Here is a 230131-nt window from a genome sequence, read left to right as displayed (position 1 = left end):
TTGGACCGATGGCGGTTTCATGCTGGCCCTGGAACGATTTGGTTATGATATTACAGCTGCAGAAGATGCAGTGCGCGCTTTCCAGCGCCGTTTTCGTCCGAAAAATGTCGATGGTGTCATTGATGGCGAATGCCGAACATTGCTATTGTCTTTAATGCTCGACAGAGAGCGTGGAATCACTAAATAGAGCGCACCAGAGGGTCGGCCAGTCGCCTGCCTTCGCTAAAGCTATGGCAGGCAGGCTCCGCAATTATTTGCATTACGGGCTCGCCCGCCGAAGCCTTGGCGAAGGTGGGAGGAAAGTCCGGGCTCCACGATTTAAAGGTGCCGGATAACGTCCGGCGGGCAGGGGAGAGATCGCCTGTTCAGGGACAGTGCAACAGAAAGTAGGTCGCGCCGGCTTTGGCCTAATGCTTCGGCAGCGTGACGTTGAAAGGGTGCGGTAAGAGCGCACCGCGGATCTGGCAACAGATCTGGCACGGTAAACCCCACCTGGAGCAAAACCAAATAGGGGCGGCATATGGCTATTTCGGCCTGCAGCCCGGGTTGGTTGCTAGAGCGGCGCAGCAATGCACCGTCGAGATGAATGACTGGCTATTCCTTGAAAGAGGATGGACAGAACCCGGCTTACAGACCCTCTGGTATTCTCGGCCTAAACGCCATTTTGATGGAAATTGAACGTTGGTATTAGTTTTGAAGCAGTAAAACCTGCTTGAAACTAATGACCGCTTTATCCCGAAAGCGGACATTAGCTTTGGCGACGTTGAGCGGCGACAATGGGTGATGAGCGGACCAGAAGTGCGGACTTCCGTTGCTATTACTCAAGTTGCAGGGATCAGAATTATCTGTAGTGTCAGCTGATATGGAAACGGAACTGCACGGTTTTAGCTACAGCGTATACACTTGGATTGTTCGCTTTGCGCTTTTTGAAAAGGGAGCGGAATACAGTGCTGTCGAGGTTAATCCTTTTTCCGAGACAGGCCATCCCGCTCATCCATTTGGGAAGGTTCCGCTTCTGGTTCACAATGGATTTCGTGTTTACGAGACGAGTGCTATTACGCGTTTCATAGATTCTGCATTTTCTGGACCGCAGCTCCAACCCGTGGATACGCAAGAGCGCGCTCGATCTGATCAAATTATCAGCGTTGTTGATAACTATGCGTATTGGCCTTTGGTCAGGCGCGTTTCCAGTCAAGGCTATTTGAACAAGGCATTGGGATCAGGGGTTGATCAGTCAGAGTTAGAGGCGGGTTTGAATGCAGCTCCAAAGGTTCTCTCCGCACTAAACGACTTGGTCTCAGATCAAGGGCTTCTCAAAACGGGCTTGCTTTCTCTGTCGGATATTCATTTGGGACCTATGATATCCTACTTTCAGATGGCTCCCGAAGGCGCAAAATTGCTCCAATCTTATCCTCAACTATTTCGGTGGTGGAATGCCATATCCGTTCAGCAAGGACTCGAGCAATCCAAACCCAAACTACCTCGTTTGGGTTGAAATTCAATGTCCGCTTTTGCGCCCAAAGCGGACATCAAAAAATTACCGCTGGCAGTGATCCCGTAGCCTTGCTAAAAGTCGCATATGCCAAAAGCAAAACGATCTGATAACTGGGGTTTTCCCCGCTGGGGCAGCTATGAAAGCTCGCGTGAAGCTGAGCAGGTGAAGATTTGTGACCGGCATGGTTGTAACGAAGCAGGCAATTGCCCTGCGCCCAAATCACCCAATAGTCCTGATCGCTGGTATTTCTGTGAAAAACACGCGGCGGAATATAATCGTGGCTGGGATTATTTCGAAGGCCTCGACAAGGAAGAGCGCGCGAAGCGTGAAGCGGATGAGCAGCGCGATGCCAATGCCTATCAGGAAGCAAAACATTACAGCTGGATGGGATCCGGCGATGGCAGCCGCTCGCGCGACGAGATGACCGCACTGGAAATATTTGATCTGACGCCTGATGTGGATTTTGAAGCTGTGAAAAAGGCCTGGCGGGCTATGGCCAAGGAATATCATCCCGATGTTAACCCGGGCGATGAAGAGGCAGCGAAAAAGTTTCAGGCAGCGCAAGCGGCTTTTGATGTGTTGAAAATTGCCGAAGAGCGGCGCGTTTGGAAACCGGTTTAAGGGTCCTCCGCTGCTCCCTTATTTTTGTTCATTTGAATTTGTAAATCTGTAGCTTCTTCGATCGTAAATGCGCCAGATATCTGGGCTGCGCGCCCATAAATATATTCATTCAATATTGGTACGCTCAACAAACGGCCTTCGAAGCAGAGAGCAAATCTTTTGCCGAGGCGGCCTTTTTGGACGGAGGCAAATTTATCATAGCCGGTTTCTGAGAAAACGATATTGAGCACCGGCTCGTTACTATAGGAACCAAAGCCGACCGCGGCAGAACTGATGTCAGAAGCGGTAAGGCGCAACTCGTAATTCTGCATGGGCTGTCCGGAACAATCATGCTCATAACCGGGTTCGACGGCTTCCACATCTTGAGCATCAGGCGTAGTAATGTGAAGCAGAGCGGCCCAAATCATGCCTGATATCGCTCTGCTGTTTCATTGATTAGTGCGATCATGTTCGGAATACCCTGGGTGCGATTGGAACTGAGCTGGTTTTTCAAATCAAACGGTGCCAGTTTTTCGGCAATATCCGTTTTCAAAACGGCATCAATCGGTTGATCCTGAACGGTTTCGAGGACCAATGCGATAATGCCCTTGGTAATCGCGGCATTGCTGTCTGCCAGAAAGTGCAGTCGCCCATCATCCTGGTTTGTCGGATAGACCCAGACCGAAGCGGAGCATCCGCGTACCAGTGTTGCGTCGGTTTTGAGGGCATCCGGCATGGGTTCCAGCTCTTTGCCCAGATCAATCAGAAGCCGGTATCGGTCATCAGCTTCCAGAAATTCATATTCTTCTACAAGATCGTCAAATTTGCTCATCCTCGCCCGCTAGCAGGGCAGGGGATTCGCGTCATCCCTTTTTAGGGGCTGGTTGTTAAAGCTCCACTCCGGCAGCAATGGCTTCCAGCTTGCGGATGCGTTCCTTGAGGTCTGCGACCTCAATTCGCGATGTTGCGCTAGGGGGATTTTCTTCGCGTTGCTGCTCCAACTCCTTGGTTTTGAGCGCAATCCAGTCGCGCCATCCTCGCAAGGCGATAAGGGAAACCGCCGTTAATCCGATCAGGGTAAATGCAGCAGTCATCAGGTAAAAACTGGGTTCTGGCATGATGCTATCCTTCTTCTCTTCCTGCTTCCTTGAGGAACCGTCTTATTGGTCCCGCAATTTCTCAATTTCATTTTCGAGTTCGCGAGCGCCGCGATCATCGGTGGCGATTTTCTCCAGAACGGCAACGCGCTCCTTGAGATATTTGACTTCTTCGCGCAGTCGTCCGGCGTCGGGGTCGACCATTGTTACAGGGTTGCCTTCTTCGTCTGATGCAATGCCATGCTTGGCCTGAATGCGGGTGCTGACCACTTTTCCAACCGTGATGACGATGATGATGGCGACAACCATTTCAAACGGGTTCATTTATTCTATTCCCTCCAATTAAATCCGGCTCAACTGTCTTTCAGCTTCGCAATTTCACTTTCAAGTTCCCGCGCGCCGCGTTCATCGGTTACTATTTTCTCCAATGTGGCTACGCGCTCTTTCAGATATTTCATGTCTTCATTCATCCTCCGGCCGTCTTCACTTTCCGGCACATTTTTGCCGAGCAGCAGGAGCTCTTTCTGCTTGTCAACCATCTTGCTTTGGTGACGAGTCCATATCCACAGGCCGCCAAGGCCGAACGGGGCAAGAGGAATTAAATAACCAAGCCAGTCCATCAGTTCAGTTCCTTTACTTCTGGCTCATCGCGCAGGCTTTCAATTTGTCCGGCGACATCAAAGCCTTTGTCCGTGACAATCCGTTCCAGAACGCGAACCCGCTGCTCCAGTTGATTATTACTGACCGCATATTGAGCGGCCTTTTCGGCAGAAATCTTGGACTGCATCTTCAATATCTTCTGCTGATGACTGGTCCAGATCGCGAATACACCCACGCCAATGCCGGCAAAGGGGATCAATATGGCAATATATTCAATCATGTTGATCTCCTCAATTCTTCGGCGCGCGCAGGGCTTCGATTTCGTTTGTCAGCCGGTGGCTGTCATCGGTGACGATGCGCTCGACATTCGCAAGACGGTCTTTCATCGATCCAACTTCAGCACGCAGTTCGGCGTTTTCGTTGGTCAACAATTTGACCCGCTCAACCGCTTCCCGGTCTGTATTAGGATGGAGCGCATTGCCCCAACTGCCTTCCAGCGGATATCCGTTCTTAATGCGCATCCAGGTCGTCACTACCCAACCGGTAACTGCGATACCCGTAATTACGGCAGCGTAGGGCAGTATTTCGAGAATGAAGGCTGCTTTATCCGGTTCCATCAACCTTTCTCCCTTAAAGCTTCGATTTCATCCGCTGTTCGCTTGGCAGGATCGGTCGCGATCCGCTCCAATACGGCGAGGCGTTCTTGCAGTCGATCAATCTTGCCGACCAATTCTTCATTCTCATTGGAAAGCAATTCAATTTTGCGTTGAGAGTCTGGATTGCCTTTGTCGGTTGTTCCACCCCATTCATCTTCGAGCGGATAGCCATGCTTGGCTCTGATCCAGTTATTTATGATCCAGCCCGCATAACAGACGGCGATGATCGCGATAACAAATCCCGGTCCACCCCAATTCATAACTAATCTCCCTTAAATCTCTCGTATGTTCTAGCGCAGCTGCTCAATCTCGTTGGAGAGCGCGCTGTTGCTACTGGTGTAATATAGTTCCATGTCGGCGAGGCGGCGATCTATCTCGCGAAAGCGGGATTTGACATCACGTGCCGTGCGGCGTGGTGACTGACGGACGCCCTGCCAGAATTCCCGTTCCTCTTTGTCGCCATATAGTTCCATTGGTTTTGCATCAGCGGATTTTGCAGCAATCCAATAGGCGACCAGGGTCCAGGGAAAGGCGAAGGTTACGGTTGCTATAACGGCTGCCAGTCTGACCCATACGACGTTGATGCCTGTATAGTCTGATATTCCGGCGCAAACACCACTCCATTTGGCCTGTTGCTTATCAAGATAGAATTTCGTGCGGGTTGAAGTCATGATTAACGCCTCTCTTTTTTCAAAAGATTGTCGAAGTTTTCGAGTGTCGGTTTAGGATCGTTGCTAGCACCGGGAAGCGCGGCTTGACGCCATTCCGGATTGTCCGCCGCCATGATCCGTTCGATCGTTTCCATGCGGTCATCCAATTTGCGAGCCATGCTGTGTAGTTCATCCAGCAACTGCTCGTCTTCATTGGTAATTGTCGCGGCCGTCTTCCATTTGGTTACATAATGGAAGATGATCCAGGGCAGGCCGATAAACAGCATGCCTACAACAAATATCGGTACGAGTATGGCTTCCATTATTTGTCACCTTTCTTCATGGCAGCCTTCATGGCTTCCAGTTCATCATCAACTTTGTCGCTGCTTTCGAGCGCGGCAATCTGGTTTTCCAACGTCTCCGGTTCACCGCCCATTGTTAGCGCATCGGCTCGGCCTTCGGCCTGGTCCACCTGACGTTCAAGATATTCAAATTTCGAAAATGCATCATGAACTTTGTCGCCATTATACATTTCGCGGATTTTGTAGCGGTTTTCCGCACTTTCGAGCCGGTTAACCAGGCTGCTCTGGCGAGAGCGCGCTTCCTGCAGTTTCTTTTGCAGCTTGGCGATGTCGCCTTCCGAAGCGCGCAAGGCATCGTCTAACACCTGTATCTCTACCGTAAGCTGTTCTGCCATATCAGCGGCCTTGCGTTTTTCGATCAATGCCGCCTTGGCGAGATCTTCACGGCCTTTGGACAGTGCCAGTTGTGCTTTTTCATTCCAGTCCTCGGTGAGCTGGTTCAGCTTATCAATATGCCGACGCATTTCCTTTTGATCCGCAATGGTGCGGGCAGCAGAAGCGCGGACTTCAACAAGGGTTTCTTCCATTTCCAGGATGATCATACGGATCAGCTTGGATGGATCCTCCGCCTTATCGAGCATGTCTGTGACATTGGCAGCGATGATATCGCGTGTTCTTGAAAAAATACCCATGGTTAAACTCCGGTAGTTGCTAGCATTGTGCCTGGAATGGTTCGAACGTTCAGGCTGGTCTTCAGTAAAATCTACGTCTTCAATCTGGAAAGGTGGCCGGGACCGAACTTCGGCAAGGGGGAATGAAGGGGTCCCGGCCATTTCGCCTGTCACGCTTTATAGCTGACAGTTGGGGAAATTGTACCATCTTCTGAGATGGTCGGGCCTTGCGCTTCAGCAGGGCCAACGGCGCTGATCAAAATCGTCAGGCTGAACAACAAGACCGAAATGACGGCAGAAACGTCGGTTCTGCTCAAATTCATTGATTTGCCTGTTTTCGTAGTTGCTGACATTTTGTCCTCCGTTTGGTCGATTTACAGTCCCTCTCGGGTTCGTAACTAACATTGCAGGAGGCGTGCCAGTTTTATAAAGCATTGAAAAACAAAGATATTATAAAATTTTACCAAAATGAACATGGTATTAATTGCTATTTATTGGGAAAATGCACTATATGTTGGTCATGGAGCGCGAAAACCAATTTATCGGAGAGTCCGGAGCATTTCTAGATGCGGTGGAAAAAGCCAGCCGCGCGGCTGCTTTGGACCGTCCCGTCCTTGTTATCGGGGAGCGCGGCACAGGTAAAGAGCTGATCGCCGAACGGCTTCACCGCCTGAGTATGCGCTGGGATGGTCCGCTGGTTACATTAAACTGTGCAGCCATGCCCGAAACGTTGATCGAGGCGGAATTATTCGGCCATGAAGCTGGTGCCTTTACCGGTGCGACCAAGAACAGAGTGGGGCGTTTTGAGGAGGCGGATGGTGGCACATTGTTCCTCGACGAACTGGGAACCCTGTCTTCCGCTGCACAGGAGCGATTGCTTCGCGCAGTAGAATATGGTGAGATTACCCGAATAGGGTCCTCACGACCACAGCGGGTTGATGTTCGGATTGTCGCGGCAACCAATGCCGATTTACCCAAGATGGCTGAGGAAGGGAGTTTTCGAGCGGATTTGCTCGATCGCTTGTCTTTCGAGGTCGTTACGCTTCCACCGCTACGATATCGTGAGGGCGATGTTCCTGTCCTGGCGGATTATTTTGGACGTCGCATGGCCGCAGAGCTGGAATGGGAGCAATGGCCTGGTTTCGGTCAGTTGGCGTCGGAAGCCCTGGCCCGTCATGAATGGCCGGGCAATGTTCGCGAACTCCGCAACGTAATTGAAAGAGCTGTTTATCAATGGGGTGACTATAACCGTCCTGTTGACCATATCGTTTTCGATCCATTTGCGTCGCCATGGAAGCCGAAAGAAATGCCCTCGCGGCAATCTGAGCCAGTTGAAGCCAGTGTTGCACCCGAGAAAAGTGATGCGGAGCCCGCCCAACTATCTGCTCCTGCTCCTGCAGCACCGGTTTATTCATCCGTCGATGATATGAAAGAAGCTGTTGAAGCTTTCGAGAAACGCATATTAGAGGCCGCCTTGGCCAAGTCCCGCTATAACCAGCGACAGACCGCAAAATCCCTCAATTTAACCTACGACCAGCTACGCCATTCGCTCAAACGTCACGATTTGCTGGGCTAGAAATTATTAGCACTAAACGCATAGGGTGCCGTTAGTGGTTCTCTTGAACGGAATGCCACAAATCTTATCTAAGTTATGCGAAATTAAGGGGTATGAGGGCATATGAGTGAGCGCGGTGAGACGGCAACTAAACGGAATCTATGGACCCGCGCAAAGGATATGGCTCTCAAGGCTCCACCTGAACGCAATCGCTATGTCGACTTTCTGAGGGCCTTTTCAATCCTCGCAGTCGTGATCGGTCACTGGCTGGTTGCTGCACCCTATATTGAAGATGGCGTGGTACAGGGTGGGCATCTGCTGGGTATATTGCCCTGGACGCAATGGTTGACCTGGGGCTTTCAGGTCATGCCGGTATTTTTCCTTGTCGGTGGTTTTTCCCATGGGTTGTCCTGGTCCGCCAATTTGCGCAACAACGGCTCTTATGCAGGATGGTTTACGGGGCGTCTGCGTCGATTGATCAACCCGGTGCTGCCGCTTTTCCTGATCTGGACAATATTTGCCCTTTTCGGCACGGCTATGGGCGTGGATCGCAAGATCGTTGAACTCGCTGCACAACTGGCTTTGATCCCGGTTTGGTTTCTCGCGGTTTATCTGATGGTAGGGGCGGTTGTGCCTTATACCTATGCCCTGTGGAGGCGCTTTGGGATGGCATCATTCTGGGGCCTGGTCGCGGGTGCGATAGCTATTGATACGGTGACCTTTGCGCTGAATATGCCCTATGTGAATTTTGTGAACTTTGCCTTTATCTGGTTGGCGGTGCACCAATTGGGATATGCATGGAGCGAAGGATATTTTGCCAAGCCGGCCAAGGCCCTTATGTGGGGCATAGGCGGCTTGATAGCGCTCGGCCTGCTGGTCGGCTTTGGCCCATATCCCGTGGCCATGATCGGCGTACCGGGTGAACCGGTCAGTAACAGTATGCCGCCAACCATTGCCTTGTTGGCGCTTGGCATCGCGCAGACCGGACTGGTTCTCGCCTTGGAACCAATGGGCCGGCGGATGCTCGACAATATCAAAATTTGGACCGGCGTTGTCTTGCTGAACGGCATGATCATGACGACTTACCTCTGGCATTTGACGGCGTTTGTATTGGTGATGGTTGCGGCCTGGTTACTCGGCGGCGTCGGTCTGGAAGTGGCACCGGGCAGCGGAGCATGGTGGTTGGCACGACCAATTTGGTTTGCACTCTATATAGCCGCGTTGCTCCCGCTGATCATGATATTTGCAAAATATGAACAAGCCGGCACAGGCGGGCAGGGCGAGAGAGCAGATCTGCCTCACTGGCGCTTGATCATTGGCCTGCTGCTGGTTTGCGCCGGCCTTGCAGCAACGGCTGCAATTAGCATTGCCAGCCCGCTTGGCGTTACCGGTGTGCGACTATGGGTGGTGGCGATGCCTTTCATTGGTGCAGCGTTTATCGGCTTTGGTCCCGCTCACAAGCTGGCAAGGCGGCTAAAATAGCCTAGAAGCGCCGCCCGATTGCTCTTGAACAGATAAAAAAAGAGGGCCGTAAAGCCCTCTTTCCGTAACTATTTATGATCGAACTAACCGCCGAGATTGGCGTTCACCATGCAATAGAGCATCGGCAAGGACAGCAACGTATTTGTGCGTGAAGCGATCAATGCGATTTTGGCCGCAGACGCCTTTGCATCCGCATCCGCTTCCACAATACCCAAAACCTTTTTCTGGTTTGGCCAGATCAGAACCCAGACATTGAAGGCCATGATCAGTGCCATCCACATGCCAATACCGATCAACAGATAGCCTTCCTGCATCATCAGAGCCTGCTGCAGATAACCAGTCAGATGGGCGACAACCAATCCGGTTATGACTGTGAACAACGCCGCCCAGCGGAAGTAGAAGAGGGCGCTCGGTGCGATGTGTTTGGACACTGCCGGTTTGGCTTCGTCAGGAATATTAGGCATTTGCGGAACCTGGACGAAGTTGAAATAATAGAGCAAGCCGATCCAGAGTACGCCGAAAAATGTGTGCAGCCAACGGAACAGCCCATTAACCTGGTCGCCCAGTGGACCTATGCCGACAATTATCAATATGGCGAGGATCAAACCCACCACCATCACCAGATTCAGATTACCAAATAACTTCGCCATTACATTCTCCCCCAAGATTGGCCTTTAACAATAGCGCAATATTATGCCTTCAAGCCATTTATGTCACGGAAAAACGCTGTTACTTGCGCATATGCTCTAATGGACAGTTGCTCACGGAGCCGTTTTTTACCATATGCGCTGTCTGAAAGTCATTCTAACTATGGAGAAAATTCTCAATGTCCTTTGAACTTCCCCCGCTTCCTTATGCCAAAACCGCTTTTGGAGATCTGATCTCGGAAGCAACGTTCAACTATCATCACGGCAAACACCACAATGCTTATGTCACAAAAACCAATGGCGCGATCGAAGGTACTGATCATGCAGGTAAGAAATTATCAGAGATCATCAAGGCTGCTGATGGCGGATTGTTCAACAATGCCGCGCAGGTATGGAACCATAGCTTCTACTGGTTGTGCCTGAGCCCTGAGAAGAAAGATATGCCAGCAGAACTGAAAAGCCGTATTGAGGCAGACTTTGGTTCAGTTGAAGAGTTTAAAGAGAAATTCAAAGCCGAAGCGGTCGGGCACTTTGCCAGCGGTTGGGCATGGCTGGTGCTGAACGGCGACAAACTGGAAATTACCTCGCTGCATGACGCGGATAGTCCAGTTGCTCACGATATGAAGCCGCTTCTTACCATCGATGTGTGGGAGCATGCCTATTATCTCGATTACCAGAATGCCCGCCCTGATTATGTGTCGGCTTTGCTCGACAATGCAATCGACTGGGACTTTGTTGCTCAGAATCTCGATGGTGAAGGAGTAAGCCGCGCCGACCAAGGCTAGGGCTTTTCACAATTGACCAACACGAACCGCGCTCCACAAATGGGGCGCGGTTTTTATTTGGACGCTGCTTCCTCGGCTTCCTCATCTTGCCCGAGATCAAGTCCGTGCCGCATCAGCATCGGGACGTTGGCAATGGCAAAGATAAACGACAATATCGTGATGCCCCATACTTTCAGGGTGAGCCACAGATCAAAGCTAAGGGTCAATCGCATAGCCTCATTGAGCAGCGCCATACCGACAAAGAAGACCGCCCAGTTGCGCGACAGTTTCAGCCAACCTTCGTCCGAAAGTCCCTCATATGCGGCTTGCAGAAGATATTTGAGCATTGCTTTCCCCCGGAGCAGCCCGACACCCAATATAACCGCAAAGCCGGTGTAGATGATTGTCGGTTTGATCTGGATGAAACGCGGGTCATTAAAGTAGATAGTCAGCGCACCAAAACCGACCACAAGAACCGCTGACAGCCAAAGCATCGGCGATATTTTGCCGATCTTCCACTTTGAAATGATAACCGCGATCAGGATGGCAACCATGAAAGCCGCCGTCCCCGCGATGATACCAAAAAATTTGTAAGCCAGAAAAAATATCAGCAACGGCGCGAAATCAAGCGCGAAGCCCAAGCCCTTATTTTCCTTTTTCGGCTCTACGTTGATGACGTCATCACTCATTCTTCAATTCCTGCTATTGCTGCCGCCAGATCATTGGCGTCAAAGGGACGCAAATCTTCCATTGTTTCTCCAACACCAATCGCATGGATCGGCATTTCAAATTGCTTTGCCGCCGCAACCAGAACGCCGCCGCGTGCAGTGCCATCCAGTTTGGTCATGATCAGACCGGTGACTTTCGCCACTTCCTTGAACACTTCAATCTGGGACAAGGCATTTTGTCCTGTAGTTGCATCCAGAACCAGCACAACATCATGCGGGGCTTCGGGATTGAGACGTCCCAACACCCGGCGGATCTTGTCTAGTTCATCCATCAACTCAGTGCGGTTTTGGAGGCGTCCGGCTGTATCGACAATCAACACGTCAATGCCGGTCGCAGTCGCCTGCTTGACGCCTTCATAGACGATGCTGGCACTGTCGCCGCCTTCTTTACCGCTGATAATCGGAACGCCAAGCCGTTCGGCCCAGACTTTCAGCTGTCCGATGGCTGCGGCGCGAAAAGTATCGCCAGCGGCCAGCATCACGCCATAATCCTGCTCCAAAAACAGATGGGCCAGCTTGGCGATGGTCGTGGTCTTGCCTGAGCCATTGACACCAATAACCAAAATTACTTGTGGGCGGGGAAAGGCATCAATCTCGAGAGGTACCGCCACCGGTTCCAATATCTCGGCAATTTCAGACTGGATTATTTCACGAACCGCATGCTCGCTGAGGCCTTTTTCAAACCGCTCATTGGAGAGTTTTTCTCGGATTGAGGCCGCAGTCGCGGGCCCTAGATCAGAGATGATCAAAGCGTCTTCGATTTCATCCAGTGTCGCGTCATCAAGCTTGGCCTTGGTAACTAGCCCGGTCAAATTCTCAGTCAGGCGGCCCGATGTCTTGCTGAAACCGCCGAACAGGCGATCCTTCCACCCCGGTTTTTCACTCATATGATTTTTCTTCCGATCAGGTTCCGGCCATCCGACGCAATGACTTCCACGGGGATGATCTGGCCTTCTGGCATGGTTTCCTCAAAACTGATATGGGCAAAATTCTCGGCATAGCCGGCCTTGCCGTTGAGCTCACATAAGACATGTTGTCGAGAGCCAACAAGATTGTCACGCCAAGCCTGCGCCTTCTCAGCCACTTTTTGTCGCAATGCTTTGGCGCGCTGTTTGATCACGGTGCCGTCCACTTGTGGCATCTTTGCTGCTGGCGTGCCTTGGCGTGGTGAGTAAGGAAATATGTGACCGTGAATGACATCGCACTGGTCGATAATATCCAGACTATTGGTAAACATCGGGTCAGTTTCTGTCGGAAAGCCGGCTATAATATCTGCACCAATCGCGATTTCAGGACGCTTGTCCTTCAAACGGGCGACCAGTTCAATCGCCTGTTCCCGGCTGTGGCGGCGTTTCATCCGCTTGAGGATCATATTGTCGCCCGACTGTAGCGATAGATGCACATGTGGCATCATCCGTTTCTCACCAGTAAGAATATCAAACAGCCGCTCGTCAATCTCAACACCATCGACGGATGACAGCCGCAACCGTTTGAGACCTGGAACATGTTTCAAAACCCGTTCAACCAGTTGGCCGAGACTTGGATTGCCCGGCAGGTCGGGACCGTAGCTGGTCACGTCAACGCCGGTCAGAACAACCTCGTTAAAACCTTTGTCGACAAGTGCCTGAACCTGCTCAACAACCTGGCCAGCGGGAACAGAACGGCTGTTGCCGCGGCCGTAAGGAATGATACAAAAAGTGCAGCGATGGTCGCAGCCATTCTGTACTTCGACAAAGGCGCGGGATCGTTCGGCAAAGGCACTGACCATATGAGGCGCGGTTTCCTTGACCTGCATAATGTCAGAGACCCGGATATCCGGTTTGTTGGTATCTAGGCCGAATTTGAAATTATCCGCATCATATTTGTCGAAATTGCCTACCACACCGGATGTTTCGGGCATGGCATCAAACATCGCCGGATCAATCTGGGCCGCACAACCGGTGACGACGACCTTTTTGTCCGGATTATCACGCTTTGCACGCCGTATTGCTTGGCGGGTTTGCCGCACGGCTTCATTGGTAACCGCGCAACTATTGACGATGATCAGCTGGTCGGCATTCACTTTGGATGCAGCAAGGCTTTGCCGTATCGCTTCGCTTTCAGCAATATTGAGGCGGCATCCCATGCCGATAATGTCAGGGCCGCTCATCCGAAATCGTTCCAGTTTGCTTCGCCAGTAAAGACATAGCTTGTCGGGCCTTGCATCATGATCGGACCACCATCTTGCCAAGACAGGACCAATGTACCGCCAGGCAGATGTACGTTGACCGGACTTTCGACCAGCCCGCGCTTGATAGCTGCCACCGCTGTTGCACAAGCGCCGGTCCCGCAAGCGCGGGTCAGACCAACGCCGCGCTCCCAGACACGCAGATGGATATCGCCAGCTTTTATATGGGCAACATTGACATTCACCCGTTCCGGAAACAGGGGGTCGACCTCAATCATCGGGCCCAGCCGATCCAGTTCCACTGTCTCGCTATTTTCGACAAAGAATATGACATGTGGATTACCGACATTAACCGCAGACGGGTCCTGCAAGTCTTCCCAACCTACCGGCATATGAATCGTATCCATCGCATAGGCGAGGGGGATGGCATTCCAGTTAAAATTTGGCTCGCCCATATCGACAATCGCACCTTCATCGGTGACATTTCCCGATATCATGCCGCCACTGGTCTCAATCGATGTCCCGTCGCCTAGCAACTTCACAACGCATCGTGTTGCATTGCCACAGGCTTCGACTTCTCCGCCATCGGCATTATAGATTTGCATGCGCACATCAGCCTTGTCGGAAGACTTGAGAATGATGAGTTGATCGCAACCAATGCCGCTATGCCGATTGGCGATCGCGGTCGCCTTGGCCGGTGGCATGGTCAAATTGTCTGACAGATCAGACGCACGCGCATCGATAATGACAAAGTCATTGCCCAATCCATGCATCTTGTGAAATCGCCCGATAGTCATGTTGGGCGATTTAGGGATGACAGGGCGGCAAGTCCAGCAATAGAATTAGGCGATTGACCTGCCCAAAGCGTAATTATCCTGCTTTAAGCTGTGGTTGAGCGACAGGGGCTTCGACCGCGTCCTCGTCCTTGGCCACACCGGCGGGCTGCGCGGGCAGCAAATTGCGCTCCCCAAGCACTTTGCGCGCCTGTTCCGTCGATAGCGGACGACCGTAATGCCAGCCTTGTCCCTTGGAACAGCCGAGATTGCGTAATTCATTTTCAATGGCCTTATCTTCGATACCTTCGGCCGTAATCGGCATGCCAAGGCTTTCACCAAGGCCAGTAATGGCCTTGACGATGGCTGCGCTTTCCGGGTTTTCGAGGATGGAGGTCACGAAACTGCGGTCAATTTTGATCCGATCAAAGGGCAGGGCGCGCAAGTGGGCGAGTGAACTATACCCGGTACCAAAGTCATCCAGCGCAATGCGGATTCCCTGGTTTTTGAGACTGCCAACAATCGATTGCGCGAGGCTGAGATTCTCAAACAACGAGCTTTCGGTAATTTCGATCTCAAGCCGATTTGGTGGAAAACCGGTCTCAACCAGCAGCTTGACGATTTTCTGCGCAAGCCATGGGTCTAGCAGCTGTACCGGTGAAATGTTCACTGAAATTGTCAGGCTAGAATCCCAATGCTTGGCATCTTCAAAGGCCTGACGCATGACGCTCATGGAGAGATCGCCGATCATGCCGGTTTCTTCGGCAATCGGGATGAATATTTCTGGAGAAACAAGCCCCTGGGTTGGTGAATCCCAACGCGCAAGCATCTCAAATCCGGTCAACTTGCCGGTCGCCAGGTCGATCTGCTGTTCATAATAAGGCACGAATTCATCATTCGGAATGCCCTTGCGCATACCCGATTCAATCGTGTTACGCGTTTGCAGTTCCTGTTCCATCGACACATCAAACCAGCAGAAACGATTGCGTCCCTGTTTCTTGGCACTGTACATCGCGATATCGGCGCGGCGCATCAGAACATCGACGCCCTCCGATTCAAAGTCAAAGCGCGACATCCCGATAGACGTCGTCACCACGAGGTGATTGCTATTTTCGACAATGGGCATGGCGATACTGTCAATCAGATCATCGGCAATTCTATCAACCATTTCCGGCTGATCCGGATCGAAAATAAAGGCGCACGCAAATTCATCACCGCCCAGCCTTGCCAACAGATTATTCGGGGGAATAACCTCTGCGATCCGTGAAGCAACTTCTTTCAGGACAATGTCACCGGCGCTATGGCCATGCACATCATTAACAGTCTTGAAATTATCCAGATCGAGCATCAAAAAGGCTGTACTCTTGTTTTTGCGCTGCGCTGTGGCAATCATGTCCGTGGTTTTTTCGGTCAGTGTCCGGCGATTGAGAAATCCAGTCAAGGGATCGGTAACGGCGAGAGAATGCGCACGTTCTTCCGCTGCCGCGCGTTCAGTCACCTCTGCAGCAAGATCACGATAACGTCGCCAGCCGAACAGAATAAGCGCGATATTGAGGAGGAATGCTGAAACCAGCATCTTGTCGCTACCGCCGCCATATCCAGAGAGCGAGTCAATCGCTTCGTTGATGACGGTCCCGCCTGTGCCGACGAACATCAGGATTGCGAAGATGACGATGACACTGGTCACGACATCGCGCCGCGCCGAGATCGCATGCTTGTTAACGGACTTCACATTCTTAATAGCCGACATATTTTGCCCCATGACGGATTTCCCACAATATTTCAGCGTGCTTATTGCCAGAATAATCCTCAATTTCTGGTTAAGACTGCTTATATTAAGGAAAGTGTGGGGTTGCAGGAGCGAGCCAGATCGACTAGGGGCATCGCAAATAGCGACACAAATTGTGTTGCGGTTTCAGTTTCGAGTTAAAAAACTCACACGTCGGTCAGCGAGGTTTCGCCCACCGGCGTTTTTTGCGTTGCCCGGTTTTGGGTTTGTTTTAGGGCTGTTTTCAGCCGGTTTGAGAGAAAGGAAGACGCCATGTTTGACAAGTTAAGCGACCGGCTTGGCGGCGTCTTTGACAAGCTGCGTGGCCGCGGTGCACTGAAAGAGGAAGACGTCCGCGCAGCGATGCGCGAAGTGCGGATTGCATTGCTTGAAGCCGATGTTGCGCTGCCCGTCGTAAAGAATTTCGTTGAAAAGGTTACCGAACAGGCTGTTGGCCAATCGGTTCTCAAGTCGATCACGCCGGGCCAGCAAGTCGTAAAAATCGTCAATGATGGTCTGACAGATATGCTGGGTGCTGAAGTCAGCGGCCTTAGCCTGGCTGTTACACCGCCGGCAATCATCATGATGGTCGGTTTGCAGGGCTCCGGTAAAACGACAACCACGGCCAAGATCGCCAAACGTTTGAAAGACAAAGAGAATAAGAAGGTCATGATGGCCTCGCTCGACGTCAATCGTCCAGCGGCACAGGAACAATTGGCGGTACTGGGCGAGCAGATTAGTGCGGCAACGCTACCAATTGTTGAAGGCCAGCAGCCGGTTGAGATTGCCAAGCGCGCATTGCAGGCGGCAAAATTACAGGGTTTCGACGTTTTAATGCTCGATACCGCGGGTCGCTTGCACGTTGACCAGCAGTTGATGGACGAGATGAAGGCGGTTGCCGATGTCTCCAAACCACAAGAAACCTTGCTGGTTGTCGATGCGCTGACCGGTCAGGATGCAGTTAATGTGGCATCCAACTTCTCAGAGCAGGTTGATCTCAGTGGTGTGATCCTCACCCGGATGGATGGTGATGCCCGCGGTGGTGCTGCGCTTTCGATGCGGGCGGTTACCGGCAAGCCGATTAAATTTGTCGGTGTTGGCGAGAAAATTGACGCGCTGGAGGAATTTCATCCAGAACGCGTTGCTGGGCGCATATTGGGCATGGGCGATGTTGTCAGTTTGGTGGAAAAAGCCGCTGCGACGGTCGACAAAGAAGAATCCGAAGCGCTGGCCGAGAAAATGGCCAAGGGTCAGTTTGACCTGAATGACTTACGTTCACAGCTCCGTCAGATGACCAAAATGGGTGGTTTGGGTGCGCTGGCTTCAATGATGCCGGGCATGAAGAAAGCCAAGGCAGCGATGGCGGGCGGAGCAATGGATGACAAGGTTCTGGTGCGCATGGATGCGATTATCGGGTCGATGACCAAGCAAGAACGCATCCGTCCGGGCTTGCTCAACGCTAAACGCAAAGTACGCGTGGCCAAGGGTTCCGGCACAACAGTGCAGGATGTGAACAAGCTCCTGAAAATGCATCAGGAAATGTCCAAGGCAATGAAAAAGATCAAGAAAATGGGCGGCATGAAGGGCCTGATGTCGATGTTTGGCGGTGGTGGCGGTGCAGCTGGTGCTGGCATGGGCGGTCAAAATGGCGGCATGTCTGGCATGCCCGGCTTGCCGGATATGTCTCCCGGTGGATTGCCCCCTGATCTCGCGAATTTATTGAATAAGAATAAATAGTTTTAGAAATACCATTTATTAGATTGTTTTAGAAAGGTTTATTATGTCAGTAGCAATGAGAATGGCCCGTGGTGGCTCCAAGAAACGTCCTTATTACAAAATCGTGATTGCGGACATCCGCGCGCCACGGGACGGCAAGTTTATCGAACGTATCGGCAGCTACAACCCGCTCCTCGCCAAAGATGACGAAAAGCGTGTTGTTCTGGACGTTGATCGCGCGAAACATTGGTTGAGCGTTGGTGCCCAGCCTTCCGATCGCGTCTCGCGTTTCCTTGATGCCGCTGGATTGATGAAGCGCGAAGCGCGGAACAACCCGAACAAAGCGAAGCCGGGCGAAAAAGCAACCGAGCGCGCTGAAGAGAAAGCTGAAAAAGCGGCCGCTGCAGAAGAAGCTGCCAAAGAAGCCGCAGCCGCACCTGCTGAAGAAGCGCCAGCAGAAGAAGCTGCAGCAGAAACGCCTGCAGAAGAGGCCCCAGCGGCAGAAGAAGCAGCTGCTGAAGCCCCTGCTGAAGAAGCGAAAGCCGAAGAAGCACCTGCTGAAGAGGCTCCTGCAGAGGAAGCTAAGGCTGAAGAAGCTACCGAAGAAAAGTCCGAGGGTTAATCCTTGGCCGAAGTTGATCCGGACACGTCCGTCCCTCTCGCCGTCATTATCGGCGCGCACGGGGTGACGGGCGAGGTCCGGCTCAAACTTTTTTGCGAGGCTCTAGACAGTCTCAAGCAGCACAAAGCCTATAATGGTGGTGCCTTGACGCTGAAATCCGTCAAACCCCATAAAATGGGTGCGATTGCACGATTTACTGAAATTACAGACCGCAACGCAGCAGAGGCTGCGCGCGGCACGGAACTATCGGTTCCCCGTTCGTCACTGCCTGCGCTTGACGACGACGAATTCTACCATATCGACATTATCGGCCTACGCTGTGTCTCCGACAATGGCGAAGAACTAGGAAAAATCTTCGCCATCTATGAATTTGGCGCTGGCGACGTCATCGAAATCGAACGCGCCAGCGGCAAGAAATTCATGGTGCCCGTTGGTGCGATTGATATGCGAAGCGATCCGGCGATTGTCCTGTCGGACTTTGTGGAAGTGTGACCGGGCCGATTGTCTTTATCGCAATCGTCGTCTTGGTTGCGGCCTTGCCAGCTATAGCCGGTTGGAAACTTAGTCAAAAACGCGATCAGTTCGTGCGCATGGCCAGTACGATACTTGCAGGACAGCTTATTCTGACGCCTGGCATGGCATTGATCGCCTTTTCCGAAGATCGTGCCGGTGATGAAAACCCTCTGCAGACGGTTATTATATACGCTGCGATGGCGCTTATGATCTCGATTATGACTTTTGTGATCCTTGAGATTCGGAAGACGCGGCAAGACAAATGACCGACAATGTCCACTTCTTTGCTTTCGAGATACCGAGCACTAGGCTGACGGTTCAGGAACTGGAGGCCAGCAAATGGAATTGATCATTGCCTTAGCGCTGCTTTTCATATTGTCGATTTTCACGGCTTCTCTCGTTCAGCGCTTCTTCTCCACCAAATCGGGCCGAAGCCAGTGGCTCTTATCAGGCGGTTTGAATGTGGTCATGATAGCAACAGTGATTGCTGCTATTATCACGTTCCGGGAAACCAGCTTTCATACCGACATGGAGAGTAGTCTGTTAGTTGGCTTGGGTCTTATTTTGGTTCCCGTTGGTTTTATCCTCGGAGCGCTTATGTCCAAAAAAATGCAGAAACGGGGAAAGTGATGGCATTTGCCGCTCAAATCCTGACCCTTTACCCGGAAATGTTCCCTGGGCCGCTTGGCACTTCGCTAGCGGGCAGGGCGCTGGAAGAGGGCAAATGGTCGTGCAATCCCATCCAGATGCGCGACTTCGCTACCGACAAGCACAAATCTGTTGATGACACACCAGCGGGCGGCGGCGCTGGCATGGTATTGCGCGCTGACGTCATGGCGTCGGCGGTTGATCACGCACTGGAACAGCAACCGGATGCACCCGTACTTGCGATGACTCCACGCGGAAAGCCGCTGAAACAGGCGCGTGTGCGGGAAATTGCTTCGGGTCCCGGCGTCACCATTCTCTGCGGCCGTTTCGAGGGATTTGACGAGCGGATTTTCGACGCGCGGCCGATTGAAGAGGTCTCGATCGGGGATTATATCCTCTCTGGCGGAGAAATGGGTGCTTTAGTGCTTTTAGACGCTTGCATTCGCCTGCTTCCCGGGGTAATGGGCGCGTCTTCTAGCGGAGATGATGAAAGTTTCGAAACCGGACTTTTGGAATATCCGCAGTTTACCCGGCCTCAGAAATGGGAAGGGCGTATCATCCCTGAAGTCTTGCGATCGGGGGATCATGCGAAAATAGCTGCTTGGCGGAAACGAAAAGCAGAGGAAGATACACGGCTAAGGCGGCCCGATTTATGGGAGCATCACAGGGATGCTCCGGATCAGTCGCCCTCTGGTGCGCGAGGACAGAAAAAGGAAGATCGGTCATGAACCTGATCCAAACACTTGAGAAAGAAGCTGTAGAAGCATTTGCAGCCTCTAAAGAAATACCGGAATTTCGCGCTGGCGACACGCTGCGCATTGGTGTTCGCGTCGTTGAAGGCGAGCGCGTTCGTACCCAGAATTTTGAAGGTGTGTGCATTGCACGGACCAGCCGCGGCATGGGCTCCAGCTTCACCGTCAGAAAGATTTCTTTCGGCGAAGGCGTTGAGCGTGTGTTCCCGCTTTACTCACCGAATATCGAATCGATCACAGTGGTCCGCCGCGGTGTCGTTCGTCGTGCGAAACTTTACTATCTGCGCGGCCGCACAGGTAAACGGGCCCGTATTGCGGAACGCCGCGTGAACCAGCCAGCCAAAGGCGCTGAAGCAAAGTAAAGAAAGCTTCATAACAAATTCAGGCAGCCGGTTCTCCTCAAAAGGAAAACCGGCTGTTTTCATATTCAGCACAGGAAAAGTTTCATGGGTTACAAAGTTGCAGTTGTTGGTGCGACCGGGAATGTCGGGCGCGAAATGCTGACCATTCTCTCTGAGCGCGAATTCCCGATTGATGAGCTCGCTGCGGTGGCGTCTTCCCGGTCACAGGGAACAGAGATTGAGATTGGCGATACCGGCAAGATGCTCAAGGTCCAGAATATCGAGCATTTCGACTTTTCCGGTTGGGATATGGCGCTTTTCGCCGCCGGGTCGGGGCCGACCAAGGAATATGCGCCCAAGGCTGCTGCCGCTGGCTGTGTGGTGATCGACAATAGCTCGCTTTACCGGATGGATCCGGATGTGCCGCTAATCGTGCCCGAAGTGAACCCGGATGCGATTGAAGGCTACAAGGCGCGTAATATCATCGCCAACCCCAATTGCTCAACCGCGCAGATGGTTGTCGCGCTCAAGCCGCTTCATGACGCCGCGAAGATCAAGCGTGTTGTTGTGTCGACCTATCAATCCGTTTCCGGCGCCGGCAAAGGCGGCATGGATGAACTGTTCGAACAGTCACGCGCGATATTTGTCGGTGATCCAAAGGAAAACCAGGTCTTTACCAAGCAGATCGCGTTTAATGTGATCCCGCATATCGACATCTTCCTCGACGATGGTTCAACCAAGGAAGAGTGGAAAATGGTCGTCGAGACCAAGAAAATCCTCGATCCCAAGATCAAGCTGACCGCAACCTGCGTGCGAGTACCGGTTTTCGTTGGCCATAGCGAAGCGATTCATATCGAGTTCGAAAATGAACTCTCAGCCAAACAGGCTCAGGAAATTCTCCGCGAGGCACCGGGCATCATGCTGGTCGATAAGCGCGAGGACGAAGGTTATACCACGCCAGTCGAATGTGTAGGCGACAGCGCTACCTATATCAGCCGCGTGCGCGAAGACCCGACCGTGGACAATGGCCTGATCATCTGGTGCGTATCCGATAACCTGCGCAAGGGCGCGGCTCTCAATGCGGTGCAGATTGCGGAGTTGCTGGGACGCAAGCATTTGCAAAAAGGGTGAATTTCCCGCAGGAAGGATGCATGACTTTGCAAGCAGACGTATATTGGTCCTTCCGATCACCCTATAGCTATCTCGCAACCCGCCGCTATGTTGCACTGACGCAGAAATATGATCTCGCGATCAATCAGCGCTTTGTCTATCCGCTGGCGATCCGCGAACCTGATTTTTTCGAGAAGAACCATCCCAATTGGCTGGCCTATACTTTTCGTGATATTTTCCGCGTGGCCCAGTTTATGGATATTCCGATGGCACCGCCCAATCCCGATCCGATTGTGCAGGATATCGCGACCCGCAAGATTGCCGAAGAACAACCGCACATCTTTCTGCTCACGCGGATGGGGCAGGCGGCGGCGCGGCGCGGCAAGGGGCTGGAATTTGCGGATGAAGTATCCCGCCTAATCTGGGGCGGCGTGCAGGGCTGGAATGAAGGCGATCATCTGGAACAGGCGGCCGCGCGGGCCGGACTTGATCTGCCCGAGTTGAAAGCCGAGGCCGAGGCGCATTCCGAAGCTCTCGATAGTGAGATTGCTGCGAACCAGAACGCACTAGAAGCCGCAGGCCATTGGGGAGTGCCGACTTTGGTGTTCGACGGCGAGCCGTTTTTCGGACAGGACAGGATCGAACTGGCAGTCTGGCGGATGGAGCAAAAGGGCTTGGCCAAGCGCTGATATTTGCGCTTTCCTACATCATCAAAAGCGCTTAGCTTGAACAGATGGAAAAACGATCCTCTGTTGCCACTCGGTTCAACGAGCGCGATATTCACTTCAACCGAGTTTTGCACCCAATTCGCGTATCTTTTGTAGAATTTTCGGGATCATAATTTGGTCGAAACGAAAGGAGAGACTCTGGGAATGGAAGGGACACTGACTGGTGGCTGTCTCTGCGGCGAGGTTCGCTACGAGCTTAAACCCGGGTTTAGAATGCGGCCCTATGCTTGCCATTGTACGGACTGCCAGCGGCGGACCGGCAGTGCTTTCAGCCTACACATGGGTATTATGGCCAAAGATTTGAGTATCGAAGGTGCATTGAATGAAGGCATATTTGTACAGCCTAGTGGAGCGATCAGTACCATAGCCGGCTGCGCGAAATGTATGAGCCGCATTTATGCCGCTAACGATAAAAGAGCGGGTCTGGCAAGTATCCGCGTCGGGACGCTCGACAACAGCAAAAATGTCAGTCCCGCAGCGCATTTTTGGGTTTCGAGCAAGCAGCCGTGGATCGCCATTCCTGAAGGCGTACCAACTCTTGAAACGCAGCCACAGTCGAGCGAAGAGTGGCTGCAATTTGTTGGTCCTGAATGAGCGATAAACTTGTCGGAGGCTGCCAATGCGGCGCTGTGCGCTATTCCATCGGTGATGTGTTACCGCCTGCTTATGCCTGCCATTGTGGCGAATGCAAGAAGCAGAGTGCAAGCGCCTTTTCGATGTCCATTCCCTTGACCTATGATGCTTTAACGGTGACGGGCTTGCCTAAGGTTTTTGAAACCACTGCGCACAGTGGAAGGCGAAAATATAACTATTTCTGCGAGGATTGTGGAACCCGGCTATGGCATAGCGGGAACAATCCGCCGACGGCCATCACGCTTAAAGTCGGCACTTTGGATGGTTCGGCGGATATCGAACCGGTCGGCCATCTCTGGGTTTCCAAAAAACAGACCGGGATCACGCTGGATCCGAAAACAGACCAGCATCAAACTCAGCCAGATGATGTAATAGCCTGGCGCAATAACTTGGGACAATGATTGTGGATGTAAAGAGCTGGGATTTCTCGTCCTTTGACGGCGTGACACTGAAGATACATGAAGCGGGAAAGGGGCGCGCTGTCATTCTGCTCCACGGGCTTTTCTCCAACGCGGAAACCAACTGGATCAAGTTCGGCCATGCTCAACACCTGGCGGACGCGGGTTTCCGGGTGATCATGCCCGACCTGCGCGCGCATGGACAAAGCGAGGCTCCGCATGAAGCTGAAGCCTATCCGCAGGATGTGCTGATCAAGGACGCATTGGCGTTGATCGATTATCTCGATCTGCCGGATTATGATCTGGGCGGTTTTTCACTCGGGGCTCGAACGACCGCGAAATTGCTCACCAGTGAAATTACGCCTGGTAAAGCGATTCTTGCAGGCATGGGGCTCGAAGGTCTGGCAGGTTGGGATCGGCGTCAGGGGTTTTTTCTGAAAGCGATTGAGCTTCGCGATACCGCGAAACGGGGTGATCCGCACTGGATAGCAATCCAGTTCATGAAAAGCCAGAAAGTCGATACGGTCGCCGCAGGGCACTTGTTAAAGGCATTCTCGGATATGCAGCCGGACGCCATAGAGACAATCACGACACCGACGCTAGTGCTTTGCGGATCAGAGGATCGCGACAATGGCGACCCTGAGGCGCTGGCTGATTTATTGCCGCATGGGCATCATGTCGCAGTACCGGGCACGCATATGAGCAGCGTAACAAAGCCGGAAATGGCGCAAGAGATGTTGCGGTTTTTGAGCACGGATCAATTAGGGAGTGAATGAACGATGCCGGGATATATAAATTGGCGCAATTTCTGGATTTTCTGGCTGGGCGGCATTGCTGTGTTCCTCGTTGTCGTGGTGACCGGTGGTCCGTTAATCACAGATACAGCCCCTGCCGGAATATTGGATCATCAAAGCGCGGCGACGGCCGAGCGGGTTGATGCCATTCAGCTGAGCTGGGCAGAGGCAGGAAAGATGGACCATGCCAAATGGTCAATGATTGGTGATCTTGTGTTCATCGGTCTTTATACCATTGGCGGGATATTGGGCGGGCGACTGGTCTGGCAGGAGGCGCAATCTCCATCCCTTAAGAAGCTGGGCCTGTTCATGGTGCTCACCTATTTTCTGTTCGGGCTGTTCGACTATGTCGAGACGCTGAGTCAGATCACACAATTATTGCAGGCCAAGGGAAGCGATACCCTTGCCAGCATCGCCGCTTTTGCACGGCCGCCCAAAATCGCGACATGGATCATCGGAACCGTCGGCATGATTGTGGCGCTGATCTGGCGACACCGCGAACGACGCGCTTGACGATTTCGTAAGAAAGTTTCAATTCATACCAAAATAAAACACAGAGGATTAGCCATGAAAACTGCCGCTTCGATCATTGCCCTGGCCGCTATTGCCGTCAGCGCGCCCGTCCATGCAAAACATCACGAAGAAGGCGGGATGAAGGACAAAGCCAATCCAACCGCCGATGATGCGAAGAAATTCGTTGAGGAAACCGAGAAAAAGATGTTTGATTTCTCGGTCGACGCGGGCCGGATTTACTGGATTAACGCAACCTATATCACTGAGGATACAGATGCCTTGGCGGCTAAGGTCGGTGCTGAGGGAACGACCATGTCGGTTCAGGCCGCGATCGATGCTGCGAAATATAACGATGTTCAGGGTCTTGATGCAGTGACCACCCGCAAACTCAACAAGCTGCGCGGCGGTATTGTGCTTCCTGCCCCAACCACCGACGGCGCTGCAACGGAACTGAACACAATCGCGACCAAGCTGAACTCCGCCTATGGTAAGGGTAAGGGGACCTTGAACGGCAAGGAAATTAACGGTTCCGATATCGAAGCCGCGATGGGCACCAATCGCAATCCGGATGAGCTATCCGAAATGTGGGCAAGCTGGCACAGCAATGTCGGCGCGCCGATGAAGGATGACTATGCCCGCATGGTTGAGATCGCCAATGAAGGAGCAAAAGAGCTCGGCTTTGCCGATGTCGGTGCGATGTGGCGCTCCGGCTATGACATGCCGGCTGATGATTTTGCCAAGTTGACCGACAAGCTGTGGAGTCAGGTGAAGCCGCTTTATGACGAACTACATTGTTATACGCGGGACAAGCTCAACGCGAAATATGGCGATGATGTTCAAGCGAAAACCGGACCAATCCGCGCAGATCTGCTTGGTAATATGTGGGCGCAGGAATGGGGTAATATCTATGAAATCGTCGCTCCAGAGGGGGCAGGTGACATTGGTTTCGATACCACGGAATTGCTTACATCTAAGGGCTATGACGCGATGAAAATGGTCAAAGCAGGTGAGGGGTTCTTCTCATCCCTTGGTTTTGATCCGCTGCCTGACACCTTCTATACAAGGTCCCAATTTACCAAGCCAGCAGACCGCGACGTGGTATGCCATGCAAGCGCTTGGGATATCGACAATGTTGAGGATATCCGGATCAAAATGTGTATCAAGGTCAATGGCGATGATTTTGTCACTATCCATCATGAACTGGGTCACAACTATTATCAACGCGCTTATAACAAGCAGAGTTATCTGCATCTCGACGGTGCCAATGACGGTTTCCATGAAGCCATTGGTGACATGATCGCGCTATCGATCACACCGGAATATCTGGTGCAGGTCGGCTTGCTGGATGCGGACAAGGTGCCGAGCGCGGATAAGGATGTGGGCCTGCTCTTGCGTCAGGCGATGGACAAGGTCGCATTCCTTCCCTTTGGATTATTGGTCGACAAATGGCGTTGGCAGGTTTTCTCCGGTGACATAAAGCCCGCAGAATATACGCAGGCATGGCATGACCTGAAACGGCGATATCAAGGCATTACGCCGCCGGTTGATCGTCCAGCAGACGCGTTCGATCCGGGCGCGAAATATCATATTCCAGGTAACACGCCTTATTCGCGCTATTTCTTGGCGCGCATCCTGCAGTTCCAATTCTACAAAGCGGCTTGCGATGCCGCCGGTTGGAAAGGACCGCTGCACCGCTGCTCTTTCTATGGCAACGAGGAAGTGGGTGCGAAGCTCAACGCAATGCTGGAACTCGGCGCATCAAAGCCTTGGCCAGACGCTTTGGAAGCCTTTACCGGCACCCGTGAAATGGATGGCTCCGCAATGATCAGCTATTTTGAACCGCTGATGGATTGGCTGAAAGAAGAGAATAAAGGCAAATCCTGCGGATGGTAGACATAAAAAACCGGCGGGAAATCTGTGCTCCCGCCGGTTTTTTCAATAATGTGAGTCGCGTTAAAGCTGGTCGAGCATGTAGTCTGCAGCACTGACTCTAAAGTCACCCGGTGCTTCGACATTCAATTCTTCAACCACGCCGTCATTGACGATCATGGAGAAGCGCTGACCACGGGTACCCAGACCAAAGCCGGAACCGTCCATCTCAAGGCCAACGGCTTTGGCAAAATCGCCATTGCCATCGGCAAGCATGGTGACGTCTTCCGATCCCGCATCCTTGTTCCAGGCGCCAAGAACGAACGCATCATTGACCGCGGTACAGGCAATTTCATCGACGCCTTTGGCTTTCAGTTCAGCGGCTTTTTCAACATAACCCGGCAGATGCTTGGCCGAACAGGTTGGCGTATAAGCACCGGGAACAGAGAATAATGCGACTTTTTTGCCTGCGAAATAATCGGAGGAGCTGACCTGCTCCGGGCCATTTTCGGTTGCTTTGACCAAGTTTACTTCTGGAATTTTGTCGCCTTTGTTGATCATATTATCGTTCCTTTTATGTTTCGGCAGAGAGTCTGCGAGTCCTATCCATTTGTGGTGACAGCATCATGAAATTGCAAGCAGTGGAATGATAATGCTCCGTTTATCGAATTTACCATGGGCAGAACATCGCAAGTGACTTATGCTGTGACTATGGAAGATGCTGTTTATTTCTCCGGCCAGTTTCTGCTGGCAACGCCGGGTATGGCTGATCCGCGATTTTCTCGATCGATCATCGCTATCTGTTCTCATGATGAACATGGTGCGCTCGGGATAAATATTGGCGAGATATCGACCGATATCAGCTTTCATGGGATATTGGAGCAGTTTGACATTGAACCCGACGAGCTCGACGATCGTAACGTCTTTGTTGGCGGACCTGTTGAGGTGCATCGCGGTTTCATTCTTCACAGCCTCGATTTCAACCTTTCAGACACTTTGCAAGTCGGCGATCGCTGGGGATTGAGTAGCTCACTCGATATTTTGGGCGCCATCGCTAAGGATCGTGGTCCAAAAAAATGGATCGCCGCGCTGGGTTATTCTGGTTGGGGAGCAGGGCAACTGGAGCATGAATTGACCCAGAATGGATGGTCGGTCACTCCGGGGGAAGCGGAATGGCTTTACGAGACCCGTGCGAAAGACAAGTGGGAAATGGCCTGGCAGTCTCAGGGAATCGATCCCAATAAGCTATCCGGGCAGTTTGGGAGCGCGTGAAAATCCGGCGCAGATGATGTTTATCCAGTGAAATTCGTTACTTGGATGCTGAATATCGCTTAACCAATGCCTTTAGAAATTCTCTAAGCCAGAAAGAACAGATTTGTAGTCCTCAATGGGAATAGGGGATTATGGGGAATGTCTAAATTAAAGAAGCTGATGCTGGTCGGCATAATCGGAAGCGTAACATTGGCAGGATCGGCGCAAGCGGCTTGCTGGGCGCCGGCAGCGGTAGATGCCGCTCATGTTCGGGATTTGCAGTCTCGTTTAATGGTTGCCGCGCTGCGTTGTGCGAAATCGGAGCATGACGTCTTGCCACATTATAATCGCTTCGTGCGCGACAAAAAGCCGCTTTTGAAACTTGGTAACGGAATATTACGCGGACATTTCGCCCAAGGACGGAACAAGAGACAGGCGATCAAGCATTATGATCGCTATGCTGTGTCCCTGGCCAATAAATATGGTGCCGGCTCCGGTGATTTGTCCGAATGCAAGGCGATGAAAGACCTGGCAAATTCAGCAGCAGATACCGACAGCAATATTACATCGCTGGTCAATATCTCGCAATTTCATGGTTTGACACCGAACCTGCCAGGCGGACGCTGTGGGATTATTATAGCATCGACCGAAAATTGATAACTAAATTACAAATATAAAGACATCTTTATATTTGCTTCCAAAGCCGCATGAAGCTAAGGAATGATGAAACTGCCGCCCGGGATTTCCGGTGCGGCAATTCGTCTTTCAAGGAGAATGATTGTGGCTACCGCAGCAGATACAGCGAACCAGGACTATGTGATCAAGGATATTTCTCTCGCCGATTTCGGACGTAAGGAAATTGAGATTGCCGAAACTGAAATGCCGGGCCTGATGGCTCTGCGTGAGGAATTTGGTGCCGAGCAACCTTTGAAAGGTGCCCGGATTACCGGTTCACTGCACATGACCATTCAAACCGCGGTGTTGATTGAAACGCTTCTGGCTCTCGGCGCGACGGTTCGTTGGGCTTCTTGCAACATCTATTCAACACAGGATCATGCGGCCGCTGCAATTGCTGCTGGCGGAACACCTGTATTTGCCATCAAAGGCGAAACCCTCGAAGAATATTGGTCTTATGTAGAGCGTATCTTCGACTGGGGACCTGAAGAAACCTGCAATCTGATTCTCGATGACGGCGGCGACGCAACCATGTTCGCACTTTGGGGCGCGCGTGTTGAAGCTGGTGAAGAGCTGTTCACGCCAGACAATGAAGAAGAAGAAGTCTTCATTGCTACACTGAAACGTTTTCTGGCTGAGCGCCCGGGTTATCTCACAAAAACAGTCGAGACCATCAAAGGCGTTTCGGAAGAAACCACCACCGGTGTTCACCGCCTCTATGATCTTGCCAAGCAGGGCAAATTGCCTTTCCCGGCGATCAACGTGAATGACAGTGTGACGAAATCGAAATTCGATAACCTTTACGGCTGTAAAGAGTCGCTCGTCGATGCCGTTCGCCGTGCCACTGACGTTATGCTGGCCGGTAAAGTCGCCTGTGTCGCCGGCTTTGGCGATGTTGGTAAAGGTTCTGCTGACTCGCTCCGCAATGGCGGTGCGCGGGTCATCGTGACCGAAGTCGATCCTATCTGTGCTCTGCAGGCTTCGATGGAAGGCTATGAAGTTGTCACCATGGAAGAAGCAACCAAACGCGCTGATATCTTTGTGACTGCAACCGGCAACAAAGACGTTATCACCGTCGACCATATGCGTGACATGAAAGACCGTGCGATTGTTTGCAATATCGGCCACTTCGACAGCGAAATTCAGATTGCTGGCCTGCAGAACATGAAATGGAACGAAATCAAGCCGCAGGTCGATGAAGTTGAATTTCCTGATGGCAAGAAGCTCATCATTCTGGCGCAAGGACGTTTGGTCAACCTGGGTTGTGCAACCGGTCACCCGAGCTTCGTGATGTCAGCCAGCTTTACGAACCAGGTCATGGCCCAGATCGAACTGTGGCTGCGCCCTGAGCAGTATAAGAATGACGTATACGTCCTGCCCAAGCATCTCGATGAGAAAGTGGCTGAGCTGCACCTCGCGAAATTGGGCGTGCAGTTGACGAAATTGTCTCAGGAACAGGCCGAGTATATCGGTGTGACACCAGAAGGCCCGTTCAAGCCTGATCACTATCGTTACTAATAGAATACCGGATGGGCCTGTTGGCTCATCCGGATTTTTCCAAGCTTAGCGGGCGGTAAAGCGGGTTTTGTTTTTGCCCGGTTTTTTGGGGAAGCTAGGCCATTTGTTCTGGGCCATGCTGCGCAGGCTTGCTGAATCGATGCCCGCTTGCTTTTCATACATCCAATAGTTCCGCATGATGATCGAAACATAGCCGCGTGTTTCGACGTAGGGAATGCTCTCCATGTATAGTAGCGGATCGCCATTATCCCGAATTTCATTGTTCCAGCGCTGAACTGAACCGGGGCCAGCATTATAGGCCGCAGCGACCTTCGGCAGTTTGCCGCCGGTGATCGAGGATTCGCTCAGATATTCGAGATAGGATTGCCCATATTCAAGATTGGTTGATGGCTTGAACAGCTGGGTTTTCTCAAATCTTTTTCCATTGGCGCGTGCGATATCGCCAGCGGTTCCGGGACGCACTTGCATCAGACCGATCGCATTAGCTGGACTTACAGCTTTGCTACGAAAGGCTGATTCCTGCAGAGTATGTGCATAGACCAAGGCAGGATCCACGCGCCACCCGCCATCGGGTTTCCATTTCGGTGCAGGAAAACGCGATTGAGCATCAGGTTTAAACCCGCGAGGCGCGTGATGCGCCAGCCACAATTGTGTCCGCGGCAAGTTCAATTCACGCGCGAGTTTCAGCAGAGCAGCATGGTCGCTGGAATTGCCGATCCGGGCCTGATGCCGCAATACTTCGTCGGCAAGACCTTCTTCACCGATTTCGACTAGAGCAATGGCTGATTTGACATTGTCATGCCGTTTCAATGCTTTCCAATCACCTTTCGCAAAACCGGCACTGGATTTTGACTTTGCAATATCCATGCCCAAGGTTTGTGCTGAAAGAAGGCCATAAAAGCTGTCACTACGCTTGGCCGCGGTTTGTAGCTTGCCTTGCGCTTTTTGCGGCTGACCACAAACAATATCAGAGCGTGCCCCCCAATAAAGGCCAGCAGCCTGCAAGTCCGAATTGGCCGCACGACGGCCCACGTTATCAAAGGCCGCGCTGGCTGTTTGGCAGTCATTTAGCCGCCACGAGGAAAGTCCTGCGACCCAATCAGCATGAACCACCCAAGGACCACTGCCTTTTTGAGCTTTTTGCGCCATGCGCTGTGCAGAACTGTCATCATTTTCGATATAATAGGACCATGCAATCCGCTGTTCGAGTTCGGTGCGGGCTTCAGATGACAAGATGTCATTTGCTTCAAAAAGAAGGGCTTCCGCTGATTGCGGGCTGTCATTCTTGATGAAGGCCAGGATACGACCGCGAATGGCATTTGCCGCGCTGTCTGACTTTATGGCATTCGGCTTTTTGCGGATCGGTAGTCCTGGAACATAAGAAAGGCTGCGACGTTGCGGCAAATCGGGAAGCAGTTGCGCGCCGCGTTTCTTTGCCAGTCGTCCGAGCTGAGCAGCTTGCGGAATATGGGGGGCTTCACCGACGAGGACAAGCAATGGCCCCAGTTCGGCGCGAGGAGAATTGGCCGCTAGAAAATATTCAGCTTTTGCAATGGATTTCAATGGCCCGTTTGGCGCATTGTCGATCAGATTTTTAGCGGTATCCCATTGGTTACCGCCCATCGCTTTAAAAAGTGCCCGGTAATGTTCTGACTGTTTGCGCTTCAATTGCGAAGGAATATCCTTTGCTACAGAAGAGCTTTTGAACAAAACCGCCCCACCATCCTGCGCTATCACAGGAGAGAGTGGAAGAGATACGAGAGCAGATGTGAGGGCAATTTTCAATGTTGCCGGAAACTGTTTTTTCACTACGCCTAAATCCTTGTCAGCAATTGCAAATCTTTCCACGCCTCCGCCTTGAATTCCGGTCTTTCGACTAAAATCCGCGGATGAAAGGTCGCGATCGCCTCTGTTTTGGATGAAATATGGTTAACAAATTGTTTATTTTTACGCGCCGCAAGCAAATTTTCGTTGAAAAACAGCTGAGAGGGCGTGTCACCAAAGAATATGATTCTCTTTGGTTGGACCAGTTCGATCTGATGAGTCATCCTTTTCGTGAGCAGATCATGATATTCGGGATCAATCCGGCCATCATAGGACCGCGCCAGCGAGATGGATGCGGAATAGGTATTTTGCGAATCGCAGCCGATTGCTTTCAACATGTTGGCCAATAATGCGGCACTTTTTTCGGAATAGAGAGAATTTTGCGCCAAACCGCTTTGCTCCGGCATTCCGACAATGGTCATTATTTCTGGCTCAATCACGCCGGCGGGTAGAACAAGACTGCTCGACCATTGGGTCTCAACCAGATTTTCCGGCATTGATAACAAGGCAAGGAACTTGTCGTGATTTTCGGGGTAATCTGTATTGAAATTCCGGCGTTCAGTGGCATTGATTGTGGGCTGCGGCTTGCTTTCCGTAGGGGCAGCCTTGTCGACTGGTATTGGTTCGCTAGGCTTCGCTGCTGGTGCCGTCTCTGCAAGAAGCGACGCTGGATTGCTGTTATAGTGCAAGTCAACACCCGCTAGGCTCCACCAGTCGCGAAGGCTTTCTATCTGCCGCGAAGACGTGTTTTCAGGATGTGCAGGTGCAGAAAAATTCATCTATGCATAGAGTCATGAGTTGACGAGTTGGTCAATTGGCGGGCAAGCATGTTTCTGTCCAAAGGGTTGCAGTTTGCGGTAGGACGAATGTAAGAAATTATTATCGAGTTGAATACAGGAAAAATGCGATGAGTGAACGAGAATCTATGCCTTATGACGTGGTCATTGTTGGTGGCGGGCCAGCAGGACTAAGCGCGGCTATCCGATTCAAACAATTGGCAGACGAAGCCGGCAAAGATCTCTCCGTGTGTATTCTGGAAAAAGGCTCGGAAATTGGCGCGCATATATTATCGGGCGCGGTTGTGGATCCCAAAGCACTTGATGAACTTTTGCCCAACTGGCGTGAAGAAGACTGTCCCATGGCGGCGGTTCCCGTCACCGACAATCAACACTGGGTGCTGACCAAGAATAAGAAATATTCAATTCCTCACATCATGACGCCGCCGTTCATGCATAATAAGGGAACCTATACCGGTTCTCTTGGAAATCTATGCCGCTGGTTGGGTGAGCGTGCCGAGAATATGGGAGTTGAAATCTTTCCAGGCTTTGCCGCTGCTGAAATTCTTTACAATGATGATGGCTCGGTCAAAGGTGTTGCAACCGGTGATATGGGCGTGGCGCGCGATGGCAGCCACAAGCCTGATTATCAGCCGGGTCTCGAACTTCATGCAAAATATACTTTCTTTGCAGAGGGTGTGCGCGGACACCTCACAAAGATACTTAAAGAGAAATTTGCGTTGGAGAAAGACAGCGAACCACAGATCTATGGTCTGGGGATCAAGGAACTTTGGGATATCGAGCCTGAAAAGCATGTCCCTGGAAGAGTCATTCATAGTCAGGGCTGGCCGCTTACTTCGGGTGCCAATGGTGGCGGATTTCTCTATCATCAGGCTGACAATCAAGTGGCGCTCGGTTTCGTCACCTGGCTTAACTATGAGAACCCTTATTTGTCGCCATTTGAAGAAATGCAGCGGTGGAAACAACATCCCGAAATCCGCAAGATTCTGGAAGGCGGCAAGCGTATTTCCTATGGCGCTCGTGCCATCAACGATGGCGGGTTCCAATCCGTGCCCAAACTGTTTTTCCCAGGCGGCGCTCTGATCGGTTGTTCCGCCGGTTTTGTGAATGTTCCGCGGATCAAGGGAACGCATACCGCCATGAAAACCGGTATGATGGCGGCTGAGGCGGCATTTGAAGCCATTGTGGCGGATCGGCAGAGCGATGAATTGGCCGCTTATGGCACCGCATATGAAAATAGCTGGGTTCGCGAAGAGCTGCGCGTGGTTCGTAACGTGCTGCCAGCAGCTGAAAAATATGGCGACTTCCTGGGGTCGATCATTGCCGGTATCAATATGTGGGCGGAAAATTTCAAAATCAAAATGCCGTTCACAATGAAGCATCATCCGGATCATACGCGCCTGAAGCGGGCAGAACATTGTGAACCCATTGAATATCCGAAACCCGATGGTGTTATCAGCTTTGATCGACTGTCTTCGGTGTTCCTGTCCAATACCAATCATGAGGAAGATCAACCGGTTCACCTGCAACTCAAAGATGCAGCCATGCCGGTGGATGTTAACTTGCCGGTATTTGCAGGCCCATCTCAGCGTTATTGTCCGGCAGGAGTTTATGAGTTTGTCGAGGATGAAGACGGCAATCCGAAATTCCAGATCAATGCGCAAAATTGCGTCCATTGCAAAACTTGTGATATCAAAGACCCGAACCAGAATATTAACTGGGTTGTCCCGGAAGGTGGTGGAGGTCCCAATTACCCCAATATGTAAGATAGGTTTCGGCGGCGTTTTGATCGCCGTTCTGGTCAGCAGTCCGGCATTTGCCAAGCGCAGTGATGGTACCAATGCGCTGAACCGGTATGTCGAAGCGAGACTGACGGAATCGTCGGATAGGCCTGCCGCTGCTGCCATTTATGCTGAATCGCTAAAGGAACAGCCCGATAATCTGCTGCTGGCCAGCAAGGCCTATGTAAAGGCCATTGAAGTTGGGGATTTTGATCTCGCGATCAAGGCCGTTCGCACACTAGATTTGCGCGGTCAGGTCGATGCTGAAATGCCTTTGTTGCTGTTCGCCGATGCGTTTGCGCGAGATGATTTCAAGGCTGCGGGACAGGCCACTGTTGAGCTGGAAGCGCTCGGGAATTTCGGTTTTTTGTCACCTCTGCTCAATGCGTGGCTCGCCACGGCGGCAGGACAAAGTCCGCTGGCCGATCTTGCAGTAGCAAAGAAAGACAGCACCGCTTCCTATTATCATCAGGAACAGCTGATATTGCATGCATTAGCGCGTGGCCATGACGCCGATGTCATGCAGTTAATTGATGCTCTGGTCGATCAGAATGAAGTGCGTATGGCGCCTATTCGGATAATCGCTGCTCGGCACTTTCTTGCTAAGAAAGACGAAGAACAGGCGCTGAAGATACTGGATCGCGAGCGTACGGGTCCTGAAGCAAAGATGGTGCGCGATATTCAAGCCGGCAATGCTCGAAAACTGGCGCAAAAGGTTGATGCGCAGGTCGGCGCAGGTTTCCTGCTGCAAAGAATGGCATCGGATTTAGGATCCCAACGCGCCTATTTTCTTGGTCTAGTCGGTGCACAAGCCGCTGCGCGTGTTTTCCCTGACAGCGATTATGGGCATCTAATCCTCGGTGAGGCCTATGGAAACAGCCAGAATAACGCTGCTGCGCGCAAGAAGCTGAAATACATCACGCGGGATAGCGTATATGCGTTGCTTGCGATCAGCAGAGAGATTGCAGGATATGTCGATGATGAAGACTATGATGCCGCCAAGATCAGATTGAACGACGTAATAGAAAAGGACCCGGAAGCACCTGAATTGCGGATATTGTCGGGACAGCTTTTGCAAGTCAGCGGAGACAATGAAGCGGCTGCTGAGTCTTTTAAACACGCTATTGCGCTAGCGGAAAAACGCAATTTTTCGAGCGATTTGCTGGCCAGTTACTGGCTTTCGCTGGGCAGCGCGCAAGAACAGGCCGGGCTTTGGCCTGCAGGTCTGGAATCCCTCGAAAAAGCGAATGAATTGCAGCCTAATTCGGCGACAATTTTGAACTATCTGGGCTATGCACAGCTGGAGCGCCGTGAAAATACCGAATTTGCGATTGAGGCGATCAGGAAGGCGCATAAGATGCGCTCGTCTTCACCGGCGATCACGGATTCGCTCGGATGGGCCTATTTTATTACGGGCGAGCATGAAAAGGCCGTTGGATATCTGGAGCGGGCGCGGGCAGGGGAACCACAGGACCCGACTATCAATGAGCATCTTGGGGATGCCTATTGGACGGTTGGCCGCAAATATGAAGCGCGCTATGCTTGGAAATCGGCAAAATTATTTGCCGATGCAGAAGACATGAAGCGGCTTGCCGAAAAAATCGATCTGGGACTGCAAGCGGACCTTGTTTCGCCCTGATGGCAGCAAAAGATTTGAAATCGGCGGATAGCGAAGTTGCCTGCGCGAAGATAAATCTTGCGCTGCATGTCCGGCGAAAACTACCCAATGGTTATCATGAGCTGGAAACGGTTTTTGCCTTTGTCGATTGCGGTGATGTCGTCTCCGTAAAGCCGGGGAAGGGGATTAGTCTTTCGATAATCGGACCCTGTGCAGAAGGTTTGAGCAATACCGATAATCTGGTGCTGGATGCGGCAAGGCTGCTGGCATCACATTCCGATCAAGCAAGTGGCGCCGATATCATCCTGGACAAGCGTCTGCCGGTCGCGTCCGGCATTGGCGGTGGTTCCGCTGATGCTGCGGCAACCCTGCGTTTGCTTAATCGCTTCTGGAATACCGAGTTATCGATATCACAATTGGCCGCCCTGTCAGAGCCGCTCGGAGCCGATGTTCCCGCATGTGTTCTCAGCGAGACCTGCGTCGGAAAAGGCATCGGACAGCATCTGCTGCCCATCGAAAACAGAGCGCTGAAAAGCCATCATGCATTGCTAATAAATCCCCGCATTCCCGTCTCGACCGCAGCGGTCTTCGCGGATTGGGATGGCATTGATCGTGGTGCGCTTCAGGGGGGGGATGTCAAGGATATGGCTTTATTCGGCCGCAACGACTTGCAAGAACCGGCAGAACGGCTTGCTCCGCTCATCGGTGATATTTTGATCGAGCTGGACCAAACTGATCCGATTGTGGCGCGAATGTCAGGATCCGGTGCGACCTGTTTCGCGCTTTATGAAACAGCAGAAGAGGCCGCCGCGGCCGAGCAAGATGTCAAGCTGGCCATGCCAGATGCTTGGACCATGATTGGGGGATTGAAATGACAGATGCTTTCGAAATTCTTGGCATTCCGCAAGACCGGGGCGTGCTGATCGTGGTTGATCATGCCTCCAATCATGTGCCGTCCGATATCGAACTTGGCATCGCTCCTGAATTGCTGGAGCAGCATATTGCCTATGATATCGGAGTAGCCAATATTGCCCGCTATATGTCCGAGTCACGCGGTTATCTTGCGATATTGGGGACTGTTTCACGCCTGGTTGTGGATCTTAATCGCTTTTCCGATGAACCCGGAGTGATCCCGCAGCAAAGTGACGGCGTGGTGTTAACCGGTAATGCCATCACTGGTATACAGAGGGACGCGCGCCTTGATCGATTTTTTCATCCCTATCATGGGAGGGTTGCGGAATTGATCCAAGATATGGATCCCGCGCTGGTACTGTTTCTGCACAGTTTCACGCCGCAATTGCGGACAAACGGGGCGGAGGAGAAAAGGCCGTGGGAGATCGGCGTATTGTATAATGAATATGAAACCGCTTCGCGTCTGGCAATCCAGCACCTTGAACAAGAGGATTTGGTGGTTGGCGATCAGCAGCCCTATTCCGGCAAAGACCTTCATGCGACGATGAAAAGTCAGGCGGAGGATATCGGTAAAGCCTATACTGAAATCGAAATCCGACAGGATCTGGTTACGGACGAAACCGGTCAGCGCCGTTTTGCCGAAATAGTGTTACGAATGTGTGAGAAAATACGAACAGGGCTTGCGTGAAGGCCACAGTTTTGGAAGGAGGATCGGCATATATAGCTCCCTCTTTTGCAGGACCAATAAATGACTCGGACGTTCGATAAATCCAACCTACCAAGCCGTCATGTCAGCGTCGGCCCCGAACGCGCACCGCAGCGCAGCTATTATTATGCCATGGGCATGACAGAGGAAGATATCGCCAAACCCTTTGTCGGTATTGCGTCGGCAGGTAATGATAGCGCGCCTTGCAATACCTTACTGGATTCCCAAGCCGATATGGCGCGAGAAGGTGTTATCGAAGCAGGCGGCACGCCTCGCCGTTTCAATACGATCACCGTGACCGATGGCATTGCCATGGGACATCAGGGAATGAAATCCTCGCTCGTGTCGCGGGAGGTGATAGCGGATTCTGTCGAAGTCAGCGTGCGCGGTCATTGTTATGATGCGGTTATTGGTTATGCGGGCTGTGACAAAAGTCTGCCCGGAATGATGATGGCAATGCTGCGCCTCAACGTGCCGTCTATCTTCGTTTACGGCGGCTCTATTCTGCCAGGTCGTTTCCACAATGAAGACGTCACGGTTGTCGATGTTTTTGAAGCGGTCGGCCAGCACAGTGCCGGAAACTGCCCGTTACAGGAATTGATTGAACTCGAAAAGGTCGCCTGTCCCGGACATGGTGCCTGTGGTGGCCAGTTTACGGCCAACACGATGGCCTGCGTCGCCGAAGCGATCGGATTGTCATTGCCCAATAGCAATATGGCGCCGGCACCCTATGAGAGCCGTGATGATATGGCGGTGGCAGCAGGACGTCAGGTTATGGACCTGATCGAACGCAATCTCCGTCCGCGTGATATCTGCACCAGAGAGGCCTTTGTGAATGCGGCCCGTATTGTCGCAGCCACAGGCGGATCAACCAATGCAGCGCTCCACCTTCCAGCCATGGCAAGCGAGGCGGGTATTGATTTTGATCTGTTTGATGTCGCAGAAGCCTTCAAATCAACGCCTTATTTGGCGGATCTGAAGCCGGGCGGCAAATATGTCGCGAGAGATATGCACAATGCTGGCGGTGTCTATATGCTGATGAAAACCATGATGGACAATGATCTGTTAAACGGTGATTGCATCACAGTAACTGGCAAAACATTGGGCGAGAATATCGACGAGATTACATGGAATAGCGACCAGAAGGTCATATATGATGTGAAGAATGCAATTACCGAAACAGGCGGTGTGGTTGGCTTGAAAGGTTCGTTGGCACCAGAAGGTGCAATCGTGAAGGTTGCCGGAATGGCACGCCTGCAATTTCGCGGCCCTGCACAGATATTCGAATGTGAAGAAGATGCCTTTAGCGCGGTTGAAAAACGCGAAATCAAGGAAGGTTCTGTGATTATTATTCGCAACGAAGGCCCGAAAGGCGGTCCGGGCATGCGAGAGATGCTCGCCACAACGGCGGCGCTCTATGGTCAGGGCATGGGCGAAAAAGTAGCCCTCATCACCGATGGCCGTTTTTCAGGTGCGACGCGGGGCTTTTGTATCGGTCATGTCGGTCCGGAAGCGGCCGATGGCGGTCCAATTGGCTTGGTAGAAGAAGGTGACATCATCAATATCGATGCGGAGGTCGGTACAATCGATCTCGAAGTTGACGAAAAAACACTGGAAGAGCGCCGTTCACAATATACTCCCCATGTGAATGATTATGGGGCAGGTGCATTATGGCGCTATGCTCAAAATGTGGGTCCGGCCTATAAGGGTGCAGTCACCCATCCCGGAGCGAAAGCAGAAAAACATGTCTACGCGGATATTTAGCAGTTTTGCAGTCATTTTGCTGGTTTCAGCATGCGGAAAACCGGACAACAGCATCCTGGCAGAGGCAGAGGATAGTGCAGTAGCGCAAGCTGCTGATGATGGCAGGATCGAATGTGCGATTAATGGCGACACTAGTTTTTCGAGTGGTTGCCAAACTGAACGTCTGTCTGGGGAAAATGGTGTGACCCTGATCGTCCGGCATCCCGATGGGGGCTTTCGTCGGTTTAATGTCCTCACCGACGGTCGCGGACTGGAAGCTGCGGATGGTTCGGAGAAAGCCAGAATCGAAATTGTCGAAGATGACAGGATTTTGGTGAGCGTGGGTTCTGACAAATATCTTATGTCTGCGCGCATGAAGACGGCAGATACGGCCGATGCCGCCAATCAAGCGGATGGACCGGCACCACAAGCTGGTAACTAGTAGTGGCCGTGCTCAATCATGGGCATATCCTGACAGCTGCACAGATGCAGGCAGCTGAGCAGCGCTTGATAGATAATGGAACATCGGTGATCGAGTTGATGCACAGGGCGGGAACCGGTGCGGCTGATTACATCTGGCGCGCGGCACCGCATTGCCCAACATTGATACTATGCGGTCCCGGGAATAATGGCGGCGATGGATATGTCATCGCCCAGGCGTTGTTGGAAAAAGAGACGGATGTTGCCATAGCAGCGAGCGGCGAACCTACGACGAATGCGGCGAAAAATGCAAAATCTCTGTGGCAGGGACAAACATTTGCCTTGGACGATGCGCGACCAGCAAAACAATTTATCGATTGCCTGTTCGGAACTGGATTGACCCGACCTGTGAGTGGCACCTTATTGGATCACCACCAACGTCTGTTCAACGAAGCCGAGCGACGGGTAGCGATTGATCTTCCCAGCGGTATTGAAACCGATACCGGGGCGATACTTAATCCGGTGTCCCGATATGACCTGACTATTGCGCTAGGAGCGTTCAAACCAGCGCACTATCTTGCACCAGCTTGTGGACTAATGGGAGGCTTGGCCGGGGTCGACATTGGCGTAGATGCCGCTTCGGCGGTCCAATTACTGGCGCGACCCACAATAGAGCCGCCCAAGACAGACGACCATAAATATACAAGAGGACTGGTTGCTGTTGTCGCTGGCAGCATGCCGGGAGCGGCCAAATTATCTGGCTTGGCCGCGCAGCGCTCAGGAGCAGGTTATGTGAAGATATTTGCGGAAACCGGTTTTTCGTCGCCCAACCATAGTATTGTTGTCGAACCTCATGAGAATGGAGCGCAGCTCCAAGGGCAATTGTCCGATGACAGGATCGCGATCATTGTGATCGGGCCCGGGCTTGGCCGTGATAGCCATGCGGAAAGGCTGCTGGATCTGGTTTTGGATATCGACAAGCCGGTTTTGCTCGATGCCGATGCTTTGATCCTTTTAGGGAAAACAGATCTCAACCGTTTGAAAGACCGATCAGCACCAGTCATTATGACCCCACATGCCGGTGAATTTGCGGCATTGTCTGAAAACGACAAAGGATCGAAAATCGACCTTACGAGAATATTGGCCAGCGAAAGCGGTGCCGTTGTTGTTCACAAAGGCAATAATAGCGTGATCGCTGATCCCGAAGGCACCGCGGCTTTGGCACCTGCATCATCAAGCTGGCTTTCCACTGCGGGAACAGGCGATGTTCTGGTGGGTATGATCGCCGCCCGCTTTGCGAACGAGAAAGATGTTTTTCTGGCAGCAAAGCAGGGGCAATGGTTACACAGCCGCGCGGCTAAACTAGCCGGACCTGCCTTTTCGCCGGAGATACTGATTGATCATATCCCGAAAGCGCTACAAGAGTGCCTATGAGCACTGAAACCGATTCCAATCTTATCTTACGTGTCGCGGCCAAAGGCGACGGTGTCACCGCTGATGGCCGCCACGTCGCCTTTTCGGCACCGTTTGATCGGCTGAACGAGGAAGGTGGCCTGATAAAAGGACCGCATCACGTCGATCCGCCTTGCCAGCATTTCAAGGAATGCGGTGGGTGTAGCCTGCAACAGCTGGATGACGAGAGTTATGCGCAGTTTGTGATTGATCGTGTCGCTTATGCGCTGGAGGGGCAGGGGCTTAGTGCAGGAATACTGCATCCGCCGCAGATATCGAAACCGCACAGTCGAATTAGAGCCAGTTTACGAGCAGCGATGATGGGTAAGAGCTTCAAGCTCGGGTTTAGCGGCGCGGGTAGTCACCGGATTGTTGACCTCAAGCAGTGCGAAATCATGCGGCCTGAGCTTTTTGCCGTGATTGGTCCATTGCGCAGTTTTTTGAAATCGGTGGCGCGGCGCAAGCATGACATGAATGTCGAGATGAGCCTGTCCGACCAGGGTGTCGATCTTTGTATCAAAAATTATGAGCCAGAAAGCCTGGAGCAACGCGAGGCACTGGCGGCCTTTGCGCAGGCCAACAATCTGGCCCGACTTTCCGTCGATAATGGTTATGGTCCCGAAACCCAGTGGGAACCGGAGCCGGTTACTGTAACATTTAACGGCATTGCGGTAGCCTTGCCGCATAACAGCTTCCTGCAACCCACTGGTGACGGTAAAGCCGCATTGGTCGCTGCTATGCTGGAAACCATCGGTGATACAAAATTGGTCGCGGATCTGTTTGCTGGTCTGGGCACGTTCACATTTGCACTTGGTGACAGTCACAAGGTCTATGCCGCTGAAGGTTCTCGTGACGCAATTGGCGCGTTGAAAATGGCGGCGAACCTGTCCGGTCGCCAGATATTCACGGAGCATCGTGATCTGTTCCGGCGTCCGCTTAGTCCGGAGGAATTGAACCGATTTGGAGCGGTGATACTAGATCCTCCCCGTGCCGGTGCCCGCGATCAGATCGCCCAGATCGCGCAATCGGATGTGCCGAAGATTTGCTACATCAGTTGCAATCCCGCAAGCTTTGCGCGCGATGCGAAGCAACTTTGTGATGCGGGGTATAAGCTGGATTCGCTTTGGCCTGTGGGTCAGTTTCTATGGTCGACGCATGTGGAGCTGGTATCCAGCTTTACCAAGGCATAGACGAGATATTCTAGTCTTCGGACCAGTTCACGCCGGCCTTTGACCGCGTATCAACCGTCAGGTCAAACACGTCCGCTCTGGAGTAATGACCGTCAACATCCAGCGCAGCCTTTGCCTCTTTACCGGCATCAAGGTCGATCTCAGCGGTCAGGATCATGTCCTGTTCGCCCGCTTCTGCCAGGACAGTCGCATCGGGCGCGACAATGATGCTTTGCCCAAATTGTAGCTGCGTATCCGGAATTTCATTGAACAGTGCTTCTGCTTCAGCATTACCGCCGGCCTGTTTCAGGCCTTCGAGCAAGTCATCCCGGTGCAGCAATGTGCCTGCCGCCAGCACATGGCATCCGCCTTCAAAGGCATAATGGCGCGAGGCAATCTGATAGGTTTCTCTTACCGTCGGCCAGGCGGCGACATGGACGTCTTCGCGCAAGTTATGCATCGCGGCGCGGGCGAGCGGCATCCAGTGCTCCCAGCAAATCAGGTTCCCCGCGCGGCCCCAGTCCGCCTGATGCACATCAATGGTCGAGCCGTCACCACGGTTCCAGATCAGGCGCTCGCCATGGGTCGGGACCAGCTTGCGATGGTTTAGCACCGGCATGTCCGGACGGAACAGCATCTGGTTATTGTAAAGGCTAGAGCGCAACCGTTCATGCACGCCGATGGAAATGCAGAGCTTCTTCGCATCGGCCAACTCTTGCAGCGGCTCCAGTCGCGGGTCATTCTCGACGATCGCCTGATCCATGAGGATACGGTGCAAGGCCTTGCTGCCCGGATGGTCCCACAACGCAGCCCCCGGTGCCTCGTCGAGCCAGATCGGATAGCCGCCCAGAAATGTCTCGCCAAAGCCAATCATCCGCGCGCCCTGGTCGCTGGCCTCACGGCTAAGACTGACCGCCTGTTCGATGCCCTTGTCGATGCACAGGGGGATCGGTGCCGCCTGGACTATTGCGACATTCAAAAGGTTGGGCATGGCATGGACCGTTTCTGGTTAGTGGAACACCGCAAGCGCTGCGTGGATGGCCAGAGCGATAATACACAGGCTGGACAATGCAAACACCAAAAAGCGGTACAAGATCTTGTTCACGGTCGTCTGGATCAGGCTGTGCACGACGCGCAAACCAACATAAGCCCATGCGATGGTCAGGTTCAGACCGTCTCCTTGTCCGACAATCGCCAACACGATACACACAGCATAGAATAGTGTCGGTTCGGTGAGCAGGTGATTATAATTATGCGCCTTCCACTGCACTTCCGGTGGCAGCAGGGCGTCCAGACCACCAGCGGTGGATTCGCGGCTCAGTTTGTCGGGATCAACCTTCGCCTTGCTCATCGCTGGTAGACGCGTGGCATACATCCACAGCCATATCAGCATCGTCCACAATATGAGCGCCACAACCGGCTGTAAGATAGGACTATTTTCCATTATTATTCCCCCAAAAAAATCAGATAAAAATCAAACAAAAGTCGTGAAAAACGCATTCATAGCCATGATCAGCAGACAGATGGTCGATGCCACGAACAGCAAAAAGCGAACATTGACGAGATTGACCGTCGCCTGCCAGATGCTGTGAGCAATCCGCAGCAAAACATAAGCCCATGCCAGCCACAGGTTGATCCCGGTTCCTGCCTCGGCGATCGCCAGGATGATGACGGTGGCGTAAAATAGAGTCGGTTGCTCCATCAAATGGGTGTAATTGTGGGACTTCCATGCGACTTTGTCGGGCATGTTGGGATCGATGTCAGGCCCGCGCCCACCGGGCTTCGCGGTTATATCCAATCCCATTTTCTTGGCCGCAGGAAGCCGCGTGCCGGCCATCCAGAACAGCATGATGATTGACCAGATGACCAGCAGGGCCGCTGGCGCCAAAATTGCAGTGCTCATGATATCCTCCCAAATATGGGCGGAACCTGCGTCACATATTGTAAATTGTCAAACGCAACTTAAACGGTCGCTATGCGCCGGGGAAAGACACCACATTTTCATGATCAGTCCGATCGAGATTATCGCCGACATAGACGCTGGACATGGGTTCATCCGCGACATCATAATCATCGATCGATCCATAACCGTTAAACTTGGTCCGCATCGCCGATCCATAAGCGCCCAGCATACCGATCTCGATATAATCGCCCGCTTTCACGTCTTCGGGCAGCACAAATGGTCCGGCCATATGATCCATATCGTCGCAGGTGGGGCCATAGAAACTATATTCGGTCAATGCCGCTTCGTTTGCTCCTTCGCCAAGCAACTGCACCGGAAAGCGCCAGCCAATATGCGCGGCATCAAACAATGTGCCATATGCACCATCGTTGATGTACAACTCGTCGCCGCGGCGTTGTTCGACCTTGACGATAAGTGAATTATATTCCGCTGCCAGCGCGCGACCCGGCTCACACCAGAGTTCCGCGGAATAGCTGATTGGCAAATCTTCAAACGTCCGGTCAATCGCGCTGAAATAGTGATTGAGCGATGGCGGGGCCATGTCGGGATAGATGGATGGAAAACCGCCCCCGACATTGACAATGTCCACGGTGACAGACGCCTCAACAATCGCAGTCCGAACGCGTTCCAGTGCATGGACATAGGCAAGCGGAGTCATTGCCTGACTGCCGACGTGGAAACATATGCCGAACTGGTCAGCAGCCTGACGCGCGCGCTGCAAGAGAATGGCGGAATCATCAACATCAATGCCAAATTTGGATGCGAGGCTGATCTGCGCAAATTCTGATGCAACTTTGATCCGCACAAAAAGCGTCAAATCTTCTGCGCCATTGGTCGCTCGCTCAATCTTATCAAGCTCTTCGATGGAATCGAGCGAGAACACTCGTACACCGTGATCATGATAGGCTTCGCGGATTACCGCTTCGGACTTGATTGGATGCATGAAGCACAAAATCGCTTCGGGCAGCGTGCTGTGAACCAGGCGCACCTCTTCAATTGACGCGACATCATAATGGGTCACGCCTTCACTGAACAACAACCGCAAAAGGGCAGGCGAGGGGTTTGCCTTAACGGCGTAAAGCGACTTGCCGGGAAATTGCTCGACAAAGTAACGCGCCGCGCGCCGCGCAGCGTGCGGGCGGTTCAGTAATACTGGAATGTCGGGGCAAAGAGCCTTCGTCAGCTCCTGCGCATCATGGAAATTGTGCAACTCAAGGGACCCCCTAGATTTTAAGATCGATTGAGCTGCCTTGCGGAATCACAAGTGCCATGGGGCAGCGGAGGCGGCTATATGGCCGCTTTGGCAATCTGTAAAGTGCCTATGGCTGATAAATATGGCACAAATGCGGAGATTTATTGCGATGCAGCAATTTATGCTGGAAATTAGCTCAGCCGATCCCGAAACTCGGTCCAGTCAAACTGCTTCACGCAACGCAATTCATCGGTTTCGCTGTTCCACAGCCAGATGGAGGGCAGCGGTACCCCATTAAAAGTGTTGGTCTTGACCATCGAATAATGGGCCTGATCGAGAAATGCGATCCTCTGACCAATATCCGCAGGCTCCGGTAGCTGATAGTCGCCGATAATATCGCCAGCGAGACAACTCGGTCCGCCCAGCCTTATTGTATTTCCGTCCTCGCGCTCGTTCAGCATGGCGGGACGATAAGGCGCTTCGATGACATCGGGCATATGACAGGTAGCGGATATGTCAGTGATACCGATTGGCATATCGTTGTCGAATACATCCAGTATCTCACCAACCAATATCCCGGCATCAAGAGCAACCGCTTCGCCCGGTTCAAGATAGATATCGCAGCCTGATTTGGCCTTGAGGTCGGAAAGGAATTGTACCAGTGCCTCACGATCATAATCATCCCGCGTGATATGATGACCGCCGCCCAGATTGATCCATTTGAGCTTGTCGAAATGGGGCGCGATTTGCGGTTCGATCTTGGCCCAAGTTTGCTCCAAGGCATCGAAATTCTGTTCACACAGATTATGAAAATGCACACCGGAAATAGCATTGAAATGACCGGGTTCTAGCTGTGAAACCGGAAAACCCAATCGGCTATGCTGCTGGCTGGGGTCATATTTTGGTGTTTCACCCAGCGCAATTTCAGGATTTAAGCGCAGACCAATGCCGCAGTCATCGAGACCTAAATCGGCTTCACTTTTCCATCTTTCAATCTGCGCCGGATTGTTGAAAGTGACATGATCGGACAGGGTAGCAATCTCGGCAAGATCATCAGCTTTATAGGCCGGGGAATAAGTGCTGATAGAACCATTAAATTGCTCTTTGGCCAGCTTCGCTTCCCAAAGTCCCGATGCACAAAAGCCGTCAAGATATTGATCTATCAACGGTGCAAGGGACCACATGGAAAACGCTTTGAGTGCAAGCAGGACTTTAGCACCGGATCGCGCCTTTATATCGGCTAATATTTCAAGGTTCCGACGAACCGCAGTTTCATCCACCACAAAGGCAGGAGAGGGGACCCGCTTCAGATCAAAATGCGCAAATGCGCCGGGATCGCCTGCTTTGGTTTCCATTTAAAACGCTAAAGGCCCGTCGAGCTCTTCCAGCGTCCATGGCAAGCCATGCTCGTTCAGCATTTCCATAAACGGATCAGGATCAAATTCTTCCATATTGAAGACACCATCACCGGCCCATTTGCCGGATAGCATCAGAGCTGAGCCGATCATCGCCGGTACGCCAGTGGTGTAGCTCACACCCTGATTGCCAGTTTCTTCAAACGCCGCTTCGTGGCTGCAGATATTTTTGACATAGAGCGTTTTCTGGACGCCGTCTTTTTCGCCCGTCGCAATCACCCCGATATTGGTATTGCCTTTGGTTGTTTCACCAAGGCTGGCCGGTTCAGGCAGGACCGCTTTCAGGAATTGCAGCGGAATGATTTCACGGCCTTCATAGATTACCGGATCAATCCGGGTCATGCCGACATTCTGCAACACTTCAAGATGGGTGAGATAGGCATCGCCAAAGGTCATCCAGAACCGGATTCGTTTGATTTCGGGAATGTGGGTTTTGAGGGATTCAATCTCCTCATGATACATCAGATACATGTTTTTCGGGCCGACAGCCTCAAAATCAAATTCCTGCTTATGTGACAGGGCAGGGGTCTCAACCCATTCGCCATTTTGCCAATGACGGGCAGGAGCGGTCACTTCGCGGATATTGATTTCGGGATTGAAGTTGGTAGCGAAATGCTGGCCATGATCACCGCCATTGCAATCCAATATGTCGACCGTGTCGATCCGATCGAAATGGTGCTTCTTGAGCCATGAAGTGAATATGGAGGTTACGCCGGGGTCAAAGCCCGACCCTAGCAACGCCATGATACCGGCATCCTTGAAACGATCCTGATAATCCCATTGCCATTTATATTCGAACTTGGCTTCATCGCGCGGTTCGTAATTGGCGGTGTCGAGATAGTCGGTCTTTGTCGCGAGGCATGCGTCCATGATCGGCAAATCCTGATAAGGCAGTGCCAGATTGACGACCAAGGCAGGCTGTACCTTTTCGATAAGCGCGGACATGGCGGGCACGTCATCAGCATCAATTTGTGCAGTTTCGATAGCCACGCCAGTGCGTTCTTTCACGGACGCGGCAATGGCTTCACATTTGGACAGCGTGCGACTGGCCAGAAATATCTCTGAAAACGGACCTGTATTTGCCGCTATCAGCTGCGCCATCTTGTGCACGGCGACCGAACTGACACCGCCTGCACCAATCACCAGAAGCTTGCTCATATTATCCACTCATTTCGCTAGAGGAATCGTTTAACCGCATATAGAAGGACGCCATGACAGAGCAATTACTTTTGGACCCGACCCGCAAACCAAGTGCAGCGGGGGTTGAACGGGCCGCTGGAAAAGTTGCCGATATTCTTCCCAAAACGCCGCTATTGCCTTTGACTGTCGACGGCAAGACTATCTGGTGCAAGGCGGAAAGCCTGCAACCTATCGGGGCCTTCAAGATACGCGGTGGCTGGCACCGTCTGACCGATCTCAGTGAAGAGCAACGCAAGTGCGGCGTGGTGGCCTTTTCCAGCGGTAATCATGCGCAGGGCGTGGCCTGGGCAGCGCATCGCCTTGGGGTCAGGGCGACCATCATCATGCCTGCCGATGCACCGCTGGCGAAGCTGGAGAATACAAAGAAGCTGGGCGCAGAGGTGATCACCTATGATCGTCTTGCTGATTCCCGGGAAGAACTGGCGGCAGAAATGGCCGGCGAAAGTGGCGCGGTTGTGGTTCCCAGCTTTGATGATCCGTGGATTATTGAAGGGCAGGGCAGCACTGGTGTCGAAATTCGGGAACAGATGATTGCGCAGGCGGGTGGGCCGCCCGATCACCTGGTGGCCTGCTGTGGCGGCGGCGGGCTGGCTTCCGGCATTTCACTAGTCAATCCCGAGGCTGATCTCACAGTGGTCGAGCCAGAGGGTTGGGATGACATGAAACGGTCACTGGAAGGCGGCAGAATCGTGCCAGTGCAGGAAAATCCGCCGCCCACAGAATGTGATGCCCTGCAGACGCTTTTGGTTTCACCGCTGACCTTTGATGTTTTGAAGGCGCGTAACGCCAATGCTGTGTTTGTGACCAAGGCGGAAGTGCATCACGCGATGCGGGTTGCGTTTAAAAAGTTGCGTCTGGTTGTCGAACCGGGTGGAGCGGTTGCTTTGGCTGCAATTTTGTCAGGTAAGGCTCCTGTAACCGACCGAACCGCGATTACAATTTCGGGGGGCAATGTCGATCCGGAACGGTTTGCCCGGATAATAGGTGCTTGAAACTTTGGTAGATTGTCATAGTCTCTGCGACGGAGAATATGCCCCAATCCAATGAAACAGATCGCGCTCGCGCACAACTATCTGCCTTGATCGGTCAGGCCGCCGGTGGTGACCGTCAGGCGTTTCAAGATATATATAATCTCACATCGGCGAAACTTTTTGGCGTTTGCCTTCGTATCTTAAATGATCGCCAAGCATCGGAAGATGCGCTGCAGGACGCTTATGTTAAAGTCTGGCGTAATGCCGGGCGGTTTGATGCACAGCGGGCCAGTCCGATAACCTGGCTGGCGACGATAGCCCGCAACACCGCGATTGACCGGAAACGATCAGGCGGTACCAGGGTTATGGTTTCGGAGGACGCCATAAAGGATATGGCGGCGGATGAGCAAAGTGCATTGGAGAGGCTGGAAAAACAGGAAGGTTCGGATATTTTGAACAAATGCCTCGATAGTCTGGAAGCACGGCAGCGTAATGTTATCCGTACGGCTTTCTTTGAAGGGCATAGTTATAACGAGTTGGCGCAGAAACTGGATACGCCTCTGGGGACGGTCAAAAGCTGGGTTCGCCGGGGATTGAAGCGCCTGAAGGATTGCATGGACGATGGTTGAAGAAACGGAGCCTCAGAAAGATGATGAAGCGCTGGCTGCTGAATTGGTGCTAGGGCTGCTCGATGGTGATGAGAAGGCCGTGGCGCTTCGGAAGCAATTGTCCGATCCGAAGTTTGCGCAATATGTTGATGATTGGAATCAACGGGTCGATCCATTGTTTCAGGAATTTAAGGACGCGGAGCCAGCGGCGTCTGTCTGGGCGAGTATAGAAGATCGTCTGGATAACGGATCGTCAGGTGGCGATGTGGTTCAGATGAAACGCTGGCGCACCGGAGCGATTGTCTCGGGCGCACTGGCCGCCTGTCTGGCGCTCGCACTCATTGTCGGTCCAGGCCCCTTTGCGCCAACTTCCGAGCCCCAATCTGTAGCGGTTGCGCAACTAACCGGCAACATTGAAGGCCTCGTTCTCGCCGTATCATACAACCCCGAAACTGCCGAAATGCGGGTCGATGTAAACGGCATGCCAGAAACCGAAACTGCCCCGGAACTGTGGGTTGTCGGCAAAGACGGCGTGCCCCGCTCCCTGGGCCAAATCGGCCGCGACGGCATCAGCGCCATGACTGTCCCCAGCGACCACCGCAAACTGATCAACTCCGCGGCCACATTGCAACTTTCAATGGAACCTCCCTCTGAAATACCCCATGCCAAACCCACCGGTGAACCAGTAGCTACCGGCAAAATAACAATTATCTGAACTTTTTTGCATCCGTTGGGAAAGTCAACCCGTAACTCCTGGCATATCCATCTTCGGATATGAATTTTTAGGAGTTACCCCCATGAAGAATATTCGTTTTTCCAAAGTCGCAATAGCATTAATCGGTTCGCTCGCATTGGTAAGCGGCGGCAGTGCTTATGCTAAGCACCACGCGGAAATGTCCTCACAGAATGTCGTTGAGAAAGCCGCCAGCACCGATGACTTTTCTACTCTGGTGGCCGCTATCACGGCCGCTGATCTGGTTACCACATTGTCAAGCGATGGCCCGTTCACCGTATTCGCGCCGCTTAACTCGGCCTTCGCAAAGCTCCCCGCAGGAACAGTTGAAACCCTCGTTAAACCGGAAAACAAAGCGACTTTAACTTCGATCTTGACCTACCATGTTGTCTCTGGCCGCTTCAAAGCCAAGGATGTCATAGGCTTGATCAAGAAAGCGCCTGATGGCGTGGCTTCCATTCCGACCGTACAGGGCGGAATTCTAAAAGCATCAATGGGTAGCGATGGTTCGCTGACTCTGACCGATGCGAAAGGCGGTATGTCAAAAGTAGTCATGGCCGATGTAAACCAATCTAATGGTGTCATCCATGCCATTGATACGGTTGTGATGCCTTAACTTCCAAATATCTCAATCCCCTATGGCCCGCAGAACTTTAGCTCTGCGGGCCATTTCTATCATGTAACCATCCTTTTCAGAGTAGCAACCTGGTCGGCTTCTGCGGCGGGTTTGTCCGTTCTGATCCTTGATATTCGCGGAAACCGCATGGCCAGGCCAGACTTGTGGCGCTTGCTTTGGTGGATGGAGTCGAAAGCGACCTCCAGTACCATTGTCTTTTCAACTTCGCGAACCGGTCCAAAGCGATTTACTGTGTTCTTACGTACGAAGCGGTCCAGCATTTTTAGTTCTTCATTGGTAAATCCGGAATAGGCTTTTCCGACGGGATAAAGCTCGCCGTCTTCCGTCCAACAGCCGAAGGTATAATCGGAATAGAAAGACGATCTTTTGCCTGATCCGCGTTGTGCATACATCATTACACAATCAGCAACCAACGGATCGCGTTTCCACTTGTACCAGAGACCTGTTTTTCGGCCTGACAAATAGGCGCTGTCTCGACGTTTGAGCATCACGCCTTCTATGGCAGCGTCACGTGTACCATCTCTCATTTTGGTCAGATGATTAAAGTCGCGCGCTTCCAAAATCGATGAAATATCAAATCGCTCAACATCCAAGAGCGGAACGAACTTTTCCAATTCTTTTCGACGATATGTCCAGCTTTGCTCTCTAAGGTCTGTGTCCCCATTGAAGAGAATATCATAAAGCCTAACGAACGCCGGATAGTCATTCAACATCTTCGCAGAGACTTTCTTGCGCCCTAATCTTTGCTGCAACGCGTTAAAACTTGCCGCCTCGCCACCTTGAAATTCACCTCTAACCAAAAGCTCCCCATCAACAACACCGGTTGATTGAAAGGCGTTTGCGATGTCGGGAAAGGCTGCCGTAATGTCATCTCCACCACGGCTGAAGAGTTTCGTTTCGTGACCGGTTCCGGCTATCTGAATGCGAATGCCATCCCATTTCCATTCGGCAGCATAGTCCGACATATCAACTATTTTATCTTCCAACGGATGCGCTAGCATGAACGGTCGGAAAAACGCGACGCCTTCCAAATCTGGTCGTTCAGCTTTTCCTTCCCCCCAAGCGAAAAGCTCAGAATAGGGCGGGGTCAGAGCATGCCAAACCTCCTCAATATCCTCTACAGCCAGATCAAACGCCTGGCCAAGAGCAGTTTTCGCCAAGCGTGCTGAAACACCTACCCGCATTCCACCAGTGGCGAATTTCAGAAGCGCGTATCGCTCATTCGTCGTCATGCGATCCATGAAATTTGAAAGCAGTTTTGGAGCATCGGATCGACTAACAGCAGTCAGCTCGTCGACAATTTGTCCAATTGAGGGCGTGTCAACGGCTTCAACATTTTTGATATCAGGCCAGATCAGCGCAATGGTTTCTGCGGTATCACCAACAAAATCCCGGCTTAACTTAAATAGTGCTTCGTCAACGCGCTCCATCGCCATGTTTCGCATAGCCGATGCTTTCACATTGGGAAAATCAAGATCACCGGTCAATGCTGCCAAGACCCACCCACGATCAGGATCAGATGCTTGTTTTAGATAGTCACTGATCAGACGTAATTTGCCATTGCGGGACCGGGTGTAAATCAGGCTATCGAGAAGATCTGAAAATGCGTGCATTGCTTAATCATCCTCCTCTTCGCGACCAACCATTTCCAATGCTCTGGCCTTCATCTGATTCAGCTCACACCAACGTACGAGCGCGTCCTCTCTTCCATGTGTCACCCAAGTTTCCGACGGAGCGACATCCTTTATCGTCTGGGTTAGCTCATCCCAATCTGCATGATCGGACATGATCAGCGGAAGTTCGACGTTGCGCTGTCGCGCTCGTTGACGAACGCGCATCCATCCAGAAGCCATTGCGGTGAGGGGATCTGGCAGCCTTCTGCTCCAGCGATCATTCAGAGCCGAAGGCGGCGCCAATATAATTGCGCCGCGCATATCATCCTTTTTGGTATCCATAACGGATCGGATATCGCCCAAATCGACACCCAATGTTTGGTAAAGATGGCACATTTTCTCCAGAGCGCCATGCAGAAAAATTGGATGCCGATAACCTGTCTTTCGTAATTCACCAATCACCCGTTGCGCTTTTCCCAAGGCATAAGCGCCAACCAGAATACAGCGATCAGGATTGGCCGTTCTCGCAGAAAGTAATTTGTCTATTTCATTTGCCGTATCGGGATGTCTGAAAACCGGCAGTCCGAAAGTCGCTTCCGTGATGAAAACATCGCAGGGCACCACTTCAAATGGAGCGCAGGTGGGATCAGCTCTGCGTTTATAATCTCCCGTAGCAACGACCCGTTCTCCAGCATATTCCATCAGTATCTGGGCGGATCCCAAAACGTGGCCTGCCGAATGGTAGCTGATTTGTACTCCACCAAGCTCAAAACCGTCACCATATGAGATGGCCTGTCCAGATGTGACGCCATAGCGCAGACCCATGATGGCCAGAGTTTCAGGTGTCGCCCAAACTGTCTCGTGACCCCCTCTCGCGTGATCAGCGTGACCATGCGTAACCAATGCTCTAGAGACTGGTCTGGAAGGGTCTATCCACGCGTCAGCTGGTTTGATGTAAATACCATGTGGATGGGGTTCTATCCATTGGGCAGCATTGGTCATACCCATCTATAGTGTCGAAATCGGAAAAAGTTCCAGGAAAACCGGACTAAGCTGCGAGCTTCAATTCCATCCGGCTCCAGATTTCAACCAGGGCCTTTGTAAGATCTGCCATCATTTCTTCAGTGTGAACCGGACCAGGGGTGAAGCGCAGTCGCTCAAGACCGCGCGGAACCGTTGGATAGTTTATCGGCTGCACATATACGCCATACTCAGCCAGTAAAATATCGCTGATTTTCTTCGCTTTGATCGGGTCACCGACCAGTAATGGCACGATATGAGTGGTTGAACCCATCACCGGGAGCCCGGCGTCGGAGAACATGTCTTTCAATGTCTGCGCGGCGGCTTGCTGGCCTTCTCTTTCAGCATTGGATTTTTTGAGGTGGCGCACACTTGCCAGTGCACCAGCGACAAGGACAGGGGACAGGCTGGTGGTAAAGATAAAACCGGGTGCATAAGACCTGATGACGTCGATGATCTTTTGATCGGCGGTAATATAACCCCCCATCACTCCAACGGCCTTAGCCAGTGTTCCTTCAATGATCGTGATACGATCCGCGGCACCATCCCGTTCAGAAATGCCGCCGCCATGAGTGCCGTACATCCCTACGGCATGCACTTCATCGCAATAGGTGAGGGCGTTATATTTGTCTGCTAGATCGCAAATATCGTGCAAAGGGGCCACATCCCCATCCATGGAGTAAATGCTCTCGAAAGCGATCAATTTAGGTGTGTCAGAATCTTCTGCGGCAAGCAATTCTTCAAGATGTTCAAGATCATTGTGCCGAAAGATGCGTTTTTCGCATCCGCTATTTTTGATACCCGCAATCATTGAAGCATGATTCAATTCATCGGAGAAAATGATGCAGCCGGGTAGTATCTTGGTAAGTGTCGATAGCGTGGCTTCATTTGAAACATAGCCGGAGGTGAAAAGCAAAGCCCCAGATTTGCCGTGCAAGTCTGCCAGTTCGTTTTCAAGTTCGACATGATAATGGGTGTTGCCGCCAATATTTCGCGTGCCACCAGAGCCTGCGCCTACGTCATGCAACGCCTCTTCCATGGCAGCGATCACATCAGGATGCTGCCCCATCGCAAGATAATCGTTGGAACACCAGACGGTTACCGGCTTTGGTCCATTATGATGGGCGAAACAGCGCGCGTTAGGAAAAGTTCCTTTATTCCGCAAAATATCGATAAAAACCCGATAGCGACCTTCGCTGTGAAGACGGTCAATCGCTTGAGAAAAAACCTTGTCGTAATCCACTTTAGACTATTCCCTGTTCCATATTCTTACCAAGCGATCCTATGAAATGGCCATTAACGACCTTTTTTCCTAATTTCCAGCGCGAACCACTCGCAATAAGCGCTACACTTACAATGCTTCCAATGTGGTCAACCCAAATGTCTTCAGCGCTGATTGATAAGAGGATAGCTGCTCGACGGTGCCTGTTGTCACAAAAACCCCGTTTTTCGGTGATTTTGGCCATATTACGTGCTGGGTAAGATCGGCAATCCGTCTCGCAATCCCATTTGACCCATCAATAAATTGAATGTCTCTAACAAAAGATTTTTGCAACTCTTCTTGCACCAATGGGAAATGCGTACAGGCCAATATCACGGTGTCAATTTGATCGCCATATTCCTGGTCAGTAAGGCCGGAAACCGCTCTGGATATGATTTTGGGGTCCGGCACCTCATCGCGTAATCTGGCTTCGGCAGCGTAGACAAGGTCTGGTGCGCCAAACCTCAGAATTTTTTTATCTGGTGCGAACTCTGCTGCCAATCGGTCAACATAGGGTTGCCGGATCGTGGCCTTCGTGCCGAGAAGGCCAATGACGCCGGTCTTCGTCATCTGGCTGGCAGGCTTTATCGCCGGCACAGTGCCGACGACCGGAATATCCAGCACGGACCGGACCACATCCAGCGCTATTGTTGATGCGGTATTGCAGGCAATTGTTACCAATTGCGGTTTATAGCGCTCGACGAGGCGCCCTAAAAGTAACGGAATGCGGGTGGAAAGCTCTTCTTCTGATTTCATTCCGTAGGGCATGCCAGCATAATCCGCAGCGTAAATAACTGGCGCGGTGGGCATCAGTTTTTGCGACTCCCGCAATATGGAGAGTCCCCCGATACCCGTATCAAAAAACAATAGTGGTGCTGTTGTTGCTTGTTCGGCTTTCATCACGTCCCTTAAGCACGGTTAACACAAGGCATCAACTGTCTCAGCTGATCCTACAACCAATTGAACTTACCTGTTTTTACAACGCAAAAGCCTTGCTCAATTGCTTTCTTACAGATAGCTCCCGGAAATCAAAGGGGATTTGATAAGATGCAATCCATGTGGATTGAACCAATTTTGGCTGTTTTCGTCGGCTATATGCTGGGAGCAATACCGTTTGGCCTGTTGTTAACACGGTTAACGGGCGGCGGGGATTTGCGGGATATCGGGTCGGGAAATATTGGTGCGACCAATGTTTTGAGAACCGGCAACAAGGCTATTGCCGCGCTGACCCTGTTACTGGATGTTGGCAAAGGGGCTGTTGCGGTGCTGGTCGCGGCGAGTGTTTTTGACGGATTGGGCGTGCTGGCGGGCATGGGTGCGTTTTTGGGCCATCTATATCCGGTCTGGCTGAAGTTCAAGGGCGGCAAAGGGGTTGCCACTCTGTTGGGTATCGTTGCCGCACTAGCTCCGGTGCTGGGTATAGTGTTTGCAGTTACCTGGCTCGGCGGCCTGCTAATCTTGAGATACTCATCGGTTAGCGGCATGCTTGCGGCGCTTTCAGTGCCTGTTACGGCAGTTATAGTTGGACTCTATTCATGGATACCAATGTTTATCGGTTTTGCATTGCTTGTAATCTGGAAACACCGCGCTAATATTGAGCGGCTGATGGCGGGCGAAGAGCCCAAAGTCGGAGCCTCCTGAATTCCCCCAACCGTTAAACGGTATACAGCATGGAAGACAAATTTGATCGGCTGAGGCTGATTCGATCCGCCAATATCGGCCCGGTAAGCTATAGGCAGCTCATCCGCCGCTTTGGCTCGGCCAGCAATGCTCTGGAGATGATACCGGAACTAGCATCGCGTGGTGGAAGCAGGGCACCGCGTCTAGCGGATAAAACCAACATCGAGGAAGAAATGCACGCGGTTGAAAAGCTCGGTGCTCGCTATCTGTTCCTCGGTGATGCGGATTATCCTTATCTGCTGGCGGAACTTAGCAACGCACCACCGGCGATAATCTACCGCGGCAATCTCTCGCTTTTCAAAAAACCCATGATTGCCATTGTTGGTGCCCGTAACGCATCGGCTGCAGCCTGCCGCTTTGCCAGGGATTTAGCCAATGGCCTGATAAGCGAAGGTATTTCAGTTGTGTCCGGTCTTGCTCGGGGCATTGATACTGCGGCCCATCAGGGCTCGGTTGCGCGGTCTGCGGTCGCCGTCATTGCGGGAGGAATCGACATTCATTATCCGCCTGAAAATGAGCAGTTGCAGCAGCAGATTGCGCGGGATGGCCTGCTGTTAGCGGAACAACCGCCCGGTACCGAACCCAAGGCCCGCCATTTTCCCTATCGTAACCGGATCATCGCGGGTGTGTCGTGCGGAACCGTTGTGGTCGAAGCAGCGCCAAAATCGGGATCCCTGATCACCGCCCGACTGGCGGCTGAGACCGGACGTCATGTCATGGCCGTTCCAGGTTCTCCGCTCGATCCGCGATCCAATGGCTGTAATGGACTGATCCGCGATGGTGCGACTCTGATACAATCGGTCGACGATGTGATCGAGTTGATCAGCCATTTTGATGATCGCGCAGCCGGAACGGATATCCCTGGTGATCGTTTGGAAACATCGGATCATGCAACAAAGCTGCAAAGGTCATCAGCAGCAGATATTAACGACAAGGAACGGCACACGCTTATCGCGCTGCTCGGCATGACACCCGTTTCCGTCGATGAGCTTGTTCGGCAATCGGAACTTTCGGCGGCATCAGTGCAAATGGCCCTGTTGGAATTGGAACTTGCTGGCCGATTGACTCGGCATGCTGGCGCGCGCGTAAGTTTGCCTAGTTGAAATCCTGCGAAATTCGGCTAAACGGCATTTTCGTCGATCAAGGGCTTGACGAACGTCTAACTTGTGCAACAGCCTCGCGCGTATACGTGAGACAAATGAAAAACGGAAAATATGCAATTAGTAATCGTTGAGTCACCCGCCAAAGCGAAAACAATCGAAAAATATCTGGGTTCGGATTTCAAGGTACTGGCTTCCTATGGCCATATCCGCGACTTGCCGCCCAAAGATGGTTCGGTTGATCCCGATGATGGTTTCTCGATGGTCTGGCAGCCTTATTCGGATAAGACGAAGCAACTGAAAGCCATTACCGACGAGTCCAAAAAGGCGACGCGCCTCGTTCTCGCGACTGACCCTGACCGGGAAGGGGAAGCGATTAGCTGGCACGTGCTCGAGGTTTTGAAGAAGAAAAAGGCGCTGCCTGAAAAAGTCGATCGTGTCACGTTTAACGCGATTACCAAAGCGGCGGTGACCGATGCGATGGCTCATCCGCGGACGCTGGATGATGACCTGATCGACGCTTATCGCGCCCGGCGCGCGCTAGACTATCTCGTTGGCTTTACATTGTCGCCGGTACTGTGGCGCAAATTGCCTGGTGCCAAATCCGCTGGCCGTGTGCAATCCGTGGCCTTGCGTCTGATTGTCGAGCGCGAGCGTGAAATTGAAGTTTTTAATCCGCAGGAATATTGGTCGATCACATCTCAGATGGAGCAGGGCGGTCAGGCTTTTGAAGCGCGGCTCACCATCCATCAGGGTAAAAAGCTCGGCAAGATGGATTTGTCGAACGAGGCAGAGGCAACGGTTGCCAAGACGGCAGTTGAGAATGGCCTGTTCACCATTGAGACGGTTGAAACCAAACCGCTGACCCGCAATCCACCACCACCATTTACAACCTCGACCTTGCAGCAGGAAGCGGCGCGTAAACTCGGTTATTCGGCCAGTCACACGATGCGGATTGCCCAGCAGCTTTATGAAGATGGCGCGATTACCTATATGCGTACCGATGGCGTGCAGATGGATGACAGCGCCATTTCTGCGGCACGCAAGGCGATTTCTGATCGCTATGACGCCAGCTATGTCCCCGACAAGCCGCGTATCTACAAATCGAAGGCGAAAAATGCGCAGGAGGCCCATGAAGCCATCCGGCCAACCAGCTTTACACGGGACACGGTGGGCAGCGGCGATCACGCCAAGTTATACAGCCTGATCCTGAAACGCGCGATGGCCAGTCAGATGGCAGCCGCACGTCTCGAACGCACGACCATCGACATGCTGGATGGCACCGGCCAAACTGGCCTACGTGCCACGGGTCAGGTCGTGAAATTCCCCGGATTTATGGCGCTTTATGAAGAAGGGCGCGACGACAGCAAGGACGAGAATGGCGGTTTATTGCCTGCCATGTCCAAAGGGGACAGCCCGGCGAAGAAATCGGTTGAAGCCAATCAACATTTTACGCAACCTCCGCCGCGTTACAGCGAAGCAAGTCTGGTCAAGAAGATGGAAGAACTCGGCATAGGCCGTCCTTCCACCTATGCATCGATCATCAAGACGTTGAAAGATCGTGCCTATGTTCGGACCGAAGGAAACCGTTTCTTTGCAGAGGAAAGTGGCCGGCTCTTAACAGGTTTTCTGGAGAGGTTTTTCCAACGTTATGTCGCTTATGAATATACCGCAGAGCTTGAGGACGAGCTCGATGAAGTCAGCGGTGGCCGTGCGGAATGGCAGAAGATTCTCGAAGCTTTCTGGCATGATTTCAAGCCGAAGACCGCGGAAGTTATGGAAAAGCTGCCATCCGAAGTTACAGCGGAACTCGACAAATTCCTTGAACCCTATCTGTTCCCGGAAAAAGAGGACGGAAGCGATCCGCGCCTGTGTCCGCGCTGCAATGAAGGCAAGCTGGCGCTGCGAGGTGGACGATTTGGGGCTTTTGTAGCTTGTTCCAACTATCCCGATTGCAAGTATACACGCCGCTTTGCCCAAGGTGGCGGTGCAAATGCCGATGAGGATGAAGGCCCTCAGGATCTGGGCGTCGATCCCGATACGGATGAGAAAATAACCAAGATGGTCGGTCGTTTCGGTCCCTATGTCCAGCGTGGCGAGGGGAAAGAAGCCAAACGGTCTTCCATTCCCAAAGATGTCCCGGCAGAAGATTTTGGCCTGGAATGGGCGCTAAAACTGCTTTCCCTGCCGCGCGAAGTTGGCATGCATCCGGAAACCGGTAAAGAGGTCAACGCACAAATTGGCCGCTATGGCCCTTATTTGAGCCATGACGGCAAATCCGCGCGGCTTGAAAACACCATGGAAGTGTTTGAAATCGGTATGAATGCAGCGGTTGCCAAGCTCGCAGACGCAGCGAAAAACGGTAAAGGCGGGCGCAGGGGCGCTGAGCCGCTGAAGATCATGGGTAAACATCCTCGCACTGAGGAAGAAATCAAGCTGATGGATGGTCGCTATGGGCCGTATGTCACAGATGGCACCACCAATGCGTCGTTGCCCAAGACAGTCGACAAAGATCAGTTAACCCTTGAAGAAGCGGCGCAGTTGATTGACGATCGTGCCGCTAAGGGGCCAGCCAAGAAACGCAAGAAAAAGGCAGCTCCTAAAAAGAAAGCAGCGGCTAAGAAGAAGCCAGCTGCGAAGAAGAAGCCGACAGCTAAAAAAACCGCGAAGGCCAAGGCGGAGTAGGGGCAGGTCTTCTTGTTGAGCGTGAATGTCCACCTTAGATGCAAGGCGGACATTTGACGCCGGTTGCTTAAGCAACCTTGGTCAAGGACTGCTCAAGCCGTTATGGGGCATAAAGTGGGCAAAGCAGAATATCGTTCCAGAACCCAATTTGCGTGTTCCCAATATGCCTTTCTGGTTCTTCCAGACAGCCAATTATCGATCATCTCTGCAGATAATTCCGGGGGGCAAATATGAAAGTTCGAACGAATGAGTTTTGATGTTCCCACTCCGGTTCGCTTTTTTTCTACTCTAATTTGATCCAATGCATCTGGATCGATTGTATATTTGTACCGTTTTATGGCACTAATTTGCTGAACAATGTTGGATTGTGAATAAAAGCAAGAGTCTGGCATAGCTGTCTTCCGATATCTGCGAGTTAAATTCTAGATCTCACGATCTGATATCGTAATCAGCAATCTATATGCCATAAACTATATATTATAATATATCAGATGTTTATATTGTGATCATATAATTAACCATTAAACGATTACTTGCAAAGTGCATTTTATTTGCAAAATGCAACATAATTTATTGCAATCTGAATTTATTCAATTCTGTTCCTTTTTTAAACTACTGAGAAAGTACACTTTTCTAATTGGCATGAGCATTGCCTCTCCAGTCACCACTATCGGTCAACGTCTTCCAATCCAAGGAGACTATGATTGATGCTGTAAGCTAAGATGGGAGTCCCAATTGGATCAGACTATTAAATTATGGTTCGGAGAGCTGCTGGGCAGCTTTGAATTGCTAGACGAAGCCGTTCTTACCATTTCCGCAAGCCACCTTGTTAAGGGCGGGGCGCTGGTAGCAATTCTACTTTATATTTGGATCGCTAAACCTGGCCAGTTTTGGATAGCCGAAAGCAAGACCCAGTTTCAAAACAGAGCTGCTATCATGGCAGCTCTTGTGGCCAGCGTTTTTGCGGAGACATTCGCCCTGATTTTGTCTCGTATCACAGATTATAGACTGCGGCCTTTCCTAGAAGAGGCATTCGACCTGCAGGTGCCCGAACGCCTGCAACTACTCAGTTCAGACATGATGAGCAGCAGCTCGTTTCCAAGCGATCACGCTATCCTATTTTTCGCGATAGTGGGCGCCATATACATGGTATCGCGGAGGCTAGGAATTTTTGCTTTTGTTTATTGCACTATTTTTATCGCTTTTCCGCGTATCTATCTTGGGTTGCATTACGCCAGCGACATATTGGTTGGGGCAGCTATTGGCTTCCTATTTGCTGTAGCGGGCATCAAATTATTCCAAAATTCTAAACCGATGCAATGGGGAATTCACTGGTCCTATTTACACCCTGCGTGGTTCTATCCGGTGTTTTTCTTGTTTTTGTATCAAGTCGCAACAATGTTGGAAGATGTGCGTGCATTTGCGCAATTGTTGAAATTTATCTGAGCATATCGGAAGCTTGAAAGAGTAACAACCACAGCAAAGTGTTTTGCCTTGCTGTCATTATTTGTCAGTAATGAGTTAGCCAAATAATGTCAGCAATCAGCCGCCAAGCTGGAGGCCCATTTTTCCTTTTTTCGATACAGAGTCGATGGACTTACACCCAGTTTTTTCGCGGCTTTAGTCAGGCTGCCCCCACAATTTTGTACTGCGCGGTCGACTAACAATCGCTCCACTTGATCGAGTGTCATATTGTCGAACTGATCAATTCCCTGATTCGCGGAAAATTGATTTGACGGGATCTCGGTATTTTGATCCTGCAAATTGATAGATTGCACTTGCGGAGAAGCAGCAGTGAATTCTGAGACAATAGTTTCATCTAGTTCTGGACCAGCAAACATCACTGCCGCACGGCGCATTAAATTTTGCAACTCACGCACATTGCCTGGCCAGGAATGCTGTTCGAATTTTTGAGCAAGTTGAACATTAAGCGGTGAAAAACTTTTGCCTTCTTCGTTCGCAAACCGATCAAGAAAGCGATTTGCCAATAGTGTAATGTCATTACCTCTTTCTCTAAGTGCTGGTAAATGAATTGGAACAACGGCCAATCGGTAATAAAGATCTTCGCGAAATCGCCCGTGCTGTACTTCGACGGAAGGGGTGCGGTTGGTTGCGCAGATGATCCGAACATCCACATTTTCTGCCTTAGTCGCACCGACGCGCTGAACCGTTCCAGTCTGTAAAAACCGCAGTAATTTCACCTGAAGCTTCAGCTCCATTTCGCATATCTCATCGAGGAACAATGTACCGCCATGGGCAGCCTGAACAGCGCCGACGCGATCCGAGATCGCTCCGGTAAATGATCCTTTTAAATGGCCAAACAGCTCGGATTCAAGAAGGTCTTCCGGAATTGCACCGCAGTTAATCGCAACAAATGGTTTCTTGGCGCGGGGTCCTGATTTGTGGATGGCATCAGCGCAAACCTCTTTGCCGGTGCCGCTCTCTCCCGTGATGAAAATTGTAGCTTTTGATTTGGCTACATTCCTAATTTGGTTGTAAATTGATTGCATAGGCTGACTGGCGCCAATGAATCCGCCTAACGCGTCATTATTGGTATTTTCGTTAGAATGTTGAGCGGCAGTGGGCTTAGCCTCTCGTTTCGTTTCGGCCGCACCCTTTGTCACAGTGACCAGACGACCTGGCGCCAGTGGTTTGACCATGAAATCGTAAGCGCCCAGTCGCATGGCATCAATTGCGCGGTTTATTGATCCATCAGCTGTTGCAACGATAATTGGTATGTCCTGAACAATATCAGGATTCTGCGCAAGCCAATCCAGCCCATTGCCATCAGGCAGTTGTAAGTCGAGCAACACGGCAGAAAATTGAGTTCCGTTTTCTTGCAACTGAGAATTGGCATCGGCCAAATTGTCGACAATGATGCTTTCAAATCCGGCTGACTCCAAATGACCAGCATAGGCCATGGAAAGCGAAGCAATATCTTCAATTATCAATATCTTATGATTGGCCATTTGATTATCCCGTAATTGTAAATGTTGCCGACTTGCCATCCTCGCTTATGCTCCACTCTAGAGCACGGCGATCATCATAATGTTCCATACACCCTTGAACGAGGCCCTGGGCGATTGCAGCCATGGGCCGATGGGATTGATAAGAAATTATGGTTTTTTCAGCGGATTCTTGCGCCGTGATCTGCGGCGGTTGGGCGTCGGGATAAAGAATGCAGACTTCGTTGTGAATGTGACTTCCAACATGGGTTAAAAGCGATTCCGCTGTGCGATAGGACTCCATGATATGCGGATATAATATAGTGAAACGGCCGTAGAGATATTTCCCATAAAGACGGCAAAGTTCAGCGGCTTCAATACCTGATTGTGCCGAGGCTTCCGCAACCATATTCAAAGCATATTCTGAAGGATAATTACCAACAGATGTAAATGCGCCATCATTGGGCAATTCTGATCCAGAAATAACTGCATCAGCAAAATCTGCCGATTTCACCTTCTCCATGAACCGGACCAGTTCGGTAAAAATTATGCCTTTCATTTTTGCTTTCCCATATTGTTTGTCTCTTCCCTCACCAAGCATCAACTATGCCAATATGCGAATGGCAGAATTTAGCGATTTTCTATCAAATATTTGCATTTTGCAATGTAGGTTATTTGCAATATGCGACAAAAGTCTTTGCAAATTGCAAAAATTTGCAAAAATTTTGATCGACCAATGAGGATTAACCTTTGTGTCTAGCGGATTTGAGCCGTTGGCACGCCCATTGCACTTTCAATCCTGAGTTTAACAATTTCAGGTGTATCATGTTCAGAAAAACGATGGTTATTGGCTTTTGCGCTGCGCTTGCAGGCGGTTGCGCCACGATGGAGCGCCCTGCCAACCTGGATACTAGCCAATATGCTCCCCAACAACAGGTCGAGCATAGCAATTCGGCGCCTCGCTGCATTAGCGGAGCTCTGCCTTCATCGTCATTGCCGCATAGACAAATAGCATCGGAAGTGCTGATCCGAAAACCAGATCTGCTTTCATCTGGTGACCGGATTCAACTCAAAATTGCTGGTGATGAAGAGAGCCTTTCAAGAATATATGTTTTGGCTGGCAATGGATCAGTTACGCTTGATGGTCGACATTCCATTAGTTTGGTTGGTCTATCGATTGTCGAAGCCGAGCAAACCATTTCTCGCACTCTTGTGGCAAACGGCCTTATCCGCGGACTTCGTGGAAGCGTTCGATTGCAGCTTCTGGAATTGGGTGGGGTTAGCGTCGCCGTTAATGGCGCGGTGTTCCAACCGGGGATGGTGCGGGTCGGCCAACGCTCGGCAGAATTAAGGGGCGTTCATCTCGACAATAACAATTCTGGAGATCGCAATATCACCCGGTCACTAACGGCCGCAATCCGAGCGGCAGGCGGCGTTCGACCGGATGCGGATCTGTCGGCTGTCTATGTCGTCAGTGGAAATAGTTGGTCCCGTGTGGATTTAACCGGTGCTATTGATGGAGATCTTATTGACGATATTTCTCTCTCTTCGAATGATCGTATTATCGTGGGATCGACAAATTGTTTTCAAAGTGAATTGGTGAAACCGTCACGAGTAACCGCGCCTGGTATTCGCGTGTTCATGTCCAATCTTTCTCGTCCGGCAGCCAGCAATGCCTCTTCCTCTATCGGAAGGGAAACAACCAGTCTTCCTTATGGAACCCGGCTGTCTCAGGCGATGGTATCAGCAAACTGTGTAGGGGGATCGGCGATGAATGCGGCCCGCAAAGTGGTATTGATGTCGCGAAACCCAATTAATGGCCAGTCGGTCGTGATCCAGCGTTCCGTGGAGAAGCTTGTTCGTCAGGACAATCGTGATCAGAGAGATCCCTATTTGATGCCAGGAGACAGTCTTGCCTGCTATGATAGTTTTGCCATGAACGTAAGGGATGTCATCAGCCTGGTTGGCGAGACAGCTTCCCCATATTTTCTCCTGAAAAATGTAGATTGATCGTGAAGCAGGATACAATGGAGAGACCCGGTCTGCCCGAGCGGTTGTGGCTGAAATTTAAGCGCCGCCGCCCGCTGCTGAGACGACAAAAACGCTATCTGCATATTGCGGCAATTTGGATCGCGGTGATCTGGCTGATCACGATGGTTTACCTTGTGTTAGCGCCGGAACAATACCGTAGCAAATTCACCCTGATCCTTCCTGGTTCAGGTGCTGGCAGCTCACTAAATGTCGAAAGCATCGGGCAAGCACAGTCGTCCGTCTCTTCTGCGTTTTCAAGCTCAACCATTAGCCCGACTGAAAACTATAAACGCCTCCTCATGACCGATATTACGTTGCGTGAAAGTGCTGAAAAATCGGGTGATCATGCCGACCGGTTCCCGGTTCCCGTTGTAAAATTGATCGACCAGACAAATTTAATCCAGGTTGAAATTGTAGGGCGAAATAGCAAAGAAGCGCACAAGCGTGCGATTGCTTTAAAGGAAAGTTTTTTAGAACAACTCGACGGACTGCGCAAAAATGAAGCAGAAACGCGAGAGCGGTCTGATGTTAGAAACCTTGTTCAATTGGAGAAGAAAGTTCGTTCAACCCAACAAGCATTGCTCGACTTTCAGGCGACAACCGGGCTCGTTTCGCTGGACCAGTTTAACACCCGCATAGCGAATATGGATTCGCTGCGTCAGCAGGAACGGGAAGCACGCCTGGCCGTGAAGCAGAAGTCTGCTGAATCGCAGAGGTTTTCATCCATTCTCGGTAAAGACGTCGACGGAGCAAACTCTGCAATGCGATTGCGATCAGATCCGGTTTTTCAGCAGCTTGCGGATCGTTTTGCGAAACTGGAAGTCTCAGCTCATGAAAAGGGTGCCACACTAGGGGAAAATCATGGTGCTCTTGTACAGGTCGTTACGGAAAGAGATCAACTAAAGGCAGCTTTGGTAAAGCGCGGCCAGTCGGTAACAGGCCTTAGCGCACGTGCAATTATGAGAAATGTTGACATTGCTGTTGCAGACGGCCGATCCAATTTGATGCAAAACATGGTGATAGCCAATTCGCAAAGTGCTGGTGCACGGGCAAGTCTAGCGGTGATCCGCAAAGACATTGCAAACCAATCTGCTAAAAGCGGCGAATTGGTAAAACAAGCGTCCGTTCTCGCGGATCTGGTTCGCGATCACCGTGTTGCGGAAGCGGTCTTTTCGTCTGCACTGGCTCGCATCGATACGAACAAACAAGATCCTTTTGCATCCTATCCGCTGGTACAAACGCTGGAGCAACCTTCGGTTCCACAAAAATCTTCCAGTCCATCATTGTTGCTTGCATTCGCTGGTGCTCTGGCGGGCACATGCATCATCCTTGTTGCTTTAGGGCTGCTATGGTTCAGACAGACCATAATCCGCAAAATAGCTCCGAACGTTTAGTCTACTTCACCATAGTAGCCACATGGCTGTTATGGTTGTTGGGTGGACTCTATATTGTCGGACCAATATTGGGGTGCGCGCTGGCATTTCAGGCAATTTATTTTTACTTTATTGCACCGGCTCTCCCTGAAACCAAGCGATTAGCGGTTCCCAATTTTTCCGTTCAATTGTGGCTGGCCTCCATGGGTTTAATGTTGGTCATTCTCGTTGTTGGCCATTTAAACTTTAGCTTGGGTATGGCTACTATGGCTAAGTCATCAATCGGATGGGCAAAAGGCTGGATGTTGATCGCCTTGTTCATTTTCGCTGGTGCAGTTTTGCCGATCAGGGCAAAAATTGTTTACCGAGCGATTTGCCGTTCAGCAAAATATACCATTTTTCTCCTTCCAATTTTTATTGCCGCCCCCCTGGTTGGGCTTCCGGAAACTTTGTGGGTGTCACCTTTGAAAATTGTAGGTGGTTCGGGATCAGAATATTTTGCCACCATCCTATATACACTTGAACCAGGGTCTGGGATACCGCGATGGCAGTTCTTCGCACCTTGGTCACCAGCAGCCGGAATGATTGGCCTGGTCTACTTTTTATGCGCACTTCAGGAAAAGGATCGTACGTGGAAAAGCTGGGGTGTAGCCGGTGCCTTGGCAATCATTCTAATGTCACAATCTCGCCTGGCTCTCGTGGGATTGCTACTCATTGGTCCAATACCATTTTTATTTAAACAAGTCACGATGCCGGCGATATGGTTTCTAGCGCTCCCAATCGTTCTGATCTTCGGTTGGTTTGCAATCGACATACTTGAGGCATTCAGTGCCGCGCAATCCGAATTTTCAAGTGCCCGTGCCGGCTCCACCCGTGTAAGAGAAACATTAGGCCGTATCGCCCTAGAAAGATGGGAAGCTGAGGCTTACTGGTTCGGACACGGAATTGTTGAACGCGGCCCACATCTTGTCGAATATATGTCGATAGGCAGTCACCATAGTTGGTACGGGCTTTTATTTGTGAAGGGCATACTGGGTTTGATCGCCTTAGCTGTGCCAATGATCACCAGCGCTACAAACTTGTTTCGCAAAGCTTTGGTATCTTCAGTAGGCTGCATCGGGTTTGCTATTGTCGCGTTGCTAACAATGTACAGCTTTGGCGAAAATTTGGAATCGCTTGCTTATCTCTATTGGCCAGCGCTGGTCCTATTGGGAAAAGCACTGCAATCACGCACCGATATAAGCGACGAGTCTACAACAGGCCCGAACGTAAGCAGGTAAGCAAGGGCTTCAAAGCTTGCCACAGCAACTGACCGACATGTAGATCGCGATGCAGGATAGTCTCTGATATAAATGAGGCATAACCGCCGAGAGAGCTCGCTTATCGCTATCGCGAAGAAAGTCACGCAATGAGGTTTCGGCCTAACTTGCTATCGTTGATATACCGATTGCTTTCCAAAACTAGGTTGAGCACAAGCAAATGTGGCCCCCGTCTTGGACGAGGGCCACTGGCTGGTCCCAACTCAAAATATTGTGATTACGTTAAGCAGCGGCCTCTAGGCATTCATTCCCCAACAGCGCTTCGAATACTTCAATCCAATCTGCAACTCGTTGTTCGGTTACTCGCAGACAGTTTTCGCGAGCCGCCACAGACATGTTCACCAACGGCAAATGTCTGATATTGCGCAGCATTCGGCCAATAGCTTCCATATCGTCAAAATCGACAGAGATACCGGCTTCTCCAATTTGTTCAGGCAATCCGCCAACATTAGAAACCAAAATTGGCCGAGCGGCACAACGCGCTTCTGTAGCTACCAAGCCATAAGCCTCAAATCGTGAAGGCACCGCAATGATATCGCACTGTTCCAAATAGTGATCAATGTCGGTTACTTTGCCATAAAAGGAAATGTTAGCGTTACCGGCGGCTAACCGTCTCAGTTCGGCTTCTTCTGGACCAAACCCACCAATCTTGAGCTTTATGTCATTCTGTGCGCCCAATTTGTTTACCGCTTCGATTAATCTGTCAAAGCCCTTTTCGCGGACAAATCGACCGTAAGCACCAATAGTGATGGGGTTATGTTGTGAAAAATGAGGCTGGGCGATATTCACGAGATTGTTCATTTCGCTCCAAGGGTAAATGACTTGCCGTTTTGAAGACTTGAGTCCAGTTGCTTCGGCGAACCACAATGCTTGCTCATTGGAAACACAAATGACTTGATCAAAAATCTTATGTGCTAGTTTTAGCATGGAACGAAAACGGGTCGGATCTGGTACTTGAAGCTGTTCCCACTCCCTCGAATAGCTGTGGTGAACCAATATCAATTGCGCAGAACTGTTCCGCGACGCCAAGGAATACAAAAAGGGCAGGGTATTCCAGCTTATCGAAAAGTGTACAACAATTGCTCCAGCATCAGGAAATTGCGGTGCAATACTCCAAACAGGGTGTGCTTCTTCGACGATCGTTTTGAACCGGTGACCGAAGGCGGGATGTTGAAACAGTTCGAGATTCTTAGTCACACCGCCAAGGGCGACGTCATCGAGCAAATGGACGATCTGCGTTTTATCTTTCATGCCAATACCTTTCCACCGGTCCATGAATGGGCAAGTTTTACAACCATATTGGATGGCAAATACCGTGCGGTTGTTGCCGCGAGGAATGTTAAAACTGACCTGATCGGTTCCTTTACTAGAGGCGCCGATGATTTTTTGGCAGAATCCTTCAATAAGCTTAGCGCAAATGCGCCATCTCCCATCTGGACAGCGCGGCGGGCCAAATATCGCAGCTGATAAGCACGTGCTTCATTCTCGATCTGTTCAACAAATTCCGGCGCGTTTTGTTTTGTCTTTGCAATCACTCGGTTCCAGCTTTCATATTGGGCGGCAATGTTGGACGACAACCCACCCGAGCCAATGCGATAATTTGTTAGCAGACCATCAATGCCCTCGAACTTGAAACCGTTGGTTAGAGCCATCCGGATCCAAAGTTCGATGTCTTCGGATTGCCTGAATGTCTCGTCAAAAAAGCAAATTCTATTGGGTTCATCACGACTGAAGAAAGCGATCTGGTGAAGCGCGGTTTTGCGAATAACCGGTGACGATCCATTCCCGACGGGATTGCGTAAAATTATATCCCTGGCACTAACCTTGGCCAACTTCGGACGCTGCATCTGTCGAAGAGGAGTTCCATCATTATCCATGAGCCGGGAACCGCTATAGCTCACGCCAACTTGCGGATTGTTATCCAAGTGAATTTTGTGGAGAGCGAGTTTCTCTGGGTGCCAGGTGTCATCGGAATCAAGCAAGGCGATATATTCGCTGCGCGCTTCTAATATTCCGGTATTTCGTGCGCCAGCCAAACCTCGATTTGATTGTGTCACAATACGAATGCGAGGATCATCGTAGGATGCACAAATTTCGATACTCTTATCTGTACCGCCATCATCAACAATGATCAGTTCGAAGTCTTCGACTGTCTGAGCGAGTACGGATTCAATGGCCGCTGGTACAAATTTTTCAACATTATGAACCGGCATAACAACTGAAATGGATGGGTAATTCATAGGACAGTCCTTTCTGACTGACTTCTAGGCAAAGAGATGGACGCGTGTTGAGCGTGGCATGAGGAATGCAGCGAAGGCTGAAACTAGGGTCAACCAACCCCGCCTTTGATCTTCTAGGAAAGATTCGCGATCGGCACGCATACCTTGGAGCGCATAAGCCAGAGCAACTTTCGCTGGTGCTCCAGCACGCAATGCTCGCCGCGACAAATAGCGACAATAAATGGCTTCGGACGATGAAATCTGATCTGCTTGCGCATATTGATCTGCCAATTGTCTCCAACCAACAAACATCGCCGGCAAATCTGCAGAGAGGCCCAATGGATTCAGCCGATAGTCGACAAGATACCGATCAATTCCGACCACCACATGGCCTTGAACAATCAAACGCGCCAACCATTCCTGGTCCTCCGCATAAGACATTTTCGCCTCGAAATTGCCAATGGTTCGAATAATGTCATTGCGAACAACCAGGTTGGACATAGTACATACCGGATTTTCTGAAATGATCTGATCAACCGATAACGCGTCTGATCTGACAGTAGAAAATGTCCTGGCATCGCGACCATTGGAAGCATGTTGATCAATGAATGCGACCTTCGCGTAACTAGCAGCAGCTTTTGAATTTTGCTGATGTAACTCGCGGTGAACCGCCAATTTGTCGTTGGCCCAAAGATCGTCGGAATCAATGAAAGCTACCAATGCTCCTCTTGCCAAACCAAGGCCAAGGTTTCGTGAGGCCGATACACCCTTGTTTTCCTGCGATACAAGTTTGATCCGCTCATCATCCGAAGCGAAAGCCAGCATCAGTGCAAGACTATCATCGGTTGATCCATCGTCGATCAAAATCAATTCCAGATCGCGTTCTGTTTGGTTCAACACCGAACTAATGGTTTTCAAGATCTGATTGGAGGCATTGTAGACCGGTAATATGACAGAGAAATGCGGACTATTCATGATAAAACTCCCGTTTTGTGAAATATTGAATTGCGGAAATGGTCAGATAGGCAGTGATCACCGTGGCGGTGCCGACTACCCAGCCTATCGCTGCCAAAAATAGATTTGAATGTGCGCCGACTAGCATCATCCCCAGCGCCGAAAGACAGATTGCTGATCCGACCCAAGCATCGAGTGAGGTCCGTTGGCTCGCGCGCAGATATGCTGACAACAGCGCGCCCAGCATCATCGGTATCGCAGCCGTCGAAAGGACTTGGATCAGAGGAATAGCATGTGTCCAATGTGCCCCAAAAATGATGGGGACATAAATCGGAGCGAACAAAAGTTGCACCAGCGTCAGGGATCCGAATATCCCAAATCCCAAAATTACTGCTAATCCAAGGGTTGCTCTTTGTCGTCCGTCCGACTTTGCCTCACATAAATGTGGATACAAAACGGTGCCGAACGCTGCAGCCAGAGCGCCAACAATACCGATGCCAGCGTTGAATGCAAAATAGTAGCTGCCCAAAGCTGAAACGCCAAGCAAGGCGCTGATAATGAGCTTATCAAGGTTGTTACGTAATGCGAGCCAGATATCGGCAATCAAAATCGCTGAACCAAATTGCAGCATCGAACTCAAGGGTGCGTACCCTTTTGCAGGATTGTATTTCCACGCGTTGGCCCGGCGCATCATGATGAGCCAGAGTGGAGCTGTGAGTAATTTGGGTAGGACAATCGCCCATGGATTGGCCCAAGCAAGGATTAATACGCAAGTTATCAAATGATCCACTATCGTTTGTGTTGCGCCAATTGCCGCTACTGTTGGCAGTTTTTTTGCACGCATAAGTCGGAAGCATTGCACCAGTCCGCCAGGCATAAACAGGTAAACCCCGGACAAGGCAGCGAGCATTTGCGCAGCAACCAAATTATCGAAAAAGCCGTACAACAGCGCTGCCGCAAAAAGCTGTATGCCAGCTACAATCGCGCACCAAACCCAAAATACGCGGTAAGCAGAATTGCAAACTTGATCGAGATATTGGGAGTCCGTGGCAATTATTTTTTGACCAACGCCAATATTGGCCAAGACGCGGATGAGTTCGAATAGGCTGAGGGTAAGCGCTGCGACACCAACCAGTTCCGGAACCAGTTGACGAGCAATGATGATAACAACAAGCAACCGGACAAAGCGATTCAATAACTCGGCAGACCCATAAGCCAATAACCCACGCAAAATCGATTGTATGGTTGAGTTCTCGTGAATTGATGCGGCAATTGACATAGTTGGTTTCCAAATGACTTGGCTACTTCAGTTCAATTGCTGTGCCAGTTTTCGAAACCCCCACGATTCCGGACATCATCGCGGTTAACGAAAAATCTACCTTGTTCCAGCTGTTGCATATTGAATTCGGTTTCTCGCATTTCGCGAAAATCGTTGCGTTTTGCGCGGGATACTAGCCACGAAAATCAAATGGTAACCTATTAAATAATTGATATATATAGATTAAGTGGTTCTGGCACAAGAAATGCGGGTTGAAATCCAAATCAAATTTGGAGCCAGTCTATGAGTCAGTATCAATCCGCAGAAAGCATCCGCCAAAATCTTGGTCGACAAATTTCTCCCCTTTTGATTGGGCGTTCACGTGCTACGGAATTAGCTACGCGACTTTATCAGAACGGAGCGCCTTCGTTATTCAATCTGCCACTTGCCAACGGACATCTGGGCAAAGTTGCATCGCATATTGTAGATGCAGCGGCTGATGGAGAGCGCAACATCATTCATTTTATTAATGCGCATTGTGTCAATCAAATCCAACGCGACGATCATTATAGCAAGATAATTGAGGAAACAGATATTTTGCTTCCGGATGGATCGGGCCTTAAGTTGGCCGCCGGTCTTTCAGGTTCTGGAAAAATAGATAATCTGAACGGTACAGATCTGTTCCCACATTTATGCGAACAGGCTGCACAGAAAAATCAAACCATTTTTCTGTTGGGTGGTGCACCTGGTATAGCATCCACTGCTGCAAAAAATATGCGGAACAAAATTTCCGGATTGCGCTTTGCGGGCACTCAAAATGGTTTCTATGCCAAGGGGACCGACGACGAAATCATCCAGAAGATCAACGCTTCAGGCGCTTCAATACTACTGGTCGGAATGGGTGTTCCACTGCAGGAAAAATGGATTGCCAAATATCGCAATCAAATCAAGGTACCTGTTATCTTGGGCGTAGGCGGCCTCTTCGACTATTATTCCGGGAAAATTGCGCGGGCGCCGCTTCTTATTCGAAAATTGGGTATGGAATGGACGTGGCGATTGGCAATGGAACCAAGCCGACTAGCCAATCGATATATAATCGGTAACACTCGGTTCATTGTTCATGCCGTTAAGCACGCTTTTGTCGCGCGAGGACATGCCGAGCGATATGCGGCAGCCTCCAAACGAACATTGGATTTGTCCATTGCTTTGCTAGCACTTGTTCTTTTGGGCCCGTTGGCTGCAGCAATCTGTCTATTTATAACCATGGAGGATCGCGGGTCTCCATTCTACCGACAAACCCGAATAGGAGCTGATGGAAAGCCGTTCAAGATATGGAAATTCCGATCCATGTACAAAAATGCTGACGAGCGAAAGGCATCATTGACTGAGCAAAATGATCGCGATTCCGTTTGCTTCAAGATGAAAGATGATCCCCGGATTACCAAAGTTGGAAAATTTATACGCCGAACGTCGCTGGATGAACTCCCGCAAATACTGAATATTCTAACCGGTCAAATGTCGGTTGTAGGCCCGCGGCCCGCGCTTCCTTGCGAGGTGCTCAGTTATGAACAGCGTGAACGCCGTCGCTTAAATGGAAAGCCAGGATTGACCTGCACATGGCAGGTCTCAGGTCGAGCCGATATTCCATTTGCACAGCAAGTAGAAATGGATTTGGAATATCTTGAGGAACAATCGATCCTGAAAGATATCAAACTTATTACCCAGACAGTTCCGGCTGTCATATCGGGAAGAGGGGCCTATTAGGTCTCGGGCCCTCCTTCAATCCCTCCGTCGATCGGCCATCTGGCTTGATCGACGGAGGGCAGATATTGTTCGTTGTTCAATATTTTCAATCGGCAAAAGCACAGCGCTGTCGCCTAATAATTCAGTTTGTCGGATTGATTCCAGTTTTTCCAAAAGAGAATAGGCACCAAAACCGTTGCAAATACCCCGAAGCGCATGGTGGGCCGCACTTACACCTTCCTGATCTTTAGCGACCCAGGAGCGTTGAAATTTATCGCACCATTTCCCGATGTCCGCACCAACCGCTTCAATCAGCAACTCCCGTCGATCTATAGGAACGGCAGTTAGTTGTTCTCGGAACTTTTCAGTGTCGATATATTCGGGATTGGATAAATCGGGAACTGAGCCATCCAGATGATCATCGGTCACCGAGCCTTTGGTTCCACATATTTGTTCCAATGCGTAGGTTAATCCGGAGATATTTATGGGCTTAGCGATCACGCCATCCATACCGGAGGCCAATATCGCTGCCCTCTCTTCATCGGCCGCAAAAGCGGTAACCCCAAAGATGGGAATCATGTTGTGCTTTTGGTTTGCGCGAACCTGTTTCGTAGCCTCCATTCCATTGGTTGGCATCCAGACGTCCATGAATATTCCATCAAAGGCTTCTGCGTCCAAAGCATCAATCACCTTTGATCCATCATTGACTACTATCGCTTCACAACCGAGATTCTCCAACAAAGAGACCAGCACGATTTGATTGGCTTCTACGTCTTCGGCAACAAGCAGTTTTGGCGCTCTATCATCGATATTGAATTCGGTGATATTCGGTTTTTGCAATCGATCCTCAGCAGTTTGCGACCCATCTCCAATGGTAACTGGCAGTTTTATCCAAAACTTACTGCCTTTACCAATCTCGCTCTCAACCCCGATTTCCCCATCCATGGCTTTTGCAATGCGCTTGCAAATGGACAAACCCAAACCGGTGCCCTCTATCAAATCACTATCAACATTGCCGCGATCAAAATCATCAAAGAGTCGCGTTTGGATGTCCTTCGAAATACCAGAGCCAGTATCCGAGACGACAAATTCGACGCTAGGTCCTGTTGGGTCGGTGAAGGTTTTGGCAGCAATATGGATATTCCCATCGCTAGAATATTTAATCGCATTACTGACAAAATTGTCGATCACCTGTCTAACTCGCGTGCGATCTGTGATTAGAAAATCGTTAGATTGCGGAGATATTTCCGTCGAAACTATCAGGCTTTTCTTGGCCGCCAATGGGCGCCAAGTTTCCGCGGCCTGCTCCACCAGTTGTGGCAAGTGAAACTCACTCAGATCCAATTCAAGTTTCCAACCGTCCGTCCGCGCAATTTCGATTATATCTGCCAAAAGGAACAGGAGCTGATCACTACTTTGGTGCGCTAGCTCGACTTTCTTTGCCTGATCGGCATCTAAATCCGAGATGCTGAGCAACTCCAATGTTGCCAATATTGCATTTAACGGCGTACGAATATCATGGCTCATCATCGCCAAAAATCGGGATTTTGACTTATCTGCAGCAACAGCATTAGCACGGGCATCATCCAGCTCCGCACTCATCATTTCCATCTCGATTACCCGCTGTTCCAATTGCTCACTTTTCTTTTTCTCATCAGTCCGGGCATTGCGGAGATCTTCACTAACTTTTTCGAGCTGTTTGGCTCGCCGTTCACTCAATTTGAGCATAAGCTGTTCTTGTCGTTCGGCTTGGCGTTCTTCGGTTATATCGCGAACTGCTCCGTAACCATAGAAGCCAGCACCCTTAGCGGATAGGTTCTGCGTGACCGCCCATCGCAACCACCGTGTCTTGCCATCGTGATCGAGAAACCGGAAATCACCGACGACCTGCTTGTCAACAAGCTCGCCCTTTTCAGCGGAAAGCAACATTTGTATCGCTTCGTCCCGATCTAGCGGGTGAACCATTTTGGCAAATTGATCGAAACTTGTGACCGTTGTTTTGGAACCGACTACGTCTGCAAAATTTTCGGACCCAGTAAACCGTTGACTTTCGTCGCCATGGAAGGTGGCGACCTTTGCTAAAGTTTGAGCACTGATGAGGGATAGAGTCTGCCGGTTAACTTGTTCAAGCAACTGCGCTTCTTTTTGCTGCAACAACTGTTGGGCGGCGGCCAGGGATCGACTCTTGGTATGAAGAAGTTGTTCCGCTTCTTCTCTCGCCGCTTCGCTTCTTGCCAGCCTACGTTCCAACAGCTTTTCGCGGTCGGATTTGGCATTCAAGGGCGATCTGTCAGATCTTCTAGCCATATCTTATAATATCAGTAATTGATTTGAAAAAGATGAACCAGAATATTCGATATAAATGATGTCTGATTTCTCGACAAAGAAGTTGCTAGGCAGTATTCTCTTAGTTTTAAATGGGGGTGTTGAATAACACAAAGTAGGTCCCATCCGTAGTCCCAGTGAAAGAAGTTCGAGAATCTCAGGCTTGAGTATTATATGCGCCAGACGAGTGTTATCTGAGTATTAGCGAATATATGTCTTCTTTGATCTTTGGAGGTTTATGCTATACGCATAAAAATCAATTTACTTGGGGGACTCACAAGATGACCAAATTTTCAGCACTGTCAAAAGGCTTCGTAAGCAAAGCAGTTGCATTGATTGTCATAGGCGCGTTTTCCTCCACAGTGGGAGCGACACAATTGAATGTCGTCAAACAAGTGGATGCGGTAAATGGAGCCAACAACTCTGCTGTACCCGAGAAAATTACAGACAAACGTCATCCGGACTATGTGCGATGTCGCTCTGAAGCCATTGTTGGCAGCCTCGCGCGGAAGCGCAAGGTTTGCATGACTAACAAGCAATGGGTCGAAGCCCGAAAAAGAGGCAACCGACTCGCCGACAATATGATCAGCGCAATTCAGGTTATGAGTGGTGGTGGCAGTTTTACCGACGGAAAGTAGGACGAGAGCTATTGCTCCCCAATGACTAGTCTGTGACTAGTCCGGTCCAACGCTGTTTTCGGAAGCATGTTTCATATTCTTGGTATAAAAATTGGCTAGCCAGTCTGTTATCTGCGGAACAGATACTCTTTTGTGAAATTTGATGCCGATCTCGGACCCCTTCTGCCAGCGGACCGTGCCTGTTATATCGCCCAGGTCCGGCACCACTAAAGTCAGCTGGTTGCCGATCTCGCAAACATGATCAGCATTTATACGAATTCCTGAAGGGGAGATATCGCAGATCTCCGCCTTTACCAATGTCGATCCGATTCTGAAAACGATTGCTTGCCGCATGTGTACGCGCGGCAGTCGGGAGAGATGATATTTGTTGTGGACCCGCAGACTGGCGAGCAGCTCATTGACGTTGATCTCATTTTTGAATTGCATGCCGACGAGGGTATCTTTGCGCCAGCGGATTGATGCCGTAAGCGCGACGTCGTCGGTGAGGGCGACCGTTGCGGTTTCATCCATTTCAAAGCTCGGATGAATCTCGATCATCACACCACTGCCGGAGATATTCTTTATGAAACCCCACCCTTCTGCAGCACCGGATGCGATTTTGGCCAGTCGGAATACGGTTAGCTGCCGCTCCTTTTTGCGTCGCTCCTGAACGATTTGAGTGTTGCTGCTATGAAAGGCCTCAACCTTAGCTGCTTGAACATTACCGACCATTTATTTCACCTTGTCCCAGAGAGGATAAAAAGAGTGGTTCATTTATTGTGCGAAGGCAGCCGCGAGCATTGCTATGATCGTGGGCGTAAAACACTTTGTTTATAACGGTCGGTTGTTCCTGATCTTAAGGGATTATCGCAACTTAGGTGCGCAGAGGGTCAGGACGCGCATGGAAGAGCGCTTAAACACATCGACGAGCGAGGGCGTTTTGGTACGCGTTTAGCGGTGTAAATACATACGCCGATAACTGCGCTTATTATGAACGCCGTCGGTTACTTGACCCAGTCTAGGCCCATATCCTGATAGAGGCTCTTGTCCTCGTCCCAGTTCGCACTGACCTTGACGTGGAGATAGAGGTGGACGGTCTTGCCTAATATCTCTGATAGTTCGGCTCGGGCCTTGGCGCCGATTTCCTTGATCTGGTGACCGCCTTTGCCAAGAATGATGGCGCGCTGGGTCGGCTTTTCGACAAGGATTTGCTGGTGGATCTCCAGTGACCCGTCAGGTCGTTCCTTATATTGTTCCATCGCAATCGCGGTTGCGTAGGGCAACTCTGCGTGGAGCTGGCGGAAAACCTGTTCGCGCGTGATTTCTGCGGCCAATAGCCGTTCGCTGGCGTCCGACACCTGATCTTCGGGAAAATGCCAGGGGCCTTCCGGCATGCCGTCGACCAGATAGGCCTTGAGTTCGTCCAGCCCGTCTCCGGTCTTTGCGCTGACAAAGAAAGTTTCCTTGAACCCGCACAGATCATTGAGTTTCATGACATGAGTCAGCAATTTGTCTTTTGCTGCAATGTCGACCTTGTTCATCACCAGGATCAGTTTTTCCGGACGGTGCTTTATACGCTCCACAATCGCAGTGACTTTAGGGCCAAGGCCTGCCCGTGAGTCCACAAGTAATATGATGATATCGGCGTCTTCCGCGCCATCCCACGCCGCAGAAACCATGGCGCGGTCCAGTCGCCGGCGCGGTTCGAAAATGCCCGGGGTATCGACGAGCAGCAGTTGCGCCTCCTCCTCAATCGCGATGCCCAGCAGCCGTGTGCGCGTTGTTTGCGGTTTGGAACTGGTAATCGCGACTTTTTGACCGACCAACGCATTGATCAGGGTTGATTTCCCCGCATTGGGCGCGCCGATCAACGCCACTACACCGCATTTTTGGGTCATGTATGTTTTTCCAGAAAGAGTTTTGCCGCCTCGGTCTCTGCGGTTTGTTTGGAGGTCGCAGAGGCTTCGACTGCGCCAACTTTGTTGACGCTGACCTTGACCGTGAAGCGCAGGTCATGATGCGGCCCAGATTTCTCGATAAGCTCGTAAACCGGCATTTTGCGGTTATGCGCTGCGGCCCATTCCTGCAGCGCGGATTTGGGGTGGCGGATATCCTTTGCCATGCCCGATATCCGGTCACCCCAATATTTGAGAACAAACTGTTTTGCCGCATCGGACCCGTGATCAAGATAGAGCGCACCAATCAACGATTCCATGACATCACCCAGCACTTTGTTGCTCTGGCGCGCACCGTCATCACGTGCCTGCTTGCCGAGCAACAGATGATCGGAAAAACCGATCTCGCTGGCTATTTCGCCACAGACTTTACCTGAGACAAGTCCGTTCAGGCGCTGCGACAACTTGCCTTCGGGTTCATTGGGAAATTGATGGTAAAGCTGTGTGGCAATGGTCACGCCCAAGACCCGATCGCCGAGAAACTCGAGCCGTTGATAATCATCATCGCCAAAACTGCCATGGGTAACGGCGCGGATGTAGAGTCTTTCATCCCGAGGGACTTTCCCGGTCAGGGTGGTGATCCAGTCCAGAAATTCCGGGTTAATCAAAATTCTCTCCAATTCGGTTCCAGCGCGCCGCAGTGAACCAGGTCCATGGCTTGATCCATTCTGCAGATCCGTCGGTCGAGAATACCGATACCAGCGCCCGTCCGACAAGGTTTTCCTGCGGAACCATTCCGATCGCTTGACCTTCAACGGCAGGGAACCGGCTATCGGCGCTGCGGTCACGATTGTCGCCCATCAGGAACATATGGCCATCCGGCACGACAAAGCTCTCGGTATTATCGCCTATGGATGCCTCATTTACGTCCAGTATTTTGTAGCTTCTCCCGTTGGGCAGGGTCTCTTCATATTGTGGATAGCGGCAAATCCGTTCGCCATCTGCATTGGTTGTTTCAAAATAGGTTTCATAGCAAGCGCTATTCGGCGACACCAGATGGACATAATCCTCAATTTTTTTGCGTTCGGCCTCGATGCCGTTGATCGAAACAACACCGTTAGTGACCTGAATAATATCGCCGGACAAACCGATAACCCGCTTGATATAATCGTCCGAACCGCTCGGCGGTGCCTTGAATACAACAACATCACCCGGTTCCGGCTTGTTGGGCAATATGCGTCCAGGGATGACCGGAACGCTGAATGGCATGCTGTATTTTGAATAGCCATAGGGCCATTTTGCGACCAGCAGATAGTCACCAACCATAAGGCGCGGTTGCATGGATTCCGATGGGATGTTGAATGGGGAGACGATAAAACTGCGCAAAATAATGACGAATATCGCCAATTTTACGAGGAATACCATGAAATCAGCGGTTTCTGAGCGTTCTGCAGTTTTATCTTTCATCGCGCCCCTTTGCTTATATTGAAGCGTGCGGTCAAGAGACAGTATTTATCGACAATCGTCGCTGATTGGGCCTTGTTCACAAGATAGACGCGAGATAGAGCTATCGTCGAAAATAGGGCATATAGATCGTTGAAATTAACAAGAAAGAACCTGCTTTGGATCACTGGACCGCGATAGAAAATCATCCCGCATCGACCCTGAAGGCGCTCTTCGATGCAGATACCAACCGTGTTACACAATGGAGCTTTGAGCAATCCGGTATCTATTTTGATTTTTCAAAAACGCACATGGACGGTACTTTACTGGATAGTTTTCAGAAGCTGGCTGCGGACCAGGGGCTATCAGAACAGATTGAAGCTCTTACCTGTGGCGCGATGGTCAATATCAGTGAGGGCCGTGCGGCAGAGCATACCGCAGAACGTGGAATTGGTGCGGAAACCAGTGTCGAAAATGCGCGTTTGCTGAAAAGACGGATGCAAGGTCTGGTCGAAGCCATCGACGCGGGTGCGCTTGGTAATATTGAGCATATCATTCATCTTGGCATTGGTGGATCCGCATTGGGCCCGAAATTGCTGCTCGAAGCGCTGAAAATCGGCGATGAGAAATATGAAACGGCAGTCATTTCAAATATCGATGGCTGTGCACTGGAGCCAGTGCTTGAGCGTTTTGATGCACATAAAACCCTGCTGGTTATAGCGTCGAAAAGCTTCACGACAGCTGAAACCTTCCTCAACGCCGGGTCGGTAACGGACTGGATGATGGAACAGGGGGTCTCTGATCCGTTTGGTAAAATTATCGCTCTGACAGCCATGCCGGAAAAGGCGGTCGAATGGGGCATTGATGAAAGTCGTATTTTGCCATTTTCAGAGACGGTAGGCGGGCGCTATTCGCTCTGGTCCTCGATCGGGTTTAGCGTTGCGCTGACACTAGGGTTTGAAGTTTTTGAGGATATGTTGGCAGGCGCGGCAGAAATGGATGCGCATTTTAAACAAGCGCCGTTTGAGCAGAATATTCCGGTCATTGCCGCATTTTGTGACCAATATTATTGTCAGGTCCGGAAATGCGAAACTCGTGCCGTATTTGCTTATGATGAGCGATTGAAATTATTGCCCGACTATCTTCAGCAACTGGAAATGGAAAGTAATGGTAAATCCGTCATGGCGGACGGCAAAACACTCGACCGCCACAGTAGCCCGATTACATGGGGCGGTGTCGGCACGGATGCGCAGCATGCTGTATTCCAATTGCTTCATCAGGGCACCCATCTGGTACCGGTAGAATTTCTGGCGGTGATTGAGCCCGGTCATTCGCTGGCCGCGGAGCATCATCAAGGGTTGTTGCTCAACTGCTTCGGGCAAGGCGCAGCACTGATGGCTGGCAAGTCATCCGATGACAGCAATCGCAATTATCCGGGCGACAGACCATCAACAACCGTCTTGCTGAATGATCTCGATGGACGGACATTGGGTGCGCTTATCGCCTTTTATGAGCATCGCACCTTTGCAAATGCCGTTCTGTTAGGCATTAATCCGTTTGACCAATTCGGTGTCGAGCTGGGCAAGGAAATGGCCAATGCGCTTTTGGCAGGGGGCGGTAACCAAATGGACAGTTCGACCGAAACACTAAAAAACCGGGCATTTCCTGCCTGAGTTATCAAGGAATATATAATGTCCGAATATGATTATGACCTGTTTGTTATTGGCGCGGGATCAGGCGGAACCCGAGCAGCGCGAGTATCAGCTTCTTACGGCGCAAAGGTTGCTGTAGCTGAAGAATATAGGGTAGGCGGTACCTGCGTCATTCGTGGCTGTGTTCCGAAAAAAATGCTGGTTTATGGCTCCCATTTTTCGGAAGATCTGGAAGATGGTAAAAACTTTGGCTGGACCTGGGAAAATGCCAAGTTCGACTGGACAAAATTACGCGATCATATTCTTTCAGATGTTGATCGCCTGAACTCGGCCTACACCCAAACGCTGAACAACCATGATGTCGAAATTATTCTGGAACGTGCCGAGATTGTCGGCCCGCATGAGGTGAAGCTTGCAAGCGGCAAGACCGTGACCGCGAAATACATATTGGTCGCAGTGGGTGCATGGCCTGATGTCGCAGAGTTTCCAGGCAGCGAGCATATGCTGACATCCAATGAAATGTTCCACCTGGAGAAACTGCCTGAGACCGTGATCATCTCGGGCGGTGGCTATATCGCCAATGAGTTTGCCGGAATATTCAACGGACTGGGTAGTGAAGTTTTCGTCGTGAACCGCTCCGATGTCATTTTGCGCGGTTATGACGAAAGTTTGCGCGACCGGTTACTGCAGATTGCGATGACCAAAGGCATAAATTACAAGTTTAACTGCACGTTTGACAAGATCGAGAAGCGGGAAGACGGCGCGCTTGATGTCTATATGGATGGCAAGCCAGCCATGCGCGCTGATGTCGTATTGGCGGCTACCGGTCGTCGGCCCAAAATCGACGGACTGGGTCTCGAAAATGCCGGCGTAGAAACCAACGAAAAAGGTGCAATTAAAGTCGATGAGTATAGCCGCACGAATGTTGAAAGCATCTACGCTGTCGGTGACGTAACTGATCGCGTCCAGTTAACACCGGTCGCCATTCGCGAAGGACAGGCTTTCGCTGAAACTGTGTTTAACGATACGCCCAAGACCGTCGATTATAGCTGCATTCCATCTGCGGTATTTTCTCAACCGCCAATTGCTTCCGTCGGTCTGACCGAGGGCGAAGCCCGTACCCAATATGGCAATGTCAAAGTCTATTCTTCTGACTTCCGGGCGATGCGTAATGCCTTCGCCGACCGGCCAGAACGCAGCCTTTATAAAATGATTGTTGAGGCGACGAGCGAGAAAATTCTTGGTTTGCACATGATCGGTCCCGATGCGCCGGAAATTCTTCAGGCGGCGGCAGTCGCGGTCAAAGCGGGCTTAACCAAGCAGGCCTTCGATGACACGGTTGCCTTGCATCCGAGTATGTCGGAGGAACTGGTATTGTTGAAATAGCTTGACGTTACGGCAAACGACCTTTTTCGAGAAACTTAACTGATCGATTAATTTTTATTGACGATTGCATAATCCTCCGTGCATTGGCTAGGGACGTTTCCATAGTCAAAATACTTATCCAATCACATTGGGGGATCCATGCAGACGATTATCGAGCAACTCGAAGCCAAGCGTGCGGAGGCTCATCTCGGCGGTGGCCAGAAGCGGATTGATTCCCAGCATGCCAAGGGCAAGCTGACCGCACGCGAACGGATCGAAGTGCTGCTTGATGAGGACTCGTTTGAAGAGATAGATACCTATGTCGAGCATAATTGCGTCGATTTCGGTATGGAAGAAACGAAAATACCGGGTGATGGCGTGGTTACTGGATCCGGCACAATCAACGGCCGTCTCGTTTTCGTCTTCAGCCAGGATTTCACGGTCTTCGGTGGCTCACTGTCTGAACGCCATGCGGAGAAAATTTGCAAGGTTCTGGAAAATGCGATGAAAGTCGGGGCCCCGGTTATCGGCATCAACGATAGCGGTGGCGCGCGTATTCAGGAAGGCGTGGCGTCTCTGGGCGGCTATGCTGATGTGTTTCAGCGCAATGTTCTGGCGAGCGGCGTCATTCCGCAACTCAGCTTGATCATGGGGCCTTGTGCGGGTGGTGCGGTCTACTCACCGGCAATGACGGACTTCATCTTCATGGTAAAAGACAGCAGCTACATGTTCGTGACCGGGCCTGATGTCGTGAAGACCGTAACCAACGAAATTGTGACTCAGGAAGAACTGGGTGGGGCCGTGACCCACACAACCAAGACCAGCGTTGCTGACGTTGCTTATGAGAATGATATCGAAGCGCTGCTCGCGGCGCGCGATTTCATCGATTACATGCCGCTCAGCAATCGAGAAGAAGTGCCAGAGCGCCCGACTGCTGACCCGTGGGACCGGCTCGAGGACAGCCTCGACACTCTAATCCCCGCCAATGCCAACCAGCCTTATGATATGCATGAGGTTATTCAAAAAATGGTCGACGAGGGCGAGTTTTTCGAGATCCAGCCAGCACATGCAGCCAATATCATATGCGGCTTTGGCCGTATCGAAGGCCAGACGGTTGGCGTGGTTGCCAATCAGCCGATGGTTCTCGCCGGCTGTCTCGACATCAACGCATCAAAGAAAGCCGGACGTTTTGTCCGCTATTGCGATGCGTTTAATATTCCGATTGTGACCTTGGTAGATGTTCCCGGCTTCCTGCCTGGCACATCGCAAGAGCATAATGGTATTATCAAGCATGGCGCAAAACTGCTCTTTGCTTATGCCGAAGCAACCGTACCGAAGATCACCATCATCACACGCAAAGCCTATGGCGGTGCCTATGACGTGATGGCATCCAAGCATTTGCGCGGCGATTTGAACTATGCCTGGCCCACTGCGGAAATCGCAGTCATGGGCGCGAAAGGGGCGGTTGAGATTATCTTCCGCGGCAAAACCGAAGAGGAAATTGCCGAGAAGACCAAGGAATATGAAGACCGCTTCGCTAACCCGTTTATCGCCGCGCAAAAAGGCTTTGTCGATGAAGTGATCATGCCGCATTCGACGCGCCGCCGCGTGGCGCTGGGGTTACGGAAGCTACGCAACAAGGAGCTGGAAAACCCTTGGAAGAAGCATGACAATATTCCGTTGTGAGGGTTTCTTAGATGCTTCGATGGATACCATGGGTGCCATTTAATATGCCAGCAAAGGCCTCGCCGCTACGGCAAGCATTTGCAAAGCATAACTACAACGACAGGCGAGAGTGGTTAAAGAGCTATGTGGAAGACAGTCTGGAAGTGAAACAAGAGGTGTTCGGCGAGTTAATCAGCGCGGGTTTTCGGCATGAACAAGTTCGCGATGGTACTGATATGTTCTATTGGAGAGGGCGACCTGCTGGACGACTATTTCAGGAAGTGATGATTGTCGCCATCAATGGAAATAACGTTGAAACAAATTGTGGCGCGATTGCGCCATAGTGATGGGGAATTAAATGCCAACTGGATTAGTAGCCCTTCTCGACGACGTTGCAGCCATTGCCAAAGTTGCTGCCGCATCTGTTGATGACATAAGTGCAGCGGCAGCGCGGGCAGGGGCCAAGTCCGCTGGCGTGGTCATTGATGACGCCGCTGTAACCCCGCAATATGTGACGGGTTTCAGTCCATCACGCGAACTTCCGATGATCTGGAAAATCGCCAAGGGGTCGATCAAGAACAAGCTGTTGTTCCTTTTACCGGCAGCGGTTCTTCTCGGTCAATTTGCTCCGTTTCTTATTCCAATCATCCTGATCCTTGGTGGCCTTTTTCTTTGTTACGAGGCGGCTGAGAAGGTGCTTGAATGGCTTCATGTTGATGAGACGACCAAGCATGACAAGCCCGCCATTATCGAAGGCCATGGCCGCGAGGATGAAATGGTTTCCGGCGCGATCCGAACGGATTTCATCCTGTCTGCCGAGATTATGGCCATTGCCCTGTCCGAAATAACCAATGAAGTCTGGTGGCAACAAGGGATCATACTGGCACTGATCGGCATCGTGATAACTGTTGGGGTCTATGGCGTTGTCGCCCTGATCGTGAAAATGGACGATGTGGGGCTACATCTCGCGACCGAAAATGACGGTTTCGTAGCTTCCTTCGGACGCGGTTTGGTGGCGTTCATGCCCAAATTGCTAGCCACCATTTCGGTCATCGGAACACTGGCCATGGCATGGGTTGGCGGTGGCTTGCTGGTGCATAATATCGCCGCCGTGGGTTGGCATGGGCCTGAGCATCTTATCGCGATAATCTCTCATCCGCTGGTCGGTCTGTTTCCGGAATCGTCACAGCTATTTGCCAGCGGGATAAGCTTTGCGATATTGTCGGGCATATTGGGTGTCGCAATCGGAGCGGTAATCGCCCCGCTGGTGCACAAACTCTTTCCGCATGGAGAGGCGCATTGAAGTGGATTTGAGTGATATTTCTACATTGGTATTTCAAGTGGTTCTTTTTCTCGGATTTGGGGCATGGGCTATGGGTTATTGCTTTCGGAAAGCGATCACAGGCCTCCGAACGGGGGAATATTCTCTGAAAGATGAGAACAACGAAGTTTATTTCGTAACTAGGCTCAACCATGCCGTTGAATTTTGGGTCTATGTGTTCTCTGGATTATTTATGGGTATGCTAGGTTTGATATCAATTTTGTTCGGAACAGCGTTCCTAGCGTCGGAGGTAATATAATGAAACTTGGTCGCCTCAACCATATTGGCGTCGTCACACCGTCCATCCCCGAAAGCATCACCCATTGGCGTGATGTCATGGGCGCAACGAAAATTCATGATCCATTTGATCTGCCAGCCCAAGGCGTGAAGGTCTGTTTTGTCGATACGCCTGCAGATGGACCGACCAATGGCACGCAGATCGAGCTGATCGAACCACTTGGTGATGACAGTCCTATCCATGGTTTCCTTGCCAAGAATCCTTTGGGCGGCCAGCATCATATCTGTTTCGAGGTCCCGGATATCTATGCCGCCAAGGCCGAATTCGAAGCTATGGGCAAGCGCGTATTGGGCGAACCACGCATCGGCGCACATGGAACACTTATCTTTTTTGTGCATCCCAAGGATATGGGCGGGATGCTAACCGAGATCATGGAAACACCAAAGGATCATTGATCCGCCGAAATTCAGAGGGACAGAATATGGAATTTGAGAATATTAGACTGGAAATTGCCGATCGGGTGGCAACAATCACACTGAACCAGCCTTCGCGGCTGAATGCATGTTCGCTGGATATGGCAGATGATATCTATCTGGCACTCGATAAGCTTGAAGATGCGCGAGCTGTGGTTATCACCGGTGAAGGGCGTGCTTTTTGTGCGGGAGCAGATTTGCAAGCCAAGGGCGGCGATAGCGCCTTGTCTGGCGGGCAGGGTTCTTATGCGGCGCTTAACAAACATTATAACCCGCTCATGCTGAAGCTCGCAAAGCTTGATATCCCTACTATCACTGCCGTCAACGGTCCGGCAGCAGGCGTTGGTTGCTCGATCGCATTGGCGAGTGACTTTGCCATTGCTGGCAAATCCGCCTATTTTTTACAGGCGTTCGTCAATATCGGCCTAGTGCCCGATGGCGGTGCAAGCTGGATGCTCACGCGCCTTGTAGGCAAAGCAAGGGCGACCGAAATGATGATGCTTGGCGAAAAAATCCCTGGCGAAAAAGCCGCAGATTGGGGATTGGTCTATAAATGTGTAGACGATGACGCTTTGATGGATGAAGCTCAGACGCTGGCCAAACGGCTTGCAGGCGGACCAACAGTGGCCTTAGGTGTCATGCGTCAAAATCTGGCCGCAGCGTTAGAAAGCGACTATTCTTCGGCCCTACTGAAAGAAGCAGAAGGCCAACGCCGCGCCGGTGACAGTAAGGATGCACGTGAAGGTGCAATTGCCTTTCTGCAGAAACGGAAAGCCGAATTTAAGGGCGAATAATGACCGATAAACCGATGATTGAAGACTGGAGCGCGCTCGCTGACAAAGAAGTCAAAGGGCGTGATCTGACGTGGGAAACGCCAGAAGGCATTGCTGTTAAGCCTCTATATACAGCAAAAGACGCGGGCGATCCTGGCCTTCCCGGCTTCGGTCCGTTTACCCGCGGCGTCAAGGCCAGCATGTATGCCGGGCGGCCATGGACCATTCGCCAATATGCGGGTTTCTCAACGGCAGAGGAATCCAACGCTTTCTATCGTCGCAATCTGGCGGCAGGCCAGAAAGGTCTGTCTGTGGCCTTCGATCTCGCCACTCATCGCGGTTATGACAGCGACCATCCGAGAGTGGTCGGTGATGTCGGTAAGGCTGGCGTTGCGATTGATAGCATCGAGGACATGAAAATCCTGTTCGATGGTATCCCGCTGGATACCATGTCGGTTTCGATGACCATGAATGGCGCGGTTATTCCGTGTCTGGCCTTTTATATCGTCGCCGCAGAAGAGCAGGGCGTCTCTCAGGACAAGCTTGCAGGCACGATCCAGAATGACATTCTCAAAGAATTCATGGTGCGTAACACCTATATCTATCCGCCTGCGCCATCGATGCGGATCATTTCGGACATCATCGCCTACACGTCCGAACATATGCCGAAGTTTAACAGCATTTCTATCAGCGGCTATCATATGCATGAAGCCGGCGCGACCGCCGTGCAGGAATTGGCTTTCACCATCGCCGATGGCCGTGAATATGCAAAACAGGCCATGGCAACTGGTCTAGACATCGATGCTTTTGCAGGCCGCCTGAGTTTCTTTTTCGGCATCGGGATGAACTTCTTCATGGAAGTCGCCAAATTGCGGGCAGCCCGGACCTTGTGGCACCGCGTGATGACGGATCTGGGTGCACAATCGGAACGCTCCAAAATGCTGCGGACTCATTGCCAGACGTCCGGAGTTTCGTTGACCGAGCAAGATCCTTACAACAACGTGATCCGGACGACCATCGAGGCCATGGCTGCAACATTGGGCGGAACGCAGTCGCTACACACCAATGCACTTGATGAAGCCATTGCGCTCCCCACCGATTTCTCTGCTCGTATCGCCCGCAACACGCAGATTGTTTTGCAGGAAGAAGCAGGCATCACCAAAGTCGTCGATCCGTTGGGCGGCAGCTATTATATCGAAGCTCTCACGGAAGAACTTGTCGAAAAGGCTTGGGAGATTATCGAACGGGTTGAAAGTGAAGGCGGCATGGCCAAAGCGGTTGCTGACGGTTGGCCCAAGGGCATGATCGAGGAAGCCGCTGCCGGAAGACAGGCGCGGGTCGATAAGGGCGATGATGTTATTGTCGGCGTGAACAAATATGTTCTGGAAGACGAAGACCAGCTTGAAACGCTCGATATCGACAATGCCAAAGTACGACAGGGCCAAATCAATCGGCTCGATAAAATGCGCAAAGAGCGGGATGAAGATGCCTGCCAAGCTGCTCTGAAAGCCATTACAGATGGCGCCAAGGCAGACGGCAACATGCTTGCTCTTGCCGTTGATGCTGCACGCAAACGCGCTTCTCTGGGCGAAATATCGGATGCCATGGAGTCCGCTTTTGGCCGCTACGCAACCAAACCGACACCGGTAAAAGGCATTTACGGCGCTGCCTATGAGGGCGATCCGCAATTTGCTCTGGTGGTCGACGGGGTGGATGCGGTGTCACAGCGCCTCGGTCGCAAGCCAAAGATACTGGTCGCGAAAATGGGGCAGGATGGCCATGATCGCGGCGCGAATGTCGTGTCCAGCGCCTTTACCGATATGGGGTTCGATGTCATTTCCGGTCCGCTTTTCCAGACACCGAGTGAAACTCGAGACCTCGCTTTGTCTGAAAATGTCGATGCTGTGGGCGCGTCTAGTCTGGCCGCAGGTCACAAGACGCTCATCCCTGAACTGGTGCAGATGCTGCGTGATTCCGGGCGCAGTGATATCAAGGTTTTTGCCGGCGGTGTTATCCCACCGCAGGACTATGAATTTCTCCGGAAATCGGGTGTTGTCGGAATCTATGGACCGGGCAGCAATATTGTGGAATGTGCCGCAGACATATTGCGCCTGCTAGGCCACAACATGCCACCCGAAACCGAGGAAGCCGCTGAATGAACGCCCCCGAGACTAAATCCCCCGAAGACGAAGATAATATAAGACAAGACTGGTCGCGCGAAGAAATTGCCGATCTGTTTAATCTTCCTTTTGATGAGTTGCTGTTTCAAGCAGCTACGGTGCACCGGCAGCATCACACACCAGGACAGGTGCAGCTTTCCACATTGCTGTCAATCAAGACAGGTGGCTGCCCGGAAGATTGCGGCTATTGTAACCAGTCTGCCCATGCTGAAAGCGGATTGAAAGCTGAGAAGCTGCTTGATGTTCGCTCGGTTCTGCAAACAGCCGCGCAAGCGAAAGATCGCGGTTCATCGCGTTTTTGCATGGGTGCAGCATGGCGCAACCCCAAAGACCGTGACATGTCGGCGATTATCGAAATGGTCAAAGGCGTACGGCAAATGGGGATGGAAACCTGCATGACGCTTGGTATGCTAACGAAGAAGCAGTCCGATATGCTCGCCGATGCTGGACTCGATTATTATAATCACAATATCGACACGTCACCCGAACATTATGAAAAGGTGATCACGACGCGGACTTTTGATGATCGGCTAGAAACGCTCGAAAATGTGCGCACCAGCGGGATTAATGTTTGCTCCGGCGGTATTGTCGGCATGGGGGAGACCCGTGAAGACCGTGTCGGCTTTGTGCACGCACTAGCGACATTACCGAAGCATCCTGAAAGTGTTCCGGTCAACGCGCTGGTTCCGGTAAAGGGTACAGTGCTTGGCGATATGCTGGCCGATACCCCGCTAGCGAAAATTGATGATATTGAATTTGTCCGCACAATAGCGGTCGCACGGATTACAATGCCTGCGTCGATGGTGCGCCTATCCGCTGGTCGGGAATCCATGTCGGAAAGTACGCAGGCGTTGTGTTTTGCAGCAGGAGCGAACAGCATCTTCACCGGTGACAAATTACTAACCACTGGCAATGCAGGCGATGACAAGGATCAGGCAATGTTCGAGAAATTGGGACTGGTGCCCATGGAAGCAGAGCAGCGAGACAATCAATTAGAGGCAGCTGAATAAATATGTTCAAAAAAATTCTGATCGCCAATCGTGGCGAAATTGCTTGCCGGGTTATCCGCACGGCCCAGAAAATGGGTATCAAGACGGTTGCTGTTTATTCTGATGCCGATGCGCGAGCGCCGCATGTGCAGATGGCGGATGAAGCTGTTCACATCGGACCTTCGCCAGCTGCAGAATCTTACCTGATCGCGGACAAGATTATCGCTGCCTGCAAGGAAACCGGTGCAGAAGCAGTGCATCCCGGCTATGGTTTTTTGTCTGAACGGACGAGTTTTCCTGAGCAATTGGCGGAGAATGACATTGCCTTCATCGGACCGCCGCCCAATGCGATTGCAGCCATGGGCGATAAAATCGAGTCCAAAAAACTTGCCGAGAAGGCAGGGGTTAGCGTTGTTCCGGGGCATATCGGTGAAATTGATGACACCGAACATGCGGTCGAGATCGCGGGCGGCATTGGCTATCCGGTGATGATGAAGGCCAGTGCTGGCGGCGGCGGCAAGGGCATGCGCCTCGCTTGGTCTGAAAAGGATGTGCGCGAGGGCTTTGAAGCGACCAAGCGTGAAGGCCTTGCAAGCTTTGGTGATGACCGTGTTTTTATCGAGAAGTTTATCGAACAACCACGCCATATCGAAATTCAGGTGCTCGGCGACAAGCATGGCAATGTTATCTATCTCGGCGAGCGCGAATGTTCTATCCAACGGCGCCATCAGAAAGTTGTCGAAGAAGCACCATCGCCCTTTGTTGATCCCGAGATGCGCAAGAAAATGGGTGAACAGGCGGTCGCCTTGTCTCAGGCAGTGGATTATCACAGTGCCGGTACGGTCGAACTCATCGTCGGCGCCGACAAGAGCTTCTACTTCCTCGAGATGAATACTCGGCTGCAGGTCGAGCATCCGGTTACCGAATATATTACAGGCCTTGATCTGGTCGAACAGATGATTCGTGTTGCCTATGGCGAGAAGCTGCCGCTAACACAGGATGATGTGACGCTGACCGGTTGGTCAGTTGAAAACCGGGTCTATGCCGAGGATCCCTATCGCAACTTCCTACCGTCCACTGGACGTCTGGTAAAATATAATCCGCCGGAAGCCGAGGAAGGCATTCGCGTCGATGACGGTGTTGCAGAGGGTGGGGAAGTGTCCATCTTCTATGACCCGATGATTGCCAAGCTGATTACTTATGGCGAGACGCGTATCGAAGCAATTGATCGCCAGATTGATGCCTTGAACCGTTTCGAGATTAACGGGCCGGGCCATAATATCGATTTTCTCTCGGCGCTGATGCAGCATGAGCGGTTTCGCGAAGGCAGTATCACTACCAATTTCATTGCCGAGGAATATCCAGACGGATTCCAGGGTGCACCGGCGACTGACGATTTGCTGCGTAGTCTGGCTGCGATTGCCGCTTTTGCAGCCACTGCTCACGCGGATCGCGCACGCCGTATCGACAATCAATTGGGCCAGCGACTGCAACCGCCATCCGAATGGGAAGTGAAAATTGGTGACAGCGTTCAGCAGGTTTCCGTGTCCGAAGAAGGTATTCTGGTCGATGAGCAGGATGTGGACCTATCTACCGCTTATACGCCGGGCGACAGCCTGATCCTTGCCAATATTGGTGAAGAACCTTTGTCGGTAAAAATTGCAAAAACGGCCAATGGCTTTGCACTCAACACGCATGGCGCAACGCACAAGGTGCAGGTTTTGCCCGCACATATCGCACAACATGCCGTGCATATGATTGAAAAGGTCCCGCCTGATCTTTCCAAATATCTACTGTGCCCGATGCCGGGACTTCTTGTGGCGCTGCACGTCAAAGTGGGCGACAAGGTCGAAGAAGGCCAGCCACTAGCGGTAGTTGAAGCGATGAAAATGGAGAATATCCTGCGCGCAGAGAAAAATGCGGTCGTGAAATCGGTTGAGGCGGAACAAGGGGATAGCCTTGCCGTCGATGCAGTGATACTCGAACTGGAATAATCAAAACACCTTGGGGAGGGCGAATATGGCCAGTGAGGCAGCCGTTGCAATGCAGCGCGAACCAACTGACAAGGAAATCAAACTTGTTATCGGCGCTTCATCCGCCGGGACCATCTTCGAATGGTATGATTTCTTTATCTACGGAACCTTGTTCTACATCATTGGCCCGACTTTTTTTCCGAGCGGCAATGAAACACTTGAAATCCTATTGGTTTGGGCAACTTTTGCAATCGGCTTCGGCTTCAGGCCCGTAGGCGCCGTCTTGTTTGGTTTTCTGGGTGATCGATTGGGGCGCAAATATACGTTTCTGGTCACAGTCACTCTCATGGGGATAGCGACTGCTGGGGTTGGTCTAATACCCAGTGCCGAAACCATCGGACTGGCCGCGCCCGCGATCGTTATTTTCCTGCGAGTTCTTCAGGGACTGGCACTTGGCGGCGAATATGGCGGTGCAGCCATTTATGTTGCCGAACATGCTCCAACGGAGAAACGGGGCTATTATACCAGCTATATTCAGGCCAGCGTCGCTGGCGGCTTCGTGTTGTCTATTGGTGTGGTACTGGCTTGCCGCTTCCTGATTCCAACAGAGGAATTCAACAATTGGGGCTGGCGTATACCGTTCCTTCTCTCAATCATCTTGCTTGGCATTTCGCTTTGGATGCGGCTGAAGTTGAATGAAAGTCCAGTTTTTCAGGCGATGAAGGCCGAGGGTAAAACATCGAAAAACCCGTTCACCGAAAGTTTTTCCTATCCCGGCAATAAGAAACGGATTTTCGTCGCGCTGTTCGGGATAACGGGCATATTGACGACGATCTGGTACACCGCTTTTTTCTCGGGCATGTCCTTTCTGCGCGGCCCCATGAATGTCGATGACCTCACGGTTGATCTCATCCTGTTTTTCGCTGGTCTGATTGCCATGTCTTTCTATCTGATGGTTGGCAAATGGTCAGATCGGGTGGGGCGTAAGAAACCAATCATCGTCGGTGCACTTTTGTCGTTGCTGCTTCTTTTCCCATCCTTCTGGGGCTTGGGGCAACTCGCTAATCCAGGACTGTCGGCGGCATCAGAAGCCACTCCGGTTCGTGTGGAAGGCACGGCTTGCAGCACCGATCCCTTTGCCGAACTATTCAGTCGTGAGCAAAGCGATTGCGGCAAGATACTGGAGACCCTGACGGCCTCCGGTGTCGCCTATACGGTGACGGATGCATCTGAGTTGAAGCTCTTTGCAGGCAGCGAGGAAATCGCAGTCGACACCGCGTGGTTCGGTGATGGAGCGGCGCGCCGGGACGGTATTCGCAGCGCACTCAGTGCATCAGGCTTTGATTTCGAGGAGCAGCAGCTCGGAGCCATGCGGATATTGGGTATTGTGGCAATATTGCTTATTCTGGGTGCACTTAGCGCCTTGACCTACGGCTCGGTCGCGGCACTGTTGTCAGAAATGTTCCCGCCAAAAATACGCTATAGTTCTATGTCGATACCTTATCATATCGGCGCGGGATATCTTGGTGGATTCCTACCCTTGATCGCGGGTTATATCGTTGCACGGACGGGAGATGTCTATTCTGGGCTCTGGTACACATGGGTGGTTGTTGCCTTTGGCGTTATCGTGGCATGGTGGGGCATACCGATTGATCCCGAAGCGGCACTCGACGAAGCGGATTAAACTGACTATCGCCCCATTATGAGCGATAACAAGATCGAAATCCCGTCAACAGTACGACTGCGTCTGGATGGCAATGCGCTAACCACCAATTGGCGGAAGCTGGACGACTTGAGCGGCTCTGCCACCGCAGGGGCCGCAATTAAGGCGAACGCCTATGGCTTGGGATCGGTCGAGGTGTTTCAGCGTCTGCAAGCAGCGGGCTCCAAGGATTTTTACGTTGCCAACTGGCAGGAGGCCCGTGAGCTGGCACCCTATGTTGATCAGAGCAGTAATACATCAGTGCTCAACGGTGTACGCGCCGAAGATATGCCTTATGCAATGACCGGATCGGCCAAGCCAGTGTTGAATAGCATGGAGCAGGTTCGCAGGTGGCGTGAAACCGGACGTCCTTGCGATGTCATGATCGACAGCGGGATGAACCGGCTTGGCATTGAAGCGGCCGATGCAAAGCAATTCGACTGGAGTGGCTTAGATATTGATATCGTGATGAGTCATCTGGCATCGGCCGATGAGGATACAGCCCAAAATTCGGACCAGCTGGATCAATTTTTGTCTTCATTGCCGCTTGTACCGGGCAAACGCGCAAGCCTGAGCAACAGTGCCGGTATTGCGCTTGGCGAGGCCTATCATTTTGACTGCACGCGACCCGGCCTATCACTATATGGCGGAAAGCAGCGTTCCGAATTGACAGATGTCATCCAGCAAGTCGTCTTTCCTGAGGCGCAAATCTTGCAGACTCGCGATCTGAAAATTGGTGACAAGGTTGGTTACAACGCAAAATATACCGCACAGCGCGACCATCCGATTGCCATATTGGCCATGGGTTATGCGGACGGTTATCTAAGGGGTTTCTCCAATAGTGGCTTGTTTTTGGATGATGGTCAGAAAGAGCTGCCTGTGCTCGGCCGTGTATCAATGGACTTGATCGCTATCGACATCACCGCAGCACCACATCTTGAAGAATCTGCATGGGTCACAGCACAATATGATTTGCCGTTAGCGTCAAGCCAGTCCGGACTATCCCAATATGAGTTAATTACCGGTCTTGGCAATCGCTATGCTCGCTATTGGGTTTGAAACTGTGCAACTGCCATATCGCAACTGCACACAATAAAAGCGGCCTAATTCCTCGCGAGTTGCATATTATTAAACTCTAAGCACGGCTTTGGTTGCGGCGATGCACAATTTTGTCTAATGCCATCATCATATTGGAATTTAAAGAAAGCATATCGCCGCAATATTTAGAAAAATAACGCGATATGGTTCGCAGGAGAAAACATGGCGAAGACGAAAAAGGGTGATCCCGATGGCCCAATCATCATAAAAAAATATGCCAATCGGCGCCTTTATAATACTCAGACATCAAACTATATCACGCTCGATTTCTTGGCAGAGATGACCAGGGAAGACGTTGATTTTGTTGTCGTCGATGCCAAGACCGGCGATGATATTACACATAATGTCCTGACTCAGATCATCGTAGACGAAGAGAGCAGTGGGCAAAATATGCTGCCTGTCAATTTCCTGCGTCAGTTGATCTCTATGTACGGTAACAGCATGCAGTCGTTGATGCCTTCTTATCTGGAAGCATCCATGGACAATTTTCGGAAGAACCAGAAACAGTTTCAAGAAGCTGTTGAAGGCGCACTAAACAAGAACCCCTTGGGGCAGATGGCTGTTAAAAACCAAAAACAGTTTCAGGAAGCCGTCGAAAATGCCTTGAAGTCGAGCCCGCTCGGCAGCGTTGTGGAAAAGGCGCTAAACCCTCTGGGGATCGGTGACAAAAGTGCCTCAAACGATGTTGAACCGGAGCCGGAAGAAGAGATGTCTGAAAAGGACATTGAGATAATGGAGCTGAAGCAACAGCTTGCCGACATTCAATCGAAAATCGACAATCTCGACGACTAAATTGCCGTCGGCAACGAACTGAAATTTTTCCGACAGGAACCGAATACGTGAAGAAAAACGCTTTATCCGTGACCAGAGAAGCTGACTTCTCAGCCTGGTACCAACAGCTTATTGCCGAAGCCGATCTCGCCGAGGAGTCTGGTGTACGGGGCTGTATGGTCATGCGGCCATGGGGCTATGGTATCTGGGAGCGGGTGCAATTTCTGATGGATCAGCGGATCAAGGCCACCGGTCATGAAAACTGCTATTTCCCGCTATTCATTCCGCTGAGTTACTTCGCCAAGGAAGCCGAACATGTTGATGGCTTCGCCAAGGAAATGGCGGTTGTCACGCATCATCGGTTGATGAAAGACGACAGCGATGGTCTTGTTGTCGATCCCGAAGCTAAGCTGGAAGAACCTTTGGTTGTCCGGCCTACGTCCGAAACAGTGATCGGCACCGCCTTCTCGCGCTGGGTGCAGAGCTGGCGTGATTTGCCGGTGATGATCAATCAGTGGGCCAACGTCGTGCGCTGGGAAATGCGCACGCGAATGTTCCTTCGTACCAGCGAGTTTCTTTGGCAAGAAGGCCATACGGCTCACGCCACACGCGATGAGGCGATGGAAGAGACACTAGATATATTGGAAATGTATCGCAGTTTTTCGGAAGATGTTCTGGCTATGCCTGTTGTGGCTGGTGAAAAACCTGAGAATGAACGTTTTCCCGGTGCAGATGCGACCTATTCTATCGAGGCAATGATGCAGGATGGAAAGGCATTGCAGGCTGGCACTTCGCATTTCCTCGGCCAAACCTTCTCCAAGGCTCAAAATATCCGTTATCAGGACAAGGAAGGGCAGTTCCAGTTCGCCTATACGACAAGTTGGGGTACTTCTACTCGACTTATCGGCGGTGTGATCATGACACATGGCGATGACGATGGCCTACGCGTTCCTCCGCTTATTGCGCCTTATCAAGTGGTGATCATTCCCATGTTGCGCGATAAGCCAGAGGATGAAGAGGTTCTCGATTTCTGCACGGCGCTTACGAAACAACTGTCCGGACTGCGGGCTTTTGATGAGAATGTCAGGGTGAAACTCGATAAAGGCGGCGCCAAGGCATCGAACAAGCGTTGGTCCTGGGTCAAAAAGGGTGCGCCTCTCATTCTGGAGATAGGTCCTCGCGATGTCGCGGAAGGCAATGTCTCTGCTCTTCGCCGCGATGCGCTTTACAAGGATAATGGTAAACTGGATTCCCAGATTCTTGCGAAAGATGCTTTTGCTGATCAGGTTCCGGCTTTGCTGGAAGAAATTCAATCCAAATTGCATGACGAAGCCAAGCAACGACTGGATTCCAATATTACGCGCGGTTTGACCGATTTTGAGGATGTTCAGAAATTCTATAAAGAGAACAAAAAATATCCGGGTTGGCTGGAAGTTCAATGGTGCCGCGCGACAGGTGAAGAACTTGATCAGATTGAAGAGAGACTGAAAAAACTGAAACTGACCTTCCGCAATGTGCCGAACGAAGCGGCTGCTGTGGATGGCAACTGTATATTCACTGGTAAACCAGCGGTTGAACGGATTCTCATCGGCAAAGCCTATTAATGGCGAAATCGTCCAAATCTCATAAGCCGAGACAGGTTCCGTCGCGCAAACAGATATTGGACTTTATTGAAAAGTCGGACCAACCCGCCGGCAAACGTGAAATTGCCAAAGCCTTTCGTTTACGCGGGTCAGACAAAATCGCCCTCAAGGCTTTACTGAAAGACATGGCAGATGAAGGCCTGATCGACAGCACGCCAGGTCGTGCCTTTCATAAAATGGGCGGTATTCCCAAGGTCACGGTACTGAAAATCGTCGAAATTGACGGCAATGAAGCGATAGGCATGCCCGAACGCTGGGAGGCCGAAGCTCCGGCTCCGCGGCTCCGCATAAAAGAACGGGGCCGCCGCGCAGCTCTGGCAGTCGGAGATCGTATTTTGGCTCGGACCGAAGAACGCGGGCAGGGGCACATCGCCTTCATGATGAAGAAGATTGCCCAAAGCAGCGACATGCTGATGGGCGTGGTTGAGAAGGACGAGCGCGACCGGTTCTGGTTGAAGCCTGTTGACCGCAAAATCCGGCGCAGTACGGCTATATCCGATTTGGGTGAAGCGGAAGTGGGAAATCTGGTTCTTGCAGAACCCATTGGTCGCGGCAGCCAGATTAAAGCGCGGGTCAAAGAGGTGTTGGGCGATCCCTTTGCACCAAAATCATTCAGCCTGATCGCCATCCATAAATATGAAATTCCGCAAGTATTTCCGACTGATGTCCTGGATGAAGCAGAACAGGCAGCCAAGCTGAAACTCAGCAACGAGGACCGGGAAGATCTCACCAATTTGTCCATTGTCGCTATTGATCCAGCAGATGCGCGTGATCATGATGATGCTATCTGGGCAGCGCCCGATGATGATGCCAACAATGCTGGCGGCTTTAATGCCATAGTGGCAATTGCCGATGTCTCCTTCTATGTTCGCAGCGGCAGCAAACTTGACCGTGAGGCCTATAAGCGCGGCAACAGTGTCTATTTCCCGGATCGGGTTGTTCCGATGCTACCGGAAGCGCTCTCCACCGATGTGTGCTCGCTCAAACAGGATGTCGATCGAGCGGCTTTGGCGTGCCATCTGAAAATCGACGCCAAGGGCAAAGTTATCTCCTCTCGATTCACGAGGGCTATTGTTCGGCTGACTGGCAATATCGCTTATGAAGATGCGCAGGCTGCGATGGATGGAAAATTGGACCATCCCATGAAGGCGAATGCCCTTGAACCACTTTGGGCGTGCTGGAAATTACTTGCAAAAGCCAGAGATGGCAGAGAGCCTCTCAACCTCGATTTGCCGGAAAAACGGGTTGTGCTTGATGATCAGGGTCGCATTGCCGAGATTGCCACACGAGAACGCCTCGATGCGCATCGCCTGGTCGAAGACTATATGATCGCGGCCAATGTCGCGGCGGCCAAAATGCTGGAATCCAAGAAATCACCGCTGATCTACCGTGTCCACGAAATGCCCTCACGCGAGAAGCTAATCGCGCTCAAAGACTATCTCAAAAGCTTTGATGTCAGTTTTGCAATGGGGCAGGTGATTAAACCATCGGTGTTCAATCGCCTGATCGAGCAAGTGGGTGAGGCAGAGATTCTGCCGTTAGTCATGGAACAGATTTTGCGCAGTCAGACCCAGGCCTATTATGGTTCCACCAACATGGGTCATTTTGGTCTTTCGCTGGGAAGCTATGCACATTTCACCAGCCCTATCCGACGTTATGCCGACCTGATTGTGCATCGCGCTTTGGTGAGTGGTTGCAAATTGGAACAGCCGAAACCAAAGAATGATCTCATCCCTACCCAAAGCGGTTTGAGCAAGGACATGGCTGACAAGCTGGACCTGATATCCGAAAAGATCAGCCAACTGGAACGGCGTGCGATGATGGCTGAACGCGAGACGGTAGACCGCTATATCTCGGCCCATTTGTCCGATCATGTTGGTCAGATACTCAAATGCCGGATTACCGGCGTTCAGAATTTTGGATTTTTCGCCACTGTAGAAGAATTGGGAGGTGACGGCTTGGTCCCTGTCCGAACCTTGGGCGTGGAACGTTTCGACTATGATGAGCAGAAGCAGCAGTTGGAAGGTTTAGATACGGGCGTAACCTACAATATCGGTCAAAAGCTCGACCTGCGGCTCGTTGAGGCCAACGCTGCCACCGGAAGCCTGCTCTTTGAACTTGCTGAAGGGGCTAATCACATGCCCGGGCGCTATGAACCTCGACGCGGTCGCAGCGGTCCCAAAGGAAAGCCGCATCGGAAAGGAAAGCGAGGGCGCCCAGCAAATATTCGTCATCGCAGCCGGTAATGTAACCGGATCGCCGCCGGATGCGAATAGACTGGGCACAATCATAAAAGGATATCCCGATGACGACCCTGATACCGGCTCAAGCCGTTCCCGATTTCACTGTACCGATGACCGATGGCGGGCAGTTTCAACTCAGCCAACGTGCGGGAGACAACTTCACTCTGTTGCTATTCTACCGTGGCCTGCATTGTCCAATCTGCAAGGGACAGTTGCGCGACCTGCAACGCAAACTCGGTGTTTTCGGCGAACGAGGTGTTACCGCAGTAGCCATCAGCATGGATGATCAGGAACGTGCCCAAAAGTCGTCCGAAGACTGGGGAATTGATGAATTGATGCTCGGCTACGGATTGAGCGAAGAAATTGCCCGCGAACTGGGGTTGTACATATCTGCGGGACGGCCAGACAGCCCGGAACCGGCAATCTTCTCTGAACCTGCTTTGTTTTTGGTTCGTCCTGACCAAACGCTTTACTTTGCCAGCGTGCAGAGCATGCCATTCACGCGGCCGCCGCTCGATCAGTTAATGATGGGTATCGACTATGCCCTAGCCAATGATTATCCGGCGCGGGGTGAACTGGGCTGAATTCTAACTCAGGCGATCAATCTCTTCCTTGCTCAGTGATCCGGGCACAACCATCACCGGGCAAGGAAGGGTGCCTGCCTCTGTTGCGGCAAAGTGGGTCACTAACGGACCGGGTGAGCCATTGCCGGCGGCGCCGAGAACGAGGGCGGCCAATCCGTCAATTTCATCCATTAACTTGCGAACATCCTTAGCGCCTTTGCCTTCTTTGACGGTAATTGATGGACGGATTCCAGTTTCCTCAAACAATGTCCCAGCGGCGCTTGAAACCAATGCTTCGGCGCGGTTCTTTGCCTCTTCCTCGAGGGTGGCCTGAACCCCGCCCCAGGCCACAAATCCTTCGCTCTCTACCAATGCCAAAATATGCAAAGCACCATTTGTCTTCATGGCACGGCGCGAGGCAAAACGCAGCGCGATGCTTGCCTCTTCGGTTTCGTCAATAACCACAAGATAAGTACGCATGAAAACTCCCCGACTGACTGCGCATTTTTTCCATTAAAACCATGCTTGCGATAAAAGCCTGTGATATGCAAGATTTAGACAGCTTGCGCTTTCCTGTGATTTGCGCATAAACGCCTGCAACGTTGATATAGAATAAGGGTTTTCTCTCCATGCCGATCAACCTTCAAATGCCCGCTTTGTCTCCGACAATGGAAGAGGGGACGCTGGCCAAATGGCTTGTCAAGGAAGGTGATGAGGTCGCTTCAGGAGACTTGCTAGCAGAGATCGAGACCGACAAGGCGACGATGGAGTTTGAGGCGGTAGATGAAGGGACGATTGCGAAGATTGTCGTTGCTGAAGGAACCGATAATGTCAAAGTCGGCGAAGTAATAGCGATTATTGCCGAAGAAGGTGAGGATGTTGCAGAGGCAGGAAAAGAAGATGGGAGTTCCGCAAAAGCGCCGGAACCAGAACCTGCGGTCGAACAGGTAGCCGAAAAAGCCGCACCTACGCCTGAAAAACCTTCAGAGCCCGCACCGGCAGAGACGCCCAAGGCAACAAGCGACGGCAATCGCGTTAAGGCAAGTCCGCTGGCTCGACGTCTCGCAGAGCAGAAGGGCGTGGATCTGGGCGCGCTGAGCGGTTCAGGCCCAAATGGTCGGATTATCAAGGCGGATGTTGATGCAGCCGAAGGTGGCACGGCTCCGGTCAAAAGCGAAGCCGCTGCTCCCGCGCCAGCCCCTGCTGCTGCTCCCGCTCCGGCAGCGAATGATTTCGATATCCCGCATACATCGGAAAAACTCTCAGGCATGCGCAAGACCATTGCGCGCCGCCTGACCGAAGCGAAGCAGACCATTCCGCATATCTATCTCACCGTAGATATCCAGCTCGACAAGCTGCTCAAGCTGCGCAGCGAACTCAACGCGACGCTGGAACCGCGCGGCGTCAAATTGTCGGTCAATGATCTGCTGATCAAGGCGCTTGCAGTCTCATTAATGCAGGTGCCGAAATGCAATGTCTCGATTGACGGCGATCAGCTCAAGACATTTGCACGCGCTGATATCTCGGTCGCAGTCAGCATTCCCGGCGGCCTGATCACGCCGATTATCACCAGCGCTGACACCAAATCGCTCAGCACAATCTCCACCGAGATGAAGGACCTCGCGGGCCGCGCCAAGGACGGCAAGCTCAAGATGCACGAATATCAGGGCGGCACCGCCAGCATTTCCAATATGGGCATGTTCGGCATCAAGAATTTCGACGCGGTGATCAACCCGCCGCAAGCGATGATCATGGCTATCGGGGCAGGGCAGAAACGCCCCCATGTGATCGACGACAGCCTGCAAATCGCAACCATCATGAGCGCCACTGGCAGCTTCGACCACCGGGCGATTGATGGCGCAGACGGGGCGCAGTTGATGCAGGTGTTTAAAGAGCTAGTGGAGAACCCGTTGGGAATGTTGGCTTGAACAACCGGTAAGGCATCCTCATTTTGCCAGCTATTCTTATCCTAACCCCAAAGGAGAATCCCCTTGAAAATAGCAGTGATCGGAAAAGGCCGCGTTGGTAGTGTTTTGGGCCCCGCTTTTGATAAAGCAGGTCATGATGTCAGCTACGGCGTGCGTGATGCCAATGACCCCAAATATGATAATGGCGACGGTATTGCGTTGAAATCCACCAACGATGCTGCGCAATGGGCAGAGGTCGTGATCCTGTCGGTTGATTGGTCGGTAACGCTGGAAGCGCTGGAACAGTGCGGTGATCTTTCAGGAAAGATCCTCATCGATTGCAACAACCCCCTTAAAATGGGTGATCATGGACTGGAGTTGGCGCTGGGCTTTGATAATAGCGCAGCTGAAATGATCGACGCACGTACCAGTGCGGAGGTGGTTAAAACGCTCAATCAGGTTGGTTCACCAGTCATGGGAATGGCACATGATTACCCACAGCGTCCAATTCAGTTTGTAGCTGGTGATCATAATGATGCGAAAGAGACAGTAAGCGGGTTGCTCCGCGATATTGGGTTTGATCCTATTGACTATGGACCGCTCACCAATGCCCGTAAACTGGAACCGCTAGCAATGGTGTGGATTGATCAGGCATTTCAGCATGGTATGGACCCTCACAAAGCTTGGTATTTGATGCCAGGCAAATCATGAAAGCAAAAGACTGAAATATGGCAAAAAACTATGATCTCATCGTCCTTGGTTCCGGCCCCGGCGGCTATGTTGCGGCCATCCGCGCGTCCCAACTCGGCCTGAAAACCGCGATTGTGGAACGCGAAAATCTCGGCGGCATCTGCCTCAACTGGGGCTGTATTCCGACCAAGGCGCTGCTGCGCTCAGCCGAAGTCTTTCACAATATGAAGCACGCTGCGGACTATGGTCTCGCGGCGGAGAAGATCAGTGCAGATCTCGACGCCGTCGTCAAACGTTCTCGCGGGGTGGCGAAACAGCTTAATCAGGGCGTCACGCATCTGATGAAGAAGAATAAGATCGACGTCGTCATGGGCGATGGCAAGATTGTCGAAAAGGGCAAGGTCGCGGTCAAGACGGAGAAGGGCGAAGAAGAACTCACCGCCAAGAATATCATCATCGCCACGGGTGCCCGCGCCCGCGATCTGCCTTTTGCCAAGGCCGATGGCAAGCGTATCTGGACCTATCGCCACGCCATGACGCCGCCGGAAATGCCCAAGAAACTGCTGGTTATCGGCTCTGGCGCGATCGGGATTGAATTTGCCAGCTTCTATAATGACATGGGCGCCGACGTGACCGTGGTCGAGATGATGGACCGCATCGTGCCAGTGGAAGATGAGGAAATCTCCAAATTCCTTGAAAAGTCGCTGAAGAAGCAAGGCATGACCATCATGACCGGCGCCGGTGTCAAGAGCATCGACACGTCAGCCAAGGGCGTCAAGGCGGAGATTGAAGACAGCAAGGGTAAGAAAGCCAGCCATGACTTCAGCCATGTGATCGTCGCGGTCGGTATCCAACCCAATGTCGAAACCGTCGGACTGGACGAGTTGGGTATCGAACCCGACGAGCGTTTCCATATCAAGACGGACGCGATGTGCCGGACCAATGTCGAAGGCATTTATGCTATTGGTGACGTCACCGGCGGACCGTGGTTAGCACATAAGGCCAGTCATGAAGGCGTGATCGCGGTCGAAGCGATAGCTGGCGGCCACCCGCATGCAATGGATGTAAACAATATCCCCGGCTGCACCTATTGCCACCCCCAGATTGCCAGTGTTGGCCTGACCGAAGCCAAGGCCAAGGAAACGGGCCATGACGTCAAAGTCGGCAACTTCCCTTTTATCGGCAACGGCAAAGCAATTGCGCTGGGTGAGACCGAAGGTTTCATCAAGACGGTCTTTGATGCAAAAACCGGTGAATTGCTCGGCGCACATATGATTGGAGCGGAAGTTACCGAGCTGATTCAGGGCTATACTGTTGGCAAGACGCTGGAGACGACTGAAGCGGAGCTGATGAACACTGTCTTCCCGCACCCGACGCTGAGCGAAATGATGCATGAGAGCGTGCTCGATGCCTATGAGCGGGTATTGCATATGTAGTCTATTCTTCTCTCTGCCAGAGCGAGGGAAAAATAGAGGGAGAGGCAATATAATGAATCCAATCAAGGCGTTATTGCTACGATCTCTGAACATTCCAATGACTATCAGTGTGAGAAGTGCCCATTCATACATCAAAAGAGATGCGTGGCCGCTGACATTGGGCAGGACGATGATGAAGGGACAATAAGATGGCAAAAGGCACGCATGATTATGTTGAGGACCCTCGGAACGAAACCATCCTGATCAACGTCAATGGCGTGATTACACCGCGAGCTGAAGCCATGGTGTCCGTGTTTGATAGCGGTTTCATGCTGGGTGATGGTGTCTGGGAAGGGCTGCGCTTGCATAAAGGCAAGATTGCTTTTCTAGGCGCGCATATGGATCGCCTGTTCGAGGGCGCCAAGGCCATTGCTATGGATATCGGAATTAGTCGCGAGGACCTGGTTGCGCGGCTTTATCAAACAATAGAAGCCAACAGCATGACGGCTTGTCATATCCGCTTGATGGTGACGCGCGGTATCCGTTCCACGCCTTATCAGGATCCGAGGGTGGTCATCTCTCCCGCCACGATCGTTATTATACCGGAATATAAGGAAGCGCTGCCGAGCACTGTCGAAAATGGGATTAGGCTGTTTACCGTTCACGTCCGGCGCGGTGATCCGGCGGTGCAGGATCCGAAACTGAACTCGCACAGCAAGCTGAATTGCATAACCGCCTGCATACAGGCGACACAAGCCGGAGCGGACGAGGCGCTGATGCTGGACCCACAGGGCTTTGTGGCGACGTGCAACAGCACACATTTTTTCATTGTTCGCAAAGGCGAAGTGTGGACGTCGAGTGGCGACTATTGCCTTGGAGGAATCACGCGCAGCAATGTCATTCAGCTCTGCCGCGATAATGATATTCCAGTGTTCGAGAAGAATTTCTCCCTGACCGATGTTTACGGCGCCGATGAAGCCTTTGTAACCGGTACTTTTGCTGGTGTTGTACCCGCAACAGAGGTCGATGGTCGAATATTGAGTCAGGGCAGGGGACCAATGGTCGAACGCCTGCAGGCGCTCTATAAAGGCCTTATCGAACGAGACACGGCGTCATGACGTCAGAGCCCGTACGTATCGCTATGTGGTCCGGGCCGCGGAACATCTCGACTGCGATGATGCGCAGCTTTGGCAGTCGCAGTGATTGTGCTGTTACCGATGAACCTTTTTATGGTGCTTTTCTGCACAAGACCGGTTTTCGACAACCCTTGGCAGACCAGATCATCGCTGCGATGGATATTGACTGGAATTCAGTGGCAGATTCCATGCGCGGGCCGGTGCCGGATGGCAAGGCCATCTGGTACCAGAAGCATATGCCGCATCATATGGTGGATGGCGTTTCCATTACTGATTTCCCCGACCACCGGCACGCATTCTTGATCCGCGATCCAGATCATGTCGTCGCCAGCTACGCCGCCAAACATGTCGAGGTTACCCCCGATGATTTGGGATATGAAAGGCAATTGACCTTTATAGACCATGCTGCGCAAATTACCGGCAAAGCACCGATAATACTGGATAGCGCCGATATAGTGCAGGATCCGGAACGTCATCTGAAGGCTCTTTGCGCGGCGCTGGAGATAGATTGGGATCCTGCGATGTTGTCCTGGGAGGCAGGGGGACGCAAAACTGATGGAATATGGGCTTCTCACTGGTATAATCGAGTGGTCGAAACAACGACATTTGGCGAGTCCAAGGATGGCAGACCAATGTTGACACAGGCACAGCAAAAAGTTGTTGATCGGTGCCAAATGTTTTACAATCAGATGTCAGAACATAGACTCAAGGTCCTATAATATAGGATAATATTTCTTGTAAAGCCCGCATTCGCGTGCTCCGAATGCTTGTTACATTCTGTTGTACTTTTCTTTCCACGTAGACAAAGAAACATGATATGTTGCCCGCTAGTTATTAGGAGGATCTTATGTTTGCATTATTGAGTGTTGCCCTCTTAAGTACCGCAACTGCCGGTTTGGCTGATGCGGAAACAAGCAGGGTGAGCTATTCCAATTGCCTGACTGATTTCACGATCACGCATTTGGACCAAAAAACGGCGCGAGGCGCATTCAAGAAGGCTTCAAAAGAAGCGTGCGCAGACGAGCGCAGCGCTATGATCACGGCCATGAAAAAGGATGAACTGGAATTTGGGAGCACCGAACAGGAAGCGACAGATTATGCTACAGAAGAAGCAGATGGCGTCTTGTTTTCTTTCACAGATGCTTATTCCGGTTATATGAATTCCAACACGAGGCCGGTAAAAGAACAATAGGCCTGTTGCTATTTGGTGTGCAGTTTGACGTGATGCAATCGCGGATCGGCGCTTGATAATCGCCATTATATCGATCAAACGAAGAATGATATTCGGACTGAAAATGAATTCGGCCGTATAATCGTTGATCGGGGAATAAATTTGTCATTGCGCTATCGGCCAGAGATTGATGGCTTGCGGGCACTGGCAGTAGCACCCGTCATATTGTTTCACGCTGGTTTCCCCGCATTCGGGGGCGGATTTGTCGGTGTTGATATATTCTTTGTCATCAGTGGCTATTTGATAACCGGTATTCTGCTGTCCGAGATGGAGGAGGAGCGGTTTAGCTTGCTCGGCTTTTACGAACGGCGCGCGCGTCGGATTTTGCCCGCTCTGTTCTTCGTGATGCTGGTCTGTATCCCGTTTGCCTGGGCGTGGATGTTGCCCGATAAGCTTGAGAATTTCGGTCAATCCATCATCGCAACTACTTTGTTTTCCAACAATATATTACTCTACCTGACGACATCCTATTGGGATGTCGCCGCTGAGCTGAAGCCGATGTTGCATACCTGGAGTCTTGGGGTGGAGGAGCAATATTATATTCTCTTCCCGCTGTTCCTGATGATCATATCGCCTAAGGGGATCCGCGCGGTTCTGGTCGCCTTGTCAATCTTGTTTGTAGTTAGCTTAGCTATCGGTCAATGGGGTGCCCATAATGAACCAACAGGAGCTTTTTACCTTTTGCCTGCGCGGGGTTGGGAGATTCTGATTGGTGCACTAGCTGCGCTCTATCTCAACGGCAGGCCGGATCCCGAAAGGCTGCTCCCGGCCGCCCAATTTCTTAGCATATTCGGGTTGATCCTTATATTTTATGCGATCTTCGCTTTTGACGAGAAGACACCGTTTCCCGGTTTTTACGCTCTTGTCCCGACAGTGGGAACGGCGCTGATCATATTGTTCGCTCATCCCGGGACCTGGGTAAGCTATGCGATGAGCAACCGCCTTTTGGTCGGGATTGGGCTGATCAGCTATAGTGCCTATCTTTGGCATCAGCCTCTATTTGCCTTCGCGCGTTACAATAGCCTGACCGAACTCCCGATCTCGTGGATTGCCGGCCTGTTCGGCCTTACCTTTGGCCTAGCTTATCTGAGTTGGCGCTTTATTGAAAAGCCCTTCCGTAACAAAGGACGATTCACCCGCAAACAGATATTCATCGGGTCGGCCCTGGTCGGTTCACTCATTATTGGACTGGGTTATAGCGCCCATATTACGCAGGGGTTCAAGGCCTATTATCAAGCCAACCGGACCAATGCCTTTCAGAAACAACTTCTGGAATCCGGGAAATCCAATAGCATTAGGCAGGGCTGCGAGAAAGACTATGACGGGGATATTGCTACTCTCAAGCCGTGCATCCTAGGAACAAAAAACCTGTCTGCAAAAGTTGCTGTTATCGGGGATAGTCAGTCAGCCGCCATTTTGCCGCCGATTGCTAAAGCAGCTGAAAAGGCCGAAGTGAGTTTTGTGCATTTCGGTCATGCAGGATGCCCCCCTTTGCTGGATACTTATGTTCAGATCGGCTTCGTCGAGCTTGGCGCTTGTCGTGATCTGGCGCAGAGGCAGTTTGAATATATCAAGGCCAACAATATCCCGACAGTTATCCTGGTGGCGCGCTGGTCTCTATACGTTCACGATACCGTCAATGGGGTTCCAAAGGTCAGTTTTTATCTCAGTTCAAAACCGGATAGTGACGCAACGCTTGATAACTCCCGTGCCGCGTTTGAAAGAGGTTTACAACGCACCATCGCGGCCTATCGCGCCATTGGTGTAAATATTGTCCTGGCCCGGCAAGTTCCCGAACAATCGGTTGATCCGGACAGCCTGATACGTTTTTCAAACAGGGAAACATTGCGGAATGCGGTGAAACAATATTCGGTGACGACAGTAAGCCACCGCCGAAAGCAGGCTTATGCCAATGCTGTGTTTGACAGAATGGAAACGAAATTTGGCGCTAAAATCATTGGCTTTGATAAGCTTTACTGTTGGGATGGCCTATGTCCGTTATCAGACGGAGAAAGGTTGCTTTATAGCGACGCAGATCATGTGAGCGCCTATGGCTCGATGCGCATGCAGGATATTTTCGAAACGCTGTTGCGCGAATAGCTGAAGTTCACCCGGATTTAGCCAGAACCACAGGCTCATCCGGCAAGTTGTCTAATATGGCATCTTGCTGGGCAAGAATTTTGGCACGCTTTTCGGTTTTGCGCTGCATCATCAGTCCGGCCAGCATACCCATGGAAATGCCCAGCATATATTGGACAACAGAAGTGACCAAAATCCATTCGTAGAGGCAATGCAACGATACAATAAGGAGCGTGACGCCGATTCCGAGAGCCAAATCTCCTCGTGGATCGCCGCGATTGGTCCAGGCAAATCGAAATGCGGCTATCAAGGGAACAAACAGGAAGATAAGGAAACAAAATAGCCCCAGATATCCCGTTTCTGCGGCAACCAGCAGATACACATTATGGACTTTGGCAGCCCGACTTCCATAGTTCCAGATAACACCGGCCCGTTCCGAATACCCGCCGCTATTGGCCACGATGACATACTGGTTTGCACCGACACCCATGGGATGGTCCGCCAACATCATTCTTGCGGCACGTTCAAAAGCTTCCCGCTCCTCGTTGCTGCCTCCGATTGGCTTAGCGGCAAATCGCTGTTCAAGCGAGTTGATCGCCAAAGGTGCGGCTATTGCCAGAGCGACCATTCCCAAAACCGCAACTTTGGTTTTCTTTGCAGATGGTTTTCGGATCATCGAAAGAAAGATCAACAGGACCACGCCGGCGCCTGCCAGGCCAATGGTTGCTCGCGAAGCGCCAAATGCAACCACAATCAGGCCCGCTATGACGCCCAATAATGGTAAGCGAGCCTTTTGTGTTGAAAGAAGCATGGCCAGCGATGGGTAAAGCACAAAATGCGTAACCATTCCCAGAAGGTTTTGATGCCCCAATGTCCCGCTCGCTTGCAAGACGCCTGAAAATTTCTGACTGACGGCGAAGCCAGCCTGCAAAGTGATACCGCAGACAAGGCCCGCAATAATTAACTTTCGTCCGCCCTCATTCATACAAATATTAGCTGAAGCAAGGAACACAAGCAGCATCGTGCCCAGCTGCCAGACATAAAAGAAGGAAGACTGTGGACTATTGGAGAAGGCAACCGAAACAAATGCAGCAAATATATATGCGGCGATTATCCCGACAAATGGATAGAATAGGGGAGACCGTCTGCTGTTGATTATGATCGCCAATGCAAGTGCATCAAGCAATGATATAATGACGCCTTTGGTCTGGCCAGGCCAGGTAGCCCAACTGATAATCGAGGCATCGAGATTCCATGCTGCTATTACAAACGGAAGAAAGCCAACTGCGAAACAAAGATACCGACGATATTGTGCGTTCTGTCGCAGCAGCGACATAAACACCGGAATTGCCAGAATGATCACGGCCAATGCAACGAATCTCATGATCTATTTTTCCCAACTTCGCCCATGCATTGTTCATAGCGCCCAACTTCGCCTTGCAAATAGAGGGTTTTGAGAAAAAATCCATTGCCCTTTTAGTGATGTTGTGGAGTTTGTTGGTTAAAGGTTTGCAATTTGATAAAGCAATTGCAGCATCAAAATTTACATACATGTAAATTAAAAATGGTATCGTTTGTAACAACTTAACTCTCATTATATGTTAATCTATCAACACAATATTGTGCATCGATTGTCGGTGTCCCAAGTTGGGACAGCAGTCCATCGGTGTGGGTCCATATTGCCTATAACTGGCTGTTATAATTGAGGTAAGTGGCTAAAATCCGCGCTAAACACAGATGAGCCAATGCAAGGTTGTAATAAATTCCGACAGTTTAATATCTTTTTTGGAAGCGAGCGAAAATACGATTGACTTGCACCCCCAAAACAGGATTAACTCTTTGTTAACGCCTATTCTGGTGGGACTTAAAAGGGGAAGATTCGTGAATAAAGCCAAGTTATTACTTGCTGGCGCTGCGCTGTTTGCATTGCCACTCTCAACTGCACCGGCCAGTGCACTTACAATTGTGTTGAACGACACCGGTGGTGTTTCAAATGACACGAAAGCGTTTGCAGGTTTCCAAGCTGCTGCAAGATTTTGGGAAAGTGTCTTCACAAATGATGCGACTGTACGCATTGACGTCGGTTTCCAAGCATTGGCTCCCAACGTATTGGCGCAAGCTGGTAGCTCGAGCGCAGGCGTACTGGTGCAACCGTTCCTTGATGCGCTTCGTGCAACAGGTACCACCAATCTTGACAGCCAGGCCGTATTTCCAAGCCTAGTAGCGTCACAATTCGACAATGATGACGGTACAGACATTCTAGGCGTCAATGCTTTGATTTCGGCACCTAATGATGGCGGTGGCGGCGTCGCGACACCGCTTGTTCGGACACTGGATGCAGATGGCAGCGCGAATAACGCTGTTCTCGACGCTAATACCGCCACCCTGAAGGCAGTCGGCCTCTTGGGCGATGATGGCTCGTCAGATGCAACCATTACCTTCAGTAACGAGTTTGCTTTTGACTTTGATCCGACCGATGGCATCACGGCAGGCGCATTCGACTTTGTCGGTATTGCAATCCATGAAATCGGCCACGCACTTGGTTTTACATCTGGTGTGGACACGTACGATTTCGTAGGCGGCAATCCTGATATTCCATTTGGTGACGGAACATTTGCTGATCTGGACCTGAATCCATTCCGTATCGCAACGCCGCTCGACCTATTCCGCTACAGTGAGTTGAGTGATCAACTCGGTGTTCTGGACTGGGCCGTTGGTGGAGTAGACGGCGAAGCACCTTATTTCTCGATCGATGGTGGTGCGACGAACCTGTTCGGTGACGCATTTTTCTCAACTGGTTCATTCCTGGGTGACGGCCGTCAAGCCAGTCACTGGAGAGATGTGGCTGCAGGCGAAGTTCAGCGCGGAATTTTGGATCCAACGCTTTCACGCGGAACCAACAGCATCATTACCGGTCTGGACCTTGCGGCATTTGATGCAACGGGCTGGAATGTGAACTTTGATGTTCTTGCAAACCCAGACTTTGCATTCAATACCAACAACATCCAGGTGGCTGCTGTTCCTGAACCAGCAACTTGGGGCATGATGATCCTCGGTTTCGGTCTTGTCGGTGGAGCGCTACGTCGCCGTCGCAAGTCAGTGACGGCGAAACCTGCTCTCGCTTAAATAGAGAGCAGTTTTTAAGAGATAGACCCGCTGGCGAAAGCTGGCGGGTTTTCTTTTGTGTGATGGGGACTGGTTCTGGTTCGAAGGAATGTGTACTTTTTTGTGATGTACAGCCTCTCAACTTGCGGTAGGGCATCAGTCACTATGGGGGATTGGGCAAGAACTTACGAATGACACTGATTTCTCGCCAAATGATATCCCAGATTGGCTGGGTCACTGGTTCCTATGGAGCAGCGCAAGCATTGCGACTTTTTACCAATGTCGTTCTCGCACGTCTGCTCGCGCCGCAGCTTTTTGGTATCATGGTGATCGTCAACACTTTTCGTACCGGCGTTGAACTGTTGTCCGATATCGGTATTGGTCAGAATATTGTCAGTAACCGCAATGGCGCTGAACCAGACTTTTTCAACACAGCGTGGACAATCCAGATTATCCGTGGATTGCTGTTGTTTGCTCTGGCACTCTTGGTAGCCAATCCACTGGCGCAGTTCTATGACAGCAGCGAATTGAGCGAAATCGTTCCGATTATCGCCGCCGTGTTTTTATTGACAGGTTTCCAGTCACCGTCCCGCTATGTTTTGCAGAAGCGGCAAGCCGTCAAGACCATCGCGATATTTGATATGAGCATGGCAGCGGCATCGGCCATCGTGCATATTGCGCTCGCGCTCTATTCACCAACGATATGGGCTCTGGTTGCCGGCTTGATCATTGCGACCGGTATTTCGACGACAACCAGCTTTTTTCTGATCGACTTCCGGATGCACCGGATCACTATAAACCGCGATCATATCAAAGCGATCATATCATTCGGCAAATGGGTGTTTGCATCTTCCATAGTGTTTTTTCTGGCGATGAATTTTGACCGCCTATACTTTGCAAAGGAAGTGCCGTTTGCGATCCTTGGTATCTACGGCATAGCTAGGACATTTTCTGATATGATAGGCGCCTTGGTCCAGCGCGTCGGTAATATGCTGATATTTCCCAAGGTAGCGGCTTTTGCAAAGGATCGCTCCGAGCTGCGCCCTGCCATTGCTGGACTACGCCTTAAAGCGCTGACTGCGGCGGCGTGCGGGTTGTCATTGGTTGTAGCACTCTCTGATCTTATAATTTTGTTGCTCTATGATGATCGTTATATTGCTGCTGCCTTCATGTTGCCCATCTTGATGGCTGGCGCGTGGTTTTCGATTCTATCGACCATGGGTGAAGCATTCATGCTCGGAATTGGAAAGTCTGTGCATAGCGCACAGGCGAATTTCGGTAAATTACTGTGGTTGGTCACAGGTGTTCCGCTGGCGCTTATCTATTCCGGCTTCGCCGCTGCTTTATGTGTCATAGCAGTAGCGGACCTGTTCCGTTATCTATCCCTAGCGGTTTCACAGTGGAAAGAGGGACTTTCGTTTCTTAAGCAGGATATCGCACTGCTTGGCCTGTTTGTGCTACTCGTTATTGTCTGGCGTCTGATTTTTACACAATTGGGCATTGTCGCGGATTTTGATGCCTGGATGGCATATGGGAGTATCGTCAATGGGTGACGCAAAGCCATCTCTTTTTAACGGCCGTGTCGGGGTTGTCGCTATTGGACGCAATGAAGGCGAGCGCCTGATAAGATGTCTTGAATCGCTGACACCATACGGATTGCCAATCGTATATGTTGATTCCGCATCAACGGACGGAAGCCCTGCTGCGGCCGCATCCCGGGGTGCCACAGTGCTTGATCTCGACCTGACAAAGCCATTTACAGCGGCGCGGGCCCGGAATGAGGGCTTTGCACGGCTTCAGGCAATTGCGCCAGATATGGACTATGTTCAGTTTATCGACGGGGATTGCGAAGTGGAAGCAGGGTGGATTGAAGCTTCCATAATTTTTCTGGATCAGCATCCTGATGCGGCCGTTGTTTGCGGTCGTCGTCGGGAGCGTTTTCCTGAAGCCTCATTCTACAATAAGCTATGCGACCGGGAATGGAATACATCGGTGGGCGAAAGTGAGGCTTGCGGAGGTGATGCCCTGATGCGTGTGTCCGCCTTTGTCGCTGTTGACGGATATGATGACGGGTTGATCGCTGGAGAAGAACCAGAGCTTTGCAGCCGCCTGCGAGAGAAGAACTTTCGTATCTGGCGAATAAATGAACCCATGACGATCCATGACGCCGCAATGCTTCACTTCCGGCAATGGTGGTTACGTGCGGTGCGCAGCGGATTTGGTTATGCACAAGTCTATTGGACTACCAATAAAGCGCGGACCAAAACCATAGGCCCGCTCTATCGACGCGAGGTCATCCGCGCACTTTTCTGGGCGGTCCTCTTGCCAGCAATGCTGGTCATCGGGGCTCTCTTCAGCCCCTATATACTGTTGTTTTTACCCTTGCTCTATGCGGGACAGATTGCCCGAATGGCAATCCGAACAGGGGGCGATGAGTTATTTTCCTGGAAACTGGCCGTACTGAACATGGTTGGAAAATTCGGAGAAACATTAGGTATAAGTCGATTCATTGCCCGCATTCTCAAAGGGCAACAGGGTGGGACGATATTTTATAAATGAACGCGCTAGAAAAACAGGAAGAAGCAATAGCTAAAACTGCCGGTACCGAAGAACCGATCGCTTATCTCACCAGCGAATATCCAGCTCCAACACACACATTTATTCGGCGCGAGATTGTGCAACTTCGTAAAGATGGTCTGGATATATTATCTTACAGCATCCGAAAACCGGTTTCGGGGCTGGACAGCCCTCCAGATGTCGAAGCACAGAGTGAAACATTTTATGTGCTGGGGCAGGGCGTTGGCACCTATTTAACAGCCCATATTGGGGCCCTACTTCGCAGTCCCGTCCGTTATATGAAAACCCTGGGCAAAGCATTGCGTCACAGGGTTCCTGGCGCAAAAGCGCTATTATGGTCACTTTTCCATTTTGCTGAGAGCATTACACTAGCGGCGCAACTCAAAAAGGACCGGATTGCGCATCTTCACAATCATTTTGCCAATTCAGCGGCCAATGTCGGAATGTTGGCTGCGAGTTTTAACCGGATACCATGGAGCCTGACTCTCCACGGCATTTCGGAAACGGACTATCCGGCGGGCCTATTGCTTGCTGAAAAAGTCGCTGCCGCTAAGTTTGTCGCCTGCGTGTCCTGGTTCGGACGTGCACAGGCTATGCGGATTTGTGGGCCCTCTCAGTGGGATAAATTTCACACTGTGCGCTGCGGTATTGCCTTGGATGAACTGCCGCCGGAGACAGAGCCGCTGCGTGGAGGAACTACAAAAGATGAACCGAAGCAGATTATCTGTGTCGCGCGCCTTTCCAGCGAGAAGGGCCTCCCCGGACTGTTAAAGGCTTTTGCAGGTCTGCGGAACAAAGGCCAGAATATTGAGCTGTCGTTGGTCGGCGACGGGCCAGAGCAATCCTTGATTGAGGCAGAATGCAAGAAACTGGGTGTGGATCCCTTTGTCAATTTCCTCGGTCGCAAGTCCGAAGCCGAAACTCTTGCTGCTATCGCTCGGGCCGATGTGTTGGTTTTGCCGAGTTTCATGGAGGGGTTACCGGTTGTGTTGATGGAAGCAATGGCTCAAGGTGTTCCCGTTGTGGCTAGCAGGATTGCCGGTGTGCCGGAATTGGTAGAGGATGGTGTGAACGGCTTACTCTTCCATCCTGCGGATTGGAATGGGTTGGAAAAGGCATTGGCTGATAGCTTGACCCAAGAAACCAGAACCAAAGCGATGGTTTTGGAGGCCAAAAAAACGATAAAACGCTATTTTGATATAGAAATTGCGGTATCTCCTTTACCGGAGCTCTTTTCTGATGCGATAGCGGGGCATCGTCGATCTGAAGTCAGCGCAGATGGGCAAGGAGAGCCAGTGTGATATTTGATCAATTTGACAGTATCAGGATCATCAATTTGCCATACCGCACCGATCGGCGCGCGGAAATGGAAAGCGAACTGGCACGCATAGGCCTATTGGATGATCCACGTGTCGCATTTTTCAAGGCGTTTCAGTTTGATGATCCTGGGACCTTTAGCTCACCCGGTGCACGCGGTGTTTTTCAGAGCCATCTGGCAATTCTTGATGAAGCGGCGACTAACAATCACCGCGTTCTGATATTGGAAGATGATTGCGACTTTATTGCCGAGGCCAAATCCTACTTACCGCCAGAGCAATGGTCGATATTCTATGGTGGCTATGAAGCTTCCGATCCGTCCGATCTTCTCAACAGTGATATCATTGGGGCTCATATGATGGGCTTTTCCGCTGAAACCGCAGCACATCTGGCTGATTATCTCAAAAATCTCAGCTATGAAGGGATCCATCCGCCGATTGATGGTGCATATATTTGGTATCGGCGTGCATTTCCCCATGTTGAGACTTTGTTTGCAGAACCGGCCTTGGGTAACCAAAGGCCATCGCGAACGGACATTGCGGAGTTACGGTTCTTCGACAAAATTCCAGTTGTCCGCAGTGTTGTTGCTTCGGCACGCAAAGTAAAACGCGCGCTCAACCGGTAATCGAAGCTACTGTTTAGTAAGAAGTGTCAATCGCATGTTTTTTGCATGCGAGATCGATATAGGAACCCGGAGACGGCGGTTTGTCAAACAGTCCTACGAGACGGCTATGCCACATATGGACAGCGACAGTGTCATCTTCGAGCATATCTTCCACTACTTCAGCGGGTTCATAAAGCGCTCGCGCATCTTTCCATCGGACAGGATAAAAGACAGATGGTTGTTTTGCAAAATGCTCAATCTTATTCTTTTGAATGACATGTGTGACGAGGCCTGAAGAATAGGTGCCCCATGGCATTTCATCCAATCCGATTGGACCTTTGGTCAGCTTTTGCCAGTAAAAAGCTAGCGACCGTTTCGGCCCGAACCATGGCGGTCGTGTATTTGGCTGCGGTATGGAGTTTAAATCTGAAACCATAGGAGAGTTGGCAGGGGCCAGAAGTACTGCATTGTTGACCCAACCTTCATATTCCCAGCAAAATACATGATCCTCTGAAAAATCGAGCGGTTTGAGGAAATAAAAGTCCATGTCGACCCAATAGCCGAGCCCTTTGGCCAACAGCTCATACCGCCAAAAATTTGCACCCAATGCGACAGAACCGGTATCTGCATAGGTGAGTAGTCGTTCGCGTGGCATCACGTCAGCAGCGTTGCGCAGTTCGATTCCCTCTGGGACACCTTCCAGCTGATCCGGTTCATAAGACCAGAGTGTGAATTCATGACCAACAGCCAAGGCCGATGTTAAACAAAGTCGTTCCAAATAGCTCAGCTTGTTGCCGACCCATAGGGAATTGAGTTGTTGCAATGCCAAGATGAAACTCCACTAATATCCAAGCGCGACCAGATGTTTCTTTACACAGTCCGAAACCCCTGTCGATTGGCTTTTTTCTTTAATACCAAAGATATCCTAACAAATGTAAATGCCGCTGCTTGACGCCATGCAGGCAGAATGCAAATGAACGAAAGAGTAAATCTAATTCTAAAGTGTTTGTGGTAGGAAGCTTCCTGATATGTCGAAGATTCCGCAAACTATCCGTGACCTCAGCGCCCTTTGGCGGTTTATTGGATTTCGCATTTCCGGTGCAGGTCACAATCTTACCATTTCGGATAAGCCGGCCTTTGATCCCGAGTTTGAAAAACTCTTCACCACTGAAATAGCTAAGGCCAACTTCTATCTGGAATTTGGTTCCGGGGCATCCACGGTACTGGCAGCGAGAGCCGGCGTCCAAACAGTCTCAGTCGAATCAGATTCGAAGTTTGCAGAAGCAGTGCGAACAGTTCTGGGCGCGCAGGCCCCAGTAAAAATCGTTGTATGTGATATTGGGATAACTGAAGAATGGGGGTATCCAGTATTTACTAGGCCAACGGCTAAGCGCTTGGAAATTTGGAGAAACTATACAAAAATCCCTTTCACTCACATTGCGAAATCAACTTCATTTCCTGACATGGTTCTTATTGACGGCAGATTTCGTGTCGCTTGCGCACTAGCGACTGCCCTCAACGCCCAGAAAATGGGGGGGATCACCGCGATCTACATTGATGATTATCGCGATCGAGAACATTATCATGTTGTTGAGGACTATTTGGGTGCTCCAATTATGATCGGCAGAGCGGCGCGTTTCTCAATTGGAGAAGGAAAGCCCAAGAAACCGATATCAGAATCGACTGTCCGACAATATACTGCTGATTTCCGCTGAGGCGGAAGAATATCAGCCAGAATAATATTTGTTATAAGCGCCGCTTCCATAGCCATAACCATAAGGATCTATCAATCCGCCTACATAGCGGTTTAAAACAGTTCCCAAACAAGGTGTAGGATTTAAAAGTGAAACGGTATTGTTCATCTGTTTCTTGGTCGTGATGCCTTGTTCGATAACCAGCATATATGCGTCAAGAAACTGAGCAATCATAATTGTATCATCATTTGCGAAAGCCGGTGGCAAATCACAAATAACGATAACATCATCTGGTAGATTCTTGATTGCCGCCATTAGGGCTTCAAAGCGTTTACTCGCGAGCAGCTCAGCTGAATTGCTTTTCACTCTGTAGCACGGGAAAAGTGCCAGATTACCGTCGCCGACCCGATGTCCAACAGAATGCAGATCATCAGTCTTGCCGGATAAAAATTCACCCAGACCAACCTTGCCTTCAATACCCAGAGCATCAGCAAGTGATCCCCTCCGTAAATCCAGATCGAACAGGTAGATTGTTTTATCTGACAATCGCGATAATGCAGCAGCCAGATTCAAGGATAGAAACGACTTACCAGCAGCCGGAGTAGCGGATGTCAATCCAAATAGCTTCCAGTTGTTGGCTTCCAGCGTTTTGATAACTTGGGAGCGCAACAAATTAAAAGGCCGTGATCGAATATCATTGCCATCAAAGCCGACAATGTGATTTGTTTCCAGCGTATCGTCTACCGGCATTAGGGCGTCAAGTTGCGCAGGATGCGGAATGACTACAGGGGCAGCGAAGTCGTTTGGTTTTTCAATGGTGTTGGACACAGAATAATTTCCAAAAATAATGGGATTGGATTAAAAACTAGTCAGCATGGGCTTCGCGGCGCCGAAAGGGCCAGAAAGTCCAGCCCGCTTTTTCTTCATTTTCCTCTTTAATGGTCGGTACAACGACCAAGGGCGCGGCTCCCAACGCGTTTGAAATGGTCTTGGGATCGCGAATGGGTTGAAGAAACAATTCGGTTCCGAATACCAGCAAGAAACCAAGCGCAAGGCCGGACGCCAAACCGCCACCGGCCAATAGCAACCAATCTGGTGACGATGGCTGATCTGGAATAACGGGCGGATCGATAACCGATAACCGCTCGCCCATCTGCTCGTTTTCCGCCTTCACGCCAGCTTGTGCTGCGAGCAACCGACCGGACACTGTTTGATATTGCTCGTTCAGGCCATTCAGTCTTTGTTGCAATTGATTGATCTGCTGCAATACCAAGGGTGCCTGTGCTTGAGCATTGAGTGAAGCAGACATCCGGGCATTGTCGGACGCCTTCGCTGAGCGCAGCGTTGCAATCTGCGAATTGTTGAACGCAATTTGCTGATTGATTGTATCGACTGGCAGCTTGGAAATGTTCTGCTCAGCCAGAGCTTTTGCTTCTTCCAAGCGCTGTTTTGCAATGATTACGTCGGGGTGATTGTCTGAATAAACGGCTTTTGCACCAGCAAGCTGTTGCTCCGCACCAGCCACAACGGGATCGCGATTAGAGGATTTCAGCGCATCGTCACGTTGTGCAATGAGTTGTGAATTTTCTCTCTGTAGTGCGCCGATCTGAACATCATATCCACCACTGCCGCCGCCGACCATCATTCCGCTATTGGAAAGAACGCTACCATTTTCAGCCTTGATCATTGCGATCTGGTTCTCGAGTTCCTGAATCTGTAACTGAAGGCCCGCCGCCTGATCCGTCAAAAACTCCTCGGTACTGCTGGCCTGTTCAGAGCTCACACTGGAATCCAGTTGCAGAACCTGCTCGGTCAAATCCTGAGCAACACTCTGGGCTTTCACCGGGTCAGAATATTCAAAGGCGAGGGCGAAGGCGATCGTCGAACTTTGTCCGCGGCCGCTGCGCTGAATATCTGCAGACATTGGCGAGATTGACACAGATTCGCGCATATTTCCGACAATTTCGGAAAGCGGGTCGCTGCCTCTTTCCGAAGGATAGAGTTCATATTTGTTGATTAGATCGATCAGGCCTGGACGGCTGAGTACCTGTTGTCGGATTCTTGCGATCCTGCGGTCGACTATCTCATTTGCGCCGTCACCAGCGACATCGTCCGGCAATTGCGCGGACTGCACGAGCAAAATAGCTTGCGAACGATAAACGGTCGGCAACAGGAAATAAGCTGCGATGCCTGCAGCCAAGCATAGCAGAAAGGGAATGACTAACAGCCACTTGCGCTGCCAGATAATAACCGGCACTTGAGACAGAAAGTTACCGCCATCAAATTCCTGATCGTCGAGATTGTCTAAGTTCATCTATTATTACCAAATTTTAGTCTGATGCCGATGCTCACCTGAGTATTCGCTCGCCGGTTTATACCCGTTTGGTAAGAGTCGGAATAGCCTGCAGATACAAACCCCGTAAATCTTTCGGAGAATTTATGATTATAGGTCGCTGAACTCCGCAGATAGTCAAAATCGTCTGACAATCCCTGAATGGAGTTGGAGGACCGCGAATAGCCCAGGTTCAAATTCACGCTGTCCGTGCGATTCAGGGTCTGGCTATACCCAAGGGTGAAGGATGTTTGCGAACGAACGCCGTCAAAGGATGTAGGCAAAGTTTGTCGGCTAGCACCGAGGCATAGATTGTTTGTTTCTCCGGTACGGCAGAGACTAAATGATGCTGACAGATCAGAGGACTTCGTTGATCCAATCAGGTTTTTCGCATCCGAAAACGATACACCTGCAGAAGCAGTAATCGTGAAATCCTCTGATATCTGGTGCGTAATATTGACCGTCGGTGTGATAATGGTTGAATCACCCTGCCTTTGACCGAGATAATTGACTTCGCCAAGGCCAAGCGACGCTCCTATAGAAGTTCTGTCAGACAGAACTCGCGAATAACCGATATTTTGGTTGAAAAAATTATACTCGTTTTGCACGCCCGAGCCGCTGAAGCGAATAGCTGTTGCTCCCACATCTGCGCTAATGCTGTCGAGCGGGGAGAAGCTATGCGAGATTCCGATGCCGGTCTGAAAACTATGCCGCCGCTGATTTAGACCGTTCAAGGCTATATCATCCGCAATCGGCGTAAGAAAATTATCGTCGACAACATCGGGGGGATTAAAGAAGGCGTCGTTAATCCCGACAATGCTGCCGCTATACCCCAAACGGGCGCGCAAATCTGTTCTGTCTGTCAGACCATGTTCGACACTACCGCTCACGCCATAGGCATTATTCGTCCGAAAATCTTCTTCATATTCCTCAAGCCGCGCAAATCCGCGAAGTTTGAATGTTGTCACAGACTCTGTAATGACAAGGCTTGGCGCAACGCTAATTGATGCGCTTGCTGTTGATTCTACCGGTCCATCTTCCAGATAAGGGTTGGTTGAAGCGCCAGCACCTACGGATACATCAGTGACGAAAGTTGTCTCTGCCATGGCTGGTGTTGCGCAAAGCAGGCTACCTGCCGCTAATGTCAGCGGGCTTTTGTAATAAATAGATCTATGCAAGATTTTATCCTTCCCCCAAGAATGCCCTTTTATGGCACGATGATCGTGTCCCCAGATTGAATATTCGGAATGGCCCGTTTTGATACAGCGTTTGCCGCCCCACTCCGCTTAAAAAGTCCACCCAGTCTGGTTCTGACCGTGGTCAAGCCCTGTGGGGTTTTGCGGACAATCGATATACCATCGAGATCCGCAAACTGACTGGGTCCGCCAGCCATACTTAGGGCTTCCAGCAGATTAATGTAGCGACCTGGTGAAAAATTGCCGGGTGAATTCACACGTCCCATGACCGAAAACTGCATTCCCGTAGGTGAGCTTACCGACACAGTTACTTGCGGCACTTGTCCCCGATATTGGTTCTCTAATCCTTTGCTGACAACGGACTCAATCTCATATGGTAATTTGCCTTCAGCCTCGATCCGTCCAACGAGCGGAAATGAAAAAGTGCCGTCAGGCAATACGCGGATTTGCCGCTGGAGACGTTCTTCGCCCCAAACATAAACTTCAATGTCGTCACCAGCATTGATCCGATAAGCTGTCTGCGTTGTAGCTGGGGCCGTAGCGGAATCAGGAGCAGGCTGATTGGATTGCGCATAGCCGGGAACAGAGACCAGCGCGAATATCATGGCCAATATTAGATTCTTCATTGATATTACTCATCCATCATTTCAACTTCACAGCGGAGTGCTATATAACCTAATATTAAACCTTGCCACCGCAAAACATAGCTATTCGCATCGGACCATCTCACTTAACCGCAATTTTTACGGAAATATCCCACAATTTAGCCAGTTCAACTGTGACACATATGTATCATGATACGACACAATATATCCTTAACAAGACCGATTCGAAAGATTAACGCCACAATTGCGGCGGCATTTTTCGTGTCTTTGCTAGGAGCATGTGGATCTTCTGCCGAAAACGCAATGGAAGCTGGCACCGTCGCGCAGCAATATTTCGACGAGCGAAATTTCTATGAAGCGCGCAAATCGATAACCGAAGCGATAGCGCTACGTGATGATATTCCCAGTCTGCACATCCTAAAAGGGAGGATAGAGCTGGCCTCCGGACGCCCGCGCGATGCTTTTCTGGCCTATTCAGATGCCTTGTCACTGGAAGCTGCAAATCCGGAGGCATTGCAAGCCGTTTCACAATTGGGGCTGCAGACTGGTTACCTGCAGGATGCCGAGCGCGCTGCCGATGCGATGCTTTCATTTTCCCCCGAACTGCCTGAAGCCATGTTAACCAAGGGTCTCATCGCACTGGTGAGAAGGAAGCATGAAGAAGCTTTGGGTTTTGCCGAACGCATTTTGGTAGCTCGACCTGGTGATGAAGCTGGGACTATTTTGAAGGCCAGGACAATGGCGTTAACCGGTAATCCGGCTGATGCTATCGCAATGTTGCAAAAGACGTCGCCCGACAAGAAATATTCACAAGGCGTCGATATGACACTGATCGAGCTTTATCGTGAAACCAGCAATCTTCTTGAAATGAAAGCGACCTTTGAAAGGTTGTTGGTTCACAGACCCGATGATATGGCCTTACGGATTGATTATGCCAATACCCTCTATAAATCGGGCGATATTGCGCAGGCTCGAGCACTTATTGAAGAGATGCTCCGCAACAATCTGGATGAAAAGCGACCATTGACCATGATGACCGGCTTGTGGCTCGAATATGACCCGCAGCCACTCAATGAAAATCTTGTGGAATTTCTTTCGCAAGAAGGTTCGCTGGAATCTCGCGTTGCAATTGCCCGCTATTTGCTGGCGGTTGATAAGCCTGAACAGGCGAGGCGCATTCTGCGCTCTGTGTCTTCCGGTTTCTGGCCAGAACCCAGAGCTCTTTTTGCCCGAACTCTTGAAAAACTCGGCGAGGCTGATGAAGCCTATGACATGGCCTCGGTCCTCTTGGAGAATGATGAAACCAATGCTGATGCTCTGCTGGTCCGGGTCAAGCAAAGTCTGGAAAAGAAAGACTTTGCGCAAGCCATCAATGATGCGCAGATAATCATCAGGGACAATCCAAAATTTGTGCCGGGTTATCTCAGTTTGGCAGATGTTTATGTCGCGAAAAATGAACGAAACGGAGCCAAGCGGGTGTTTGCAGACGCCGTCAAGCTCATCCCGCAAGATCCTGTTTTATTTGGAGCTTATAGCCGGTTCTTGATTGAGAATGGCGATCGGGGGCGGGCGATCGCGGCGACACGCACTTATGCGCGGGATACGCCTGCATCCATCCGCGCCTGGCGTCTTTACGGAGATACTTGCGAGAAGGCCGGTCTGGACAGCTGTAAGCTGGATGCCCTTAAGGGTGAACAAATAGCAGGAGTAATTTTTGCGATAGATTTGCCGCCCGGTACGCCGCCGACACGTGGTCTTTTCGGGCGTTTGCAATGACATCAGACATTGGTGCCTCTTCTGATCAGTTGACCATGCCCGCGGAGGACTTAGTTACAATTCCCTTTTTGGGCATTCAAATGGCTCCGCTAAACCTGCAACAGGCTATTCACAGGGTAGCTAATCTGGCTCATGCGGGCAATTTTTCGTACGTGGTTACGCCAAATGTTGATCATTTTGTGACCCTCTACCCCGACATTTCGGAGCCGCGAAACGATTTGTTTCGAGAGGCCTATGATGCGGCCGCTCTCACCTTGTGCGACAGTAGGGTTGTTCGCGCTCTGGCGCGCTTTGCAGGCATTAGTCTGACCGTAGTTCCTGGCAGCGACCTTACTGCAGCCCTATTTCAACATGAACTGACATCCGCAGACCGTGTTGCGATTGTTGGCGGCGACACCGGTTTACTAACGGATATCTCGAGACTTTATCCTTCTCCTGACTATGTCCAGCATGTTCCTCCAATGGGCGTGCTGAACAATCCTGAAGCAATGGCAGATATCGTTACTTTTGTTGAAGACGCCAATGCAAACTATGTTCTGTTTGCCATTGGAGCGCCGCAAAGTGAGATTATTGCCCATCAATGTCTGAAATCGGGCAAATGTAGAGGTGTAGGTCTGTGCATCGGAGCATCTCTTGAATTTATTACTTCGGCCAAAAAGCGTGCCCCAGTTTGGATCCAGAAAGCCGGTATGGAATGGGCTTTTCGTCTACTTAGCGAGCCATCGCGGCTATGGCGACGCTATCTGGTTGAGGGACCCCGAATTTTCAAGATATTCATCGATCACAATGGATCTGGTAAAAATTAACCTGATCGGTCCCAAATAGACTATTCGTCCACTGAACCTGAACTATTTTTTTCTCCAGAGCGCCGTGTGCGTATCCAACGCGTCTCACTTCCACCGAACAGTTTGAGATAGACAGGTATTTTCCACAATATGTAAAATGGTATCCGGATCAATGCACTGGCCGATAATGTTCGGCGCCCCTCTAGGAGCCAGACCGCGATCGTCGCCGTCGCCGCGGTTGTCAGCGTGATCGAAAGAATTAGGAAGGGCAGGGGGGAGGCACCCAACAATGTCAAAAGGCCAGTGGTGATGACTAGGGTAAACCCACTTGCGAACAACAAGGCGAGCGGCGGAACGAGGAGATGCAATCCCAGAAGAACCTGCGGTCTGGACCATGTCCGCAAACCTGAGATGACAAGAGGGAGAGCCTGAACCCGCGCTGTGGTGAGAAATCCGTGCTCCCATCTGGTGCGCTGGACCAGGGTATCTTCTTCTGCCGCAGCTCCGCTCGATACCCCTGCTGACTCTAGAAAAACGGGTGTATTCCCTTGTTTTGTAACATTAATGCCCAGTGCGAGATCTTCTGCTAGATCACCACTGGACAACCGTGCATCTGCAAATATCGACCAGGGAAATGCCATACCCGTACCGGTCAGCAGAGCCGCGCCTCCAAGTCGTGTCATTCCGCGCTGACGGATTAGATTTTTCATCAACATTGCAAAATTCGATATTTGCACGACAGGTGAAGCTATCGAAGCGCTATGGATCAGGTTCGTCGCTTGTACGGGAACCGAAAGGCGATTGGCGGCGTGCGCCAGTTTGACTGCACTGCCCTTGCCAAGGGTGCAATCGGCATCAAGTACGATAACGCTATCCGGAGGGTCCATAGCAAGCGCATCCCTGCCAAATGCCAATGCATAACCCTTACCGAGCAGTTCTGAATTGTTCCGCTCTACCACCGCCGCTCCAGCGGCCCGGGCAATTGATGGTGTATCATCGGTACAGTTATCGGCGACAACCAATATTTTCGTTTCTGCAGGAACATCGGAGATAAGCGCACTGATTGTGCGAGATATGATCGATGCTTCGTTATGTGCAGGTATTAGTATCGCGATTTTTAGAGGTTTTTCTCTGGAACTAGTGAGATCACCCATATCCTTGCCAGTACGGAATATGCCTGCGGCGACCTCCATGATAAATATGCCGAATAGCAAAAGAAACGGTGCGGCTATCAACCAAGACAGGCCGGTCAGACCGGCGGTTAAACTGATCATGAGCCAGAAGCTTCCACATGGCTCATCTGATTTTCAGAGCCATGATTGTGATCTTGATTTTGTGGCGTTGGCGGAGGATCGAAAATTCTCTGTTTGCCATTGTTCCTGTACCCGTTGGTCAGTTTCAGTTGCTTGCCATTACCCATATCCCCGCCGGAACAATTGAGCATTCGATTAATGCAATGCGCGATCCATAGTTCAAGCGCTTTGTCGTCCCACGCGCCGAACCAGTCCGTATGGAACGTGGTGCCGGGTTTCGCCGGCTTCATTCCCGGCATATAGTCTGACGAAAGGTGCCAACTCGGATTATCGGGATCCCACTTTCCCGATCCATCAAGTGTTTCGTCGGTTTCATACCAGGCAGCCAGAGTGAAGGTTGGCATATGATAGGGATGGCTTTTGGGGCATCGTGCCTTTCCGTCATTTCCGCGTACACGATAAGCGATGTGGCTGCGATGGTCCTTGCTGTCGAGATTCTTTCCGTCCCAGCAATTGGGTGCATTGATCAGTGCACCAATCTGGTTGCCTGGCGGGCAATTTTCGGCCGCCGTGACAATATCTGGGTATTTACCGGGTTTTGCGGTCGGGCCTTTACAGTTGAAATAACCATTTCCGGTCTTTTTTCCTGATTTGTTCAACATATCATGGCCGAAGATGAAACGTAGCCCTCTTGGTATCGATACGCATGTCTGCTTCGATCGATCTACGCGGTCCCTACAATCCAGAGATGAGGCTGGCAGTCGTTTGTAATAGATGCTGACATGATGGGGTTTCACAACCTGTCCACGACCATTCATCATTGCTGGCATCCAGTAGGCAGAACGGTTCAACCGATTGTTGCAAGTGCTATCTCCAGTCGTGCGCAGACTTTCGTAAGTAGAATGAGCATCTGCCAGCGTATTGCCAAAAAACTGATGCAGGTGTGATTTTCCGGGTTCTCCGGGATACACAATTGGGTCGTCAAAGCTTATTTGGCCAGGACTACACAAGAAACGGAAAGCCCCTACAACATCAGGCGCCGAACTCGGAGGGATATTGCCGGCACCCCATGCAGGAACCATCTCAGCTTCAATATCGAAATTACTGGCTATGCGTGGAAGTTCAACGCCTGGCGGAATCGGGTCAGTTTCGGCAATAGCGCCCGAAGAAACAAACAAAGCCATCACTACAACCGCTGATCGAATAATGGGCATAACCGAACTTCTTTCTGTCATCGGGTCTACTATAAGCTACTCGGCTTAGTAACGAAACCATGTCCAATGGTCACGGCGATATTCTGCAACGAAAATTTCAGATTTTCCAATATTTTCAATTGGTCGGTCTTAAACATATCATCACTCTTGCTAGCTATCGTGGCGCTCTGTATCGAACAGCGCATTAGATTCACCGGAGATTAGGGATGAGCCGCGATTATTTTTCACAAAAACGTGTATTGGTTACCGGTGGGTGCGGTTTTCTCGGTTCTCATTTGATCGACCGGTTGATCGAACAAGGCCATGAGGTGCTTTGCGTTGACAATCTGTTTACAGGCTCGAAAAGCAATATCGCGCATCTGCTCCAACATCCGCGCTTTGAATTCATGCGCCATGATATTTGCTTGCCACTTTTTGTTGAAGTGGACGAGATTTACAATCTCGCCTGTCCGGCGTCGCCAATTCACTATCAACATGATCCCGTGCAGACGACCAAGGTATCCGTCCACGGAGCGATCAATATGCTGGGCCTGGCCAAACGATTGAAATGTCGGATCTTGCAAGCGTCGACTAGTGAGGTTTACGGCGATCCTGTTGTTCACCCGCAGACCGAAGATTATTGGGGCAATGTGAACCCGATCGGTATTCGTTCCTGCTATGATGAAGGCAAACGATGCGCAGAAACGCTCTTCTTCGACTATAATCGTCAACATGGCATCGAGATAAAGGTCGCACGCATTTTCAACACCTATGGCCCACGCATGCACCCATCGGATGGACGGGTTGTTTCAAACTTCATCATGCAGGCTATTCGTGGCGAAGATATTACAATATTCGGAAATGGCAGCCAAACCCGCAGCTTTTGCTATGTTGATAATCTGGTCGACGGACTCATGAAGCTAATGAACAGTAAGGAAGGGTTCACCGGCCCGGTGAATATCGGCAATCCTAACGAGTTTTCCATTCGTGAGTTAGCTGAGCTGGTCGTTGAGATGACGAATTCGGGATCGAAAATCATCGACTTACCGTTACCGCAGGATGATCCGAAGCAGCGTCAGCCGGATATTACACTGGCAAAATCTGAATTGGGCTGGGAACCAACGATTGAATTGAAGGAAGGTCTGGAAAAGACCATTGCTTATTTCGAACAGCTGGATACCATTCCTGCCTAGGTGCGATCCCGCAGCAAACCGCTTAAAAAATCACGATATTGATCAGCAATATTTGACCAAGCGAAGCTGGTTGCGCGTTCCGATACTTGTGCTGGTGAGGCTTCTCTAGCAGCAAGCGCTTCTGCTAGCGCCAGAGTGATGTTTGGTATTTTTTGGGTGTCGACAAGAAACTCATCATCGCCAACGATCCAGCGAAGGCGAGGTGTGTCATGCCCCACAATCGGCAGACCACAGGCCATGGCCTCTGGAAACACGTTGCCGAAGGATTCTAGTAGCGACAGATGCAAGAAAACATCAGCAGATTGATACAGCGTGGGCATCTGATCCGGTGTCACCGTCAACTGGGTAAAGCGATCTGGTAGTAATTCTGCAGCCAACGCCTTGACCTCGTCACGCATGGGCCCGTCACCGGCGACAACAAGATGTGTGTCCTCCATCGGTGCAACCGCCCGAATTCCATCCATCACCCTTTTTGTTGGGATTAGGGCGCTCACCATTAAGACAATTTTTTGATTTTCTGGAAAGCCCAGTTTGGCCCTGTCACCCGGCCCCAGTTGAAATCGGTCGGTTGAGATACCGTTAGGGATAACTGCGCAATTCCATTTGTCCTTGTTGTTTTCGTAATAGTCCGGATTGGTACAAACCAAGCCGTCGCAGGAAAAGAAACGATATTCTGCATCGTTGGAAATCGCGGGCCATTCGCCATTTTGTGTCACGAATATGTTTAGCGGTTTTTTCCCGCCGACGGTCGGGCGGCGCAGTGTCATGTTGGTAAACGGAAAAGAGCAAGTCAGCACCGCGTCATAGTCTGCAGGCTTGTATTTCAGGGCAAGGTTCGGTGCAAATGTGGCCTCTTCGTAAACAGTTTCGCTTCGAAAAGGTGGCAAAAATGGGAATTTTTCAAAATTCTCCCGGCGAACCGAGCCAGCATGAATAAACTTATAGGGATCATCCGGCTTGGCTTCACCGGACCCAATAACGGTAACATCATCACCAGTTCGGGCAAGCTGCGCTGCAACCGACAGCAATGCCACCTCAGCGCCGCGTTCGTACCGATGAAATCCCGGTAGAGCGAATAATAATCTCATGACTGTCCCATAACCCCTGAATTGCCTTGACGCGTTACCGTACTCGGCGGTGAAATCAAACGGGTTCTTTGTCTTGTGCTTTATCACTTGCGGAATATCTCGACCGGCGCTGGTCGAAGAACGCGGCCGAGGCCACCACCATAGCCAAGGTGGCCCACATCCATCCAATCAGCATAACCCCGAACACGGTCTGGTATATAAAAGCATCAATTTCATGGACCGAGATCAGTTCGGTAGCGAATAATAGCAACAGTAAACCGGTCGCAACCCCTCCAGTACTACGCCACAAAGCAACATAACCGATCGAGCCCAGAGAATCACGGTATCTGGAAAGAAACAGAAGAAGGACAGATATTACCGCCACTATCAGTATCCACTGGACAATTGCGCGATCGGCGTAGATTCCAACTGATTGCATGACGTCATTCATTTTGAGATGGAAAAAGTGTCGCCCTCCCAAACTAATCTCCGCTGCAAATAGCAGATATAGAACTGCCAGCCAGCGCCAGAAAACAATACGCATCGCGAAGGCGCAGCTCAGCGCTGCGAAGGAGAAAAAGACTATTCCAAAGGCTTGGGTTGGATTATCGAATAGCGACATTTCAATTTTATAACCCTATAGCAATGGACCTGCACCTGTGGGACCGGAGTGAAGTTATGGATGCAATATCAATAATCTATATCGCATTCTTCCTGACAGGAATAGCTTGCTTTGCGATATTGCGTCCAGTTCAAGCGGTAGCAATAGTCTATTTTGCTGGCTTGTTATTCCTTCCAGTATCCCATTATCCTGCCATGCAGTCCCATTTTGCCGGGACGACCGCCTTGTCGCCCTATTGGATTATTACAACCGCGCTGCCCAGCGATGCGCTGATTTCCAAAGCTTGGATTGCCAGTGTGGCAGCCCTGACTGGTGCGCTTTTATTTGATGGCAGATCCCTGCTTCGCTTTCGCCCGACGCTAGTGGATGTGCCAATGCTAGGATGGTGTCTTTGGCCAGTTGTGCAAACAATATTTGTCGACGCAAGCCCAGTCGGATGGCAATCCAGTCTCTATCTTACGGGTGTCTGGGCCATTCCCTGGTTTCTGGGCCGCGCTTATTATCGGGATCGGGAAGGGCAGTGCGTTCTGATTGATATTCTGATTGGACTGACGCTCTTGCTTGTCCCTTTTGCGCTTATCGAAGGGATGTCTGGTCTTCGGCTATATGAACTGCTCTACGGCGCGCATCCTTTCGCAGCAGTCGGAGCAGAGCGCTATATCGGATATCGACCGCTGATGATGTTTGAGGATGGCAATCAATATGGATTGTGGATGGCATCTATGGCGGTCTTAGCGATATGGCGGTATAGATCAACACCAGTGGAAGGCGGCAAAAGAACAAGGGTCTGGCCTGCGATTATCTTGTTTCTGCTCGCCATGGCGTCACAATCGATCGGCGCCATATTCCTGATGTTGGTCGGTATCGCGGCACTATATTTCTCACAATTTCTTCGCCATCTGAGAAAAATTGCCATTCCGGGTCTGGTTCTTTTATTGCTCGGAGCGACTGTCTATGTCAGCGGCGTCATACCGTTAAGGTCTTTGGCAAAGGAAACAGCGGTAGGGCAAACTGCCTTGAGTGTGTTACGGACTTCAGGTCGCAGTTCTTTATCCTGGCGCATATCGCAGGACGAAAAGACTATCCCGGTGATCCGGGAAAATCTGGTTGCCGGATCCGGTCAATGGGACTGGTGGACGGAATTGGGCAGACGGCCTTGGGGTCTCCCGTTATTGCTGGCAGGACAATTCGGCCTTATCGGTTTGCTGCTGGCATTGGGTTCGCCTATCGCTGCCATATTATCAAGGTGGTTCGGGCAGCCGGAGGAAACCAGCATTTCTGAGAAAGAAGGCGCTACCCTTCCACCGACTTTTGCGATCTCCACTGTTGTTATTATCGCTGCAACAGACGCGCTCTTGAACGCGTTTATTTTGCTTCCGGCGCTTGTGCTAGCCGCAAGTCTCGTCGTTCGTCGGAAAGTATCAGAAAACTAGCCCGCAGGGACTTCAACGGCTTCTGGTACTGCAGCTGGAGTCTCCGCAGTTTCGCCTGCGTCCTTGGCCGGTTCAAATCCGGACTGATAGGTGATTTCAGCTTTGGTTTTAGCTTCGGCAAGACGCTGCTTCATGATCTTGGCCATTTCTTCGTTCCGAATGGCCTTTACGGCAACAGGACCGGCCTGATCGGCATTATAGGGCACCTTTTGCTGTGCCTTGATCACGCTCGCCGTCACCGTTGCGCCGGTCGGAATCACGAAGGGCTCCCCAGGATCGAGAGATACAATTTGCGCCATCATGGCAGGCGGGACCTGAACAGAGTCCATTTGCGCAGATTTGCGGGCGAACTGGATACCCATTTCTGTCAATATCTTCTGTACGTCTTCAAGCGTGTTGGCAACTTCCAGCTTCTTGAGATCGCCAAGATTGGCAGGTGAGGGGAATATAATCTGGTCCACGGCATAGACTGTCCGATTGGCAAAAGAGAAAGGATGCGCTTCCGTATAGCGATCAATCGCGGCCTGGTCCGGTACTTTCAGCGTGGAGCCAGCTTTATCGGCATACATCTGAACAAGCAGCGCTTCACTCAATTGGCGTTGCCGGATCAAATAAGCGGGATCCTGATCAATGCCGCTTTCCTTTGCCGCTTGTGCCAGCAACCGGCGCTCAACAATCTGCTGGAGCGCATTTTGTTGCAGTTTCTTCTTGTCTGCACCCTCGGGAATATTCGTTTCATTCAGGGCAGCATTAATCTCTTGCAACGTGATTTCTTCACTATTCACGACCGCAGCGACCTGACCTTCCGCAGATTTTTCGCAGCCAGCCAGTACCAGGGCACCAGCGGTTAGGCACATCAAAGCGCGGGATTTTGCAGAAAGGGTCATAGTCACAGTTACTTCTCCTGAAATTTTGTCCAGTTAAAAGACAAAACGAATCATTGGCTTGTTTGAAACTCTTTTAAAATATACAGAGGCGTTTATAGCAACGGGAGGCTAGATTGGAAACCATTTACGATTGGCTAACAGTAGCCATTTTTGGCGGTTTGATCGTATTATTTCTAGACCGATCAGTCGAGGACGATCCACCTGATCATTTGTGGCAGTATCTGGTTGCTTCTGTTGGTTGCGCTGGTGCAAACTACCTTGGTAACGAAGGCTATCAATTGGCTGCGGTTGCAGTGATTGCTACGGTCATAACCTATATCATGATGGTTTTAAAACCGTTCGAGAAGTTCAACCGTCCCGAGGAATAGTCAGCGCCGCTTGATTTTCTCGGCCGAGAGCTTCAGCTTTTGATGCCACTCAACAGTGCCCGCCCCTGTTTGTTCATCCCCTTATTCAATTGAGCGGCAAATCGCGACAAATGGGGCATTGCCTCATCCATTGTTGGTGCGATCAGTGAGGCCCGGACCAGCACACCATCAGGTATAATACCGCGTAGGTTGGCACGAATAACGGCCATGCGTTGCTGGCTCCAAGCAAGCGGGAACTCGTTCCCAATCCGGGTCCAGTAGAGTACGTGCTCAGTCCGACCACGCCCTGTTGCTGTGAACATGTTGGCTTGAATCTTACTACCGAGGCCATCTTCAATAGTGACTGGCTGGGTTGGTGTTAGTTCATATCCGCCAGCGGGATAGCAAATTTCTGGGCGGTGTACCTGCAAAACGCCGTCCTGGGTATTGCTATAGGCCGTCAAAAACATGATCGGCGGGTCTTCGGGTGCCGAATAAACTCGCGTGACCAGATTGTCATAGAGCCGATCAGACAAAGCATCCGGAGGCGGCAGGACCACACCGCTGGACGTCTCAAACTGCCATGGACCGATGGTTTCCGGGATCAGTTTTTCAAAATCGTCTTTTTTGACAACCGGGAATATGACCTGAGGTGTGCGTGCATAAGCCAGCCCAGCGGCGAGACAGAAGGCGCCGCCCATGACCAGGTGGCGCCTGTTAACAAGAGTTTTCTGGCCTGTTTCCAAGTTTGATAGGTCACCATCACCTGATGTTTCAGCAGTCATACTTGTACCTTCTTGTCGTTAAACCGCCGCCAGATCGGCTCCAAAACGCTATCAATGGCAAATATTGTCAGAACGGCGATCATGAACATCGTGACACCGGCAAAATTGTGAAGGAAGCCTTGCGCTGCGGCTTCACCCGAATGGTAAGTCAATAAAATGAGGATCAAGACCCGAATGAAATTTGCAATAATCGCGACTGGGATGATCATGAAGCTCAAAAGCAGAGAATAGCGCCAGTTCGCCTGATGTCGCACATATATGTAAAATAGTGAGATAGCGGATAGAGAAACCAGTGAGTTCAGGCCGGAACACGCTGCGGCAACCAACAACTGATATTGGCCAATCTGAATCATCACCCCGGCACCGCCAATCGGATATCCGAGCATATGAAGAAATCCGATGGCCAACTCCGATATCAATATCTTGAGGGGCTGGGTTATGAGTACAATCAATGTATCAGGCGGTGGAAACACAAATACCATGTAGAAGAGCGGGAACCACATCACCTTCATTGCTGACTGTCCAACCACACTGTAGAGCGCGATCAGCACCAATCCATACATCAAATAACCTTCGATTTCGATGATCTGGGTTATGCGTGCGAAGAGGAAAAGCGGCAGGAATATTGTCGCAAGCACTACCACTGGCAGGGTAGGGGCCGGTTTCATAACCGGCTTGGCGACCAACCATCTCCGCCTGAGCAGCCAAAGGCCTGTAAACAAAACAATCGGTCCGTGCGCCCCGGTCTCCTGGGACCAGCTTTCTTGGGAAACGAACATCATCGTCGGAACAATGATAGCGATCAAACCCAATATCAGCAGGATATTGGCCAAATTCATACTGGGCAGGCTGGACCGAGCGGTCAAACTAGACATATGTTGTTGCCCTTATTGGCTTGAAGGCAGAAGATCTGCCATGATTACCATGCATGATGATAACGTAACCAGTTGATGTTTATAGACTTCACGATATTGTGAATTGGAGGCGTATCATATCTTTTACGCGGTTTCCAGACAAACAGACAGGCTATGTTTATCGGAATCTGGTTGTTCTAATTCGGTACATCCTTGCCACTATTTCTTTATTGGTTAAGCCACATGCTATGGCTATTGATGTTTCAGGGTCAGACCGAACGCCGGACTGTTTGGATATCAGTCTGTACTTCCCTTTCTGGCTAATTTCGTTGTACGGGGCGGCTACATGATGATGAATAGAGTTGCGTGCGATTGATTTCGCCACATGGTTGAAAATATGAAATTGCCTGACACCGATGAAGAATTTGCCGGAAACAGCCGGCCCGTACGCAGCTGGCGTTCACGGCGGCGTCTGATCATATTGTTCATCCTTCTTTTTTGTCTGATACCAATACTCAGTCTGTTCCTATCGCCATCGTCTTTTTGGGAAGATATCTGGCCTCGTAAGGACAAAGTGGCGTCAGTAGCACTAGATAGTCCCACAGACCGACAATTGCCTGCACTGCCCGGATTGCCCGACGACATGCTCAGCAAGGAAGATGGATTAACACTCGCGCTCAGTCCTGAAGAAGCGATAGCGCTAAATAAATCTGTACCTGAATCGCAAGAGAAGATTACGCCTGCTAGGCCGTTTGTCGTACCAGGAACTGTTGCTATGGAATTGTCCCGCAGCACGGCTATCAATTGCCTCACCTCGGCTATTTATTATGAGGCGGCAATTGAGGCAGAGCGAGGACAGCGGGCGGTTGCTCAAGTCGTACTGAACAGGGTCCGGCATCCCGCATATCCCAACAATATTTGTGGCGTTGTGTTTCAAGGATCCCAACGTTCGACCGGCTGCCAATTCTCATTCACATGCGATGGCTCCCTTGCTCGCGTACCCAATCCAGCATTATGGAAACGCATACAGAATATTGCGGCTGATGCGATCTCCGGAACCGTAGAACCCAGCGTGGGCACTGCCACCCATTATCACACCGTTTGGATCGTGCCGTATTGGGCGAAAAACCTCGACAAAATAAAGACTGTGGGATCACACATATTCTATCGTTGGTCAGGTTACTGGGGCAAGAGGGCTGCCTTTACGCAGGATTATAGCGGCGAAGATTTGTCGGAGGTTGAGATGGTCGAAGGTGGGATGGATGTTACCGATGAACTTGATATCGAAACGGACCCAACCGAAAATGAAATGACCTACGTTCCTGAAATTGACCCGATCCTTGCCCCGAAGTTCGATACAGGCGATCAACCGGCTGCTATTGCGGACGATAGCGGGCTCGCGGAAGATGACGTAAAAGGCACACTAGCTGCAGACAATGACAAGGGGACTTTGATCCTCGACTAGGGTAGTGCAATCGATAGAATGATGGTAAACGCATGTAAAATGGGAATAAATTTATAAAAGACCGGTCAGTTCATCCTTTTTGCCAAACGGAGTGTCAGGCCTAAAGTTGAAATTGCATAAATCTCTAGACACCTTGATAGATGCCGGATAATTGCTCAGCGGGGGTATGAAAATGGCCGAAAAAACTGAATCTCGATTTCTTGCATCTTTGCGTAGCAATATTGTACCGGTAGCCATTGCCTTCGCGCTATTTGTCTTTCTAGTACTTTTGCCACAATCGATATTCTATCGAGGCTTGGTTTCACGCCTAGCTGAGTGGCAGTTTTCCTGGTTCGGAAATTATTTTCCGCTGTTAACCGTTGCATTGCCTGTACTTTTGCTAACTCTATTGCTGCTTCTTATTCTGTGGCTGGTGTTCCGTCTCAGAAAAAAGAAGGAACAAGATCAACCTGAGCTAACCCTTCAGGAACAAGCTAAGCAGGCCATGGGTAAAACGCGTCGGTCGATGCTGAGTTTCTTTATCCTTTCGGGTTTGGCGGCTATAGCCGTGATGGTAACCTTTATCCTGACGATGCTGCTTCCCGATGAAGAAGGGAAAATTCAGAATATCGATGTTGGAAGCATTCCCTTTGCAGAACCCGAGGAAGGCCCCGTCAAGCTCGATGGCGTTTTGGATTGGCAGAAACTGGCGACAATAAATCGCAATCTGGTGCTGGATAGCCAAAGAACCTATTTTATTCCAATTGTGAGCCGGCTGGCTGATCGAAAGTCGACACGCTATTTCGTTCAGGTCTTTCGCCCAGAATTTGTTTTGCCCAAAAACCGAATACCTGGAAGAGCACCGGAGCGAGAGCATTTGCTGGAGCAGGGGCGTATTATACCAACGAAAGACGGCCCTGCTGGTTCTGTAAGCGGTGTTTTACGACAAGATGGCCTGCCAGACGAAATTGTCCTGCTTTATCAAAAGGCTGGGGTAAAAGTGCACCCGGATCACTATGTGTTATATCGTGATGCAGACGATTTACGCTGGCCTTACTGGGGTGTATTCTGGCAGTTTGTAATCTTGGCTTTCGGGGCTCTTTTGATCGGTCTGTATCAGCGCCGGCAGCTTAAACGGCTCAAAAAGGGTGTTAACGGCACCGATTAGGTTAATTTGGCATTTACCCTTTCGTTGAAGGGTTCGCAAATCGCGCGTTGCTAATGCAGCGTCATGTTACGGCAACCGGTAAATCTACTTTTTGGTGCGATGACACTTTGTGGCGCTCTTCTGGCGGCACTACAGGTATCGCTGTTCTCCGTTGCACCATCCGCGACAGCCATGACCGCATCGCTGGAATCAGAGATTGTGACCGCTGCTGAAATCAAGCCGTCTGGAAAGCATCTGATCACTCGCGCCGCCGACGGCCTTTTCTATATTGATGGTAGTATTAACGGTGTCCCGTTGCAGTTTGCAGTGGATACCGGTGCATCGGTGGTTGTTCTAAACGATAAAGATGCGTTGCGTGTTGGACTGGGGGCCGGTTCTGCTCCTCAACAGAGGATACGAACTGCGTCGGGGTACAGCCAAATGACCTGGCGAAAAGCGGATGACCTAACTGTTGCGGGTCGAACTTTGGGCGGTCTGGAAATCGCAGTAATGGAAAGCGGGCCTGAAGTATCACTTCTGGGACTAAATGCGTTGTCGAAGCTCAATTCGATTACTATCCGAAAAGATCAATTGATCATAGAGTGATCAATTAAAACAATGGCTTATTGTAGGAACCTTAGGCGGCAAGTAGTTTTTTGCGACGCTGACGAAGCAGCGTTCCAATCAATCCAAACCCGAAGATAAACATTGCCCAGCTAACAGGTTCTGGAACTGGAGACATTACAGGCGGATCATCATCTATCGGATCGTCAACTGGCGGATCGTCTGCGGGCGGATCCACTTGGGGATCATTGAGAGTACCGGGACTACCGCCACTTCCACCGCCGCCAATACCGCCCGGACCTCCGCCCGTGCGAGTTGCTGGGCCGCCTGATACCCCGCCACCAGGGTTTGAATTCAAAATTCCGCCTGGTCCCGTTTGCGCATCCGCCAATTCGGTAGGCAATTCACCAAATTCGGGTACCGCCGCTCCTGGAACATTACCCGCACCAGTTGGCGGGGCCACAGCAGTGGGATCAAGAGGCAATACCCGCGAACGACGACGGCGATCTGGTATATTGCTACCAAAACCAACCAAGTTTCTTAACAGTGCGTCAGCGCCTGGTATTGTCAAATATGTTACAGGCTGTTTTTCAGGAACAGCGGTAAATACAAAAGGTGTCTCGGATTCAGGCACCCACATGGCGCGGTCATTATTTGGAAATAGCGCAGCAACGCCAAGTACGCCGCCAAACAAAATCACAGCGGCGCGGCGCCTGCGATCAGCTGAAGCAACCAGAGCTGCTAGGTTATCAGACACATCTTATTCCTTGTTACCTTCTACCATGTCATCGTTTTGGCGCGTCCCAAACATGGCTGTTAACCTCCCATTAGCCACAATTTCAAATTTTGCAATGTCGTTTACCAGTATTTACGGGAACAAATATACGGCTACGTAAATCTCAATTCTAAGCGCACTGACATCTTTGGCGGTGTCTGAAATCCTATTCATTCAAAAACTGCACAACTCCACAACAACTTAAGATGACGGATATTCAGTCTTGTTCAGACATTGAAGCAACCGCTGCGTGTTTGACTGGAAACTGTTGAGTGGATTGCCGCTCACATTCTTTCGATAACCGTCCCAGTAAAGGACAGAATCCCAAAATCAGGGCCACAAGTCCCTATAAGGTAAACAAAAGGTTTACGAATCAGCTGCGGTATTCTAATGCACGCGGCTAAGTCGCTAAATTTTTACTGCAGCGTGAAGTCGCAGTTTGTTAAAGAGGTCTAATATCATGTCGTTTATGAAAGTTGCAAAAGTTGCCGGATTAGCCGCTTTACTTTGCTCAACATCCGCAAATGCTGCGATTATCTTGTCTTATGATGAGGGTAACGCAGTGTATTCAGGACCTGCACCAGTAATTGACTTTGAATCTGCGACCCCGGCCTTTTCTGGCGGTTCGATTGTGACCGGTACATTACCAGCCACATATACTCAGCCATTGGGTAGCACCGGATTCTACGGTTCTGTTGGCCCATTAAGCGGAACTCCGGGCATTCTCGATTTGACGACAATCCCTGGCGACATTGCCGCCTTCAGTTTCATTTGGGGTTCGGTTGATTTTACCAATAACCTGAATGTGTTGGACGCCAGCGATAATGTTATATTCTCGCTAACGGGACGCCAACTCCTTGATTTTGGAGCACCTGGTGGATTGCCTTATACGACTGAAGAGTTGAATCCCATCGTCACTTTGACCTTTACCGATGGTGATCTTGGGCTCGCTAGATCGATTGAATTTTCGTCGACCAATAACTCTTTCGAGTTTGACAACTTCGCTGTTAACGCGGTTCCAGAACCAGCAACATGGGCCTTTATGATTTTCGGATTTGGCGCGGTTGGTACAGCAATGCGCCGTCGTCGTTCAACCAAGCCGGCTTTAAAACTGGCTTAATCTACCCAAATTATAATGAAAAGCGGCTGATCCTAACGGGTCGGCCGTTTTTTTTTGCCAGTGCCGCGCACCTCGCCGTCATGATCATATGGCATCCTGAATTACCTGCTCGCTGTCCAATAAATCTCCTGCAAAGTCGAAGTCTTTCCGATGCTTTAACGTTTGGGAAACCAATTTTGGGGCACTGTCCAGGCAGGAGACATAGCCATGAATGCACGCAAAATTCGATTTGATGAGAGTTTCGTTGCCGACCGAGATGAAAAACCCTTAGTCACACCGGGGGAAGTCAAAGCTTTGGGATCATCCGATCCAATCTATGTTCCTTCACCGGCACGCCAATTACAGCAGCAACTGAAAGATCAGATCGATGATTCCATTGCTTCCAAACCCGCAGAAAAATTCAGCGGCCTGGTCAGTATTTCGGTTATTGTCGGCAGCAGCCTTGTTCTCTGGGCCGGAGCGATCGGACTGGCAGTAATGGCTTATGGCTGAGGCGCTAAAATAAGGCTACGAACGAATTTCAATTTGGATATTTGTTGTTGCCGCAATCTCACTATCTGTATCAAAAAGAGACACATGGGCTCGAACGCCCCAAGAACCGCTAGGATATTATGCGTGAATTCCACGCATGTTCCATGCTCAAACCTCCAATTTACCATGATTATCTTATAGAAACTCCTCAATATCAGAGGGTTCCGGAATTTTGGTTAACAAATGATTAGTTTGTGGCCTTCTGACTAGTTTTGTTCTATCGGGAATTGGGGTTGCACAATTGTGTATATATGTATGGTGCGATAGTTGGACGAGAGTTACCCTTTTTCAGAACAGCAGGTAAATGGCGGAACAACGGATCGTTGGCCGCTTAGATCTGTTCGGATATTTTTATATGCAGTGCTGCAATCGCTGGATGTAATAGCGATCATTGCTGGCTTCTTGATGGCCAGTTTCTTGCGTGAAGACAAATGGCTCTCTCCGCAAGGCTATCATATCGTGCTGCTGGTTGTTCCCATATTCCTTATGTTTGCGTTCACACGCGATTCCTATTCGATTGATTCCCTAAAAAGCCTGTCCGAGAGCGTTAGGCGGCCATTTTCAGCACTATTTGCGACAGCGATGATTGTGTTGATGTTCACATTCTTCTCTCAAACTGGAACCGACATTTCTCGCTTGGCTTTCGCTTTCGCTTTTGCAGCCAGCGCCGCGTTCATCGGTATTGGCCGTTTTTTGGTTCACCAGGCGATATGGTGGAAGCTTCGGGGCATTGTTATCGATCAGTTGCTTATTGTCGATGGCGTGCCGCCTGTAGCTTTTGAAAAAGGCATGTATTGCGTCGATGCGCAGGCTGAAAAACTATACCCGGATCCAATGGATCCACATATGCTGTCTCATCTGTCAGAAGTCGTCAAAGGTTATGATCGCATCATTGTTGCATGCACACGTGAACGCAGAGGAGATTGGGCGCTATTCCTCAAAGGATCTGACGTTACCGGTGAACTGATTGTTGGTGGTGCTAATAATTTGGGTGCCATTGGACTGGGTGATTTTGATGGTAATGACACGTTGGTGGTTTCGCGTGGTACCTTAAGCCTAGTCAATCGGCTGAAAAAACGGGCATTTGATCTCGCTGTGACGATACCGCTTCTGATATTTCTGGCACCGCTTCTTGTAATTGTCTCGATTGCGATCAAACTGGACAGTCCGGGGCCAATCTTTTTCAGACAACCCAGAGTGGGGCAGGGCAACCGGATCTTCAGTATCTACAAGTTTCGCAGTATGCGGACGGAAAATGGAGATGCCGACGGGAACCAATCTACGCAGAAAAATGATCAGCGTGTAACGCGCGTTGGCAACTTCATTCGCAAAACCAGTATCGACGAATTGCCTCAGCTCATCAACGTTTTACGCAGCGAAATGAGTGTTGTCGGGCCGCGTCCACACGCATTGGGATCCCTCGCTGGCGACAAGCTATTCTGGGAGATAAATCAGCGCTATTGGCTTCGTCACGCCTTAAAACCGGGGATTACTGGCTTGGCACAAATTCGTGGCTTTCGCGGCGCAACAGACCGTCAGGAAGATCTGGAAGCCAGGTTGCAGTCTGATCTGGAATATCTGGAAGGTTGGCGTATGTGGCGCGATGTCACCATTCTGTTTGGCACCGCTAAGGTTCTGGTCCACCCGAACGCTTACTAAATTTGGATATGCTCAACAGCTAAAGCCGTTCCTTGTCGACGATCTGCTTCTAGGAACCAAACCATTTGTTTAGCCTGTTGGTCATTGGGGCCTCAACATAAAGATGGAACAAGTGAGACACGGTGATCGCTATTATGGTGAATATCGCGGTTAGCAGTAAGATAGGTAAGAGCGATATCGATACTGCCTTCGTAATCAGCACCAGCAGAGTAATGATCAATATATGCGCCAGATAGAGCGTGTAGGAGCTATCCCCTAGGGGAGACAATTTTTCAACAAATGCCGGTTGATGATAATGTTCCAGGATAACAACACCCATAATTAGGAATGCACTTGGAATTCCCCAGATGATAGCGCTCGGAAGGCTCTCATAGCCAGCCAGCAATCCGCCTGAAAACAGCATTATTGAGAGCAGAACCGAAATGTATCCCAGCCATTTTGGTAGCTTATTACGCCCGGTTATATAGGCAATCCAGACACCAAATAAAAATTCGATCAGCAGGCTGTTGGTCGCCATTGCCAAGGATTCATTCTCAGGACCCACAATCACACCAAAAGCCATCGCCAGAAAGAAAAATGCCGAGAGCAGAAAGATACCGCGCAGCAATCCAAAAATCATGGCGATGCCGAACATCAGGTAGAAGTACATCTCATAAGATAATGTCCATGCAGGACCAATGATCAAGGGCGCGTTGTCAGGCAAGAGCAAGAGAGCGGAAATCAGGTTATAAAGTGAGAACTCATAACCGGATCCAATCGCAGTATTTACCAGTATGTAGAGCGCAGCAAGCAGCCAATAAATTGGATATATCCGAATAATTCTCTTTCTGAAAAAACGTTTGGCATCAAATGCCCGGTTTGCCTGCGAATTGGTCAGTACCATGATGTATCCGCTAATGACGAAAAAGATATGCACGCCGACTGCGCCAAAACCAAAGAGATATAGCTGGGTTTTGTCGCCTCCGGAGGACAGCAATTCTTTCGAAAGCGCGAGATGTGCATGGAACAGGACCACAAGCGTGGCAGCGACAAAGCGCAGGAACTGGATAGAGTGAATTTTGCGCTTACCTGTCGGCATTAATGTCCCCCAAAATTCGCCTGCATACTCCTGTGCCCAGACGCAGCATCCCTTGCAGCGCGACCTAGACGTTATTGCACCGAAACTGCAAGCCTGCCGTAAAAACCGTCTCATTCAAGGAAAGCCGGTGGAGTGTAGGTTTACATTGGTGGACAGCTGATATTCGGGCTGATAGGCCGCAGTTTAGAGGGTCGCTTTGGATGGAAACGGGGCAATGTAATGGCACTTGATGGCCATAAGATCATTACAATAGATAAGATCAGCTCTGTCGCTTATTTGCGATCGGTTTTTGCAGCCTGGCGCGCTGGAAACATCGTCATGCCTGTGGAACAGGGGCAGGACTGTCCAGATATTGGTTGGCCAATTGCGCAGCATATCTCCGTCGAATCCGGGGGAGGGTGGTTTGATGAGCAACTGGATCCGGATAATTCGGAGCAACCAGCGCAAATCAGCTTCACATCGGGTACCACAGGCACGCCAAAAGCCGTTTTACTTAGCAGACGGGCGTTAAGCGATGTCACCACCAGATTGACTGAAGTCATGGAGATGGATGAAACCATCCGTGAATATATTGCGGTGCCGGTAACGTTTTCGTTCGGGCTGGGCAGGGCGCGTGCCATCGCAGCTGTAGGCGGGTACGCCTATCTTCCCGAGACTGGTTTTCGGCCAGATGAATTTGCCGCGATGCTTGCCGCGGGTGAAGTCAATGCGCTTTCCGCTGTTCCAACGATGTTACGTCTTCTGATTCAGCAGCAAGAGCTTTTCGTGGAATCTGGCGATAAATTGCATTGGTTGGAAATAGGCAGTCAATATATGAGCGGCGAGGAGAAAGCTGCGGTTCGCATGCTCTTTCCAAATGCTAAAATCGTCCAGCACTATGGATTGACAGAGGCCTCACGAACAACTTTTCTGAAAATTGACGGAGCGCCGGACAAGACATTGGAAAGTGTCGGCAGTCCGACTGGATCGGTGCACGTAGAGATCAATGAGGAAGAACGAATCCGCATTGGTGGGGCGCATGTTGCCGATGGCTTATTGGTTGATGGTAAATTGATCCCGTTGACGGACGATGATGGATTTCTGACTACCAACGACCTCGGTCGTGTTGAAAATGGCCTGCTCCACTATGATGGAAGAGTCGATGATGTTTTGAACGTAAGTGGGATTAAGGTTCCTGCGGAACTGTTTGAGCAACGTCTGAATGAGATTTCAGATATATCCGTCGGTAAAATAGGCGTCGCTGGTCGAGCTGATAAGTTGCGCGGTTGGTCTGTTATGATTGCTTATCTGCCGGATATAGATCCCGATAGTCTGCAAGCAAATGCACGAAAAATTTCTGCCGAATTTGGATTAAGCCCGGCTGATATCCTGTTGGTACAAGTTCCTGAGATACCTAAAACCGGAACCGGTAAGATCCAGCGTAAAACCATCACGGAACGCTACTCAGAATCGGCTGTTTATGAAGGTATGCGGTCTACATCGCTTGCGGATGACTTCGAAAAAATGTCCCCCACAGAGCAAAAGATTGCGAATATCTGGCGCGAAGCACTCGGTGTTGAGAATGTAAAGCGGGATGACAATTTTTTTGATATTGGCGGAGATTCTCTGTCCGCAATCAATCTAATGTTGCGAGCTGAACAAGCGGGGCTGTCAAAGGACATGATGGGTCATATCTTTGATGGCCATAGCGTAGGCGAAATTGCCCGCCTGATGGATCATTCGGCAGAGGATGCTCCGGATACTGAAACTGGCGTTGCGAGTAACCCGAAACGCGGAGCATTGGCTGAGATTAGCGATGCCCTGAACAGCGCTCGCGGAATTCTGGTGCTGCTCGTAATCGCGGCGCATTGGATGCCATTTTTTTTCGACCGGATGGGGGCGTGGAAAGATACCGCCTATCTATGGACACACATTCCGTTTCGTCTCGGAACGCCTGGTTTTGCCATGGTTTTCGGCATGGGCCTAGGACTGCTCTACATGACAGTGCTCGAAAAATCCCCAAACAGAATGCAGACAAAGCTCCGATCTAATACCATCATACTGGCGATCGGGGTGGGCTTGAATGCTCTGGTCGTTGGTCTGAAGATGGCCTTGACGGATGGTTTTGATCCGATCTGGCCCGAACGGCTGTTATACACTGTTCTGTTCTTCTATTTACTAATGGTTCCTACATCGGGAATTTTGTTGCGGGTGGTTCGATCGACTTCTCAAATGATATTGGGGGCTTTGGCGGTCGCGATAGCAGCACTGGTGGTTTCTGCCTTTTTTCAATTCTATCTCGCTGAAACGCAGGCGACCGGCGTGCTGAGCCTTGGCCGATTGATGCTCATTGCACAATATTCCTACCCGCTCATGCTTTCGGAAGTCGCGATTGGCCTGGCGATTGGATTATGGCTCCGGACAAATCAGAACCGGCCAGATCTTGTCTCCAAGTCGGCAGTATATGGAGCGATTCTCTTAGTTGGTGGCGCTGCGCTGGTGCCGCTGGCTGGTCGGGATTGGTTCAGTGAAGCGGGCCAACCTCTATCCTTCCCCGCGTTTGCCGGGGCCGTGTTGTTACTCTTCGCTGTTTGTAAAACCGCCTCAAGCGCAAATTTTGCACCGATTGTGATACGTCTGCTGGTCATAACCGGCATTCTCGCTTTTCCAGCTTTTGTTGGACATGGTTTGGTAATCCACGTGAAGAACATCCTCGTAGCATTGGGGCTAGCCGAATTGATCAGTATGGGGATTGCGGTTGGTATGTTTTTCGCAGCTGCTTTGTTCGCCTATCTCAAGCTGTATAGAATATATTACGGACATCTCTCCAACGCCAAAACCTCACCGAGATTCACACAGCCAGTTTGAAGCCCTTCGGATTGCTCGGATCGTACCAAGCCAAAACCCGCTCGTCAGAACCGCTCAAATCTCAACTATTGCTCGGCATATCGCATAACATTGGCCGGGGGTCGGTGCGATTGTATCCTTCGCCTTCCTTAAAGCAGGCGGGACCCGCAAGAAGGATATAATCATGTACAGATCAATAATTTTGTCGAGTGGCGCACTCATGCTGCTAGGCGCCTGCGTCTCGGCAGATGAGGAAGTGGATTCATCGTCAGGAGAATATATTCCGGAAGGATATGACCCAGAAGCTGGTCCAGCAGAGCCGGACGATGATCCAACGGATGATTCCTATGTTCCAGAACGCAGTGACGAGGGACCAAGATTATAGGAACGCGGACTGCTAACTATCTGATTTGAAACTATGGCTGGCGGACAGGGTGGGATTCGAACCCACGGAGAGCTTGCACCCTCGCCGGTTTTCAAGACCGGTGCATTCGACCACTCTGCCACCTGTCCGCTCTAGCCGAACGCCTCCTAGCGCCCTCCCTTTGAAAGCGCAAAGAATTTTATCGCATTTGCGTGTGTGAGTTAAAAAAACTGTGATAAATGTGCTTATCCGGCAAGTTGTTGCTGGTCTGCGACATTAGGGATTCCCCTTGGAGCCAGTTTGTGCGACACCATGATGAAGAAGGGAAATTTTTCATGCGTTTAACCACTGCGATTGCTTGTAGCGCCATTGCTTTTTTTAGTTTGCCCTATGCCCATAGCAACAATGTTGCAGTTGCGCAGTCGACGAGCGGCTTTGACTCCTATCTGCAAGTGGTTGGTCGCAAGGCTTTGGAGCAAGGAGTTAGCCAGCGTACACTGGACCGCGTATTGCCGAGCCTAACCTACAATCCGCGGGTTATTCAGCTCGATCAATCCCAACCAGGCGGTAGGCCCAATAGCGCTATCCCGCCCTTCGCACCCTATAAACGCCGGCATGTCGATGCTGCCCGGATAAATGGCGGCAAGGCTAAATATCGGCAACTCATTTCGAAACTCGCAGATGTGGAGCGCGAATATGGTGTGCCTGGCCCCATGATCATGGCGATTTATGGTCACGAAACCAATTATGGCCGGATCACCGGGAATTTCGACATCCCAAGAGCGCTCGCAACCCTGGCTTATGAAGGTCGTCGGCGCGCCTTGTTTGAAGCAGAGTTTCTCGCGGTACTGAAAATGATTGATAACGGCGTTCCCCAGTCGGCCATGAAAGGAAGTTGGGCAGGGGCCATGGGCAAGCCACAATTTCTGCCCTCGGTTTATCTCCGGCTTGCCAAAGACGGAAGCGGAGACGGCTATGCCGATATCTGGAACAGCGAGGCCGATGCGGTGACATCGATCGCGAATTATTTCGTAAATGCCGGTTGGCGGCGCGGTGAGCCATGGGGAATTGCCGTTCGGGTGCCAGCGTCACTCAATCGGAACGCCATAAAAAACAAAACCAAAGCCGTGCGTTGCCCTCGGGTGCATGAGCGTCATAGTCAGTGGAAGAGTATGGCTGAATGGCGCGCGCTGGGTGTTGCACCAGTGACCGGAAGGCGTTTGAGCAATGATACAATGGCTACTTTGCTTGAGCCGGATGGGCGGGGCAAGACAGCATATTTACTAACCGGCAATTATCGTGTGATATTGGACTATAACTGTTCAAATTTTTACGCGTTATCAGTGGGGTTATTGGCAGATGAAATTCGCAGTTAGATTATTGAGTGTCAGTGCCCTTGCCGCTTTGCTTGGCAGTTGTGGCACTATCGATGGTGTGAACGACAATGCCGATGCTAGCGTTCCGCCCGCAGCATCCGGCTCCGCATCAAGCGCTATATCCGATTTTCCGGTTAAAATTGGTGAGCCCTACAAAGTTCGGGGAAAAACTTACACTCCGGAAGATGTCGCCAGCTATGATACTGTCGGTTACGCCAGTTGGTATGGTGATGAGCTGGCTGGCAATTCCACTGCGAATGGCGAACGTTTCAATCCGAATGGGATAAGCGCCGCTCATAAAACATTGCCACTGCCGAGCTATGTCGAAGTAACGGCACTGGATACTGGACGGACTATATTGGTCAGGGTCAATGATCGCGGTCCGTTTGCGAATGATCGTCTGATCGATTTGTCGCATGGTGCCGCCAAGCAATTGGGTATCGACCAACAAGGCGTTGCAGGCGTACGGGTACGCAAAGTTAATCCCAATGAGCAGGAGCGCGTCGTTCTCCGCAATGGAGGGGTGGCTACTGAGCGGATAGGAACGCCGGATTCTCTGCTGACTATTCTTCGTAAGAACCTCGCAAAACTTCCAACACCTGATGCCGTCGCCCGGCGCGCCAGCACTCCCGCACCAACAGTGGTAGCCAATAAAAGTGGTATTGGTGCTTCTTATGTTCCAACGTCAGGCGCAGCGCCTGTCAAGCCGGGAGCCCGAGATGGTAAGTTCATTATCGAAGGGACTGAACAGCAGGCGAAGACATCAAAACCCACAAAGAAGCGTACGGCAAAGAGAGCGTCAATAAGCAAGGCTCAGAAGACCGCCGGCGGCTATGCCGTTCAGGTCGCAGCGTTCGGAAACAAGAACCGAGCCGATGCCCTGGCTCGCAAAATCGGTGCTAGGGTGTTCTCTGATGGCACTGGGCGGATCTGGCGGGTGCGTTACGGACCTTACGCAACTGACAATGAAGCCAAAGCCGGGCTGGCACAGGCGCGAAAGCGCGGCTATAGCGAAGCAAGAATCCTGCGCACCGGAAAATAGGATCCGGGGTTCAGGTCCATATGATAACATTTGATCTGGAACCGGAAATTTAATGAACAGAATTTTTTGGGCGTCACTGCCGCTACTCGCCATTTCGTCCGCTGTCCTTGCGGCCCCGGCCTATGAAACTGACGCCCCAATAGCTTATATGACAGACCTGTCATCTGGAGCGATCCTGTTTGAGAAAAACGCTGACAAACAGATACCTCCTGCGTCAATGGCCAAGATGATGACCGTTTATGTTGCTTTTGATCAAATCGAAAAAGGCAAACTGGCACTCGATCAGAAAGTTAAAATCCAGCGGGAAACCTGGCAAAAATGGACGGGGCAGGGGTCGACTATGTTTCTCGGTGTCAATGACGAGCCAACCGTCAAAGACCTTTTACACGGAGTAATAACGCTGTCGGGAAATGACGCCAGCGTTGTATTGGCCGAAGCCATCGGCGGTACGGAAGAAAATTTTGCCGATTTGATGACCAAAACTGCCAAGCGTATCGGCATGAAAAACAGCCGCTTTGGTAACAGCACCGGTTGGCCCGATGAAGGCAAGACCATGGTCACAGCCCGTGATCTTGGTTTACTGGGAGCACGACTTTCTGACGACTTTCCAAAGCTTTACAAGGATTTCTTTGGATTGACCGAGTTTACCTGGGGCAAAACCAATAGTGGTGAACCGATTACGCAACCCAATCGCAACCCATTGCTCGGTAAAATTGACGGTGCAGATGGCCTGAAAACTGGACATACCGAAGAGGCTGGCTTTGGCTTTACCGGCTCTGCCGAACAAAATGGGCGACGTATCATCTCGGTGCTGGCCGGATTGGATAGCTACGGCGGCCGAAGCAATGAATCGGTGAAATTCATGAACTGGGGTTTCAACGCTTGGGAAACCAAAAACCTGTTCAAAATGGGTACAATAGTCCAATCAGCGGAAGTTCAACTCGGTAACAGTTCTTCCGTTGATCTGGTTGCTCCCAAAGATTTATCTGCAACCTTGCCAAAAGGTTCTGATGGAAATCTCTCGATAAAAGTACGCTATAGTGGCCCGATCAAAGCGCCAATAAGCGCGGGGCAGCAGATCGCAACCTTGGTCGTCTCGACGGATGACGGAGGTACACAAACCATGCCGCTAGTGGCCGGAGAAGCGGTTGAGGAAGCAGGTTTCTTTGACAGGGTCTGGGCCGGTTTGAAGTCTTTGTTAGGACTGACGTGACCGGTCGTTTCATAAGTCTGGAAGGCGGGGAGGGGACGGGAAAGTCCACACAGGCCAAGGCGCTGGCGGCGGCTCTCAGAACCCGGGGCTTCACTGTCCATCTAACGCGCGAACCAGGCGGTACGCCCGGCGCTGAGGTCATTCGCGAGCTGCTGCTTAGCGGCCATGACGAAAAATGGAACATGCGTACCGAGGCACTGCTATTTGCAGCCGCGCGGTCGGAACATTGTGATTCTTTGATCAAACCGGCACTGGAAAGAGGCGATTGGGTGATCAGCGACCGGTTTATCGATAGCAGCCGCGCCTATCAGAGCGTTAGCGGACTGTTAAACGATGATGATATCATGGCCTTGCATCACGTGGGCAGTGAAAGCCTTATGCCGCACCGTACTTTTATCCTTGATCTGCCGGAAGAGGTTGCTGCACGCCGCGCCGATGCTCGGGATCGTGGGGACAGCGATCGCATAGGCGGCCGCAACAGCGCCTATCACCGCTCGGTCATGGCGAAATTCCGGCAATATGCCGATGAAGAGCCGGATCGGGTCACCCTAGTGGATGCGTCGCAATCCCCCGAAGATGTGACAGCAAAATTGCTGCAAAATCTGACCGATTTGATAAGCTGACGGCATGACGTCGTTTATCGGGCATTACAAGGCACAGCGTGTTTTCCGGCAATCCTTTGACAAGGGAACCTTGCATCATGCGTGGATATTGGCTGGCCCGAAAGGTCTTGGCAAAGCGGGATTCGCAAAACAGGCAGCCCAGTTTTTGCTGGATTCAAATGGGGGACAACAGGCGCAGGGTACTGGATTTGATCTGGATGATAAAAGCCAAAGCGCAAAACTGCTCGCCGCCCGCAGCCATCCGGATTTTCGATTGGTTCAGCGGGGTGGAAAAACCGATAAGGAAGACAAGAAAGCCCGGGAAGAGGGCGTTGACGCGCTAGAAGAGCATGAACTGAAGCGCAATATCTCGATCGCGCAAATCCGCAATCTGCAATCGCTTTTCGCCACGCAAGCTTCCATTTCCACTTATCGGGTTGTTGTGATCGACGCGATAGATGATCTGGAGCGAGGCGGCGCTAACGCATTGCTCAAGAACCTTGAGGAACCACCAAAAGACACCGTTTTCTTGCTAGTCAGCCATGCTCCAGAGCGTTTGTTGCCGACGATCCGTTCCCGATGTCAGATATTACGGTTCGATCCCCTAGATGATGAACAAATGTGGCGGGTATTGACGAGTATAGCTCCCGAGTTGGACGAGTCAGAACTCAGCGCTCTGATCGCAGCAGGAGAGGGCTCTCCCGGGCGATCCTTACAATATATTGATGCTGGACTGGCGGAACTAGAAAACCTTGCCCGCGAAATCATGCGCACGGGCGACAAGAGCAATCAGGTTAAAAGCGATCTCGCTCGAAAGTTATCTCTCAAAGCCGCAACACCTCGATATCAGGCGTTTCTGGCTCGTGCACCAACCCTGATAGCGCAGCATATCAAAGCCTCAGGCAACATGCCAAAGAGTAATGCCATAGAAATCTGGCAAGAAGCCAGTGAACTCGCTTCTATGGCTTCTCCCAAAGCGCTCGATAACCAGGCTGTGATATTTCGTCTTGGCAGCCTGATGGGATCGCTTGCCCAACGCGATGAGCGCGCATAAAGAGAAGCAGTAAACGTCAGGCCTTTCCGAGATTCGAGCCGGGATTTTGGTAGGGAATCAGGAAAGCAATTCATGTCCAAGCCTTATTATATTACAACGGCGATCAGCTATCCCAATGGACCGCCGCATATTGGTCATGCTTATGAAGCCATTGCAACCGATGCGATTGCCCGCTTTCAACGCCTATCAGGTCGTGAGGTTCGCTTTCAAACCGGTACGGACGAACATGGCCTGAAAATGGCCCAGGCAGCTGACACCAAAGGCATTGCACCTCAGAAACTTGCCGATGAAATGGCGAATCAATTCATAGTGATGTGCGATAAACTTAATGTTTCCTATGATCGTTTTATTCGCACTACAGAAGCGGATCATCACAAAGCCAGCCAAGTCATCTGGCAAGCCATGGAGGCCAATGGCGATCTTTACCTCGACAAATATGAAGGCTGGTATTCGGTTCGTGACGAAGCCTATTATGACGAAAGCGAGTTGATCGCAGCCGAAGGTGAGGGGGGAACAAAGGAAAAGCTATCTCCGCAAGGCACTCCAGTGGAGTGGACAGTCGAAGAAAGCTGGTTTTTTCGTCTGTCCAAATACCAGGAACCCTTACTGAAGCTCTTCAAGGAAAATCCCGGATTTTTGAAGCCGGATAGCCGACGCAACGAGATGATCAAATTTGTCGAAGGTGGACTCAATGATCTGTCTATATCCCGGACCAGTTTTGACTGGGGCGTAAAAGTTCCGGGCAGTGACAATCACGTCATGTATGTTTGGGTTGACGCCTTGACCAACTATCTTACCGGCTTGGGTTTTCCAGAGAAAACAGATCTGTATCCGAAATATTGGAATGAGGGCGGCGATATCGCGCATATTATCGGTAAGGATATTGTGCGTTTCCACACCATTTACTGGCCAGCCTTTCTGATGAGCGCGAATTTGCCACTTCCCAAGCAGGTGTTCGGCCATGGTTTCCTGCTCAATCGTGGCCAGAAAATGTCGAAGTCGGTTGGCAATGTCGTCGACCCCATTGCTTTGGCCGACGCCTTTGGTGTCGATCAACTGCGTTATTTTCTGTTGTCGGAAGTCATATTCGGGAAGGATGGCAGTTATTCGGCAGAGATGATCGTCACCAAGACCAATGCCGATCTTGCCAATAATTTCGGCAATCTAGCCCAACGTAGCTTATCAATGATTGCCAAAAACTGTGAAGGGAAGGTGCCTCAAGCAGGTGATAAAACTGAATCGGAAGAAAAACTTACCGATGATTTAAAAGATTGTTTCTCAAAAATGACGAACTTGATGGAAAATGGTGAATTTCCGATTCATGCTGCAATTGATCTGCTGCGGGAAAGGCTTAGCGCCACCAATCAGTATTTTGCCGATCAAGCACCATGGGCCTTACGCAAAACCGATCCCGCTCGTGCCGATACCGTGCTTTACTATACCGCTGAGTCCATCCGCCAACTGGCAATCATGCTCCGCTGGGTGATCCCGGAAAGTTGTGACAAAATGCTCGATCTGCTGTCGCAAAGCCCTGATGAGCGGGATTTTGAACATATGACAAACAGGATTGAAAGCGGTTTGGCGCTGCCAGCGCCCACCGGAATTTTCCCCCGCCTTGAAACTCCTGCGACCAACGGAGAAGGGTAACCATGCTTGTCGATAGCCACTGCCATCTCAACTATAAGGGCCTGATCGAAGAGCAGGGTGCTGTGCTCGATCGTGCGCGGGAGAGCGGCGTTACGGCCATGCTCAATATCTCAACACGCGAAAGCGAATGGAGAGATATCGTAGCAACGGCAGAGCGCGAAAGTGACGTCTGGTCTAGCATTGGCATTCATCCTCACGAAGCTGATGCACATCCCGACATAGATCTTGCGAAGCTGGTTGAGGAAGCGAAACACGAACGTGTTATCGCTATTGGCGAGACTGGCCTCGATTATTATTACGACCATAGCGACCGTGAGCGGCAGCGGCAGAGCTTTCGTACTCATATTCATGCGGCGCGAGAAACCGAATTGCCGATCATTGTGCACACACGCGATGCTGAAGATGACACCGCCGCAATCCTGGCGGAAGAAATGGAGCAGGGCGCCTATACCGGTGTGATCCATTGTTTCACAGCAAGCGAAGAATTCGCCCGTAAAGCTCTGGATCTAGGACTTTATATTTCCATTTCAGGTATTGTGACGTTCAAAAACGCAAAAGATCTGCAGGCAACCGCGGCCAAGCTCCCCAGTGATCGCTTGCTGGTTGAGACAGATGCCCCATTTCTTGCGCCAGTACCGCATCGCGGAAAAACTGGAGAGCCAGCCTTTGTAGCTGACACAGCAAGATTTCTCGCAGAACTGCGTGGTGTGGATTATGAGGCATTGTGCGAAACCACAGCAAAGAATTTTTACAACCTTTTCAATAAGGCACGCCCCTGACCTTGGCATTGAAGCTAACCATTCTCGGTTGCGGGACTTCGTCAGGTGTTCCGCGGATTGGCAACGATTGGGGCGATTGTGATCCGAATGAAACCAAAAACCGGCGGAGCAGAGTTTCAATCATTGTTGAAAGCCCCACGACTAGCATTTTGGTCGACACATCACCTGATTTGCGGGCTCAATTTCTGGCCTGTAACATAAGTTCTATCGACAATGTCATCTGGACACATGATCATGCGGATCATTGCCATGGTATCGATGACTTAAGGCAGGTTTTTCACAGAACACGAGAACCAATTCCAGGATATGCGCGGCCATTTGCGCTCGAGAGTTTGCAGAACCGTTTCGCATATGCGTTCCACGGACATAAATATTATCCCTCCATTTGCGAAGCACGTAGCCTGAAAGATGAAATGAGAATTGGTGACATTGCAGTTAAAGCCGTCGATCAACCGCATGGCGGTATCACCTCAGCTGGACTAAAGTTCGAATATAAAGGAAAATCAATATGTTATGCCACAGACTTTGGTGAAGTTACGGCTGATATGATCAATCTCTTTAAAAGAACTGATATTTTTGTCGTCGACGCATTGCGTGACAAGCCGCATCCGACCCATGCTCATTTGGCTATGACTCTGGATCTTATAAAGAATGTACAGCCACAATTAAGCCTGTTGACGCATATGGATAAATCGATGGACTATAACTATCTATGTTCAATGCTACCGGAAGATATCAGGCCTGCTTTTGATGGTTTTGTGATAGAGATTTAGACGTGACTGAAGATCAAAACATAAATCTTGTTTTTGCGATAGGTGCTTTAGTGCTTGTCGCCAGTGCGCTGTTTTCCCGGCGTATAGGGCTAGGGGAAGTTGTCCGATCAGTATTGAGCTGGGTAGCCATATTCGCGATTTTCATCGTTGGTTTTTCTTATCAGAAAGAGATTGTTGGAGTCTGGCACAAGGTGACCGGTGAGATAACCGGAGCGAACGAGCAGCAGGTTGTTGGCGGTACGTTAAAGATCAGACAATCGCCAGACGGCCATTATTGGGCAGACGCCGAAGTAAACGGAATGCCGGTTCGGTTTCTGATAGACAGCGGAGCAACCACAACCGCAATGACACTAAAAACGGCTCGAGCAGCAAATGTTGACATCAATGATGGTGGATTTCCGACATATCTGAACACAGCAAATGGCACTGTGGAAGCACAACGCGGAACTATTCAGGCGTTGAGAGTCGGACCAATGATGGCACTGGAGCTTCCCGTTGTGGTAGCAGAAGCCTTTGGTGATTCTAATGTGCTTGGCATGAATTTTTTATCGGAAATGAAGAGTTGGCGCGTTGAGGGTGGAGAAATGATCCTTGAGCCTCCCGCAAGAGCACGCCAGCAATAATTTAACATAATATATATTATCAACCTAATTTAACTGTGGGACGCTTTTGGAAAACGGCGTCCTACTATTGTCATCCCTCTCTCCTATCTAGCGGCCATAATTAAATGCTGGATCCGCCATAAATTCAGACTTAATCATTCTCCTGCTTATGCTTCAATGGCAGCCCACAGATGTTTGGTTTCAGTTAAAATCTCTTCGCTTATCGAACTGTTAATAAAATTGCGTTCGATTAATCGTTCGGTGGTGGCAAGATCCAGCCCTGCTTTTTGCAATGTTGATAAGATCTGGATTGCTTGGTCATGCCGCCCATCATGCCAGCACAACCACGCTTTGAGTGCATCAGGACCTCGAAAAGCAGGATCGATGATATGAGACTCATCTAAATAGGCCTCAGCTTCCGCAAAGCGGCGTTCTCGGACCATGACGTTAGCTTGCCGCGTCCTAGACCAGACGCGCAGATGGGAGCCTGGCATCATCGCATAGGATATCTCGAGATATTGCATCGCTTCTTCGGTCTGATTTAACAAAGCATGGCAGCTACCAAGACTTTGCGCCACGAGGCCGTTATTTGGCGCTATGCCATAGGCTTTAGTTGCCCAACGCAGACCTTCTTCTGGATCTCCGGTATTCGCGTAAGCTGAGGCTACCGACGACAAAACACTTGCTGAATCCGAATCAAGTTCGAGAGCCTTTTTGGCATGATCCTGAATATGAGAAATTTCTAAGGGATCATCCGGACTGTCAATCATATACAAAGTCGCGGATGCATTTGCCAAAATCGCATGTGCAAGAGCATAATCCGGAGCAAGATCGACAGCGCGCCTTGCTTCCTTGATCGCACTTTGCATAGCTTCTGCACTAACGCGGCGCATTGCAAGAATACAACGTTGTATCGCGTCCCAGGCCGTTAGGTCGGTGGGCTTGCGAAGAGCCCGCTCCATATCAAGAACCTGTATTTTGACACCGAGTGCTACAGCAACTTCGGTAACCAATTCTTCCTGTAACTCCTGTAGATCGTTTAGCGGCTTATTAAATTGACCTGACCAGACCAACTCGCCGGTTTTTGGCGCAATGAGCTGTGTTGTCACCCGGAAATCCCGTCCAGTTCGCCGAACATTGCCTTCAAGCAAATATCTGACACCCAACTGCTCGCCTATAGCTGCAAGATCTAAGAACACATCCTTTTTAAGATGCACGGTAGAGATAGTTCCGAGGACCCGTATTGCGGCACTCTGAGAAAGCGCGGCCACAATATCCTCAACCATACCTTCGGCAAAAACTTCATCGTCTTCGATTTGTGATCGGTTGGTAAATGGCAAAATAGCGAGCGAAGGCATAGCGCCACGCAGATCGGTTTCTCTGGATTTGGGAAAGGCTTGGAGCCCGAGAGATCCTGTTGGTGGCATCTCAGGCGCACCGAACTCCAACTCCTGAGAATCCACTTGGTTCAGAGCCTCCGATTGACGCTTTATTGGTTTAACGGAGACGGCAAGCCGATAGCCTTTTTTCGGGATAGTTTCGATAATGATATTATTAGATCGCGAGTGTGAAAATGCCTTGCGCAAAATATATATAGCACGCGTCAGACTTTCATCTGAGCCAAATTTGACTTTCCAAATTTTTCCTATCAACTCATCACGAGAAACAACCTCACCACAACGTTCTGCAAGAAACAAGCAAACGTCCATGATCTTGGGTTCCAAATGAACTTCATGGTCACTTGAAAGAACGATATTTCGGGTTGGAATAACAGTGGCTTCGCCAACGCGAAAACCTTCAGATAGATTTACTTTGGTACGTTCCAACATGCGTTCCCAACAATATCATGAACTTCTCAATTTGACTGACACAGGTCTACACGTTTTACAAATTCCAATCGCGCTGAAACGAAATGCATCAAATCACATCCTAATTTTACTGTTGTTTTTCAACCACCTCACCTTTTCATCATACAAAAATCATCACGACCACAGGAGTTTACTAGCGCAGTCATCCAGAACCGATTCAGGGCCAGCATTGGCGCAAATCAGTTCAGGAGATCAGGAATGTCAATCCTATCCGTATCACTCATCGTCAGCTTTACCGCAGTCGTTGCAACAACCGCAGCTTCTGCTCAGGAAACAAGGATCACTAACTTTCGCTACGACAAGACCATTTCAATCGAAAGCAACTATGCGAAGTTTGAAAAAACGGCCCGTAGTGCCTGCACATATATCTCAAGTTTACATAGGTTTAAGGCCAGAAAAGAATGCCGTGATGACCTGATGAACCAAGCGATTGTCGCCACAAAGCAACTGCCGATGATCGTATATCATAACCAAATGATTGGCGAAGACCGTCGATCGACAGCCCTGACCAAACGCTAGAGTTAGCGATTCACAATGATTTTTCGGCAAGATGTCTAAAGCCCGGCATCCTGTCTTCTAAAACAGCAACAAGTTGGAGGCTAGGCAATGACGCCAGGCAATGAGAATATCGAAAATGATTTCAACCGGAGCATAATGATCGCTCTTGCAATCGTAGGTATGGCGATTGGAATAGCGCTGCCAATGTTTGCATACATACAACTACAAGGCATATTCCCTGAAATTTCGGATCCAGGTGATCGATTGGCTTTTGCAATTAAATGGATGTGCTTTCCGGTTCTAGCTTTGGTCGCAGGAATGGGCGCAATTGGGGCCGGGAGAATATTTTCAGAATATGCAGATGGCTCAACTCCCCCTGTTGGTACACGTCTGGAATTACATCGGCGCTATATGCAAAATACCGTGGAACAACTGCTAATTTTCATCCCAACCCAGCTTGCTTTAGTGACGCTGTTGCCGGCAGATCGCCTTGCCGTAATCCCGGTGTGGGCCGTTTTATTTTTAGTTGCTCGAATCTTGTTCTGGGCGGGTTACATCAAAAATCCGATGTACAGGTCGTTAGGTATAATGATGGTTGTACCCAATCAATTTGCAGCTCTGTTTATATTGTTCCAAATTGTGATGTGATTGGCTCGGCCGTCCCCTGCCCTTTTGCTAGAAGCTATTCTCCATGTCCACATTTCCAAAATGAGATGTGCACCCCTTACCTGTCAAAAGAGTTAGCGAATTTCGAGGGAAAAAGCGCTTCTTACACTCAATCCTAGCCCTTTCATTAGTGGCTTATTCCGTAACGTCATTCATATTCTCACCCTGTAAAAGACATCACCAGAATGTTTGAGATCAAGTCGCACTGGGGCGCTTTATCTCGGTGTATTGGGGAGGAAATAAATGCAGAAATCAGTGTTTGATAGCGTGCTAATCCGGCGGACCAGATCTGTTCGCACTTTGCTCATTTGTTCGGCAACTATTTTAGGCGGCGGGGCTTTAACTACACCGGTATATGCGCAAGAAGAAGCCGAAGTCGATGACGACCGGATTATCATTGTACAGGCGCGCAAACAAAGTGAAACGTTGCAGGAAACACCTGTCACGGTAACCTCCCTTGGCGCGGATACACTGGACCGGTTTCAGGTCAACGAAGTAGCCGATGTGGTTAGCCGGATACCGGCATTGAACGTGCAAGTCGGGGGCTCCGGCGCAGGTGGTCAGATTAGCCTTCGCGGCGTTGGAACCACCAATATTTCCGCTGCGTTTGATTCAGCTGTCGCGTTTGATTTCGATGGCGTGTCGATCAGCACGATGCGCTTGGTTCAGGCTTCGTTTTTCGACGTCGAGCAAATTGATGTTTTAAAGGGACCACAGTCCTTGTTCTTTGGAAAAAGTGCGTCCGCTGGCGTTTTTTCGGTTCGATCGGCCAATCCGACTGCCAATTGGGAAGTCGGGGGCAAGGCTTCCTATGAGTTTGAAGAAGAGGGCTATACCGTTGGCGGATATATATCCGGACCGGTTTCTGATACGCTGGGTATCCGTTTGGCGGCGCAATATCAGGACATAGACAAATATGTTGAACTGGAAGCCGGAACGCCTTCAGTTTTTGCGGACTCCGGAAAAGGTCTCAAAAACTTTGTAGGTCGGCTCACCCTGCAATGGGATCCAGCTGACAATTTTTCAGCTAATTTGAAGCTGAACTATAATCACAATGAAGGAGATAGCCTGCTCGGCCACTCGGATATTGATTGCGGGGCCAATGGGGTTGCCGATGATGTATTTTTGGCGGTTCCTGGCGTGTCTATAGCATCGAATTCCACATGTGATATTCAAGATGGCCTGTATCCCCATCCTGATGGGCATCCCTCGTTACAGGTGATAGCTCCGGGCACAACGGGAGCGGATCGCTATAACGGCCAATCCTATAACGAAACCAATACATTCTTCGCCCGACTGGCGATGGACCTTGATGTAACCGATAGTCTTACACTGTCATCGGTGACTGGCATCTTGGATCTTGAGAATGAACATCTTGATCACTTCAGCTATGTGGGCATTTTGCCGGATGGATCTCCAGGCGGTCTGCCGGCGCCATTTTCTGATGGCTTGCAGCAATATACTCAAGAAATTCGCCTTGCCAGTGACTTTGATGGCATGTTCAACTTCATGGTCGGTGGATTTTGGGAGAGCCGCAGCCAACCTCTACAAACGTCTCAGAACGCGTTTATAGCAACATTCATTTTCCCCGACTCTCGTGGGATCACCTATGACTGGGTCGCTGATCGTGCGACCAAAAGTGAGGCTCTCTCCTTTTTCGGCAGTGTATCACTGGACATTACCGATCAGCTCGAGCTTTCAGGTGGGCTAAGATGGACGGACGAACAGAAAACGCACCGGACGTCTTTTCCGGTCGTTCACAACGCATTGACCTTTCTGAATGGGGTTATTGGTGGATTGGGATTAGTTGTACCGGAAGGTTTCCAGACAGGGCCGATAAAATTTTCCGACAGCAACATTTCACCGGAAGTGACCATCAAATATCAAGCTACCCCGGATTTGAATATTTATGCGTCCTACAAAACCGGTTTTAAATCAGGAGGGATCGATAATAGCATACTGCCGACGGCCGCTCTCCAGTTCGTCACTCCAGGTTTCGGTACTGATGCAGAACGGCAAGCCGCACTGGATTCAATTGTCTTTGATTCTGAGACTGCGAAGGGCGGAGAAATTGGCGCGAAAGCAATCTTGGCCAATGGTAGCTTCCGAATAAATACGGCTGCATATTATTTTGTTTTCGATGATTTGCAGGTTCAAAATTTTGATGGTGCCGCGGTTCGTTTTCTTACCATCAATGCTGGCGAACTTACGACCAAGGGTTTTGACGTCGATTGGGTTTGGGACACACCTCTGGAAGGTCTGAGTTTCTCGGGTGCGCTTGGATATACGGACGCCAAGTTTACCGATACTTTCATTTCGTCCGACCCGGATGGAATTCCTGGTAATGCGGACGACGTTGACTTGGATGGACGTCGTGCTGCTCGTGCTCCCAAATGGTCAGGCAATGTGGCTGTGGATTTGGTTGTTCCGATGGGAGACACACTTGAGTTCGGGTTGAACGGTAATGCGGCCTATAGCGGTTCCTATTTTGCTGGTAACAATGACTTTGATGACTTTGTTCAGGACAGCTACGTATCGCTCGATGCTGCTGTATCTGTCGGTGATTCAGACGGAAAATGGAAGCTTTCTCTCATCGGCGTAAACCTTACTGATGAGCTGTGGGCCAATACTGTTGGAGATAGGCCATTTTTGCCTGCAGGCGGTGATGATCGCGTTGTCACACAAAATCGCGGACGCCAGATATTTGTAGAAGCCGCATTCAGATTCTAGCCTCCATTCCTGGTTGATCAGTTTGGGCTGGACCGGCAAATTGCTACTCCGGCCCTCTCTCCGTCTATGTCTGCAGTGACGCGTACATTGCTGCTGCCAAACCAAATCCACGGGGATCACCCAGAAGTCCGCTTTCCATTTTGTTCATTACATAGGAAAAGCACAGTCTGGCATCCTGGTCGACTATTACCGATGATCCACCAAAGCCGCCCCAGAAGCAGGTATTTGGATTTGGGCTAATCGGTATGAGTGGGCTGTTCAGTCCGTAACCCATTCCGAAGACAAGTGGCACTCCCAACACCAAGTCCACTCCCTCTGACTGCTTTTCAAAAACCCGTTTAGTACCTTCTTCCGACATGATGGTTTTACCAAATGCCTTGCCGCCGTTTGCCATTGCTGTTTGAGCACGCACAATGCTGCGTGCATTGCCCTGACCATTAGCGGCTGGTATTTCTGCTGCACGCCAATTTCTCTTTCGAGGTTCCGTGGCATCAACAGCGGGGTTTGCAAATGTCCGTCCCGCTATAGTTTCTGGATCAGGTAAAACAGTATTTTCCGGTGGGATCAGATTACCAATTCGATCATCCAGTTCTTCGCCTGCACCAATATGAAAATCAGCACTGGTTGGCTCTGCAATTTCCTGATGAAAGAAGGTTCCTATCGACTGGCCGGTTACTCTTCTGACAATCTCGCCAATAAGATGCCCTTGAGTCAGCGCGTGATAACCTGACTGCGTTCCGGGACTCCACCAAGGCTCTTGTCGTGCAAGAGCGGTTGTCATCCATTCCCAATCATAGAGAGCTTCACCCTCAACGGTCTCGTTCATGCCCGACAGTCCCGACATATGACTGAGAAAATGTCGGACTTCGACTAGCTCTTTGCCGCCTTGCGAAAATTCGGGCCAGTATTTTGCAGCCGGCGCATGAAGATCAACTTCCCCCCTATCCGCCAGCAGCAGCAGCGACATTGCAGCCATTGTCTTGGTACTGGACCAGACGTTGACGAGTGTGTCTTCCTGCCAGGGCGCTGTTTTATCCTCGTCAAGATGTCCGCCCCAAAGATCAACGACAAAGGCACCATCAAGAGTGATCGCAACCGAAGCGCCCACATCTCCATGTTCCCGGAAGTTGGTTTCAAAGGCCACCTTAACCGCCACAAAGCGAGGATCGCAATATCCATTTATCTGAGCCGCCATCGAAACTCCAATTCCCCATGTTGATGTAAACTGTAGGCAAGTTGTTGAACACAATCTGACAATCGATGCAACTTGCGGTTTTTCAATTCGACGTCTGGATGATCAGGCGATCCCCTACCCTGCCAGGGCCAGGCAGGTTACCGTCCATCGAAATAGTCTCATTTCTATCTTGGTAAATATTGTCTGTTGTATAAACTGCCTCAACACTGATCGATATGAACGGAGTTCCAGGTGATTGATCCACTGCTTGAAGTGATGCGGCGTTTACGAGATCCACAAACGGGATGCGAATGGGATACTGTCCAAACGTTCGAAACTATAGCACCCTATACTATCGAGGAGGCCTATGAAGTCGCCGATGCGATCGAGCGCAGCGATATCGATGGACTGAAGGATGAACTGGGTGACCTTCTGCTTCAGGTCGTATTTCATAGCCAAATTGCTACCGACGAAGGGCATTTCTCTTTTTCTGACGTTGTGGACGCCATTTGCGAGAAAATGATCCGGCGACACCCGCATATATTTGGCGGGGCTGGTGGCTCACCGGGCTGGGAGCAGATCAAAGCAGAAGAGCGAGCGGAAACCGGCAAATCAAGTGCGCTGGACGGTGTTGCTCTGGCCCTGCCTGCATTGTTACGGGCACAGAAAATCCAGAAGCGCGCCGCTCGCGTTGGTTTTGACTGGCCAGATAAGGTGCCTATCAAAGCGAAATTGTTGGAAGAACTGGACGAGGTCGAGCAAGCCAGCAGTGACGCAGAGATTCATGAGGAAATTGGGGATCTGCTTTTTTCGGCAGTCAATCTATCGCGACATTATGGAGTCGATGCTGAACAAGCTCTTGCAGATGCAACCCGTAAATTTTCTCAGCGATTCAACAAGGTTGAGACCAGTGTTGTGGGCGATATGAAGGACATGACCATCGACCAGTTAGAGGAAGAATGGCAGAAAGCCAAAGTTGCTGGCTAAAGCGCGTGGAATCGCCCCCAATTGCGACGGGACATTTGAACGTCCAGCACCAGATCGTGATTTTCATGCTCAGTTTGCAAGACGCGGCCATTTTCGTGCAGCCACGCCAGGCGTTTCCCGTCAGATACGGGCAAGGTTACTGTCTCAACATTATGGTTGCGTGACAAGTTCTCGGTTATCATTTCGACAAGCGTGTCAACGCCCTGACCGGTAGCGGCAGAAATCAAACAGACATTGTCGGGAATATGCTGCGGTAACTGTACGCTCTCTTTATCGTCGGTACTAACAAGATCAATCTTGTTCCACGCTTCAATAATCGGAGCCCCCTCCCCGTCTTCCAACTCGACACCCAGCTCTCGAAGAATCTGCTCCACATCATGGGCTTGGCTGTCTCTTGATGCGTGGGAAATATCCCTGACGTGAATGATCACATCGGCGGCGGTGACCTCCTCAAGCGTCGCGCGAAAAGCGGCGACCAATTGTGTTGGTAGATCCGATACAAAACCAACAGTATCAGAGATTATCGCCTTGTCATATCCTGGTAACGGGAATTGGCGCATAGTCGGATCAAGTGTGGCAAACAGCAAATCCTCGGCAAATACCTCGGCACCCGTTAACCGATTGAAGAGCGTCGATTTACCAGCGTTTGTGTAACCAACAAGAGCAATAACCGGCCATGGCGCTTTCTGGCGCCGGGATCGGTGCAATGTTCGGGTCTTTCGAAGATGCGACAATTCCTTGCGCAGTTTTGCCATTCGATCACGGATCATTCTGCGATCGGATTCAATCTGTGTTTCACCTGGTCCACCGAGAAAACCAAAACCGCCACGTTGCCGCTCCAAGTGAGTCCAGCTACGCACAAGCCGGCCCGCCTGATAGTCAAGATGTGCGAGTTCCACCTGCAGTCGTCCTTCGGCAGTTGCGGCTCTTGCTCCAAATATCTCAAGTATCAAACCCGTCCGGTCGATGACCTTGACCTTCAGCTCTTCTTCCAGATTGCGCTGCTGAATGGCACTTAACATGCCATCGACAATCAATATATTGGCGTCTTCCTGCGCCAATATTGTCTTGATTTGTCCGACTTGACCGGCCCCAAAGAGTGTCCCAGGTTTCGGTGCACGAACCGCGAAATATCGCGATGAGGTAGTTTCCAATCCAATCGCCAAAGCCAGACCAACGGCTTCTTCAAGCCGATATTCCAAAGCATTCTGACCGAGCGACCCCAGATCGGGATGGGCAATAACAGCCTTATCTTTTGTACCGTCCAATCCATCTTTTTCAAAAGGTATCAATGGGAGCCTTCATCCACGTTGTTATAGTCAGCCAGATTAATCGGGCCGCTAGGTTGAATGGTCGAAATTGCGTGTTTGTAAACGAGCTGTGCCAAGCCTTCCCGCTCCAGCAAGATGCAGAAGAGGTCATAGGCCGCGACCTCGCCTTGCAGCATAACACCGTTCACAAGGAACATGGTGACTGGATCACTGCTGTCACGTACCGCTGTTAGAAACACTTCCTGCAACACACCATTTTTGCTTTTTGCTCGCTCCATAAGATCGGCAAATGCCTGCATATCCATAGTTTGCGACGGCATGATCGTCGAAATAGCGTGCTTGTAGACCAGCTGTGATTGACCATCACGGCGTAATAATACTGAAAAATTGTCAAACCATGTCACTATACCCTGCAGTTTTACGCCCTTCACCAGAAACATCGTCACTGGCATTTTTGTTTTCCGCAGAGAGTTTAGAAAGAGGTCTTGCAAGTTATTTGATTTATCGGTCATTTTTGACTCCGGTTTTTGGCGGCATCGAGGCCGCAGACAGGGTTTTAGTCCGCGGTTTTAGACTCTTAGGGGGAACCGCTTGGTGAACATATATGGATTAGTTCAAGAAGCTACAACCGCAATCCGGTCAATCGCTATTCGGCAATTTGCTTCTTTTTTGCCGCAAGACCCAGGATCTTTAACTTTCGGTGTAAAGCTGAGCGCTCCATGCCGATAAAATTTGCCGTTTTTGAGATGTTACCCGAGAATCTACGTATCTGAACCTTGAGATATTCCCGCTCAAAACTCTCACGTGCTTCACGCAATGGTGAGCCCATTAAAGAAGCTACCCCTTGATCTAGATCGTCATCGTTGCCCAATATTTCGGGAGGCAACATCTCGATTTCGATTTTCTCAAAATTATCCTTTGGGGCCAATATTATTGTGCGCTCTATAACATTACGCAACTGTCGGACGTTACCAGGCCAATCACAAGCCTGAAGCGCCGCCATCGCTTCGGTTGAGATTTCTGGCGGATTGAGCCGTTGATCACTCGCGAAACGCGCTGAATAATGTTCTACCAAGGTTGGAATGTCTTCGCGGCGTTGGTTTAACGGTGGCAGCTCCACGGGTACCACATTTAGACGATAGAACAGGTCTTCCCGAAAACGCTTTTCCTGAATTTCCTCATCAAGATTACGAGAGGTTGCCGAAACCACCCTGACGTCAACTTTAACGCGTTGACTGCCGCCAAGTCGAATGAAGCTTTGTTCCGTCAAGACCCGCAATATTTTCCCTTGGGTATCGAGAGGCATATCGGCCACTTCGTCGATAAACAACGTTCCGCCATGCGCTTCTTCCATCAGGCCTATTTTCTCGACGATGCCATTTTTTTCAGTGCCAAAGAGCTCTTCTTCAACGCTTTCCGGTGAAAGGCGCGCAGCGCTGATCGTAACAAAAGGTGCATTGGCACGCGTACTCCAGTTATGCATCAAACGAGCTGCAACTTCCTTGCCGACACCCGCAGGACCAGAAATCAATAGACGACTCCCTGTTCCAGCGACCCTTTTCAAAGTTGCTCGGACCGCGTTTACGGCGGGGCTATTTCCGGTCAACTCGTCGGCAAAGCCAACTCGCGCTTTCAATATCTCATTTTCCCTGCGCAGACTTTCGGTTTCCGTCGCCCGTGCAACAAGGTGCATAAGATGTTCAGCTTCAAATGGTTTTTCGATGAAATCAACCGCGCCCTGAGAGATAGCAGCGACCGCCGTATCAATATTACCGTGCCCCGAAATTACAATTACCGGCAATTTGGGATCAATTTTTTTTATCTCCGTCAAGAGCTCCAGGCCATCCAGTCGAGACCCTCTTAGCCACACGTCGAGAAGCACTAAAGATGGTTTCCGTTCTTTAACAGCAGCCAATGCTGAGTCGCTGTCCGCTGCGACTCTTGTCTCATAGCCATCATCTTCCAGAACACCGGAAATCAATTCCCGGATATCCGGTTCATCATCAACAATAAGGATATCTAATGCCATTTTTCGACCTCTAACTAGGGGGTAATTTATCTTGTGGTGCGATTTGTTCGCTGCTCATTGCGACGGCTGTATCTGCCAATGTTTGCTTCTCTGTCTCGTCCTCATACGATGAACGATTCTCACTCAAACGGGCAAGTTTTGCGGGGTTTAGACATATGGTAACACGTGTGCCGCCGCCTTCCTCTGTGGAACAGGAATCGGTGAACGTAATATCGCCAAAATGTTCCTCGATAATTTTCTTCACAATTGCGAGCCCGAGACCAGTGCCTTTTTCCCTTGTCGTCATATAAGGTTCGACAATACGTTCCCGTTCTGCGGGCAATCCGATTCCATTGTCGTCTAATTGAATTTCGACATCATCGCCGTTGCGACGAACACTCATGCATATCTGGCCATCCTCGAACGCATAATTGTCGTTCGCTTCTGCTTTTTGCTCTACCGCTTCAACAGCATTTTTAACGATGTTGGTAAGCGCCTGCCCCAGTTGTCGGCGGTCGCATACCAGCGAAAGTTGCTGGTCATCCGATTCAAATCGGAAATTGATTTTGGGATGCGCAACTTCCTGAAGAAACAGGGCCTGCTTGACGACATCGACCAAATTTTCATCGCGGAAAACTGGTTTCGGCATGCGAGCAAAGGAAGAAAACTCATCAACAATATTGCGAAGGTCACCAACCTGCCGGACAATTGTGCCGGTTAACTGAGAAAAGATTGAACTGCCTTCGACAATATTTTTGCCAAACCGGCGCTGCAAACGCTCTGCGGCCAACTGGATCGGTGTCAGCGGGTTCTTGATTTCATGCGCAATACGTCGCGCGACATCTGACCAGGCGGCGCGCCTTTGATCCAATAGGCGTTGTGTAATATCTTCAAAAGTAATGACGTGACCGGAAGGCCCTCCCACTATCTTCACCTCAAGGGTGCGGATCTCATTGCCGGAAAGAAACTGGGTGATGGTATTTTCTACGCCGGCCTCAATCAGCTCTGCAAATCCAGGGGCGACATCTGCAATACGCTTATCCAGTAAGTCGTCTGTTTCCTTTCCGAGCAGCGATTGTGCCCGAGAGTTTGCAAGCCGAACTTGTCCTGCCTGATCTAAGCTGATTATTCCTGCGGTTACGGATTCAAGAACCGTTTCAATAAAGGCACGCCTGCTGCCCAACTGTTCATTGGCAGTGAGCAATGCGGTTGTCTGGTTCTCCAGCCTTTCGGTCATGCGATTAAACGCCCGACCCAATGTTCCGATCTCGTCTTTTTCAATAGGTGAAGGAACACGTGTGGCAAGGTCGCCCTCGGTGATTCTTTTGGCCGCATAAACCAGTTCACCGACGGGTCTTACCATTCGGTCCGCAACGGCGAGTGCGATCCATAACGCCAATCCCACAATGAATAATGAGACGACAAATAAAGCTATATTAAACTGTAATTGAAGGCTGCGAGATCGCGTGAACAGATTGTCGTAATCTGCTAGCACCGACTGAGCGCGCTCCCACTGGCTAAGGGCCAACATATCGGAGTCCCGAGCGGCATAGAGGAATACCTGCGATTCCCGATCCAGTAGCGTTACGGCCTCAATCTTATTCGCTTTTGCGGTAACGACATAATTCTCACCGGCGATCAACTGGTTGATCACATCCTCGGTGATCTTTGTATCTTCATCACTATTGTCCGGATTAACCGCAGCTGCCGTTCGAGCAAGGCCATCGTCACCAAATTGAATGATCGCAGACTCATTCAATTTCCGGGTTAGCACCTGAAAAGAATAATTCTCCGCAAACTCCGGATGATTAATTCCTTTCTCTGACAGAAAGCTCCGTAAATCACTCGCCATGGTGATTGTCTCATCGCCAACATCCTTGCGGTTCTGATCATAATAGCCGCGCGCCAGACTATTTGCATTTTCCAACATCCCGCGCGCTCGATCTGAGAACCAGAACTCAACGCCATATTGAAACAGTAACGAAGCAAATATAACTACGAGCAACATCGGTACGCTGGCTACCAGTGAAAACAGCGCGACAAGACGAACGTGTAACCGTCCACTGCTCCCGACCGCAGATTTGGCTGCCCTTCCCTTGGCTATCCGGCGGCCCAGCAAAACCAACAAGATGATTGCAGGGATAAGATTGGTAACAAGCAATGCGGCCGTCAGCGGAGGTGAAATAAAATCGGTGCGACCTGATTGCGAGTTCAGCAGCAGATAGCTGCCAATCACGGTCACCAACAGAAGCAGAACAACCGCCCATTCTACTCGCTTCATCGCTTTGTCATCTTCAGCCAGAATTGACAAACGACGAAGCCAGACTGGCGAGCGTTTTTCAAAGGGAGATTTCTGAGCGTTCATTGTGCTCTTGATACAACAGTTTCGTTGTAAAAACAGCACTAATGAAACAAAAATGTCACGCTTTAACGTGCCCGTCGATCAACCTATCGCGATTGCGACGGATCAATTCCATATTCGGTTAGTTTTTTACGCAAGGTGTTTCGGTTAATACCCAACATGTTCGCAGCCTTGATCTGGTTGCCTCCTGCTTTGCGTAAAATTTCTTCGAGCATCGGTCGTTCGAACTTTTCCAGAGCCCGAACATAAAGCGAATTTTCATTATCCTTGTCAGAAATCAGATCCCCGACAATCGACTTTACGCGATCAGAAAACCGCGAATTGACCTTGTCGTCTTGCTCATCACTTTGCTGCAATTGTAGAATCTGTCTTACTGCCGTTTCAGAAAGCTCTTCTTCCCGAGCAGTCACCACCAGCCGATAGATAAGGTTCTTAAGTTCCCGAACATTTCCGCGCCAACCATGCCGAGAAAGCATCTCCATACCCTCATCGGTTAATACTTTCTGGGGCAGTCCCTCAGAAGCCGCCAAACTCAAAAAATGATTGGCGAGTGCCGGGACATCTCCGGCTCGATCACGAAGTGGCGGCAATTCTATTGGAACAACATTGATACGATAATAGAGGTCTTCTCGAAACCGGCCATCCTCAATCAGGTTCACAAAATCCTGATTGGTCGCAGCGACAATTCGAACGTTGAGCTTGATCAATCCCTTTCCGCCAACCCGGTTAATCTCACCAGATTGCAATGCCCGTAACAATCGGGTCTGCGCGTGCATCGGCATATCACCAATTTCGTCAAGAAACAGTGTGCCGCCCTGCGCTTGCTCGAATTTCCCGGCAGCGCTGTTCACAGCACCGGTAAATGCACCTTTTTCATGACCAAATAGTTCCGCTTCAATCAGGTCAGTAGGAATTGCTGCCATATTGACCGCGATAAAGGGGCCCTCTTTGCGATGGCCGAGATTATGGATGGCTTCAGCGACCAACTCTTTACCAGTTCCGGATTCACCCAAAATCAAAACCGATAAATCATTGCGCAACAGCCGTGCAATCATCCGATAGACTTCTTGCATTGCTGGGCTGCGTCCGACCAGTGGCAGATTATCCTCTTCCATTATTTCTCGGGACAAGATTTCACTGCGCGGCTTGATCGCTTGTTGGACCACTTCGACCAGTTCATCGAGATCAAACGGTTTAGGAAAATACTCGAACGCACCAGTTTCTGATGCTCTAACGGCTGTGTTCAGTGTATTTTGTGCTGAGATAACAATGATGGGCAGATCGGGATCGCGTCCTTTGACGGCATCCAAGGTTGCGATGCCATCCTCTTCGCCTAAACCGACATCTGTAATCAAGAGGTCGTATTTCCCGCTGGCTAATAGCGCATCACGGTCGGATATGGTTTTGCAGCTATCCACCGCCATGCCTTCCGCTTTTAATGCGGTTGAGATGATGTGGCTTACCGAAGGGTCATCTTCAACGAGTAATATGGTTTGTTTGGCCATAGACTATCCTTGTGCCGCTATCGGCAGAAACAGAACGAATTGCGTATGTTTGGCTGTCCCAGATCTTTCATATCGAACACGGCCGTTCATATCGTTAATTAGCTTATGAACAAGTGCCAGGCCAAGACCCTGTCCTTCCCTCTTGGTGGACACAAATGGAGAGAATATGTCTCTTTCCAGCTCTGCGGGTACACCGGGTCCGTTGTCCCTCACTATGATCTCTACCGGCAAGCGAACCATCTGTTCAGATCCGTGGACAGACAAGGAAGCACCAAAGCTATACCGGGTGACGACCTGAATATCAGGCTTGTCGACATTTCTGGTTGCGTCAACAGCGTTGGATAGCAAATTGGTCAAGACCTGCATCAACGCATCGGGGTCAACCAAAACATCCGGCAGTGACGGGTCAAACTGATCACCGATTTTAAGCGCGCCATTTTGCGCCGTCTCAATCGATTTGCGAGCGCGATCTATCAGCGAATGAACATTAACCGGCTCGACCTTTGCGGGCTGCTTCGTTGATAGACTTTGTACACGGTCCAGCAATTTGGCGATACGTTCGACTTCCCCTTTTATCATGTGAGTCAAGGCTCTCTGGTCCTGATCAAGCGAACGATCCAGTAATTGTGCAGCACCCTTGATAGCCGCCAGCGGGTTTTTGATCTCATGGCCTAAAATATCTGGTGCACGAACGGCAAATTGATCCTGTTCGCCTCGTCGTTGTTCTGCCACTGGACCATCTGCCGGAAGCGGCGCGATGGAAACCATACGCCAACTTTGGTCGGCGGGAATGGTGTGGATATCAAAATTCACCAAACCCGCATCTCGCCCTTTTATCGAGACGGCGACCCGGCGGGCGGCAACATGGGCGTCTTTGTCCGTCAGTGCATTCATCAGACGATCATCATCAAACTGAAGTTGATTAGAGATATCGTCTCCAATGAGATGCTTTGCGCTCTGACCAAAGAAATGCTCTGCAATCGGGTTTACCTTGGCAATCATATGATTTTGATCAATGATAAGCAGCGCGTCGGGTAACCCGACGAATATCTGTTCCGCCGACGGCAGTTTGCCCATCAGGCTGCTGCTTTATCAAGCCAAGGTGAGTAGAATTCCTCTAACATTGTCAGAACTTTAGACGCATCCATTTCCTTGTTTGCCAAGTTCCGAAATTCAGCCGAACCGGGCAAACCTTTTGTGTACCAGCCAATATGTTTGCGTGCCACTTTGACCCCGATATCTTCACCATATAGGTCCAGCATTGCCCGATAATGCTCTTCCAGTACCGTATATTGCGACTGCAGATCGGGGTCGGGTAAAGTTGTTCCATGTTCAAACCAATGTATGACCTGACCCAGTAGCCACGGCTTGCCATAGGCACCCCGACCGATCATCAACCCGTCAGCACCACTTTCAGATAAAGCTTGTTCACAATCGTCAATTGTGCAGATGTCGCCATTGACGATTACCGGCACCGAAACCGCGTCCTTGACCTGTTTAACGAAAGTCCAGTCTGCGCTGCCTTTATACATCTGGCATCGTGTGCGGCCATGAACGGTGATCATTTTTGCACCAAGATCTTCCGCGATATGAGCCAGTTCGGGTGCGTTAAGACTATTATGATCCCACCCCATACGCATTTTTACAGTCACCGGGACGTTTACGGCCTCCACGGTAGATTTGATAAGTGCAGCCGCAAGCGGCAAATCTCGCATGAGGGCCGAACCAGCATCTCCGTTCACAACTTTTTTGACCGGACATCCCATATTGATATCAATGATCTGCGCGCCACGGTCTTCATTTAACTTGGCGGCCTCGGCCATTGCTTCTGGACAACAGCCTGCCAACTGCATCGATACAGGCTCCTCAATCGGATCCCACGCGCATTTTTGCAAGGATTGCCTAGTTTCGCGGATCATGGCTTGACTGGCGATCATTTCGGTGACGTTCAAGCCAGAACCAAAACGCCGTACAAGCTTGCGAAAGGGAAGGTCAGTCACACCGGTCATCGGCGCAAGCAAGACCGGGTCTTTTATCGTGATTTTGTCAATTGATATGGGTTTCAATGTCATGTCATATGCCTAAATTTTAAGCAGCCTTTATAGTCAAAGCGGCTAGCAGGCAAGCAGGGACTGGGCTAGATCAATTTACGATGATTGATTCTAACGTTCTCAGCCAGCAAAACCATGCTATTATTGTTGCCGCTGGACAGGGTGAGCGATCTGGCCTCGGGCGACCCAAGCAATATGAAGCGCTTAAAGGCCAGCCAATGGTCCGCTATAGTTCCGAGAGTTTTCTCAATCATCAAAACATCGCAAAACTTTGGATCGTCATCGGGACCGGTCAGGAATATCAGTTGGCCACAGCGCTTGCAGGGTTGCCAGATTTTGAAGTCGTTATCGGCGGCGCCACGCGTCAGGATAGTGTTCAAAATGGTCTATCGGCTATCGAAGCAGCCGGCGGTGCGAAAAACGTTCTGATCCATGATGCAGCAAGGCCTTTTCTCACTCATAATTTGATCGATTGCCTGCTTGGTGCTCTCGATGATGAAGCAGCCGCCATCCCTGTGCTCCCAACAATTGATACAACGATCAACGTGACTGACAATTATGCGCAGGACACTGTCGATCGCTCCACGCTCTGGCGCGTGCAAACACCCCAAGCTTTTGAATTTAAGAAACTGTTGCAAGCGCACGCAATCTGGCCAAAAGGCAGCAATGCGAGTGATGACGCGCAGATATTTAAAGCTGCAGGGCATAGGATAGCAGTCGTCGAAGGTGACGAAAGATTGAAAAAATATACAACGGCGTTCGACTTTGCGGATACCTCGGAACAGAATATGACACAGATACGCACCGGGATGGGTTTTGATGTTCACCAACTGTCTATTGGCGAGGAGCTTTGGCTCGGCGGCTTGAAGATCGATCATGACAAGGGTCTCGCTGGCCATAGCGATGCTGACGTGCTGCTTCACGCCCTTACCGATGCTCTACTCGGCGCTGCAGGTGCCGGCGATATTGGTGATCATTTTCCACCCTCTGATCCGCAATGGCGTGGCGCATCATCTGATAAATTCGTTGAATTTGCAGCGTCGGTCATCAAACAGAAAGGTGGACGCATCAATAATGTCGATATGACAGTGATTTGCGAAGCACCAAAAATCAAACCCCATCGGGAAGCCATGCGGCAGAATGTTGCCAAAATGCTGGATGTTTCTATCGATCAAGTCAGCGTCAAGGCAACGACGACGGAGCGCTTGGGTTTTACCGGACGTGGAGAAGGTATAGCAGCACAGGCAATAGCGACAATAAAGATGGAGCAAGAGTGATGTTCAGAAAAATATCGGCCGCATCGGCCGCAATCGCGCTAGTAAGCGCAACCTCGGCACAAGCCGCAGAAACAAAACCGTGTATCCCCGCAGAAACGGCGGAATCCCTTATAACCTATATTCTACCCGGTGCTTTGGGTGCTGTGAGAACCAAATGTTCAAACAGCTTGCCTGCATCCGCCGCGCTTCTTCAGATCGATTCCGAGCAGATGCAAAGATATGAATATGATTCAGAGAAAGCCTGGCCAGAAGCAAGCACGGCCATTGGATTAATGGTTGGGCAGGATTTTCCCGAAAATATGGAAATGGATGCGATGCGTCCATTTGTGGATGCTATGATCCCCGCAATGCTTGCGCAGGAGATCAAGGCCAAGGATTGTCCCACGATCGACAAAGTTTATGGCCTGCTTGAGCCTATGCCGACAGCCAATCTTGCCGGATTGACCGTAATGCTGGCGCAGCTGGGCAGCAATGATGGCAAAGAAGGTAGAAAAGACCCTTTCAATATTTGCAAAGCCGTTTCGGAATAGGTTAGCGGAGCGCTATGCAAAATCTATTACCAGAGGAACTCGTCAATCTGGCGAAGCAAGTCATTGACGCCAATCGTGAAGCCGGTCGACGTATTGCCGTTGCGGAGAGTTGTACCGGCGGTCTCGTCGCGGCTGCGCTGACGGAAATTGCTGGAAGCAGTGATGTGTTTGACTGCGGGTTCAACACCTATTCCAACGAAGCCAAACAAAGTCTGCTCGATGTCAGTGATGATATGCTGGAGACATTTGGTGCGGTATCCATTGCCGTTGCCTGGGGCATGGCAAGGGGTGCTTTACAAAAATCTGGATGTGATGTTGCTGTGGCGATAACCGGTGTGGCCGGCCCCGGCGGGGGAACCGAGAAAAAACCAGTTGGGACGGTGGTATTTGCCAAAGCCGAAAAGGGCAAAAGCATCGATGATGTTGTCGCTGACCGCCATGATTTCGGCGCGGACAAAAGCCGAGCTGATATTCGGCTTCAGGCCGTACTGGTTGCGCTGGAACTGCTGCTCCCTGAAACGTCTGAATAGTTGCTGCCGTAAACCTCTTCGGCACGCTCAACAAAGGCACTGGTCATTTTGTGTAACGCCTTCGCGAACATCTGTCCGGCGAGTTTTTCAAACATCCGGTTCTTGAAGGTAAACGCTACATAAAAATCGACATAGCTTCCTCCGCCTTCCCGTTCACGAAAGATCCACTCATTGTGCAGCTGTTTCAGCGGTCCATCTAGATAATCCACTTCAATCGTGCGTTTGGTGGAACTCTTGACCACGCGCGATGTGAACTGCTCCCGCAACCCTTTGAAACCGACAATCACATCGGCGACCATCTCAATTTCGCTATTTGAACGAATGCGCGTTCCCACAACCCACGGTAAGAATTCTTCATAACTTCCTACATCCGCAACCAACGCGTACATTTGCGCCGCGCTATGAGGAAGTTCGCGAGTTTCTCTATGCGCCGGCACGGGCTAGCTTTTCCTCACGTGCCTGACGCATTTTCGCAAAATCTTCCCCTGCATGATAGCTGGAGCGAGTCAGCGGGCTCGACGCCACCAAAAGAAAACCCTTCGCCCGGGCAATTGAAGCATAAGCGTCAAAGGCTTGTGGTTTGATAAACTCATCGACCTTCACATGCTTCGGCGTTGGTTGCAGATATTGGCCCATTGTGAGGAAGTCGATATCAGCAGAGCGCATATCGTCCATCACCTGGTGTACTTCCAACCGCTGCTCACTAAGGCCAAGCATGATACCGGATTTTGTGAAAATCGAGGGATCTAGACGCTTCACCTGCTCCAGAAGACGCAGAGATGCATAATAGCGCGCGCCAGGCCTTATGTTGGGATAAAGCCGCGGAACGGTCTCCAGATTGTGATTATAGACATCGGGCCGCGCCGTGACGATTGCCTCAACCGCTGCGTCGGCTTTATTGCGGAAATCCGGGGTCAAGATTTCGATGGTCGTGTCCGGTGTCGTTCGGCGCAGAGCTTCGATCACTTTTACAAACTGACTGGCACCACCATCGGGCAAATCATCACGATCCACCGAGGTAATCACGATATGTTCGAGGCCCAATTTCGCAGCCGCATCTGCTGTATGCTGGGGCTCCAGTGGATCCACCTTCATCGGCATGCCTGTTTTTACATTACAAAATGCACAGGCACGGGTGCAGACATCACCCAGAATCATGACGGTCGCATGTTTCTTGGTCCAGCATTCCCCAATATTAGGGCAAGCGGCCTCTTCGCAAACAGTATTGAGTTTATGTTCCCGCATCAGCTTGCGGGTTTCTTCAAATCCCTTGCCCATCGGTGCTTTCACCCGAATCCAATCTGGCTTGCGTTGTCGAGCGGGCTTGCCGGACGGGGCTGGTATCTTGGTAATTTCGTTCATTTCTATCAGATAGCGATGACAGGTGCGCTTGCCAACCGCGATATGGCTGCTAATCCGTATCTCACCTGATTAGATAGTGGGTACCCATGATCATTGAAACCCTGACTTCCCCCGTCATCCTGTTCTTCATTCTCGGTTTTTTGGCTGCTGCAATCCGCTCCGATCTTGCTATTCCCGAAGCCTTTGCCAAAGCCATGTCAATTTACCTGATGGCCGCTATCGGTCTGAAGGGCGGTGTGGAGGTCGCATCAACGGGATTTTCGATCGATCTCGTAGCCGCCGCTGTCTCCGGTATATTGCTTGGTTTTACCCTTCCTATTCTCGCGTTCTTCATGCTCCGGTCATTCGGTAAGTTGGGAGCAATAGATGCTGGCGCCGTCTCGGCTCATTATGGCTCGGTCAGCGTAGTCACCTTTGTAACCGCCATAGAATTGCTGACGGTGCAGGGTATCAGACCTGACGGTTTCATGGTCGGGGTGATGGCACTTATGGAGATGCCAGCTATCATTACGGGTTTGTTGCTGGCCCGCGCCTATTCGCAGAGACTCAAATCGGACAGTTCTGTAGATACTGGTCCAGGCACCAATCTTATGCATGAAGTCCTGACCAATGGCTCTGTTGTGCTATTGTTGGGCGCTTTCATTATCGGTTTCATTGCCGGCACTGAGGGATTTGCGCCGATCAAACCGCTATTTGATGTCGGTTTCAAAGGGGTATTGTGCCTCTTCCTTCTCGATATGGGGTTGATCGCCGCCCGACGATTGCTGGAGACCCGCAAGATCACAATACCCTTGGCAACGCTGGCGGTAATCCTGCCGATTATCAACGGGACAATTGGAACAATTGTGGGAACACTAATTGGTCTCGACCCGGGATCAGCCGCAATATTGGGCGTTTTGTGCGCTAGCGCCTCCTATATCGCGGTTCCAGCGGCGATGCGTCTGGCGCTGCCGCAGGCCGATCCGGGTATATATCTGGCGATGTCGCTGGGTATAACCTTTCCATTCAACATCCTGTTCGGTATTTCTCTATTTGCCGCAATCGCGAAATTTCTGGGGTAAGATATGGTCGACACGGTCCAACGCAAACGCATCGAAATTCTGGTGGATACTCCGCTAGTTCCCAAGATTATCGGCTATGCCAAGCAAGTAGATATTTCAGGGTGGAGCGTCATTAAAATCGCCTCTGGCGGAGGGCGGGATGGTCGCTGGCACCATGATGAGATTACCGGTGCGGCTGCTAAGTCGATCATACTGATGATCGCCAACAAAGAGAAAGCGCAACAGTTGACTGATGCGCTGGCGCCGCTACTGGACAGTCATAGTTTATTACTGACCATCGCAAATGTGGAGGTCGTCCGGGGGGATCGTTTTTAATGCAAGAATTTCATGCGCTGCTAGAAGGATATAAGCGTTTTCGGGAAGATTCTTATCCCAAACAACGGGCGCGCTATGACGCGCTGGCGAAAGAAGGCCAGGCGCCACCAATCATGGTCATTTCATGCTGTGACAGCCGGGTTGATCCAGCGACCATTTTCGACACCAGTCCGGGACAGGTGTTTGCGCTGCGCAATGTTGCCAATCTTGTGCCACCCTATGACGATAGCGGCGGCCTACATGGCGCATCAGCCGCGATAGAATTCGGCGTGACCGGCCTGAATGTAAAGCATATTGTTGTACTCGGTCATGGCCAATGTGGCGGGATAAACGCGGCATTAAAGGGCGGAGAACTTGGTGTTCCCGGCGACACTTTCGTCGATGAATGGATGTCAATCATCACCGAAGCGCGGGATCAGGTAATTGCCGACGCGCCTGCTAATCCGCAGAAGGCGCTTGAACTCGAAGCAATCAAACTCAGTATCGAGAATTTGCGTAGCTTTCCGTTCATCGCCGAGCGCGAAAAACGCGGAGAAATAATGCTTCACGGTGCCTGGTATGCAATCGGCGAGGCTTCTCTCTTTACACTTGATGAGGCGACTGGGGCGTTCGAAGCAGTGGAATGAGCGGCGTATCTGAACAACCCTTTCTTGATGACCTAGCTCTTTCTTTAGAGGAAGCATGGCGGTTGTTGGTCAGCGGATCGAAGGATCGTAAATCCCCGCTCCACACGCCCAGCGTGGCGACCGTCCAAAATAATGGTAGTCCCAGCCAGCGTATCATGGTTTTGCGCGAGGCCGCGCGCGAGGATCGCATATTGCGGTTCAATACCGATGTCCGCGCTTCAAAGGTTGTCGATATTGGAGATGGCGGCCCGGTTTCGATTCTCGGTTATCATCCGGAGGCCAAAGTGCAACTGCGCCTATCCGGTCTCGGTCGTATCGAACATAACAGTTCTGCCGGCGATGCTGCGTGGAACGAGGCCACGCTCTACGGAAAGCGCTGCTACCTTGCGGACCCTGCACCCGGAAGTCCGGTTAGGGCTCCAACCTCCGGCCTTGATCCCGCAGTCGAAGGACGTAAGCCCGAAGGTTTCGAGGTCGCACCCGCCCGAGAAAATTTCGCAATATTATTGATCGAGATTGACAAGATCGAATGGCTGTATTTGGCACATACTGGCCACAGGCGCGCATTGTTCACTTGGAATATGGACAATAGCAAATGGGATGGGCAGTGGCTTGTTCCTTGATCGGTACTGCAACGCGTCATCCGTGAATTTATAAGATTAGATTCAACGCGCCAAAGTCTCATCAATGTGAGAATGCAAGTTTTTCCACTTGAACACACCCTGCCCTACGTACATCATCGGGCGATGAGCAAATCCCATAACGACAATATCGCCCTGCTGATTGATGCAGATAATGCCAGCCACGCAGGGATTGATCCTGTTTTGACTGCTTTGGCTGAACTTGGCACCGTCAATATCCGCCGCGCATACGGCAATTGGCGCAAACAGTCGCTCAAAGGCTGGGTCGATATCCTGCACAAATATGGCATCGAACCGCAGCAGCAATTTGACATGACCAAAGGCAAAAATGCCACGGACATGAAAATGACAATCGATGCGATGGATTTGCTGTTCCGCGGCAAAATCGGTGGCTTCGGGATTATGAGCAGTGATAGTGACTTTATGCCACTCGCCATGCGTATCCGTCAGGAAGGTATTGATGTCTATGGCTTTGGCAGCGCCAAAACTCCGGAGGCATTCAGGCAAGCTTGCAGCCGTTTCATTGATGTCGAGGCCTTGATAAAGGCAGACAAGGCTGATGAACCTAAGGCCGCAGATGACGTTTTGGTAAAGTTACTGATCGATGCCTATCAGGCCAGCAAACGTGATGCGGAAGGCTATGCGAGTTTGAGCGAAGTTGGCAAGATCGCGGGAAATCGCTCCAGCTTTGATGTGCGCAATTACGGTTTCTCAAGGCTATCCGATATGTTCGAGCAAGTTCCGAACTTTCAGAGCAAACGCGATGATAATGGGCAATTATTTGTGAAACGATTGCGGTGAACAAAATTTCCCACTAGTCATATATTGCTATTTCCACCGAACCAGTTTCAACCCTGATAGCATCCCGTTTGCCTCGCGAGCATCACGTATCTCCGTAAAGTCCGGTTTGCCCTGCAATGCACCCATATTGATTTTCATGTCGAGCAGCGCAATCTCGCTCTCTGCCAGCGTCACTTCATGCGAAACCGCTGCCGATTTGCTGCCGCTTGACATTTGTGCCGTGATTTCGTGGGCACCAGGTTCCACCTCTGCCATCAGGAAATATTTGCTACGGATCTGACTGTTCCATTGATTGCCAATGGTAATGTTCATTCCCTGCTGCCCCGTAACAAAGCCTTTGCGCATGACATATATCCGCGCTTTTCCAGTAGCCGGGATCATCTTCATAGCTTCGGCAGTTTCTTCGGAATCTGCCTTTTCACCTGACTTGTTACGCAGCAAAATGACCACAACAAAGATGATCAGCGGAACAAGCAGCCATGCGAAACCGGAATATTGAAAGCCTAAAAAGCCGCCGATGAGAAGAGCGCCAACAAAAATCGCGATATTCTGCGGTGTCATTTTCATAGCCCAAACCCCGGTTTTCAGTTGATATGCAAGCTACACCATCACTTAACGTGTCAGTTTCTTGTAAGCCACCCGCGTTGGTCGATCCGCGGCATCGCCGAGACGACGACGTTTGTCTTCCTCATAGCTTTCGAAATTGCCTTCAAACCACTCGACATGACTGTCGCCTTCAAATGCTAGGATATGTGTCGCAAGCCGATCGAGGAAAAAGCGGTCATGCGAAATAACCACGGCACAGCCAGCAAAGCTTTCCAGAGCATCTTCCAGTGCACGCAGCGTTTCCACGTCCAAATCGTTGGTCGGTTCATCGAGCAGCAGCACGTTGCCGCCTTCTTTCAGCATTTTCGCGAGATGGACGCGGTTACGTTCACCGCCCGATAGCTGGCCGACTTTCTTTTGCTGGTCTGTCCCTTTGAAGTTAAATGCACCAACATAGGCTCGTGTCTGAACTTCGTTCTTGCCGAAGGTGAAGAAATCATGGCCACCCGATATTTCTTCCCAGATGTTTTTTGATGCATCAAGCGTATCGCGGCTCTGATCGACATAACCGAGTTTCACCGTGTCACCGAGTTCCAGCGTACCGCTATCGGGGGTTTCCTGTCCGGTAATGATCCGGAAAAGCGTTGTCTTACCTGCACCGTTTGCGCCGATAATGCCGACAATACCGCCTGGTGGCAGTGAGAATTCAAGATTTTCAAACAACAGCTTGTCGCCATAAGCTTTGGTCAGACCTTTAGCCTCTATCACCTTAGAACCCAGCCGCTCTGGTGTCTGGATAAGAATTTGGGCTTTGCCGATCTGGCGATTTTCTTGTGCCTCAACCAGATCATCAAAGGCTTTGATACGAGCCTTTGACTTGGTTTGACGCGCCTTTGGAGACTGTCGCATCCATTGCAATTCGTGTTCGATGGCTTTCTGACGGCTTTTATCTTCCCGCTCTTCCTGCGCCATCCGTTTGGCTTTTGCATCAAGCCAGTTGGAGTAATTTCCTTCAAACGGAATGCCTTTACCGCGATCGATTTCGAGCACCCAACCGACGACATTGTCGAGGAAATAGCGGTCATGGGTTACGAGAATGACGTTGCCAGCGTAATCAATAAGATGCTTTTCCAGCCAAGCCACACTCTCCGCATCGAGATGGTTGGTAGGCTCATCGAGCATCAAAATGTCCGGCTTGTCGAGTAACAGGCGGCAGAGCGCGACGCGGCGCTTTTCACCTCCAGAAAGATCCGTTACCGCGCTATCGCCTGGAGGGCAGCGCAAAGCTTCCATGGCGATCTCGAGCTGATTGTCGAGCGTCCAGCCATCCACTGCATCGATTTTCTCCTGCAATGTGCCCATTTCTTCCATCAAGGCATCAAAATCAGCATCTTCCGGCGGATCGCCCATGATCGTCGAAATCTCGTTGAAGCGATCAACCAGATCCGCCACAGGGCGCACGCCGTCCATGACATTCTCTTTAACGGTCTTGCTATCATCCAGATCGGGTTCCTGCGCAAGATAACCCACGCGGATGCCCTCACCTGCCCAAGCTTCACCTTGAAATTCTTCATCTTGCCCCGCCATGATTTTCATCAACGTGGATTTACCCGCACCGTTTTTACCAATGATGGCAATTTTGGTGCCTGGCAGGAACTGCAGGTGGATATTGTCGAGAACCGGCTTGGGTGCTCCGGGGAAAGTCTTGCTCAGACCTTTCATGACATAGCTATATTGGACGGCCATCTGGCGGTATCCTTTGACTGTAGTGGGAATAGATTTGCGCACCGCCTAGCGAAATGCATGCGGACTCGCAAGAGAGCATTGGCAAACAGCGAAAGGCAAGTTAGGCAGTCATCCATGACAAAAACAACCTTGCTGCTCACTGGCGCCACCGCGCTGCTTTTCTCCAATGCTGTATTAGCGGAATCTCATGATCCGGCGGCTATTCAGGCTAAGGCGTTGGAAGACACTCTGGCTTATGAAATTACCGAAGGATTGACGACCGAAGTCGGTCCTCGTCAGGCAGGGACCGAAGCGGAAGCGCGTGCACGCGACTGGTCGGTGAAAAAACTGAAGGCGCTCGGGTTCCAGAATGTCCGCAATGAACCATTCATGATGCCCACATGGGTTCGTGGCGCAGAAACCGCCGAGATCACAGCCCCCTACCCTCAAAAATTCCACGTTACGGCTTTAGGTAACAGTGCAAGTACCGGCGAAACCGGAATTGAAGCAGAAGTTGCCTATTTCGATTCCCTTGCCGCAATGCAGGCGGTTCCGGATGGTAGTCTTGCCGGTAAAATCGCTTTCGTGACCCATGACATGCATCGTACGCAAGATGGTTCTGGCTATGGAACTTATGGGCCGGTGCGTTGGATTGGGCCAAGCGTGGCTTCCAGAAAGGGTGCCGCAGCCTATGTGATCAAGTCTATCGGTACTGATTATCACCGCAATCCGCACACCGGAAACATGAATTTTGCGGAAGGCGTAAAACCGATTCCAGCGGGCGCTTTGTCGTTGCCTGATGCCGATAATCTGGAACGGATGGTCAAATTGGGCAAACCTGTAACCATGAAACTGGTGATGACCCCAAAAAATATCGGGCAGCAGGAATCCGGCAACGTCATCGCGGAAGTACCCGGGCGTGATCCTTCGAAAGGCATGATCCTGATCGCTTGCCATCTCGATAGCTGGGATCTGTCGACGGGTGCGTTTGATGATGCAGCCGGATGCGGCATTGTTACTGCTGCGGCCAAAAAGATCATGGATCATGATCAACCGCTGCGCACGATCCGAATTTTATGGGCTGGAGCAGAAGAAGTCGGTCTTTGGGGTGGCAAAGCCTATGCAGAGGCGCACACTGGAAGCAAACACGCTATTGCGATGGAATCTGATTTCGGAGCAGACAAGGTTTGGCGCGTGGAGTTTAAACTGCCCGAAACGGCCGAAGATGTGCAAAAGCAAATCGCGCAGGCGCTCCTACCACTCGGCATTGGTGCATTCGGCCCTCCAGCTACTGGCGGAGCAGATGTGCGTGACATAATCGCCAGCAACAATCTTGCCGTTATCGACCTGCAACAAGATGGTACCCGCTATTTCGATCTGCACCACACACCGGATGATACGTTGGATAAAATTGACCCAGAACAAGTGCGTCAAAATGTTGCAGCATGGAGCACTGTGCTCTCGATCATCGCAAATAGCGAAACCAGCTTCACTATGCCGTCCAAGGAATAGCAAATGCCCAAACTGCCTCTTCTTGTCAGTGTTTTTGCAATCCTGACAGCTTGCTCAGAAGTTCCCGTTGAAGAACAGGGCGAGGAGGCTGTTTTGGAAATGGAAAATCAGATTGAAGGTGATGCAAAATCTCTCGAGGAAGCGGCAGATGAGGCCGTGAAGGTCCTGCAATCGGAGATTGAACAAGATCTCTCCGCAGATGGTTTCACGCGCTCGAACACAACAGAGCCTGCCGCTGAAGATTCTGAGGAGCAAGAATAGGACGATCCAGTCAAATTCTTGGCTAGAGTGCGTTTGTGGTTAATTCTGGACGACCTATGTTAACCATATCCTGATAGTTGACCTTAGTCCGCTTCGTCTATCTTGACATTATCGGCCAAACCGCCGGTGCCAGTTGCAGATCTTTGCAGACACGCAACGACGGGAGAGCAAGATATGATTTACGGCGATTCATTGCATATTGATGCGCAAGTGAAACAGAGCAATTCATCCAGCATACCATGTGTGGTCAAGACAATATCCGATACCATTATCAAGATTGAATGCGCTGCGCAGTTGAACCCCGAAATCGGTCTAACGCTCAAGATACCAAGCATGAACATCTTGACGGCTAATCTGCTTTGGAAAAAAGATGACGAATATGGCTGTCAGATTGACTATACGTTCCACCCTGCCGTTATCAAAAGCATGATGGAACGCCTGGATCGCAAGAGGGCAGTCGCCCACGCCTGCTAGGATATTGGCCTATGACGAACTGTCATACCAATCTAACGATCCCGACGACGCTTGGCCTTACGATCCTTACGAAAGATCACAAAGGCCGCAATGCATATGCCAATCATAAATGCTATTGCTGCATAGCCAATTATGAGTTTTACGGGCATATCTGATCTCCAAAGCTGCCCCGCCTCATGATTATATCGAAAATGGATGTAATCGCTTGTAAATTCGATCTGCAGACCAAATTAGGTACGCAGGCACGGTCCTTTGCCTTCAACGTTCATTGCGAATGAGATGACCATGGGTTCGAAAACCGCTCCACCGGCCTGCCGGATCGGCTCTGTTTTCGAAAAATGGTCGGGGAGACAGGATTCGAACCTGCGACCCCCTGGTCCCAAACCAGGTGCGCTACCAGCCTGCGCCACTCCCCGACGCGCGCTTCCCCTAGCTGTGATTCAGGGAAAAGCAAAGAGTTTTTACGTCTATTTCTAACCTACCGTAAAAAGGGCGACTTGTCGCCCCGCTTTACAAGAGGTTGGTGGGCCCGGAGGGACTCGAACCCCCGACCTAGCCGTTATGAGCGGCCAGCTCTAACCAACTGAGCTACAGGCCCCAGAACAACAGCATCCTAATGATATACTGTCCTTCAAGGATCGCTCCGATAGCGGAAGCGCAGACGATTTGGCAAGCCGCAAACGAAATAAAAGTCGTGCCGGAACACGAAGCAGGTCTGACTATGCTTTTTCTGTATCCAAGCCACACGCGCCAATTAACTCATTCAAACCAATTGGCGACACTCCGGATTCCAGCAGATGATCGATAATCTCGCGCCACCAGTCATAAAAACGATCCAGATCATCATCCGTTTGCACATAAGGCGTGTGTCCCTTGGACAGAGACGGCGAGTGGAAAGAAAACACCAAAAGCTTAAGTTCATCATCGAGGGCGATATCTATTGCCTCTTTTGCCTCCCGCGCGGAAACGCCTTCGGGGGTCAATGGAATACGCTCCAGCAGTTTTGAATTTGAGAATAGTGCAGCGGCGGCTTTAGACCGGTTAAACCAGGGCGACAGAAGATTTGCCTGTTTGCGCAACATTCCCGAATAGACGCTGGTCAGAGGTAGCTCCAGAAGCCGTTGTTGCGGATCAAGCCAAAAGGGTTCTGGGCCGATATGGGCAAAATCTGGTCCTGATTGGCTACTATAATCAAACCATGCACGCACGCTACTATCGGCGACAAAGCCAAGTTGCGATAATATTTCAATTGTGTTGGGACCAACGCCATAGCGCCCTGCCCTATAAATTATCGGCTGCTTCCCGATCTTGCTTTTGATCGCATCCCGCAAAGCGACAATCTTGTTTTCCTCAAGTTCTTTCGGAAGATTCCCCGCATAACTATTATAGTTATTCAACTCTTCTTCGAAAGGTGGATTGATCCAGGGATGCAAATGAACCCCGACAGCTGCTTTTTTCTGCGCTGTCACAGATTTGAGAAATGCTGCTGATTTTTCTTCCTCAACAATCGAGTAGTCAACGAAATAGACCGGTTCGATCCCGTATTTTTCAACAAAGGATTGGAAGCGTTCCAACTTGCCGACCGATATATTGGTGTGGCCGCTGCGTGAAAAAGGGCCTTCCCAGTCAAATTCTTCCTCTGTGTCGACAGTGATCAGAAACCGGCGCCCGATATCGGTCGGCCAACGCACTTGGCTGTTTATACCAAAGCTTTGAGAGGCTTGTTTCGCCCTCGCAAACATCACGGCCTCGCTGGTTAAATCAATCCCTACTCAAATCAGACTATTCAGATTCAGTTTCTCTTATGTTGAGTTCGCTAGTCGCCACTGCTGGTAGGGTCAAGCCAATCTTGTCGTCTGTAATTGATAGGGCGCCATTGGCCGATTTTGCTAGATTCCGCACCAAACGAAGAGAAAAACCGAGCCCCAATAGAGGTGCGTCACTAACATCCCCTTCGATGCCTTGCGAAGGATCAAGCAACTCGTCTTCGGGAACTCCGGCGATTCGTGAGGGCCGAGACAAGCTGAAAAAGTTGACTGGCTGCGCACCAATCCGCGTTCGCAGGTCTGCCTTCAATTCCTCACCATTTTCACACGCGATTATCGCAGCCGATAGCAGGCGTGCAAAAATCCGTTCCACCGAATCGCTGTCCAGTGCAAATGGACGGAGAGGTTCCGCTTTGTTGATATGCAAATCAACGGACTTACTTTCGGTAAGACTTTGCAGTCTCTGGGCCAGACGATCGAGTAACCACTCAGGTTCTGTCACCCCTGACAGGCTTTCCATTTGGCCAGCATCGATTTTCGCCGCAATATCCAGATCCTCGAAACCGGTGAGCAGACGCTGCGCCTCATCAGAAATATTGCGTGACAGAGTTCGATATTCAAATGAAGCTGGCCCAAAAAGTTGCTGCTCGATAATTTCACTAAATCCAATAATCGCGTTCAACGGCGTGCGCAGTTCATGGATCAGCTGCTGCAACTGCTCGCGGCGTTCCACATCTAGACTATTGTGACCCGCATCCTCTGCGGCATTGGGTCGCCGCATGACGCCACGATATCCTTTGAACCTGCCTGTTTCATCGCCAAAATAGGGGATGGCAGACATCCGCCAGTCCCCTGCGACAATGGGTGCGCCGCACAAACGCATGCGCGCATTTTCAAGAGGCATTCTTTGCCTAAATGCCGCCGCTCCATACGCATCCGGACCGGGCCCATCGTCAAATGTGGGTTCCGCAATGGTTACACCGACAATAGCTCCTTTAGGCGGTCCTTCTGCCCAGATTATTGTCCCGCTATCGTCGGTTTCAAAATTGATCGCATCGATCGTTTCCACGAAATAGCTGCGATGTTCGATATCCGTAGATGGCGGTGTTTCTGTTGGTCGGTTGCGTTGATAGTCTTCAATTTTGGCGACCAGCGAGCTGATTTGAGACGTTTCTGTACTTTCTGTATCAACCTCTTCTTGTACCGGATCCTGGGAAACCAGTGTTAATCGATCCGGCACATCTGCGCCTTCGGATGGGTTGATGTTCAGCGCCTCGTTGGTCAGAGGTCCCAAATCGGTGCGCCTACGCAAACTATACTGACCTCGTGGTGACAATTGCGGGATAACGTCAGTCCATTCTTCATCGGTCAAATCAGCAGCCAGAACAGCTGCATCACAGACAGGATCACTGTCGGCGCAGAGATAGACTAGCAACGGAGCAGACCGCAAACGACCACCCAAAGCCATAACCGCGGACACACGATCATTTTCTGATACCCGGTCATGCAGGTCGCGCAGTCGGGTCAATCCGGATTGAACGTCTTCATTAACAAGGCGACCTGGCTTTTGTGCCATTAGGTCGGCCACTTGTCTCCATTGCAGAGCCGCCGCATTCCCATCTGGAAACGGCCCTTTTAATACTGTCTTCAGGCGATCATCGTAGCGCAAATGGTGTTCCGTCGTAGTCAGTTTGAATGTTTGTTAACAAGTTGATAACGCCAACATCCTGATACCGTAACCCCAGAATATGCCGCGTCACAATGTGGGACAAGTGAGCAAGCATTGCGTGGCGCGCTAATTATATTATAACCAGAATATGATTCGCGAACGGAAATTGCACATACATGACTGACATAAATCTCGATGAAATTGATCTACAAATTCTGGAACGCCTCCAAAATGAAGGCCGCATTACCAATGTGGAACTTGCACAAAGCGTAGGTCTGACAGCTCCGCCTTGTTTGCGGCGCATGAGGGCATTGGAAGATAGTGGAATTATTACCGCATATCATGCTGCGGTAGATCCTGCCAAAATGGGCTTCACCATCACCGTTTTTGCTATGGTCAGCTTAAAAAGTCAGGCAGAATCTGATTTGCAAGCCTTTGAAGAACATGTCGAACAGCTCCCGGAAGTTCGCGAATGCTACATGCTTAATGGCGAGATTGATTTCATGCTGAAAGTTGTTGCGAAAGATCTGCAGGAATTTCAGAGCTTTTTAACGAGCAAGCTTACTTCTGCACCTAATGTTGCGAGTGTCAAAACATCATTGACCATCAGATCAGCCAAGAACTTGCCTGGGGTACCCATTGGCGATTAGTTGTCATCCAGACAAAAAAAAGGGCGCTCTAGGCGCCCTTTTTCATATCATTAACAGAAGGCGGTTAGCCAGCAGTGGGCGTCGCTGCGGGTGCCGCTCCGGCAGCCTGCTGGTTAATCCAGAGCGCCCAGAAGTCAGCAATGCTTTTACGCGTTCCGGTCACACTGGAAAAAGCCTGTTTAGCGCCATCCCAGTTGCTTTGACCAACATGAGCAATGCCAAGCCCCATTTGCGCGCGCGCTGTATCAACGCCGCCCTTGGTTAAGGCTGCCTGATAAAGCGCCGCCGCTTTTCCATAGTCTTCGTAACCCAGTAGAGCATCGGCCGTCGCTAAAGCGATTTTACCGTTCGCAGAGCGATTGGCATCGCGTTCCGATGCCACCAAACTGGCCTTGTCAGCTGCGACTGATCCTCGCGCAGCGGCAAGTGTTTCTTTCACGTAAGAGCTGGAAGATGGAACGTCACCTTTAGCAAGCCCCTCTTCCAGAAGAGAAACAACTTCACCAGGAAGTCTTCGCGGATCAGCTGCGTCAGCATATTCGAAATAATCACGCTCACTTTCCATTGCATCCGCTTTACGCATCAGGCGCATTAACTCGAGATTTTCTTGGTTGGACAACTTTGGGTTGGCTGAATCGCGATAAACAGACAACGCTGCGCGCCAATTTTCGCCCGTTGGATAGGCTTCAACAAGCTTATAAGTCCACTTGCCCGCTGCTCCATTGACATTGTTTTTCATCGCCATGCCTGCCCCGCGGCGATACCAATCTTCAGGTGCCTTGTTGCCTGCTGATTTCTGCGCTTCAAGCGCGTTATCCAGAGCCGAAAGACCTTGCTGAATCTTGTTTTCCTTGAAGTAGGCCTCGGCAATCAAGGCTCCGATATTATTCTGACGGTAGCCTGCATCATAGGCTTGTTGCAGCTTTTGCTGCGCTTCTGCAAAACGTCCTGCGCTGTAGGCAAAGTTACCAGAGAAGAACAGGAATGAGGGTTGCTGCTCAGCAGATGTTTTCCCGCTGGCCAGCGAGGCATTGATCCCCTGCTCTTGCAAGCCGGTATCCTTCAAGGTCGATCCCAGTTGAATCGCCAATTGACCAGCAATAAACTGGTCATCACCGGTAAGTGGCTGCGCCAATAGCGCTTCGACCAAAGGTTTGGCAGTTGCTGGTGCTTCGCCGCCCATTGCTTCCTGAATCGCAGCGACCTGTGGTCGAATCTCTTTGCTGATTTCAAGCTTGGGAGCTTTTTCTTTTTTCTTTTTTTTCTGCGCATGCGCCTCTTGCGGCACAGCAGAGATGGCTAGTGTTCCAGCAGCAGCCAGCGCAACAGCCATAGAAAAATGAGATAGAAAACGCATAAAATTCCTCCGAATAAAACTTTGTTGTTACCGAACCCGTATCGGATTTTCGAATATGGTTGCACCATAAACTGTCTTGGCTTTATTACCAAGTTTCACATGCTTTTATAGTGTGAATCCGCTGAATAGTGGTTGAACGGAGCCATCCACAAACGCCGTTCGGCGTCGATTAAATGTATAAGAATGTAAATTCCCTGAATTATGAGGTTCGTATAACGTGATTGCCATTATCTCCCCTGCCAAGTCCCTGGATTTTGAAAGCGCCCTTCCGGCCCATCGATCCACAGAAAACAGATTTCCTGAGGAAACTGCGCGTCTTGCCGGTGCAATATCAAACCTCTCCAAAAAGAAACTCAAATCGATCATGCCGGTTTCCGACAATCTGATTGATCTAAACCATGGCCGCTATAACCAGTTTTTTGACCAACCGGAGCGCTCCGCCATTTTTGCCTATAATGGCGACGTCTACAGCGGTTTTGAGGCCCAAAGCCTGAGCACAGAGGGTCTGGACTTTGCACAAAGCCATTTGCGGATTTTATCCGGCCTCTATGGCTTGCTGCGTCCATTTGACCCAATCAGGCCTCATCGACTGGAAATGGGCACGAAATGGGCGCCGCGCTACAAAAAACTGACTGATTTCTGGAAAGACAAGATTGCTGCGGAACTGGCGAAAGACCTTGAAGGAACAAATGACCGGATAATTGTCAATCTCGCGAGCAACGAATATTGGGCAGCGGTAAAACCACATACAAGTAAACTGAACGCACGTATTATCGAGATTGATTTCCGCAAAGACGGCCCCGACGGACCAAAGTTCATCAGCTTTGAAGCCAAGCGCGCTCGTGGTATGATGGCGCGCTATATCTGCGAGAACCACCTGCATGATGCTGAAACGCTGAAAAATTTCGATAGTGACGGTTATCGGTTTGATGCTGAGGCTAGTACCGAGGATAGTCTGCGCTTCGTACGATCATGAGAAGCAAGACAGCTGTTGTCATAGGTGCGTCCGGAGGCATCGGCAGAGCTATGGCTGACATGTTGGATCAGGAGGATGAATATGACCATGTCATCCGCTTCTCCCGAGGGAGCAATAGCCCGGTATCGTTAGACCTGACGTCCGAAGACTCCATTGCATCAGCGGCGAACTGGCTCAAAGAACAGTCGTTAATGCCTTTTTTGATCTTTGTTGCCTCTGGCCTGCTGCACAACGAGCGGAAAGGGCCGGAAAAGAGCATGAAGGAACTAGATGCCGACTGGCTGCAGGAAAATTATCAAATCAATGCAGTCGGTCCCGCCCTTGTTGCCAAACATTTCCTGCCATTAATGCCAAAAGACGAGATTATAAAATTTGCTGCGATTTCAGCACGCGTCGGCAGTATATCCGATAATCGACTGGGCGGGTGGTACGGCTATCGCGCTGCCAAAGCGGCGCTCAACATGATTATTCGAAACCTTTCAATCGAATGGAAGCGCCAGAACAAACGCAGCATCATTGTCGCCCTGCATCCCGGGACGGTCGACACCGGTCTTAGCAAGCCATTTCAAGGCAATGTAGCACCGGGAAAACTCTTTGATGCAGAGCGCGCTGCGGTGCAGTTACTCGACGTTCTGGATGGCCTAAAACCGGTCGACAGTGGCAAGATTTTCGCCTGGGACAGCGAAGAAATCAAACCCTGAATTCTGCCGCAGTTTTTTAATGTAAATTTGGCCTGAAAAGCTGGCTTTTCCAAGTGACTTCCCCTAGAAGAATCAACATTAAAATTCCCGCCAGAAAACCAAGAAAAAAGGCCCGTTTGTGAACGAACAAACCACAGCACCAGAACCTTCCGATATTGAACCGATTGATATCGTCGATGAAATGAAATCCAGCTACATGGACTACGCCATGTCGGTGATTGTCAGCCGCGCCCTGCCCGACGTGCGGGACGGTCTGAAGCCAGTTCATCGGCGGATATTGTTTGCCTCTCAGGAAGGCGGGTTTGTGGCCGGTCGGCCTTACCGCAAAAGCGCAAAAATCGTGGGCGACGTAATGGGCAATTACCATCCCCATGGTGATAGCGCGATCTACATGGCGCTTGCACGGATGACACAAGACTGGTCGATGCGGGTACCTTTGATCGATGGTCAGGGTAATTTCGGTTCTATGGACCCGGATATGCCGGCCTCGATGCGTTATACCGAGGCACGGCTAAACAAGGTTGCCAACAGCCTGCTCAATGATCTTGACAAGGATACGGTCGATTTCACCGACAATTACGATGGCAGCCGTCAGGAACCTTCCGTCCTGCCAGCTCGCTTCCCTAATCTGCTGGTCAACGGTGCCGGCGGCATCGCGGTTGGTATGGCAACCAATATTCCGCCTCACAACCTGGGAGAGGTGATCAATGCCTGCCTCGCGTTTATCGAGAAACCCGGCATTACAGTGGATGAATTGATCGAGATCATTCCCGGTCCGGACTTCCCGACAGCACCACTCATTCTTGGTCAATCAGGCGCTAGGGCCGCCTACAAGGATGGCCGCGGTTCGATCATGATGCGCGCGCGACATGAAATCGAGGAAGGGCGCGGCGACAAGCGCTCGATTGTCCTAACATCAATTCCCTTCCAAGTGGGCAAATCCGCGCTTGTCGAGAAGATCGCCGAGGCTGCCAAGGATAAACGGATTGAGGGTGTCTCTGATATTCGCGATGAATCCAGTCGCGCCGGTGTGCGCGTTGTCGTCGACCTCAAACGCGACGCGACCGCTGATGTAGTGCTCAACCAGATATGGCGTTTCACCCCTGCCCAATCCAGCTTCCCGGCCAATATGCTCGCGATTCGTGGCGGCCGCCCTGAAGTCCTTAATCTGCGCGATATTATTGAGGCGTTCGTCAAATTCCGCGAAGAAGTCATCACCCGGCGGACCAAGTTTGAACTGAACAAAGCCCGTGAACGGGCGCATGTTTTGCTCGGCCTTGTGGTCGCCGTGACCAATATGGATGAAGTGGTCCGGATCATTCGTGGATCATCTACACCGGCAGAAGCACGCGATACCTTGCTCGCTAAGGAATGGCCGATTGCCGAGATTGCTGGCTATATCAAGCTGGTTGAAGCGATTGAGACCGAAGTTGAGGGCGACAGTTACAAGCTTTCTCCCGTCCAAGTGAAAGCAATTTTGGACCTGCGTTTGCAGAAACTAACCGCTCTTGGCCGTGAAGAAATTGGCGATGAGTTAAAAGAACTTGCGGCGGCAATCGAAGAATATCTCTCAATATTGGCAGATCGCGTCAAACTCTATGCGGTAATGCGGGAAGAGCTGGAAACGGTGCGTGATGAGTTTGCGACTCCACGTGTCAGCGAGATTACCGCGGCCTGGGACGGTCTTGAGGACGAGGATCTGATGGAACGAGCCGAAATGGTCGTTACCGTGACTCATGGCGGTTATATCAAGCGAACACCACTAGACACCTTCCGTGCACAGCGCCGTGGCGGCAAAGGCCGTGCTGGCATGGCAACGAAGGATGAAGACGCCATTACCGAGTTGTTCGTCACATCAACGCACACGCCGGTATTGTTCTTCTCCACTCATGGCAAAGTTTATCGCCTGAAAGTCTGGAAACTGCCTGAAGGCGGACCCCAGACGAAAGGACGGCCTATGGTCAATCTGTTGCCACTGGCCGATGGCGAAACCATCTCGACCGTATTGCCCTTACCGGAAGACGAAGCGGAATGGGCCAAATTGCACGTAATGTTCGCCACTGCAAAAGGCGGTGTACGCCGGAACAGTATGGACAGCTTTACCAACGTCCCATCCAACGGCAAATTCGCCATGAAATTTGACGAAGATAGCGATGATCATCTGATCGGGGTGGAGCTACTTACTGATGATGATGATGTCCTGCTCGCGACGAAAAATGGCAAGGCTATCCGATTTGCTGGCGATGCGGTCCGTTCGTTCCAGAGCCGTACATCCACCGGTGTGCGCGGGATTGCACTAAAAGGCGACGATGAAGTGATATCGCTTTCAGTATTGCGCGGATTTGAGGCGTCCACAGAAGAACGTGATCAATATCTCAAAGCGGCACCATGGAAAGAGAATGAAAATACATCGGAACTCTCGCCTGAACGCCTCGGTGAGTTTGCCGAGAACGAGGATTTCATTCTGACGGTTTGTGCCAATGGTTATGGCAAACGCTCCAGTGCATTTGAATATCGTCAGTCTGGTCGCGGCGGTCAGGGCATTTTGAACATCGATAATATCAAGCGCAATGGCACAGTCATCGCAAGTTTTGAGGCAAAGAACGAAGAACAGATCATGCTTGTCACCGATCAAGCCAAACTCATCCGTATGAAGGTGGCAGATATGCGGGTAATTGGCCGTAACAGTTCTGGTGTGAAGCTATTTGATGTCTCACCGGGTGAAACCGTAGTTGGAGCAGCCAAGATCGATGAGGAAGACGATCCGGAAAACGAAGCCGAAGAACTGGTAGCAGAAGAACTGAACGCTGATACTCCGCAGGAAACATCGTTAGAACCTGATGCCGGGGATGACCCCGAAACATGACCCCTGGCGCGCCGAACTTTGTAATAAAGGACGGCGCGCTAAGCTGGCCAGAAATCGCAGACATGCGGGAGCGGATTTATCCACCAGAGGAGCTGGTCAACACTCCGATGCATGGAATAGAATGGTCCCATGCCCAAAGACGCGTTCTGCTTTATATCGACGATGCGGTCAGGGCAGTTGCCGGTATCCACGAACGCGAAGTTCTATGTGATGGCCAAAAAACGGCCGTCGCTGGAATTGGCGGTGTTATGACAGAACCGGAATTTCAAGGTCAGGGCCTCGGCAAGCTGGTCGTGCTCCGTCTTGTCGATCTTTTGAAAACAGAAGCCAATTGTGCTTTCAGCCTCTTGTTCTGCGAAGATCATAATGTCGACTTTTACGCCAAAATGGGCTGGCTCCGCTTCGAAGGCAACCTTGTGGTCGAACAGCATGGTCAAAGCGGCCCATTTGCATTTCGCAACACCATGGTTCTACCCGTCACTAAACCGGCCCAAGTAACAGGCCATATAGATTTATGCGGTCTGCCGTGGTGATGATTCATTGCCAGCACGGGGATTAAGAGGAGGATCATATGTCCATCACTATCACACCTTCGGGTCAAGCCTGCGGCGCTGCCGTCACCGGCATTGATCTGTCGGAGGATCTAGACGAGAATCAAGTGGCTGAGATTCGTTCAGCTTGGTTGGACCATCATGTACTCGCTTTTCCCGACCAACAATTGTCTGACGATGATCTGGAGCGCTTTACACTCTATTTTGGCGGGTTTGGTCACGATCCCTTTTTCGATCCGATTGAAGGCCGCGAACATATCGCTGCAATTCAGCGCAAAGCCCACGAAACATCGCCTCTTTTTGCCGAAAATTGGCACAGTGACTGGAGTTTTCAGGAGCATCCGCCTGCTGGCACCTGCTTGCGAGGAATAGACATCCCACCAATTGGTGGCGATACCCTGTTTGCCAATCAGCATGCGGCTCTCGATGCTATGCCTTCAGAAATGCGGGCAAAACTGGAGGGCAAAACTGCGATCCACAGCGCTCAGTTGGCTTATGCGCCTGATGGAACTTATGGCGACAAGGATGAAGAGCGCAGCATGGCCATTCGTCCGGACGAATCCGCGCGCGCGACCCAGCTTCATCCTCTCGTCCGTAATCATCCTGAAACTGGCCGACCCGGACTGTTCAGTTGCCTAGGATATATTATCGGTTTTGAAGGCATGACCCAACAAGAAGCGCTGCCTCTTTTGACAGAGCTTTATGCCTGGCAAAGCAGGGATGAGTTTGTCTATCGCCACAAATGGGAGCCCGATATGCTTTTGATGTGGGACAATCGATCAGTGCTACATTGCGCAACCGGTGGCTATGAAGGACATGACAGGTTGCTTCATCGCACCACCATATCCGCTTTTGGTCACTAAGGGTTGGGCACATGCATTTCTTTGCGCAATGTTCGAACAACACCGGTGACGATTAAAAACTGACCGACATAATAGAGTGGCCATATCGTCCAGGATGGAATGGGAGATCCCTGCAGAAAACCCATTTCGGCAAAGATGAACAGGTCAGAGATCACAAACATCAGGGCGCCGATCCCAACCCGATAGCGCGGAAAGCTGCTGGTCCAGGCCATTGCCGCCATGACCGCTAGGAAAAGACTGTAGACCGCTATACCCAAGGCTTCGCTCCGGTCAAATGGCAATGACCAAGCAATGAACATCGTTATAGGTACAAGTAGTATCGCTAACAGCTTCTGACTGAACGCAGTAGATTCGCGCCGATGTCGCGAATAGAGCCAGATCGCAATACAATGACCAATTATAAAGGCCCCTGCCCCCGCCATGAGGTCAATCTCGATCAGCATATCACCAAGCGCGCCAAAAGCCATGACGCCAGCAATCAGCTTTCCTTCAAAATTATGGGCCCGCCTGATTGCATAGACCGCCAGGAAACCAACCGCTGCGCCCTTCCACAACATCAGATACATTCCCGGGAAGTTGCTGTCCTTCACAAAAAAATAGCTGATCCCAAACAACAGGCTGAGCAGCAAATAAGGCCGGGACTCGATGATCGCGCGTTTCATATTGAACGCCTATCATGCTCTCCTGCTCTCTGCCAGATTGACTTTTGCGCGATCCCGCAACACAGAGACGCGATGACACAGGTACATATTATAGGTGGCGGCCTCGCCGGTTCAGAAGCAGCATGGCAATTGGCGCAGGCGGGTATAAAGGTACGTCTGTCCGAAATGCGGGGATCCGGCGACATGACGCCCGCGCATCAGACCGATGGTCTGGCGGAATTGGTCTGCTCGAACAGTTTCCGCTCGGATGATGCGGAGAAAAACGCGGTTGGGCTACTCCATGCGGAAATGCGTGATCTTGGCTCGATCATCATGGGTGAAGGCGACAAGCATAGGCTTCCCGCTGGTTCAGCACTGGCTGTGGACCGTGATCATTTCTCTGATGGCGTCACCAAAGCGCTCAGCGAGCATCCGAACATCGAGATTGTCCGCGAACGGATCGATCAGCTGCCTGAAGACGGTCTGACGATTGTCGCTACCGGCCCACTGACCGCCATGACGCTCGCGCAAAACATTGGCGCGGCGACGGGTGAAGACTCGCTCGCTTTCTTCGACGCCATCGCTCCGATCGTCTATAAGGACAGCATCAACATGGACATTGCATGGATGCAATCGCGCTGGGATAAGGTCGGTCCTGAAGGTGATGGCAAGGATTACATCAATTGTCCGATGGACCGCGATCAGTATGAAGCGTTCATACAGGGATTGCTTGACGGCGAAAAAACTGACTTCAAGGAGTGGGAGAAGAATACACCCTATTTTGAAGGGTGTATGCCAATTGAAGTCATGGCGTCACGCGGGCCGGAAACTCTGCGATTTGGGCCTATGAAACCGGTTGGATTGACCAATGCGCATACGAATGAAAGTGCCTATGCTGTGGTACAATTGCGGCAGGATAATGCGCTCGGAACGCTTTGGAATATGGTCGGTTTCCAGACAAAACTGAAATATGGCGCACAAGCTGACCTGCTTCGTTCAATCCCTGGTCTGGAAAATGCGGAGTTCGCGCGTATGGGTGGTTTGCATCGCAATACGTTCATCAATGCTCCCAAACTTCTGGACAAGGAAATGCGCCTACGAAACGCACCGCACATCCGCTTTGCGGGCCAGATCACCGGTTGCGAAGGCTATGTCGAAAGTGCCGCAGTTGGATTGATGGTTGGTCGTATGGCGGCGGCAGAAATTAAGGGAGAGCCTTTCACCTATCCTCCTGAAACTACAGCTTTTGGAGCACTGCTGTCACACATTACAGGCGGTGCAGACGCGCAGGACTATCAACCGATGAATGTCAATTTTGGACTATTTCCTCCGTTTGAGCAAAGAGTGAAAAAGAAAGAGCGAAAGGAAGCCTATACCACGCGTGCGCGAAAGGATTTTGCGGACTGGCAGCAATTGTCTGTCGGAGAACCAGAAGCGGCTTAAGCTTCTTCAGCATTTGCAGCGCGATGTATTCCGTTTTGGCCGTGTGGTTCTGAATTCCATTCTGGTAAGCGCACCATTGCTATCCTGATCCGCTCCGGTGAAGCGGTCACTCGTAACAGCCGCCCATTCCTCGAATGTCAGCAGATTATTGTCATCTTTATCCAGCGCCTTGAACGCTTTGGTTCGACTACTCATGAGTTCAAGCCGGGTGATTATCTCATCGCGATTGCGATCGTAGCGATTGAAACGGCGTTCTTCGCGCGATGCTTTGTAAGCTTTGGGCGGGGTCGGCGGCGGCGGACCAACTGCCGGAGCACTCTCATCAGCTTCCGGCAAACCTTCTTCCTCAACTGGTTCTGGAGGAGGCGGGGCATCAGGTATCGTTACTTCTTGCCCATTGACGCCAATCCACAAGAAGAGGCCAGCGATTATCATAAACATCATGCTGCCGGCGCCGGCGACATATCGTTTCATAAGTCACGGGCTCCTTCTCGCTGTCCAGACTGGTGTTAACAGCCGGTTACGCCGTGCCAGATGATCATACTTGCGACCTTGGGCCGATATAGGTCGGCTGTTAACGTGCCTGTTTTTACATCTCGCTGCGCCAATTTACAGAGAATAGAGAGCGGCCGTCCGCTTCTGTCAAACCGGACCGACGATACCGAATCAAAAAGGCTGCTGCATCTAGAGAAAGCCTCTTCTCTCATCTGCGTATCTGTACAATGTCGGGCAAAATCCCATAGCGCCCAGCCTTGGGCTGCTATTCTCTGGATCTCGGTTAATTCTCGATCAGCACCAAGTACAAAGCGAAATACACTTTCCCCGCGCTTTGTCGCATATTGATCAAATTGCCGGTCATCCCAAGGAAAGTCATCTAGCAACACAGCCCACCCTTCAACGAGATCCAGTAAGGGTCCCAGATCGGCTCCCTGCTCTTCAACCGAATTGATCAACGCAACGAGCGGTTCTCCTGCCGGACGATCAACGATGGGCTTGGTTAAATTATCCCGCCACCAGGTTAACCGCATTTGTCCAATCAATGTTTCAGAGGTGGACCGGATAACCTCCGCAAATCTGGAGTCCAATGCAAAAACAAGGGCATAACGTTCGCGATCGAGCTTCTTTGCATAGGCCAAAACCAGTCGCCGCAACGGATCAAGTTGTAAAACCGCATCATTCATGCCGATGCCGTCCACAGTTTTCCGGCGAAAATCAAGGTAAAGATTGCTTTAACCATAGCCCTTGGTCAGCCGCTAACCCTTTTTTCTTTATCAGACACGCTGAATTGAAATCCACCGGCGTGAATTGATGACGCATAGATCAGAGGCCAGGGGCATGGTTGATAATAACGAGATAAAATCGCGAGTGTCATTTTTGCAAAAGTTACGCAAGGATACTGCGGGTAATACATTGGCGATGGCGGCTGCGGCCCTCTTCCCAATTGCCGGCTTGGTCGGCGGCGGTGTGGACATTGGCCGCGCCTATATGGCGCAGGCCCGCCTCCAGCAGGCATGTGACGCTGGCGTTCTCGCCGCGCGGCGCAACATGACCCAGGATACATTGACTGCGGATGACTTGGATGAAGCCAATAAGTTTTTTGCATTCAACTTTCCGGAAGGGTCTTTTGGGTCAACCGCCTTTGACGCGACGATTACAGACAGCGATGGCACCGAAGTTTCAAAAAACAAGGTGGCCTTTACGGACGGTTCCGGCGTCAGGGTCGTCAATGGCGAGGCGCAAACCACTATCAGAACGACATTAATGCGTGTTTTTGGTTACGAGAATATGGTAATCGAAACAGATTGCACCAGTCGTCTTGATGTCGGTAACGTTGACGTTATGATGGTACTCGACGTTACCGGTTCTATGGGTAGCAACGTAACGGATGGCGGCACCAGACTGGATGCTTTGAAAGTCGCAGTTGAAGACTTTTATGGAATATTGGGCCCCGGTGGCGGTGTTTCAAACGAACAGATCCGTTACGGCTTTGTGCCTTATTCAAGCACCGTCAATGTCGGAGAGATCTTATACGATGCCGATCCAACCTGGCTTATCGGGGGAACAGCGGGTGATCGGGAGACTTATCAGACCCGTAAAGCGACGTTCGAAGTGGAAGATAAAACCGCTGCTGGCTACACCATTGTTGAAAACGAGTTTGTCGAATCGTTAGCACAACTCGATGGACCGGAGTGTACAGACCGGTATGCAAACAACCTCAATGTTGAGTCCTATTTTGTTCCAAACCCATCCGGTGATCCGCTCCTTATTTCCGAGACAAGAACCGGAAATATTAAAACGCGTGTCGTAGATACTTTTGACTATAGGTCCTGGGATGGCAGTACGGCTGCACCGCCGGCTGGAGCGGTTGGCTCTGCCTTTTGGCGCCAGTGTGAACGCACCCGTACCAGAACAACGGAAGAGATACCCGTTGTCCAAGTAGACAAATGGCAGTCAGGAGCTGTCCGTATTACAGATTGGTCTTATGATGCAGAGACGCACGACGTTTATGACTATGTCCGTTCTATCAAGCCTGCGAATCCTGCTGCACAGAATCCAACCACCGACGGTGAGGATCTGGAGCGTTGGGACGGTTGCATCGTCGAACGCAATTCCAATACATCTATAACCACGGCCACAACAGCTATTCCGACGGATGCGCTTGATCTGCAAATTGATCTGTTGCCAACTGATGCGAATTCCAGATGGGCCCCATTCTGGCGGGATTTGAAATATGACCGTGCAAACACAAATCCAGCGACATCGGGATCCAAAATTGCCCTGAGTGGCGATTCTGCAGCCTGTCCGGCTCCTGCCAGGAAACTGCAGTCCTATGCAACCTATGATGATGGTTCTTCAAATGATCTGGAAAGCTATATCTCCGGATTGCAGGATGGTGGTTTCACCAATCATACCATTGGCATGATCTGGGGCGCTCGTTTGCTGTCGGAAGATGGACTGTTCCAAGCTGAGAATTCAACCGCACCAAATGGTTTTAGCATTGGCCGGCACGTTGTGTTTATGACTGATGGTAACATGGTAATCCGGCAGACCAACTACGGTGCTTATGGGTATCAGAAACTCGATAGCAGCATCGCGGCAGCAAATGCCGGCGACGCTGAATTGGCAGCACGTCAGGCCCATCGCTTCCAGTTAATGTGCGCAGCTGTCCGGGCGAAGGGTTGGACTGTCTGGGTCGTTCAATTTGGTACTGCCACGGTGTCAGCGAACATGTTGGCCTGTGCTAGCAGCCCGGGTAACGCCGCGGCAGCAACCGATAGAGCAACATTGCAAGCTGCTTTCTCGAACATTGCCCAGAAAATCGGTGGATTGAGGTTGTCAAACTGATGAATATACAATCTAGACTTTCTCGCCTGAACCGCGACCAAGATGGCGCAACACTGATGGAATTTGGCTTAATCGCCGGTCCCCTGATTGCGCTGCTGCTGGGAATCATGGAAATTGGCTATCAGGGCTATATCGACACTTTGTCAAAATCCGTGATGCACAAGGTCGCGCGCCAAGCCTCGGTTGGCGGCAAAACCGAAGACGACATCAAAGCCGACGTTATAAAGGGATTGGGTCCGCTTCTGCTGAAAAATGCGACAGTAGAGGTCAAAGTCCGTAGCTATTTTGAGTTTACCAATATCGGTAAACCGGAAAAGCTAACCACTGATCTCAATAGCGACGGTAACCTCGATAGCGGAGATTGCTATCTTGATGGCAATGGTAACGGCGTATTTGATGTGAATACCGGCACTATCGGTACCGGTGGGCCCGACGATATTGTGAACTATGAAATCACGATCGATTCTCCGCGAATATTTCCGCTGGCCGGTATGTTTGGCGGCAGCAAAAGAATGACCAGCTACAACGCTACGGCGGTCCGAAACCAACCTTTTGGTACCCAGGTCGCCGATCCAGAATTGTGTGAGCCTTGATATGAAAAATATTTTGAGAGAATTTAAGCCAAAGAAAATTGTACCTGACAACCGGGCAACCCGGTTTCTCGGTAAACTCCATCAGGACAAGAGCGGCCTGGCGCTGATAGAATTTGCATTCGTTGCGCCATTCATGCTGACGATCGGCCTTACCGGAATGGAGACGGCCAATCTCGCTGTTGGTCATTTGCAAGTCAGTCAGGTCGCCATGCTTGTCGCGGATAACGCATCACGTGTCCGCAATACTATTGATGAGGCCGATATTCGGGAAATTTTCACCGGCGCCCATCTGACTGGCAGCAGCATCGACTTCTCGCCTAATGCCAGAATTATTCTGTCTAATCTGGAGCATAATGGCCTAGCCGGTGCCGATGAAGGGCAATGGATCCGCTGGCAGCGTTGTTACGGCGGCAATACAGCCTATTCGTCCACTTTTGGTGCTGAGGGCGACGGAGAAACCGACGCATCTCTGGCCACAGGGATTGGGCCCACCGGCAAGAAAATCACGGCTACACCTGCATCAGCGGTCAACTTTGTTGAGGTCATATACGACTACAAGCCACTGATATCAGACCGGTTTTTTGGAAATATTGTTATCCGTTACGAAAGCGCATTTGTTGCCCGCGAACGCAACGATCATGCAATGCGCAACGCCAGCAACATTGCAAACGGACAACTGTGGCGTTGTAACCGTTACGACGTGATAACCTGAGCCAGATTTCTAACTGTAACAAACTTTCTTGGCGGCAGCGATAATACGATCGCTGTCAATGAGTGCGGCTTTTTCCAAATTCGCGGCATAGGGCAACGGCACATCTTCGTTGGTCACACGCATGACCGGCGCGTCAAGGTCATCAAAGCCTTGCTCCATGCACAGTGAAACGATCTCGCTTGCTATCGAACAGGTTGGCCACCCTTCTTCAGCAACCACTAAGCGGTTCGTTTTCGCCAGGCTATTCAGCACGGTCTCGGTATCGAGAGGCCGCAATGTCCGTAAGTCTATAACCTCCGCATCAATCCCTTCATCCGCAAGTGCATCCGCCGCTTCCAGAGCAAGCCCGACACCTATGGAATAGCTTATAATCGTGACATCCGTACCTTCCCGCATGATCCGCGCCTTGCCGATTGGCAGGACATAATCATCAATTTCCGGTATCTCGAAGGACCGGCCATAAAGCAGTTCATTCTCCAGAAAAACAACTGGATCGGGGCACCGGATCGCCGCTTTCATCAAACCTTTGGCATCTGCTGCGTCATAGGGGGCGATAACTATCAATCCGGGAACACTGGCATACCATGGCCCATAATTCTGGCTATGCTGTGCACCAACACGCGATGCAGCACCATTGGGACCGCGAAAAACAATAGGGCAGCGCATTTGACCGCCAGACATGTAATTGGTCTTCGCTGCGGAATTGATGATATGGTCAATCGCCTGCATCGCGAAATTGAAGGTCATGAACTCCACAATAGGCTTTAATCCGCCCATAGCTGCACCGGCTCCAATGCCGGCGAAACCATGTTCGGTAATGGGCGTATCGATTACGCGCTTGCCACCGAACTCATCAAGGAGGCCTTGCGTTACTTTGTAGGCCCCCTGATACTCAGCGACCTCCTCACCCATCACAAATACAGAGTCATCGGTGCGCATTTCTTCCGCCATCGCATCCCGCAAGGCTTCACGCACAGTTATCGCAGTCATCGATGTACCTTCGGGAATAGCCGGATCACTTGCCCGAGATACTGTAGAAGGCTTAGTTGTATCAGATGCAGTCTCTGTCGCAGGTTCAGGAGTGCTTTCAACCTTAGCTTTAGGTGTTTGAGCCGGCGCTGGCGTGGCACTTTCCTCTTCGTCCTCGCCAGTCATTTCGGCAATAACCGTTCCAACAGCAACTTCATCGGTACCCTCTGCGATCAGGATCTTTGAGATAACCCCTTCGTCCACAGCTTCAAATTCCATCGTAGCTTTGTCGGTTTCAATCTCTGCCAGAATATCTCCAGAGCTTACCTCATCACCTTCTTTAACAAGCCATTTGGCCAAGGTGCCCTCTTCCATCGTTGGCGACAGCGCTGGCATTTTCAACTCAATCGCCATCAATATTGCTCCACCAAAACGTCAGTATAAAGTTCAGAAAGTTCCGGTTCTGGCGATTCCTCGGCGAAATCTGCCGCCTCCAAAACCGTTTTGCGTACTTTCTTGTCCAGCGCCTTCAAATCTTCTTCTTTGACGCCCTGTTTTAAAAGCATGGCTTTCAGCCGCTCAATCGGATCAGATTTTTCGCGCACATCTTGCACTTCATCCCGGCTGCGATATTTTGCCGGATCAGACATCGAGTGGCCGCGATAGCGATAGGTTTTCAGTTCCATCAAGACTGGCCCTTTGCCGCCGCGCACATATTTCAGAGCTTCTTCAACAGCCCCTCGCACCGCAAGAACATCCATGCCGTCAACTTGAACTCCCGGAATCCGAAAACTCTCTCCACGGCGATACAACTGATCCTCGGACGAGGAACGATTGACACTGGTACCCATGGCATATTGATTGTTTTCAATCACGAAAATCACTGGCAGTTTCCACAGCTCTGCCATGTTGAAACTCTCGTAAACCTGCCCCTGATTGGAAGCGCCATCTCCGAAATAGGCCAGGCAAACACCGCCATCTTCTTTATATTTATGTCCGAAGGCTAAACCTGTTCCCAATGATACTTGCGCTCCGACAATACCATGCCCCCCATAGAAACCATGCTCGACAGAGAACATGTGCATCGAGCCGCCCTTGCCTTTTGAAATGCCGGATGCCCGTCCCGTCAACTCCGCCATAACAATATTGGGATCGATACCGCAGGCGAGCATATGACCATGGTCGCGATAGCCGGTAATGACACTATCCTTACCCGGCTCAATCGCCGATTGCAATCCGGTAACCACAGCTTCCTGACCGATATACAGATGGCAAAAACCACCAATTAGACCAAGGCCATAAAGCTGCCCCGCCTTTTCCTCGAAGCGACGGATGAGCAGCATTTGCTCATAAAACTCCATCAACTCCGTTTTGTTCGCCTTGTAAATCGGAGTTTTCAGAACAGGCAGGCGACTTGCTGGTTTGGCCGCAGTCTTTTTCGGCGTTGCTTTGGTAGCCCTCTTTGCCGGGACCTTTGATTTTGATGAGGCTTTCTGGGGAGTTTTTGCCACGCTTGCAGTTTCCTGTCTCTTTAATTTTGCAGCACCATAAACAGATAGGCAGAATTTCCCAAGCCTTATACGCTGGAAAAGATACAAAATTTCAGAATGGGAAAGTGAACCTATTTCAGCGGAACGACAATCTCGTCGGGGTGCGCAACATTCAATTCTTTGCGGATCAGTTCGCCGGTCAAGTCTGGATCTGCACCTGCAGGGTCCAGCAGCTTCACACGGTTCTTCAATGCATCACGATCAGCCTCAAGAGAAGCAAGTTGCGTCCCTCGCTCATCAAGTGCGGTGCGATATTCACCCCACGCCAAAATTCCGGTTGGACCAAGGATCGCATAACCCGCAATGGCAAGCAGAGTCAGCAGTGCAAAGCCTGGCCCGAGCGCCGCTTTGATCAAACCACCGATTTTCTCTCTATGTGCCATATTCACTCTTGAATCAGAATAATGATTCGCTGGCAAGCGCATTAACACTTTTATTGCGATTTATTCAGTTTCCGCAGCCGAAATGCCCTTAACCCGAGACAGCTTCAGGAGAAAATCGAACGTCCAGCATAGTGGGCGACCGTGTCGAGCTCTTCTTCAATACGGATCAATTGGTTATATTTGGCCAGACGGTCTGATCGTGCCAGACTACCGGTTTTGATCTGACCACAATTTGTGGCGACAGCCAGATCTGCGATTGTGGCATCCTCCGTTTCACCAGAGCGATGCGACATCACGGCGGTGTAGGATGCGTTATGCGCCATGCGAACAGCTTCGAGCGTTTCTGAGAGCGTACCAATCTGATTCACCTTCACCAGCAAGCTGTTGGCAAGACCATCTTTGATGCCCTGGGATAGACGCGCTGGATTGGTCACGAAGAGGTCGTCACCAACCAGTTGAACAGTATCGCCTACCGCATCGGTCAATAGCTTCCAGCCCTCAAAGTCATCTTCCGCCATGCCGTCTTCAACGGACTTAATCGGGTAATCCTTGCAGAGCTCAGCCAAATAACTGGACATTTCGGCGGGCGACAAAATCTTGTCCTCACCCGAAATATGATATTGACCATCCTTAAAAAACTCGGTCGCAGCGCAATCAAGCGCCAATACAACCTCGTCACCAGCCTTGAATCCTGCCTTCTCAATTGACGCCATGACGAAATCAAGCGCATCACGGGTCGATCCAAGATTAGGCGCAAAACCACCTTCATCCCCGACAGCAGTAGCCAGACCTTTTTCAGACAGCCCCGTTTTCAGTGTATGAAAAATCTCTGCGCCCCACCGAACCGATTCTGCGATGCTCCCAGCGCCGACGGGCATGACCATGAATTCCTGAAAATCGATCGGATTGTCGGCATGCTCTCCACCGTTGATGATATTCATCATCGGCACCGGCAAAACCCGGGCAGAAACACCGCCAACATAACGATAAAGCGGAAGACCGCGCGCATCGGCAGCGGCCTTCGCCGCAGCAAGACTGACACCCAATATCGCATTAGCGCCCAGACGGCTCTTATTCTCCGTGCCATCCAGAGCGATCATCGCAGCATCAAGTTCTTCCTGATCTTCCGCATCTAGTCCCAGCAGTGTTTCACTAATCGGCCCATTTACCGCTTCAATTGCCTTGAGCACGCCTTTGCCCAGATATTTACTTTTGTCATCGTCACGCAGTTCGACAGCTTCGTAAGCCCCTGTCGATGCTCCCGAGGGAACTGCGGCGCGCCCAAAACTGCCATCTTCGAGCAAAATGTCGACCTCAACTGTTGGATTGCCCCTGCTGTCCAAAATCTGGCGAGCGTGAAGATCTAATATTGCGGTCATTTTCGGGAAGACTCCTGCGGAAGATTGCGTATCGCAAAGCCCTTATCGTCATGATAGGCTTGTGGCAATCACCAGCTTTGTAGATCATGATCAGATTACGCTAATTTACCCTTGAATCATAAGGATTAGACACCATTTAGGTTTTGGGAAAAACCGATCGGTAACATTATCGATTACAGTGTAATGGCAAGGGTTTTGAGGAAGGAATTTTAAATATGGCCGCCGATCAGGAAAAGAAACCAGCAGCGCGCAAAACAACAGCCAAAAAACCGGCTGCAAAAAAGCCCGCGGCTAAAAAAACGGCAACCAAACGCACTGCAGCGAAAAAATCCACGCCTGCAAAAGGGGTTAACGTCAAAAAGTCAACCTCGGCAAAACCGTCAGCTCCGCTTAAAGCCGGAGCAACACGCGCTGGATCCTCAAAATCAACCTCAAATGTGACCGGTGACTTGAAGGATCGTGCGATCGACAAAGCACGCTCCACCGCGAACGATGGCAAAGCCAAAGCCGGTGAAGCCATTGGTACTTTGAGCGAGATGATCGAAAACAGCGCAAAGACAATCGACGAAAATGTCGGCGAAAAATATGGTGACTATGCACGCTCAACAGCAGATGCGGTCTCTTCTTTCGCTGAGAAAATCAACTCCAAGGATGTCGACGAAATGGTTGAAGACGCACGGAGCTTTGTCCGCAAGCGCCCTGCTGTTGCTATTGGCGCTGCTGCTGTCGTCGGCCTGCTTGTTTCACGGCTGATCAAGTCAGGGATGGATGATCGTAGCTAGAGCGTGTATCACCAATCTCAACCAGATCGCGATGGGTGATAATGTTGGACAATAAGACTGCAGCTTTGGAAGATCAGCCGTCTCCCGATGAAAGTGGCGAGGCGAAAGGTAACGCATCGGCATCCAGTTCCGACGACAAACCGCTAAAACTACAGGTCACTGACCTGGTTGATGACGTTCGCAAACTCGCAGAAGCGGAACTTGAATATTATCGCGTAAAACTGTCCGTCAATATGGCGGCGACCAAGACCGTATTGGTCTTGTTCAGTGTCGCCATCATATTGGGCGTTACCACCATGGTTGCTCTCATATTGGGAATATTATTGATATTATCCCACTATTGGGGCCCCATCGCGGCAACAGGACTGTTGACCGGAGGAGCATTGCTACTCACAACGGTCCTAATGAGTATGGCAATTAAACGGGCGCGCAAATTACCTCTGGACGAGAATGATCAATGACACAGAAAAACGACGATATCTTCAAGCTGCGCAACCTTGCGATTGAAAAAAAGGAAGCAATGGAGAATGTTAAGGAAGATATTTCCGAGACAAAAGAACGGCTGAAACCAGCCAATCTAATCCAAGAGGCCAAAGACAAGGCCCTGGATCGTGTCCAAAAAACTGGTGAAACCGCATTGCAAGGGGTGAAAGACAATCCCGGAAAGGTCGCAACTGTGGCGGCCGCAGCTACTTTGTTGGCGCTGCGCAAACCACTGACCAACTATTTCACCAATCGCAAGGCCGCCAATGACGGCACCGATAGCCTAGATTCCGAGGAGTAAGTAATGAGTAATTTGTCCGAAAATATTGAAAAAGCACGGGCCGCTTCCCGGAAACGACTGGCAGATGCGAAGGAAATTGCGGGAGAAGGTACTGGAATCGCGTTAGAAAAAATGTCCGAAAGCAAGCAGCGCGCCGCAGCTCTGTTGGGTGATGGCAAGGCAAAAGCCGCAGAAGGCGTTGCTGCAACCAAGCAGATCGCAAAAACTGCCGCGAACAAATCCGAAGAAACCATAACCAAAAGCCCGCTAGCCGTGGTGGCCGGTGGATTGGCGCTTGGGGCGTTGGTTGGCGCCTTGCTTCCGAAGAGCAAGGCTGAAACCAAATATGTCGGCGGTGCAGGCAAAAAAATCAACGAAACCGCCAAAAAGGCTTATGGTGCAGCGAAAGAGGCCGGCCAGGAACAGATTGAAAATCTAGGCCTCAGCAAAGACAGTGTTCAAGACCAGATCAAAGATCTGCTTGGCAAAGCTACCGAAGCTGCTAAGAGCGCCGCCGAAGCCGCTACCGAAGCGGTAAAATCGGAAAAATCTGATAAATAGAAATTGGGGCACATATGAGTGAACGCAGCAAAATTCATCTGGTGATGGGCGGTCGGGTCAAGGATCCACGCGGACTAGATTACGAAAATCTCGACCAGGTCGATCTTGTCGGTGTTTATCCCAATTACGAAGAAGCTGAAGACGTCTGGCGCTCCAACGCGCAACGTACGGTGGACGATGCTGAGATGAAATATGTGATCGTGCACCTGCACAAAATTCTCGAACCGGAATTGCCTGCTGAAGATTAAGCGTTTTTAAAGCGCCATTGCAGCAAGGGCCGTGTCAGGACCAGCCCAGCGACAAAGCCGCCGATATGAGCAAAAATCGCGATGCCATTAAGGCTGCCGCGTGTGGCAATCCCGATCATCAACTGGATTCCGATCCAGGCGAGCGTGAGCCACGCAATCCTTACAATATGTCCGGGAAACGGTCCAACAGGCTTGACCTCATTGCGCGCAAATAACAGCGCATAGGCGCCCAGAATCGCCGATATTGCGCCACTGGCACCGACGACAGGAATGACCGAATCTCCATTAAAGGCAAATTCCGCTAGGGAAGCGGCATAGGCGCCGACCACGTAGAGAAAGGCCATTAACTGCGGCCCCAGCGCCTGTTCCACAAAACGTCCGCAAAACAGAAGCATCAACATATTAAACGCAATATGCATCAGGCCGCCATGCAGGAAAGCTGATGACAACGGCGTCAGCCATGCCGGAACCATCCCGTTGATGCTTTCGAACTCCGGCAGTCCTTCACCCAGTCTTATCGGAAAGAAGCCGCCACGCAGGACCGCATCGGCCTGCCAACCGGAAATCCAAAGCAACAGAAAGATCACGACATTGGCGATCACGAGTCCGTTGGTCAGCTTTCCGTTCGGCAGGTTCATATCAAATCAGATAAACTCAATTTTCTCGAGCAGATAATATTTGTCTCCCGCAGGTACGGTGACCTCGATTTCATCACCGATGCTGCGTCCGATGAAAGCGCGTCCGATCGGGCTGTTATAGCTTATCTTACCCACTTTTGCATCGGCCTCTGCTTGACCAACCAATTGATATTTAACAGGTTTATCATCTTCATCGAGTAAGGTCAGCGTCGCGCCAAATACGGCTTTATCGCCGGACAAAGCCGTTGGATCAATAACCTGAGCGCGGCTCAGCTTATCTTCAATATCAGCAATTGTTGCTTCGACCTGGCCCTGACGCTCTTTTGCGGCATGATATTCGGCATTTTCCGACAGATCACCATGGGCACGCGCTTCCTCAATCGCATCGACAATGCGAGGCCGCTCTTCCTTGAGCGCCTTCAGCTCGGCTTCCAGTTTGGCGTGGCCTTCGGCCAGCATCGGTACTTTTTCTACAGCCATTTTTGGCCTTTCTTCCTTCTATTCACCGTGGTTTTCAGGACCACTGCGTCAAAAATAGTTTCCCGGCGCCCCTCCCTGTGAAGGCTCGCCCGCAGTGTGACAGATTGTCGGGAATTAAGTCTGCGAAGACTTATAATAAGACTGAAGCGCACGAACTTCAAGAGTCTCGTCGCGCATGGCCGATATTGCTTCCATTGCCGCTACGCTTGCTGTCGCAGTCGTATAGTAAGGAATCTTGCCGTTCAGCGCCCCTGCCCGGATGGATTTGGAGTCTTTCAGCGACTGCCAACCCTCGGTTGTGTTGAAAATCAGGTCAACGTCGCCATCGATAATCCGGTCGACAATATGCGGCCGCCCTTCAGCCACCTTGTTGACCTTCTCTACCTTTATACCTTTGTCGGTCAGATAATCAGCTGTTCCGCTGGTCGCAATTATCTTGAAACCCAGTTTTTCGGCTAATCGTGCGGCGGGCTCGATCACTTTTTTGTCCGTTTCTTTCACGGAAACAAACAGCGTTCCCCCATCCGGCAAATGATTATTCGCACCCAGCTGCGCTTTGCCGAAAGCAATCGCGAAACTGTTATCGATGCCCATGACTTCACCCGTAGATTTCATTTCCGGCGATAAAACCGGGTCAATTCCGGGGAAGCGATTAAACGGGAAGACGGCTTCTTTCACAGCAATATAATCGATATGTCTATCAATCACTGGTAAGTTTTTGAGCTTCTCTCCCGCCATCACGCGCGAAGCAATTTTGGCAATTGGGACGCCAATGGCTTTCGCGACAAATGGCACTGTCCGGCTCGCCCTTGGATTGACCTCGATGAGATAGACCTCACCATCTTTCACGGCGAACTGAATGTTCATCAGCCCGCGCACTTTCAAACCGATTGCCAGCGCCCCTGCCTGTCGCTCCATTTCAGCTATGATCTCATCGCTGAGATTATAGGGCGGGATGGTGCAGGCACTGTCGCCCGAATGAACCCCGGCTTCCTCAATATGTTGGAGCACGCCGCAAACGACCACTTCATCACCGTCGCAAATCGCATCAACATCGACCTCCACGGCATCGCGCAGATATTGATCGACCAGAACAGGTTGATCGCCCGACACTTGCACGGCGGTATTGATATAGTCTTCGAGCTGCGCTGGCCCATCGACAATTTCCATCGCCCGCCCGCCAAGCACGAAACTCGGCCGGATTAGTACCGGATAACCGATACGCTCCGCGATTTTCACGGCCTCTTCTTCGGTCCGAGCCATGCCATTTTCAGGCTGCTTGAGCTTTAGATCATTGACCAGTTTCGCAAAACGTTCGCGGTCTTCGGCTAGATCAATCGCATCCGGCGTCGTGCCGAGGATTGGAATCCCTGCATCTTCTAGCGCAGAGGCTAGTTTCAGCGGTGTTTGTCCGCCAAATTGCACGATCACCCCGACCAATTCGCCCTTACTCTGCTCCACGGCCAGAATTTCCAGCACATCTTCGGCAGTCAGTGGCTCAAAATAAAGCCGGTCGGACGTATCATAGTCGGTCGAAACGGTTTCCGGATTGCAATTGACCATGATCGTTTCAAAACCCGCATCGGCCAGCGCAAAACAGGCATGACAGCAGCAATAGTCAAACTCGATCCCCTGCCCGATCCGGTTGGGTCCACCGCCTAGAATCACCACTTTCCGGCGATCTGACGGCTGCGCTTCATTCTCTGGTTCCCCGAAAATCGGCGCTTCATAGGTGGAATACATATAGGGCGTCTTGGCTTCGAATTCCGCAGCACAGGTGTCGATCCGCTTGAATACGGGTCTTACGCCTAGCTTATGGCGCAATTCGCGGACTTCCTTCTCGGTCGTCGCGCCTGCCATGGCGGCAACGGCGTCATGAACCAGCCCGTGCGCTCCGGCTACCGCGCGCCCTGCCCCACCGGCGACATGCACAGCATCCACAGCCAGCTTCGCAAGCCGTTCATCGGAAAAGCCCATGGATTTCAGCTTGCGGAGTGCTTCCGGCCCATTAGGCAAGCCATTGTCCAAAATATCTTGCTCGGCATCGATTATCTCGCGCATCCGCGCCAGGAACCAGGGATCATAATGGGCGATTTCATGGATTTCGGTATCGCTAAAGCCCTCACGCATCGCTTGTGCCGCGACCAGCAGCCGGTCGGGCGTTGGTCGTGCCAGTTCCGCCGCAATCTCGTCACGCGACGCACCGATCAACTCGCGCACTTGATTAAATCCATCCAGCCCGGTTTCTAAGCCGCGTAGCGCTTTTTGCAGCGATTCATGGATATTGCGGCCGATTGCCATGACTTCGCCAACGGATTTCATCGCGGTAGCGAGCAATGGCTCCGCACCCTTGAATTTTTCAAAGGCAAAGCGTGGTATCTTGGTGACCACATAATCTATGGTCGGTTCAAAGGACGCCGGTGTCGCACCGGTAATATCATTGTCAATCTCGTCGAGCGTATAGCCAACTGCCAGTTTCGCCGCGACTTTCGCGATCGGAAAGCCCGTGGCCTTGGATGCGAGCGCTGAACTGCGTGAAACCCGCGGGTTCATTTCGATGACAACAAGCCGCCCATCCTTCGGATTAACTGCGAACTGTACGTTGGAACCGCCTGTTTCGACTCCTATTTCTCTTAGAACCGCCAACGACGCGTTGCGCATGATCTGATATTCTTTGTCAGTCAGCGTCAGCGCCGGTGCAACCGTGATCGAGTCACCGGTATGCACACCCATCGGGTCAACATTTTCGATCGAGCAGATGATGATACAATTATCCGCCTTGTCGCGAACAACCTCCATCTCATATTCTTTCCAGCCAATTAGCGATTCATCGATCAGCACTTCATTGGTTGGCGAGGCTTCCAGCGATGTCCGGATATAGTGGATGAACTCTTCGCGGTTATAGGCGACACCGCCACCGGTTCCGCCCATAGTAAAGCTGGGCCGCATGATCGCGGGCAACCCGATATCCTCGAGAACCTCCAGCGCCTGCTCTTCGCTATGCGCAATGGCGGAACGCGGGCTTTCCAGCCCGATTTTGTCCATCGCCGCCTTGAATTTTTCGCGATCTTCCGCCTTATCGATGGCTTCGGCATCCGCGCCAATCATCTGCACGTTATATTTGTCGAGCACGCCCATTTTGTTGAGCGTCAGCGCGGTGTTCAGCGCCGTCTGCCCGCCCATAGTCGGCAGCACCGCATCCGGGCGCTCTTTGGCGATGATCTTCTCGACAATTTCGGGGGTAATTGGCTCGACATAGGTCGCATCCGCCATTTCCGGATCAGTCATGATCGTCGCCGGATTGGAGTTGACCAGGATGATCCGGTAGCCCTCTTCTTTCAACGCCTTGCACGCCTGTGTCCCCGAATAATCAAACTCGCAGGCCTGTCCGATAACAATCGGGCCAGCGCCAATGATCAGGATGGAATTTATGTCAGTTCTTTTGGGCATTACGCAGGATTCTCGTCGGAAATTGGGCCATTTTCATTACAACTGAAGCATCCCCAACCATCATGATCGATGTCGAATTCCTGCTCGATTTCAATATATTTTCGGGTCAATTTGCGCATCGTGTCCTTCTGTGTGTCCGAATGTATTTGAAGTTCGATCTGCCATCCATCTTCATAACGTTCGACTTCTGCTGAACGAAAACCCCATTTCGAAGCTTCGTTTTTAAACCGGTTTAATTTGGCTAACTGACCAACAAATTGAACATCAATCTCTCGGACAACATGCGGTTGATCGCCGCCATCCACCATACGATCCAGGATTTCTTGATCTGTTGCCCATTCTTCAGTGAAATGATCAGGATCGACAGTGTCACTCACCCCAATCCCCCGACAAATTTCTCGAACAGATAGAAACTATCCTGTGGCCCAGGACTAGCCTCGGGGTGGTACTGCACGCCAAAGGCGCGTTTGCCGGTGATGCTGATGCCGCAATTGCTGCCGTCGAACAGGCTTTTATGGGTTTCGACAATCGTGTCGGGGAGTGTTTCGCTGTCCACTGCAAAGCCGTGGTTCATGCTAGTAATTTCAACCAGCCCTTCGCTGTCATCCCAGTCACCGCCAACCCGTTGTACCGGATGATTGGCGCCGCGATGGCCCTGATGCATCTTAACCGTCTTTGCACCCGCCGCCAGCGCCAGCATCTGATGGCCCAGACAGATGCCGAAAATCGGCATATCCCTGTCCAGCAGCGCCTTGATCACCGGAACCGCATAGCCTCCCGTCGCCGCCGGATCACCGGGGCCATTGGAGAGAAACACGCCCGCAGGTTCCAATGCGATGATATCATCAAGCGAAGTTTGCGCAGGAACAACAGTGACTTTTGCACCAGCATTCACAAGGTTTCTGAAGATGTTACGCTTGGCTCCAAAGTCCATCGCGACAACATGCGGTCTTGTCTCCATGTCATCCAATGGCGCATAACCATGTCCCAGACGCCAGATACCGCTATCCCAGATTTTCGTCTGATGCCCGGTCACTTCAACCGCTAGATCCATGCCTTCCAGCCCGGCCCAGTCACGCGCTTTGGAGAGCAGGTCATCAATATCAAACTGCCCATCCGGGTCATGCGCAATCACAGCATTGGGCGCGCCGGCTTCCCTGATCCGGCGCGTCAATGCACGTGTATCGACACCGGCCAAGCCAATCCGGCCCTGATCTGCCATCCACTGGTCAAACGGCTTATTGTTCCGGAAACTGCTCGGTTCGGTCACATCTTCACGGACAATGCATCCCAACGCATGGGGCGCGTCCGCCTCGACATCCTCATCATTGGTGCCGACATTGCCAATATGGGGAAAGGTAAAGGTGACAATCTGTCCGGCATAGCTGGGGTCCGTCATGACCTCCTGATAGCCGGTCATAGCGGTGTTGAAACAAACTTCACCGACCGCAGAACCCGTCGCGCCAAAGCCGCGTCCCCAAACTATAGTACCATCGGCCAATACCAATATCCCAGTGGCGCCCTCGGGAGCGGCGGGGATGCTGGCGTCGGTCATGGGCATTTTCCTTATAAATGGCAGGAGCCGCATGCTCCTGCGCTTCAAGCAAATTTCGCCGTGACTAGGTGTAGTTTTTTACCGTCACAATCTATGAAAAAAAATAAGTTGCGGCTATGTTGGTAGCTTATTCCAAAATTACGGGGAACGCTATGATTCGCGATGACGTGAAAGCGGCACAAATTGCGGCCATGAAAGCTGGCGACAAGGATCGCACAGCGGCCACACGCGCCATGTTGGCTAAGATCAAGGACAAGGATATCGAGCTACGCACCAAGGATAGCAAGCTTGATGACGATGTCATGGTGACCGATGTGCTGCAAAAAATGGCCAAGCAACGGCGCGAATCGATTGAAATGTTCGAATCGGGTGGCCGCGATGAATTGGCCAAGGGCGAGAAGATGGAACTTGCTGTGATCGAGGAATTCCTACCCGCTCAGTTGAGTGAAGCCGATACGGCGGCGCTGATTGACGGCATCAAGACGGAGCTCGGCGCGGAATCGATGAAAGATATGGGCCGGGTTATGGCGGAACTGAAATCTCGCCATGGCACCGAAATCGATATGAGCAAGGCCAGCGGTCTGGTGAAGGCTGCTTTGTCTTAAAAATTCCCCCTCCCGCCTGCGGGAGGGGTCAGGGGTGGGAAATATGGTTATGGAAGCATGGTAACTTTCAAACGAAGAGATACCAATCGCGCCCAATCCCTGCGGAAAGAAGCGACTCCAGCAGAACGTAAACTTTGGAATTGTCTAAAGAAACGCCAAGTCAAGGGACGTAAGTTTAGTAGGCAAATGCCCGTCGGGCCATATTTCGCAGACTTTCTGTGTCGAGAACTTAATCTGATAATCGAAATTGACGGTTATTCCCATGACCTGCAGCAACGCTATGATGAAAGAAGGACAATGCTTCTGGAAGCAAATGGTTTTCATATCGTCCGCTTTTCAAATCAGGAAGTCATGGGTAATATCGAGGGTGTCTTGCGGCAAATTGAAGAAATTTTGGACGATATGCCCACCCCTAACCCCTCCCGCAGTCGGGAGGGGGATTTATGACCCTTTCTCCGCAATGGCTTGATGAACTGCGCAGCCGGACGACCCTGTCCACGCTGATTGGCAGGACGGTGAAGGTCCAGAAGGCCGGGCGCGAGTTTAAGGCCTGCTGTCCGTTTCATAACGAGAAGACGCCTAGTTTCACGATTAACGACGAGAAAGGCTTCTACCATTGTTTTGGTTGCGGCGCCCATGGTGATGCCATCCGCTGGATGACCGACCAGCGCGGCCTCAGCTTCATGGATGCGGTGAAGGACCTGGCGGCCGAAGCGCAGATGGAAGTCCCTGCCCCCGATCCACGCGCTGCACAGCGGCAGGAGGCCCGGGCAACATTACATGACGTCATGGCGGCAGCACAGGATTGGTTCGTCACCCAGTTTAACGGGATCGAGGGTACGGCGGCGCGTGAATACCTGAAAAACCGCGGCATTTCGGAAAAGACAATTCGCGAATTCGGCTTTGGTTTTGCCCCGGATTCACGCGGGCGCCTCAAGGAAGCACTGTCAACTCACGGCGTCGACCAACTGGTCGAAGCAGGCTTGCTCATAAAAGTCGACGATCGTGATCCCTATGATCGCTTCCGCGGCCGATTGATGATCCCGATCCGCGATCCAAGGGGACGTGTGATCGCCTTTGGCGGTCGGATATTGGGCGATGGCGAGCCGAAATATCTCAACTCTCCCGATACACCTTTGTTCGATAAAGGCCGCACACTCTACAATCTCGACAAGGCGTCACCGGCATCGCGTCAGACCGGACGTATATTGGTGGTCGAAGGCTATATGGATGCGATTGCGCTGGCGCAGGCCGGTTTCGAGGATGTCGTTGCGCCATTGGGCACCGCTCTGACAGAACATCAGATCGAACGGATCTGGAAAATGGTTGAAGCACCCATACTTTGCTTTGATGGGGACAATGCGGGCCAAAAAGCGGCTATGCGCGCCGCGTTAAGGGCGCTACCGATCCTTCGTCCGTCCCACAGCCTGAACTTCATCGCGCTGCCGGCAGGACAAGATCCTGACGATCTGATTCGATCTGATGGACCACAAGCCTTTGCGACGTTGATCGAAAACCCACAAATGCTGGGTGATAAAATCTGGCAAGTCGAGTTTGAGGCCGAACCTCTGAACACACCGGAAACCAAGGCTGGACTGAAAAAACGCCTGTCTGATCATGTTCGTGATATTGCTGATCAGGATATTGCCCAACACTATCGGCAAGATTTTCAGCAGCGATATGAAAACACGTTTTTTGCCAGACGTGAAAATCGACCGAGGCAGAAGCAATTTGAACGCTCCAAAGGGGGATACGGTTCCCAATATGTTTCATTCAAGCCGATGGATGACACCAAGTCCGTTTTGGTCGAAGGACATGACCTGCGCATTGCAAAGGCCATATTGGGCGGATTAATTCGCCATCCATCCCAGATTTCCAAGCATTTTGAAGAGCTAACCGTTTTGCGCCTTGCCGATTCGCAAATGCAGACCTTGCTGTCCGAGTTGATAGGTTCGGCAATGAGCAAAGAAATGCTTGATATGCAGGCCCTTCTTACCATATTGGAACAGACAGATTGTTATAATGTCGCAAAAGGGCTGTTACGGGCCGATGCGCTGAATTTCACTTTCAACCGCAAACTGCCAGATTCTGCCCCGTCAGATTTTATCGAACGGGCGCAAAATGATTTGGCGGAAGCGATTAAAGTGATCACGGCGCGCCCCGGACTGGAAGCGGCTCTGGCGGAAGCAACACGACGGGTGCAAGATAATCTTGATGAAGAAAGCTATGCTGAGCAGCAACGATTGCGCAAGGCAAAGCAGGAATTTCATGAACGGTTGGTTGAACTCACTCAGGTAGACGACATCGTGTGAATTGTGTGAACTTTGAAGATTAGTTTTTAAATTTAGGGGCCCTAAGCATTGGCAAGTAAAGCAAAAAAGTCAGCGGCAACCGAAGATGCACCGCTCATTGATATGAATGGCTCGGCCGTTAAAAAACTTCTCACGAAGGCAAAAAAACGCGGCTATCTGACCTATGATGAATTAAACGAAGCGCTGCCACAGGATCAGATGTCCAGCGAGCAAATCGAAGATGTCATGTCATCTATTTCTGACATGGGTGTGAAGATTGTCGAAAATGACGATGAAGCCGCCGAAGAAATGGGCGGTGATGAAGTCGAATCTATTGACGGCTCCGACAAGGATAAAAAAACTACAGCAGCGGCAGCACCGAAAAAGGCTGCTGGCGACCGCACCGATGATCCAGTCCGGATGTATCTGCGTGAAATGGGCGCGGTCGAGTTGCTCAGCCGCGAAGGCGAGATTGCCATTGCCAAGCGTATCGAAGCTGGTCGGGATACGATGATTTGGGGGCTTTGCGAGAGTCCAACGACGTTCAATGCAATTATCGAATGGTCAACCGCGCTCAATGATGGCGAGATGCAGCTTCGTGAAATACTCGATCTGGACGCGATGTTGTCAAAAGATCCTGTGCCTGAGAATCTCGAAGATGAAGATGATGATGACGGTGAAATTAGCGAGAAAACCGCAGGCCCCTCTTTTAAAGATGATGACGAAGTAGAAGACGAACCTGAAACCGCTGAAGGCGAAGGGGATGACGAAGACGAGCTAACCGAACGACGCACCAAGCGTGTTGTCGAAGAAGAGGAAGAAGATAACACACTTTCTCTGGCGCAGATGGAGGAAGCTCTCAAACCCGAGGCTCTCGAAAAATTTGCAACCATCACGTCCGTGTTCAAGAAATTCTCTAAATTGCAGAATACCCGGATGGAAGCTTTCGCGGTCGGCGATGACTTTCCCGCAGCATCGGAGAAAAAATATCATAATCTGCGCGAGGAACTGACGGCATTGGTTGAAAGTGTTCAGTTTCACGCCAATAAAATCGAGTTTTTGGTCGATCAGCTCTATTCCTTCAATCGCCGTTTGACCGCGCTTGGTGGTCAAATGCTGCGATTGGCCGAGCGTCACAAAGTGCCCCGTCGGTCCTTTCTAGAGAATTATATCGGCCACGAGCTCGATGATGGTTGGCTTGCCGGCATGTCCAAAACAGACAAGAAATGGGCAGCCTTTGCAGAAAAAGAAGCAGTTTCTGTAGAACGTATCCGTTCTGAAATTTCCGATATTTCTGCCGCCACCGGTACGTCGCTCGATGAGTTCCGCCGCATTGTAAACATGGTGCAAAAAGGCGAACGCGAAGCACGTATTGCGAAGAAGGAAATGGTTGAAGCCAATCTCAGGCTGGTTATTTCCATCGCCAAAAAATATACCAACCGCGGCCTGCAGTTCCTGGATCTGATTCAGGAAGGTAATATTGGCTTGATGAAAGCGGTTGATAAGTTTGAATATCGTCGCGGCTATAAGTTCTCCACTTATGCAACCTGGTGGATTCGCCAGGCGATTACGCGCTCAATTGCCGATCAGGCCAGGACCATTCGTATTCCTGTGCATATGATTGAAACGATCAACAAACTTGTACGCACGTCACGCCAGTTCCTTCACGAACAGGGCCGGGAGCCGACGCCGGAAGAAATGGCTGAACGCCTGTCCATGCCGCTTGAAAAAGTGCGTAAGGTCATGAAAATCGCCAAGGAGCCCATTAGTTTGGAAACTCCAATTGGTGATGAAGAAGATTCGCATCTCGGTGATTTCATCGAAGACAAAAATGCGATTATTCCGGTTGATGCTGCGATTCAGGCGAACCTGAAAGAAACTGTAACCCGCGTATTGGCAAGCCTGACACCACGTGAGGAACGGGTTTTGCGGATGCGTTTTGGCATCGGCATGAATACGGATCACACGCTCGAAGAGGTCGGTCAGCAGTTTAGCGTGACGCGTGAGCGTATTCGCCAAATTGAGGCAAAAGCCCTTCGCAAGCTCAAACATCCTAGCCGAAGCCGCAAAATGCGCAGTTTCTTGGACCAATAAAGCCCTGTTTTTAAGGGCTATCGACACTATGGTTTGCACTTACCTAACGCGGCGTAAACCGGGTCTTTAGGTTTTGACGCTAGACGAGAATTTCAGAACGATTGGATTGGCTGTCAAAGGTCAGATTAATCGCCCGAAACTCTAACGTATGCGAGCGCAATGCCAGAAACAAATATAATATCATCCGCGCGCCCATCATTGATGGATCACGTGGCAGAGCATGGTACAAAATCCGCCGGTTATGTGAAAGCGATCGAAAGTGATTTTGCGATGCTCAGCGGTATCGACATTGCCGACATCGCGCATTTTCTGTGCATCTTGCACGGACGTCATCCTGGCGTTGTTGATCATGCTGCGACAAAAACAGCCGATGTCGCTGCCCGCGAATGGCTGGTTGCGGCCATGGATGGCTTTTCCGCAGAACGGGCGTTTCTGACAAGACTGACAGTTGCGGCAGGGCCTATATCCGGGGTTCGAACCGAAGATCAGAGCAACGCCACGGTTCTTGCCCAGCGCAAAGCGCTGGAAATGCTATCCCAGTCAGATCGCAATGGTTGCGCTTTGGGTGCATCTTTCGCATTGGTATTGGATTGGCAAGCAATCCGTCCACTACTGGAACAAGTTGCAATCAAACTTGGGGTCGAACCTCGTTCAGTAGCTCTGCCTTCGGTTGATTCTACCAACCTGCTAAACACCGAATTGTCACAATCCAGCGCTGTAGAGCGGGCGATCAATTTTGGCGCCGATCAAATTCTGACTCAGCATCGTGGTCTCTGGCAGCTTTTGGAAGCCCGCCGCAATGCCCGTTTGGTGGAATGATCGTCTTCCTGACAGCAGGTTCCAATTAACTAAATGATTAACTTGCCTCAAAACGGCCTTTTCCCTATCGCTATTCCATTGACGTTTACGGCAAGGGAATATGGAATATGCGTTTTGACGGTACCAAAGATTATGTAGCAACCGATGATTTGAAGGTTGCGGTTAACGCTGCCGTGACTCTGCGTCGCCCACTCCTGGTGAAAGGTGAACCCGGTACCGGCAAGACCGTTCTGGCTCATGAAATTGCCAAAGCCACTGGTGCTCCATTGATTGAATGGAATGTCAAATCAACCACCAAAGCGCATCAAGGCCTTTATGAGTATGACGCCGTTGCGCGCCTTCGCGATGGTCAGCTCGGTGACGAGCGCGTGCATGACATTTCCAACTACATCCGGAGAGGCAAGCTCTGGGAAGCCTTTACCAGCAAAGAGCTACCCGTTTTGTTGATCGACGAGATTGATAAAGCCGATATTGAATTTCCGAATGACCTTCTTCAGGAGCTCGATCGCATGGAATTCCATGTCTATGAGACCAAGGAAACGATTAAAGCTGCAGAACGGCCGATTGTTGTGATCACTTCGAACAATGAAAAAGAATTGCCTGATGCGTTTCTGCGCCGCTGCTTCTTCCACTATATCAAATTTCCAGATCGTGACACGATGCAGGAAATCATCAATGTCCATTTCCCCGATATTCAAGGGATTTTGGTCAAAAAGGCTATGGATATCTTTTATGATGTACGCGAAGTCCCTGGCCTGAAAAAGAAACCGAGCACTTCGGAATTGCTGGATTGGTTGAAGCTATTGTTGGCCGAAGACATGCCGCTGGAAGTGCTGCAATCACAGGACCCCAGCAAAGCGATTCCACCACTGCACGGTGCATTGCTTAAAAATGAGCAAGACGTCATGCTGTTTGAGCGCCTGGCATTTATGGCGAAACGCGAAGCGCGTTAAACGGAGCAACACGGATGTTCTTCAACTTCATGGATGAGCTACGAGCGGCAGGAATTACCGCATCGCTAAAAGAACATCTGGTGCTCCTGGAAGCATTGGACAAGGAGGTTATCCAGAAACGTCCGGAGGAATTTTATTATCTTTCGCGAGCAACTTTCGTGAAAGATGAAGGCCTTCTGGATCGCTTTGACCAAGTATTCTCAAAGGTTTTCAAGGGTATTGAGACCAGCTACGGCATGCAGGAAGAGGAAATCCCGCTCGACTGGTTGAAAGCCGTTGCCGAGAAATATCTCAGCGAAGAAGAGATGGCCGAGGTCGAAAAACTTGGCAGCTGGGATGAGATTATGGAGACGTTGAAAGAACGTCTTGCCGAGCAGGAAAAACGCCATGAAGGTGGCAGCAAATGGATCGGCACTGGCGGCACTTCCCCATATGGAAACAGCGGTTTCAATCCCGAAGGCGTGCGTATTGGCGGTGAAGGTGGTCAGAAGAAAGCCATCAAGGTATGGGACAAACGGGAGTTTCAGAATCTCGACAACACCAAGCAACTCGGCACACGGAATATCAAGGTAGCCTTGCGGCGTTTACGCAGGTTCGCTCGCGAAGGGTCTGCTGATGAGTTGGATATCAACAGCACCATTAACGGAACAGCCAAAAAAGGCTGGCTCGACATCCATATGCGTCCGGAGCGGCATAACGCCGTAAAACTCTTGTTGTTTCTTGATGTCGGCGGATCAATGGACCCGTTTATCAAGCTATGCGAAGAACTTTTTTCTGCTGCGACAACAGAATTCAAAAATCTCGAGTTTTTCTATTTTCACAACTGTGTCTACGAAGGCGTTTGGAAAGATAATCGCCGGCGTTTTTCGGAGCGGACAAACACTTGGGATATCCTCCACAAATATGGCCACGACTATAAGCTGATTTTTGTCGGCGATGCGTCAATGAGCCCCTATGAAATCACGCATCCAGGCGGTTCTGTTGAGCATTTCAATGAGGAAGCGGGCGTGACCTGGCTTCATCGGATGACAAATACCTATCCCGCTACGGCTTGGCTCAATCCTGTGCCGGAAAAGCAATGGGGCTATTCGCAAAGCGTCAAAATCGTCAAGGAATTGATGAATGATCGCATGTACCCGTTGACCTTGGAAGGACTGAGCGATGCTATGAAGGAACTGACCCGGAAACAGGGCTAGTCAAATTCTAAGCTTCCACCGCCATTAACGTTGTGCCCTGATATTTCTCAGCTGTGGCATCAAAAAGATCATAAGGTTCAAATTGCCGCTCTTCGACGGAGACATCCTTTAAACCGGAGAGCTTGAAAGTTCCCAATTTAAACTCGCGAGGAGGCTCCCCTTCCCGTTCGACCGTGACGGCATCAACATGCATTTCATCATGGCGTGTGTAAAGAATGTGCGGCGCCAATATAACCTGCATACGGTTATAAGTCGCCGAGACGCATTTTTTCAGCGCTACACCTTCGAAAAATTCTTTGCTTGGTAACATGAAGGCAAAATATCACGAAAGCACAAGGACGCAAGACTTATGTTGCATCGCAGCATTTTCATTGCCTTTGCTCATACGCCCGGACCTCTCCGTCATGTTAGCGCGAGTGATCAAGGGCCATGACCTTCAAACAGACTGATTGCCTGTCTTAGTAGATCAGATAGTCCTGTAACATTTGCCCCCACATACGCTCATCTGGCGCCGCAATCGCTTCGAGGTCATTGGCAATGGTTGATGGACTCTCAATCCATTCTCGCAGACGAGGCCCACCATTGATCACATCAAAAGCGAGCTTCCCTTCTTCATATTCATAAGCAAAGTCGCGCCAGAGTTCATAACCGAAATGCACTTTGCTGATGGCTTTAAGCGCAAGCGCCTGCAATCGCCAAGGACGGAACGCTGCGTGATCGTAAAAAGGGCCCTCAGGATGAATTTGGACGCCGTTACAAAGCATTCCGACATGTTTGTGAAATGTTGGTTCAAACCAGCAATCCCTTAACACGCACCCCTTAAGCCACTGCGGAGCCTTACGTTGCATTTCGGCAATAACGGCTTTGGCGTCAATATCTGGTGCGCCAAAAAGCTCGAGCGGTCTGGTTGTTCCACGCCCTTCTGACAAGTTTGTCCCTTCCAACATTACGGTACCGGCATAGGCCCGTGCCATTGACAAGTTCGGTGCGTTGGGACTGGGATTGATCCAAACACGATCAGTCGGCCAGCCAAATCCGGGGCCTTCAGGCTGCCATCCCTGCATTTCAATGACGCGATAATCCACATCAAGATTGAAATAGCTGACAAACCAGGCACCCATTTCTCCCAAAGTCAGCCCGTGACGCATGGGCATGGGTGCAGCACCGACAAAACTCTCCCAACCTTCTTCCAGCATCATGCCTTCAATGGGACGGCCCGCGGGATTGGGGCGATCAAGTACCCACACAGTCTTATTGTGCTCCGCAGCGGCTTCCAACATGTAGAGCAAAGTCGTGATGAAGGTATAAATCCGGCAACCCAAGTCTTGAAGATCGATGATCACCACATCAAATGTGCTCATCGCCTGACCAGTTGGCCGACGGGAATCTCCATACAAGCTGAACACTGGAATTTCATGGATCGGATCCACATAGTCCGGTGATTCAATCATATTATCCTGTTTGTCGCCACGTAGCCCATGTTGCGGGCCGAAAGCGGCGCTGAGGTTTATCTCCTCACACTGCGCCAAGGCATCAAGCGAATGGGTCAGGTCTTCAGTAACAGAAGCCGGATGAGCCAGCAGAGCAACCCGTTGACCAGCAAGCGGCGCTCGTAATTCCGGTTCGGCGAGAAGTCGATCAATTCCAAATTTCATAAATGTCCTGCTGCCTTCAGTTGATGTGAAAAGCAATCTTTGTGATGAAAATCTGGCTTACCGGGTGGGTGCGATAAAGCCCAATAGGATTTGGGGCCGCTATTTTCGGCGATCACGGCCGAAAAAGACGCGTTAAGAGGCACTTCCCCCCAGATATCCGGCAAACCCAGTGTTATTTCGATAGCGACGTGAGAATCGCTCAAATCAAGGAAGATATCTGGCTGCTTTGGTAATTGCAGATGCTTCATGCCGTCGCGATAGTTGGAAAACTGATAGGCGGCCCAGAGACTGGAAGGCGAAAAGTTAAACTCGCAATATCTATTGGCAGATTTTTCCTGCAGAAATAGCTCAAAACAGGTTGTTTGCCACAATCTATCAGCGCGCCGTGCTTCTGTCCAAGCCGGCAAATCCAGATCATGAAGCAAGCCTTCGGCATGATATCTCAACCACAGACTTTCATGTGCATGCCATTCGTAGGTCAGAGAAATTTCGTCAACCACAGAGACGGGTGTCAAAGGATGACATTGCAGGTCTAAACGCATATTGCGAGTTTCCTCTGCTGCATGTAACGAACCACTCCATGACCAATTATCAATCTGATCTCCTCCGCTTACTGAATGATCGCGGCTATATCCACCAATTAACCGATGCAGATGGGTTGGATGCTGCAGCATCCAAGACGATTGTACCCGGTTACATAGGTTTTGATGCGACGGCACCCTCTTTGCACGTCGGCAGCCTTGTCCAGATCATGATGCTGCGCCGTATGCAGCAGGCTGGTCACAAGCCGATTGTCGTTATGGGCGGCGGTACAACGAAAGTAGGAGATCCTTCCGGCAAAGACGAAAGCCGGAAGATGCTCAGTGCGGAAGATATTAATGAAAATATTGCGAGCATCAGACGGATTTTCGACAACTTCCTGGCATTCGGAGATGGTCCGACCGATGCAGTATTGATCAACAATGCAGATTGGCTTGATGCTCTGCAATATGTAGATTTCCTGCGCGATATTGGACCACATTTCACCATCAACCGGATGTTGACGTTCGATTCTGTAAAACTTCGTCTCGACCGGGAACAGCCCCTCACCTTTCTTGAATTTAATTACATGATCCTTCAGGCCTATGATTTTCTGGAACTGTCCCGACGCAATGAATGCCGTCTGCAGTTGGGCGGGTCTGACCAATGGGGTAATATTGTAAATGGTATTGAACTCACGCGGCGCATTGACGGCAAACAATTATTCGGCCTGACGACACCTTTGATCACCACTGCCGATGGCGGCAAGATGGGCAAAACGGCGAGCGGCGCCGTGTGGTTGAACGCAGATCAGCTTGCTCCGTATGATTACTGGCAATTTTGGCGCAATACGCAAGATGCGGACGTTGGCCGGTTTTTGAAACTTTTTACCGACATTGATCTATCTGAAATTGCTCGGCTTGAGGCACTGGAAGGCTCCGAGATAAATGAAGCCAAGAAAGTTCTGGCAGATGCTGCGACAGCAATGGCTCATGGCGAAGATGCGGCGAGAGATGCAGCCAGCACTGCCCAACAGACGTTCGAACACGGCAATGCCGGCGGTGATCTTCCGGTGCTCGAAGTTGCCGAAGACGAAATCTCTATTCTTAACGCATTGGTGAACATCGGTTTTTGTGCATCCAAAGGCGAAGCAAAAAGGATGATCGCAGGTGGCGGCGCACGCATTGATGATGAGCCGATCAAGGATGCAGGAACAATGATCGCCACCACGGATGGTGATATCAAAATTTCAGCTGGTAAGAAAAAGCACGGTCTTTTGCGGCGCTCAAACTAATATTGCGGTATTTTGTGACGCTAGTTTACCTTTTGTTTGGAAAACTGAGTTAATAAAAGGTTCCAGCAGCCCACGGAGCGTCTTCAAATGCCAAGCGTATCGAAAAAACAAATGCCTGAATTGCGCCGCGCAACGCGATTTCCGGTCGATTTCGAAACGATCTGTGAAACCCGCAAAGACGGTGAATTTTCGGTTAAGCTGAGCAATATCTCAGCCCATGGATGCCAGTTTATCCATGAGGTTGAGCTTAACAAAGGCGATAGGGTTGTTGTCCGCCTTCCAGTTGCGGGCCGTATCGAGGCATTTCTGGTTTGGTCCCATAGCGGTCGGTCCGGATTTGAATTTGAACGGGTCATTAGAGAGCCGGATTTCGTTGCGTTGCTTGATGAAATCGGTCAATCCGACCAAGGCTAAACCTAGCCACTTCGGATCAGGCTGACACCCCAATCTCTCTCAAACAGATACAAAGCGATGCGAGCGGCCTGACCGCGCTCGCTGTTCAAACCGCCATCCCGATCCAGCAGAAGCCTGGCGTCATCAGTGGCCGCGGATATCAACTGCGATATCTGGTCCGGCGTCGCTACCCGAAAGCCGGCATCGCCAGATTGCCGAGTCCCCAGCAACTCACCGGCACCCCGTAGCCGCAGATCTTCTTCGGCGATTTTGAAACCGTCATTGGTTTCCCGCAGTAGTGTCAGACGGGCTCGTGCAGTCTCGCTGAGCGTATCTCCGCGCAGCAATAGACAGTTGGATTTTACGTCCCCCCTGCCCACGCGGCCACGCAATTGATGCAACTGCGCCAAACCGAAGCGATCGGCGGCCTCAATAATCATCAGGCTGGCATTGGGAACATCGACGCCGACCTCAATGACGGTGGTGGCAACCAAAAGCTTTGTCTCGCCGCACTGAAACTTTTCCATAACGGCATCTTTCTCAGGCCCCTTCATGCGCCCGTGAACAAGGCCGACCTGATCGCCAAACCGCAACTTAAGGGCCGCTGCCCGTTCTTCTGCGGCCGCCAGATCACTTTTTTCGCTTTCTTCCACCAACGGACAGACCCAATAGGCCTGTCCGCCGCTCGCGATATGACGGCCAAGTCCATCTACCACTTCAGGTAAGCGGGCATCTGAAATGACCCGCGTTTCGATGGCCTGACGCCCCGGCGGCAGTTCATCAATCCGCGAAACATCCATCTCTCCATATTGGCTTAGCGTCAGAGTGCGCGGGATGGGCGTCGCCGTCATCGCCAAGAGATGCGGCGTGCTTTCTGCTTTTTGTGTCAGCATCAAGCGCTGCGAAACACCGAATTTATGCTGTTCATCAATGACCGCAACGGCGAGTTTTTTATACTGAACCTTGTCCTGAAAAATCGCATGCGTACCAACAAGAATGTCGATGGAGCCATTGGCAAGCCCCATCAGAGTGGATTCACGTATTTTCCCTTTATCCCGGCCCGTGAGGATCGCAAGATTGACTGGCAGTCCAGTGAGGAGTTTTTGCAGCCCTTCATAATGCTGTCGCGCCAAGATTTCCGTCGGAGCCAAAAAGGCACCTTGATAACCGGCCTCAACTGCACTGAGCAATGCCATCAGTGCAACCAATGTTTTCCCTGATCCGACATCGCCCTGCAAAAGCCGGAGCATGGGTGAAGATTGCGCCAGATCACCTTCAATTTCCGATATGCATCGTTTTTGTGCGCCGGTCAGCTCGAATGGCAGTTTAATCTGATCCCGCAGATGCCCGTCCCCTTGAATGGAGACGCCTTTCTTGCGGCGATTATCGGCACGAACAAGCATGAAGGCCAGTTGGTTGGCAAAAATTTCGTCATAGGCAAGTCGGTTAGCGTTATCGGCATCTTCTTGGCTGTGCAGAGAAGCAATACTCTTGTGCCAGCCTTCCCACTTCTTGGTTTCCAGCAAGCTCGGTTCAATCCATTCCGGCAGTTGCGGCGCCAAAACCACGGCCTGCGTAACCAGTTGTCCCATCCGCTTGTTGCCAAGACCGTCGGATAGTGGATAGATCGGCTCGACCAGTGCGATCTCTTCCTCTTCAGCCAGTTCCAGAACGTCAGGATGCAGCATCTGCAGCTCGTCACCATAGCGTTCAAGCTTGCCCGAAATGATCTTGCTTTCACCGAGGGGTAGCAATTTCTTTGGCCAACCTGTGTTGCGGCCAAAAAAGGTCAGACTGATATAATTGCCCTGCGCATCCGTCGCCTGCACGCGAAACGGGCTTCGCGGTCCGCCACTGCGATAATCTGCTGGTGTTACTTCGGCGATGATCGTCAGGCCGACATCCGCCTCATCCAGCTCTTGCACCCGCTTGCGCCGCATCCAATAGCTGGGTTTATGATAGAGCAGATCCTTGACGCGCGTAAGGCGCAGTTTCTCCAATGGCTTGGCTAGGGCTTTGCCAACACCTTTAAGCGACTGTGTTTCGCCAAATAATGGATTGAGTATCTCGGGCCGCATGTCTATCCGCCTTATACGCAAGCGGGACCAATATACCAGATACAGTCCCCGTGCATTGATACAATCGCGAAGCAAAGATTCAGGAGCAAATATGGAACGCGAAGTCAGGCTGAAACGGCTCCATTTTCGCAGCTGGCATCGGGGCACCCGGGAAGCTGATAATATGATCGGTGGCTTTTTCGATAAATGGGGGCAGACCTGGTCCGATACGCAAATCGACTGGTTTGAAAAACTGCTCGAAGAAGAAGATGTCGACATCATGGCCTGGGCGATTGGAAAGCAACCACCACCGGAACAATTTCAGAACGATCAAATGACCGCGATGCAACAGCTCGACTATTTTGATTTTACCAAGTGAAAACCCTCAAAGAAAAAATGATATAGATTCCATAAGTGTCGTATTTAGATAGATTATTATCCGCAGAAGACGGAATGACGCTTGCTGGCGTAACGGCAGGATATCGTCCCTATTGTCTGGCGGATATCGCCGTTCAATCCGGCAAACGAACCGTTTTCATTGCGACCGATGATGCGGCGATGAGCGCGGTGGCGGAAGCCGTGCGTTACTTTCAGCCG

The 230131-nt window shown here is 50.9% G+C and carries 226 protein-coding genes, 3 tRNA genes and 1 other RNA gene (2 of these 230 running past the window's edge); 137 read left to right on the top strand and 93 right to left on the bottom strand.

Features of this window, described 5'->3' with window-relative positions:
- The 4 genes from DG177_RS02995 to DG177_RS02980 all read left to right on the top strand — a co-directional run.
- On the top strand, window positions 1-187 hold the final stretch of the coding sequence (locus DG177_RS02995; protein WP_443216429.1) for an N-acetylmuramoyl-L-alanine amidase. Its footprint begins 500 nt before the window's first position; 187 of the gene's 687 nt are visible here — the last part of the coding sequence; its start codon lies off the left edge, out of view; the stop codon is at window positions 185-187.
- Between the two features lie 6 nt (window positions 188-193).
- Window positions 194-646, top strand: an RNA gene (gene rnpB / locus DG177_RS02990) — RNase P RNA component class A.
- Between the two features lie 216 nt (window positions 647-862).
- Window positions 863-1495: a glutathione S-transferase N-terminal domain-containing protein gene (locus DG177_RS02985; RefSeq protein WP_108810139.1), complete on the top strand. Its 633-nt coding sequence runs from the start codon at window positions 863-865 to the stop codon at window positions 1493-1495.
- A gap of 84 nt (window positions 1496-1579) precedes the next feature.
- Window positions 1580-2116 carry a DnaJ domain-containing protein gene (locus DG177_RS02980; protein ID WP_108810138.1) on the top strand — a complete coding sequence of 179 codons (537 nt, stop codon included), beginning with the start codon at window positions 1580-1582 and terminating at the stop codon, window positions 2114-2116.
- On the opposite strand, the gene DG177_RS02975 is transcribed toward DG177_RS02980, so the two are convergent.
- The 12 genes from DG177_RS02975 to DG177_RS02920 all read right to left on the bottom strand — a co-directional run bounded on the left by DG177_RS02975 (window position 2113) and on the right by DG177_RS02920 (window position 6394).
- Complete coding sequence (locus DG177_RS02975; protein ID WP_108810137.1) at window positions 2113-2523, bottom strand: SecDF P1 head subdomain-containing protein; 411 nt, start codon at window positions 2521-2523, stop codon at window positions 2113-2115. The two genes, DG177_RS02980 and DG177_RS02975, sit on opposite strands and share 4 nt — an antisense overlap.
- Entirely contained in the window at window positions 2520-2927 is a 408-nt protein-coding gene (locus DG177_RS02970) for a SufE family protein (RefSeq protein ID WP_108810136.1), read from the bottom strand. Before DG177_RS02970 ends, DG177_RS02975 begins: the two co-directional genes overlap by 4 nt.
- A 55-nt stretch (window positions 2928-2982) precedes the next feature.
- Window positions 2983-3213 (bottom strand): hypothetical protein, encoded by a 231-nt coding sequence (locus DG177_RS02965; protein WP_108810135.1) that lies wholly within the window; start codon window positions 3211-3213, stop codon window positions 2983-2985.
- 42 nt (window positions 3214-3255) lie between these two features.
- Window positions 3256-3516, bottom strand: coding sequence for a hypothetical protein (locus tag DG177_RS02960; RefSeq protein ID WP_108810134.1), 261 nt, complete (start codon window positions 3514-3516; stop codon window positions 3256-3258).
- Window positions 3517-3545: 29 nt separating this feature from the next.
- On the bottom strand, window positions 3546-3812 hold the full coding sequence (locus DG177_RS02955) for a hypothetical protein (protein WP_108810133.1): 267 nt from the start codon (window positions 3810-3812) through the stop codon (window positions 3546-3548).
- Window positions 3812-4072, bottom strand: coding sequence for a hypothetical protein (locus DG177_RS02950; RefSeq protein WP_108810132.1), 261 nt, complete (start codon window positions 4070-4072; stop codon window positions 3812-3814). Before DG177_RS02950 ends, DG177_RS02955 begins: the two co-directional genes overlap by 1 nt.
- A gap of 10 nt (window positions 4073-4082) precedes the next feature.
- Window positions 4083-4409 (bottom strand): hypothetical protein, encoded by a 327-nt coding sequence (locus DG177_RS02945; RefSeq protein ID WP_337658464.1) that lies wholly within the window; start codon window positions 4407-4409, stop codon window positions 4083-4085.
- Window positions 4409-4708, bottom strand: coding sequence for a hypothetical protein (locus tag DG177_RS02940; RefSeq protein ID WP_108810131.1), 300 nt, complete (start codon window positions 4706-4708; stop codon window positions 4409-4411). Before DG177_RS02940 ends, DG177_RS02945 begins: the two co-directional genes overlap by 1 nt.
- Before the next feature lie 30 nt (window positions 4709-4738).
- Window positions 4739-5119, bottom strand: a complete 381-nt coding sequence (gene pspC, locus DG177_RS02935; RefSeq protein WP_108810130.1) for an envelope stress response membrane protein PspC — start codon at window positions 5117-5119, stop codon at window positions 4739-4741.
- 2 nt (window positions 5120-5121) lie between these two features.
- Window positions 5122-5421 carry an envelope stress response membrane protein PspB gene (gene pspB, locus DG177_RS02930; protein ID WP_108810129.1) on the bottom strand — a complete coding sequence of 100 codons (300 nt, stop codon included), beginning with the start codon at window positions 5419-5421 and terminating at the stop codon, window positions 5122-5124.
- Window positions 5421-6092: a phage shock protein PspA gene (pspA, locus tag DG177_RS02925; RefSeq protein WP_108810128.1), complete on the bottom strand. Its 672-nt coding sequence runs from the start codon at window positions 6090-6092 to the stop codon at window positions 5421-5423. The genes pspB and pspA overlap by 1 nt, the downstream gene beginning before the upstream one ends.
- Window positions 6093-6241: 149 nt before the next feature.
- A complete protein-coding gene (locus tag DG177_RS02920; RefSeq protein WP_337658463.1) occupies window positions 6242-6394 on the bottom strand; it encodes a hypothetical protein in 153 nt (50 codons plus the stop codon).
- A gap of 197 nt (window positions 6395-6591) precedes the next feature.
- On the opposite strand from DG177_RS02920, the gene pspF reads away from it, so the two are divergent.
- Window positions 6592-7647, top strand: coding sequence for a phage shock protein operon transcriptional activator (pspF, locus tag DG177_RS02915; protein ID WP_108812736.1), 1056 nt, complete (start codon window positions 6592-6594; stop codon window positions 7645-7647).
- Between the two features lie 102 nt (window positions 7648-7749).
- Window positions 7750-9108: an acyltransferase family protein gene (locus tag DG177_RS02910; protein ID WP_108810126.1), complete on the top strand. Its 1359-nt coding sequence runs from the start codon at window positions 7750-7752 to the stop codon at window positions 9106-9108.
- Window positions 9109-9191: 83 nt separating this feature from the next.
- Here the strand turns inward: DG177_RS02910 and DG177_RS02905 are convergent, their stop codons facing one another.
- On the bottom strand, window positions 9192-9758 hold the full coding sequence (locus tag DG177_RS02905) for a urate hydroxylase PuuD (RefSeq protein WP_108810125.1): 567 nt from the start codon (window positions 9756-9758) through the stop codon (window positions 9192-9194).
- Window positions 9759-9934: 176 nt separating this feature from the next.
- Here DG177_RS02905 and DG177_RS02900 point away from each other — a divergent pair, with 176 nt between their 5' ends.
- Complete coding sequence (locus DG177_RS02900) at window positions 9935-10540, top strand: Fe-Mn family superoxide dismutase (protein ID WP_108810124.1); 606 nt, start codon at window positions 9935-9937, stop codon at window positions 10538-10540.
- Between the two features lie 53 nt (window positions 10541-10593).
- Here DG177_RS02900 and ispZ read toward each other — a convergent pair whose 3' ends face one another.
- The 5 genes from ispZ to DG177_RS02875 all read right to left on the bottom strand — a co-directional run bounded on the left by ispZ (window position 10594) and on the right by DG177_RS02875 (window position 15937).
- Window positions 10594-11208, bottom strand: coding sequence for a septation protein IspZ (gene ispZ, locus DG177_RS02895; RefSeq protein ID WP_108810123.1), 615 nt, complete (start codon window positions 11206-11208; stop codon window positions 10594-10596).
- Window positions 11205-12134, bottom strand: a complete 930-nt coding sequence (ftsY, locus tag DG177_RS02890) for a signal recognition particle-docking protein FtsY (protein WP_108810122.1) — start codon at window positions 12132-12134, stop codon at window positions 11205-11207. Before ftsY ends, ispZ begins: the two co-directional genes overlap by 4 nt.
- Entirely contained in the window at window positions 12131-13396 is a 1266-nt protein-coding gene (gene mtaB / locus DG177_RS02885) for a tRNA (N(6)-L-threonylcarbamoyladenosine(37)-C(2))-methylthiotransferase MtaB (RefSeq protein ID WP_108810121.1), read from the bottom strand. The genes ftsY and mtaB overlap by 4 nt, the downstream gene beginning before the upstream one ends.
- Entirely contained in the window at window positions 13393-14211 is an 819-nt protein-coding gene (gene dapF / locus DG177_RS02880; RefSeq protein WP_108810120.1) for a diaminopimelate epimerase, read from the bottom strand. The genes mtaB and dapF overlap by 4 nt, the downstream gene beginning before the upstream one ends.
- Before the next feature lie 73 nt (window positions 14212-14284).
- On the bottom strand, window positions 14285-15937 hold the full coding sequence (locus tag DG177_RS02875; protein ID WP_108812735.1) for an EAL domain-containing protein: 1653 nt from the start codon (window positions 15935-15937) through the stop codon (window positions 14285-14287).
- Window positions 15938-16228: 291 nt separating this feature from the next.
- Between DG177_RS02875 and ffh the strand changes: the two genes are divergently transcribed.
- From ffh to DG177_RS02805, 14 genes are all read left to right on the top strand, one after another.
- Window positions 16229-17692 (top strand): signal recognition particle protein, encoded by a 1464-nt coding sequence (gene ffh / locus DG177_RS02870; RefSeq protein ID WP_108810119.1) that lies wholly within the window; start codon window positions 16229-16231, stop codon window positions 17690-17692.
- 43 nt (window positions 17693-17735) lie between these two features.
- Window positions 17736-18293, top strand: a complete 558-nt coding sequence (gene rpsP / locus DG177_RS02865; RefSeq protein WP_108810118.1) for a 30S ribosomal protein S16 — start codon at window positions 17736-17738, stop codon at window positions 18291-18293.
- A gap of 3 nt (window positions 18294-18296) precedes the next feature.
- Window positions 18297-18785, top strand: coding sequence for a ribosome maturation factor RimM (gene rimM, locus DG177_RS02860; RefSeq protein ID WP_108810117.1), 489 nt, complete (start codon window positions 18297-18299; stop codon window positions 18783-18785).
- Complete coding sequence (locus DG177_RS02855; RefSeq protein WP_108810116.1) at window positions 18782-19072, top strand: hypothetical protein; 291 nt, start codon at window positions 18782-18784, stop codon at window positions 19070-19072. The genes rimM and DG177_RS02855 overlap by 4 nt, the downstream gene beginning before the upstream one ends.
- Before the next feature lie 73 nt (window positions 19073-19145).
- Complete coding sequence (locus DG177_RS02850) at window positions 19146-19436, top strand: hypothetical protein (protein ID WP_108810115.1); 291 nt, start codon at window positions 19146-19148, stop codon at window positions 19434-19436.
- Window positions 19436-20182 (top strand): tRNA (guanosine(37)-N1)-methyltransferase TrmD, encoded by a 747-nt coding sequence (gene trmD / locus DG177_RS02845; RefSeq protein ID WP_108810114.1) that lies wholly within the window; start codon window positions 19436-19438, stop codon window positions 20180-20182. The genes DG177_RS02850 and trmD overlap by 1 nt, the downstream gene beginning before the upstream one ends.
- Entirely contained in the window at window positions 20179-20568 is a 390-nt protein-coding gene (gene rplS, locus DG177_RS02840; protein WP_108810113.1) for a 50S ribosomal protein L19, read from the top strand. Before trmD ends, rplS begins: the two co-directional genes overlap by 4 nt.
- Window positions 20569-20652: 84 nt before the next feature.
- Window positions 20653-21678: an aspartate-semialdehyde dehydrogenase gene (locus DG177_RS02835; protein WP_108810112.1), complete on the top strand. Its 1026-nt coding sequence runs from the start codon at window positions 20653-20655 to the stop codon at window positions 21676-21678.
- Window positions 21679-21698: 20 nt separating this feature from the next.
- Window positions 21699-22346 (top strand): DsbA family protein, encoded by a 648-nt coding sequence (locus DG177_RS02830; RefSeq protein WP_108810111.1) that lies wholly within the window; start codon window positions 21699-21701, stop codon window positions 22344-22346.
- Window positions 22347-22529: 183 nt separating this feature from the next.
- Window positions 22530-22979 (top strand): GFA family protein, encoded by a 450-nt coding sequence (locus DG177_RS02825; protein ID WP_108810110.1) that lies wholly within the window; start codon window positions 22530-22532, stop codon window positions 22977-22979.
- A complete protein-coding gene (locus tag DG177_RS02820) occupies window positions 22976-23419 on the top strand; it encodes a GFA family protein (protein WP_108810109.1) in 444 nt (147 codons plus the stop codon). The genes DG177_RS02825 and DG177_RS02820 overlap by 4 nt, the downstream gene beginning before the upstream one ends.
- Window positions 23420-23421: 2 nt before the next feature.
- Window positions 23422-24192 carry an alpha/beta fold hydrolase gene (locus DG177_RS02815; protein WP_443216406.1) on the top strand — a complete coding sequence of 257 codons (771 nt, stop codon included), beginning with the start codon at window positions 23422-23424 and terminating at the stop codon, window positions 24190-24192.
- A gap of 3 nt (window positions 24193-24195) precedes the next feature.
- Window positions 24196-24723 (top strand): hypothetical protein, encoded by a 528-nt coding sequence (locus tag DG177_RS02810; RefSeq protein ID WP_108810107.1) that lies wholly within the window; start codon window positions 24196-24198, stop codon window positions 24721-24723.
- A gap of 54 nt (window positions 24724-24777) precedes the next feature.
- Complete coding sequence (locus DG177_RS02805; RefSeq protein WP_108810106.1) at window positions 24778-26616, top strand: M2 family metallopeptidase; 1839 nt, start codon at window positions 24778-24780, stop codon at window positions 26614-26616.
- A gap of 60 nt (window positions 26617-26676) precedes the next feature.
- Here DG177_RS02805 and DG177_RS02800 read toward each other — a convergent pair whose 3' ends face one another.
- Window positions 26677-27153: a redoxin family protein gene (locus DG177_RS02800; RefSeq protein ID WP_108810105.1), complete on the bottom strand. Its 477-nt coding sequence runs from the start codon at window positions 27151-27153 to the stop codon at window positions 26677-26679.
- A 114-nt stretch (window positions 27154-27267) separates the two neighbouring features.
- On the opposite strand from DG177_RS02800, the gene DG177_RS02795 reads away from it, so the two are divergent.
- From DG177_RS02795 to ahcY, 3 genes are all read left to right on the top strand, one after another.
- A complete protein-coding gene (locus DG177_RS02795) occupies window positions 27268-27864 on the top strand; it encodes a YqgE/AlgH family protein (protein ID WP_337658462.1) in 597 nt (198 codons plus the stop codon).
- 138 nt (window positions 27865-28002) lie between these two features.
- Complete coding sequence (locus DG177_RS02790) at window positions 28003-28500, top strand: hypothetical protein (RefSeq protein ID WP_108810103.1); 498 nt, start codon at window positions 28003-28005, stop codon at window positions 28498-28500.
- A gap of 123 nt (window positions 28501-28623) precedes the next feature.
- Entirely contained in the window at window positions 28624-30036 is a 1413-nt protein-coding gene (ahcY, locus tag DG177_RS02785) for an adenosylhomocysteinase (RefSeq protein WP_108810102.1), read from the top strand.
- Between the two features lie 45 nt (window positions 30037-30081).
- Here ahcY and DG177_RS02780 read toward each other — a convergent pair whose 3' ends face one another.
- Window positions 30082-31884: a lytic transglycosylase domain-containing protein gene (locus DG177_RS02780; protein ID WP_337658461.1), complete on the bottom strand. Its 1803-nt coding sequence runs from the start codon at window positions 31882-31884 to the stop codon at window positions 30082-30084.
- A complete protein-coding gene (locus DG177_RS02775; protein WP_108810100.1) occupies window positions 31851-32639 on the bottom strand; it encodes a uracil-DNA glycosylase family protein in 789 nt (262 codons plus the stop codon). Before DG177_RS02775 ends, DG177_RS02780 begins: the two co-directional genes overlap by 34 nt.
- Before the next feature lie 128 nt (window positions 32640-32767).
- Between DG177_RS02775 and DG177_RS02770 the strand changes: the two genes are divergently transcribed.
- Genes DG177_RS02770 through DG177_RS02735 form a run of 8 tightly spaced genes read left to right on the top strand, consistent with a single transcriptional unit; the run spans window position 32768 to window position 42479 of the window.
- Window positions 32768-34423, top strand: coding sequence for a 4Fe-4S dicluster domain-containing protein (locus DG177_RS02770; RefSeq protein ID WP_108810099.1), 1656 nt, complete (start codon window positions 32768-32770; stop codon window positions 34421-34423).
- 19 nt (window positions 34424-34442) lie between these two features.
- Entirely contained in the window at window positions 34443-36077 is a 1635-nt protein-coding gene (locus DG177_RS02765; RefSeq protein WP_337658460.1) for a tetratricopeptide repeat protein, read from the top strand.
- Window positions 36077-36931: a 4-(cytidine 5'-diphospho)-2-C-methyl-D-erythritol kinase gene (locus DG177_RS02760; RefSeq protein WP_108810097.1), complete on the top strand. Its 855-nt coding sequence runs from the start codon at window positions 36077-36079 to the stop codon at window positions 36929-36931. The genes DG177_RS02765 and DG177_RS02760 overlap by 1 nt, the downstream gene beginning before the upstream one ends.
- Window positions 36928-37656, top strand: a complete 729-nt coding sequence (locus DG177_RS02755) for an N-formylglutamate amidohydrolase (RefSeq protein WP_108810096.1) — start codon at window positions 36928-36930, stop codon at window positions 37654-37656. Before DG177_RS02760 ends, DG177_RS02755 begins: the two co-directional genes overlap by 4 nt.
- A gap of 60 nt (window positions 37657-37716) precedes the next feature.
- Window positions 37717-39438 carry a dihydroxy-acid dehydratase gene (ilvD, locus tag DG177_RS02750; RefSeq protein ID WP_108810095.1) on the top strand — a complete coding sequence of 574 codons (1722 nt, stop codon included), beginning with the start codon at window positions 37717-37719 and terminating at the stop codon, window positions 39436-39438.
- A complete protein-coding gene (locus DG177_RS02745; protein ID WP_108810094.1) occupies window positions 39419-39859 on the top strand; it encodes a hypothetical protein in 441 nt (146 codons plus the stop codon). Before ilvD ends, DG177_RS02745 begins: the two co-directional genes overlap by 20 nt.
- A 2-nt stretch (window positions 39860-39861) precedes the next feature.
- Window positions 39862-41271: an NAD(P)H-hydrate dehydratase gene (locus tag DG177_RS02740; protein ID WP_337658459.1), complete on the top strand. Its 1410-nt coding sequence runs from the start codon at window positions 39862-39864 to the stop codon at window positions 41269-41271.
- Window positions 41268-42479: a class I SAM-dependent RNA methyltransferase gene (locus tag DG177_RS02735; RefSeq protein WP_108810093.1), complete on the top strand. Its 1212-nt coding sequence runs from the start codon at window positions 41268-41270 to the stop codon at window positions 42477-42479. Before DG177_RS02740 ends, DG177_RS02735 begins: the two co-directional genes overlap by 4 nt.
- 10 nt (window positions 42480-42489) lie before the next feature.
- On the opposite strand, the gene DG177_RS02730 is transcribed toward DG177_RS02735, so the two are convergent.
- The 6 genes from DG177_RS02730 to DG177_RS02705 all read right to left on the bottom strand — a co-directional run bounded on the left by DG177_RS02730 (window position 42490) and on the right by DG177_RS02705 (window position 48186).
- Window positions 42490-43449, bottom strand: coding sequence for a nitrilase-related carbon-nitrogen hydrolase (locus DG177_RS02730; RefSeq protein WP_108810092.1), 960 nt, complete (start codon window positions 43447-43449; stop codon window positions 42490-42492).
- 18 nt (window positions 43450-43467) lie between these two features.
- On the bottom strand, window positions 43468-43902 hold the full coding sequence (locus tag DG177_RS02725; protein WP_108810091.1) for an MAPEG family protein: 435 nt from the start codon (window positions 43900-43902) through the stop codon (window positions 43468-43470).
- A 30-nt stretch (window positions 43903-43932) separates the two neighbouring features.
- Entirely contained in the window at window positions 43933-44361 is a 429-nt protein-coding gene (locus DG177_RS02720; protein ID WP_108810090.1) for an MAPEG family protein, read from the bottom strand.
- A 70-nt stretch (window positions 44362-44431) separates the two neighbouring features.
- Window positions 44432-45631, bottom strand: coding sequence for a type III PLP-dependent enzyme (locus tag DG177_RS02715; protein WP_108810089.1), 1200 nt, complete (start codon window positions 45629-45631; stop codon window positions 44432-44434).
- Between the two features lie 173 nt (window positions 45632-45804).
- Window positions 45805-46968: a carboxynorspermidine decarboxylase gene (locus DG177_RS02710; RefSeq protein WP_108810088.1), complete on the bottom strand. Its 1164-nt coding sequence runs from the start codon at window positions 46966-46968 to the stop codon at window positions 45805-45807.
- A complete protein-coding gene (locus DG177_RS02705) occupies window positions 46969-48186 on the bottom strand; it encodes a saccharopine dehydrogenase C-terminal domain-containing protein (RefSeq protein WP_108810087.1) in 1218 nt (405 codons plus the stop codon).
- A gap of 53 nt (window positions 48187-48239) precedes the next feature.
- Between DG177_RS02705 and DG177_RS02700 the strand changes: the two genes are divergently transcribed.
- The 4 genes from DG177_RS02700 (at window position 48240) to DG177_RS02685 (ending at window position 51156) form a co-directional block, all read left to right on the top strand.
- Entirely contained in the window at window positions 48240-49220 is a 981-nt protein-coding gene (locus DG177_RS02700; RefSeq protein WP_108810086.1) for a pyridoxal-phosphate dependent enzyme, read from the top strand.
- A gap of 38 nt (window positions 49221-49258) precedes the next feature.
- Complete coding sequence (locus DG177_RS02695; RefSeq protein WP_108810085.1) at window positions 49259-49828, top strand: sigma-70 family RNA polymerase sigma factor; 570 nt, start codon at window positions 49259-49261, stop codon at window positions 49826-49828.
- Window positions 49821-50522, top strand: a complete 702-nt coding sequence (locus tag DG177_RS02690; protein ID WP_108810084.1) for an anti-sigma factor domain-containing protein — start codon at window positions 49821-49823, stop codon at window positions 50520-50522. Before DG177_RS02695 ends, DG177_RS02690 begins: the two co-directional genes overlap by 8 nt.
- An 82-nt stretch (window positions 50523-50604) precedes the next feature.
- Window positions 50605-51156, top strand: coding sequence for a fasciclin domain-containing protein (locus DG177_RS02685; RefSeq protein ID WP_108810083.1), 552 nt, complete (start codon window positions 50605-50607; stop codon window positions 51154-51156).
- Between the two features lie 59 nt (window positions 51157-51215).
- On the opposite strand, the gene DG177_RS02680 is transcribed toward DG177_RS02685, so the two are convergent.
- The 4 genes from DG177_RS02680 to murI all read right to left on the bottom strand — a co-directional run bounded on the left by DG177_RS02680 (window position 51216) and on the right by murI (window position 55971).
- Complete coding sequence (locus tag DG177_RS02680; RefSeq protein WP_108810082.1) at window positions 51216-52790, bottom strand: cisplatin damage response ATP-dependent DNA ligase; 1575 nt, start codon at window positions 52788-52790, stop codon at window positions 51216-51218.
- A gap of 3 nt (window positions 52791-52793) precedes the next feature.
- Entirely contained in the window at window positions 52794-53792 is a 999-nt protein-coding gene (locus tag DG177_RS02675) for a ligase-associated DNA damage response exonuclease (protein WP_108812733.1), read from the bottom strand.
- Between the two features lie 46 nt (window positions 53793-53838).
- The gene (gene hemA, locus DG177_RS02670) at window positions 53839-55053 is read right to left on the bottom strand and encodes a 5-aminolevulinate synthase (protein ID WP_108810081.1); all 1215 of its coding nucleotides are present in this window, start codon (window positions 55051-55053) and stop codon (window positions 53839-53841) included.
- A 108-nt stretch (window positions 55054-55161) separates the two neighbouring features.
- Window positions 55162-55971, bottom strand: coding sequence for a glutamate racemase (gene murI / locus DG177_RS02665; protein WP_108810080.1), 810 nt, complete (start codon window positions 55969-55971; stop codon window positions 55162-55164).
- A gap of 147 nt (window positions 55972-56118) precedes the next feature.
- Between murI and plsY the strand changes: the two genes are divergently transcribed.
- The 4 genes from plsY to DG177_RS02640 all read left to right on the top strand — a co-directional run bounded on the left by plsY (window position 56119) and on the right by DG177_RS02640 (window position 61982).
- The gene (plsY, locus tag DG177_RS02660) at window positions 56119-56712 is read left to right on the top strand and encodes a glycerol-3-phosphate 1-O-acyltransferase PlsY (RefSeq protein ID WP_108810079.1); all 594 of its coding nucleotides are present in this window, start codon (window positions 56119-56121) and stop codon (window positions 56710-56712) included.
- A 29-nt stretch (window positions 56713-56741) separates the two neighbouring features.
- On the top strand, window positions 56742-57854 hold the full coding sequence (dprA, locus tag DG177_RS02655) for a DNA-processing protein DprA (protein ID WP_108810078.1): 1113 nt from the start codon (window positions 56742-56744) through the stop codon (window positions 57852-57854).
- 111 nt (window positions 57855-57965) lie between these two features.
- Window positions 57966-60536 (top strand): type I DNA topoisomerase, encoded by a 2571-nt coding sequence (topA, locus tag DG177_RS02650; RefSeq protein WP_108810077.1) that lies wholly within the window; start codon window positions 57966-57968, stop codon window positions 60534-60536.
- 735 nt (window positions 60537-61271) lie between these two features.
- Entirely contained in the window at window positions 61272-61982 is a 711-nt protein-coding gene (locus tag DG177_RS02640; protein WP_108810075.1) for a phosphatase PAP2 family protein, read from the top strand.
- A gap of 89 nt (window positions 61983-62071) precedes the next feature.
- Here the strand turns inward: DG177_RS02640 and DG177_RS02635 are convergent, their stop codons facing one another.
- Together DG177_RS02635 and DG177_RS02630 are read right to left on the bottom strand one after the other, a co-directional pair.
- Window positions 62072-63505 carry a sigma-54-dependent transcriptional regulator gene (locus DG177_RS02635; RefSeq protein WP_337658458.1) on the bottom strand — a complete coding sequence of 478 codons (1434 nt, stop codon included), beginning with the start codon at window positions 63503-63505 and terminating at the stop codon, window positions 62072-62074.
- A 4-nt stretch (window positions 63506-63509) separates the two neighbouring features.
- Window positions 63510-64040: a heme NO-binding domain-containing protein gene (locus DG177_RS02630; protein ID WP_337658457.1), complete on the bottom strand. Its 531-nt coding sequence runs from the start codon at window positions 64038-64040 to the stop codon at window positions 63510-63512.
- A gap of 266 nt (window positions 64041-64306) precedes the next feature.
- On the opposite strand from DG177_RS02630, the gene DG177_RS02625 reads away from it, so the two are divergent.
- The 3 genes from DG177_RS02625 to DG177_RS02615 are packed head-to-tail and all read left to right on the top strand — an operon-like array spanning window position 64307 to window position 68165.
- A complete protein-coding gene (locus tag DG177_RS02625; RefSeq protein ID WP_337658456.1) occupies window positions 64307-65491 on the top strand; it encodes a polysaccharide biosynthesis/export family protein in 1185 nt (394 codons plus the stop codon).
- Between the two features lie 2 nt (window positions 65492-65493).
- Window positions 65494-66906, top strand: coding sequence for a hypothetical protein (locus DG177_RS02620; RefSeq protein ID WP_337658455.1), 1413 nt, complete (start codon window positions 65494-65496; stop codon window positions 66904-66906).
- Window positions 66861-68165 (top strand): capsular biosynthesis protein, encoded by a 1305-nt coding sequence (locus DG177_RS02615; RefSeq protein ID WP_108810071.1) that lies wholly within the window; start codon window positions 66861-66863, stop codon window positions 68163-68165. The genes DG177_RS02620 and DG177_RS02615 overlap by 46 nt, the downstream gene beginning before the upstream one ends.
- 261 nt (window positions 68166-68426) lie before the next feature.
- On the opposite strand, the gene DG177_RS02610 is transcribed toward DG177_RS02615, so the two are convergent.
- Genes DG177_RS02610 through DG177_RS02595 form a run of 4 tightly spaced genes read right to left on the bottom strand, consistent with a single transcriptional unit; the run spans window position 68427 to window position 72656 of the window.
- The gene (locus DG177_RS02610) at window positions 68427-69455 is read right to left on the bottom strand and encodes a glycosyltransferase family 4 protein (protein WP_337658454.1); all 1029 of its coding nucleotides are present in this window, start codon (window positions 69453-69455) and stop codon (window positions 68427-68429) included.
- Window positions 69452-70444 (bottom strand): glycosyltransferase, encoded by a 993-nt coding sequence (locus DG177_RS02605; protein WP_108810069.1) that lies wholly within the window; start codon window positions 70442-70444, stop codon window positions 69452-69454. The genes DG177_RS02610 and DG177_RS02605 overlap by 4 nt, the downstream gene beginning before the upstream one ends.
- Before the next feature lie 24 nt (window positions 70445-70468).
- Complete coding sequence (locus DG177_RS02600) at window positions 70469-71398, bottom strand: glycosyltransferase (protein ID WP_108810068.1); 930 nt, start codon at window positions 71396-71398, stop codon at window positions 70469-70471.
- Complete coding sequence (locus tag DG177_RS02595; RefSeq protein WP_108810067.1) at window positions 71391-72656, bottom strand: oligosaccharide flippase family protein; 1266 nt, start codon at window positions 72654-72656, stop codon at window positions 71391-71393. Before DG177_RS02595 ends, DG177_RS02600 begins: the two co-directional genes overlap by 8 nt.
- A 282-nt stretch (window positions 72657-72938) precedes the next feature.
- Between DG177_RS02595 and DG177_RS02590 the strand changes: the two genes are divergently transcribed.
- Window positions 72939-74399, top strand: coding sequence for a WecB/TagA/CpsF family glycosyltransferase (locus DG177_RS02590; RefSeq protein WP_108810066.1), 1461 nt, complete (start codon window positions 72939-72941; stop codon window positions 74397-74399).
- Between the two features lie 15 nt (window positions 74400-74414).
- Here DG177_RS02590 and DG177_RS02585 read toward each other — a convergent pair whose 3' ends face one another.
- Window positions 74415-76658, bottom strand: coding sequence for an ATP-binding protein (locus DG177_RS02585; protein WP_337658453.1), 2244 nt, complete (start codon window positions 76656-76658; stop codon window positions 74415-74417).
- Window positions 76659-76984: 326 nt separating this feature from the next.
- On the opposite strand from DG177_RS02585, the gene DG177_RS02580 reads away from it, so the two are divergent.
- Window positions 76985-77341: a hypothetical protein gene (locus tag DG177_RS02580; RefSeq protein ID WP_108810064.1), complete on the top strand. Its 357-nt coding sequence runs from the start codon at window positions 76985-76987 to the stop codon at window positions 77339-77341.
- 36 nt (window positions 77342-77377) lie between these two features.
- Here the strand turns inward: DG177_RS02580 and DG177_RS02575 are convergent, their stop codons facing one another.
- The 4 genes from DG177_RS02575 to lepB form a co-directional block, all read right to left on the bottom strand.
- Window positions 77378-78052, bottom strand: coding sequence for a PilZ domain-containing protein (locus DG177_RS02575; protein ID WP_108810063.1), 675 nt, complete (start codon window positions 78050-78052; stop codon window positions 77378-77380).
- A gap of 272 nt (window positions 78053-78324) precedes the next feature.
- The gene (gene era / locus DG177_RS02570) at window positions 78325-79218 is read right to left on the bottom strand and encodes a GTPase Era (RefSeq protein ID WP_108810062.1); all 894 of its coding nucleotides are present in this window, start codon (window positions 79216-79218) and stop codon (window positions 78325-78327) included.
- Window positions 79215-79883 carry a ribonuclease III gene (rnc, locus tag DG177_RS02565; RefSeq protein ID WP_337658452.1) on the bottom strand — a complete coding sequence of 223 codons (669 nt, stop codon included), beginning with the start codon at window positions 79881-79883 and terminating at the stop codon, window positions 79215-79217. The genes era and rnc overlap by 4 nt, the downstream gene beginning before the upstream one ends.
- The gene (lepB, locus tag DG177_RS02560; protein WP_108810061.1) at window positions 79876-80682 is read right to left on the bottom strand and encodes a signal peptidase I; all 807 of its coding nucleotides are present in this window, start codon (window positions 80680-80682) and stop codon (window positions 79876-79878) included. The genes rnc and lepB overlap by 8 nt, the downstream gene beginning before the upstream one ends.
- A 155-nt stretch (window positions 80683-80837) precedes the next feature.
- Between lepB and pgi the strand changes: the two genes are divergently transcribed.
- The 16 genes from pgi to DG177_RS02475 all read left to right on the top strand — a co-directional run bounded on the left by pgi (window position 80838) and on the right by DG177_RS02475 (window position 101328).
- A complete protein-coding gene (gene pgi / locus DG177_RS02555; protein ID WP_337658451.1) occupies window positions 80838-82331 on the top strand; it encodes a glucose-6-phosphate isomerase in 1494 nt (497 codons plus the stop codon).
- 18 nt (window positions 82332-82349) lie between these two features.
- Entirely contained in the window at window positions 82350-83696 is a 1347-nt protein-coding gene (gorA, locus tag DG177_RS02550) for a glutathione-disulfide reductase (protein ID WP_108810059.1), read from the top strand.
- Window positions 83697-83834: 138 nt separating this feature from the next.
- Window positions 83835-85361 carry a carboxyl transferase domain-containing protein gene (locus tag DG177_RS02545; RefSeq protein ID WP_108810058.1) on the top strand — a complete coding sequence of 509 codons (1527 nt, stop codon included), beginning with the start codon at window positions 83835-83837 and terminating at the stop codon, window positions 85359-85361.
- Window positions 85362-85393: 32 nt separating this feature from the next.
- Window positions 85394-85684 carry a hypothetical protein gene (locus DG177_RS02540; protein ID WP_337658450.1) on the top strand — a complete coding sequence of 97 codons (291 nt, stop codon included), beginning with the start codon at window positions 85394-85396 and terminating at the stop codon, window positions 85682-85684.
- A 14-nt stretch (window positions 85685-85698) separates the two neighbouring features.
- Entirely contained in the window at window positions 85699-86643 is a 945-nt protein-coding gene (locus tag DG177_RS02535) for a DUF808 family protein (protein WP_108810056.1), read from the top strand.
- A gap of 276 nt (window positions 86644-86919) precedes the next feature.
- Window positions 86920-87354 (top strand): methylmalonyl-CoA epimerase, encoded by a 435-nt coding sequence (mce, locus tag DG177_RS02525; RefSeq protein ID WP_108810054.1) that lies wholly within the window; start codon window positions 86920-86922, stop codon window positions 87352-87354.
- 26 nt (window positions 87355-87380) lie between these two features.
- Window positions 87381-88166, top strand: a complete 786-nt coding sequence (locus DG177_RS02520) for an enoyl-CoA hydratase-related protein (RefSeq protein ID WP_108810053.1) — start codon at window positions 87381-87383, stop codon at window positions 88164-88166.
- Complete coding sequence (gene scpA, locus DG177_RS02515; protein WP_108810052.1) at window positions 88166-90304, top strand: methylmalonyl-CoA mutase; 2139 nt, start codon at window positions 88166-88168, stop codon at window positions 90302-90304. Before DG177_RS02520 ends, scpA begins: the two co-directional genes overlap by 1 nt.
- Window positions 90301-91335 carry a biotin synthase BioB gene (gene bioB, locus DG177_RS02510; protein ID WP_108810051.1) on the top strand — a complete coding sequence of 345 codons (1035 nt, stop codon included), beginning with the start codon at window positions 90301-90303 and terminating at the stop codon, window positions 91333-91335. The genes scpA and bioB overlap by 4 nt, the downstream gene beginning before the upstream one ends.
- 2 nt (window positions 91336-91337) lie before the next feature.
- Entirely contained in the window at window positions 91338-93308 is a 1971-nt protein-coding gene (locus DG177_RS02505; protein ID WP_108810050.1) for an acetyl-CoA carboxylase biotin carboxylase subunit, read from the top strand.
- 25 nt (window positions 93309-93333) lie between these two features.
- Window positions 93334-94971: an MFS transporter gene (locus tag DG177_RS02500; RefSeq protein WP_108810049.1), complete on the top strand. Its 1638-nt coding sequence runs from the start codon at window positions 93334-93336 to the stop codon at window positions 94969-94971.
- An 18-nt stretch (window positions 94972-94989) separates the two neighbouring features.
- Entirely contained in the window at window positions 94990-96048 is a 1059-nt protein-coding gene (alr, locus tag DG177_RS02495; protein WP_108810048.1) for an alanine racemase, read from the top strand.
- A gap of 201 nt (window positions 96049-96249) precedes the next feature.
- Complete coding sequence (gene phaR, locus DG177_RS02490) at window positions 96250-96879, top strand: polyhydroxyalkanoate synthesis repressor PhaR (protein ID WP_108810047.1); 630 nt, start codon at window positions 96250-96252, stop codon at window positions 96877-96879.
- Window positions 96880-96926: 47 nt separating this feature from the next.
- Entirely contained in the window at window positions 96927-98462 is a 1536-nt protein-coding gene (proS, locus tag DG177_RS02485) for a proline--tRNA ligase (RefSeq protein WP_108810046.1), read from the top strand.
- Window positions 98462-100747, top strand: a complete 2286-nt coding sequence (rnr, locus tag DG177_RS02480; RefSeq protein ID WP_108810045.1) for a ribonuclease R — start codon at window positions 98462-98464, stop codon at window positions 100745-100747. The genes proS and rnr overlap by 1 nt, the downstream gene beginning before the upstream one ends.
- Window positions 100748-100806: 59 nt before the next feature.
- Window positions 100807-101328: a redoxin domain-containing protein gene (locus tag DG177_RS02475; RefSeq protein WP_108810044.1), complete on the top strand. Its 522-nt coding sequence runs from the start codon at window positions 100807-100809 to the stop codon at window positions 101326-101328.
- A gap of 3 nt (window positions 101329-101331) precedes the next feature.
- On the opposite strand, the gene DG177_RS02470 is transcribed toward DG177_RS02475, so the two are convergent.
- A complete protein-coding gene (locus tag DG177_RS02470; protein WP_108810043.1) occupies window positions 101332-101787 on the bottom strand; it encodes a universal stress protein in 456 nt (151 codons plus the stop codon).
- Between the two features lie 149 nt (window positions 101788-101936).
- Here DG177_RS02470 and DG177_RS02465 point away from each other — a divergent pair, with 149 nt between their 5' ends.
- The 7 genes from DG177_RS02465 to DG177_RS02435 all read left to right on the top strand — a co-directional run bounded on the left by DG177_RS02465 (window position 101937) and on the right by DG177_RS02435 (window position 109786).
- Window positions 101937-103235, top strand: a complete 1299-nt coding sequence (locus DG177_RS02465; protein WP_108810042.1) for a pyruvate dehydrogenase complex dihydrolipoamide acetyltransferase — start codon at window positions 101937-101939, stop codon at window positions 103233-103235.
- A gap of 63 nt (window positions 103236-103298) precedes the next feature.
- Window positions 103299-103925, top strand: a complete 627-nt coding sequence (locus DG177_RS02460; protein WP_337658449.1) for an NADPH-dependent F420 reductase — start codon at window positions 103299-103301, stop codon at window positions 103923-103925.
- A 17-nt stretch (window positions 103926-103942) separates the two neighbouring features.
- Window positions 103943-105340 carry a dihydrolipoyl dehydrogenase gene (lpdA, locus tag DG177_RS02455; protein WP_108810040.1) on the top strand — a complete coding sequence of 466 codons (1398 nt, stop codon included), beginning with the start codon at window positions 103943-103945 and terminating at the stop codon, window positions 105338-105340.
- Between the two features lie 188 nt (window positions 105341-105528).
- The gene (locus DG177_RS02450; RefSeq protein ID WP_108810039.1) at window positions 105529-106437 is read left to right on the top strand and encodes an aminotransferase class IV; all 909 of its coding nucleotides are present in this window, start codon (window positions 105529-105531) and stop codon (window positions 106435-106437) included.
- A complete protein-coding gene (locus DG177_RS02445; RefSeq protein WP_108810038.1) occupies window positions 106434-107174 on the top strand; it encodes a sulfotransferase in 741 nt (246 codons plus the stop codon). The genes DG177_RS02450 and DG177_RS02445 overlap by 4 nt, the downstream gene beginning before the upstream one ends.
- A 128-nt stretch (window positions 107175-107302) precedes the next feature.
- On the top strand, window positions 107303-107647 hold the full coding sequence (locus tag DG177_RS02440; protein ID WP_108810037.1) for a hypothetical protein: 345 nt from the start codon (window positions 107303-107305) through the stop codon (window positions 107645-107647).
- Between the two features lie 141 nt (window positions 107648-107788).
- Window positions 107789-109786, top strand: coding sequence for an acyltransferase family protein (locus DG177_RS02435; protein ID WP_337658448.1), 1998 nt, complete (start codon window positions 107789-107791; stop codon window positions 109784-109786).
- 7 nt (window positions 109787-109793) lie between these two features.
- Here the strand turns inward: DG177_RS02435 and DG177_RS02430 are convergent, their stop codons facing one another.
- Complete coding sequence (locus DG177_RS02430) at window positions 109794-111149, bottom strand: O-antigen ligase family protein (RefSeq protein WP_108810035.1); 1356 nt, start codon at window positions 111147-111149, stop codon at window positions 109794-109796.
- Between the two features lie 353 nt (window positions 111150-111502).
- On the opposite strand from DG177_RS02430, the gene DG177_RS02425 reads away from it, so the two are divergent.
- The 5 genes from DG177_RS02425 (at window position 111503) to DG177_RS02405 (ending at window position 117389) form a co-directional block, all read left to right on the top strand.
- Window positions 111503-112891 (top strand): NF038122 family metalloprotease, encoded by a 1389-nt coding sequence (locus tag DG177_RS02425; protein WP_108810034.1) that lies wholly within the window; start codon window positions 111503-111505, stop codon window positions 112889-112891.
- Between the two features lie 170 nt (window positions 112892-113061).
- Window positions 113062-114423 carry an oligosaccharide flippase family protein gene (locus DG177_RS02420; RefSeq protein WP_108810033.1) on the top strand — a complete coding sequence of 454 codons (1362 nt, stop codon included), beginning with the start codon at window positions 113062-113064 and terminating at the stop codon, window positions 114421-114423.
- Window positions 114416-115429, top strand: coding sequence for a glycosyltransferase (locus tag DG177_RS02415; RefSeq protein ID WP_108810032.1), 1014 nt, complete (start codon window positions 114416-114418; stop codon window positions 115427-115429). The genes DG177_RS02420 and DG177_RS02415 overlap by 8 nt, the downstream gene beginning before the upstream one ends.
- Window positions 115426-116748, top strand: a complete 1323-nt coding sequence (locus DG177_RS02410) for a glycosyltransferase (RefSeq protein WP_108810031.1) — start codon at window positions 115426-115428, stop codon at window positions 116746-116748. The genes DG177_RS02415 and DG177_RS02410 overlap by 4 nt, the downstream gene beginning before the upstream one ends.
- Entirely contained in the window at window positions 116745-117389 is a 645-nt protein-coding gene (locus DG177_RS02405; protein ID WP_108810030.1) for a hypothetical protein, read from the top strand. The genes DG177_RS02410 and DG177_RS02405 overlap by 4 nt, the downstream gene beginning before the upstream one ends.
- Window positions 117390-117402: 13 nt before the next feature.
- Here DG177_RS02405 and DG177_RS02400 read toward each other — a convergent pair whose 3' ends face one another.
- A complete protein-coding gene (locus DG177_RS02400; RefSeq protein ID WP_108810029.1) occupies window positions 117403-118197 on the bottom strand; it encodes a hypothetical protein in 795 nt (264 codons plus the stop codon).
- A 199-nt stretch (window positions 118198-118396) separates the two neighbouring features.
- Here DG177_RS02400 and DG177_RS02395 point away from each other — a divergent pair, with 199 nt between their 5' ends.
- Complete coding sequence (locus DG177_RS02395; protein ID WP_108810028.1) at window positions 118397-119083, top strand: hypothetical protein; 687 nt, start codon at window positions 118397-118399, stop codon at window positions 119081-119083.
- Between the two features lie 12 nt (window positions 119084-119095).
- Here the strand turns inward: DG177_RS02395 and DG177_RS02390 are convergent, their stop codons facing one another.
- Genes DG177_RS02390 through DG177_RS02375 form a run of 4 tightly spaced genes read right to left on the bottom strand, consistent with a single transcriptional unit; the run spans window position 119096 to window position 123216 of the window.
- Window positions 119096-119890 (bottom strand): CpsD/CapB family tyrosine-protein kinase, encoded by a 795-nt coding sequence (locus DG177_RS02390; protein WP_108810027.1) that lies wholly within the window; start codon window positions 119888-119890, stop codon window positions 119096-119098.
- Between the two features lie 37 nt (window positions 119891-119927).
- On the bottom strand, window positions 119928-121376 hold the full coding sequence (locus DG177_RS02385; protein WP_108810026.1) for a lipopolysaccharide biosynthesis protein: 1449 nt from the start codon (window positions 121374-121376) through the stop codon (window positions 119928-119930).
- Complete coding sequence (locus tag DG177_RS02380) at window positions 121373-122572, bottom strand: hypothetical protein (protein WP_337658446.1); 1200 nt, start codon at window positions 122570-122572, stop codon at window positions 121373-121375. Before DG177_RS02380 ends, DG177_RS02385 begins: the two co-directional genes overlap by 4 nt.
- Before the next feature lie 29 nt (window positions 122573-122601).
- Window positions 122602-123216 carry a polysaccharide biosynthesis/export family protein gene (locus DG177_RS02375; RefSeq protein ID WP_337658445.1) on the bottom strand — a complete coding sequence of 205 codons (615 nt, stop codon included), beginning with the start codon at window positions 123214-123216 and terminating at the stop codon, window positions 122602-122604.
- A gap of 282 nt (window positions 123217-123498) precedes the next feature.
- Here DG177_RS02375 and DG177_RS02370 point away from each other — a divergent pair, with 282 nt between their 5' ends.
- Both DG177_RS02370 and DG177_RS02365 read left to right on the top strand, forming a co-directional pair.
- A complete protein-coding gene (locus DG177_RS02370) occupies window positions 123499-124971 on the top strand; it encodes a tetratricopeptide repeat protein (RefSeq protein ID WP_337658444.1) in 1473 nt (490 codons plus the stop codon).
- The gene (locus DG177_RS02365) at window positions 124968-125777 is read left to right on the top strand and encodes a WecB/TagA/CpsF family glycosyltransferase (RefSeq protein WP_108810023.1); all 810 of its coding nucleotides are present in this window, start codon (window positions 124968-124970) and stop codon (window positions 125775-125777) included. The genes DG177_RS02370 and DG177_RS02365 overlap by 4 nt, the downstream gene beginning before the upstream one ends.
- Before the next feature lie 20 nt (window positions 125778-125797).
- On the opposite strand, the gene DG177_RS02360 is transcribed toward DG177_RS02365, so the two are convergent.
- Both DG177_RS02360 and DG177_RS02355 read right to left on the bottom strand, forming a co-directional pair.
- Window positions 125798-127030, bottom strand: coding sequence for a glycosyltransferase (locus DG177_RS02360; protein ID WP_108810022.1), 1233 nt, complete (start codon window positions 127028-127030; stop codon window positions 125798-125800).
- On the bottom strand, window positions 127027-128223 hold the full coding sequence (locus DG177_RS02355) for a DUF1996 domain-containing protein (protein WP_337658443.1): 1197 nt from the start codon (window positions 128221-128223) through the stop codon (window positions 127027-127029). Before DG177_RS02355 ends, DG177_RS02360 begins: the two co-directional genes overlap by 4 nt.
- A 206-nt stretch (window positions 128224-128429) precedes the next feature.
- Between DG177_RS02355 and DG177_RS02350 the strand changes: the two genes are divergently transcribed.
- Window positions 128430-129395, top strand: coding sequence for a GDP-mannose 4,6-dehydratase (locus DG177_RS02350; protein WP_108810020.1), 966 nt, complete (start codon window positions 128430-128432; stop codon window positions 129393-129395).
- Here the strand turns inward: DG177_RS02350 and DG177_RS02345 are convergent.
- On the bottom strand, window positions 129392-130483 hold the full coding sequence (locus DG177_RS02345; protein WP_108810019.1) for a glycosyltransferase: 1092 nt from the start codon (window positions 130481-130483) through the stop codon (window positions 129392-129394). The genes DG177_RS02350 and DG177_RS02345 overlap by 4 nt on opposite strands.
- Before the next feature lie 55 nt (window positions 130484-130538).
- A complete protein-coding gene (locus DG177_RS02340) occupies window positions 130539-131084 on the bottom strand; it encodes a hypothetical protein (RefSeq protein WP_108810018.1) in 546 nt (181 codons plus the stop codon).
- A 56-nt stretch (window positions 131085-131140) separates the two neighbouring features.
- On the opposite strand from DG177_RS02340, the gene DG177_RS02335 reads away from it, so the two are divergent.
- Window positions 131141-132517, top strand: coding sequence for a hypothetical protein (locus DG177_RS02335; RefSeq protein ID WP_108810017.1), 1377 nt, complete (start codon window positions 131141-131143; stop codon window positions 132515-132517).
- On the opposite strand, the gene DG177_RS02330 is transcribed toward DG177_RS02335, so the two are convergent.
- Window positions 132514-133404 carry an EpsD family peptidyl-prolyl cis-trans isomerase gene (locus tag DG177_RS02330; protein ID WP_108810016.1) on the bottom strand — a complete coding sequence of 297 codons (891 nt, stop codon included), beginning with the start codon at window positions 133402-133404 and terminating at the stop codon, window positions 132514-132516. The two genes, DG177_RS02335 and DG177_RS02330, sit on opposite strands and share 4 nt — an antisense overlap.
- Before the next feature lie 113 nt (window positions 133405-133517).
- Here DG177_RS02330 and DG177_RS02325 point away from each other — a divergent pair, with 113 nt between their 5' ends.
- On the top strand, window positions 133518-133772 hold the full coding sequence (locus tag DG177_RS02325) for an XrtV sorting system accessory protein (RefSeq protein WP_108810015.1): 255 nt from the start codon (window positions 133518-133520) through the stop codon (window positions 133770-133772).
- A 32-nt stretch (window positions 133773-133804) separates the two neighbouring features.
- Here DG177_RS02325 and epsI read toward each other — a convergent pair whose 3' ends face one another.
- Both epsI and xrtV read right to left on the bottom strand, forming a co-directional pair.
- Window positions 133805-134536 (bottom strand): exosortase-associated protein EpsI, V-type, encoded by a 732-nt coding sequence (gene epsI, locus DG177_RS02320; protein ID WP_108810014.1) that lies wholly within the window; start codon window positions 134534-134536, stop codon window positions 133805-133807.
- Window positions 134533-135411 carry an exosortase V gene (xrtV, locus tag DG177_RS02315; RefSeq protein WP_108810013.1) on the bottom strand — a complete coding sequence of 293 codons (879 nt, stop codon included), beginning with the start codon at window positions 135409-135411 and terminating at the stop codon, window positions 134533-134535. The genes epsI and xrtV overlap by 4 nt, the downstream gene beginning before the upstream one ends.
- Before the next feature lie 376 nt (window positions 135412-135787).
- On the opposite strand from xrtV, the gene DG177_RS02310 reads away from it, so the two are divergent.
- From DG177_RS02310 to DG177_RS02300, 3 genes are all read left to right on the top strand, one after another.
- Window positions 135788-136855, top strand: coding sequence for a cell wall hydrolase (locus tag DG177_RS02310; RefSeq protein ID WP_337658442.1), 1068 nt, complete (start codon window positions 135788-135790; stop codon window positions 136853-136855).
- 172 nt (window positions 136856-137027) lie between these two features.
- Window positions 137028-138002: a hypothetical protein gene (locus DG177_RS02305; RefSeq protein ID WP_337658441.1), complete on the top strand. Its 975-nt coding sequence runs from the start codon at window positions 137028-137030 to the stop codon at window positions 138000-138002.
- Window positions 138003-138065: 63 nt separating this feature from the next.
- Window positions 138066-138587: a TIGR02281 family clan AA aspartic protease gene (locus DG177_RS02300; protein ID WP_108810011.1), complete on the top strand. Its 522-nt coding sequence runs from the start codon at window positions 138066-138068 to the stop codon at window positions 138585-138587.
- A gap of 31 nt (window positions 138588-138618) precedes the next feature.
- Here DG177_RS02300 and DG177_RS02295 read toward each other — a convergent pair whose 3' ends face one another.
- Window positions 138619-139302, bottom strand: coding sequence for a PEPxxWA-CTERM sorting domain-containing protein (locus DG177_RS02295; RefSeq protein WP_108810010.1), 684 nt, complete (start codon window positions 139300-139302; stop codon window positions 138619-138621).
- A gap of 478 nt (window positions 139303-139780) precedes the next feature.
- On the opposite strand from DG177_RS02295, the gene DG177_RS02290 reads away from it, so the two are divergent.
- From DG177_RS02290 to DG177_RS02280, 3 genes are all read left to right on the top strand, one after another.
- Entirely contained in the window at window positions 139781-140440 is a 660-nt protein-coding gene (locus DG177_RS02290) for a PEPxxWA-CTERM sorting domain-containing protein (protein ID WP_108810009.1), read from the top strand.
- A gap of 207 nt (window positions 140441-140647) precedes the next feature.
- Entirely contained in the window at window positions 140648-140932 is a 285-nt protein-coding gene (locus tag DG177_RS02285; RefSeq protein WP_108810008.1) for a hypothetical protein, read from the top strand.
- 306 nt (window positions 140933-141238) lie between these two features.
- Window positions 141239-142630, top strand: a complete 1392-nt coding sequence (locus DG177_RS02280; protein WP_337658440.1) for a sugar transferase — start codon at window positions 141239-141241, stop codon at window positions 142628-142630.
- A 49-nt stretch (window positions 142631-142679) separates the two neighbouring features.
- On the opposite strand, the gene DG177_RS02275 is transcribed toward DG177_RS02280, so the two are convergent.
- A complete protein-coding gene (locus DG177_RS02275; RefSeq protein WP_337658439.1) occupies window positions 142680-143708 on the bottom strand; it encodes an acyltransferase family protein in 1029 nt (342 codons plus the stop codon).
- A 219-nt stretch (window positions 143709-143927) separates the two neighbouring features.
- Here DG177_RS02275 and DG177_RS02270 point away from each other — a divergent pair, with 219 nt between their 5' ends.
- Both DG177_RS02270 and DG177_RS17630 read left to right on the top strand, forming a co-directional pair.
- Window positions 143928-146555 carry an AMP-binding protein gene (locus DG177_RS02270; RefSeq protein ID WP_108810006.1) on the top strand — a complete coding sequence of 876 codons (2628 nt, stop codon included), beginning with the start codon at window positions 143928-143930 and terminating at the stop codon, window positions 146553-146555.
- 163 nt (window positions 146556-146718) lie between these two features.
- Complete coding sequence (locus DG177_RS17630) at window positions 146719-146919, top strand: hypothetical protein (RefSeq protein ID WP_337658438.1); 201 nt, start codon at window positions 146719-146721, stop codon at window positions 146917-146919.
- Between the two features lie 38 nt (window positions 146920-146957).
- Here the strand turns inward: DG177_RS17630 and DG177_RS02265 are convergent.
- Window positions 146958-147047 (bottom strand) — tRNA-Ser (locus DG177_RS02265).
- Between the two features lie 186 nt (window positions 147048-147233).
- Between DG177_RS02265 and DG177_RS02260 the strand changes: the two genes are divergently transcribed.
- From DG177_RS02260 to DG177_RS02220, 9 genes are all read left to right on the top strand, one after another.
- The gene (locus DG177_RS02260) at window positions 147234-148274 is read left to right on the top strand and encodes a lytic murein transglycosylase (protein WP_108810005.1); all 1041 of its coding nucleotides are present in this window, start codon (window positions 147234-147236) and stop codon (window positions 148272-148274) included.
- Window positions 148258-149316 (top strand): septal ring lytic transglycosylase RlpA family protein, encoded by a 1059-nt coding sequence (locus DG177_RS02255; protein ID WP_108810004.1) that lies wholly within the window; start codon window positions 148258-148260, stop codon window positions 149314-149316. The genes DG177_RS02260 and DG177_RS02255 overlap by 17 nt, the downstream gene beginning before the upstream one ends.
- A gap of 52 nt (window positions 149317-149368) precedes the next feature.
- The gene (locus DG177_RS02250) at window positions 149369-150529 is read left to right on the top strand and encodes a serine hydrolase (RefSeq protein WP_108810003.1); all 1161 of its coding nucleotides are present in this window, start codon (window positions 149369-149371) and stop codon (window positions 150527-150529) included.
- Window positions 150526-151152: a dTMP kinase gene (gene tmk / locus DG177_RS02245; RefSeq protein WP_108810002.1), complete on the top strand. Its 627-nt coding sequence runs from the start codon at window positions 150526-150528 to the stop codon at window positions 151150-151152. Before DG177_RS02250 ends, tmk begins: the two co-directional genes overlap by 4 nt.
- A 4-nt stretch (window positions 151153-151156) precedes the next feature.
- On the top strand, window positions 151157-152185 hold the full coding sequence (locus DG177_RS02240; RefSeq protein WP_108810001.1) for an AAA family ATPase: 1029 nt from the start codon (window positions 151157-151159) through the stop codon (window positions 152183-152185).
- A gap of 72 nt (window positions 152186-152257) precedes the next feature.
- Window positions 152258-153832 (top strand): methionine--tRNA ligase, encoded by a 1575-nt coding sequence (gene metG, locus DG177_RS02235; RefSeq protein ID WP_108810000.1) that lies wholly within the window; start codon window positions 152258-152260, stop codon window positions 153830-153832.
- A gap of 2 nt (window positions 153833-153834) precedes the next feature.
- Window positions 153835-154611 (top strand): TatD family hydrolase, encoded by a 777-nt coding sequence (locus tag DG177_RS02230; RefSeq protein ID WP_108809999.1) that lies wholly within the window; start codon window positions 153835-153837, stop codon window positions 154609-154611.
- Between the two features lie 2 nt (window positions 154612-154613).
- Window positions 154614-155384, top strand: a complete 771-nt coding sequence (locus DG177_RS02225; protein ID WP_108809998.1) for an MBL fold metallo-hydrolase — start codon at window positions 154614-154616, stop codon at window positions 155382-155384.
- A gap of 2 nt (window positions 155385-155386) precedes the next feature.
- Window positions 155387-156007, top strand: coding sequence for a TIGR02281 family clan AA aspartic protease (locus tag DG177_RS02220; RefSeq protein ID WP_108809997.1), 621 nt, complete (start codon window positions 155387-155389; stop codon window positions 156005-156007).
- Window positions 156008-156153: 146 nt separating this feature from the next.
- Here DG177_RS02220 and DG177_RS02215 read toward each other — a convergent pair whose 3' ends face one another.
- On the bottom strand, window positions 156154-157815 hold the full coding sequence (locus tag DG177_RS02215; RefSeq protein WP_108809996.1) for a winged helix-turn-helix domain-containing protein: 1662 nt from the start codon (window positions 157813-157815) through the stop codon (window positions 156154-156156).
- 237 nt (window positions 157816-158052) lie between these two features.
- Here DG177_RS02215 and DG177_RS02210 point away from each other — a divergent pair, with 237 nt between their 5' ends.
- From DG177_RS02210 to DG177_RS02200, 3 genes are all read left to right on the top strand, one after another.
- The gene (locus tag DG177_RS02210; RefSeq protein WP_108809995.1) at window positions 158053-158373 is read left to right on the top strand and encodes a hypothetical protein; all 321 of its coding nucleotides are present in this window, start codon (window positions 158053-158055) and stop codon (window positions 158371-158373) included.
- A gap of 87 nt (window positions 158374-158460) precedes the next feature.
- Complete coding sequence (locus DG177_RS02205) at window positions 158461-159000, top strand: MAPEG family protein (RefSeq protein ID WP_108809994.1); 540 nt, start codon at window positions 158461-158463, stop codon at window positions 158998-159000.
- Between the two features lie 261 nt (window positions 159001-159261).
- Window positions 159262-161748: a TonB-dependent receptor domain-containing protein gene (locus tag DG177_RS02200; RefSeq protein ID WP_108809993.1), complete on the top strand. Its 2487-nt coding sequence runs from the start codon at window positions 159262-159264 to the stop codon at window positions 161746-161748.
- A 64-nt stretch (window positions 161749-161812) separates the two neighbouring features.
- On the opposite strand, the gene DG177_RS02195 is transcribed toward DG177_RS02200, so the two are convergent.
- Entirely contained in the window at window positions 161813-162943 is a 1131-nt protein-coding gene (locus DG177_RS02195; protein WP_108809992.1) for a serine hydrolase, read from the bottom strand.
- Between the two features lie 231 nt (window positions 162944-163174).
- Here DG177_RS02195 and mazG point away from each other — a divergent pair, with 231 nt between their 5' ends.
- The gene (gene mazG / locus DG177_RS02190; protein ID WP_108809991.1) at window positions 163175-163909 is read left to right on the top strand and encodes a nucleoside triphosphate pyrophosphohydrolase; all 735 of its coding nucleotides are present in this window, start codon (window positions 163175-163177) and stop codon (window positions 163907-163909) included.
- Here the strand turns inward: mazG and hflX are convergent.
- The 7 genes from hflX to dusB form a co-directional block, all read right to left on the bottom strand.
- A complete protein-coding gene (gene hflX / locus DG177_RS02185; protein ID WP_108809990.1) occupies window positions 163906-165201 on the bottom strand; it encodes a GTPase HflX in 1296 nt (431 codons plus the stop codon). The two genes, mazG and hflX, sit on opposite strands and share 4 nt — an antisense overlap.
- Complete coding sequence (gene hfq / locus DG177_RS02180; RefSeq protein ID WP_337659015.1) at window positions 165198-165728, bottom strand: RNA chaperone Hfq; 531 nt, start codon at window positions 165726-165728, stop codon at window positions 165198-165200. The genes hflX and hfq overlap by 4 nt, the downstream gene beginning before the upstream one ends.
- A gap of 98 nt (window positions 165729-165826) precedes the next feature.
- Complete coding sequence (gene ntrX, locus DG177_RS02175) at window positions 165827-167209, bottom strand: nitrogen assimilation response regulator NtrX (RefSeq protein WP_108809988.1); 1383 nt, start codon at window positions 167207-167209, stop codon at window positions 165827-165829.
- 10 nt (window positions 167210-167219) lie between these two features.
- Window positions 167220-169553, bottom strand: coding sequence for an ATP-binding protein (locus DG177_RS02170; protein WP_108809987.1), 2334 nt, complete (start codon window positions 169551-169553; stop codon window positions 167220-167222).
- Window positions 169554-169636: 83 nt separating this feature from the next.
- Window positions 169637-171055, bottom strand: a complete 1419-nt coding sequence (gene ntrC / locus DG177_RS02165; protein WP_108809986.1) for a nitrogen regulation protein NR(I) — start codon at window positions 171053-171055, stop codon at window positions 169637-169639.
- 3 nt (window positions 171056-171058) lie between these two features.
- The gene (locus tag DG177_RS02160) at window positions 171059-172132 is read right to left on the bottom strand and encodes an ATP-binding protein (RefSeq protein ID WP_108809985.1); all 1074 of its coding nucleotides are present in this window, start codon (window positions 172130-172132) and stop codon (window positions 171059-171061) included.
- A complete protein-coding gene (gene dusB, locus DG177_RS02155) occupies window positions 172132-173127 on the bottom strand; it encodes a tRNA dihydrouridine synthase DusB (RefSeq protein ID WP_108809984.1) in 996 nt (331 codons plus the stop codon). The genes DG177_RS02160 and dusB overlap by 1 nt, the downstream gene beginning before the upstream one ends.
- 80 nt (window positions 173128-173207) lie before the next feature.
- Between dusB and DG177_RS02150 the strand changes: the two genes are divergently transcribed.
- Genes DG177_RS02150 through DG177_RS02140 form a run of 3 tightly spaced genes read left to right on the top strand, consistent with a single transcriptional unit; the run spans window position 173208 to window position 175443 of the window.
- Window positions 173208-174383, top strand: coding sequence for a bifunctional 2-C-methyl-D-erythritol 4-phosphate cytidylyltransferase/2-C-methyl-D-erythritol 2,4-cyclodiphosphate synthase (locus DG177_RS02150; protein WP_108809983.1), 1176 nt, complete (start codon window positions 173208-173210; stop codon window positions 174381-174383).
- On the top strand, window positions 174383-174913 hold the full coding sequence (locus DG177_RS02145; protein ID WP_108809982.1) for a hypothetical protein: 531 nt from the start codon (window positions 174383-174385) through the stop codon (window positions 174911-174913). The genes DG177_RS02150 and DG177_RS02145 overlap by 1 nt, the downstream gene beginning before the upstream one ends.
- A 14-nt stretch (window positions 174914-174927) precedes the next feature.
- Window positions 174928-175443 (top strand): nicotinamide-nucleotide amidohydrolase family protein, encoded by a 516-nt coding sequence (locus DG177_RS02140; protein WP_108809981.1) that lies wholly within the window; start codon window positions 174928-174930, stop codon window positions 175441-175443.
- Here the strand turns inward: DG177_RS02140 and DG177_RS02135 are convergent.
- Both DG177_RS02135 and lipA read right to left on the bottom strand, forming a co-directional pair.
- On the bottom strand, window positions 175392-175880 hold the full coding sequence (locus tag DG177_RS02135) for an SRPBCC family protein (RefSeq protein WP_108809980.1): 489 nt from the start codon (window positions 175878-175880) through the stop codon (window positions 175392-175394). The two genes, DG177_RS02140 and DG177_RS02135, sit on opposite strands and share 52 nt — an antisense overlap.
- Window positions 175867-176805: a lipoyl synthase gene (gene lipA, locus DG177_RS02130; protein WP_108809979.1), complete on the bottom strand. Its 939-nt coding sequence runs from the start codon at window positions 176803-176805 to the stop codon at window positions 175867-175869. Before lipA ends, DG177_RS02135 begins: the two co-directional genes overlap by 14 nt.
- 86 nt (window positions 176806-176891) lie before the next feature.
- On the opposite strand from lipA, the gene DG177_RS02125 reads away from it, so the two are divergent.
- From DG177_RS02125 to DG177_RS02105, 5 genes are all read left to right on the top strand, one after another.
- Window positions 176892-177866 carry a sodium-dependent bicarbonate transport family permease gene (locus DG177_RS02125; RefSeq protein WP_108809978.1) on the top strand — a complete coding sequence of 325 codons (975 nt, stop codon included), beginning with the start codon at window positions 176892-176894 and terminating at the stop codon, window positions 177864-177866.
- Between the two features lie 3 nt (window positions 177867-177869).
- Complete coding sequence (locus tag DG177_RS02120; protein WP_108809977.1) at window positions 177870-178181, top strand: DUF190 domain-containing protein; 312 nt, start codon at window positions 177870-177872, stop codon at window positions 178179-178181.
- Entirely contained in the window at window positions 178181-178807 is a 627-nt protein-coding gene (locus DG177_RS02115) for a carbonic anhydrase (protein WP_108809976.1), read from the top strand. Before DG177_RS02120 ends, DG177_RS02115 begins: the two co-directional genes overlap by 1 nt.
- Entirely contained in the window at window positions 178804-179430 is a 627-nt protein-coding gene (locus DG177_RS02110; RefSeq protein ID WP_108809975.1) for a pyridoxamine 5'-phosphate oxidase family protein, read from the top strand. Before DG177_RS02115 ends, DG177_RS02110 begins: the two co-directional genes overlap by 4 nt.
- Before the next feature lie 123 nt (window positions 179431-179553).
- Window positions 179554-180249 carry an NYN domain-containing protein gene (locus DG177_RS02105; RefSeq protein WP_108809974.1) on the top strand — a complete coding sequence of 232 codons (696 nt, stop codon included), beginning with the start codon at window positions 179554-179556 and terminating at the stop codon, window positions 180247-180249.
- A gap of 27 nt (window positions 180250-180276) precedes the next feature.
- Here DG177_RS02105 and DG177_RS02100 read toward each other — a convergent pair whose 3' ends face one another.
- Window positions 180277-180816 carry a hypothetical protein gene (locus DG177_RS02100; protein WP_108809973.1) on the bottom strand — a complete coding sequence of 180 codons (540 nt, stop codon included), beginning with the start codon at window positions 180814-180816 and terminating at the stop codon, window positions 180277-180279.
- Between the two features lie 45 nt (window positions 180817-180861).
- Complete coding sequence (ettA, locus tag DG177_RS02095) at window positions 180862-182541, bottom strand: energy-dependent translational throttle protein EttA (RefSeq protein WP_108809972.1); 1680 nt, start codon at window positions 182539-182541, stop codon at window positions 180862-180864.
- A gap of 114 nt (window positions 182542-182655) precedes the next feature.
- On the opposite strand from ettA, the gene DG177_RS02090 reads away from it, so the two are divergent.
- The 3 genes from DG177_RS02090 to DG177_RS02080 all read left to right on the top strand — a co-directional run bounded on the left by DG177_RS02090 (window position 182656) and on the right by DG177_RS02080 (window position 184767).
- Window positions 182656-184032, top strand: coding sequence for a M28 family peptidase (locus tag DG177_RS02090; protein ID WP_108809971.1), 1377 nt, complete (start codon window positions 182656-182658; stop codon window positions 184030-184032).
- A 3-nt stretch (window positions 184033-184035) separates the two neighbouring features.
- Window positions 184036-184293, top strand: a complete 258-nt coding sequence (locus DG177_RS02085; RefSeq protein WP_108809970.1) for a hypothetical protein — start codon at window positions 184036-184038, stop codon at window positions 184291-184293.
- A 174-nt stretch (window positions 184294-184467) separates the two neighbouring features.
- The gene (locus DG177_RS02080) at window positions 184468-184767 is read left to right on the top strand and encodes a hypothetical protein (RefSeq protein ID WP_108809969.1); all 300 of its coding nucleotides are present in this window, start codon (window positions 184468-184470) and stop codon (window positions 184765-184767) included.
- Between the two features lie 339 nt (window positions 184768-185106).
- On the opposite strand, the gene DG177_RS02075 is transcribed toward DG177_RS02080, so the two are convergent.
- The 4 genes from DG177_RS02075 to DG177_RS02060 all read right to left on the bottom strand — a co-directional run bounded on the left by DG177_RS02075 (window position 185107) and on the right by DG177_RS02060 (window position 188121).
- A tRNA-Pro gene (locus DG177_RS02075) sits at window positions 185107-185183 on the bottom strand.
- 105 nt (window positions 185184-185288) lie between these two features.
- A tRNA-Ile gene (locus DG177_RS02070) sits at window positions 185289-185365 on the bottom strand.
- A gap of 121 nt (window positions 185366-185486) precedes the next feature.
- Window positions 185487-186458 (bottom strand): polysaccharide deacetylase family protein, encoded by a 972-nt coding sequence (locus DG177_RS02065; RefSeq protein WP_337658437.1) that lies wholly within the window; start codon window positions 186456-186458, stop codon window positions 185487-185489.
- A 91-nt stretch (window positions 186459-186549) separates the two neighbouring features.
- Window positions 186550-188121, bottom strand: a complete 1572-nt coding sequence (locus tag DG177_RS02060) for a sensor histidine kinase (RefSeq protein WP_337658436.1) — start codon at window positions 188119-188121, stop codon at window positions 186550-186552.
- 257 nt (window positions 188122-188378) lie between these two features.
- Between DG177_RS02060 and DG177_RS02055 the strand changes: the two genes are divergently transcribed.
- A complete protein-coding gene (locus tag DG177_RS02055; RefSeq protein WP_108809967.1) occupies window positions 188379-188852 on the top strand; it encodes an Lrp/AsnC ligand binding domain-containing protein in 474 nt (157 codons plus the stop codon).
- 64 nt (window positions 188853-188916) lie between these two features.
- Here DG177_RS02055 and DG177_RS02050 read toward each other — a convergent pair whose 3' ends face one another.
- Window positions 188917-190209 carry a tetratricopeptide repeat protein gene (locus tag DG177_RS02050; RefSeq protein ID WP_108809966.1) on the bottom strand — a complete coding sequence of 431 codons (1293 nt, stop codon included), beginning with the start codon at window positions 190207-190209 and terminating at the stop codon, window positions 188917-188919.
- A 217-nt stretch (window positions 190210-190426) separates the two neighbouring features.
- Here DG177_RS02050 and yaaA point away from each other — a divergent pair, with 217 nt between their 5' ends.
- From yaaA to DG177_RS02025, 5 genes are all read left to right on the top strand, one after another.
- Complete coding sequence (gene yaaA / locus DG177_RS02045; protein WP_108809965.1) at window positions 190427-191185, top strand: peroxide stress protein YaaA; 759 nt, start codon at window positions 190427-190429, stop codon at window positions 191183-191185.
- Window positions 191182-191886 (top strand): SDR family NAD(P)-dependent oxidoreductase, encoded by a 705-nt coding sequence (locus DG177_RS02040; protein ID WP_108809964.1) that lies wholly within the window; start codon window positions 191182-191184, stop codon window positions 191884-191886. The genes yaaA and DG177_RS02040 overlap by 4 nt, the downstream gene beginning before the upstream one ends.
- A gap of 118 nt (window positions 191887-192004) precedes the next feature.
- A complete protein-coding gene (gyrA, locus tag DG177_RS02035; protein ID WP_108809963.1) occupies window positions 192005-194752 on the top strand; it encodes a DNA gyrase subunit A in 2748 nt (915 codons plus the stop codon).
- The gene (locus DG177_RS02030; protein WP_108809962.1) at window positions 194749-195285 is read left to right on the top strand and encodes a GNAT family N-acetyltransferase; all 537 of its coding nucleotides are present in this window, start codon (window positions 194749-194751) and stop codon (window positions 195283-195285) included. Before gyrA ends, DG177_RS02030 begins: the two co-directional genes overlap by 4 nt.
- A 38-nt stretch (window positions 195286-195323) precedes the next feature.
- Complete coding sequence (locus tag DG177_RS02025; protein ID WP_108809961.1) at window positions 195324-196166, top strand: TauD/TfdA family dioxygenase; 843 nt, start codon at window positions 195324-195326, stop codon at window positions 196164-196166.
- Here the strand turns inward: DG177_RS02025 and DG177_RS02020 are convergent.
- Window positions 196163-196828, bottom strand: a complete 666-nt coding sequence (locus tag DG177_RS02020) for a lysoplasmalogenase family protein (protein WP_108809960.1) — start codon at window positions 196826-196828, stop codon at window positions 196163-196165. The genes DG177_RS02025 and DG177_RS02020 overlap by 4 nt on opposite strands.
- Before the next feature lie 72 nt (window positions 196829-196900).
- Between DG177_RS02020 and trmFO the strand changes: the two genes are divergently transcribed.
- Window positions 196901-198250 (top strand): methylenetetrahydrofolate--tRNA-(uracil(54)-C(5))-methyltransferase (FADH(2)-oxidizing) TrmFO, encoded by a 1350-nt coding sequence (trmFO, locus tag DG177_RS02015; protein WP_108809959.1) that lies wholly within the window; start codon window positions 196901-196903, stop codon window positions 198248-198250.
- Between the two features lie 6 nt (window positions 198251-198256).
- Here the strand turns inward: trmFO and DG177_RS02010 are convergent, their stop codons facing one another.
- Both DG177_RS02010 and DG177_RS02005 read right to left on the bottom strand, forming a co-directional pair.
- Window positions 198257-198724 carry a hypothetical protein gene (locus DG177_RS02010; protein ID WP_108809958.1) on the bottom strand — a complete coding sequence of 156 codons (468 nt, stop codon included), beginning with the start codon at window positions 198722-198724 and terminating at the stop codon, window positions 198257-198259.
- Between the two features lie 35 nt (window positions 198725-198759).
- Window positions 198760-199431 (bottom strand): squalene/phytoene synthase family protein, encoded by a 672-nt coding sequence (locus tag DG177_RS02005; RefSeq protein ID WP_337658435.1) that lies wholly within the window; start codon window positions 199429-199431, stop codon window positions 198760-198762.
- A gap of 154 nt (window positions 199432-199585) precedes the next feature.
- Here DG177_RS02005 and DG177_RS02000 point away from each other — a divergent pair, with 154 nt between their 5' ends.
- The 3 genes from DG177_RS02000 to DG177_RS01990 are packed head-to-tail and all read left to right on the top strand — an operon-like array spanning window position 199586 to window position 202900.
- A complete protein-coding gene (locus DG177_RS02000; RefSeq protein WP_337658434.1) occupies window positions 199586-201595 on the top strand; it encodes a TadE/TadG family type IV pilus assembly protein in 2010 nt (669 codons plus the stop codon).
- Window positions 201595-202188 (top strand): TadE/TadG family type IV pilus assembly protein, encoded by a 594-nt coding sequence (locus tag DG177_RS01995; RefSeq protein WP_337658433.1) that lies wholly within the window; start codon window positions 201595-201597, stop codon window positions 202186-202188. Before DG177_RS02000 ends, DG177_RS01995 begins: the two co-directional genes overlap by 1 nt.
- Before the next feature lies 1 nt (window position 202189).
- Window positions 202190-202900, top strand: coding sequence for a TadE/TadG family type IV pilus assembly protein (locus tag DG177_RS01990; RefSeq protein WP_337658432.1), 711 nt, complete (start codon window positions 202190-202192; stop codon window positions 202898-202900).
- Window positions 202901-202909: 9 nt separating this feature from the next.
- Here DG177_RS01990 and DG177_RS01985 read toward each other — a convergent pair whose 3' ends face one another.
- From DG177_RS01985 to eno, 4 genes are all read right to left on the bottom strand, one after another.
- Window positions 202910-204283, bottom strand: coding sequence for a pyruvate dehydrogenase complex E1 component subunit beta (locus DG177_RS01985; protein WP_108809954.1), 1374 nt, complete (start codon window positions 204281-204283; stop codon window positions 202910-202912).
- Window positions 204283-205380 (bottom strand): pyruvate dehydrogenase (acetyl-transferring) E1 component subunit alpha, encoded by a 1098-nt coding sequence (gene pdhA / locus DG177_RS01980; RefSeq protein ID WP_108809953.1) that lies wholly within the window; start codon window positions 205378-205380, stop codon window positions 204283-204285. The genes DG177_RS01985 and pdhA overlap by 1 nt, the downstream gene beginning before the upstream one ends.
- Window positions 205381-205490: 110 nt before the next feature.
- On the bottom strand, window positions 205491-205802 hold the full coding sequence (locus DG177_RS01975; RefSeq protein WP_108812725.1) for an FtsB family cell division protein: 312 nt from the start codon (window positions 205800-205802) through the stop codon (window positions 205491-205493).
- Between the two features lie 104 nt (window positions 205803-205906).
- Entirely contained in the window at window positions 205907-207181 is a 1275-nt protein-coding gene (gene eno / locus DG177_RS01970; protein ID WP_108809952.1) for a phosphopyruvate hydratase, read from the bottom strand.
- A 215-nt stretch (window positions 207182-207396) separates the two neighbouring features.
- Here eno and DG177_RS01965 point away from each other — a divergent pair, with 215 nt between their 5' ends.
- Genes DG177_RS01965 through DG177_RS01945 form a run of 5 tightly spaced genes read left to right on the top strand, consistent with a single transcriptional unit; the run spans window position 207397 to window position 209535 of the window.
- Entirely contained in the window at window positions 207397-207963 is a 567-nt protein-coding gene (locus DG177_RS01965) for a hypothetical protein (protein WP_108809951.1), read from the top strand.
- A 41-nt stretch (window positions 207964-208004) separates the two neighbouring features.
- Window positions 208005-208424: a phage holin family protein gene (locus tag DG177_RS01960; RefSeq protein WP_108809950.1), complete on the top strand. Its 420-nt coding sequence runs from the start codon at window positions 208005-208007 to the stop codon at window positions 208422-208424.
- The gene (locus tag DG177_RS01955; protein ID WP_108809949.1) at window positions 208421-208747 is read left to right on the top strand and encodes a hypothetical protein; all 327 of its coding nucleotides are present in this window, start codon (window positions 208421-208423) and stop codon (window positions 208745-208747) included. The genes DG177_RS01960 and DG177_RS01955 overlap by 4 nt, the downstream gene beginning before the upstream one ends.
- A 3-nt stretch (window positions 208748-208750) precedes the next feature.
- Entirely contained in the window at window positions 208751-209287 is a 537-nt protein-coding gene (locus tag DG177_RS01950; RefSeq protein ID WP_108809948.1) for a hypothetical protein, read from the top strand.
- A gap of 14 nt (window positions 209288-209301) precedes the next feature.
- Window positions 209302-209535, top strand: a complete 234-nt coding sequence (locus DG177_RS01945) for a DUF4170 domain-containing protein (protein WP_108809947.1) — start codon at window positions 209302-209304, stop codon at window positions 209533-209535.
- Here the strand turns inward: DG177_RS01945 and DG177_RS01940 are convergent.
- The 5 genes from DG177_RS01940 to carA all read right to left on the bottom strand — a co-directional run bounded on the left by DG177_RS01940 (window position 209532) and on the right by carA (window position 215664).
- Window positions 209532-210173 carry a rhomboid family intramembrane serine protease gene (locus DG177_RS01940; protein WP_108809946.1) on the bottom strand — a complete coding sequence of 214 codons (642 nt, stop codon included), beginning with the start codon at window positions 210171-210173 and terminating at the stop codon, window positions 209532-209534. The two genes, DG177_RS01945 and DG177_RS01940, sit on opposite strands and share 4 nt — an antisense overlap.
- Before the next feature lie 6 nt (window positions 210174-210179).
- On the bottom strand, window positions 210180-210653 hold the full coding sequence (gene greA / locus DG177_RS01935) for a transcription elongation factor GreA (RefSeq protein ID WP_108809945.1): 474 nt from the start codon (window positions 210651-210653) through the stop codon (window positions 210180-210182).
- Between the two features lie 114 nt (window positions 210654-210767).
- Window positions 210768-214103: a carbamoyl-phosphate synthase large subunit gene (gene carB, locus DG177_RS01930; RefSeq protein WP_108809944.1), complete on the bottom strand. Its 3336-nt coding sequence runs from the start codon at window positions 214101-214103 to the stop codon at window positions 210768-210770.
- Window positions 214103-214480 (bottom strand): ribonuclease E inhibitor RraB, encoded by a 378-nt coding sequence (locus tag DG177_RS01925; RefSeq protein WP_108809943.1) that lies wholly within the window; start codon window positions 214478-214480, stop codon window positions 214103-214105. Before DG177_RS01925 ends, carB begins: the two co-directional genes overlap by 1 nt.
- Complete coding sequence (carA, locus tag DG177_RS01920; RefSeq protein ID WP_443216405.1) at window positions 214477-215664, bottom strand: glutamine-hydrolyzing carbamoyl-phosphate synthase small subunit; 1188 nt, start codon at window positions 215662-215664, stop codon at window positions 214477-214479. Before carA ends, DG177_RS01925 begins: the two co-directional genes overlap by 4 nt.
- Before the next feature lie 146 nt (window positions 215665-215810).
- On the opposite strand from carA, the gene DG177_RS01915 reads away from it, so the two are divergent.
- The 7 genes from DG177_RS01915 (at window position 215811) to DG177_RS01885 (ending at window position 223616) form a co-directional block, all read left to right on the top strand.
- Window positions 215811-216263: a GatB/YqeY domain-containing protein gene (locus DG177_RS01915; RefSeq protein WP_108809941.1), complete on the top strand. Its 453-nt coding sequence runs from the start codon at window positions 215811-215813 to the stop codon at window positions 216261-216263.
- A 57-nt stretch (window positions 216264-216320) separates the two neighbouring features.
- Window positions 216321-216710 (top strand): DUF559 domain-containing protein, encoded by a 390-nt coding sequence (locus tag DG177_RS01910; RefSeq protein ID WP_108809940.1) that lies wholly within the window; start codon window positions 216321-216323, stop codon window positions 216708-216710.
- Complete coding sequence (gene dnaG / locus DG177_RS01905) at window positions 216707-218575, top strand: DNA primase (protein WP_108809939.1); 1869 nt, start codon at window positions 216707-216709, stop codon at window positions 218573-218575. The genes DG177_RS01910 and dnaG overlap by 4 nt, the downstream gene beginning before the upstream one ends.
- 48 nt (window positions 218576-218623) lie before the next feature.
- On the top strand, window positions 218624-220648 hold the full coding sequence (gene rpoD, locus DG177_RS01900) for an RNA polymerase sigma factor RpoD (protein WP_108809938.1): 2025 nt from the start codon (window positions 218624-218626) through the stop codon (window positions 220646-220648).
- Between the two features lie 159 nt (window positions 220649-220807).
- Complete coding sequence (locus tag DG177_RS01895) at window positions 220808-221467, top strand: DUF6975 family protein (RefSeq protein WP_337658431.1); 660 nt, start codon at window positions 220808-220810, stop codon at window positions 221465-221467.
- A 107-nt stretch (window positions 221468-221574) separates the two neighbouring features.
- Window positions 221575-222420: an AAA family ATPase gene (locus tag DG177_RS01890; RefSeq protein ID WP_108809936.1), complete on the top strand. Its 846-nt coding sequence runs from the start codon at window positions 221575-221577 to the stop codon at window positions 222418-222420.
- Window positions 222421-222434: 14 nt separating this feature from the next.
- Entirely contained in the window at window positions 222435-223616 is a 1182-nt protein-coding gene (locus DG177_RS01885) for a VWA domain-containing protein (protein WP_108809935.1), read from the top strand.
- 7 nt (window positions 223617-223623) lie between these two features.
- Here DG177_RS01885 and DG177_RS01880 read toward each other — a convergent pair whose 3' ends face one another.
- The 3 genes from DG177_RS01880 to DG177_RS01870 form a co-directional block, all read right to left on the bottom strand.
- A complete protein-coding gene (locus tag DG177_RS01880) occupies window positions 223624-223926 on the bottom strand; it encodes a hypothetical protein (protein ID WP_108809934.1) in 303 nt (100 codons plus the stop codon).
- Between the two features lie 148 nt (window positions 223927-224074).
- On the bottom strand, window positions 224075-225271 hold the full coding sequence (locus DG177_RS01875) for an exo-beta-N-acetylmuramidase NamZ domain-containing protein (RefSeq protein WP_108809933.1): 1197 nt from the start codon (window positions 225269-225271) through the stop codon (window positions 224075-224077).
- On the bottom strand, window positions 225268-225813 hold the full coding sequence (locus tag DG177_RS01870) for a DOMON-like domain-containing protein (protein WP_108809932.1): 546 nt from the start codon (window positions 225811-225813) through the stop codon (window positions 225268-225270). The genes DG177_RS01875 and DG177_RS01870 overlap by 4 nt, the downstream gene beginning before the upstream one ends.
- 38 nt (window positions 225814-225851) lie before the next feature.
- Here DG177_RS01870 and tyrS point away from each other — a divergent pair, with 38 nt between their 5' ends.
- Both tyrS and DG177_RS01860 read left to right on the top strand, forming a co-directional pair.
- Window positions 225852-227084: a tyrosine--tRNA ligase gene (gene tyrS, locus DG177_RS01865; RefSeq protein ID WP_108809931.1), complete on the top strand. Its 1233-nt coding sequence runs from the start codon at window positions 225852-225854 to the stop codon at window positions 227082-227084.
- Window positions 227085-227171: 87 nt separating this feature from the next.
- Window positions 227172-227498 carry a PilZ domain-containing protein gene (locus tag DG177_RS01860; protein ID WP_108809930.1) on the top strand — a complete coding sequence of 109 codons (327 nt, stop codon included), beginning with the start codon at window positions 227172-227174 and terminating at the stop codon, window positions 227496-227498.
- 2 nt (window positions 227499-227500) lie between these two features.
- Here the strand turns inward: DG177_RS01860 and recG are convergent, their stop codons facing one another.
- Window positions 227501-229555, bottom strand: coding sequence for an ATP-dependent DNA helicase RecG (gene recG / locus DG177_RS01855; RefSeq protein WP_108809929.1), 2055 nt, complete (start codon window positions 229553-229555; stop codon window positions 227501-227503).
- A 91-nt stretch (window positions 229556-229646) separates the two neighbouring features.
- Between recG and DG177_RS01850 the strand changes: the two genes are divergently transcribed.
- Both DG177_RS01850 and mfd read left to right on the top strand, forming a co-directional pair.
- The gene (locus tag DG177_RS01850; protein WP_108809928.1) at window positions 229647-229913 is read left to right on the top strand and encodes a succinate dehydrogenase assembly factor 2; all 267 of its coding nucleotides are present in this window, start codon (window positions 229647-229649) and stop codon (window positions 229911-229913) included.
- Window positions 229914-229948: 35 nt separating this feature from the next.
- A protein-coding gene (gene mfd / locus DG177_RS01845) for a transcription-repair coupling factor (RefSeq protein WP_108809927.1) crosses the window boundary here: on the top strand, window positions 229949-230131 show its beginning. The gene runs 3288 nt beyond the window's last position; only the first 183 of its 3471 coding nucleotides appear in the window; the start codon lies at window positions 229949-229951; the stop codon falls past the right edge of the window.

Origin of the sequence: Sphingorhabdus sp. Alg231-15 (assembly GCF_900149705.1) — a bacterium.
GTDB lineage: Bacteria > Pseudomonadota > Alphaproteobacteria > Sphingomonadales > Sphingomonadaceae > Parasphingorhabdus.
Note: the sequence above shows the minus strand (reverse complement) of the source record. Positions and strands in the feature narration are given on the sequence as shown.

What these genes read in the sequence shown, in the direction of transcription:
- DG177_RS02985 (WP_108810139.1), top strand. Translation starts at nt 863, where the DNA reads ATGGAAACGGAACTGCACGGTTTTAGCTACAGCGTATACACTTGGATT.
- DG177_RS02980 (WP_108810138.1), top strand. Translation starts at nt 1,580, where the DNA reads ATGCCAAAAGCAAAACGATCTGATAACTGGGGTTTTCCCCGCTGGGGC.
- DG177_RS02975 (WP_108810137.1), bottom strand. Translation starts at nt 2,523, where the DNA reads ATGATTTGGGCCGCTCTGCTTCACATTACTACGCCTGATGCTCAAGAT.
- DG177_RS02970 (WP_108810136.1), bottom strand. Translation starts at nt 2,927, where the DNA reads ATGAGCAAATTTGACGATCTTGTAGAAGAATATGAATTTCTGGAAGCT.
- DG177_RS02965 (WP_108810135.1), bottom strand. Translation starts at nt 3,213, where the DNA reads ATGCCAGAACCCAGTTTTTACCTGATGACTGCTGCATTTACCCTGATC.
- DG177_RS02960 (WP_108810134.1), bottom strand. Translation starts at nt 3,516, where the DNA reads ATGAACCCGTTTGAAATGGTTGTCGCCATCATCATCGTCATCACGGTT.
- DG177_RS02955 (WP_108810133.1), bottom strand. Translation starts at nt 3,812, where the DNA reads ATGGACTGGCTTGGTTATTTAATTCCTCTTGCCCCGTTCGGCCTTGGC.
- DG177_RS02950 (WP_108810132.1), bottom strand. Translation starts at nt 4,072, where the DNA reads ATGATTGAATATATTGCCATATTGATCCCCTTTGCCGGCATTGGCGTG.
- DG177_RS02945 (WP_337658464.1), bottom strand. Translation starts at nt 4,409, where the DNA reads ATGGAACCGGATAAAGCAGCCTTCATTCTCGAAATACTGCCCTACGCT.
- DG177_RS02940 (WP_108810131.1), bottom strand. Translation starts at nt 4,708, where the DNA reads ATGAATTGGGGTGGACCGGGATTTGTTATCGCGATCATCGCCGTCTGT.
- pspC (WP_108810130.1), bottom strand. Translation starts at nt 5,119, where the DNA reads ATGACTTCAACCCGCACGAAATTCTATCTTGATAAGCAACAGGCCAAA.
- pspB (WP_108810129.1), bottom strand. Translation starts at nt 5,421, where the DNA reads ATGGAAGCCATACTCGTACCGATATTTGTTGTAGGCATGCTGTTTATC.
- pspA (WP_108810128.1), bottom strand. Translation starts at nt 6,092, where the DNA reads ATGGGTATTTTTTCAAGAACACGCGATATCATCGCTGCCAATGTCACA.
- DG177_RS02920 (WP_337658463.1), bottom strand. Translation starts at nt 6,394, where the DNA reads ATGAATTTGAGCAGAACCGACGTTTCTGCCGTCATTTCGGTCTTGTTG.
- pspF (WP_108812736.1), top strand. Translation starts at nt 6,592, where the DNA reads ATGGAGCGCGAAAACCAATTTATCGGAGAGTCCGGAGCATTTCTAGAT.
- DG177_RS02910 (WP_108810126.1), top strand. Translation starts at nt 7,750, where the DNA reads ATGAGTGAGCGCGGTGAGACGGCAACTAAACGGAATCTATGGACCCGC.
- DG177_RS02905 (WP_108810125.1), bottom strand. Translation starts at nt 9,758, where the DNA reads ATGGCGAAGTTATTTGGTAATCTGAATCTGGTGATGGTGGTGGGTTTG.
- DG177_RS02900 (WP_108810124.1), top strand. Translation starts at nt 9,935, where the DNA reads ATGTCCTTTGAACTTCCCCCGCTTCCTTATGCCAAAACCGCTTTTGGA.
- ispZ (WP_108810123.1), bottom strand. Translation starts at nt 11,208, where the DNA reads ATGAGTGATGACGTCATCAACGTAGAGCCGAAAAAGGAAAATAAGGGC.
- ftsY (WP_108810122.1), bottom strand. Translation starts at nt 12,134, where the DNA reads ATGAGTGAAAAACCGGGGTGGAAGGATCGCCTGTTCGGCGGTTTCAGC.
- mtaB (WP_108810121.1), bottom strand. Translation starts at nt 13,396, where the DNA reads ATGAGCGGCCCTGACATTATCGGCATGGGATGCCGCCTCAATATTGCT.
- dapF (WP_108810120.1), bottom strand. Translation starts at nt 14,211, where the DNA reads ATGACTATCGGGCGATTTCACAAGATGCATGGATTGGGCAATGACTTT.
- DG177_RS02875 (WP_108812735.1), bottom strand. Translation starts at nt 15,937, where the DNA reads ATGTCGGCTATTAAGAATGTGAAGTCCGTTAACAAGCATGCGATCTCG.
- ffh (WP_108810119.1), top strand. Translation starts at nt 16,229, where the DNA reads ATGTTTGACAAGTTAAGCGACCGGCTTGGCGGCGTCTTTGACAAGCTG.
- rpsP (WP_108810118.1), top strand. Translation starts at nt 17,736, where the DNA reads ATGTCAGTAGCAATGAGAATGGCCCGTGGTGGCTCCAAGAAACGTCCT.
- DG177_RS02850 (WP_108810115.1), top strand. Translation starts at nt 19,146, where the DNA reads ATGGAATTGATCATTGCCTTAGCGCTGCTTTTCATATTGTCGATTTTC.
- trmD (WP_108810114.1), top strand. Translation starts at nt 19,436, where the DNA reads ATGGCATTTGCCGCTCAAATCCTGACCCTTTACCCGGAAATGTTCCCT.
- rplS (WP_108810113.1), top strand. Translation starts at nt 20,179, where the DNA reads ATGAACCTGATCCAAACACTTGAGAAAGAAGCTGTAGAAGCATTTGCA.
- DG177_RS02835 (WP_108810112.1), top strand. Translation starts at nt 20,653, where the DNA reads ATGGGTTACAAAGTTGCAGTTGTTGGTGCGACCGGGAATGTCGGGCGC.
- DG177_RS02830 (WP_108810111.1), top strand. Translation starts at nt 21,699, where the DNA reads ATGACTTTGCAAGCAGACGTATATTGGTCCTTCCGATCACCCTATAGC.
- DG177_RS02825 (WP_108810110.1), top strand. Translation starts at nt 22,530, where the DNA reads ATGGAAGGGACACTGACTGGTGGCTGTCTCTGCGGCGAGGTTCGCTAC.
- DG177_RS02820 (WP_108810109.1), top strand. Translation starts at nt 22,976, where the DNA reads ATGAGCGATAAACTTGTCGGAGGCTGCCAATGCGGCGCTGTGCGCTAT.
- DG177_RS02810 (WP_108810107.1), top strand. Translation starts at nt 24,196, where the DNA reads ATGCCGGGATATATAAATTGGCGCAATTTCTGGATTTTCTGGCTGGGC.
- DG177_RS02805 (WP_108810106.1), top strand. Translation starts at nt 24,778, where the DNA reads ATGAAAACTGCCGCTTCGATCATTGCCCTGGCCGCTATTGCCGTCAGC.
- DG177_RS02800 (WP_108810105.1), bottom strand. Translation starts at nt 27,153, where the DNA reads ATGATCAACAAAGGCGACAAAATTCCAGAAGTAAACTTGGTCAAAGCA.
- DG177_RS02795 (WP_337658462.1), top strand. Translation starts at nt 27,268, where the DNA reads ATGGGCAGAACATCGCAAGTGACTTATGCTGTGACTATGGAAGATGCT.
- DG177_RS02790 (WP_108810103.1), top strand. Translation starts at nt 28,003, where the DNA reads ATGTCTAAATTAAAGAAGCTGATGCTGGTCGGCATAATCGGAAGCGTA.
- DG177_RS02775 (WP_108810100.1), bottom strand. Translation starts at nt 32,639, where the DNA reads ATGAATTTTTCTGCACCTGCACATCCTGAAAACACGTCTTCGCGGCAG.
- DG177_RS02770 (WP_108810099.1), top strand. Translation starts at nt 32,768, where the DNA reads ATGAGTGAACGAGAATCTATGCCTTATGACGTGGTCATTGTTGGTGGC.
- DG177_RS02760 (WP_108810097.1), top strand. Translation starts at nt 36,077, where the DNA reads ATGGCAGCAAAAGATTTGAAATCGGCGGATAGCGAAGTTGCCTGCGCG.
- DG177_RS02755 (WP_108810096.1), top strand. Translation starts at nt 36,928, where the DNA reads ATGACAGATGCTTTCGAAATTCTTGGCATTCCGCAAGACCGGGGCGTG.
- ilvD (WP_108810095.1), top strand. Translation starts at nt 37,717, where the DNA reads ATGACTCGGACGTTCGATAAATCCAACCTACCAAGCCGTCATGTCAGC.
- DG177_RS02745 (WP_108810094.1), top strand. Translation starts at nt 39,419, where the DNA reads ATGTCTACGCGGATATTTAGCAGTTTTGCAGTCATTTTGCTGGTTTCA.
- DG177_RS02735 (WP_108810093.1), top strand. Translation starts at nt 41,268, where the DNA reads ATGAGCACTGAAACCGATTCCAATCTTATCTTACGTGTCGCGGCCAAA.
- DG177_RS02730 (WP_108810092.1), bottom strand. Translation starts at nt 43,449, where the DNA reads ATGCCCAACCTTTTGAATGTCGCAATAGTCCAGGCGGCACCGATCCCC.
- DG177_RS02725 (WP_108810091.1), bottom strand. Translation starts at nt 43,902, where the DNA reads ATGGAAAATAGTCCTATCTTACAGCCGGTTGTGGCGCTCATATTGTGG.
- DG177_RS02720 (WP_108810090.1), bottom strand. Translation starts at nt 44,361, where the DNA reads ATGAGCACTGCAATTTTGGCGCCAGCGGCCCTGCTGGTCATCTGGTCA.
- DG177_RS02710 (WP_108810088.1), bottom strand. Translation starts at nt 46,968, where the DNA reads ATGGAAACCAAAGCAGGCGATCCCGGCGCATTTGCGCATTTTGATCTG.
- DG177_RS02705 (WP_108810087.1), bottom strand. Translation starts at nt 48,186, where the DNA reads ATGAGCAAGCTTCTGGTGATTGGTGCAGGCGGTGTCAGTTCGGTCGCC.
- DG177_RS02700 (WP_108810086.1), top strand. Translation starts at nt 48,240, where the DNA reads ATGACAGAGCAATTACTTTTGGACCCGACCCGCAAACCAAGTGCAGCG.
- DG177_RS02695 (WP_108810085.1), top strand. Translation starts at nt 49,259, where the DNA reads ATGCCCCAATCCAATGAAACAGATCGCGCTCGCGCACAACTATCTGCC.
- DG177_RS02690 (WP_108810084.1), top strand. Translation starts at nt 49,821, where the DNA reads ATGGTTGAAGAAACGGAGCCTCAGAAAGATGATGAAGCGCTGGCTGCT.
- DG177_RS02685 (WP_108810083.1), top strand. Translation starts at nt 50,605, where the DNA reads ATGAAGAATATTCGTTTTTCCAAAGTCGCAATAGCATTAATCGGTTCG.
- DG177_RS02680 (WP_108810082.1), bottom strand. Translation starts at nt 52,790, where the DNA reads ATGCACGCATTTTCAGATCTTCTCGATAGCCTGATTTACACCCGGTCC.
- DG177_RS02675 (WP_108812733.1), bottom strand. Translation starts at nt 53,792, where the DNA reads ATGACCAATGCTGCCCAATGGATAGAACCCCATCCACATGGTATTTAC.
- murI (WP_108810080.1), bottom strand. Translation starts at nt 55,971, where the DNA reads ATGAAAGCCGAACAAGCAACAACAGCACCACTATTGTTTTTTGATACG.
- plsY (WP_108810079.1), top strand. Translation starts at nt 56,119, where the DNA reads ATGCAATCCATGTGGATTGAACCAATTTTGGCTGTTTTCGTCGGCTAT.
- dprA (WP_108810078.1), top strand. Translation starts at nt 56,742, where the DNA reads ATGGAAGACAAATTTGATCGGCTGAGGCTGATTCGATCCGCCAATATC.
- topA (WP_108810077.1), top strand. Translation starts at nt 57,966, where the DNA reads ATGCAATTAGTAATCGTTGAGTCACCCGCCAAAGCGAAAACAATCGAA.
- DG177_RS02635 (WP_337658458.1), bottom strand. Translation starts at nt 63,505, where the DNA reads ATGGCCAATCATAAGATATTGATAATTGAAGATATTGCTTCGCTTTCC.
- DG177_RS02630 (WP_337658457.1), bottom strand. Translation starts at nt 64,040, where the DNA reads ATGAAAGGCATAATTTTTACCGAACTGGTCCGGTTCATGGAGAAGGTG.
- DG177_RS02625 (WP_337658456.1), top strand. Translation starts at nt 64,307, where the DNA reads ATGTTCAGAAAAACGATGGTTATTGGCTTTTGCGCTGCGCTTGCAGGC.
- DG177_RS02615 (WP_108810071.1), top strand. Translation starts at nt 66,861, where the DNA reads ATGGTTCAGACAGACCATAATCCGCAAAATAGCTCCGAACGTTTAGTC.
- DG177_RS02610 (WP_337658454.1), bottom strand. Translation starts at nt 69,455, where the DNA reads ATGAAAGATAAAACGCAGATCGTCCATTTGCTCGATGACGTCGCCCTT.
- DG177_RS02605 (WP_108810069.1), bottom strand. Translation starts at nt 70,444, where the DNA reads ATGAATTACCCATCCATTTCAGTTGTTATGCCGGTTCATAATGTTGAA.
- DG177_RS02600 (WP_108810068.1), bottom strand. Translation starts at nt 71,398, where the DNA reads ATGAATAGTCCGCATTTCTCTGTCATATTACCGGTCTACAATGCCTCC.
- DG177_RS02595 (WP_108810067.1), bottom strand. Translation starts at nt 72,656, where the DNA reads ATGTCAATTGCCGCATCAATTCACGAGAACTCAACCATACAATCGATT.
- DG177_RS02590 (WP_108810066.1), top strand. Translation starts at nt 72,939, where the DNA reads ATGAGTCAGTATCAATCCGCAGAAAGCATCCGCCAAAATCTTGGTCGA.
- DG177_RS02580 (WP_108810064.1), top strand. Translation starts at nt 76,985, where the DNA reads ATGACCAAATTTTCAGCACTGTCAAAAGGCTTCGTAAGCAAAGCAGTT.
- DG177_RS02575 (WP_108810063.1), bottom strand. Translation starts at nt 78,052, where the DNA reads ATGGTCGGTAATGTTCAAGCAGCTAAGGTTGAGGCCTTTCATAGCAGC.
- era (WP_108810062.1), bottom strand. Translation starts at nt 79,218, where the DNA reads ATGACCCAAAAATGCGGTGTAGTGGCGTTGATCGGCGCGCCCAATGCG.
- lepB (WP_108810061.1), bottom strand. Translation starts at nt 80,682, where the DNA reads ATGAAAGATAAAACTGCAGAACGCTCAGAAACCGCTGATTTCATGGTA.
- gorA (WP_108810059.1), top strand. Translation starts at nt 82,350, where the DNA reads ATGTCCGAATATGATTATGACCTGTTTGTTATTGGCGCGGGATCAGGC.
- DG177_RS02545 (WP_108810058.1), top strand. Translation starts at nt 83,835, where the DNA reads ATGCAGACGATTATCGAGCAACTCGAAGCCAAGCGTGCGGAGGCTCAT.
- DG177_RS02535 (WP_108810056.1), top strand. Translation starts at nt 85,699, where the DNA reads ATGCCAACTGGATTAGTAGCCCTTCTCGACGACGTTGCAGCCATTGCC.
- mce (WP_108810054.1), top strand. Translation starts at nt 86,920, where the DNA reads ATGAAACTTGGTCGCCTCAACCATATTGGCGTCGTCACACCGTCCATC.
- DG177_RS02520 (WP_108810053.1), top strand. Translation starts at nt 87,381, where the DNA reads ATGGAATTTGAGAATATTAGACTGGAAATTGCCGATCGGGTGGCAACA.
- scpA (WP_108810052.1), top strand. Translation starts at nt 88,166, where the DNA reads ATGACCGATAAACCGATGATTGAAGACTGGAGCGCGCTCGCTGACAAA.
- bioB (WP_108810051.1), top strand. Translation starts at nt 90,301, where the DNA reads ATGAACGCCCCCGAGACTAAATCCCCCGAAGACGAAGATAATATAAGA.
- DG177_RS02505 (WP_108810050.1), top strand. Translation starts at nt 91,338, where the DNA reads ATGTTCAAAAAAATTCTGATCGCCAATCGTGGCGAAATTGCTTGCCGG.
- DG177_RS02500 (WP_108810049.1), top strand. Translation starts at nt 93,334, where the DNA reads ATGGCCAGTGAGGCAGCCGTTGCAATGCAGCGCGAACCAACTGACAAG.
- alr (WP_108810048.1), top strand. Translation starts at nt 94,990, where the DNA reads ATGAGCGATAACAAGATCGAAATCCCGTCAACAGTACGACTGCGTCTG.
- phaR (WP_108810047.1), top strand. Translation starts at nt 96,250, where the DNA reads ATGGCGAAGACGAAAAAGGGTGATCCCGATGGCCCAATCATCATAAAA.
- rnr (WP_108810045.1), top strand. Translation starts at nt 98,462, where the DNA reads ATGGCGAAATCGTCCAAATCTCATAAGCCGAGACAGGTTCCGTCGCGC.
- DG177_RS02475 (WP_108810044.1), top strand. Translation starts at nt 100,807, where the DNA reads ATGACGACCCTGATACCGGCTCAAGCCGTTCCCGATTTCACTGTACCG.
- DG177_RS02470 (WP_108810043.1), bottom strand. Translation starts at nt 101,787, where the DNA reads ATGCGTACTTATCTTGTGGTTATTGACGAAACCGAAGAGGCAAGCATC.
- DG177_RS02465 (WP_108810042.1), top strand. Translation starts at nt 101,937, where the DNA reads ATGCCGATCAACCTTCAAATGCCCGCTTTGTCTCCGACAATGGAAGAG.
- lpdA (WP_108810040.1), top strand. Translation starts at nt 103,943, where the DNA reads ATGGCAAAAAACTATGATCTCATCGTCCTTGGTTCCGGCCCCGGCGGC.
- DG177_RS02450 (WP_108810039.1), top strand. Translation starts at nt 105,529, where the DNA reads ATGGCAAAAGGCACGCATGATTATGTTGAGGACCCTCGGAACGAAACC.
- DG177_RS02445 (WP_108810038.1), top strand. Translation starts at nt 106,434, where the DNA reads ATGACGTCAGAGCCCGTACGTATCGCTATGTGGTCCGGGCCGCGGAAC.
- DG177_RS02440 (WP_108810037.1), top strand. Translation starts at nt 107,303, where the DNA reads ATGTTTGCATTATTGAGTGTTGCCCTCTTAAGTACCGCAACTGCCGGT.
- DG177_RS02430 (WP_108810035.1), bottom strand. Translation starts at nt 111,149, where the DNA reads ATGAGATTCGTTGCATTGGCCGTGATCATTCTGGCAATTCCGGTGTTT.
- DG177_RS02425 (WP_108810034.1), top strand. Translation starts at nt 111,503, where the DNA reads ATGAGCCAATGCAAGGTTGTAATAAATTCCGACAGTTTAATATCTTTT.
- DG177_RS02420 (WP_108810033.1), top strand. Translation starts at nt 113,062, where the DNA reads ATGACACTGATTTCTCGCCAAATGATATCCCAGATTGGCTGGGTCACT.
- DG177_RS02415 (WP_108810032.1), top strand. Translation starts at nt 114,416, where the DNA reads ATGGGTGACGCAAAGCCATCTCTTTTTAACGGCCGTGTCGGGGTTGTC.
- DG177_RS02410 (WP_108810031.1), top strand. Translation starts at nt 115,426, where the DNA reads ATGAACGCGCTAGAAAAACAGGAAGAAGCAATAGCTAAAACTGCCGGT.
- DG177_RS02395 (WP_108810028.1), top strand. Translation starts at nt 118,397, where the DNA reads ATGTCGAAGATTCCGCAAACTATCCGTGACCTCAGCGCCCTTTGGCGG.
- DG177_RS02385 (WP_108810026.1), bottom strand. Translation starts at nt 121,376, where the DNA reads ATGAACTTAGACAATCTCGACGATCAGGAATTTGATGGCGGTAACTTT.
- DG177_RS02375 (WP_337658445.1), bottom strand. Translation starts at nt 123,216, where the DNA reads ATGAAGAATCTAATATTGGCCATGATATTCGCGCTGGTCTCTGTTCCC.
- DG177_RS02370 (WP_337658444.1), top strand. Translation starts at nt 123,499, where the DNA reads ATGGAAGCTGGCACCGTCGCGCAGCAATATTTCGACGAGCGAAATTTC.
- DG177_RS02365 (WP_108810023.1), top strand. Translation starts at nt 124,968, where the DNA reads ATGACATCAGACATTGGTGCCTCTTCTGATCAGTTGACCATGCCCGCG.
- DG177_RS02360 (WP_108810022.1), bottom strand. Translation starts at nt 127,030, where the DNA reads ATGATCAGTTTAACCGCCGGTCTGACCGGCCTGTCTTGGTTGATAGCC.
- DG177_RS02355 (WP_337658443.1), bottom strand. Translation starts at nt 128,223, where the DNA reads ATGCCCATTATTCGATCAGCGGTTGTAGTGATGGCTTTGTTTGTTTCT.
- DG177_RS02350 (WP_108810020.1), top strand. Translation starts at nt 128,430, where the DNA reads ATGAGCCGCGATTATTTTTCACAAAAACGTGTATTGGTTACCGGTGGG.
- DG177_RS02345 (WP_108810019.1), bottom strand. Translation starts at nt 130,483, where the DNA reads ATGAGATTATTATTCGCTCTACCGGGATTTCATCGGTACGAACGCGGC.
- DG177_RS02340 (WP_108810018.1), bottom strand. Translation starts at nt 131,084, where the DNA reads ATGTCGCTATTCGATAATCCAACCCAAGCCTTTGGAATAGTCTTTTTC.
- DG177_RS02335 (WP_108810017.1), top strand. Translation starts at nt 131,141, where the DNA reads ATGGATGCAATATCAATAATCTATATCGCATTCTTCCTGACAGGAATA.
- DG177_RS02330 (WP_108810016.1), bottom strand. Translation starts at nt 133,404, where the DNA reads ATGACCCTTTCTGCAAAATCCCGCGCTTTGATGTGCCTAACCGCTGGT.
- epsI (WP_108810014.1), bottom strand. Translation starts at nt 134,536, where the DNA reads ATGACTGCTGAAACATCAGGTGATGGTGACCTATCAAACTTGGAAACA.
- xrtV (WP_108810013.1), bottom strand. Translation starts at nt 135,411, where the DNA reads ATGTCTAGTTTGACCGCTCGGTCCAGCCTGCCCAGTATGAATTTGGCC.
- DG177_RS02310 (WP_337658442.1), top strand. Translation starts at nt 135,788, where the DNA reads ATGAAATTGCCTGACACCGATGAAGAATTTGCCGGAAACAGCCGGCCC.
- DG177_RS02305 (WP_337658441.1), top strand. Translation starts at nt 137,028, where the DNA reads ATGGCCGAAAAAACTGAATCTCGATTTCTTGCATCTTTGCGTAGCAAT.
- DG177_RS02300 (WP_108810011.1), top strand. Translation starts at nt 138,066, where the DNA reads ATGTTACGGCAACCGGTAAATCTACTTTTTGGTGCGATGACACTTTGT.
- DG177_RS02290 (WP_108810009.1), top strand. Translation starts at nt 139,781, where the DNA reads ATGTCGTTTATGAAAGTTGCAAAAGTTGCCGGATTAGCCGCTTTACTT.
- DG177_RS02285 (WP_108810008.1), top strand. Translation starts at nt 140,648, where the DNA reads ATGAATGCACGCAAAATTCGATTTGATGAGAGTTTCGTTGCCGACCGA.
- DG177_RS02275 (WP_337658439.1), bottom strand. Translation starts at nt 143,708, where the DNA reads ATGCCGACAGGTAAGCGCAAAATTCACTCTATCCAGTTCCTGCGCTTT.
- DG177_RS02270 (WP_108810006.1), top strand. Translation starts at nt 143,928, where the DNA reads ATGGCACTTGATGGCCATAAGATCATTACAATAGATAAGATCAGCTCT.
- DG177_RS17630 (WP_337658438.1), top strand. Translation starts at nt 146,719, where the DNA reads ATGTACAGATCAATAATTTTGTCGAGTGGCGCACTCATGCTGCTAGGC.
- DG177_RS02260 (WP_108810005.1), top strand. Translation starts at nt 147,234, where the DNA reads ATGCGTTTAACCACTGCGATTGCTTGTAGCGCCATTGCTTTTTTTAGT.
- DG177_RS02255 (WP_108810004.1), top strand. Translation starts at nt 148,258, where the DNA reads ATGAAATTCGCAGTTAGATTATTGAGTGTCAGTGCCCTTGCCGCTTTG.
- DG177_RS02250 (WP_108810003.1), top strand. Translation starts at nt 149,369, where the DNA reads ATGAACAGAATTTTTTGGGCGTCACTGCCGCTACTCGCCATTTCGTCC.
- DG177_RS02240 (WP_108810001.1), top strand. Translation starts at nt 151,157, where the DNA reads ATGACGTCGTTTATCGGGCATTACAAGGCACAGCGTGTTTTCCGGCAA.
- metG (WP_108810000.1), top strand. Translation starts at nt 152,258, where the DNA reads ATGTCCAAGCCTTATTATATTACAACGGCGATCAGCTATCCCAATGGA.
- DG177_RS02230 (WP_108809999.1), top strand. Translation starts at nt 153,835, where the DNA reads ATGCTTGTCGATAGCCACTGCCATCTCAACTATAAGGGCCTGATCGAA.
- DG177_RS02215 (WP_108809996.1), bottom strand. Translation starts at nt 157,815, where the DNA reads ATGTTGGAACGTACCAAAGTAAATCTATCTGAAGGTTTTCGCGTTGGC.
- DG177_RS02210 (WP_108809995.1), top strand. Translation starts at nt 158,053, where the DNA reads ATGTCAATCCTATCCGTATCACTCATCGTCAGCTTTACCGCAGTCGTT.
- DG177_RS02205 (WP_108809994.1), top strand. Translation starts at nt 158,461, where the DNA reads ATGACGCCAGGCAATGAGAATATCGAAAATGATTTCAACCGGAGCATA.
- DG177_RS02200 (WP_108809993.1), top strand. Translation starts at nt 159,262, where the DNA reads ATGCAGAAATCAGTGTTTGATAGCGTGCTAATCCGGCGGACCAGATCT.
- DG177_RS02195 (WP_108809992.1), bottom strand. Translation starts at nt 162,943, where the DNA reads ATGGCGGCTCAGATAAATGGATATTGCGATCCTCGCTTTGTGGCGGTT.
- ntrX (WP_108809988.1), bottom strand. Translation starts at nt 167,209, where the DNA reads ATGGCATTAGATATCCTTATTGTTGATGATGAACCGGATATCCGGGAA.
- DG177_RS02170 (WP_108809987.1), bottom strand. Translation starts at nt 169,553, where the DNA reads ATGAACGCTCAGAAATCTCCCTTTGAAAAACGCTCGCCAGTCTGGCTT.
- ntrC (WP_108809986.1), bottom strand. Translation starts at nt 171,055, where the DNA reads ATGGCCAAACAAACCATATTACTCGTTGAAGATGACCCTTCGGTAAGC.
- DG177_RS02160 (WP_108809985.1), bottom strand. Translation starts at nt 172,132, where the DNA reads ATGGGCAAACTGCCGTCGGCGGAACAGATATTCGTCGGGTTACCCGAC.
- dusB (WP_108809984.1), bottom strand. Translation starts at nt 173,127, where the DNA reads ATGACATTGAAACCCATATCAATTGACAAAATCACGATAAAAGACCCG.
- DG177_RS02150 (WP_108809983.1), top strand. Translation starts at nt 173,208, where the DNA reads ATGATTGATTCTAACGTTCTCAGCCAGCAAAACCATGCTATTATTGTT.
- DG177_RS02145 (WP_108809982.1), top strand. Translation starts at nt 174,383, where the DNA reads ATGTTCAGAAAAATATCGGCCGCATCGGCCGCAATCGCGCTAGTAAGC.
- DG177_RS02140 (WP_108809981.1), top strand. Translation starts at nt 174,928, where the DNA reads ATGCAAAATCTATTACCAGAGGAACTCGTCAATCTGGCGAAGCAAGTC.
- lipA (WP_108809979.1), bottom strand. Translation starts at nt 176,805, where the DNA reads ATGAACGAAATTACCAAGATACCAGCCCCGTCCGGCAAGCCCGCTCGA.
- DG177_RS02125 (WP_108809978.1), top strand. Translation starts at nt 176,892, where the DNA reads ATGATCATTGAAACCCTGACTTCCCCCGTCATCCTGTTCTTCATTCTC.
- DG177_RS02120 (WP_108809977.1), top strand. Translation starts at nt 177,870, where the DNA reads ATGGTCGACACGGTCCAACGCAAACGCATCGAAATTCTGGTGGATACT.
- DG177_RS02115 (WP_108809976.1), top strand. Translation starts at nt 178,181, where the DNA reads ATGCAAGAATTTCATGCGCTGCTAGAAGGATATAAGCGTTTTCGGGAA.
- DG177_RS02110 (WP_108809975.1), top strand. Translation starts at nt 178,804, where the DNA reads ATGAGCGGCGTATCTGAACAACCCTTTCTTGATGACCTAGCTCTTTCT.
- DG177_RS02105 (WP_108809974.1), top strand. Translation starts at nt 179,554, where the DNA reads ATGAGCAAATCCCATAACGACAATATCGCCCTGCTGATTGATGCAGAT.
- DG177_RS02100 (WP_108809973.1), bottom strand. Translation starts at nt 180,816, where the DNA reads ATGAAAATGACACCGCAGAATATCGCGATTTTTGTTGGCGCTCTTCTC.
- ettA (WP_108809972.1), bottom strand. Translation starts at nt 182,541, where the DNA reads ATGGCCGTCCAATATAGCTATGTCATGAAAGGTCTGAGCAAGACTTTC.
- DG177_RS02090 (WP_108809971.1), top strand. Translation starts at nt 182,656, where the DNA reads ATGACAAAAACAACCTTGCTGCTCACTGGCGCCACCGCGCTGCTTTTC.
- DG177_RS02085 (WP_108809970.1), top strand. Translation starts at nt 184,036, where the DNA reads ATGCCCAAACTGCCTCTTCTTGTCAGTGTTTTTGCAATCCTGACAGCT.
- DG177_RS02080 (WP_108809969.1), top strand. Translation starts at nt 184,468, where the DNA reads ATGATTTACGGCGATTCATTGCATATTGATGCGCAAGTGAAACAGAGC.
- DG177_RS02055 (WP_108809967.1), top strand. Translation starts at nt 188,379, where the DNA reads ATGACTGACATAAATCTCGATGAAATTGATCTACAAATTCTGGAACGC.
- DG177_RS02050 (WP_108809966.1), bottom strand. Translation starts at nt 190,209, where the DNA reads ATGCGTTTTCTATCTCATTTTTCTATGGCTGTTGCGCTGGCTGCTGCT.
- DG177_RS02040 (WP_108809964.1), top strand. Translation starts at nt 191,182, where the DNA reads ATGAGAAGCAAGACAGCTGTTGTCATAGGTGCGTCCGGAGGCATCGGC.
- DG177_RS02030 (WP_108809962.1), top strand. Translation starts at nt 194,749, where the DNA reads ATGACCCCTGGCGCGCCGAACTTTGTAATAAAGGACGGCGCGCTAAGC.
- DG177_RS02025 (WP_108809961.1), top strand. Translation starts at nt 195,324, where the DNA reads ATGTCCATCACTATCACACCTTCGGGTCAAGCCTGCGGCGCTGCCGTC.
- DG177_RS02020 (WP_108809960.1), bottom strand. Translation starts at nt 196,828, where the DNA reads ATGAAACGCGCGATCATCGAGTCCCGGCCTTATTTGCTGCTCAGCCTG.
- trmFO (WP_108809959.1), top strand. Translation starts at nt 196,901, where the DNA reads ATGACACAGGTACATATTATAGGTGGCGGCCTCGCCGGTTCAGAAGCA.
- DG177_RS02010 (WP_108809958.1), bottom strand. Translation starts at nt 198,724, where the DNA reads ATGAAACGATATGTCGCCGGCGCCGGCAGCATGATGTTTATGATAATC.
- DG177_RS02005 (WP_337658435.1), bottom strand. Translation starts at nt 199,431, where the DNA reads ATGAATGATGCGGTTTTACAACTTGATCCGTTGCGGCGACTGGTTTTG.
- DG177_RS02000 (WP_337658434.1), top strand. Translation starts at nt 199,586, where the DNA reads ATGGTTGATAATAACGAGATAAAATCGCGAGTGTCATTTTTGCAAAAG.
- DG177_RS01995 (WP_337658433.1), top strand. Translation starts at nt 201,595, where the DNA reads ATGAATATACAATCTAGACTTTCTCGCCTGAACCGCGACCAAGATGGC.
- DG177_RS01990 (WP_337658432.1), top strand. Translation starts at nt 202,190, where the DNA reads ATGAAAAATATTTTGAGAGAATTTAAGCCAAAGAAAATTGTACCTGAC.
- DG177_RS01985 (WP_108809954.1), bottom strand. Translation starts at nt 204,283, where the DNA reads ATGGCGATTGAGTTGAAAATGCCAGCGCTGTCGCCAACGATGGAAGAG.
- DG177_RS01975 (WP_108812725.1), bottom strand. Translation starts at nt 205,802, where the DNA reads ATGGCACATAGAGAGAAAATCGGTGGTTTGATCAAAGCGGCGCTCGGG.
- eno (WP_108809952.1), bottom strand. Translation starts at nt 207,181, where the DNA reads ATGACCGCAATATTAGATCTTCACGCTCGCCAGATTTTGGACAGCAGG.
- DG177_RS01965 (WP_108809951.1), top strand. Translation starts at nt 207,397, where the DNA reads ATGGCCGCCGATCAGGAAAAGAAACCAGCAGCGCGCAAAACAACAGCC.
- DG177_RS01960 (WP_108809950.1), top strand. Translation starts at nt 208,005, where the DNA reads ATGTTGGACAATAAGACTGCAGCTTTGGAAGATCAGCCGTCTCCCGAT.
- DG177_RS01955 (WP_108809949.1), top strand. Translation starts at nt 208,421, where the DNA reads ATGACACAGAAAAACGACGATATCTTCAAGCTGCGCAACCTTGCGATT.
- DG177_RS01950 (WP_108809948.1), top strand. Translation starts at nt 208,751, where the DNA reads ATGAGTAATTTGTCCGAAAATATTGAAAAAGCACGGGCCGCTTCCCGG.
- DG177_RS01945 (WP_108809947.1), top strand. Translation starts at nt 209,302, where the DNA reads ATGAGTGAACGCAGCAAAATTCATCTGGTGATGGGCGGTCGGGTCAAG.
- DG177_RS01940 (WP_108809946.1), bottom strand. Translation starts at nt 210,173, where the DNA reads ATGAACCTGCCGAACGGAAAGCTGACCAACGGACTCGTGATCGCCAAT.
- greA (WP_108809945.1), bottom strand. Translation starts at nt 210,653, where the DNA reads ATGGCTGTAGAAAAAGTACCGATGCTGGCCGAAGGCCACGCCAAACTG.
- carB (WP_108809944.1), bottom strand. Translation starts at nt 214,103, where the DNA reads ATGCCCAAAAGAACTGACATAAATTCCATCCTGATCATTGGCGCTGGC.
- carA (WP_443216405.1), bottom strand. Translation starts at nt 215,664, where the DNA reads ATGCCCATGACCGACGCCAGCATCCCCGCCGCTCCCGAGGGCGCCACT.
- DG177_RS01915 (WP_108809941.1), top strand. Translation starts at nt 215,811, where the DNA reads ATGATTCGCGATGACGTGAAAGCGGCACAAATTGCGGCCATGAAAGCT.
- DG177_RS01910 (WP_108809940.1), top strand. Translation starts at nt 216,321, where the DNA reads ATGGTAACTTTCAAACGAAGAGATACCAATCGCGCCCAATCCCTGCGG.
- dnaG (WP_108809939.1), top strand. Translation starts at nt 216,707, where the DNA reads ATGACCCTTTCTCCGCAATGGCTTGATGAACTGCGCAGCCGGACGACC.
- DG177_RS01895 (WP_337658431.1), top strand. Translation starts at nt 220,808, where the DNA reads ATGCCAGAAACAAATATAATATCATCCGCGCGCCCATCATTGATGGAT.
- DG177_RS01890 (WP_108809936.1), top strand. Translation starts at nt 221,575, where the DNA reads ATGCGTTTTGACGGTACCAAAGATTATGTAGCAACCGATGATTTGAAG.
- DG177_RS01885 (WP_108809935.1), top strand. Translation starts at nt 222,435, where the DNA reads ATGTTCTTCAACTTCATGGATGAGCTACGAGCGGCAGGAATTACCGCA.
- DG177_RS01880 (WP_108809934.1), bottom strand. Translation starts at nt 223,926, where the DNA reads ATGTTACCAAGCAAAGAATTTTTCGAAGGTGTAGCGCTGAAAAAATGC.
- DG177_RS01875 (WP_108809933.1), bottom strand. Translation starts at nt 225,271, where the DNA reads ATGAAATTTGGAATTGATCGACTTCTCGCCGAACCGGAATTACGAGCG.
- DG177_RS01870 (WP_108809932.1), bottom strand. Translation starts at nt 225,813, where the DNA reads ATGCGTTTAGACCTGCAATGTCATCCTTTGACACCCGTCTCTGTGGTT.
- tyrS (WP_108809931.1), top strand. Translation starts at nt 225,852, where the DNA reads ATGACCAATTATCAATCTGATCTCCTCCGCTTACTGAATGATCGCGGC.
- DG177_RS01860 (WP_108809930.1), top strand. Translation starts at nt 227,172, where the DNA reads ATGCCAAGCGTATCGAAAAAACAAATGCCTGAATTGCGCCGCGCAACG.
- recG (WP_108809929.1), bottom strand. Translation starts at nt 229,555, where the DNA reads ATGCGGCCCGAGATACTCAATCCATTATTTGGCGAAACACAGTCGCTT.
- DG177_RS01850 (WP_108809928.1), top strand. Translation starts at nt 229,647, where the DNA reads ATGGAACGCGAAGTCAGGCTGAAACGGCTCCATTTTCGCAGCTGGCAT.